The organism is Mycobacterium sp. TY814 (assembly GCF_030755175.1).
Lineage (GTDB): Bacteria > Actinomycetota > Actinomycetes > Mycobacteriales > Mycobacteriaceae > Mycobacterium.
Map to the genome: position 1 here is coordinate 634,387 of NZ_JAUFRY010000002.1, position 230,686 is coordinate 865,072.

At 66.6% G+C, this 230,686-nt stretch carries 187 protein-coding genes, 3 tRNA genes, 6 pseudogenes and 1 other annotated feature (2 of these 197 running past the window's edge); of the genes and pseudogenes, 120 read left to right on the plus strand and 76 right to left on the minus strand.

Annotated elements, in window-relative coordinates; translation table 11 throughout:
* A protein-coding gene (locus tag QXH22_RS16515) for an esterase family protein (RefSeq protein WP_306276318.1) crosses the window boundary here: on the minus strand, positions 1-468 show its 5' end (the start). It extends 486 nt beyond the left edge of the window; 468 of the gene's 954 nt are visible here — the first part of the coding sequence; the start codon lies at positions 466-468; its stop codon lies off the left edge, out of view.
* 157 nt (positions 469-625) lie between these two features.
* Between QXH22_RS16515 and QXH22_RS16520 the strand changes: the two genes are divergently transcribed.
* Together QXH22_RS16520 and dnaG are read left to right on the plus strand one after the other, a co-directional pair.
* Complete coding sequence (locus tag QXH22_RS16520) at positions 626-1,900, plus strand: deoxyguanosinetriphosphate triphosphohydrolase (protein WP_306248537.1); 1,275 nt, start codon at positions 626-628, stop codon at positions 1,898-1,900.
* A 9-nt stretch (positions 1,901-1,909) separates the two neighbouring features.
* Entirely contained in the window at positions 1,910-3,886 is a 1,977-nt protein-coding gene (dnaG, locus tag QXH22_RS16525) for a DNA primase (RefSeq protein WP_306248539.1), read from the plus strand.
* A gap of 3 nt (positions 3,887-3,889) precedes the next feature.
* On the opposite strand, the gene QXH22_RS16530 is transcribed toward dnaG, so the two are convergent.
* Positions 3,890-4,171, minus strand: coding sequence for a hypothetical protein (locus QXH22_RS16530; protein ID WP_306248541.1), 282 nt, complete (start codon positions 4,169-4,171; stop codon positions 3,890-3,892).
* Positions 4,172-4,347: 176 nt separating this feature from the next.
* Between QXH22_RS16530 and QXH22_RS16535 the strand changes: the two genes are divergently transcribed.
* A tRNA-Asn gene (locus QXH22_RS16535) sits at positions 4,348-4,420 on the plus strand.
* An 11-nt stretch (positions 4,421-4,431) separates the two neighbouring features.
* Here QXH22_RS16535 and QXH22_RS16540 read toward each other — a convergent pair.
* The 6 genes from QXH22_RS16540 to QXH22_RS16565 all read right to left on the minus strand — a co-directional run bounded on the left by QXH22_RS16540 (position 4,432) and on the right by QXH22_RS16565 (position 8,827).
* Entirely contained in the window at positions 4,432-4,737 is a 306-nt protein-coding gene (locus QXH22_RS16540) for an ANTAR domain-containing protein (protein WP_306276319.1), read from the minus strand.
* A gap of 235 nt (positions 4,738-4,972) precedes the next feature.
* On the minus strand, positions 4,973-5,425 hold the full coding sequence (locus tag QXH22_RS16545) for a DUF4395 domain-containing protein (RefSeq protein ID WP_306276320.1): 453 nt from the start codon (positions 5,423-5,425) through the stop codon (positions 4,973-4,975).
* Positions 5,426-5,447: 22 nt separating this feature from the next.
* Positions 5,448-5,867 (minus strand): thioredoxin family protein, encoded by a 420-nt coding sequence (locus QXH22_RS16550; RefSeq protein ID WP_306276321.1) that lies wholly within the window; start codon positions 5,865-5,867, stop codon positions 5,448-5,450.
* A gap of 43 nt (positions 5,868-5,910) precedes the next feature.
* Positions 5,911-6,618, minus strand: coding sequence for a serine O-acetyltransferase (cysE, locus tag QXH22_RS16555; protein ID WP_306276322.1), 708 nt, complete (start codon positions 6,616-6,618; stop codon positions 5,911-5,913).
* Between the two features lie 2 nt (positions 6,619-6,620).
* Positions 6,621-7,553, minus strand: coding sequence for a cysteine synthase A (cysK, locus tag QXH22_RS16560; protein WP_306276323.1), 933 nt, complete (start codon positions 7,551-7,553; stop codon positions 6,621-6,623).
* On the minus strand, positions 7,550-8,827 hold the full coding sequence (locus QXH22_RS16565) for a thioester domain-containing protein (RefSeq protein ID WP_306276324.1): 1,278 nt from the start codon (positions 8,825-8,827) through the stop codon (positions 7,550-7,552). Before QXH22_RS16565 ends, cysK begins: the two co-directional genes overlap by 4 nt.
* A 344-nt stretch (positions 8,828-9,171) precedes the next feature.
* Here QXH22_RS16565 and QXH22_RS16570 point away from each other — a divergent pair, with 344 nt between their 5' ends.
* The 13 genes from QXH22_RS16570 to QXH22_RS16630 all read left to right on the plus strand — a co-directional run bounded on the left by QXH22_RS16570 (position 9,172) and on the right by QXH22_RS16630 (position 23,136).
* Positions 9,172-10,107 carry a family 2A encapsulin nanocompartment shell protein gene (locus tag QXH22_RS16570; protein ID WP_306276325.1) on the plus strand — a complete coding sequence of 312 codons (936 nt, stop codon included), beginning with the start codon at positions 9,172-9,174 and terminating at the stop codon, positions 10,105-10,107.
* Complete coding sequence (locus tag QXH22_RS16575) at positions 10,094-11,965, plus strand: family 2A encapsulin nanocompartment cargo protein cysteine desulfurase (protein ID WP_306276326.1); 1,872 nt, start codon at positions 10,094-10,096, stop codon at positions 11,963-11,965. Before QXH22_RS16570 ends, QXH22_RS16575 begins: the two co-directional genes overlap by 14 nt.
* A gap of 279 nt (positions 11,966-12,244) precedes the next feature.
* Positions 12,245-12,985, plus strand: coding sequence for an ABC transporter permease (locus tag QXH22_RS16580; RefSeq protein ID WP_306248706.1), 741 nt, complete (start codon positions 12,245-12,247; stop codon positions 12,983-12,985).
* Complete coding sequence (locus tag QXH22_RS16585; protein WP_306276327.1) at positions 12,982-13,932, plus strand: ABC transporter permease; 951 nt, start codon at positions 12,982-12,984, stop codon at positions 13,930-13,932. The genes QXH22_RS16580 and QXH22_RS16585 overlap by 4 nt, the downstream gene beginning before the upstream one ends.
* Positions 13,933-13,936: 4 nt before the next feature.
* Positions 13,937-15,205 (plus strand): MCE family protein, encoded by a 1,269-nt coding sequence (locus QXH22_RS16590; protein ID WP_306276328.1) that lies wholly within the window; start codon positions 13,937-13,939, stop codon positions 15,203-15,205.
* Positions 15,202-16,242, plus strand: a complete 1,041-nt coding sequence (locus QXH22_RS16595; protein WP_306248560.1) for an MCE family protein — start codon at positions 15,202-15,204, stop codon at positions 16,240-16,242. Before QXH22_RS16590 ends, QXH22_RS16595 begins: the two co-directional genes overlap by 4 nt.
* Complete coding sequence (locus tag QXH22_RS16600; protein WP_306276329.1) at positions 16,239-17,402, plus strand: virulence factor Mce family protein; 1,164 nt, start codon at positions 16,239-16,241, stop codon at positions 17,400-17,402. Before QXH22_RS16595 ends, QXH22_RS16600 begins: the two co-directional genes overlap by 4 nt.
* Positions 17,399-18,691: an MCE family protein gene (locus QXH22_RS16605; protein ID WP_306276331.1), complete on the plus strand. Its 1,293-nt coding sequence runs from the start codon at positions 17,399-17,401 to the stop codon at positions 18,689-18,691. Before QXH22_RS16600 ends, QXH22_RS16605 begins: the two co-directional genes overlap by 4 nt.
* On the plus strand, positions 18,688-19,809 hold the full coding sequence (locus QXH22_RS16610; RefSeq protein ID WP_306248566.1) for an MCE family protein: 1,122 nt from the start codon (positions 18,688-18,690) through the stop codon (positions 19,807-19,809). Before QXH22_RS16605 ends, QXH22_RS16610 begins: the two co-directional genes overlap by 4 nt.
* Positions 19,809-21,287 (plus strand): MCE family protein, encoded by a 1,479-nt coding sequence (locus QXH22_RS16615; RefSeq protein WP_306276332.1) that lies wholly within the window; start codon positions 19,809-19,811, stop codon positions 21,285-21,287. Before QXH22_RS16610 ends, QXH22_RS16615 begins: the two co-directional genes overlap by 1 nt.
* A 12-nt stretch (positions 21,288-21,299) precedes the next feature.
* Complete coding sequence (locus QXH22_RS16620) at positions 21,300-21,983, plus strand: Mce protein (RefSeq protein ID WP_306276333.1); 684 nt, start codon at positions 21,300-21,302, stop codon at positions 21,981-21,983.
* Entirely contained in the window at positions 21,980-22,651 is a 672-nt protein-coding gene (locus QXH22_RS16625) for a hypothetical protein (protein WP_306276334.1), read from the plus strand. The genes QXH22_RS16620 and QXH22_RS16625 overlap by 4 nt, the downstream gene beginning before the upstream one ends.
* A gap of 14 nt (positions 22,652-22,665) precedes the next feature.
* A complete protein-coding gene (locus tag QXH22_RS16630) occupies positions 22,666-23,136 on the plus strand; it encodes a CAP domain-containing protein (RefSeq protein ID WP_371934245.1) in 471 nt (156 codons plus the stop codon).
* Here the strand turns inward: QXH22_RS16630 and QXH22_RS16635 are convergent.
* The 3 genes from QXH22_RS16635 to QXH22_RS16645 all read right to left on the minus strand — a co-directional run bounded on the left by QXH22_RS16635 (position 23,133) and on the right by QXH22_RS16645 (position 29,390).
* A complete protein-coding gene (locus QXH22_RS16635; protein WP_306276336.1) occupies positions 23,133-24,779 on the minus strand; it encodes an NAD-dependent malic enzyme in 1,647 nt (548 codons plus the stop codon). The two genes, QXH22_RS16630 and QXH22_RS16635, sit on opposite strands and share 4 nt — an antisense overlap.
* Positions 24,780-24,842: 63 nt before the next feature.
* On the minus strand, positions 24,843-25,100 hold the full coding sequence (locus tag QXH22_RS16640) for a hypothetical protein (RefSeq protein WP_306248579.1): 258 nt from the start codon (positions 25,098-25,100) through the stop codon (positions 24,843-24,845).
* Between the two features lie 150 nt (positions 25,101-25,250).
* Positions 25,251-29,390, minus strand: coding sequence for a bifunctional nitrate reductase/sulfite reductase flavoprotein subunit alpha (locus tag QXH22_RS16645; protein ID WP_306276337.1), 4,140 nt, complete (start codon positions 29,388-29,390; stop codon positions 25,251-25,253).
* A 363-nt stretch (positions 29,391-29,753) separates the two neighbouring features.
* Between QXH22_RS16645 and QXH22_RS16650 the strand changes: the two genes are divergently transcribed.
* Together QXH22_RS16650 and QXH22_RS16655 are read left to right on the plus strand one after the other, a co-directional pair.
* Positions 29,754-30,224, plus strand: coding sequence for an LppP/LprE family lipoprotein (locus tag QXH22_RS16650; protein ID WP_306248708.1), 471 nt, complete (start codon positions 29,754-29,756; stop codon positions 30,222-30,224).
* Positions 30,225-30,364: 140 nt separating this feature from the next.
* Positions 30,365-31,819: a NarK/NasA family nitrate transporter gene (locus tag QXH22_RS16655; protein WP_306276338.1), complete on the plus strand. Its 1,455-nt coding sequence runs from the start codon at positions 30,365-30,367 to the stop codon at positions 31,817-31,819.
* Here QXH22_RS16655 and QXH22_RS16660 read toward each other — a convergent pair.
* From QXH22_RS16660 to QXH22_RS16675, 4 genes are all read right to left on the minus strand, one after another.
* A complete protein-coding gene (locus QXH22_RS16660; protein ID WP_306248585.1) occupies positions 31,816-33,756 on the minus strand; it encodes an acyl-CoA dehydrogenase in 1,941 nt (646 codons plus the stop codon). The two genes, QXH22_RS16655 and QXH22_RS16660, sit on opposite strands and share 4 nt — an antisense overlap.
* A 259-nt stretch (positions 33,757-34,015) precedes the next feature.
* Positions 34,016-34,345 carry a hypothetical protein gene (locus QXH22_RS16665; protein WP_306276339.1) on the minus strand — a complete coding sequence of 110 codons (330 nt, stop codon included), beginning with the start codon at positions 34,343-34,345 and terminating at the stop codon, positions 34,016-34,018.
* 232 nt (positions 34,346-34,577) lie between these two features.
* A complete protein-coding gene (locus QXH22_RS16670) occupies positions 34,578-37,073 on the minus strand; it encodes an ABC transporter permease (RefSeq protein ID WP_306276902.1) in 2,496 nt (831 codons plus the stop codon).
* Positions 37,074-37,189: 116 nt separating this feature from the next.
* Entirely contained in the window at positions 37,190-37,666 is a 477-nt protein-coding gene (locus tag QXH22_RS16675; RefSeq protein WP_306276340.1) for a MarR family winged helix-turn-helix transcriptional regulator, read from the minus strand.
* A 118-nt stretch (positions 37,667-37,784) separates the two neighbouring features.
* Here QXH22_RS16675 and QXH22_RS16680 point away from each other — a divergent pair, with 118 nt between their 5' ends.
* Together QXH22_RS16680 and QXH22_RS16685 are read left to right on the plus strand one after the other, a co-directional pair.
* Positions 37,785-39,842, plus strand: a complete 2,058-nt coding sequence (locus QXH22_RS16680) for an ATP-binding cassette domain-containing protein (protein WP_371934246.1) — start codon at positions 37,785-37,787, stop codon at positions 39,840-39,842.
* Complete coding sequence (locus QXH22_RS16685) at positions 39,839-40,687, plus strand: energy-coupling factor transporter transmembrane protein EcfT (RefSeq protein ID WP_306276342.1); 849 nt, start codon at positions 39,839-39,841, stop codon at positions 40,685-40,687. Before QXH22_RS16680 ends, QXH22_RS16685 begins: the two co-directional genes overlap by 4 nt.
* A gap of 4 nt (positions 40,688-40,691) precedes the next feature.
* Here the strand turns inward: QXH22_RS16685 and QXH22_RS16690 are convergent, their stop codons facing one another.
* Complete coding sequence (locus tag QXH22_RS16690) at positions 40,692-41,138, minus strand: Lrp/AsnC family transcriptional regulator (protein ID WP_306276344.1); 447 nt, start codon at positions 41,136-41,138, stop codon at positions 40,692-40,694.
* A gap of 127 nt (positions 41,139-41,265) precedes the next feature.
* On the opposite strand from QXH22_RS16690, the gene ddaH reads away from it, so the two are divergent.
* The 4 genes from ddaH to QXH22_RS16710 are packed head-to-tail and all read left to right on the plus strand — an operon-like array spanning position 41,266 to position 45,694.
* Positions 41,266-42,129: a dimethylargininase gene (gene ddaH / locus QXH22_RS16695; RefSeq protein WP_306248599.1), complete on the plus strand. Its 864-nt coding sequence runs from the start codon at positions 41,266-41,268 to the stop codon at positions 42,127-42,129.
* Positions 42,126-43,349, plus strand: coding sequence for an ornithine--oxo-acid transaminase (gene rocD / locus QXH22_RS16700; RefSeq protein ID WP_306276346.1), 1,224 nt, complete (start codon positions 42,126-42,128; stop codon positions 43,347-43,349). Before ddaH ends, rocD begins: the two co-directional genes overlap by 4 nt.
* A gap of 24 nt (positions 43,350-43,373) precedes the next feature.
* The gene (locus tag QXH22_RS16705; protein WP_306276348.1) at positions 43,374-44,819 is read left to right on the plus strand and encodes an amino acid permease; all 1,446 of its coding nucleotides are present in this window, start codon (positions 43,374-43,376) and stop codon (positions 44,817-44,819) included.
* Complete coding sequence (locus QXH22_RS16710) at positions 44,816-45,694, plus strand: universal stress protein (RefSeq protein ID WP_306276350.1); 879 nt, start codon at positions 44,816-44,818, stop codon at positions 45,692-45,694. The genes QXH22_RS16705 and QXH22_RS16710 overlap by 4 nt, the downstream gene beginning before the upstream one ends.
* A gap of 5 nt (positions 45,695-45,699) precedes the next feature.
* Here QXH22_RS16710 and QXH22_RS16715 read toward each other — a convergent pair whose 3' ends face one another.
* Positions 45,700-47,037 carry an adenylate/guanylate cyclase domain-containing protein gene (locus QXH22_RS16715; protein ID WP_306276352.1) on the minus strand — a complete coding sequence of 446 codons (1,338 nt, stop codon included), beginning with the start codon at positions 47,035-47,037 and terminating at the stop codon, positions 45,700-45,702.
* A 155-nt stretch (positions 47,038-47,192) separates the two neighbouring features.
* Here QXH22_RS16715 and QXH22_RS16720 point away from each other — a divergent pair, with 155 nt between their 5' ends.
* The 3 genes from QXH22_RS16720 to QXH22_RS16730 are packed head-to-tail and all read left to right on the plus strand — an operon-like array spanning position 47,193 to position 49,241.
* A complete protein-coding gene (locus QXH22_RS16720) occupies positions 47,193-48,413 on the plus strand; it encodes an alkane 1-monooxygenase (protein WP_306248608.1) in 1,221 nt (406 codons plus the stop codon).
* Complete coding sequence (locus QXH22_RS16725) at positions 48,413-48,613, plus strand: rubredoxin (RefSeq protein ID WP_306248610.1); 201 nt, start codon at positions 48,413-48,415, stop codon at positions 48,611-48,613. The genes QXH22_RS16720 and QXH22_RS16725 overlap by 1 nt, the downstream gene beginning before the upstream one ends.
* Before the next feature lie 10 nt (positions 48,614-48,623).
* Positions 48,624-49,241, plus strand: a complete 618-nt coding sequence (locus QXH22_RS16730; protein ID WP_306248612.1) for a TetR family transcriptional regulator — start codon at positions 48,624-48,626, stop codon at positions 49,239-49,241.
* A gap of 42 nt (positions 49,242-49,283) precedes the next feature.
* On the opposite strand, the gene QXH22_RS16735 is transcribed toward QXH22_RS16730, so the two are convergent.
* From QXH22_RS16735 to QXH22_RS16760, 6 genes are all read right to left on the minus strand, one after another.
* Complete coding sequence (locus tag QXH22_RS16735) at positions 49,284-50,354, minus strand: 2Fe-2S iron-sulfur cluster binding domain-containing protein (protein WP_306276355.1); 1,071 nt, start codon at positions 50,352-50,354, stop codon at positions 49,284-49,286.
* Positions 50,354-52,036: a hydroxylamine reductase gene (hcp, locus tag QXH22_RS16740; protein WP_306276356.1), complete on the minus strand. Its 1,683-nt coding sequence runs from the start codon at positions 52,034-52,036 to the stop codon at positions 50,354-50,356. Before hcp ends, QXH22_RS16735 begins: the two co-directional genes overlap by 1 nt.
* A gap of 97 nt (positions 52,037-52,133) precedes the next feature.
* On the minus strand, positions 52,134-52,868 hold the full coding sequence (locus QXH22_RS16745; protein ID WP_306276357.1) for a Crp/Fnr family transcriptional regulator: 735 nt from the start codon (positions 52,866-52,868) through the stop codon (positions 52,134-52,136).
* Between the two features lie 89 nt (positions 52,869-52,957).
* On the minus strand, positions 52,958-54,274 hold the full coding sequence (locus QXH22_RS16750; RefSeq protein WP_306276358.1) for a sugar ABC transporter substrate-binding protein: 1,317 nt from the start codon (positions 54,272-54,274) through the stop codon (positions 52,958-52,960).
* Between the two features lie 204 nt (positions 54,275-54,478).
* Positions 54,479-55,300, minus strand: coding sequence for a carbohydrate ABC transporter permease (locus QXH22_RS16755; protein WP_306248621.1), 822 nt, complete (start codon positions 55,298-55,300; stop codon positions 54,479-54,481).
* The gene (locus tag QXH22_RS16760; protein ID WP_306276359.1) at positions 55,287-56,159 is read right to left on the minus strand and encodes a carbohydrate ABC transporter permease; all 873 of its coding nucleotides are present in this window, start codon (positions 56,157-56,159) and stop codon (positions 55,287-55,289) included. Before QXH22_RS16760 ends, QXH22_RS16755 begins: the two co-directional genes overlap by 14 nt.
* 33 nt (positions 56,160-56,192) lie before the next feature.
* Here QXH22_RS16760 and QXH22_RS16765 point away from each other — a divergent pair, with 33 nt between their 5' ends.
* The 3 genes from QXH22_RS16765 to QXH22_RS16775 are packed head-to-tail and all read left to right on the plus strand — an operon-like array spanning position 56,193 to position 59,930.
* On the plus strand, positions 56,193-57,710 hold the full coding sequence (locus QXH22_RS16765; protein WP_306276360.1) for a TldD/PmbA family protein: 1,518 nt from the start codon (positions 56,193-56,195) through the stop codon (positions 57,708-57,710).
* Positions 57,707-59,080: a TldD/PmbA family protein gene (locus QXH22_RS16770; protein ID WP_306276361.1), complete on the plus strand. Its 1,374-nt coding sequence runs from the start codon at positions 57,707-57,709 to the stop codon at positions 59,078-59,080. Before QXH22_RS16765 ends, QXH22_RS16770 begins: the two co-directional genes overlap by 4 nt.
* A 10-nt stretch (positions 59,081-59,090) precedes the next feature.
* Positions 59,091-59,930, plus strand: a complete 840-nt coding sequence (locus tag QXH22_RS16775) for a carboxymuconolactone decarboxylase family protein (RefSeq protein ID WP_306276363.1) — start codon at positions 59,091-59,093, stop codon at positions 59,928-59,930.
* Here the strand turns inward: QXH22_RS16775 and QXH22_RS16780 are convergent.
* Complete coding sequence (locus QXH22_RS16780; protein WP_306276364.1) at positions 59,912-62,485, minus strand: cation-transporting P-type ATPase; 2,574 nt, start codon at positions 62,483-62,485, stop codon at positions 59,912-59,914. The two genes, QXH22_RS16775 and QXH22_RS16780, sit on opposite strands and share 19 nt — an antisense overlap.
* Positions 62,486-62,662: 177 nt before the next feature.
* On the opposite strand from QXH22_RS16780, the gene QXH22_RS16785 reads away from it, so the two are divergent.
* Together QXH22_RS16785 and QXH22_RS16790 are read left to right on the plus strand one after the other, a co-directional pair.
* Entirely contained in the window at positions 62,663-63,409 is a 747-nt protein-coding gene (locus tag QXH22_RS16785; RefSeq protein ID WP_306276365.1) for a hypothetical protein, read from the plus strand.
* A gap of 28 nt (positions 63,410-63,437) precedes the next feature.
* Positions 63,438-63,944 carry a nitroreductase family deazaflavin-dependent oxidoreductase gene (locus QXH22_RS16790; protein ID WP_306276367.1) on the plus strand — a complete coding sequence of 169 codons (507 nt, stop codon included), beginning with the start codon at positions 63,438-63,440 and terminating at the stop codon, positions 63,942-63,944.
* Positions 63,945-63,951: 7 nt separating this feature from the next.
* Here the strand turns inward: QXH22_RS16790 and QXH22_RS16795 are convergent, their stop codons facing one another.
* Positions 63,952-65,193, minus strand: a complete 1,242-nt coding sequence (locus tag QXH22_RS16795) for a fatty acid desaturase (RefSeq protein ID WP_306276368.1) — start codon at positions 65,191-65,193, stop codon at positions 63,952-63,954.
* A gap of 438 nt (positions 65,194-65,631) precedes the next feature.
* On the opposite strand from QXH22_RS16795, the gene QXH22_RS16800 reads away from it, so the two are divergent.
* The 4 genes from QXH22_RS16800 (at position 65,632) to QXH22_RS16815 (ending at position 68,901) form a co-directional block, all read left to right on the plus strand.
* Entirely contained in the window at positions 65,632-66,993 is a 1,362-nt protein-coding gene (locus QXH22_RS16800; RefSeq protein WP_306276369.1) for an IS21 family transposase, read from the plus strand.
* Positions 66,990-67,844, plus strand: coding sequence for an IS21-like element helper ATPase IstB (gene istB, locus QXH22_RS16805; RefSeq protein ID WP_306276370.1), 855 nt, complete (start codon positions 66,990-66,992; stop codon positions 67,842-67,844). The genes QXH22_RS16800 and istB overlap by 4 nt, the downstream gene beginning before the upstream one ends.
* Before the next feature lie 178 nt (positions 67,845-68,022).
* A tRNA-Ile gene (locus QXH22_RS16810) sits at positions 68,023-68,099 on the plus strand.
* A gap of 130 nt (positions 68,100-68,229) precedes the next feature.
* Positions 68,230-68,901, plus strand: coding sequence for a DUF2510 domain-containing protein (locus tag QXH22_RS16815; RefSeq protein WP_306276371.1), 672 nt, complete (start codon positions 68,230-68,232; stop codon positions 68,899-68,901).
* Between the two features lie 33 nt (positions 68,902-68,934).
* Here QXH22_RS16815 and QXH22_RS16820 read toward each other — a convergent pair whose 3' ends face one another.
* Complete coding sequence (locus QXH22_RS16820; protein ID WP_306276372.1) at positions 68,935-69,294, minus strand: hypothetical protein; 360 nt, start codon at positions 69,292-69,294, stop codon at positions 68,935-68,937.
* A gap of 402 nt (positions 69,295-69,696) precedes the next feature.
* On the opposite strand from QXH22_RS16820, the gene QXH22_RS16825 reads away from it, so the two are divergent.
* From QXH22_RS16825 to QXH22_RS16845, 4 genes and pseudogenes are all read left to right on the plus strand, one after another.
* A protein-coding gene (locus tag QXH22_RS16825; protein WP_306276373.1) for an IS3 family transposase occupies positions 69,697-70,856 on the plus strand; the annotation gives its coding sequence in 2 pieces (ribosomal slippage) (positions 69,697-69,988 and positions 69,988-70,856; 1,161 coding nt in all).
* A gap of 246 nt (positions 70,857-71,102) precedes the next feature.
* The gene (locus tag QXH22_RS16835; protein ID WP_306276374.1) at positions 71,103-73,292 is read left to right on the plus strand and encodes a P-loop NTPase fold protein; all 2,190 of its coding nucleotides are present in this window, start codon (positions 71,103-71,105) and stop codon (positions 73,290-73,292) included.
* A 311-nt stretch (positions 73,293-73,603) separates the two neighbouring features.
* Positions 73,604-73,768: pseudogene (locus tag QXH22_RS16840) on the plus strand (IS481 family transposase); the annotation flags it as partial.
* Between the two features lie 181 nt (positions 73,769-73,949).
* The gene (locus tag QXH22_RS16845; protein ID WP_306276375.1) at positions 73,950-75,089 is read left to right on the plus strand and encodes an acyl-CoA dehydrogenase family protein; all 1,140 of its coding nucleotides are present in this window, start codon (positions 73,950-73,952) and stop codon (positions 75,087-75,089) included.
* A 12-nt stretch (positions 75,090-75,101) separates the two neighbouring features.
* Here the strand turns inward: QXH22_RS16845 and QXH22_RS16850 are convergent, their stop codons facing one another.
* Entirely contained in the window at positions 75,102-75,908 is an 807-nt protein-coding gene (locus QXH22_RS16850; RefSeq protein WP_306276376.1) for an enoyl-CoA hydratase/isomerase family protein, read from the minus strand.
* 377 nt (positions 75,909-76,285) lie between these two features.
* Entirely contained in the window at positions 76,286-78,256 is a 1,971-nt protein-coding gene (locus QXH22_RS16855; protein ID WP_306239644.1) for a PE family protein, read from the minus strand.
* A 427-nt stretch (positions 78,257-78,683) separates the two neighbouring features.
* Here QXH22_RS16855 and QXH22_RS16860 point away from each other — a divergent pair, with 427 nt between their 5' ends.
* Entirely contained in the window at positions 78,684-78,863 is a 180-nt protein-coding gene (locus QXH22_RS16860; RefSeq protein WP_306276377.1) for a hypothetical protein, read from the plus strand.
* A 116-nt stretch (positions 78,864-78,979) separates the two neighbouring features.
* Here QXH22_RS16860 and QXH22_RS16865 read toward each other — a convergent pair whose 3' ends face one another.
* Positions 78,980-80,260: an AarF/ABC1/UbiB kinase family protein gene (locus QXH22_RS16865; protein WP_306276378.1), complete on the minus strand. Its 1,281-nt coding sequence runs from the start codon at positions 80,258-80,260 to the stop codon at positions 78,980-78,982.
* A 174-nt stretch (positions 80,261-80,434) separates the two neighbouring features.
* Here QXH22_RS16865 and QXH22_RS16870 point away from each other — a divergent pair, with 174 nt between their 5' ends.
* From QXH22_RS16870 to QXH22_RS16885, 4 genes are all read left to right on the plus strand, one after another.
* The gene (locus QXH22_RS16870) at positions 80,435-81,730 is read left to right on the plus strand and encodes a cytochrome P450 (RefSeq protein WP_306239647.1); all 1,296 of its coding nucleotides are present in this window, start codon (positions 80,435-80,437) and stop codon (positions 81,728-81,730) included.
* Between the two features lie 93 nt (positions 81,731-81,823).
* On the plus strand, positions 81,824-82,828 hold the full coding sequence (locus QXH22_RS16875) for an LLM class flavin-dependent oxidoreductase (RefSeq protein WP_306276380.1): 1,005 nt from the start codon (positions 81,824-81,826) through the stop codon (positions 82,826-82,828).
* A 146-nt stretch (positions 82,829-82,974) separates the two neighbouring features.
* Entirely contained in the window at positions 82,975-84,045 is a 1,071-nt protein-coding gene (locus tag QXH22_RS16880; RefSeq protein ID WP_306276381.1) for a phosphotransferase, read from the plus strand.
* Between the two features lie 439 nt (positions 84,046-84,484).
* Positions 84,485-86,719, plus strand: coding sequence for a molybdopterin oxidoreductase family protein (locus tag QXH22_RS16885; RefSeq protein ID WP_306276382.1), 2,235 nt, complete (start codon positions 84,485-84,487; stop codon positions 86,717-86,719).
* A gap of 16 nt (positions 86,720-86,735) precedes the next feature.
* Here QXH22_RS16885 and QXH22_RS16890 read toward each other — a convergent pair.
* Positions 86,736-87,143, minus strand: a pseudogene (locus QXH22_RS16890) (SUMF1/EgtB/PvdO family nonheme iron enzyme); the annotation flags it as partial.
* Between QXH22_RS16890 and QXH22_RS16895 the strand changes: the two are divergent.
* Positions 87,138-87,995, plus strand: a pseudogene (locus QXH22_RS16895) (hypothetical protein); the annotation flags it as partial. The pseudogenes QXH22_RS16890 and QXH22_RS16895 overlap by 6 nt on opposite strands.
* An 82-nt stretch (positions 87,996-88,077) precedes the next feature.
* Here the strand turns inward: QXH22_RS16895 and QXH22_RS16900 are convergent.
* Positions 88,078-88,602, minus strand: coding sequence for a hypothetical protein (locus tag QXH22_RS16900; protein WP_306276383.1), 525 nt, complete (start codon positions 88,600-88,602; stop codon positions 88,078-88,080).
* Positions 88,603-89,254: 652 nt separating this feature from the next.
* On the opposite strand from QXH22_RS16900, the gene QXH22_RS16905 reads away from it, so the two are divergent.
* The 3 genes from QXH22_RS16905 to QXH22_RS16915 all read left to right on the plus strand — a co-directional run bounded on the left by QXH22_RS16905 (position 89,255) and on the right by QXH22_RS16915 (position 93,314).
* Positions 89,255-90,316, plus strand: coding sequence for an IS110 family transposase (locus QXH22_RS16905; protein ID WP_306276384.1), 1,062 nt, complete (start codon positions 89,255-89,257; stop codon positions 90,314-90,316).
* A 62-nt stretch (positions 90,317-90,378) separates the two neighbouring features.
* Positions 90,379-91,643, plus strand: a protein-coding gene (locus QXH22_RS16910; RefSeq protein ID WP_306276385.1) for an IS3 family transposase whose coding sequence is annotated in 2 segments (ribosomal slippage) — positions 90,379-90,685 and positions 90,685-91,643 — 1,266 coding nt in all. Because the reading frame shifts where the segments join, the coding sequence is not laid out codon by codon here.
* Positions 90,681-90,812: a sequence feature (AL1L pseudoknot), on the plus strand. Its footprint overlaps the gene before it by 132 nt.
* A 201-nt stretch (positions 91,644-91,844) precedes the next feature.
* Positions 91,845-93,314 carry a PE family protein gene (locus QXH22_RS16915; RefSeq protein WP_306276386.1) on the plus strand — a complete coding sequence of 490 codons (1,470 nt, stop codon included), beginning with the start codon at positions 91,845-91,847 and terminating at the stop codon, positions 93,312-93,314.
* 64 nt (positions 93,315-93,378) lie between these two features.
* On the opposite strand, the gene asnB is transcribed toward QXH22_RS16915, so the two are convergent.
* Complete coding sequence (gene asnB, locus QXH22_RS16920; RefSeq protein WP_306276387.1) at positions 93,379-95,295, minus strand: asparagine synthase (glutamine-hydrolyzing); 1,917 nt, start codon at positions 95,293-95,295, stop codon at positions 93,379-93,381.
* Positions 95,296-95,571: 276 nt separating this feature from the next.
* Positions 95,572-96,231, minus strand: a complete 660-nt coding sequence (locus QXH22_RS16925; RefSeq protein ID WP_306239656.1) for a TNT domain-containing protein — start codon at positions 96,229-96,231, stop codon at positions 95,572-95,574.
* Positions 96,232-96,569: 338 nt separating this feature from the next.
* Between QXH22_RS16925 and QXH22_RS16930 the strand changes: the two genes are divergently transcribed.
* Both QXH22_RS16930 and QXH22_RS16935 read left to right on the plus strand, forming a co-directional pair.
* Positions 96,570-97,823, plus strand: a complete 1,254-nt coding sequence (locus tag QXH22_RS16930) for a cytochrome P450 (RefSeq protein ID WP_306276388.1) — start codon at positions 96,570-96,572, stop codon at positions 97,821-97,823.
* Positions 97,816-98,499, plus strand: a complete 684-nt coding sequence (locus QXH22_RS16935; protein WP_306276389.1) for a TetR/AcrR family transcriptional regulator — start codon at positions 97,816-97,818, stop codon at positions 98,497-98,499. The genes QXH22_RS16930 and QXH22_RS16935 overlap by 8 nt, the downstream gene beginning before the upstream one ends.
* Before the next feature lie 229 nt (positions 98,500-98,728).
* On the opposite strand, the gene QXH22_RS16940 is transcribed toward QXH22_RS16935, so the two are convergent.
* Positions 98,729-103,246, minus strand: coding sequence for a PE family protein (locus tag QXH22_RS16940; RefSeq protein ID WP_306276391.1), 4,518 nt, complete (start codon positions 103,244-103,246; stop codon positions 98,729-98,731).
* A 138-nt stretch (positions 103,247-103,384) separates the two neighbouring features.
* Positions 103,385-106,966, minus strand: a complete 3,582-nt coding sequence (locus QXH22_RS16945; RefSeq protein ID WP_306276392.1) for a PE family protein — start codon at positions 106,964-106,966, stop codon at positions 103,385-103,387.
* A gap of 307 nt (positions 106,967-107,273) precedes the next feature.
* On the opposite strand from QXH22_RS16945, the gene QXH22_RS16950 reads away from it, so the two are divergent.
* Both QXH22_RS16950 and QXH22_RS16955 read left to right on the plus strand, forming a co-directional pair.
* Entirely contained in the window at positions 107,274-117,320 is a 10,047-nt protein-coding gene (locus QXH22_RS16950; RefSeq protein ID WP_306276393.1) for a PPE domain-containing protein, read from the plus strand.
* A 408-nt stretch (positions 117,321-117,728) separates the two neighbouring features.
* Entirely contained in the window at positions 117,729-119,663 is a 1,935-nt protein-coding gene (locus QXH22_RS16955; RefSeq protein ID WP_306276395.1) for a beta-1,3-glucanase family protein, read from the plus strand.
* 209 nt (positions 119,664-119,872) lie between these two features.
* Here QXH22_RS16955 and QXH22_RS16960 read toward each other — a convergent pair whose 3' ends face one another.
* On the minus strand, positions 119,873-121,114 hold the full coding sequence (locus tag QXH22_RS16960; protein WP_306276396.1) for an HNH endonuclease signature motif containing protein: 1,242 nt from the start codon (positions 121,112-121,114) through the stop codon (positions 119,873-119,875).
* Positions 121,115-121,285: 171 nt separating this feature from the next.
* Here QXH22_RS16960 and QXH22_RS16965 point away from each other — a divergent pair, with 171 nt between their 5' ends.
* The 3 genes and pseudogenes from QXH22_RS16965 to QXH22_RS30495 all read left to right on the plus strand — a co-directional run.
* Positions 121,286-121,585 carry a hypothetical protein gene (locus QXH22_RS16965; RefSeq protein WP_306276397.1) on the plus strand — a complete coding sequence of 100 codons (300 nt, stop codon included), beginning with the start codon at positions 121,286-121,288 and terminating at the stop codon, positions 121,583-121,585.
* A 548-nt stretch (positions 121,586-122,133) separates the two neighbouring features.
* Positions 122,134-122,352, plus strand: a pseudogene (locus tag QXH22_RS30490) (PE family protein); the annotation flags it as partial.
* A 1,356-nt stretch (positions 122,353-123,708) separates the two neighbouring features.
* Positions 123,709-123,801, plus strand: a pseudogene (locus QXH22_RS30495) (PE family protein); the annotation flags it as partial.
* 1,150 nt (positions 123,802-124,951) lie between these two features.
* On the opposite strand, the gene QXH22_RS16975 reads toward QXH22_RS30495, so the two are convergent.
* Complete coding sequence (locus tag QXH22_RS16975) at positions 124,952-125,797, minus strand: CDP-diacylglycerol diphosphatase (protein ID WP_306239665.1); 846 nt, start codon at positions 125,795-125,797, stop codon at positions 124,952-124,954.
* 144 nt (positions 125,798-125,941) lie between these two features.
* Between QXH22_RS16975 and QXH22_RS16980 the strand changes: the two genes are divergently transcribed.
* A complete protein-coding gene (locus tag QXH22_RS16980; protein ID WP_306276398.1) occupies positions 125,942-128,689 on the plus strand; it encodes a glycoside hydrolase in 2,748 nt (915 codons plus the stop codon).
* 9 nt (positions 128,690-128,698) lie between these two features.
* Here QXH22_RS16980 and QXH22_RS16985 read toward each other — a convergent pair whose 3' ends face one another.
* On the minus strand, positions 128,699-129,844 hold the full coding sequence (locus tag QXH22_RS16985; protein WP_371934247.1) for an N-acetylmuramoyl-L-alanine amidase: 1,146 nt from the start codon (positions 129,842-129,844) through the stop codon (positions 128,699-128,701).
* A gap of 353 nt (positions 129,845-130,197) precedes the next feature.
* Between QXH22_RS16985 and QXH22_RS16990 the strand changes: the two genes are divergently transcribed.
* Positions 130,198-130,635 carry a hypothetical protein gene (locus QXH22_RS16990; RefSeq protein ID WP_306276399.1) on the plus strand — a complete coding sequence of 146 codons (438 nt, stop codon included), beginning with the start codon at positions 130,198-130,200 and terminating at the stop codon, positions 130,633-130,635.
* A gap of 155 nt (positions 130,636-130,790) precedes the next feature.
* A complete protein-coding gene (locus QXH22_RS16995) occupies positions 130,791-131,114 on the plus strand; it encodes a hypothetical protein (RefSeq protein WP_306276401.1) in 324 nt (107 codons plus the stop codon).
* A 113-nt stretch (positions 131,115-131,227) separates the two neighbouring features.
* Here QXH22_RS16995 and QXH22_RS17000 read toward each other — a convergent pair whose 3' ends face one another.
* Together QXH22_RS17000 and QXH22_RS17005 are read right to left on the minus strand one after the other, a co-directional pair.
* Positions 131,228-132,403, minus strand: coding sequence for a hypothetical protein (locus tag QXH22_RS17000; RefSeq protein ID WP_306276402.1), 1,176 nt, complete (start codon positions 132,401-132,403; stop codon positions 131,228-131,230).
* Positions 132,400-133,053 (minus strand): hypothetical protein, encoded by a 654-nt coding sequence (locus QXH22_RS17005; RefSeq protein WP_306276403.1) that lies wholly within the window; start codon positions 133,051-133,053, stop codon positions 132,400-132,402. Before QXH22_RS17005 ends, QXH22_RS17000 begins: the two co-directional genes overlap by 4 nt.
* A gap of 136 nt (positions 133,054-133,189) precedes the next feature.
* On the opposite strand from QXH22_RS17005, the gene QXH22_RS17010 reads away from it, so the two are divergent.
* Positions 133,190-133,504, plus strand: a complete 315-nt coding sequence (locus QXH22_RS17010) for a hypothetical protein (protein ID WP_306276404.1) — start codon at positions 133,190-133,192, stop codon at positions 133,502-133,504.
* A 9-nt stretch (positions 133,505-133,513) separates the two neighbouring features.
* Here QXH22_RS17010 and QXH22_RS17015 read toward each other — a convergent pair whose 3' ends face one another.
* Together QXH22_RS17015 and QXH22_RS17020 are read right to left on the minus strand one after the other, a co-directional pair.
* Positions 133,514-134,446 (minus strand): DUF389 domain-containing protein, encoded by a 933-nt coding sequence (locus QXH22_RS17015; RefSeq protein WP_306276405.1) that lies wholly within the window; start codon positions 134,444-134,446, stop codon positions 133,514-133,516.
* A 29-nt stretch (positions 134,447-134,475) separates the two neighbouring features.
* Positions 134,476-134,964 carry a glutathione peroxidase gene (locus QXH22_RS17020; RefSeq protein ID WP_306239674.1) on the minus strand — a complete coding sequence of 163 codons (489 nt, stop codon included), beginning with the start codon at positions 134,962-134,964 and terminating at the stop codon, positions 134,476-134,478.
* Positions 134,965-135,041: 77 nt separating this feature from the next.
* On the opposite strand from QXH22_RS17020, the gene QXH22_RS17025 reads away from it, so the two are divergent.
* Complete coding sequence (locus QXH22_RS17025) at positions 135,042-135,437, plus strand: VOC family protein (RefSeq protein ID WP_306276406.1); 396 nt, start codon at positions 135,042-135,044, stop codon at positions 135,435-135,437.
* Here QXH22_RS17025 and QXH22_RS17030 read toward each other — a convergent pair.
* The 3 genes from QXH22_RS17030 to QXH22_RS17040 form a co-directional block, all read right to left on the minus strand.
* Complete coding sequence (locus tag QXH22_RS17030; RefSeq protein WP_306276407.1) at positions 135,404-135,709, minus strand: helix-turn-helix domain-containing protein; 306 nt, start codon at positions 135,707-135,709, stop codon at positions 135,404-135,406. The genes QXH22_RS17025 and QXH22_RS17030 overlap by 34 nt on opposite strands.
* A gap of 239 nt (positions 135,710-135,948) precedes the next feature.
* On the minus strand, positions 135,949-136,677 hold the full coding sequence (gene mddA / locus QXH22_RS17035) for a methanethiol S-methyltransferase (protein WP_306239678.1): 729 nt from the start codon (positions 136,675-136,677) through the stop codon (positions 135,949-135,951).
* Between the two features lie 106 nt (positions 136,678-136,783).
* Positions 136,784-138,157 (minus strand): FAD-binding oxidoreductase, encoded by a 1,374-nt coding sequence (locus QXH22_RS17040; protein ID WP_306276408.1) that lies wholly within the window; start codon positions 138,155-138,157, stop codon positions 136,784-136,786.
* Between the two features lie 152 nt (positions 138,158-138,309).
* On the opposite strand from QXH22_RS17040, the gene QXH22_RS17045 reads away from it, so the two are divergent.
* Complete coding sequence (locus tag QXH22_RS17045; protein ID WP_306276409.1) at positions 138,310-141,213, plus strand: AAA family ATPase; 2,904 nt, start codon at positions 138,310-138,312, stop codon at positions 141,211-141,213.
* Positions 141,214-141,216: 3 nt separating this feature from the next.
* Here QXH22_RS17045 and QXH22_RS17050 read toward each other — a convergent pair whose 3' ends face one another.
* Positions 141,217-141,486 (minus strand): DUF4242 domain-containing protein, encoded by a 270-nt coding sequence (locus tag QXH22_RS17050; RefSeq protein WP_306239682.1) that lies wholly within the window; start codon positions 141,484-141,486, stop codon positions 141,217-141,219.
* Between the two features lie 103 nt (positions 141,487-141,589).
* Here QXH22_RS17050 and QXH22_RS17055 point away from each other — a divergent pair, with 103 nt between their 5' ends.
* Positions 141,590-142,489 (plus strand): YgcG family protein, encoded by a 900-nt coding sequence (locus QXH22_RS17055; protein WP_306239683.1) that lies wholly within the window; start codon positions 141,590-141,592, stop codon positions 142,487-142,489.
* 15 nt (positions 142,490-142,504) lie between these two features.
* Here the strand turns inward: QXH22_RS17055 and QXH22_RS17060 are convergent, their stop codons facing one another.
* Together QXH22_RS17060 and QXH22_RS17065 are read right to left on the minus strand one after the other, a co-directional pair.
* Complete coding sequence (locus QXH22_RS17060; protein WP_306276410.1) at positions 142,505-143,632, minus strand: hypothetical protein; 1,128 nt, start codon at positions 143,630-143,632, stop codon at positions 142,505-142,507.
* 39 nt (positions 143,633-143,671) lie between these two features.
* Positions 143,672-144,637, minus strand: coding sequence for an NAD(P)-dependent oxidoreductase (locus tag QXH22_RS17065; protein ID WP_306276411.1), 966 nt, complete (start codon positions 144,635-144,637; stop codon positions 143,672-143,674).
* A gap of 176 nt (positions 144,638-144,813) precedes the next feature.
* Between QXH22_RS17065 and QXH22_RS17070 the strand changes: the two genes are divergently transcribed.
* From QXH22_RS17070 to QXH22_RS17105, 8 genes are all read left to right on the plus strand, one after another.
* Positions 144,814-145,785, plus strand: coding sequence for an AraC family transcriptional regulator (locus QXH22_RS17070; protein WP_306276412.1), 972 nt, complete (start codon positions 144,814-144,816; stop codon positions 145,783-145,785).
* A gap of 210 nt (positions 145,786-145,995) precedes the next feature.
* A complete protein-coding gene (locus QXH22_RS17075; RefSeq protein ID WP_306276413.1) occupies positions 145,996-147,294 on the plus strand; it encodes a cation:proton antiporter in 1,299 nt (432 codons plus the stop codon).
* 147 nt (positions 147,295-147,441) lie between these two features.
* Positions 147,442-149,205, plus strand: a complete 1,764-nt coding sequence (locus tag QXH22_RS17080; protein WP_371934275.1) for an NAD(P)/FAD-dependent oxidoreductase — start codon at positions 147,442-147,444, stop codon at positions 149,203-149,205.
* Between the two features lie 180 nt (positions 149,206-149,385).
* Positions 149,386-154,932, plus strand: a complete 5,547-nt coding sequence (locus tag QXH22_RS17085) for a type I polyketide synthase (protein WP_306276414.1) — start codon at positions 149,386-149,388, stop codon at positions 154,930-154,932.
* Positions 154,929-155,780, plus strand: a complete 852-nt coding sequence (locus QXH22_RS17090) for an ABC transporter ATP-binding protein (RefSeq protein ID WP_371934248.1) — start codon at positions 154,929-154,931, stop codon at positions 155,778-155,780. Before QXH22_RS17085 ends, QXH22_RS17090 begins: the two co-directional genes overlap by 4 nt.
* A complete protein-coding gene (locus QXH22_RS17095; protein WP_306276415.1) occupies positions 155,780-156,637 on the plus strand; it encodes an ABC transporter permease in 858 nt (285 codons plus the stop codon). The genes QXH22_RS17090 and QXH22_RS17095 overlap by 1 nt, the downstream gene beginning before the upstream one ends.
* 159 nt (positions 156,638-156,796) lie before the next feature.
* Positions 156,797-157,135, plus strand: coding sequence for a hypothetical protein (locus QXH22_RS17100; RefSeq protein ID WP_306239689.1), 339 nt, complete (start codon positions 156,797-156,799; stop codon positions 157,133-157,135).
* 121 nt (positions 157,136-157,256) lie between these two features.
* On the plus strand, positions 157,257-158,396 hold the full coding sequence (locus QXH22_RS17105) for a zinc-binding dehydrogenase (RefSeq protein WP_306276416.1): 1,140 nt from the start codon (positions 157,257-157,259) through the stop codon (positions 158,394-158,396).
* A gap of 6 nt (positions 158,397-158,402) precedes the next feature.
* Here the strand turns inward: QXH22_RS17105 and QXH22_RS17110 are convergent, their stop codons facing one another.
* Positions 158,403-158,825, minus strand: coding sequence for a nitroreductase family deazaflavin-dependent oxidoreductase (locus tag QXH22_RS17110; RefSeq protein WP_306276417.1), 423 nt, complete (start codon positions 158,823-158,825; stop codon positions 158,403-158,405).
* A 105-nt stretch (positions 158,826-158,930) separates the two neighbouring features.
* Between QXH22_RS17110 and QXH22_RS17115 the strand changes: the two genes are divergently transcribed.
* Positions 158,931-159,482, plus strand: a complete 552-nt coding sequence (locus QXH22_RS17115) for a TetR/AcrR family transcriptional regulator (protein ID WP_306276418.1) — start codon at positions 158,931-158,933, stop codon at positions 159,480-159,482.
* On the opposite strand, the gene QXH22_RS17120 is transcribed toward QXH22_RS17115, so the two are convergent.
* Complete coding sequence (locus QXH22_RS17120; RefSeq protein WP_306276419.1) at positions 159,479-159,955, minus strand: nitroreductase/quinone reductase family protein; 477 nt, start codon at positions 159,953-159,955, stop codon at positions 159,479-159,481. The genes QXH22_RS17115 and QXH22_RS17120 overlap by 4 nt on opposite strands.
* A gap of 81 nt (positions 159,956-160,036) precedes the next feature.
* Between QXH22_RS17120 and QXH22_RS17125 the strand changes: the two genes are divergently transcribed.
* Positions 160,037-160,867, plus strand: a complete 831-nt coding sequence (locus QXH22_RS17125; RefSeq protein WP_306239694.1) for an LLM class F420-dependent oxidoreductase — start codon at positions 160,037-160,039, stop codon at positions 160,865-160,867.
* An 84-nt stretch (positions 160,868-160,951) separates the two neighbouring features.
* Here the strand turns inward: QXH22_RS17125 and QXH22_RS17130 are convergent.
* Positions 160,952-161,022, minus strand: a tRNA-Cys gene (locus QXH22_RS17130).
* Positions 161,023-161,301: 279 nt separating this feature from the next.
* On the opposite strand from QXH22_RS17130, the gene QXH22_RS17135 reads away from it, so the two are divergent.
* Genes QXH22_RS17135 through QXH22_RS17145 form a run of 3 tightly spaced genes read left to right on the plus strand, consistent with a single transcriptional unit; the run spans position 161,302 to position 164,869 of the window.
* A complete protein-coding gene (locus QXH22_RS17135) occupies positions 161,302-163,821 on the plus strand; it encodes a SpoIIE family protein phosphatase (protein WP_306239695.1) in 2,520 nt (839 codons plus the stop codon).
* Positions 163,821-164,141, plus strand: coding sequence for an STAS domain-containing protein (locus QXH22_RS17140; protein WP_306239696.1), 321 nt, complete (start codon positions 163,821-163,823; stop codon positions 164,139-164,141). Before QXH22_RS17135 ends, QXH22_RS17140 begins: the two co-directional genes overlap by 1 nt.
* A 35-nt stretch (positions 164,142-164,176) precedes the next feature.
* Entirely contained in the window at positions 164,177-164,869 is a 693-nt protein-coding gene (locus QXH22_RS17145; RefSeq protein WP_306276420.1) for a GAP family protein, read from the plus strand.
* 20 nt (positions 164,870-164,889) lie between these two features.
* Here QXH22_RS17145 and QXH22_RS17150 read toward each other — a convergent pair whose 3' ends face one another.
* Both QXH22_RS17150 and QXH22_RS17155 read right to left on the minus strand, forming a co-directional pair.
* The gene (locus tag QXH22_RS17150; RefSeq protein WP_306239698.1) at positions 164,890-165,699 is read right to left on the minus strand and encodes an alpha/beta fold hydrolase; all 810 of its coding nucleotides are present in this window, start codon (positions 165,697-165,699) and stop codon (positions 164,890-164,892) included.
* 63 nt (positions 165,700-165,762) lie between these two features.
* Positions 165,763-166,173 (minus strand): DUF732 domain-containing protein, encoded by a 411-nt coding sequence (locus tag QXH22_RS17155; RefSeq protein ID WP_306239699.1) that lies wholly within the window; start codon positions 166,171-166,173, stop codon positions 165,763-165,765.
* A 347-nt stretch (positions 166,174-166,520) separates the two neighbouring features.
* On the opposite strand from QXH22_RS17155, the gene QXH22_RS17160 reads away from it, so the two are divergent.
* A complete protein-coding gene (locus QXH22_RS17160) occupies positions 166,521-167,825 on the plus strand; it encodes a DEAD/DEAH box helicase (RefSeq protein ID WP_306276422.1) in 1,305 nt (434 codons plus the stop codon).
* Positions 167,826-167,841: 16 nt separating this feature from the next.
* Here QXH22_RS17160 and QXH22_RS17165 read toward each other — a convergent pair whose 3' ends face one another.
* From QXH22_RS17165 to QXH22_RS17180, 4 genes are all read right to left on the minus strand, one after another.
* The gene (locus QXH22_RS17165) at positions 167,842-168,141 is read right to left on the minus strand and encodes a hypothetical protein (protein ID WP_306276423.1); all 300 of its coding nucleotides are present in this window, start codon (positions 168,139-168,141) and stop codon (positions 167,842-167,844) included.
* A gap of 186 nt (positions 168,142-168,327) precedes the next feature.
* Positions 168,328-169,434 carry an NDMA-dependent alcohol dehydrogenase gene (locus QXH22_RS17170; RefSeq protein WP_306276424.1) on the minus strand — a complete coding sequence of 369 codons (1,107 nt, stop codon included), beginning with the start codon at positions 169,432-169,434 and terminating at the stop codon, positions 168,328-168,330.
* Positions 169,431-170,702: a cytochrome P450 gene (locus tag QXH22_RS17175; protein ID WP_306276425.1), complete on the minus strand. Its 1,272-nt coding sequence runs from the start codon at positions 170,700-170,702 to the stop codon at positions 169,431-169,433. The genes QXH22_RS17170 and QXH22_RS17175 overlap by 4 nt, the downstream gene beginning before the upstream one ends.
* 102 nt (positions 170,703-170,804) lie before the next feature.
* A complete protein-coding gene (locus tag QXH22_RS17180) occupies positions 170,805-172,091 on the minus strand; it encodes a sensor histidine kinase KdpD (protein WP_306239704.1) in 1,287 nt (428 codons plus the stop codon).
* A gap of 36 nt (positions 172,092-172,127) precedes the next feature.
* Between QXH22_RS17180 and QXH22_RS17185 the strand changes: the two genes are divergently transcribed.
* Positions 172,128-172,802, plus strand: a complete 675-nt coding sequence (locus QXH22_RS17185; protein WP_306239705.1) for a response regulator transcription factor — start codon at positions 172,128-172,130, stop codon at positions 172,800-172,802.
* Here QXH22_RS17185 and QXH22_RS17190 read toward each other — a convergent pair.
* The 3 genes and pseudogenes from QXH22_RS17190 to QXH22_RS17200 all read right to left on the minus strand — a co-directional run.
* Entirely contained in the window at positions 172,795-173,091 is a 297-nt protein-coding gene (locus QXH22_RS17190) for a ferredoxin (RefSeq protein WP_306276426.1), read from the minus strand. The genes QXH22_RS17185 and QXH22_RS17190 overlap by 8 nt on opposite strands.
* Positions 173,088-173,822 (minus strand): sensor domain-containing protein, encoded by a 735-nt coding sequence (locus QXH22_RS17195; RefSeq protein WP_306276427.1) that lies wholly within the window; start codon positions 173,820-173,822, stop codon positions 173,088-173,090. Before QXH22_RS17195 ends, QXH22_RS17190 begins: the two co-directional genes overlap by 4 nt.
* A 39-nt stretch (positions 173,823-173,861) precedes the next feature.
* Positions 173,862-174,038 (minus strand): annotated as a pseudogene (locus QXH22_RS17200) (ANTAR domain-containing protein); the annotation flags it as partial.
* Positions 174,039-174,218: 180 nt separating this feature from the next.
* On the opposite strand from QXH22_RS17200, the gene QXH22_RS17205 reads away from it, so the two are divergent.
* The 11 genes from QXH22_RS17205 to QXH22_RS17255 all read left to right on the plus strand — a co-directional run bounded on the left by QXH22_RS17205 (position 174,219) and on the right by QXH22_RS17255 (position 183,956).
* On the plus strand, positions 174,219-175,169 hold the full coding sequence (locus QXH22_RS17205) for a helix-turn-helix transcriptional regulator (RefSeq protein ID WP_306276428.1): 951 nt from the start codon (positions 174,219-174,221) through the stop codon (positions 175,167-175,169).
* A gap of 49 nt (positions 175,170-175,218) precedes the next feature.
* Entirely contained in the window at positions 175,219-175,815 is a 597-nt protein-coding gene (locus QXH22_RS17210; protein ID WP_306276429.1) for a MerR family transcriptional regulator, read from the plus strand.
* Positions 175,812-178,664: a DUF4349 domain-containing protein gene (locus QXH22_RS17215; RefSeq protein ID WP_306276430.1), complete on the plus strand. Its 2,853-nt coding sequence runs from the start codon at positions 175,812-175,814 to the stop codon at positions 178,662-178,664. Before QXH22_RS17210 ends, QXH22_RS17215 begins: the two co-directional genes overlap by 4 nt.
* Positions 178,665-178,711: 47 nt before the next feature.
* On the plus strand, positions 178,712-179,224 hold the full coding sequence (locus QXH22_RS17220; protein WP_306239711.1) for a hypothetical protein: 513 nt from the start codon (positions 178,712-178,714) through the stop codon (positions 179,222-179,224).
* Entirely contained in the window at positions 179,217-179,828 is a 612-nt protein-coding gene (locus QXH22_RS17225; protein WP_306276431.1) for an RES family NAD+ phosphorylase, read from the plus strand. Before QXH22_RS17220 ends, QXH22_RS17225 begins: the two co-directional genes overlap by 8 nt.
* A gap of 90 nt (positions 179,829-179,918) precedes the next feature.
* The gene (locus QXH22_RS17230; protein ID WP_306276903.1) at positions 179,919-180,782 is read left to right on the plus strand and encodes a hypothetical protein; all 864 of its coding nucleotides are present in this window, start codon (positions 179,919-179,921) and stop codon (positions 180,780-180,782) included.
* Between the two features lie 91 nt (positions 180,783-180,873).
* Complete coding sequence (locus tag QXH22_RS17235; RefSeq protein WP_306276432.1) at positions 180,874-181,143, plus strand: hypothetical protein; 270 nt, start codon at positions 180,874-180,876, stop codon at positions 181,141-181,143.
* A gap of 104 nt (positions 181,144-181,247) precedes the next feature.
* A complete protein-coding gene (locus tag QXH22_RS17240) occupies positions 181,248-182,180 on the plus strand; it encodes a class I SAM-dependent methyltransferase (protein ID WP_306276433.1) in 933 nt (310 codons plus the stop codon).
* Positions 182,177-182,803, plus strand: a complete 627-nt coding sequence (locus QXH22_RS17245) for a class I SAM-dependent methyltransferase (RefSeq protein ID WP_306276434.1) — start codon at positions 182,177-182,179, stop codon at positions 182,801-182,803. Before QXH22_RS17240 ends, QXH22_RS17245 begins: the two co-directional genes overlap by 4 nt.
* 118 nt (positions 182,804-182,921) lie before the next feature.
* On the plus strand, positions 182,922-183,398 hold the full coding sequence (locus QXH22_RS17250; RefSeq protein ID WP_306239716.1) for an ATP-binding protein: 477 nt from the start codon (positions 182,922-182,924) through the stop codon (positions 183,396-183,398).
* Between the two features lie 108 nt (positions 183,399-183,506).
* Positions 183,507-183,956 carry an anti-sigma factor antagonist gene (locus QXH22_RS17255; protein WP_306239717.1) on the plus strand — a complete coding sequence of 150 codons (450 nt, stop codon included), beginning with the start codon at positions 183,507-183,509 and terminating at the stop codon, positions 183,954-183,956.
* 45 nt (positions 183,957-184,001) lie between these two features.
* On the opposite strand, the gene QXH22_RS17260 is transcribed toward QXH22_RS17255, so the two are convergent.
* The 3 genes from QXH22_RS17260 to QXH22_RS17270 form a co-directional block, all read right to left on the minus strand.
* Entirely contained in the window at positions 184,002-186,281 is a 2,280-nt protein-coding gene (locus tag QXH22_RS17260) for a SpoIIE family protein phosphatase (protein WP_306276435.1), read from the minus strand.
* Positions 186,282-186,685: 404 nt separating this feature from the next.
* Complete coding sequence (gene hypB, locus QXH22_RS17265; protein ID WP_306276436.1) at positions 186,686-187,498, minus strand: hydrogenase nickel incorporation protein HypB; 813 nt, start codon at positions 187,496-187,498, stop codon at positions 186,686-186,688.
* Between the two features lie 12 nt (positions 187,499-187,510).
* The gene (locus tag QXH22_RS17270) at positions 187,511-187,852 is read right to left on the minus strand and encodes a hydrogenase maturation nickel metallochaperone HypA (RefSeq protein WP_306276437.1); all 342 of its coding nucleotides are present in this window, start codon (positions 187,850-187,852) and stop codon (positions 187,511-187,513) included.
* A 176-nt stretch (positions 187,853-188,028) separates the two neighbouring features.
* Between QXH22_RS17270 and hypF the strand changes: the two genes are divergently transcribed.
* From hypF to hypE, 4 genes are read left to right on the plus strand one after another with little or no spacing between them, the layout of a single operon-like run.
* Complete coding sequence (hypF, locus tag QXH22_RS17275) at positions 188,029-190,329, plus strand: carbamoyltransferase HypF (protein WP_306276438.1); 2,301 nt, start codon at positions 188,029-188,031, stop codon at positions 190,327-190,329.
* Positions 190,302-190,589, plus strand: coding sequence for a HypC/HybG/HupF family hydrogenase formation chaperone (locus QXH22_RS17280; RefSeq protein WP_306239725.1), 288 nt, complete (start codon positions 190,302-190,304; stop codon positions 190,587-190,589). The genes hypF and QXH22_RS17280 overlap by 28 nt, the downstream gene beginning before the upstream one ends.
* Positions 190,586-191,689, plus strand: coding sequence for a hydrogenase formation protein HypD (hypD, locus tag QXH22_RS17285; protein ID WP_306276439.1), 1,104 nt, complete (start codon positions 190,586-190,588; stop codon positions 191,687-191,689). Before QXH22_RS17280 ends, hypD begins: the two co-directional genes overlap by 4 nt.
* Positions 191,682-192,749: a hydrogenase expression/formation protein HypE gene (hypE, locus tag QXH22_RS17290; RefSeq protein WP_306276440.1), complete on the plus strand. Its 1,068-nt coding sequence runs from the start codon at positions 191,682-191,684 to the stop codon at positions 192,747-192,749. Before hypD ends, hypE begins: the two co-directional genes overlap by 8 nt.
* A gap of 64 nt (positions 192,750-192,813) precedes the next feature.
* Here the strand turns inward: hypE and QXH22_RS17295 are convergent, their stop codons facing one another.
* From QXH22_RS17295 to rpe, 3 genes are read right to left on the minus strand one after another with little or no spacing between them, the layout of a single operon-like run.
* Positions 192,814-193,542: an HAD-IA family hydrolase gene (locus tag QXH22_RS17295; protein ID WP_306239728.1), complete on the minus strand. Its 729-nt coding sequence runs from the start codon at positions 193,540-193,542 to the stop codon at positions 192,814-192,816.
* Positions 193,543-193,545: 3 nt separating this feature from the next.
* Entirely contained in the window at positions 193,546-195,552 is a 2,007-nt protein-coding gene (gene tkt, locus QXH22_RS17300; RefSeq protein ID WP_306239729.1) for a transketolase, read from the minus strand.
* Positions 195,549-196,259, minus strand: a complete 711-nt coding sequence (gene rpe / locus QXH22_RS17305; protein ID WP_306276441.1) for a ribulose-phosphate 3-epimerase — start codon at positions 196,257-196,259, stop codon at positions 195,549-195,551. The genes tkt and rpe overlap by 4 nt, the downstream gene beginning before the upstream one ends.
* Positions 196,260-196,424: 165 nt before the next feature.
* Here rpe and QXH22_RS17310 point away from each other — a divergent pair, with 165 nt between their 5' ends.
* Positions 196,425-197,093, plus strand: coding sequence for a response regulator transcription factor (locus tag QXH22_RS17310; protein ID WP_306239731.1), 669 nt, complete (start codon positions 196,425-196,427; stop codon positions 197,091-197,093).
* Positions 197,090-198,277: a GAF domain-containing sensor histidine kinase gene (locus tag QXH22_RS17315; protein WP_306276442.1), complete on the plus strand. Its 1,188-nt coding sequence runs from the start codon at positions 197,090-197,092 to the stop codon at positions 198,275-198,277. Before QXH22_RS17310 ends, QXH22_RS17315 begins: the two co-directional genes overlap by 4 nt.
* Here QXH22_RS17315 and QXH22_RS17320 read toward each other — a convergent pair.
* Positions 198,265-199,263, minus strand: a complete 999-nt coding sequence (locus tag QXH22_RS17320; RefSeq protein WP_306239734.1) for a class I fructose-bisphosphate aldolase — start codon at positions 199,261-199,263, stop codon at positions 198,265-198,267. The genes QXH22_RS17315 and QXH22_RS17320 overlap by 13 nt on opposite strands.
* Before the next feature lie 150 nt (positions 199,264-199,413).
* Here QXH22_RS17320 and QXH22_RS17325 point away from each other — a divergent pair, with 150 nt between their 5' ends.
* From QXH22_RS17325 to QXH22_RS17340, 4 genes are read left to right on the plus strand one after another with little or no spacing between them, the layout of a single operon-like run.
* Positions 199,414-200,844 (plus strand): form I ribulose bisphosphate carboxylase large subunit, encoded by a 1,431-nt coding sequence (locus tag QXH22_RS17325; protein WP_306239735.1) that lies wholly within the window; start codon positions 199,414-199,416, stop codon positions 200,842-200,844.
* A gap of 23 nt (positions 200,845-200,867) precedes the next feature.
* Positions 200,868-201,293, plus strand: coding sequence for a ribulose bisphosphate carboxylase small subunit (locus tag QXH22_RS17330; protein WP_065134978.1), 426 nt, complete (start codon positions 200,868-200,870; stop codon positions 201,291-201,293).
* On the plus strand, positions 201,290-202,234 hold the full coding sequence (cbbX, locus tag QXH22_RS17335; RefSeq protein WP_306239736.1) for a CbbX protein: 945 nt from the start codon (positions 201,290-201,292) through the stop codon (positions 202,232-202,234). The genes QXH22_RS17330 and cbbX overlap by 4 nt, the downstream gene beginning before the upstream one ends.
* On the plus strand, positions 202,231-203,133 hold the full coding sequence (locus QXH22_RS17340) for a LysR family transcriptional regulator (protein ID WP_306239737.1): 903 nt from the start codon (positions 202,231-202,233) through the stop codon (positions 203,131-203,133). The genes cbbX and QXH22_RS17340 overlap by 4 nt, the downstream gene beginning before the upstream one ends.
* 127 nt (positions 203,134-203,260) lie before the next feature.
* Here QXH22_RS17340 and QXH22_RS17345 read toward each other — a convergent pair whose 3' ends face one another.
* Positions 203,261-204,322 carry an AraC family transcriptional regulator gene (locus QXH22_RS17345; RefSeq protein ID WP_306239738.1) on the minus strand — a complete coding sequence of 354 codons (1,062 nt, stop codon included), beginning with the start codon at positions 204,320-204,322 and terminating at the stop codon, positions 203,261-203,263.
* Between the two features lie 252 nt (positions 204,323-204,574).
* On the opposite strand from QXH22_RS17345, the gene QXH22_RS17350 reads away from it, so the two are divergent.
* The 12 genes from QXH22_RS17350 (at position 204,575) to QXH22_RS17405 (ending at position 216,638) form a co-directional block, all read left to right on the plus strand.
* Positions 204,575-205,126: a DUF1641 domain-containing protein gene (locus QXH22_RS17350; protein WP_306239739.1), complete on the plus strand. Its 552-nt coding sequence runs from the start codon at positions 204,575-204,577 to the stop codon at positions 205,124-205,126.
* A gap of 64 nt (positions 205,127-205,190) precedes the next feature.
* A complete protein-coding gene (locus QXH22_RS17355) occupies positions 205,191-206,162 on the plus strand; it encodes a hydrogenase (protein ID WP_055580998.1) in 972 nt (323 codons plus the stop codon).
* 52 nt (positions 206,163-206,214) lie between these two features.
* Positions 206,215-207,822 (plus strand): nickel-dependent hydrogenase large subunit, encoded by a 1,608-nt coding sequence (locus QXH22_RS17360; protein ID WP_306276443.1) that lies wholly within the window; start codon positions 206,215-206,217, stop codon positions 207,820-207,822.
* 77 nt (positions 207,823-207,899) lie between these two features.
* Entirely contained in the window at positions 207,900-208,679 is a 780-nt protein-coding gene (locus tag QXH22_RS17365) for a hydrogenase maturation protease (RefSeq protein ID WP_371934276.1), read from the plus strand.
* A gap of 5 nt (positions 208,680-208,684) precedes the next feature.
* Positions 208,685-208,960, plus strand: coding sequence for a hypothetical protein (locus QXH22_RS17370; RefSeq protein ID WP_306239742.1), 276 nt, complete (start codon positions 208,685-208,687; stop codon positions 208,958-208,960).
* 5 nt (positions 208,961-208,965) lie between these two features.
* Positions 208,966-210,207 (plus strand): hypothetical protein, encoded by a 1,242-nt coding sequence (locus QXH22_RS17375; RefSeq protein WP_306276445.1) that lies wholly within the window; start codon positions 208,966-208,968, stop codon positions 210,205-210,207.
* Positions 210,204-211,073 carry a NifU family protein gene (locus QXH22_RS17380; protein ID WP_306276447.1) on the plus strand — a complete coding sequence of 290 codons (870 nt, stop codon included), beginning with the start codon at positions 210,204-210,206 and terminating at the stop codon, positions 211,071-211,073. The genes QXH22_RS17375 and QXH22_RS17380 overlap by 4 nt, the downstream gene beginning before the upstream one ends.
* Positions 211,070-212,248, plus strand: coding sequence for an NHL repeat-containing protein (locus QXH22_RS17385; protein ID WP_306239745.1), 1,179 nt, complete (start codon positions 211,070-211,072; stop codon positions 212,246-212,248). The genes QXH22_RS17380 and QXH22_RS17385 overlap by 4 nt, the downstream gene beginning before the upstream one ends.
* Positions 212,245-213,087 carry a hypothetical protein gene (locus tag QXH22_RS17390; RefSeq protein ID WP_306276448.1) on the plus strand — a complete coding sequence of 281 codons (843 nt, stop codon included), beginning with the start codon at positions 212,245-212,247 and terminating at the stop codon, positions 213,085-213,087. Before QXH22_RS17385 ends, QXH22_RS17390 begins: the two co-directional genes overlap by 4 nt.
* 88 nt (positions 213,088-213,175) lie before the next feature.
* Complete coding sequence (locus QXH22_RS17395; RefSeq protein ID WP_306239747.1) at positions 213,176-213,316, plus strand: hypothetical protein; 141 nt, start codon at positions 213,176-213,178, stop codon at positions 213,314-213,316.
* Positions 213,313-215,190, plus strand: a complete 1,878-nt coding sequence (gene nuoL, locus QXH22_RS17400) for an NADH-quinone oxidoreductase subunit L (RefSeq protein WP_371934249.1) — start codon at positions 213,313-213,315, stop codon at positions 215,188-215,190. The genes QXH22_RS17395 and nuoL overlap by 4 nt, the downstream gene beginning before the upstream one ends.
* Positions 215,187-216,638, plus strand: a complete 1,452-nt coding sequence (locus tag QXH22_RS17405; protein ID WP_306276449.1) for an NADH-quinone oxidoreductase subunit M — start codon at positions 215,187-215,189, stop codon at positions 216,636-216,638. Before nuoL ends, QXH22_RS17405 begins: the two co-directional genes overlap by 4 nt.
* A gap of 115 nt (positions 216,639-216,753) precedes the next feature.
* Here the strand turns inward: QXH22_RS17405 and QXH22_RS17410 are convergent, their stop codons facing one another.
* Both QXH22_RS17410 and QXH22_RS17415 read right to left on the minus strand, forming a co-directional pair.
* Entirely contained in the window at positions 216,754-217,641 is an 888-nt protein-coding gene (locus tag QXH22_RS17410) for a phosphoribulokinase (RefSeq protein WP_306239750.1), read from the minus strand.
* 19 nt (positions 217,642-217,660) lie between these two features.
* Complete coding sequence (locus tag QXH22_RS17415) at positions 217,661-218,734, minus strand: class 1 fructose-bisphosphatase (protein WP_306239751.1); 1,074 nt, start codon at positions 218,732-218,734, stop codon at positions 217,661-217,663.
* 146 nt (positions 218,735-218,880) lie between these two features.
* On the opposite strand from QXH22_RS17415, the gene QXH22_RS17420 reads away from it, so the two are divergent.
* Positions 218,881-219,276, plus strand: coding sequence for a response regulator (locus tag QXH22_RS17420; protein ID WP_306239752.1), 396 nt, complete (start codon positions 218,881-218,883; stop codon positions 219,274-219,276).
* Here the strand turns inward: QXH22_RS17420 and QXH22_RS17425 are convergent.
* Together QXH22_RS17425 and QXH22_RS17430 are read right to left on the minus strand one after the other, a co-directional pair.
* Positions 219,215-220,036: an HAD-IIA family hydrolase gene (locus QXH22_RS17425; RefSeq protein ID WP_306276450.1), complete on the minus strand. Its 822-nt coding sequence runs from the start codon at positions 220,034-220,036 to the stop codon at positions 219,215-219,217. The two genes, QXH22_RS17420 and QXH22_RS17425, sit on opposite strands and share 62 nt — an antisense overlap.
* A gap of 238 nt (positions 220,037-220,274) precedes the next feature.
* A complete protein-coding gene (locus tag QXH22_RS17430; RefSeq protein WP_306276905.1) occupies positions 220,275-220,928 on the minus strand; it encodes a TetR/AcrR family transcriptional regulator in 654 nt (217 codons plus the stop codon).
* Between the two features lie 74 nt (positions 220,929-221,002).
* On the opposite strand from QXH22_RS17430, the gene QXH22_RS17435 reads away from it, so the two are divergent.
* Entirely contained in the window at positions 221,003-222,094 is a 1,092-nt protein-coding gene (locus tag QXH22_RS17435) for a methyltransferase (RefSeq protein ID WP_306276451.1), read from the plus strand.
* Positions 222,095-222,370: 276 nt separating this feature from the next.
* Here QXH22_RS17435 and QXH22_RS17440 read toward each other — a convergent pair whose 3' ends face one another.
* A complete protein-coding gene (locus QXH22_RS17440) occupies positions 222,371-222,724 on the minus strand; it encodes a hypothetical protein (protein ID WP_306276452.1) in 354 nt (117 codons plus the stop codon).
* Positions 222,725-222,860: 136 nt separating this feature from the next.
* On the opposite strand from QXH22_RS17440, the gene htpG reads away from it, so the two are divergent.
* On the plus strand, positions 222,861-224,795 hold the full coding sequence (gene htpG / locus QXH22_RS17445) for a molecular chaperone HtpG (RefSeq protein ID WP_306276453.1): 1,935 nt from the start codon (positions 222,861-222,863) through the stop codon (positions 224,793-224,795).
* Positions 224,796-224,951: 156 nt separating this feature from the next.
* Entirely contained in the window at positions 224,952-225,167 is a 216-nt protein-coding gene (locus QXH22_RS17450; RefSeq protein WP_306239756.1) for a hypothetical protein, read from the plus strand.
* Position 225,168: 1 nt separating this feature from the next.
* On the opposite strand, the gene QXH22_RS17455 is transcribed toward QXH22_RS17450, so the two are convergent.
* Entirely contained in the window at positions 225,169-226,137 is a 969-nt protein-coding gene (locus QXH22_RS17455; protein ID WP_306276454.1) for an aldo/keto reductase, read from the minus strand.
* A gap of 88 nt (positions 226,138-226,225) precedes the next feature.
* On the opposite strand from QXH22_RS17455, the gene QXH22_RS17460 reads away from it, so the two are divergent.
* The 3 genes from QXH22_RS17460 to QXH22_RS17470 all read left to right on the plus strand — a co-directional run bounded on the left by QXH22_RS17460 (position 226,226) and on the right by QXH22_RS17470 (position 228,451).
* Complete coding sequence (locus QXH22_RS17460; RefSeq protein ID WP_306276455.1) at positions 226,226-226,741, plus strand: VOC family protein; 516 nt, start codon at positions 226,226-226,228, stop codon at positions 226,739-226,741.
* A gap of 28 nt (positions 226,742-226,769) precedes the next feature.
* Positions 226,770-227,555, plus strand: coding sequence for an MBL fold metallo-hydrolase (locus QXH22_RS17465; RefSeq protein WP_306276456.1), 786 nt, complete (start codon positions 226,770-226,772; stop codon positions 227,553-227,555).
* A 125-nt stretch (positions 227,556-227,680) separates the two neighbouring features.
* Entirely contained in the window at positions 227,681-228,451 is a 771-nt protein-coding gene (locus QXH22_RS17470) for an SDR family oxidoreductase (RefSeq protein WP_306244065.1), read from the plus strand.
* Here QXH22_RS17470 and QXH22_RS17475 read toward each other — a convergent pair.
* Positions 228,448-228,966: a hypothetical protein gene (locus QXH22_RS17475; RefSeq protein ID WP_306239759.1), complete on the minus strand. Its 519-nt coding sequence runs from the start codon at positions 228,964-228,966 to the stop codon at positions 228,448-228,450. The two genes, QXH22_RS17470 and QXH22_RS17475, sit on opposite strands and share 4 nt — an antisense overlap.
* Before the next feature lie 140 nt (positions 228,967-229,106).
* The gene (locus QXH22_RS17480) at positions 229,107-229,643 is read right to left on the minus strand and encodes a PaaI family thioesterase (RefSeq protein ID WP_306276457.1); all 537 of its coding nucleotides are present in this window, start codon (positions 229,641-229,643) and stop codon (positions 229,107-229,109) included.
* A gap of 223 nt (positions 229,644-229,866) precedes the next feature.
* Between QXH22_RS17480 and QXH22_RS17485 the strand changes: the two genes are divergently transcribed.
* Together QXH22_RS17485 and QXH22_RS17490 are read left to right on the plus strand one after the other, a co-directional pair.
* On the plus strand, positions 229,867-230,478 hold the full coding sequence (locus QXH22_RS17485) for a PadR family transcriptional regulator (protein ID WP_306276906.1): 612 nt from the start codon (positions 229,867-229,869) through the stop codon (positions 230,476-230,478).
* Positions 230,479-230,662: 184 nt separating this feature from the next.
* Positions 230,663-230,686: the beginning of a Rieske 2Fe-2S domain-containing protein gene (locus QXH22_RS17490; RefSeq protein ID WP_306276458.1), read on the plus strand. The gene runs 1,110 nt beyond the window's last position; only the first 24 of its 1,134 coding nucleotides appear in the window; it begins with the start codon at positions 230,663-230,665; the stop codon falls past the right edge of the window.

Below are 230,686 nucleotides of genomic sequence, written 5' to 3' on the forward strand. Positions count from 1 at the left end.
CGAGGACCCCGACATCGACACACCGACCACCGCGTTGCGGGTCGAGCGGACGCCCTTGCCCGCCAGGTAGCCGGGCAGCTCACTGGTCAGGAATGTCTCCCACTTGTAGGTCGCGCCATTGGCCGACCCGTACCAGTCGGCGTAGAAGCTGGATCGACCGCCGACCGGCATGACCACCGACATGCCCGATCCCAGGTACTCGTCGAACGCGTTCGTTTCGATGTCCCAGCCGTTGCGGTCGTCGCGCGCACGTAAGCCGTCCAGAAGGTAGACCGCCGGCGCCCCGCCCTGCTGGAACTCGACGGTGATGTCCCGACCCATCGCCGCCGACGGGACCTGCAGGAATTCGGGCGCGGCGGCCCGGGCGGCCGGTTCGTTGCCGGTGATGCCCAGTAGCCCTGGTAGTGCTGCGGCTGCGATGCCGGCCGTGGCCAGCCGTCGCATCCAGCGTCTTTTGCTCGTGTACATATGTAACTCCTGTCGCCACCTGCGTCGGCTTTCGCCCAGCCTGGATCCGACCCAGTGATCGAGTTGATACCCACAACCAGGTGCTCTAACCGCCGCCGACACGGGCGGGCGGCGCGGGACACACCCGGCCGGGTTCGCCCTGGCAGACTGTGGGTCGGTGAGCACCGATCAGCACGACCCCTACGACGAATTCGACCGCGCGCGGCGGGTACTCGAAGCGCCGAAAACCGCGGGTCTGCCGGGTACCGAAGGTCAACACCGCACCGACTTCGCGCGTGACCGGGCGCGGGTGCTGCACAGCGCGGCGCTGCGCCGGCTGGCCGACAAAACTCAGGTCGTCGGGCCCCGCGAGGGCGACACTCCGCGCACCCGGCTCACCCACTCCCTGGAGGTAGCCCAGATCGGGCGCGGCATGGCGATCCCGCTGGGTTGCGATCTGGACCTGGTCGAACTGGCGGGCCTGGCCCACGACATCGGTCACCCGCCGTACGGGCACAACGGCGAGCGGGCGCTCAACGAAGTCGCCGCCGCCTACGGTGGTTTCGAGGGCAATGCGCAGAACTTCCGCATCCTCACCAGCCTTGAGCCCAAAGTGCTTGACGCACAAGGACGCAGCGCCGGCTTGAACCTGACGCGCGCGGCCCTGGATGCGGTGACCAAGTATCCGTGGCCGCGGACCGAAGGCGAGCGCAAGTTCGGTTTCTACGACGACGACCGCGCGGCCGCCGACTGGGTGCGTCACGGTGCCCCCGCGCGTCGGACCTGCCTGGAGGCGCAGGTGATGGATTGGGCCGACGATGTCGCCTACTCGGTGCACGACGTCGAAGACGGGGTCGTGTCCGAGCGGATCGACCTGCGCGTGCTGGCCGACGAGAACGAGGCGGCCGCGCTGGCCAAGCTGGGGGAGAGCGAGTTCCCGCGGCTCAAGGCCGACGATCTCGTTCAGGCGGCGCAACGGCTGTCGGGACTGCCGGTGGTTGCCTCGGTCGGTAAGTACGACGCGACGCTGACGGCCGCCGTCGCGCTCAAACGGTTGACCAGCGAGCTGGTCGGCCGGTTCGCCACCGCCGCAATCGCCACCACTCGCGCGGCATCCGGCCCGGGGCCGTTGGTCCGCTACCAGGCCGATCTGCAAGTGCCGGACATGGTGCGCGCCGAGGTGGCGCTGCTGAAGATCCTGGCACTGCAGTTCATCATGTCGGACCCGCGGCACCTCGAAACACAAGCTGAACAGCGCGAACGCATCCACCGCGTGGCGCACTGGCTGCACGCCGGCGCCCCGCACACCCTCGATCCGGTGTTCGCGGCGGCGTTCAACGCCGCCACCGACGACGGTGCGCGGCTGCGGGTCGTCGTCGACCAGATCGCGTCCTACACCGAGGGGCGGCTGGAACGGATCGACGCCGGCCAACTCGGCGGGTTCACGGCCTAGACTGAGCCCGTGTCGAGTCCGGCGGGTGCAAGGGATGCGGGCCGTGGCGGGGGCCGGTCGAGGATCTCCGATCGCGACATCGCCGCCATCCGGGAGGGCGCCCGGATCGAAGACGTCGTCGGTGACTACGTCCAGTTGCGCCGTGCCGGTGCCGACTCGATGAAGGGCCTGTGCCCTTTTCACAACGAGAAGTCACCCTCGTTCCACGTCCGGCCCAATCACGGCCACTTCCACTGCTTCGGCTGCGGCGAAGGCGGCGACGTGTACGCCTTCATCCAGAAGATCGAACATGTGAGCTTCGTGGAGGCGGTCGAACTGCTGGCCGACCGGATCGGGCACACCATCAGCTACACCGGATCGGCCACCAGCGTGCAGCGCGACCGGGGCAGCCGCAGCCGGCTGATCGCAGCCAACGCGGCCGCCGCCGAGTTCTACGCGCAGGCGCTGCAGTCCGACGAGGCCGCACCGGCCCGCAAGTATCTGACCGATCGCAGCTTCGACGCCGAGGCCGCCCGCCGGTTCGGCTGCGGCTTCGCGCCGTCGGGTTGGGAGACCCTGACAAAACACCTGCAGCGCAAGGGTTTTGAGTTCAAAGAACTGGAAGCCGCCGGCCTTTCCCGGCAGGGCCGCCGGGGCCCGATGGACCGCTTCCACCGGCGGCTGCTGTGGCCCATCCGCACCTCGTCGGGTGAGGTGATCGGGTTCGGGGCGCGGCGGCTGTTCGACGACGACCCGATGGAAGCCAAGTACGTCAACACCCCCGAGACGCTGCTCTACAAGAAGTCGCAAGTGATGTTCGGGATCGACCTGGCCAAACGCGACATCGCCAAGGGCCACCAGGCGGTGGTCGTCGAGGGTTACACCGACGTGATGGCGATGCACATGGCCGGGGTGACCACCGCGGTGGCATCGTGCGGTACCGCGTTCGGCGAAGACCACCTGGCGATGCTGCGCCGGTTGATGATGGACGACAGTTTCTTCCGCGGCGAGCTGATCTACGTTTTCGACGGCGACGAAGCGGGCAAGGCTGCCGCGCTCAAGGCATTCGACGGTGAGCAGAACCTGGCCGGCCAGTCGTTCGTGGCCGTGGCGCCCGACGGGATGGATCCGTGCGACCTGCGCCTGAAGTCCGGCGACGGCGCGCTGCGCGACCTGGTGGCCCGGCGAACGCCGTTGTTCGAGTTCGCGATTCGCACCGCGCTCGGGGAACTCGACCTGGACAGCGCCGAGGGCCGGGTGGCCGCCTTGCGCCGGTGCGTGCCGATGGTGAGTCAGATCAAGGACTCGACCCTGCGCGACGAGTACGCCCGTCAGCTGGCCGGCTGGGTCGGCTGGGATGACGTCGCGCAGGTTGTCGACCGGGTGCGCAGCCAGGCGAAGAAGACGGCGGGCGCCGGGCAGCAGGTTTCCGGCGGCAGGACACCGCGGCGCGGCGCGCAGCAGCCCGCTCAGGCCGCGCCTGAGGCCGTCGCCGCAGCGGCCGCCGCCGCCCGCCCCGACCCGCGTGACCCGACGCTGTGGCCGCAGCGTGAGGCCCTCAAATCGGCTCTGCAGTTCCCGGCCCTGGCCGGGCCCGTGTTCGACACCCTGACGGTCGAGAGCTTCACCCACCCCGGCTATGCGGCCGTGCGGGCGGCCATCGAGGCCGCCGGCGGCACGTCGGCCGGGGTCAGCGGTGCGCAATGGCTGGACATCGTCCGCCAGCACACGAACTCGGCGCTCACCGCGGGTCTGGTGAGCGAGCTGGGTGTCGAGGTGATCCGGGCCGAGGACGAGCAGCTGCCGCGGTATATCTCCGGGGTGCTGGCGCGGCTGCAGGAGGTGTGGATGGGCCGCCAGATCGCCGAGGTCAAGTCCAAGCTGCAGCGCATGTCGCCGATCGAGCAGGGCGACGAGTACCACGCGTTGTTCGGCGACCTGGTCGCGATGGAGGCCTACCGGCGCAGCCTGCTGGAACAGGCCAGCGGCAACGACCTCACTGCCTGAGGCTCAGCGCGAGGCCCGCACCGGCGGCTGGACCGCATCGACGTCCAGGTCGCCCACTTGGCGTTCGACGACTGCGGTCTGGCTGTCGATCTCGGTCAGCGTCACAAAGCCCGTGTCGGGGGAGATCCGGTTCGCGATCTTGCGACGGCCTCCTTCGATCATCGATCTGGCGACGGGGCTGCCGGTGAGCGCGCGGTAGGTGCCGACGATCTGTTCATAGCGGCGGCGCCCGGCCTTGGTGCCCAGCACGTAGCCCACGCCCAACACGGCGACATACCCGATCAAAGCGATCCCTCCGAGAAGAAGTGCGTTCGTTCCATCCTGCCCTATCCATCCGGAAAGTGGCGTGCCCGATCCGGGCTCCGGGCCCGAAACGGCTCAGCTGGTGCCGGTTGACTGCGGGCGCAACCAGTACGCTAGAGTCGTCCCGCGGTCAGCACCAGCGTTCGCTGGACTGATAGTCCCCTGTAGCTCAACTGGCAGAGCATTCGGCTGTTAACCGAAGGGTTGAAGGTTCGAGTCCTTCCGGGGGAGCCGGCGTGGCTTCACAGCCACCTGTTGACCGGTCGCTGCTTGGCAGCGGCGCCGGCTTCCGTCAGAAATTCCTCGCCCCACTCGCGCTGGGCGCCCCGCTCTGCAGCCACCCCGGCGGTCTGGGCGTTGGCGTGCCGGCCGGCCAGATTGACCAGTGCCCCGGCCATCGCGAACAGCGGCACCTGCTGGCGCTCGCTGGCGCTCAGGAGCTCGCGGAACGCCGATTGGGTGCTGCAGCGGCGCCAGCCCACTAGGATGCCCACGGCCGTGTCGATCACCCGCGTGGTCTGAAGCTGGTCTGGGGGAGCTTCGCTCATGTCTCGATGTCCTGTCGTTGATGGAGTCAGCGAATACGTTGCGGTGCAACGTGTTAGACGTTTCGCTGAATTGCGTCAGGTGATCGGCAGACAACAGAGCGGTAGGTGGGCCCCCGGCATCATTCCACCATAAGGCATCGGGCCCACGCGGCGGCTACGTTCAATGTGTTTGGCTCGCAAGAGGTTTTACCCTTGCGAAACCCGTTGCGGTGCTCGCGCTGCGAGATTCGCGCCGTCAGGCTGCGGGAGCCCGCCGGAATCGGGCGACCAGCGGGTACATCTGGCAGCCCAGGCAGATGCCGAAGGCGGCGTTGAGGAAGGCGGCGAACAGGGCGAAAGCGGTCGCGACCGCGCCGACGAGTTGCAGCCCGGCGGCGAAACCGAACACCCCGACGAAGGCGAAGATCAGCCCGACCAGCTGGGCGAACTTCAGCGGCGCCACCGGCTCGCGCTCGCTGACCGGGCTCAGCCGCGGAGCCACCAGCTTGGCGAACAGCAACCCGTACGGACTGTTGCGGGGTCCTCGTACGGCGCTGATCGCGAAGACCACGGCCTGAGCGGCCAGGATCACGGCCGCGGCGCGGTAGCTGACTACCGACACTACTAGCGTCACCACCAGCACGGTGGTGGTGACCCACGCCGCGAAGCGTGGTCCCCGGACGTCTACCTGGTTGATATCCGATGACATCAACTGCTCCTCTCGCTGAAGTTCAGACCCTAAGTGGTTGCAGCGCCGCCTGCAGGTCGGCGGCTTTGGGGACGCCGGCGCTGCGATAACGCTGCCGGCCCTGCGCGTCGAAAATGAAGGTGGTGGGCAGCGACAGCACCGACAGGCGCTTGGCGGCCGCCGGGTTCGCGTCGATGTCCACTTCGATGTGGGCAACGTCGGGTAGATCGGCGCACACCTGGTCGACCACACGGCGCACCGCGGCACACGGTCCACACCAGTCGGCGCTGAAATGCAGCACGGTCGGACCGGTCTCGGACAAGCCCAGATCGGAGTTGTCCTGCTCGGCACCGGCCTTCGCGTCACGCAGCACGCCGGAGCGCTGGTTGATCACGCAGCCGATCAGGCAGGCGGCAACCAATGCCGCGGCAATGGCCAGTCCGGCGATGACGACAGAACTCACGAGCGCACCAACACTTTTCTCGAACCGATATTTGCTAGACGGACTAGATGGAGAAGTCCTCGCCGTACCAGACGCCCGCCTCGGGCGGCCGGATGACGCGGTCGGCCGACGCGCCCGGCTGCTGGCCGTTCGGCGTATCGGACCGGCCGCCCTCCAGCCGGGCCACCCGGGTGAGCAGCGATTTCAGGCTGACGCCCACCAGGTCAGGCAGCTTTAACTCGTCCTCGCTGGCCGGTCCGGGACGGCTGACGATCTGCCCGGGAACACCGACGACGACGGCGCTGGCCGGCACCTCCTTGACGACGACGGAGTTGGCGCCGATCCGGCTGTCGTCGCCGATCTTGATCGCGCCCAGCACCTTGGCGCCCGCGCCGATGGTGACCCGGTCCCCGATGGTGGGGTGCCGTTTGCCTCGGTCTCGGCCGGTGCCCCCGAGGGTGACGCCGTGGAAGATAGTGACGTCTTCGCCGACTTCGGCGGTTTCCCCGATCACCACGCCGGTGGCGTGGTCGATGAACAACCCAGGCCCGATCTTGGCTCCCGGGTGGATGTCGACGCCGGTCAGGATCCGGGTGAGCTCGCCCAGCGCCCGGGCGGCCAGCCGGGCACCGCGCCGCCACAACCAGTGGCTGATCCGGTGTCCCCAGACCGCGTGCACGCCTGGGTAGGTGAGGATCACCTCCCACGCCGTGGGTTCGGCCGGATCCCGCTCCCGGGCCACTCGGATGTCGCGCCGTATGGCATCCAGCATGGCTAGTCGCTCAGATCGGAGAACAGCACGGTGCTCAGATAGCGCTCACCGGACGAGGGCAGGATGACCACGACGAGCTTTCCGGCGTTCTCGGGCCGCCGGGCCACTTCCAGAGCGGCCGCCACGGCAGCTCCTGACGAGATGCCGACCAGCAATCCCTCCTCGGCGGCCAGCCTCCGGGCCAGGGCCAGCGCCTCTTCGTTCTCGACGGTGACGACCTCGTCGACCAGACCCATGTCCAGCACCGGCGGAATGAACCCGGCACCGATGCCCTGGATGGGGTGTGGTCCCTTCTGGCCGCCGGACAGTACCGGCGAGGCCGAAGGTTCCACGGCGACGAACTGCACCGAGGGCTTGCGTTCCTTGATGGTTTGCGCGACCCCGGTGATGGTGCCGCCCGTTCCGACCCCCGACACGAAGATGTCGATCTTGCCGTCGGTGTCCTTCCAGATCTCTTCGGCGGTGGTCACCGCGTGGACGGCCGGGTTGGCCGGGTTCTCGAACTGCTGCGGCATGAAGTAGCGCTCGTCGCTCTTGGCCAGTTCCTCGGCCTTTGCGATGGCACCGGCCATGCCTTCGGGTCCGGGGGTCAGCACCAGTTCGGCGCCGTAGGCGCGCAGTAGAATCCGCCGTTCGTTGCTCATCGTTTCCGGCATGGTCAGCACGCACTTGTAGCCGCGTGCGGCAGCCACCATGGCCAGCGCGATGCCGGTGTTCCCGCTGGTGGGTTCGACGATGATGGTGTCCGGCTTGATCAGGCCGGCCTTCTCGGCGGCGTCGATCATGGCTACCCCGATGCGGTCCTTCACACTGCCGCCGGGATTGAACGATTCGAGCTTGGCGACCACGTCGGCCACCGCGCCATCGGTGACCCGGCGCAGCCGGACCAGCGGCGTGTTGCCGATCAGTTGGGTGATGTTCTCCGCGATGGTCATCCACATTCTCCAACGACGTCGGGGCAGGGCTGGTCGGCATCCCAGGTGATGTCGAACTCAATTGTCACGTGCGTAGGGGTGGTGAGAGCAACCGGTGTCAGGCGGTGGGATGGCCCCGCTAATGCCACCCCGGTTACGACTCGTCCACTCAGAAGGTGGGACGTGGTTGCCGTCAGGGTTATTCCCGGGCTGCCCGGAGTGAAACGTAGGTAGAAGTCGGTGCCCGGCTTGATCGCGCCCGTAATCGTGCCTCCGTCGGCGTCGACCACCTGAGGGTCGGCGACCGGTCCGAGCGTCAGCGGAACGCGGGCCTGGAAAGGCCCGACGAGCTCGGAGTCGGCCACCGCCGCGCCGTGCAGTAGGGCATCTCTGGAGGTGCGCTGGGAGGTGTACGCGCCGGCCAGCAGGTAGTTGTAAAGGTGCACGATCCGGTCGGCGTTGCGGTAATGCCCGGTGCCGGTCAGCCAGAAGTCGACGTGATCGATGGCGGGTGCGTTCTCGGCGCTGATGAGTCGGTAGTACCGGTAGCCGCGGGCTCCCCGGCCGTGGCTGCTGCTGGACACGGTGCTCCCCACGCCCAGCGTGCGCTGGTAGCGGCCCTTGCCGGCGTCGATGGCGAGGTGCGAGCCCGACACGTCGTGCCAGGTGACGCCGTCGGAGGACTTCTGCAGCCGGACGCTGACGTGCGCGTCCGAGGACGACCACAGCGAGTAGCCCCCGAGTTGTGGTTGCCCGTCGAATTCGAAGGTGAGTACGCCGGGTCCGCGGTGCACCGCGACAGGAGCATGCAGGGGGCGGGTGTCCAGGTCCAGGCCGTTGGTGAAGTGCCAGATCGCGGCCTGGGTGCCTGCGATGGCTTCGTGCTCGGCGATGTTCGATGACCCCAGCGGATAGCCGGCCTGCCGAAGTCGCCGGCTGAGCTCCACCGTCGACCGCATCGGGAAGGAGTGCCGCAGGATCCATTCCACCTCGGCTTCGCACCCGCGGGTGCTCAGATGCGGCAGTGCCGCCCAGGTGCCCACCCGGTAGGGCGACGGGTGGTGCGGCGCGATGCCGGCGAAATCCAGCGAGTACGCCTGCAGGTTGGGATTGAGCCTGATGAGGTCGGTACGGGCGGAGGTGCCGTCGGTGAACACCACCCTGTCGACCGTGTGGGAATAGGTACCGCCGCGGTACCGGGTCATGCGGGGCGGTTCGGTGGCCGGCCGCACCCGCACGCGCTGGCGGGTCGCCACCGGCGCCGAAGTACGGCTGGGTATGGATAAAACGGTCATGGACGGTTGCTCTTCCTGGAGGCAGATAGCGCGCAACGACACCCGAAAATGGGGGGCGCGGTGATTACTGGACGGTCAGAATTCGTCAGGAATCAACAGGAACAACAACAACAACAGTTCACGGCGGAACAGCGCGTGGAGTCAAAGCGCAGCTGGACGGCCTGTTGCATGCCGTCCACTATAAGGCATCGGTGAAATGTGACGGTTCTGCTCAGCCCCGTTTTTAATTCTTGGCGGGTGCGCAATCGCCTGCGTAGGCTCGGCGGGCACTTTCGCAACCGGTGGGGCATGATGGCTTCGCCCGGTACCCGTCGCAGGTTCGCCCATGCAGGGAAAGGACGATGATGACCTCATCAGCTCAAGGGTCGCAGAACGAGTCGCAGGCGCTCGGTGACCTGGCGGCCCGCCAGCTCGCCAACGCCACCAAGACCGTCCCGCAGCTTTCCACGATTACGCCGCGCTGGCTGTTGCACCTGCTGAGTTGGGTGCCGGTGGAGGCCGGTATCTACCGCGTGAACCGCGTGATCAATCCCGAGCAGGTCGCGGTCAAAGCCGAAGCCGGGGCCAGCATCGACGAGCCGCTGCCCGAGACCTACGTCGACTACGAGACCAGCCCGCGTGAGTACACCCTGCGCACCATCTCCACCTTGCTGGACGTCCATACCCGGGTGTCCGACCTGTACTCCAGCCCGCACGACCAGATCGCCCAGCAGTTGCGGCTGACCATCGAGACCATCAAAGAGCGTCAAGAGTCCGAACTGGTGAACAATCCCGAATACGGGCTGTTGGCGCAGGCGGCGCCCGAGCAGACCTTCCAGACGCTGGGCGGCGCGCCCACGCCCGATGACCTCGACGCGCTGATCACCAAGGTCTGGAAGACGCCGAGCTTCTTCCTGACCCACCCCCTCGGTGTGGCGGCGTTCGGCCGCGAGGCCACCTACCGCGGCGTTCCCCCGGTGGTCGTCAGCCTGTTCGGCGCGCAGTTCATCACCTGGCGGGGCATCCCGATCATCCCGTCCGACAAGGTGCCGGTAGAAGACGGCAAGACGAAGATCATCCTGGTGCGCACCGGGGAGGAGCGCCAGGGCGTGGTGGGCCTGTTCCAGCCGGGCCTGGTCGGAGAGCAGGCGCCCGGCCTGTCGGTGCGCTTCACCGGTATCAACAAGTCGGCGATCGCGACCTACCTGGTCACGCTCTACACATCTCTGGCCGTGCTCACCGACGATGCTCTCGCTGTGCTCGACGACGTCGCGGTGGACCAGTTCCATGAGTACAAGTGAGCACCGTTCGCTAGACGCCGAGAGCGACCTGCCAGTCAGCGCGGCAGAACTCGCGGCGCTGGCCAGTCAGCTCTACGCGGCGAGCATCCGGCCGGGCCCGGACAGCCCGCCGCAGGCGGTGCCGGTGGCGCCCCGCGGGAACGTACCGGACACCACGGCCGCGACGTCCGCGGGCGCGGCGGCCTTCGGGACGTCCGATCCGCTGCCGAACCCGGTTCCCTTCATCGGCGTCTCCGATATTTATCTCCCCGCACCGTCGTCCCCCGGTCCGGAGGCCGTGCCGCCGGAGACGGTGCCGGTGGCACCGCGCGGGAACGTCCCGGACACCACCGCCGCGCCCGCGGCGGCGCAAGCTGGCGCGTCGGTGGCAGATCCGTTCCTGCCCGCCGATCTCAGCGTCTTCGCGGTGCCGGCATCGGGGATCGTGCCGACGATTCCCGGGGTGCTGGCCGGCGCGCCGCCCACCACGCCGGTGGCGCCGCGGGGGTCGGCGCCGGGGTGGCCGGGGGAGGCTCCGTCGGTCGCCGATCTGGGCTGGTCTGATGCGCCCACCGTGGAACGGACCGGCGATGAGGCCAACTACCACTTCCTGTTATCGGAGCCGGTGCCGCGGGTGCCCGACGACCATGAGGTGTTCGATGTCAACGCGATTCGGGCCGACTTCCCGATCCTGAAGGAGACGGTCAACGGAAAGCCGCTGATCTGGTTCGACAACGCCGCCACCACCCAGAAGCCGCAAGCGGTGATCGATCGGCTGGCGTACTTCTATACCCACGAGAACTCCAACATTCACCGCGCCGCACACGAGCTGGCGGCGCGGGCCACGGACGCCTACGAGGAAGCCCGCGACACAGTCCGGCGGTATATCGGGGCGGCGAAGTCCGAACAGAACATCTTCGTGCGGGGCACCACTGAGGCGATCAACCTGGTGGCCTACGCCTGGGGCGGCAAGCACCTGAAACCTGGTGACGAGATTGTCATCACCCACTTGGAGCACCACGCGAACATCGTTCCCTGGCAGTTGATTTCGCAGCAGACCGGTGCGGTCCTGAAGGTCGCCCCGGTGGACGAGGCCGGCAACCTGTTGCTGTCGGAGTTCGAGGACCTGCTCGGTCCGAGGACCAAACTCGTTGCCGCCACTCAGGTTTCGAACGCTTTGGGCACCGTGACCCCGGTCGAGAAGATCGTGCAGCTGGGTCACCGCTACGGCGCGCGGGTCCTCATCGATGGCGCACAGTCGATTCCGCACCTGCCGATCGACGTCGCCGGGCTCGGTGTCGACTTCTTCGTGTTCTCCGGACACAAGATCTACGGCCCCACCGGCATCGGTGTGCTGTACGGCAGTGAAGAGGCGCTGGCCGAGACGCCGCCATGGCAGGGCGGGGGCAACATGATCGCCGACGTCACGCTGGAACGTTCGCTGTATCAGGGACTGCCCAACAAGTTCGAGGCCGGCACCGGCAACATCGCCGATGCTGTGGGGCTGGGCGAGGCGCTGCGCTACGTCGAAAAGGTGGGTATCGAGCGCATCGCGGCCTATGAGCACGCCTTGCTGGAGTACGCGACGCCGCGGCTGGCGGACATCCCCGGGGTGCGACTGGTGGGTACGGCGGATGAGAAGGCCAGCGTGCTGTCTTTCGTGCTGGCCGGGCACGAGCCGCTCGAGGTCGGCAAGGCGCTCAATGCCGAGGGCATTGCGGTGCGGGCCGGGCATCACTGTGCGCAACCGATCTTGCGACGCTATGGTCTGGAAGCGACCGTTCGCCCTTCATTCGCGTTCTACAACACCTTTGCGGAGATCGACGTGTTTCTGCGCGCGGTGCGCCGCATTGCCGAAGGCGGCGCGAACGTAGGCTAATTCGCACGCGCCCCCACAGTTGTTTTCCGGCTGATTCCAAAGCTGGGAACCGATTCGCGGTGTTCGTAAGCTGGCGTCGTGTTTCTATCTGCATTCAGGCGGCGCGGCGTGGCCCCGGCTTCGAATGCGGTAAAGCTGTTGTGGGGCAGGGGATTACGAGGCATTGCGATTTTATTCGTAATGCCGGTGTAACGGGATCGTTATGAGCCTGATGCAGCTGTGGATTTACCCGGGGGGGTGCAGAACGTGACGACATCGACATCGGTCATCGCAAAGCCGATGACCGCGCTGGGTGATTTCTTCAAGCTCTGCGCCGAAACGTTCGTGGTCATGGTGCGACGGCCGTGGGCTTGGCGCGAGATTCTCGAGCAGATTTGGTTCGTCGCGCGCGTTTCCATTTTCCCGACCATCATGCTGTCGATTCCCTACACGGTGCTCATCGTGTTCGTGCTGAACATCCTGCTCGTCGAAATCGGTGCCGGCGATCTTTCGGGTGCCGGGGCGGGGCTTGCGTCGGTGACGCAGGTGGGGCCGGTGGTCACGGCGATGGTCGTCTCAGGGGCTGGGTCCACGGCGATGTGTGCCGACCTGGGTGCGCGCACCATCCGCGAGGAAATCGACGCGATGAAGGTGATCGGCGTCAACCCGATTCAGGCACTGGTGGTTCCACGCGTCATCGCCGCCACCTTCGTTGCGGTGCTGCTGTATTCGGTGGTCGCGGTCACCGGTCTGGCCGGCAGCTATGTCTTCGTCGTCTTCGTCCAGCACGTCACGCCGGGGGCATTCGTCGCCGGTATGACGCTGCTCACCGGGCTGCCTCAGGTGGTGATCTCGTTGATCAAGGCGACGTTGTTCGGAATTTCCGCGGGCCTGATCGCCTGCTACAAAGGCCTCTCGGTCGGCGGCGGGCCCGCGGGCGTGGGGAGCGCCGTCAACGAGACGGTGGTGTTCTCGTTCATGGCTTTGTTCTTCATCAACATTCTGACCACGGCGCTCGGTGTGAAGGTGACCGCCAGATGAGCGCCACGATCGACGGTGCCGAGCGCAGCGGTGCCATGGGGGCACGGCCCCAGAAGTGGGAGTCACGCCCGCCGGTCAACGGCGGCCAGCGCCGGCAGACGACCGCACTCGTCGACGAACCGTCATGGTGGTCAACGCTGGGACCCCGGCTGACCGATTCGACCCGCAAGTTGGGCGAGCAGACCGCCTTCTACGGACGTGCCCTGCTCAACATCGGTGAGGCGGTACGCCGCTATCCGGGCGAACTCCTGCGCCTGATCGCTGAAATGGGTATGGGCACCGGCGCATTGGCGGTGATAGGCGGAACCGTCGGCATCATCGGCTTTTTGACGTTGACCACCGGCGCCCTGGTCGCGGTGCAGGGTTACGACACGCTCTCCAACATCGGCGTCGAAGCGCTGACCGGTTTCCTTTCGGCATTCCTGAACGTGCGGATGATCGCACCCTGCACGGCCGGCCTCGCGCTGGCGGCCACCATCGGTGCCGGCGCCACCGCGCAACTGGGCGCTATGCGAATCAACGAAGAGATCGACGCGCTGGAAGTGATGGGCATTCGCGCCATCACCTACCTGGCGTCGACGCGCATCATCGCCGGTGTCCTGGTGGTGATTCCGCTCTATGCGGTCGCCGTGCTCATGTCGTTCATCGCGGCGAAATTCCTGACGATCTCCGTGTACGGCCAGTCCCGCGGCGTCTACGAGCACTACTTCGCCACGTTCCTGCACCCGAACGATCTGTTGTGGTCGTTCCTGTCGGCGCTGACGATGGCCACCGGGGTGATGGTCGTACACACCTACTACGGGTTCACCGCGTCGGGTGGCCCGGCCGGCGTGGGTGAGGCGGTCGGTCGCTCGGTGCGGTCATCGATGATCGTCACCGCCTTTGTCTGCCTGATGATTTCGCTGTCCGTCTACGGGCAGCACGGCAACTTCAACCTGTCGGGCTGACGCTATGAGTAACGACAACCTTCGCGGCGCGCTGCGCCCGAACAGGGTCAGGAGCAGCAGGATCGATCCGATCTGGTTCGCGCCGATTCTGTTCATCGTCGTCCTGGGCCTCATCGCCTTCACCACCGGCGCATTCTCCGGCAAATTCCAGCAGAGCATCCCACTCACTCTGGTCTCGGACCGGGCTGGGCTGGTGATGGAACAGGGCGCCAAGGTCAAGTTGCGCGGAGTGCAGATCGGCCAGGTCGCCACGATCGGCACCGACGTGAAATCCGCTCAGCTGCAACTGAAGATGCAGCCCGATGCCTTCAAATTCCTGCCGAGCAATGTCGAGGCCGAGATCAGATCGACCACCGCGTTCGGGTCGAAGTACGTCGACCTGATCGTGCCGGAGCATCCGAGCCCGGTTGCGCTGAAGCCCGGTGCGGTCTTGCACTCCCGCAACGTGACCGTCGAGGTGAACACGGTTTTCGAGAACCTGCAGTCGCTGGTGACCGCCATCGACCCCGCCAAGCTGAACGCGATTCTGTCGGCGTTCGCGCAGTCGGTGCGCGGTAAGGGTGATCGGATCGGGCAGGCGATCACCGACGCCAACAACCTGCTGCTGGCCGTCAAACCGCGGCTGGACACCATCCACACCGACTGGAAACTGTTCGGCAAGACCGCCGCAGTGTATTCCGCTGCGGCACAAGATATTCTGTCGATCCTCGATTCCGCGGCGACCACCAGCACCACGATCACCGAGAACCAGCAGTCACTGGACGCGCTGCTGATGTCGGCCATCGGCTTCAGCCAGACCGGCATCGGCGTCATCGGTCGCAACGAAGGCAACATCGTGCAGGCGATCAACCTGCTCGACCCGACCACGCGGCTGCTGGACATGTACTCGCCGACCTACACCTGCCTGTTCCAGGGCGCGCAGTGGTACGTCGAGCACGGCGGCCGGCACACGTTGGGCGGCAACGGTTACTCGTTCATCATGGACGCCGGCCTGCTGTTCGGTGACGACCCGTACCGCTACCCCAAACACCTGCCGAAGGTGAACGCCACCGGAGGTCCCGGCGGAAAGCCCAGCTGCGGCTCGCTGCCCGACCCGAGCGCCAACTACCCGGTGCGCGCGCTGGTCACCGATACCGGGTGGGGCGCCGCCCCGAATGAGATCCGTACCAACCTCGCCGTCGGTAACCCCTGGTGGTCCAACTACTTCCCGACTACCAAGAATCCTCCCGAGCCGCCGCGCTACTTCTACCGCGGAGGGCAGCCGCCGCCATGAGTGCAGAAGGAAGGCCGGGCACCTTCAAGATCTGGGCCCGGGTCGCGCTGTTCACGGTCGTGTGCCTGGTGTTCACGTTTGCCTTGATCGCTGTATTCGGACAGCTACGGTTCGAGGACCGCACCGGCTATCACGCGGTCTTCACCAACATCTCCGGATTGAAGTCCGGCAATTTCGTGCGCATCGCCGGCGCAGAGGTGGGCAAGGTCGGCGACATCGACCTGCATCGCGACGGCACCGTGACTGTCGACTTCGCGATCGACAAGGGCGTGCGACTCACCGAGGGCACCCGGGCCGTGGTCCGCTACGAAAACCTGATCGGCGACCGGTATCTCGCGCTCGAACAGGGCGCGGGACCGCCGCGTCGCCTGGCTGCGGGTGGGACGATTCCGCTGGCGCGCACCGCGCCGGCCCTGGACGTCGACGCGCTGATCGGCGGTTTCCGGCCGTTGTTCCGTGCGTTGGATCCCGATCAGGTCAACGCGCTGTCCGGGCAGTTGCTGCGTATCTTCCAGGGACAGGGCGGCACCTTGTCCTCGGTTTTGGCGCAGACAGCGACACTCACCTCCACGCTGGCCGGACGCAGCGAGTTGATCACCGAGTTGATCACCAACCTGAACACCGTCCTGCACACCTTCGCCACGCGGGACCGCGAATTCTCCACCGGGCTGGACAAACTCGCCGAATTCGTCGACGGTCTGGCACAACGGAAGACTGACATCTCCACCGGCCTGGCCTATGTCAACGCCGCCGCCGGGTCGATCGCCGACCTGATGGTGCAGGCACGCGAGCCGATCACGAACGTCGTGCACGAGACCGACCGCACCTCCGGCCAGATCCTCGCCGACGGCCCCTACGTGGACGGCCTGCTCAAGAGCCTTCCCGATGTCTACCAGGTGCTGTCCCGGCAGGGGCTCAACGGCGACTACTTCGGCTTCTACTTCTGCGAAGTCCTGCTCAAGCTCAATGGCAAGGGAGGCAACCCGATCTACGTCAAGTTGCTGAACCAGCCCTCCGGGCGGTGCACGCCGAAATGAGCCGCTCGAAAAGCGCATCGGGAAAGGGCCGCAGCTCGCTGTGGCTGGGCGTGATGGGCACCGTGCTGTTGACCTGCGTGGTGATCGTCGCCTTCCAGTACGACAAACTGCCGTTCGTCAACGGCTACAACAACTACGCCGCCTACTTCTCCGAGGCCGGCGGCATCAAACCCGGCAACCAGGTGCGGGTTTCGGGGGTGGGCGTCGGGAGGGTCTCCGACGTCCGCCTGGACGGCACCAGAGTCCGAGTCGGTTTCACCGTCCGCAAAGGCGTCGAGCTGGGTGACCGCACCGAGGCGGCGATCAAGACCGAGACGATTCTGGGATCCAAGATGCTGGAGCTGACGCCACGCGGCGACAAGCGGCTTGCAGAGACCATCCCGCTGGAACGCACCACCTCGCCGTACGACCTGCCTGATGCGCTGGGCGACCTCACTACCCAGATCAGCGGCTTGAACACCACCCAATTGTCTTCGGCGCTGACCACTTTGGCCGACACCTTCAAGGAGACGCCGGCGAATCTGCGTCCGGCGCTGGAGGGGGTGGCCCGGTTCTCCGACACCCTGAACAATCGGGACGCGCAGTTGCGCAGCCTGCTGGCCAATGCCAACAGCGTCTCGGGCGTCCTCGGCCGCCGCAGCCAGCAGATCGCCGCCCTGGTGTCGAATTCGAATGCGCTGCTGGTCGCCCTGCTGCAGGAACGCGATTCGATAGACGCGCTGATGAACAACCTCACCGCGGTGTCGCATCAGATCTCGGGTCTGGTCGCCGACAATCGGACTCAACTCAAACCGGCATTCGACAAGCTCAACGGCGTGCTCGAGATACTCGACAACCGCAAGGAAGACCTGCAGCGGACCCTGCCGAAATTCAAGCGGTACGCGATGTCCTTCGGTGAAGTACTGGGTTCCGGACCGTTCTTCAAAGCCTATGTCGCCAACCTGATTCCGGGTCAGCTCAGTGGGCCCATCCTCGACTCCCGGATGTATGACCGCTACCTGGACCCCAACCAGGGCCTGCCGTCCGAGTCGGTGGACCCGCCCACCGGGAGCCCACCGGTGCCGCCGGAGGCCGCGCCGGTGCCGCTGTGGTCGCAACCACCGTCGCCCGGTCCCGCCCCGGGCCCGCCCCCTGAGCCGGCGGAAACGGGTGGCCGGTGAACATCAACCGCAGCATTCTGCGCAAGGCGACCGCCGCAAGCCTGGCCGTCACCCTCATCGTCTCCTCCCTCCTGGTGGGCCGAAATATGTGGAAGGAGGTCGAGAAGAACACGTACTCGGCCTATTTCGCCAACGCCAACGGCCTGTTCGTCGGTGACGAGATCCGCATCCTCGGTGTCGGTGTCGGCACGGTGGACCGGATCGAACCGCAGCCGGCCAGTTCGAAGGTCATCTTCTCCGTCGACAAGCAGTATCCGATCCCGGCCGACGCCCGGGCCGCGATCCTGTCGCCGTCGCTGGTGACCTCGCGGGCGATTCAACTCGTTCCGGCGTACTCCGGCGGACCCAAACTGGCTGCGGGAGCGTCTATTCCGTTGAACCGAACCGCGGTGCCGGTCGAATGGGACGACTTCCGCAGGCAGTTGGAGAAACTGACCGAATCGCTGCAGCCCAGCACCCCGGGCGGAGTCAATTCGATTGGTGAGCTGGTCAACTCGACAGCCGACAACCTGCGCGGCGAGGGCGATACCGCCCGCGACACCATCATCAAGCTGTCGGCCGCGATCTCGGCGCTCGGCGATCACGCCGACGACATCTTCAGCACGGTGCGCAACCTGCAACTGCTGGTCTCCGCACTGTATTCGAGCAGTGACCTGTTGGCGTCGTTCAACCGGAACCTGGCCAGTGTGACGACCGTGCTGTCCAATTCGCCCAACGAGGTCGCCAACGCGGTGGCAGGTCTCGATGGCGCGCTGGCCGACCTGCGTGGTTTTCTGGCGGAGAACCGGGAGTCGATCGGCGTCACCTTTGACCGGTTCAGTTCGATCACGACCGCGCTCAACGACAGTCGCGCCGACATCAAGCAGATCCTGCACGTGGTGCCGACGGTGTTCCAGAACTTCACCAATATCTACCAGCCGGCGCAGGGCGCGATGACCGGCATCATCGCGCTCAACAATTTCGCCGACATCCCGCAATGGATCTGCAGTTCCATCGAGGCCGCGTCACGCCAGGGTCTGGACCGGGTGTCCAAGCTGTGCCTGCAGTACGTCGAGCCGATCATCAAGAACCGGATCTACAACTACGTACCCGCCGGGCTGAACCCGTTCGTCGGCCCGCAGGCCCGCCCGAGCGAGATCACCTACAGTGACGACCGGCTCCGGCCCGACTATCAGGCCCCGCCGCCGCCGGAGCCGCTGCCGGCTGAGCAGCCGACACAGGCTCCGACCGTTCCCGATCCGAGCCTGGGCCTGCAGGGCCTGATGGTTCCGCAAGGCGCCGCTTCATGAGGCGCGGCGTGCTGGCGTCGATCACCGTGGCGTGCCTTGCGGTGCTTCCGGGATGCGATTGGCACGGCCTGAATTCCCTGAAGCTGCCGGGTACCTCGGGCGGAGGCCCAGGCGCCTACACGATCCAGGCGGAACTGCCCGATGTGGTGAACATCCAGGAGAACACCCGGGTCCGGGTCGATGACGTGAACGTCGGCAACGTCACGAAGATCGAAGTGCAGGATTGGCACGCGCTGGTCACCATGCGGATCAACGGCGACATCCGGCTGCCGGCCAACGCCACGGCCAAGATCGGGCAGACCAGCCTGCTCGGTTCGATGCACATCGAACTGGCGCCGCCGAAAGACGAACCGCCGGTGGGGCAACTGAAGAACGGTTCGGTCATCCCGCTGTCGCATGCCAGCATGTACCCCACCACCGAGCAGACGCTGGCCTCGGTCTCGGTGCTGCTGAACGGCGGGGGCCTGGCCCAGCTGCAGGAGATCACCCAGTCGATCGCCAAGGCTTTCGCCGGTCGCGAGAACGACATGCGAAGCCTGCTGCACCAGATTGACGAGTTTATCGCCGGCACGAACAAGCAGACCGACGACATCATCGCGGCGTCGGAGAATCTCAACTCGCTCGTTGGTCAGTTCGCTGCCAAGGACCCGGCCGTCGACCGGGCGCTGACCACGGTGCCGAAAGCCTTGGCGGTGTTGGCCAGAGAACGCGGCCAGATCGCGGACGCGATCGACCAACTCGGCAAGTTCAGCGCCCTCGCGGCGGATACCGTGCGCCAGAGCAAGGAATCGCTGGTGAACAACCTGCGCCAGATCGCTCCGGTGCTGCGCCGGCTGGCCGATGCCGGGCCCGCGCTGACCAAGGGGCTGGACGGCCTGGCGACCTACCCGTGGCCCACCTCGACGGTCACCAACTGGTTTCGCGGCGACTATGCGAACCTCACGATGATCGTCGATCTGACGTTGAGCCGCATCGACACCGGGATCTTCACCGGTTCGCGGTGGGAAGGTAACCTCACCCAACTCGAGATGCAGTGGGGACGCACCATCGGCATGCAGCCCAGCCCCGCGACCGGGGGCAATCCACTCACCTTCCCCTACCACGACGGGGGATACTGATGCTGCGCCTGAACCGCAAGACCTGGATCCAGCTGGCCGTGCTGTCCCTCGTCACGATCGTCTCTTGTGGCGCAATGGCTTTCAACTACATGAAGCTGCCCGAGACGCTGTTCGGCATCGGCGAGTACACCGTCACCGTCGACCTCCCGCAGTCCGGCGGGCTCTACGAGAACTCGGTCGTGACCTACCGTGGCACCGACGTGGGACAGGTCAGGTCGGTCGATGTCACCGCCACCGGAGTGCGTGCGGTGCTCGCCATGCGGTCCGGGGTCGAGGTGCCCGCGGACGTGCAGGCGTCGGTGCACAGCCGCTCGGCGGTCGGGGAGCAGTTCATCGAACTCACGCCGAAGCCGGGAAGCCGTCCCCGCCTGCTGCGTTCCGGAGATGTCATTCCGGCCGGCCAGGTCGATGTCCCCGTCGACATCGGACGCCTGCTGGATATGACCAACCGGGCGCTGCAGGCCATTCCGCGTGACAACCTGCGCACGGTGACGGATGAGGCCGACCGGGCGGTCGGTGGCCTCGGGCCGGAACTGTCTCGAATCGTCGACGGCTCAACGGCATTGGCCATTGCCGGCGGACGCACCGTGGAACCGCTGGCCACGCTGATCGATCAGGCCCCGCCCGTGCTGAACTCACAGGTGCAGACCTCGGATGCGATCGCGACCTGGGCGCAGCGGGCCGCGGCCATCACCGCGCAGTTCCAGGCGCAGGATGCCGCGCTGCGAGATCTGTTGACGCAGGGCAGTTCCGGTCTGGAAGAAGGCCGCGCCACGCTGGACCGGATAGCTCCGGCGGTACCGGTGTTGTTCGCCAACCTGGTCAGCCTCGGCGACATCGCCTACGTGTACCGCCACGACATCGAGCAGATCCTGGTGCTGCTGCCACAGGGTATCGCCGTCATGGCGGGGTCTCTGGTGCCCAACGTCGGGACCAAACAGGACTACACCGGCTTCTATCTCGACTTCAATCTGAACATGAACCTCCCGCCGCCCTGCACCACGGGCTTCCTGCCGCCGACTCAGCGCCGCTCGCCGGCCAGCGTTGATGCTCCCGATCGGCCGGCGGCCGAACTGTATTGCCGGTTGCCGCAGGACTCCGAACTCAATGTCCGTGGCGCACGCAATATTCCGTGCGAGACCAAACCCTGGAAACGTGCCCCCACCGTCGAGATGTGCGAAAGCGACGAGGAGTACGTGCCGCTCAATGACGGCTACAACTGGAAGGGCGATCCCAACGCCACCACCACCGGCCAGGGTGTGCCGCAATACCCACCGGGACAGGACCCGCGGCTACCACCACCGCGCGGTACCGCGCCGGCGCCACCACCACCGCCACCACCGCAGCCCGTGGCGGTGGCAACCTACGACCCGTCCTCCGGTGAGTACATCGGGCCGGACGGGCACCGCTACACCGAGGCCGATCTGGCGCACCCCCGTGCCAAGAACTGGCAGTCACTGCTGGTGCCGCCGTCGTGAGTAAGGAGCAACATGGCCGACGAGCCTGACGCCGACGCCGTCGACGAGGTGGATACCGACCCGTCACAAACCGACCCGGAATCACAAACCGACCCGGAATCGCAAGGCGGCGAGCACATTCAGACCCGCGATGAGTCCGGGGCCGACGAGGAATCCCCGCCCGACGAAGAGAACCGGGCCGACGAGGCCCGTCGGCGGTTCCGGCTGCGCAGTCACCTCGCTCAGCCCACCCGCGCGCTGATCGCCAGCGCGGTCGTCGTGGCCGCACTGGCCGGACTGACGGGCTGGCTGGGCTACCGCGCCTACCAGGAACGTGAGGCCCAGGCGCAGCGCGATCTGTTCGTACAGACCGCGCGCCAGGGCGCGGTGAACCTCACGTCGATCAGCTACACCGAGATCGACTCGGACGTGCAACGGATCCTCGATATGGCCACCGGAGCGTTCCGCGACGATTTCGAGCACCGGTCAAAGCCCTTCGTGGAGCTTGTCAAAGCGGCGCAGTCGATCTCCGAGGGAACGGTGACCGACGCCGGTCTGGAATCCCAGCACGGCGACTCGGCGCAAGTGCTGGTCGCGGTGGCGGTGAAGTCGCGCACCGCCGGGGGAGAGGAGGCGCCCCGGGAGTGGCGGATGAAGATCGAGGTGAAGGCCGTCGGCGACGAGGCCAAGATGTCCAACGTGGTGTTCGTGCCATGACCACACTGAGCGAAAGGACTGACGACACCGTCACCGAAACCCCCGGCCCGACAGACGAAGACGAGACCACGCAGCAGCAACCCCAGGACCTCGAGGAGCTCGAAGACGTCAAGGACCGCGACGAACCCGCCGACGAGCCGACCACTGACGACGAGCCCGACGACGCGGCCGGGGGCAGGAAGATCGCGTGGTCGCGCGTTGTCGCTTACGGCCTGCTACCCGCACTGGCGCTACTGCTGGCACTGACGGCCGGCTACTTCAAGTGGCTAGCCGTATCGGGCACCGACGTCGCGCGTGCCCGCACCGAGTCGATGCGGGTGGCCAGCGAAGACGCGGTCGCCATGCTGTCCTACAACCCGGATACCGCCGAGAAGCATCTCACCGCCGCCCGCGATCGGCTGACCGGAGATTTCAAGGACGCCTACACCGCGCTGACGCGTCAGGTCGTCATTCCGGGCGCGAAGGAGAAGCGCATCTCGGCCCTGGCGAAAGTCAATGCCGCTGCGTCGGTTTCGGCTACCGCTGAGCATGCCGTCGTGCTGTTGTTCGTCGATCAAACGGTCACCATCGGTGACGGCGGCGCACCCACCGATACCCAACCGGTCATCCGGGTGACATTGGAGAAGGTCGACGGCCGATGGCTGGTCTCGCATTTCGACCCGGTATGAGCAGAAGCGGGTTTGTGGTCGCCGTATCCGTCACTGCGGCAGCAGTATTGGCGATCCCATCGGCGAACGCCGATAACAAGCGACTCAACGACGCCGTCGTCTCCGGTGTCTACACCATTCAGCATCAGGCCGGCTGCACCAACGACGTCGTGATGAACAACTCGCTCTCTCTGGCCGCACAGTGGCACGCCGACGACATGATGGCCAACCGGAACATCAACGATGACATCGGATCCGACGGCTCCACGCCACAGGACCGGGCCAATGCCGCCGGCTTCCGGGGACGCGTGACGGAAACGGTCGCCATCAACCCGGCGCTCTCGATCAGCAGCTTCGAGCTGATGAACCAGTGGTACAACAACCCCGATTACCTGGCCATCATGCGGGATTGCGCGAATACCGCGATGGGTGTCTGGTCCGCCAACAGCCTGGACCGCACCGTAGTGGTGGCCCTGTACGGGCAGCCGGCCGCGTCGAGACGCTAGTCGTAGACCGGCGACCACATCCGGTCGAGCACGGCCTGTCGCACGTCGTCGTAGGTTCTGGTGGCGACACCGTCGTCGACCGCGGCGTGGTACACGGCCTCGGCCACCAGCGCCGAGATGTCGCGCAGATTCTGCACGTCAGGTAGCAGCGAGTCACCGGCCGCAGCCGGGCTGGCTTGTTGCGCCACGGCTTTGGCTGAGGCATGGAGCATCGATTGGGTGACCCGCCGCGCGCCGGCGACGATGATGCCCAGGCCGATGCCGGGGAACACCAGCACGTTGTTGGCCTGGCCGATGGTGTAGGTCGTTCCCTCGTGGACGACCGGCCCAATCGGGCTGCCGGTGGCCACCAGCGCCCGCCCGTCCGTCCACTGCACCAGGTCGGCCGGCATCGCCTCCATCCGCGACGTCGGGTTGGACAGCGGGAAGATCATCGGCCGCTCGCAGTGAGCCGCCATCTCCTGCACGGCTTCACGGGTGAATGCACCATGTACCGCGGAGCAGCCGAGCAGCACGGTCGGCGCGGCGAGCTTGATCGCGTCGAGGAGTCCGACGTGCTGGTCTGCGGCCACGCCGAGCTGCTCGCGGTTCTTGGCATAGGGGACCTGGAAGTCGCGCAGATCGTCCATGTCGTCGAACAGCAGACCCTGGCGGTCGATCGGCCAGATCTGTGCGGTGGCCTGCTCGGGGGCGGCGCCGTCGGCGATCATCGCGTCGCGGATCTGGTCGGCGACGCCGAGCCCCGCGGTGCCGGCGCCGAAGACGACGATGCGCTGATCACGCAGCGGCACGCCGGTTTCCCGGCATCCGCCGTAGACCGCGGCCAACACCACCGCGCCGGTTCCCTGCATGTCGTCGTTGAACACCAGGTAGTCGTCGCCGTAGGTCTGCAGGATCTTGCGTGCGTTGGCGGGACCGAAGTCCTCGAAGTGCAGGATCGCATGCGGGTACAGCCGGTGCGCCGTCTCGATGTAGCGCCTGATGAAGTCGTCGTACTGGTCTCCGCGCCGACGGGCGTGCCGGTTGCCCAGGTAGAACGGGTCCTGCAGCAGTTGCTCGTTATCGGTGCCGACGTCCAGCGACACCGCCAGGCAGCGCCGCGGATCGATGCCACCACCGGCGGTGTAGAGCGCCAGCTTGCCGACGGTGATCTGGATGCCGCCTACTCCCCAGTCGCCGATGCCCAGGATCGCCTCGGCATCGGTGCACACGATCAGGTCGATGTCGTCGGGGCCCTGCCCGAGCGTCGCGAAGGCCTCGGCGATCTCGTCGGGAGCGTCGATGCTCAGGAACAGTCCGCGCTGACCGCGATACTCGTCGGAGAAGCGCTGAATCGCCTCGCCGACCGTGGGCGTGTACACCACCGGCATCAGTTCGGGCAGGTGATCGGTGAGGACTTTGTAGTACAGCAGCTCATGCCGGTAGTGCAGCTGTTCGAGCAGTAGATTACGACCCAAATCTGTTGCCATGCTTTGCAATTGGTGCCACACCCGATCCGCCTGCTGGTCTAGGGTGAGCACCGCGGAGGGGAGTCTGCCGGTCAGCCCGAGTCGGCGCCGCTGTTCGTGGGTGAAGCCGACACCGCGGTTGAGGCTCGGTGTCGAGAGTGCCTCCGGGAACCGGGGCACGCAGGCATCGCTCATCTCCAGCTCCATCCGTGACTAGGGTGCGTCACGTCACGTTAGCGCTGAAGGAGAAACCGGGGGTTACCAGCCGGAGGCGGATTTGCGCGTGTCTTGGTTGAGGTCGGGGTGATCCGTCATGTCGCAGATGCATACGTCCTGGGCCCGGCGGCGGAATCGCCCGGCGCGTTCGAACTTCAGGTGCTGGGCGTAGACCTTGTCGCGCTGCTTCTGGGAGAACGCAAAGTCCAGGTTGACCGGCAACCCGGCCCAGTCGACCTGTTCAGCGGGTGTGTTGGAACCCTGGCGGGCCCGGCAGTGCCGCGGACAGACAGTGTGCATGCCGGTCCCTGATGGACCATCAGACTCCCGAGCCACGCGTACGACCCTCCCTCGAGTGCACGTTCTCTTGGGTGAATGGTGCGACGCCCATGTTTCAGCTGAAGGCGTGTGACGTTTCCGTCAAATTACGGGGTTACCCAGCTTCCGGGCTCAGTACACATCGCGGTGGTAGCGCTTGTCGGTACGCAGTGTCTGCACGAAGGCCTTGGCGGCGTCCGCATCGAGTTTGCCGTGCTGGGCCGCGATATCGCAGAGTGCCTGCTCAACGTCCTTCGCCATCGGGTCGGCACTGCCGCAGACGTATAGCTGAGCGCCGTCCTGCAGCCACGCCCACAGTTCGGCGCCGCGCTTGCGCATCAGGTGCTGCACGTACACCTTGTCCTGCTGGTCGCGGGAAAATGCCAGGTCGAGTTCGGTGAGCAACCCGGCGGCGTGCATCGCCTGGATCTCGTCGCGGTAGTAGAAGTCGGTGGCGGCGTGCTGCTCGCCGAAGAACAGCCAGTTGGGTCCGGTGTGGCCCAGCGCACGCCGCTCCTGAAGGAATCCGCGGAACGGGGCGATCCCGGTGCCGGGTCCGATCATGATCATGGGTGTCTGCGGGTCACCGGGGGGCCGGAAGTTCTTCGACGTACGCACGTAGACCGCGATCCGGTCACTGGGCGAGCGGTCGGCCAGATAGGTGGAGCACACCCCGCGCCGCGGCACGCCCTGAAAGTTGTACCGCACCGGCGAGACGGTGAGGTGGACCTCACCGGGGTGCACCTTGGGGCTCGACGAAATCGAATAGAGCCGCGGCTGAAGCGGTTTGAGCACAGCGAGCCACTCGTCGACGGACGCGTGCACCGGCGCCTGCCCGAGCAGGTCCACCGACTGGCGCCCCCAGGACCAATCCGCCAGCGCAGTCCTGTTCTCCGGACGCATCAACTCGCTCAGCCGCGCCGCCGCGTCGGCGTTGCCGGTCCGCTGCTGCACGAAACGCAGCAGGTCGGGGCTGATGTGCGCGATCTCGAACCGGTCGGTCAGGGCGGTGCGCAGCGACATCGCGCCGTGGTCGGCGACCTCCACCTCGGTGCGGCCATCCAGGCCGGTGACGGTCAGCCACTCGTCGACGAACTGCTCGTTGTTGTGCGGCCACACGCCGAGCGCGTCGCCGGCCTCGTAGTGCACCGTTGCCTCCGGCACCTCGAAGACCAGCTGGCGCACGTCTTTGGCCGAGCGGGGCCGGCTCAGGGTGACGTTGCGGATTACACCGGTGACCAGGGGACGCTTCTTGGTGTACGCGTTCGTGCTGGCCACGGGGAAGGCCGGCTTCGTGACGGGGCTCCCGGATTCCGGCGGTTGCGACAACCCGGCCACGACGCTGTCGAGCCAGCGCGCCGCGGCCTCCTCGTAGTCGGGCTCGCAGTCGACACGGTCGGTGATGCGGGTCGCGCCCAGCGCGGCGAGCCGTTCGTCGAGCCGGCGCCCATGACCGCAGAAGTCGTCGTAGTTGGAGTCGCCGAGGGCCAGCACGCCATAGCGGGTTTCGCCCAGCGCAGGTGCGCCCTGGTCCGACAGCGCCTGCCACAAACCGGCCCCGTTGTCAGGGGGATCGCCGTCACCGGTGGTGCTGGTGACCAGCAGCAACTCGCTGACGCGTGGCAGGTCGCCGACCGGGAAATCGTCCATCGCATGTACGGCGACCGGCAGCGAGGCGTGGGTCAGACGCGCGGCCAGCTCGCTTGCGAGTTCCTCGGCATTGCCGGTCTGTGAGGCCCACAGCAGCACCACGGGTGCCCGGCTCTGGGCGGTTTCGGGTTCCCGGACGGCGTCCGGTGCCGGCACCGGGGTGCGCGAGCATATCCCCGCGATCACGCCGTCCAGCCACAGTCGGGTTCGGGTATCGAACGGTGCGCTGGCCGGCAAGGTGGGCAGTCCGGTCATCGGCCGCCCAGCCTCCACCCGCAACCCGGCCAGCAGCCCCGCCAGGTAGGCGCGTCCGTGCGGGTCGAACTCCGGTGCGGGTTCGGTTGCCACGCCGAGGAATTCGGCGATCGCGTCGATCTGCGCCAGGCTGACGTGCGCAGGTTCGGGTTCCGGGCGGCCACTGCGCTGCGGTTCGACCGGAACACGGCCGGCGACCTTCGTCAGAGTGACCGCGCAGGCCTTGTATTCCGGCTGCCGCGAGATGGGGTCGACGGCGTCATTGGTGACCGCGTTGATCGAAAGGTATTCGCCGAACGTGTCGTTCCAGTGAAACGGCGCGAAGCAGTTACCCGGCCGTACCCGGTCGGTGACGACGGCGGGCAGGACCGCACGCCCGCGCCGGGACGCGATCTCCACCCGATCCCCGTCGCTGATCTGTTGGCGGGCCGCATCTTCGGGGTGAATCTCCACGAACGGGCCGGGATTGAGCTTGTTGAGCTTGGCTACCTTGCCCGTCTTTGTCATGGTGTGCCACTGGTGCGGCAGGCGGCCGGTGTTGAGTAGGAACGGGTAATCCTGGTCCGGCATCTCTTCGGGCGACAGATGTGGGCGGGCGAAGAAGACGGCCCGACCGTGCGGGGTCGGGAATGCGAGGCGGGGTACGTGCCCGTCCTCCCGGACGACCAGGGCCTGGCTGACACCGTCGTTGAGGTATCGGATCGGGTTGCGGTCGTTTGGGCTGTCGGGTGGGCAGGGCCACTGCACAGGTGTCTGGCGTAAGCGTGCGTAGCTGATGCCGCGGATGTCGTAACCGGTTCTGGGGTTGCTGAACCGCTTGATCTCCTCGAACACCTCTTCGCTGGAGCTGTAGCTGAACCAGTCGGAAAACCCAATCGCACAGGCGATCCGGGCGATGATCTGCCAGTCGGGCAACGCCTGAGCCGGTGGATCGACCGCCTTCTGGAACAGAGTCAGGTTGCGCTCGGAGTTGACCATCACTCCGTCGGACTCCGTCCACATTGCGGCCGGCAGCACCACATCCGCGTATTCGTTGGTCTCGGTCTCCAGATAGGCGTCCTGGGTGATCACCAGTTCGGCCTGCTCCAGACCGGCCAGCACCGTCTTCCGGTTGGCCACGGTGGCAACGGGATTGGTGCACATGATCCAACACGCCTTGATCTGTCCGTCGGCCATGCGGGTGAACATGTCGATCACACCGTCGCTGACGTCGGTGCGCAACGACCCGCGGGCAATGCCCCACTGGTCCTCGGTGAACTCCCGGTCTTCGGTGCTGGTCACCGCCCGCTGGCCCGGCAAACCCGGCCCCATGTAACCCATTTCGCGTCCGCCCATCGCATTGGGCTGGCCGGTGAGCGAGAACGGGCCGCTGCCGGGCCGGCAGATTGCTCCGGTCGCCAGATGCAGGTTGCAGATCGCGTTGGTGTTCCAGGTGCCGTGCGTGCTCTGGTTTAGGCCCATCGTCCAGCAGCTCATCCAATTCGCGGCTTCACCGATCCAGCGAGCTGCGGTGCGGATGTCGTCGGCGGGAATGCCGGTGATGTCGCTGACGTGGTCCGGGGTGAACTGTTCCAGGAAGCTGGGCATCACCTCCCAGCCGGTGGTGAATTCGGCGATGAAGTCCGGATCGGTATGCCCGTTGCGCACGATCAGGTGCAGTAAGCCGTTGAGCAGCGCGAGATCCGAGCCGGGGGCGATCTGCAGGAACAGATCGGCCTTGGCGGCGGTCGCGGTGCGGCGTGGGTCGACGACGATCAGTTTCGCACCGGCTTTGACCCGTTCCATCATGCGCAGGAACAGGATCGGATGACAGTCGGCCATGTTGGCGCCGATGACCAAGAACACGTCGGCGTGGTCGAAGTCTTGGTAGGACCCGGGCGGTCCGTCGGCGCCCAGCGACAGCTTGTAGCCCGAACTGGCGCCGGCCATGCACAGGCGCGAGTTCGACTCGATCTGGTTGGTGCCGATAAAACCCTTGGCCAGCTTGTTCGCCAGGTACTGGGCTTCCAATGACATCTGTCCCGAGACGTACAGGGCAACGGCGTCGGGTCCGTGCTTGTCGATGATGCCCCGTAACCGCTTGGCGGAGCGCATGATCGCCGTGTCGGTGTCGACGGGTTCGAAGGGCTGACCACGGTCGGTTCGCGCGTATGCCGACTCGGCTCGTCCCGGTGCCGCAAGAAAATCAGCGGTGGTCGCGCCTTTGGTGCACAACCGCCCGAAGTTGGCCGGATGATCTTCTTGTCCAAGTGTTTTGGCGATGTGACGGCGGCCGCTTTCGGGATCCGTTGTGAGCTGCAACACCATGCCGCATCCGACGCCGCAGTAGGCGCACATGGTGCGCACCGCATCGTCGGGGGAGTGCATGGTGGTTGTCCGACCTCTCGTCTCGCGCACACGGATCTGCGGAAAATCGTCCCGTAGTGATGTTTCGGTGCGGATCACCTGAGGTTTCAGCGGCTTTACGGACTTCTCGCAGCGGGGTGTGGCGTGGTGTGCGGTGTCGGTAATTCGGCACGAAATTCGGGGTGGTGCCCGGCGCCGGCCTCACGGCGACCGCGGTCTTCGTTGACCGGTGATCTTCGCCGAGGTTACCCACGCCGAGCCCCGCGAAAGGCCCTGCACCTGCGGTTTTGACCAAACCCGACGGACATTCACAGTGCGCGTCCAGCTGCGGGCCCCGTTCGTTAAGCTCGCGAGGTGCGTTCTCGGTTCGGTGCTGCCCTGCTCATGCTGGGGATGGCGGTCACAGGGTGTGACGACCATGCATCGGCGCCGCCGCAGGCGAAGCCGGCCTCCTGCAAGGAGTCAGACAGTCCCACCGCCGACACGGTGCGCCGGGCCATCGCCGCCGTCCCGGTCGAGGTGCCGGGTTCTGCCTGGGTGGAGTTCGCCCGCGGTCACACCAGGAAATGCCGGCTGAACTGGGTGCAGATCATCCCGACCATCGCCTCGGAGTCGACGCCGCAACAGCTGCTGTTCTTCGACCGCAACACCCCGCTGGGTTCGCCCACCCCGAACCCCAAGCCCTACATCACGGTGCTGGCGCCGGCCGACGACACCGTGACCGTGCAGTACCAGTGGCGTAACGGCAGCGACGAGGAATGCTGTCCCACTGGCAAAGGCACGGTGAAATTCGAGATCGGGCCGGACGGCAGGCTCAAGGCGCTCGGTCCCATCCCGCACCAGCCGCCCAGCTAACCGCCGGTCGCCGCCCCCTTCAGCACTTCTACAGCACACCTACAGCAGTTTCAGGCTGCTTACGGCGTGCTTGACCCAGGTTCCGCTGGCACGCTTGGTCTTCCGTGCGAGAGATCGTGCACGAAAGACGAAGGAGGGTCATGGACCTGCAGACGCTGCCGCGGCGAGCGGAGTCATGTGACGTCGTTGCGGCCAATCGTCGTGGCCCACGTCACATCTCACACTGGGACGCCGAGGATGTGGTGGCCTGGGAGGCCGGGAACAAGCTCATCGCGCGACGGAACCTGTTGTGGTCGGTCGTCACCGTTCACCTGGGCTACTCGGTGTGGACGCTGTGGCCGGTGATGGAACTGTTCATGCCGCAGAACGTGTACGGATTCTCGACGGGCGACAAGCTGCTGCTGGTCATTACCGCGGCCCTGGTCGGTGCGTGCCTGCGCATGCCCTACTCGGTGGCCACTGCGGTCCTGGGCGGGCGAAAGTGGGCGATCATTTCGTCGGCAGCACTGATCGTCCCGGTGGTCGGCACGATGGTGTTGCTGATGCATCCCGGTCTGCCGTTGTGGCCGTACCTGATCTGCGCTGCGCTCACCGGATTGGGCGGCGGCAACTTCGCGGCCTCGATGAGCAACGCCAACGCCTTCTATCCGCAGCGTCTCAAGGGCTCCGCCCTCGGATTGGCTGGCGGCATCGGCAATCTCGGGGTACCGGCGATCCAGTTGGTCGGGCTACTGGTGATCGCCACCGCGGGTGACCGCAAGCCCTACCTGGTGTGCGGGCTGTATGCGGTGTCGCTGGTGATCGCATGCATCGGGGTGACCCGATCGATGAATACCGTTGCGCAGCATCACGTCAAGCCGGAAAAGCTGCGGCCGATCATCGCGGCGATGTTCGCCACCCGCGACACGTGGCTGCTCTCGCTGCTCTACCTCGGCACGTTCGGCTCGTTCATCGGATTCTCCTTCGCGTTCGGCCAGGTGCTGCAGAACAACTTCGTGGCCGGTGGGGAAACCGTCGCCCAAGCCAGTCTGCACGCCGCCGAACTCGCCTTCCTGGGCCCGTTGTTGGCAGCTGTGGCAAGGGTTTACGGCGGCCGGCTGGCCGACCGCATCGGTGGCAGCCGCCTGACGCTGATGGTGTTCACCGGCATGACGTTCACCGCGGGACTACTGATCGTCGCCAGCGCCCACCAGCACCGCCAGCACGGCGGCGCCGCCATGGCCGGCTACTTCGCCTGCTTCATAGCCCTTTTCGTGCTGTCCGGGCTGGGCAACGGATCGGTCTACAAAATGATCCCGACGATCTTCGAGGCCTGCAGTCGCTCGCTCGACATCACCGAAGCCGATCGCCGGGAATGGTCGCGGATCATCTCCGGCGTCGTCATCGGGTTCGTGGCATCGGTCGGCGCGCTCGGCGGGGTCGGAATCGACCTCGCGCTGCGGGCGTCGTACCAGAGCACCGGTGCGGGCACCGAGGCATTCTGGATCTTCATGTGCGGCTACGCCGCGGCCGCCGCGCTGACCTGGCAGGCCTACGTCCGCCGCGCCGTCACCCCGGTGGTGCAGTCGGCGGAACTCGTTGTGAGCAAGGCTTAGTCGGGGAGGTTCTCCGGGTGCAGCATCTCTGCGTAGCGCAGCTGCTCCGGGATGCCGAACCCGTCGACCAGCGTCCGGGCGTGCGGGCGCAGCACCCGGCACCGGTCGTTGATGCCCCGGGTGACCGCCTTGGCGCGCTCGGTCGACAGGTACCGGTGCTCGATGAACCACGCCTTGTCCTCTTCGATCACCGACAACGCGTAGAGGTCGCACACCACCCCCAGCAGCTCGCGCGCCTTCCGGTCCGGGCATGACTCGATGCCGGCGACGAAGGCCTCCAGCACCACCGTGTCGATGTGCGCCTTCGCGGCGTGCAACACGTGGTCCTGCACCGTGTTGAAAGCGTCGAAGGCCGACATCTCCTTGGATTTGCCTTGCAGGCGGCGCGCCACCGACGACAGCAGGTAGTCCTCGCGATCTTCGAACATCTGCACCTGGGTGCCGCGGTTGAACAGGCTGCCTTCTTCCTCGTTGTCCTGTCTGGCGTCGACGATGCGTTGCATGATCGCTTCGGCCGCAGTGCGTTTCTTCACCCGGTCGCCCACCGTATTCGCCGCGAAACGCACCCACTCGACCGGGCTCATGCTCTTGATGTCGTCGGCGTAGGCGGTGAGCAGTTCCTTGGCCACCAGCTGGGTCAGCACATGGTTGTCACCCTCGAAGGTGGTGAACACGTCGGTGTCGGCCCGCAGGGCGATCAGCCGGTTCTCGGCCATGTAGCCCGCGCCGCCGCATGCCTCCCGGGCCTCCTGGATGGCCCGGGACGCGTGCCAGGTGTTGGCCGCCTTCAGCCCGGCGGCACGCGCCTCCAGCTCACGCTGTTCTTCGGCGTCCACCACGTCGGAGGTCTGCAGGTCGTGGCATTTGGAGACCAGCTCGTTCTGGGCGAACTGCAGCGCGTAGGACCGGGCGATCAGCGGGAACAGCCGCCGCTGGTGCACCAGGTAGTCCATGATCAGCACTTCGTTGTCGTCATCGCCGGGCGCGCTGAATTGCCTGCGCTGCAACGCATAACGGGTGGCGATGTCCAGCGCGACGTGCGCCGCGTTACCGGCGCTGCCACCCACGGTCACCCGGCCCCGGATCAGCGTGCCGATCATCGTGAAGAACCGCCGGTTGGCGTTGTCGATCGGCGAGGTGTAGGTGCCGTCCGGTTCGACCTCGCCGTACTTGTTGAGCAGGTTGACTCGCGGCACCCGGACGTTGTCGAACATGATGCGGCCGTTGTCGACGCCGGGCAGGCCGCCCTTGTAGTGGCAGTCCGAGGTGGTGACCCCCGGCAGGTCGTTACCGTCGGCGTCACGCAGCGGGACCAGCACGCAGTGCACGCCGTGATTGACCGGCTTGCCGTCCTTATGGGTGATCAGTTGCGCGAAAACCGCTGCGATGGTTGCGGTCTCGGCCGCGCCGCCGATGTAGTCCTTGCGCGACGTCGGGGTGGGGGAGTTGATGACGAACTCTTCGGTTTCGGCGTCGTAGGTGGCCGTCGTCTCCAGCGACTGGACGTCGCTGCCGTGTCCGGTCTCGGTCATCGCGAAACAGCCGAGCAGGTCGAGGGTGATGATGTCCCGCACATAAGAGGAGTGGCGTTCGGTGCCCAGGTTCTCCACGGCGCCGCCGAACAGGCCCCACTGGACACCGGCCTTGACCATCAGGGACAGATCCGACATGGCCAGCATCTCGATCATCGTGACCGCCGCTCCGACGTCACCGGTGCCGCCGTGCTCCTTGCGGAACCCTTCGTCCGACACGCCGGCGGCCGCCATCATCTGCATCTGCTCGGCGACCTTCGCGCGGGCGATGACCGTGTTCGGGGTGTGGTGCGGACGGAAAGCCTCGTGCGAGAGCTTGGCCCGCGTCTCGTTCTTCACGTCCCGCCAACGCCCGTCGAGCGCGTCGCGGATGTAGTCGGCAGTGCTTTTGGTGTCGGATGCCATGACCCGACCGTAGCCCGTCGCCTGCTCTGCCGGAACAGCTCAGCCCTATGAACACAGTGTGTCGCAGAAATCTTTCAGTGATGTCGTGCTTCGTCGTGTTCGTTGCCGTCAGCCACGACCACGCCGAGCACCGTCGGGCAGGGTACCCGGGCATTTTGATCTGATTCCGGCACAAGGGAATTGGCCAGCGCACCGATAATTGGCGCACTATGGCGACGCTATCGTGCGGCAAAGCGGAATGCGGGGCTGGCGTGTGCGACTAGGGGCACATGAAGCTGATCGGCGGGCACTGCCTGATGGTGATCGCCTCGATGGGCGGATTGTCGCCGTCCCACATGGAGATCGGCATGCCCTGCGAGGTCAGGTTGCCCATCCCGTAGTTGGTCGCATACCAGGTGTGGCAGACGCTCCAGTCCCAGTCGACGAACTGGTTCGTCACATAGGGCATCTGCTTAGGGTTGCCCGGGCACCACCGGTGCGGCTGCGTCGTGTCCGCGTGGGCGACACCCAGACCCAGGCCGGTAAGTACCGCGGACCCGGCCAGCGCTGAGGCCGCGAGGACTTTCCTGGTTGTGTTGGTCAGTCGCATGACGGCTCTCCTTTGTTCCCACACGCAGGCGCGGGAAACACCCCACAGGTGGTTCGCGCGCCAGTGCATTCGAGCCATTGTCAGGTCATCAAATGGCTCTTGATCTCTGTTTGGATGGAGATTATTGGCGCTGGTTTGCGAAATTCTTGCGCCCGGACGTGCCAATTGCGGGCTTGCGGGTTACCAGTTGTGCTGTGCAGCGCGGGCACCGCGCGCCGTTTACGTCGGGCAGTCAGGCCTTGTCGCGGCGTGGCGACGTGGCCGCCGGACGCAACCGGTAGCGAACGAACCCGAGCCACACCAGGGCGAGCAGTCCCAGCATGAGCATGTCGAACACCCACCAGCCCGAATAGTGACTCCACATCGCGTTGTGATCGGCCAGCTTGTCGATCCGTCGCAAGTCCACGGTGGCTGCGGCGGCCGCAAAGCCCCATTGAGCCGGAATGAACCAGGAGACCTGGTCGTAACCCCAGGTACCCACCAGCGAGACGAGTCCGCCCGCGAACAACAGTGAGGCCAGCAACGCCGGGATCAATAGGGGCAGCACCTCGGCCATCGACTTGCCCAGCGAGGACAACGCGAGCCCCACGATCGCCGACACGACGGCCGTCGCCGCCACGGTGACGTACAGCTCGATGCCCGCTGCCAGTGGGGAAGTGCCGAACAGCGCCGCGCCATGCTTGGGCCCGCCTTTGCCTACGATCACGATGGCGGTCAGGACGGCGGCCTGCGCCGCGGCGATCAGGCCGAAGACGGCGAGTTTGGCCATCAGGTAGGCCGATGCCGACAGTCCGATCGTCTGCTCCCGCCGGAAGATCCGGCGTTCGGAGACCAGGCTCCCGATCGTCAGTACGGTGCCCATGAGGACCGCGGCGAAGTTGAGCGCGGCCAGGATCTCGATCGCTTCGTGCGCATTCGCCGACGACGGGCCGGACCGGCTCAACCCGGAATTCCCGGGGATCAGCAGCGTCAGCGCGCCGAGGGCGAACGGCAGCGCAAGCAGCAACAGCGAAAAGACGAGGCTGGCGGCCAGCAGCCGCAACTGCCGACGGGCCACCAGCCGGAACTGACGTTTGACGCCGGGCACGGGTGCGAGCCGCTGTGGTCTGGCGATCGACGGCGGCGTCGGCGAGACCGCAGCCTGTTGTCTGATCAGGAAGGCGTGGTGCGCGCCGTGCGGGTCCGCGCTGATTCGCCCGAAGATCTCCAGCCAGTCGGTGGTGCCCAGCGCCGAGTCGATGTGCGAGGGCGGCCCGGCGAACGCCAACTGGCCCGCCGGCGTGAGCAGCAGCACCTGGTCGCACATGTTGAGGTAGGCCGGCGACGTGCCGGACACCACCACCACGCAGCCGAGGTCGGCCTGGCGGCGTAGCAGCGCCATCACGTGGTTCTCCTGGACCGGGTCAAGCCCGGCCCCCGGCCCCTCGACCACCAGCAGCGACGGCCTGGTCAGCAGTTCGACCGCCAGCGACACGCACCGGCGCGCTTCGGGCGGCAACTTGGCGACCCGGGTCGTGCGATGCGGCGTGAGTTCGAGTTCGTCGAGGACCTGGTGCACGACCCGGTCACGGTTCTCCGGCGAGGTGTCCGGCGGCAGCCGCAGCTCGGCCGCATATGCGAGGGCGCGCTCCACGGTGAGCCGGGGGTGCACCCGGTTGTCGCGCGGAACCACCCCGATGCGCAGGCGCATCACGTCGGGCTCGGCGTGCGCGTCGTGACCGTCGACGGTCAGCAGACCCGAACTCACCGGCCGGCTGCCGGCGAGCAGACCGGTCAGGGCGAAATTGCGTGCCGCCGACGGCCCGACCACGGCGATCAGGGAGCCCGGGGGCGCCGTGAACGTCACGTTCGACAGCACCTCGCGGCCATCCACAGTGAGTCCCAGCTGATACCCGGCGACGCCGATGGTGCGCGCGCCCGGCAGCAGCGGCAACCGGCTGGTCTGGGGCGGGAGCTCGTCGGGTCTGTTGTCGCCGGGCAGCAGTTTCCGGCCCGCCTCGGTCATACGCTCGAGCAGGCCCGGGCCCGTGGCCGGGGCGTCGTCCGGTGCCGGCGGGGCGGCAGATTCGTCCGCCGGCACGTACCGGAATGGCCTGGTGGGTCGCTCCAGCGGGGAGTGCTCGACGGGGCCATATACGGCGGCGGGCTGGGCCGGGATGCTGGTCGTCGCGGGTTCTTCGACGGGCTGCGCCGGGATGCTGGTGGTGGGTGGGTCCGCCGGTGCGGCGGGGATGCTGGTGGTAGCGGGTTCCCCGATGGGTTGCGCCGGGATGCTGGTGGTGGGTGGGTCTGCCGGTGCGGCGACGGGCTGCGCGGGGATGCTGGTCGTCGCGGGTTCCCCGATAGGCTGCGCCGGGATGCTGGTGGTCGCGGGTTCGGCGTCGTGCGCCCGAACAGGTTGCGGCAGCGGAGTTTTCACTCCCAGCGGATCGGTGGTCGGGGGCGGGGCGTCGTCGGGTGCGGTGACCTCGAAGCGCAGCCGCGGCCCGCGCTGCGGGTCGCCGATCACAATCGTCTGACCGTCCCGGATATCGATGGTCGACATCCGCGCCCCATCCAGAAACAAGCCTTGATGGCTCTGATCGACGGCCAGCCAGTGGGTACCGGCGAAGCGCAGCACCACATCGGGGACGGGTTGTGTGTCGGGGCCGCCGGGGTCCAGTCGGACGTCGCAATGTCCGCCGTGCCCCACGATCACGTCGCGGCCCGGCGCGAAGACGTACCGCATCGATCCGACCCACACGGTCAACGGGGAGACGTCAGGGATGGCCGTCACCTTTCATCGTGGAGTGCTGACTCAAGTGTCTACCCGCTGAGGCGGTCCCTCCACTCGCAATGACCGGATCAGAGTGTGTGGCGGCCCGGTGTGGTAGCGGAGTTTTCCAGCAGACGCCGCAGCACCTCGACGGCTTCCGTCAGCACCTGACGGTCGCCGGCGTCGAGACGGGCCAGCTGCGGTGCGATGGCGGCGGCCCGGTCCCTGCGCACCGCGTTGAGCGTGTGAACACCATTGGGGGTGATCTTGATACGGACCGCGCGGGCGTCACCGGGGTCGATGGTCCGGGACACCAGCCCGGCATCCTCGAGCCGGCGCACCTGAGTCGTCATCGTCGGCTGGGAACAGTGGTCCACCGCGGCCAGGTCGCCGATGCGGGCTTCCCCCTGGGCCTCGATGGTTGCCAGCAGCCGGGCTTGCGCCGACGGCAAGGGCATCTGGATCCGCTGGGTGGCCAGCCGGTTCAACCGCGCGACCACTGCCAACAGGTCGGCTCCCAGACCGTGCGCGACGTCAGCGTCTTTTGCCGCGGCGGACGAAGTCATACATCCATCGTTGCATAGCTTTGCTATGCGAGACCAATCGTGAAAGGCGTCACCCCAAATGCCCGGCGGCCCGTGTGCTGGTCACCCTGCGACGAGCGGACCTGGCAGAATCGGTCGAGTGAGCGAGACCGGGCCACCCCCTTCGCGCGCTCGGGGTGGACCGCTGCGACCGAGTGAACTGGCGCAAGCATCGGTGATGGCTGCGCTGTGCGCGGTGACCGCCATCATCTCCGTCGTGGTGCCGTTCGCCGCGGGGCTCGCGCTGCTCGGCACCGTGCCCACCGGGTTGCTGGCCTACCGTTATCGCCTGCGCGTGCTGATCACCGCGACGGTCGCGGCCAGCGTCATCGCCTTCATCATCGCCGGCGGCGGGGGATTGATGGGCGTCATCCAGAGCGCCTATATCGGAGGGCTCACCGGAATCATCAAGCGGCGGGGACGCGGCACGCCCACCGTCGTGGTTACGTCGGTGATCGCCGGCCTGGTGTTCGGCGCCGCCAACGTCGGGATATTGATGGTGCTGACGCGCCTGCGGCACCTGATGCGCGACGCGATCAGCGCGAACGTGAACGGGCTGGCCTCGTTCTTCGGCCGGGTCGGCTTGCAGGATGCCGGGTTCTGGCTCAAGAAGCTCTACGCCGGCGCTCTGCACTACTGGCAGCTGGTCCTGCTCGGCGCGGTGGCTCTCGGGGTCGTCTTCATCTCCCTGATCGGGTGGTGGGCGCTGTCCCGCCTGCTGGAACGGATGCGGGGCATCCCGGACGTGCACAAGCTGGACGCTCCGCAGGGCGATGTCCCCGACGCCACCGTCGGCCCGGTCCCGGTGCGGCTGGACCACGTGCGATTCCGCTACCCCGGAGCCGGCCAGGACGCGCTGCGCGAGATCAGCCTGGACATCGGCGAGGCCGAACACGTCGCGATCACCGGCGCCAATGGCTCCGGCAAGACCACGCTGATGCTGATTCTGGCCGGCCGGGAGCCCACGTCGGGCACGGTGCAGCGGCCAGGGGCGGTGGGGCTGGGCAAGCTCGGCGGCACCGCCGTCGTCCTGCAACATCCCGAGAGTCAGGTGCTCGGCACCCGCGTCGCCGACGACGTGGTCTGGGGGCTGCCGCCGGGGACCACGACCGACGTCGAGAAGTTGCTGCGCGAGGTGGGACTGGAAGATCTGGCCGAGCGCGACACGGGCAGCCTTTCCGGCGGTGAACTGCAGCGCCTGGCGCTCGCGGCCGCGCTGGCCCGCGAGCCCGCCATGCTGATTGCCGACGAGGTCACCACCATGGTGGACCAGCAGGGCCGCGAGGGCCTGCTGAATGTGTTGTCCGGCCTGACGAAACGGCACAAGACGGCGTTGGTGCACATCACGCACTACAACAACGAGGCCGAATCTGCCGACCGGACAATCAAACTCAGTGATTCCCCGGACAACTCCGGGATGGTGCAGCCCGCCGGAGACGCGCAGCTGCCGACCGTGGGAGTGGGCGGAACACGCAGCGGGTCGACGCTCGAACTCGTGGGTGTCGGGCACGAATACGGCATCGGAACCCCGTGGGCCAAGACGGCGTTGCGCGACATCAACTTCGTCGTGGAACAGGGCGACGGCGTGCTCATCCACGGAGGCAACGGCTCGGGCAAGTCGACGCTGGCGTGGGTGATGGCGGGTTTGACGACCCCGACGAGTGGTGTCTGCCTGCTCGACGGCCGCCCCACCGACGAGCAGGTGGGCGCGGTGGCACTGTCGTTCCAGGCGGCACGGCTGCAGTTGATGCGCAGTCGCGTCGACTTGGAAGTGGCGTCAGCGGCCGGTTTTTCGCACAAGGACCGCGACCGGGTCATCTCGGCACTCGGCGTGGTCGGACTCGACCCTGCGCTGGCCGGCCGCAGCATTGACAAGCTCAGTGGCGGCCAGATGCGCCGGGTGGTCCTGGCCGGGCTGCTCGCCTGCAAGCCGAAAGCCCTGATTCTGGACGAGCCGCTGGCCGGCCTGGACGCCGAAAGTCAGCGCGGCCTCCTGCGCCTGCTGGAGGATCTGCGGCGGGAGCGGGGTCTGACGGTGGTGGTCATCTCGCACGACCTCGTCGGGATGGAAAGCCTCTGTCCGCGCACCCTGCACCTGCGTGACGGTGCTTTGCAGCCGGCCTCAACGTCCGGCGTACGACCGGGGGGCGTGGCGTGACGACGACGTCTCATCCGCGGCAGCGAGAGAACCGCCGACCCGGTCGCCCGGTGGTGTTGCTGGTTCCCATTCCCGGCTCCTCGCCCATCCACGAACTGTGGGCCGGGACGAAACTGTTGGTGGTATTCGGCATTTCGGTGCTGCTGGCGTTCTACCCGGGTTGGGTGACCATCGGGTGCGCCGCGGCCCTGGTGCTGGCGGCGATCTGGATCGCCCGTATCCCGCGCGGTGCGCTGCCGTCGATACCCCGCTGGCTGTGGATCGTGATCTTCATCGGTGGTTTCACCGCGGCGCTGGCCGGCGGTGATCCGCTGGTCTCGGTATCCGGGCTTGAGCTAGGACTCGGCGGTTTCCTGAATTTTCTGCGGATCACCGCGCTGACACTGGTGCTGCTGGCGCTGGGCGGCCTGGTGTCCTACACCACCAACGTCGCCGAAATCGGGCCTGCGGTGGCCACTTTGGGCCGGCCGCTGCGGCTGCTGCGGCTGCCGATCGACGAGTGGGCGGTGGCACTGGCGTTGGCGTTGCGCGCCTTCCCCATGTTGATCGACGAGTTCCAGGTGTTGTACGCGGCGCGGCGGCTGCGGCCGAAACCGGTGCCGCGCAGTCGCAGAGAGAAGCGCCAGCAACGCCGGATGGAGGTCATCGACCTCCTCGCGGCCACCATCACCGTGACGCTGCGCCGCGCTGACGAGATGGGCGATGCCATCACCGCGCGCGGCGGCACCGGTCAGTTGTCGGCCCACCCGCGGCGGCCCAGGCTGGCGGACTGGCTGACGATCACGACCGCCGCGCTGGTCTGCGGCGCGGGTGTGGCGATTCAGACGATCCTTTCCGCGCACTAGTCGATCACGGCCGCATCCGGTCGATCAGGTTCGAGAGCACCACGATGCTTTCACTGCGCTCGATGTCGGCGCTGGATCTGATGCGTTCCAGCGCGGTCTCCAGGTGCCGCATGTCCCGGGCTAGTACGTGCAGGATCGCGTCGGATGTGCCGGTGACGGTGGCTGCGCTGACCACCTCGGGGATGTCCACCCACGCCTCGCGCAACTTCTCCGGCGCAATCCGGCCGTGGCAGAACACCTGGACATAGGCCTCGGTGTTCCAGCCGAGCGCGTTGTGGTCGACGACGGTGGTGAAGCCCCGGATCACCCCGCTGTCGAGCATCCGGTCGACGCGGCGCTTGACCGCCGGTGCGGAGAGGTTCACTTTCTGACCGATCTCGGCGAAGGTGGCCCGGGCATGCTCGGCCAGTTCGACCAGGATGCGCTCGTCCGTGTCGTCCAGTCGGTCCATACCACACCTCCGTCAGTCGTATGCGCAACAGATCGTCACTGTGCGAAGCCTAGCGCAATAAATCAACGGTAAGTGCGCAATGTAGTTCGTTTGCTTGCGCCATAGCGGCCCCATAGCGTTGATATTTATGACGGACAACTATGTGGACGCCCGATTCGCGCCGGGGGCCCGGCACGTCACGGGGCGCGACCGCACTCCGACCGCCCGGCATTATGCGATGACACCGCCGACCTTCTTCGCCGTCGAATACGCGATCAACCCGTGGATGGACACCAGTACGCCGGTCGACGTCGGGCGCGCCACGGCCCAGTGGGAACGGCTGCGCCAAACCTATGTTCGGCTGGGCCACCGGGTCGATGTGGTCGAGCCCGTGGCAGGCCTGCCGGACATGGTGTACGCCGCCAACGGCGGTTTCGTCGCCCAGGAGGTCGCCGTCGTGGCCAGGTTCCGGTTCGCCGAGCGTGCCGACGAGTCCCGGGCCTACGCGAACTGGATGGCCTCGATCGGCTACCGGCCCGTGTCCACCCGTCACGTCAACGAAGGCCAGGGTGATCTGCTGCTGGTCGGCGATATGGTGCTGGCAGGCTACGGGTTTCGCACCGACCCTCGCGCGCACGCCGAGATCGCCGCTGCGCTGCGAATGCCGGTGGTGTCGCTCGAACTGGTGGATCCGCGCTTCTACCATCTCGATACCGCGCTGGCCGTGCTCGACGAGCACACCATCGCGTACTACCCGCCGGCGTTCAGCGAATCGGCTCAGACCCAGTTGCGGGCGTTGTTCCCCGAGGCCATCACCGTCGGCACCCCCGACGCATACCTCTTCGGGCTCAACGCCGTCTCCGACGGCTACCACGTTGTACTGCCCTCCGCGGCAACGGGATTCGCGCAACAGCTACGGGCGTACGGCTTCGAGCCGATCGGCGTCGACCTGTCCGAACTGCTCAAGGGCGGCGGCTCGGTGAAGTGCTGCACATTGGAGGTGCACTCGTGACCATTCTGGCGGACCTGACCGACACGGCCATCGCGCTGGTGGAAAGGCATGCAGCGCACAACTATTCACCGTTGCCGGTGGTGGCTGCCAGCGCCGAAGGGGCCTGGATCATTGATGTGGACGGCCGTCGCTACCTGGACTGTCTGGCCGCCTACTCGGCGGTCAACTTCGGCCATCGCCACCCCGAGATCATCGCGACGGCTCACGCCCAGCTCGATACGGTCACGCTGGTCAGCCGCGCCTTCCACTCCGACCGCCTCGGTCCCTTCTGCGCGGCCCTGGCCGAGTTGTGCGAAAAGGACATGGTGTTGCCGATGAATTCGGGCGCCGAGGCGGTCGAGAGCGGCCTGAAGGTCGCCCGCAAATGGGGCACCGATGTCAAGGGCGTCCCGGCCGGCAAAGCCAACATTATCGTGGCGGACAACAACTTCCACGGCCGCACGATCAGCATCGTCAGCTTCTCCTCGGATCCCGTGGCACGTGGCGGATTCGGCCCGTTCACCCCCGGATTCCGCTCCGTGCCGTTCGGCGACGCAACCGCCCTGGCCCGGGCGATCGACGAGCACACGGTCGCGGTGCTACTCGAGCCGATCCAGGGCGAGGCGGGCATCATCGTGCCACCGGACGACTACCTGCCCGCGGTGCGTGCGCTGTGCAGCGAGCACAACGTGCTGATGATCGCCGACGAGATCCAATCGGGATTGGCGCGTACCGGTTACACCTTCGCCTGTGACCGGTGGGGCGTGGTGCCCGACGTCTACCTCCTCGGCAAGGCGCTGGGCGGGGGCGTCGTCCCGCTGTCGGCGGTGGTCGCCGACCGGGACGTCCTCGGCGTGCTCAATCCCGGTGAACACGGCTCGACGTTCGGGGGCAACCCGCTGGCGGCTGCGATCGGCACCACCGTGGTGGACATGCTGGCACGCGGCGATTTCCAGTACCGCTCGGCCAGACTGGGTGCGCACCTGCACGAGGGGTTGAGTGCGCTGGTCGGTCATGGCGTGACGGCGGTGCGCGGCTTCGGGTTGTGGGCTGGTGTCGATATCGACCCGGAGCTGGGTTCCGGTAAGCAGATCAGCCTGCGGCTGGCCGATCGCGGAGTGCTGGTCAAGGACACCCACGACTGGACGCTGCGGTTCGCTCCGCCGCTGGTGATCACCGCCTCGGAGATCGACTGGCTGGTGGGGCAGTTCGCCGCCGTGCTGCGGGAGGCCCATACTTAGCTGACACAGCGATGGGAGGCGCAGTTGCCGACTACTTCGATCCCCCTGCGGGAACAGATGCTGCGCCGCCGCCCGGTAGGTGGTGCGCCCGTCGCACAGGGGGCCGCTTCTGAGCTCAAACGCAGCTTCGGCACCTTCCAGCTCACCCTCTTCGGCGTGGGGTCGACCGTCGGAACCGGAATCTTCTTCGTGCTGTCCCAAGCGGTGCCCGAGGCCGGGCCCGGCGTGCTCGTCTCCTTTCTGGTGGCCGGCATCGCGGCCGGGCTGGCCGCGATCTGCTACGCCGAATTGGCCTCCGCCGTGCCGGTTTCCGGCTCGTCATACTCGTACGCCTACACCACCCTGGGCGAGGCGGTGGCCATGGTCGTGGCGGCGTGCCTGCTGCTGGAATACGGAGTGGCCACCGCGGCGGTGGCCGTCGGCTGGAGTGGTTACCTCAACAAGCTGCTGCACAACCTGCTGGGAGTCGAACTGCCACACGCCTTGTCGGCGGCACCATGGGACAAGACGCCACCGGGTGTCTCGCACGGTTGGGTCAACCTGCCGGCGGTCATCCTGATCGTCTTGTGCGCGCTGTTGTTGATCCGTGGCGCCAGCGAATCGGCCAAGGTGAACACGATCATGGTGCTGATCAAGCTCGGCGTGCTAGGTCTGTTCGCGGTGATCGCCTTCACCGCCTTCAACGACGACCACCTCAAGAACTTCGCGCCGTTCGGTGTCGCCGGCATCGGCACGGCGGCGGGCACCATCTTCTTCTCCTACATCGGCCTGGACGCCGTCTCGACCGCGGGTGACGAGGTGAAGGACCCGCAGAAGACCATGCCGCGCGCATTGATCTCGGCGCTGGTCGTGGTAACCGGCGTCTACCTGCTGGTCGCGCTGTCCGCGCTCGGCACTCAGCCGTGGCAGGACTTCGGTGCCCAGGAGAATGCCGGGCTGGCCACCATTCTCGACAACGTCACGCACAGTCGATGGGCCGGCACGGTGCTGGCCGCGGGCGCGGTCATCTCGATCTTCACCGTCACGCTGGTCACCATGTACGGCATGACCCGCATCCTGTTCGCGATGGGCCGCGACGGCTTGTTACCCGCCCGGTTCGCGACGGTGAATCCGACGACCATGACCCCGGTGAACAACACCGTCATCGTCGCGGTCGCCGCGGGACTGCTCGCGGCGTTCGTGCCGCTGGACAAGCTGGCGGACATGGTGTCCATCGGTACCTTGACGGCGTTCATCGTGGTGTCCCTGGGCGTGATCATCCTGCGCGTGCGCGAACCCGATCTGCCGCGTGCCTTCCGGGTGCCGGGATATCCTGTGACACCGCTGCTTTCGGTGCTGGCCTGCGGGTACATCCTGGCAAGCCTGCACTGGTATACCTGGCTGGCGTTCAGCGGCTGGATCGCGGTAACGCTGATCTACTACTTCGTGTGGGGCCGGCATCACAGCGCCTTGAATGAGAACCCGCCGTGAGCGTCGTCGTCGGATACCGGGCCGACAAGGTAGGCCTTTCGGGGCTGTACCTGGCGGTCGGCATCGCCCGGACACTGCAGACGTCGCTGACGGTGGCGACCATCGTGCCCAAGGGCTGGCCCACGCCGTCGCTGGCCCGCGTCGACGCCGAATACGAGCACTGGGCCGAGCATCTCGCCGAGAACTCCGCCAATGAGGCCCGGGCCTTTCTGTCCCCGTTGACCGAGGGGCTCAAGGTCAACTACCGGCAGTGTGCACACCGCTCGGTATCGACGGGATTGCTCGAAGTGGCCGAGGAGGTGGGCGCGGAGATGCTGGTGCTCGGCTCGCTGCCGAGCGTGCGGCGCGTGCAGATGGTGGTCGGTACCACCGCCGACTGGCTGCTGCACTCCTCGCCGGTGCCGGTGGCGATCAGCTCGCCCGGATACCACTCGACGACAGGCAGATTGACCCGCCTGACATGCGCCTACTCCGCGATCCCGCAGGCGGTGAGCGTGGTGCGCCAGTGCGCGGCGTACGCCGAGCGGATGGGAGTACCGCTGCGGGTGATGACCTTCGCCGTCCGGGGCCGGACGATGTATCCACCCGATATGGGACTGGACGCCGAGGACAGCATCCTCGAGGCGTGGGCGGTGCAGGCGCGCGACGTGCTGGAGTCGCTGAAGGCCGACGGCGTCGTGGGCAAAGACGTTGCACTGCAGGTGGTTACCGCGCGCAGCTGGGTCGAGGCGCTGCACAGCGCGGACTGGGTCGACGGCGAGATCCTGACGCTGGGCACGTCGCCGGGCGGCGATATCCGGCGAGTGTTCCTCGGCGTCCGCAGCGGCAAGATCATTCGCCACAGCCCGGTGCCGGTGCTGGTGCTGCCCGGCTGACGTCGCTAACGCGTCTCCACCCGGTAGACGTCGACAGGCTCCGGCAGTCCCTTGAGCTGGTGTGCGCCAAGGCTTTCGAACAGCAGCCCCGAGCCCGCCGACAGATCGCGGACGGTGCGGCTGGCGAGCACCTCACCGGACCCGGCCATCGCTCCGATGCGGGCGCCGATGTGAACCGCCAGGCCGCTCCACTCCTCGCCTCGCCGCTCGCACTCACCGGTATGGATGCCGGCGCGGATCGGGATATTGCGGGCGGCGAGGGCGGGCACCAACTGCAGCGCGCAGCGAGCCGCCTTCGTCGGCGCATCGAACAGCGCGAAAATTCCGTCGCCGGTGTGGCTGACGCGTGTTCCGCCATAGCGCGCGAGCAGGCTGTCCACCACGCTGTCGTGGCTGTTGAGCTGGTGGCGCCATGCCGCGTCGCCCACCGCGCTGAGTTTCTCCGTCGAACTGACGATGTCGGTGAACAGCACCGTCTTGAGGACCCGCTCGTCGGCCGGAGCGCCTGAGGTCTCCGTGAAGAACTCGTTGGCCGCTGCACCCAGCTCATCGAGGACGTCGAAGGGGGTGTGCGGGCCCGGCGACAACAGGTCGAAACGGGCGTTGGGTATGCCGGCGGCGAGTGCCGCCGCGGATTCCACCGGCACCAAGCGATCACCGTGACGAGCCAGAACCAGGGTCGGCACCTGCACGGCGCCGAGAACTGCACGTACGTCGGTCTCCATGAACGCCTGCCACCAAAGCTTGGCCATCGAAGGACTGGACACCGAACGTTGTAGCTTGCCGAACAGTTGCCGGACACCGGAGACCTCGGCAGCCGTCCCGTAGAAAATCTCGGCCAATGCGCCTCGGCCCCAGTCTCTTTCGACTTCGTCGAGCTGGGATTGCACCTCGGCGGGGGAGAACCCCCACGGATAGTCGGGCGCATCCTGGGAAAAACGGGCGGCGCTGCCGAACAACCCGAGCCGGCTGACCCGATCGGGGTGGGTGGCGGTGTACAGGATGCTCACGGCGCCGCCTTCGCTGGTACCGAACAGGCTGACCCGCTCGATGCCCACCGCTTCGACTATCGCGGCGAGATCCTCGACGCGTTCGTTCAGCGACAGCAAGTGTGTCGCAGGATCGGAGATGCCGCTGCCGCGCCGGTCCCACACGACCAGGCGCATCTGCTGCGACGTCAGTTCGATGGCGCGCAGGTAGGGACTGTCGGGTTCGTCGATGGTGTCGACGTTGCCGACCACCCACCCCGGCACCCAGATGAGCGTCGGACCGGATTCGCCGAAGATCCGGTACGCCAGGCGCACGTCGCCGTTGCGGGCGTAGCGCACGCCGTCGTCACTCATACGGAGATGGTGGCACCTCGCGGGTCCGGGAGAGTAACACGGGTTCGCGACTGAACAGATCACCAAATTCATGCATCAGTTGAACAAATCAGCTGATATGTTCATTGCAGCAGACGACGACGTCCGCGGCCAGACGATGACGGAGGAGGTTCGCGATGGCGAACATGGTGAAGCTGAATACCGGCGGTGACGTCGCGGTATGGCGGGACCGGAAGCGATACCTATGGCCCCTTGGCCTGATCCTTCCGACGTCCCTGCTGGCGGCCGTCGGGATGGCCTGGCTATTCGGCCGGTTCGGATGGACCGCTGCCACGCCGGTGCTGTGGTGGGTCGGACCGATTCTGCTCTACGTGCTGTTGCCGATTCTCGACACCTTCTTCGGCGCCGACGACCAGAATCCGCCCGACGACGTGATCGAGTACCTGGAGAACGACAAGTACTACCGGTACTGCACTTATGCGTTCATACCCCTGCAGATGGCCAGCCTCGTCGTGGCGTGCTACCTCTGGTCGGCGCACGACCTGAGCTGGCTGGGAATCAGCGGCGGCCTGGGCCTGATCTCCAAGATCGGGGTCATGGTGACGATGGGTGTGATCGGCGGGGTCGGCATCAACACCGCGCACGAAATGGGCCACAAGCGCGAGGAACTGGAGCGCTGGCTGTCCAAGGTGACGCTCGCCCAGACCCTCTACGGGCACTTCTACATCGAACACAACCGCGGCCACCACGTCCGCGTCTCCACCCCGGAGGACCCGGCCAGCGCACGCTTCGGTGAGAGTTTCTGGATGTTCCTGCCGCGCAGCGTCTTCGGCTCGCTGAAGTCGGCATGGGAACTGGAGAAGACGCGGATGCAGCGACTTGGCAAGTCCGCGTGGAGTATTCACAACGACGTGCTCAACGCGTGGGTGATGTCTTTCGTGCTGTTCGGCGCGCTGACGGCCGCTTTCGGATGGCAGGTGTTGCCGTTCCTGATCATTCAGGCGGCCTACGGTGCGTCGCTGCTGGAATCGGTGAACTTCCTCGAGCACTACGGACTGTTGCGGCAGAAGACGCCGTCGGGACGTTACGAGCGCTGCGCCCCGGTGCATAGCTGGAATTCCGACCACATCGTCACCAACGTCTTCCTGTACCACCTGCAGCGCCACAGCGACCACCACGCCAACCCGGTGCGGCGTTACCAGACCCTGCGCAGCATGGACGGGGCGCCGAATCTGCCGAGTGGATATGCCACGTTGATCGGGTTGACCTACTTCCCTCCGCTGTGGCGCCGGCTGATGGACCATCGCGTCATGGCGCACTACGGCGGCGACATCAGCCGGGTGAACGTCGATCCGCGCAAGCGTGACAAGGTCCTCGCCAGGTACGGAGCCTCTTGATGGCCGCCTATAAATGCCCTGATTGCGACTATGTCTACGACGAAGCTACGGGTGCGCCTCATCTGGGCTATCCGGCGGGAACCAGCTGGGACGACGTGGAGGATGGCTGGCGCTGCCCGGACTGCGGCGTCCGAGAGAAGTTCGACTTCAACCCGCGGCGCGCCCATTCGACGGCAGGAGCTGAGCCCGATGCGCAATAGTCTCGGGTGGATGGTTGAGCCGACGTCCCCGCGAAACCGCAGCCCGTACCAGAACAACGCCGTTGCCTTGATGCGCAACGGGGTGCTGGACGCGATGCAGCGGTTGCTTGTCGAACGCAGGTGGTCGACGATCACCATGGCCGATGTCGCCAAGGCGGCGGGCATCAGCCGGGGCACCCTCTACAACGAGTTCGGTACGCGGCGGGGTCTGGCGCGCAACTACGCGCTGCGGCTGACCGACAGCATCATCATCGGGATGGAGGCGGCGGTCCATGATCATCCCGACGATGGCTACGGCACCCTGCACTCGGCATTCAGCCAATTCTTCACCCACGCCGACACCGATCCGCTGGTGCGGGCGTTGCGGACTGAAGACGCGCCCAATGACCTACTCCGGATGATCACCGTCGAAAGCCAATTCATCGTTGATTACGCCGCGGAACACCTGGCCGAGATCTTCCAGCGAAGCTGGGTGGGGGCCGAAGCCTTTGATGCCCATGTACTCGGCCGGACCATCGCCCGGTCCGCGCTGAGCTTTCTCGCCCTGCCGCCGGTCGGTGCCGAGGACGCGGCGACGACCATCGCCCATGTTCTAGCGCCGTTCCTCAACTCGATCCGGCGGGACTAGTCACCGGTCCGCCAGCCCCCGCGAGCAGACACCCGGGCGGGGCTACTGCACGGCGGAGAACCGCTCGGCGTGGATCTGGTCGCGCGGTATGCCGGCCGCCGTCAAGGCCGCATACGCCGCGTCGACCATGGGCGGCGGCCCGCACACGTAGACGTCGGGCCACTCGTCGAGCAGCGCCGCTTCCGCCGCCGCCAGCTCGACCGGATTGCCTGTGGCGCCTGCCCATTCGGGGTCTGGCTGCCACACCACCGTGTCGAACCGGAAGTCCGGAAGCGACGAGGCGAGCGCCCGCAACTGGTCCTGGCCGAACACTTCGGTGTGCCGCGTGACCCCGAAGAACAGCCGCGCGGGCTGGGCATCTCCCCACTCGGCCATCCGGCCCAGCATCGACAACAACGGCGACAACCCGGTGCCCCCCGCGATGAACCATCGTGGCCGAAGACCGTTTTCGGCCAGTGCGAAATCGCCGCGTGCGCTCGATACCGTCAAATCGTCACCGACCGCGGCGGTTCCGGCCAGATACTCCGACATCAGTCCGCCCGGAAGCAGTCGGATGTAAAACTCAAGCGTGCCGTCCCAATTGGCGACGTTCGCGGGCGAGTAGGCACGCCGGGCCTCCGTGCCGGGCACCGTGATACGGACGAACTGGCCGGATTCGAAGTCCGCGGAGCACGACCCGTCGCTGTCGGGCAGTAGGGTGAGTCGCAGTCGCACCACGGTGTCGGCTACCGGGTCCAGGCCGCTGATGCGGGCCCGGTGCAGCGTCGGCTGGGCGGTGACGACCTGGCCGCGATCGTAGGGCAAGTCGATTCGGCAGTCGGCGCGGGGATAGCTGCGGCACAGCAGGATTCCGCCTTCCTCCTCGGGGGTCTCGATGACGTCCGGATCGTGGTCGCCCATCTCCACGTGCCCTTCGGACAGCACCGCAGAGCAGGCCCCGCAGCCACCGGCCTGGCACGCTGACTTCAGCACCAGGCCGGAACCCTCGGCTGCTTCGAGAACCGTTGTCCGCGAATCGCATCGGATGGTGGACTGCTTTCCTTCGGTGGTGGTCAGGACCACGTCGTAGCACCGGAGTTCAGTGTCGGTCGGGGTGTCGGCTATCTCGGTCATCAGGCACCCGCCATCGCGTCGGCCAGGTCCCGCGCCGGGTCGCCGATCGGCTTGAGCGCGAACTTGTCGACGAGGATGTCCACTACGGCCGGGGTCAGGAAGGCCGGCAGGGTCGGACCGAGCCGAATGTTGCGGATTCCCAGCGACAGCAGTGTCAGCAGCACCGCCGCGGCCTTCTGCTCGAACCACGATACGAACAGGCTCAGCGGCAAATCATTGACGCCACAGCCGAAGGCGTCGGCGAGCGCGAGGGCGATCTGCACCGCGGAGTAGCTGTCGTTGCACTGCCCGATGTCGAGCAGCCGCGGGATGCCGCCGATGTCGCCGAACTCGTGGCTGTTGAAGCGGTACTTGTTGCAGCCCAACGTCATCAGCACGGTGTCGTCGGGCGCGTGGTCAGCGACCTCGGTGTAGTAGTTGCGTCCCGGCGCGGCCCCGTCGCAGCCGCCGATGAGCAGAAAGCGTTTGATGGCACCGTCTTTCACGGCCTGGATGACGGCGTCGGCGACGGAGAGCACCGCGTCGCGTCCGAACCCGGTGGTGACGGTTTCGGCAGGCACCTCGGTGGTGAAGCCGGGCAGTGACTGCGCCGCCCTCACCACCAGCGACAGGTCGGCGGTGTCGAGGTGGCGGATGCCCGGCCAGCCGACCGGACCGGTGGTGAAGATGCGGTTGCGGTAGGCCGGGCGTGGCTCGATGAGGCAGTTGGAGGTCATCACGATCGGACCAGGGAAGGCGGTGAAGTCGCGCTGCTGGTCCTGCCACGCGCCGCCGTAGTTTCCGACGAGATGGGTGTGCTTGTGCAGCTCGGGATAGCCGTGGGCGGGCAGCAGTTCGCCATGGGTGTAGACGTTGATGCCCGTGCCCGCGGTGGCTTCCAGGATTCGGGCCAGATCGTGCAGGTCGTGGCCGGACACCAGGATGGCCTTGCCGACGACGGGGGTGACCCGCACGGGGGTGGGCGCTGGGTTGCCGAAGCTGCCGGTATTGGCGTCGTCGAGCATCGCCATCACCGCGTAGTTCAGCGAACCGAGCTCCATGGCGTGCGCCAGCAGTGCGTCGGGGTCGGACGGTCCGCCGGCCAGAAACGCCAGGCTGGCTTCGATTCCGGCGTCCGTCTCGTCGGTGCGATAGCCCAGAGCGTGCGCGTGATGGGCATAGGCGCAGACACCTTTGAGTCCGTAGAGGTTGAGGTTGCGCAGGCCTACGACGTCGGCGCCCAGGACGTCCAGTCCGGCGTCCACCCCGACCCCGAGGGCTTGGGTGACGACTTCGGAAATGGTTGCTGCGGGCAGGAATTGAGCTGCTCCAGATACAGCCTCGGGTTCGATGCCGGCGGCGCGGGCGGCGTTTTCGTAGGCCAGCTTGGCCTGCTCTCGCACGCGGACCGCTTCGGCGATCAGTGACATGAATCGCGTCGCGTTGAAGTTGACGTTGGTCAGGGTGGTGAAAAGGTCGAAGCTGGCGTGCGCGGCGAACTGCGGGTCGGGGCAGCCGAGTTCGCGTGCCTTCTGCGCGTACTGGCCGATGCCGAGGTTCACGTGGACCAGCACGTCCTGCAGCGCCGCGGTGGTGGCATCTTTTCCGCAGTTGCCCTTCGTCGCGGAGCATCCGAAGGTCAGCAGATTGGGGCGGTCAGAGGATGCGGTGCGGTCGGTCTGTTCGCACTGGTAGCAGAACATGCGGATCTCCTGTGGCTGTGAGCGGCTGATGTGCTCACGCTAGGGAGGAGCGGTGAGGCGGGCTTTGATCTAAATCAAGCGGCTGCTGTGTCGGCGGTCACAGAATCGACTGGCTGCGCGCGTGTGCGTCGAGCGCGCTGAGGTCGGGGATTTCGACCACGGAGCCGTTCACCTGAATCAACCCGTCGGCCGAAAGAGTGCGGATCGCCCGGGAGAAGGTCTCCGGTGTCATCCCGAGGCGGGAGGCGAGCACCTGCTTGAGGGCCGGCAACTCGACGCTGGCCGAGCCGTCTCCCGGGGAAGTCGATGAAGCGGCTCCACCGGCCAAATCGTAGGAACCGGCGCCCGCGGCACCGAGCATGTAGGCGATGATCCGCTGAGTGGCCGACTGCAACGACAACATGGCGATGTCCTGGACTTTCGACTGCAGTCGGCGCGCCATCGAAGCCAGCATGATGCGGGCCATCGCCGGATCGCTGTCCAGCACCCGGTCGACCGCCGTGGCGGGGACGAAGACCAGTTGGGTGTCGGCCAGCGCAGTGGCGTCCACCGGGTACGGCTCGTGCAGGAACATCACTGCGTGGCCGAAAGCACTTCCAGGACTGAGGATTTCCACTACCTTGACCACGCCCTCGGAGTTCGACACCGAAAGCTGCATGCGGCCCTCGCGCACCATGTAGAACCCGGTCGACGGTGTTCCGCGGCGGAACAGCACCTGCCCGGCGGGCAGGAAGATGGGCCGGCTCTGCGCGGCCAGAAACTCCACGTGCTCTGGGTCGAGTCCGCCGAACATGGGAGCGGATGCGATGGCCTGGTGTAGGTCGGTATTCATCGGGATCGACGCTAGCCAGCCCCGCGAGCAGACACAAAATCACTACGGAGCGCATGCTCCAGGGTGAGTATGTGTCTGCTCGCGGGGGCTTATCGCGAGGCGGCGGCGTTGGCCGCGGCCTGGGCCTGCTGCAGCGTCGTCGCGATATCGCCTCGGCCCAGGAACATGTCGTCGAAAAAGGGCTGCAGGGCCTCGTTTCCGGCGGCGAATCCCACCCCGCCGGGCGCCGGGATCCGTGGCCCGCCCAGGACCGCGAAGAACGGGCCGACGTCCACACCCCTGGCCTTCCAGTACGCGAAGTAGCCCGGCTGGGCCGACAGCACCGCCGGGATGGCCGCGCCTTCGCGGCCCAGATAGGCGTTGCCTTCGCTGCTGCCCATCCAGGCCAGCACCTGGCGCACGGCCTCGGGGTGCTTTGATGCGGAATTGCCCGCTGCGGCAATCCCGTTGGTGACGGTGACGCGGCCCTTGGGGCCGATCGGCATCATCGCCACCCCCCAGTGGAAGGTGGCGTCGCGCGCCACCGCGGCCAGGCTGTAGGTCCCGGACTGGAACAGCGCCATCTTGCCGGCCAGGAACTGGTTGCGGGAGAAGTCGCCGTTGTCGTTGGTGTCGGAGGCCGGCGGTGCGACGTGGTCGGTGTTGATCAGTCCGACGAGGTAGCGGAAAGCCAGCAGCGACTCGGGATTGTCGAACGCGAACTCGTTGCCGCGCTGGAACACTCCGCCGGCCGAGCCGATGTAGTTGAGGTAGATCGCCTGCGGGTCGTTGGCGGCGTTGTATCCCCACTGACGCACCCGCCGGGGCTCGAAACCCGGTGTGCCGGCGAGGTGCCCGTCGGCGTCGACGGTCAGGCGGGCCAGCAGCGGCCGCAGGGTGTCGTCGTTGCCGGGGCTCCAGCGCAGGGTGTCCAGCACAGCGGGATCGACGCCGGCCGCGGCCAGGAGGTCGGCGTTGTAGAACACCGCGATGCCGGCGTCGGTGAGTTGCGGCACCCCCCACAGGACGCCGTTGCGGGTGAACTGCTCGGTGACCGCCGGGTCCCAGCCCTGGTCCGGCCCCTCGATCTTGATCAGGCGGCCGCTGTCGGCGTACGCGTCGAGGTAGGCGTTGGACACCCAGAAGATGTCGTCGGCGCTGCCGCCGGCCACGTCGGTGCGCAGGGTGTCGAAGTAGTTCGAGAACGCCACCATGTTGGTGCGCACCTCGATGTCGGGGTGCGTGCGCGTGAAAGCCCGGAAGGACTCCTGGTAGACGCGAGCGATGGGTTCCGCCCACAGTCGCACCGTCACCACGATCTTGCCGTTGTCCCCGGCGCGGCCCATCAGAATCGCCGTCGTCATCAGCAACGCGGCGGTCAGCGTGAGCGCCAGCGCGAACACGGTCGAGAATCTTGGCTTAGTCACGTGAGCCCTCGCTCGCGGGTTGCCGTCGAGATTGCCGTGAGGGTCGTGATCCCGCGTGATTTGCAGCCGTGGGGGCAATCTCGGCGACGCAAGGGCCGCTCAACTGGGCCCCCTCGCTCGCGGGTTGCCGTCGAGATTGCCGTGAGGGTCGTGATCCCGCGGGATTCGCAGCCGTGGGGGCAATCTCGGCGACGGAAGGGGTGCTCACTTGAGTCCCGAGACCAGAATCGAGGACACGATGTGCCGCTGGAACGCCAGGAACAGCACGATCAGCGGCACGATCGCGACCGTCGTCGCCGCCATCACCAGCGTCCACTGCGAGTTGTACCGGGACTGCAGGTCGGCGGTGGCCACCGTCAGCACCCGCCACTTGCGGCCGCTGGTGATCACCAGCGGCCACATGAAGTTGTTCCACTGCGAGACCACGGTGATCATCGTCAGCGCGGCCAGCACCGGCTTGCTCGACGGCAGGATCACATGCACCAGCACGTCCAGCGTGTTGGCGCCATCCAGGTGCGCGGCGTTAATCAGGTCATCGGGGATGATCCGGAAATGCTCGCGCAGCAGAAAGATCGCATACGGCGAGCCGAACATGAACGGAATCACCAACGCCCAGAAGGTGTTTCGCAGTCCCATCTGGGCCATCATCAGATACAGCGGCACCACCGTCACCGTGCCCGGCACCATCAGGGTCGCGACGTAGACCCAGAACAGGGCGTCACGGCCGGGGAAGTGCAGCCGCGCGAACGCGTAACCGGCCAGCACCGAGAAGGTCATCTGCCCCAGCAGGATCACCGCGGTCATCAGCGCGGTGACCGCCGCCGCGCGGCCGAACCCGGTGCCCACCAGGTCGGTGTAGTTGGTCAGGGTCGGCGGATGCGGCCACTGCAGCGGCGAACCGGTGGCGAACTGGTGCTCGGAGGTGAACGACGTGAGCAACCCGAGCGCGAACGGCGCCACCGTGATCAGCGCACCGGCGAGCAGTCCGGCGTAGATCAGCCCCAACGACGCCCTAGACGAGGTCATAGCTGATCCGTCTGCGGAAGTAGAGGTGCTGAACGAAAGTGACGCCGACCAGGATGACGAACAGCACGACGGCCATCACCGCGGCGCGGCCGATCGACGCCGCACCGAATGCCTCGGAGTAGATCTGGTGGGCCACCAGGTCGGTGCTGCCCTCTGGGCCCCCGCCGGTCAACGCGTAGACGGTGTCGAAAACCTGTGCGGTGCTGACGATCCCGGTGACCAGGACGAAGAACGTGGTGGGCCGCAGCATGGGCAGGGTGATGCGCCAGAACCGCTGCCACACGCCGGCGCCGTCGGTGCGCGCGGCGTTGTGCACGTCCTCCGGGATCGCCAGCAGGCCGGCCAGGAAGGACAGCGAGACGTAACCGACATTGGTCCAGATGACGACGGCCGACACCATCGGCAGGGCGAGGTCGGGGTTGGTCAGCCACTCGATGCGCCGTCCGAGCAGGGTGCTGACCGCGCCGTCGGTGGGCGCCAGAATCCAGCGCCACAACACCGCGATCGCCAGGGGCGCGCAGATCCACGGCAGCACGTACAGCGTCCGGAACAACCCGCTACCCGGAAGCCGCGGGGCCAGCAGCAGGGCGGCCAGCAGGCCCAACGCCGTCTGCGCCGGCACGACGAGCGCGACGAAGATCGCGGTGACCACCAGCGAGTCGGCGAAGTCGCCGTCGTGCAGTACCGAGCGCCAGTTCGCGAAGCCAACATAGTGCAGCGGCCCCAGCAGGTCCCAGCGATAGAGGCTGAGCCACACCACCACCAGGATCGGCAGCAGCAGGAAGGCGACGACGCCGAACAGGCTGGGCGCCAGCAATGCGTAGGCCAGCGCGGTGGAGCGGCGTGGCGCGTCGGGCATGAATGTATTAAAGCCGGTCGTTACGGTGTACCCGTGACACCGAACCGGGGAATCGACGCCGACTTCCTTGACCTGCCGCGGCAGCAGTTGGCGGACGCCGCGTTGTCTGCGGCGAGAGCGGCCGGGGCCAGTTATGCAGACCTGCGGATTCACCGCATCAGCACCGAGATAGTCCAGCTGCGCGACGGCGAACTCGAGACCGCCGTCCTGTCCCGCGACATCGGGCTGGCAGTGCGGGTGATCGTCGCGGGCACGTGGGGTTTCGCCTCCCACGCCGAGTTGTCGCCGGAGGTGGCGGCCCGCACCGCGCGGCACGCCGTGCAGGTGGCCACGATCCTGGCGGCGCTGAACACCGAACAGGTCAGGCTCGCCGCCGAGCCGGTCTACACCGACGCGATGTGGGCGTCGGACTACCAGATCGACCCGTTCGGCGTTCCGGCGTCCGAGAAGATCAGCGTGCTCGAGGAGTACTCCCGGCGGCTGCTGGACGCCGACGGCGTCGATCACGTGTCGGCCACCTTCAACGCCGCCAAGGAACAGACCTTCTACGCCGACACCTTCGGATCCTCGATCACCCAGCAACGGGTGCGGCTGCAGCCGCAACTCGAGGCGACGACCGTCAACGCCAAGGCGGGCAACTTCGAGTCGATGCGCACGCTGGCGCCCCCGATGGCGCGGGGCTGGGAGCTGGTGGCCGGCGACGACATCTGGAACTGGTCCGCCGAGCTCGCGGAGTTGCCCGACCTGCTCTACGAGAAGGTGCATGCGCCCTCGGTCGTGCCGGGCCCCACCGACCTGGTGATCGACCCCAGCAATCTGTGGCTCACCATCCACGAATCCATCGGCCACGCAACGGAATACGACCGGGCCATCGGCTACGAGGCCGCGTATGCGGGTACGTCGTTCGCGACTCCGGACAAACTCGGCACCATGCAGTACGGCTCACCGGTGATGAACGTGACCGCCGACCGCACCGTCGATTTCGGTTTGGCCACAGTCGGTTACGACGACGAAGGGGTCGCCGCCCAGAGCTGGGACCTGGTGCGCGACGGCGTGTTCGTCGGCTATCAACTCGACCGGGTGTTCGCTCCGAGACTGGGGGAGCCACGCTCGAACGGGTGCTCCTACGCCGACTCCGCCCACCATGTGCCGATCCAGCGAATGGCCAACGTCTCGCTGCAGCCGGGACCGGAGGACCTGAGCACCGAGGATCTGATCAGCCGGGTCGACGACGGCATCTACATCGTCGGCGACAAGTCGTGGTCGATTGACATGCAGCGCTACAACTTTCAGTTCACCGGGCAGCGGTTCTACCGCATCCGCGACGGTCGTCTGTACGGGCAGTTGCGTGACGTGGCCTACCAGGCGACCACCACCGACTTCTGGAATGCGATGGAAGCGGTGGGCGGCCGGTCGACGTGGCGACTGGGCGGCGCGCTCAATTGCGGCAAGGCCCAACCCGGTCAGATCGCACCGGTCAGCCACGGCTGCCCGTCGGCGTTGTTCCGCGGCATCAACGTGCTCAACACCCGGACCGAGGGCGGCCGATGATCACACCCCAGCACGTCATCAACATCGTCCTGGACGAGGCCGCCAAGATCGGGCGTGCCGACGAGACCATGGTGCTGGTCACCGACAAGGTCGAGGCGACGCTGCGTTGGGCGAACAGCACGATGACCACCAACGGCGTCGCGGTCACCCGCAGTGTGACCGTGATTTCCATTGTGCGCGAAGGTGATAGGGCCTTCGTCGGGACGGTGGTGACGGGCGAGGCGGACCCGACGGTGCTGCCCGGGCTGGTGGCGTCATCGCAGGATGCGGCCCGCACCGCCCCGGAGGCCGGGGACGCGGCGCCGCTGCTCGGCGGCTCCGGGGAGCCCGCCGACTGGGACGCTCCGGTACCGGGCACCGGGACGGGGGTGTTCAGCGGTATCACCGGTCCGCTGTGCACGGGTTTCCGAGGCAGCGACCGGTTGTTCGGCTATGCGCACCACAGTGTTTCGACGACATTCCTCGCGTCGTCGACCGGCCTGCGGCGGCGCTACACCCAACCGTCGGGGTCTATCGAGCTCAACGCCAAGCGCGGTGACGCCAGCGCCTGGGCGGGCATCGGCACCGCGGACTTCCTTGACGTTCCTATCGATTCGCTGCTTGCGGAACTCTCCACGCGACTGGGCTGGGCGTCACGCACGGTGGAACTGCCCGCCGGCCGATACGAGACGATCATGCCGCCCTCCACGGTCGCCGACATGATGATCTATCTGGCCTGGAAGATGGCCGGGCGCGGCGCCCAGGAGGGCCGCACCGCGCTCTCGGCGCCCGGCGGCGGAACCCGGGTGGGGGAGCGGCTGACGGATCTGCCGCTCACCATGTTCTCCGACCCGATGGCTCCGGGCCTGGCGTGCACCCCTTTTGTTGCGGTGAGCAACTCCTCAGAGACCATGTCGGTCTTCGACAACGGCATGGAGATCAACCAGGTCGACTGGGTCCGCAACGGCGTGATCAACGCACTGGCCTATCCGCGCGCTACGGCGGCGCGCTTCGACGCGCCGGTCGCGGTTGCCTGCGACAACATCATCATGACCGGCGGATCGGCCGAACTGGCCGACATGATCGCCTCCACCGAGCGAGGACTGCTGCTGACCACGCTCTGGTATATCCGCGAGGTCGAGCCCACCACCCTGCTTCTGACGGGTCTGACGCGCGACGGGGTGTACCTCATCGAGGACGGCGAGGTGACCGGCGCGGTCAACAACTTCCGGTTCAACGAAAGCCCGCTGGATCTGTTGCGGCGGGCGACCGAGGCGGGCGTCAGCGAGAAGACGCTGCCCCGCGAGTGGGGCGATTGGGCCACCCGGGCGGCGATGCCGTCACTGCGGATACCCGACTTCCATATGTCTTCGGTCAGTCAGGCGCAGTAGCGTACGAAAGATGTCCCTTCCTGCTGACCAGCTGACCAGGCTGGTCGCGTTCTCCGATGGGCGTCTGTCGGGTTTGGTGCGCCAGGTGTGCGCCCAGACCATGTCGCTGCCGCCCCTGCCCAACCCGGTTGCCGTCGACGCGCCCGAGTCCGACGCCGAAACGGTCGTCGCCGAATTCGCCGAGCAGTTCAGCGCCGACGTCTCGGCGATCACCGTCGAGCAACGGGCGCTGCTGTTCAAACACTTGGGCGACAACACTTTTCGGGTTGTCGTCGCGATGTTCATCGCCGACTTCGTGCCGCGGGTGCGGGCCGGGTTCGAGGCCCTGGGTGTCGGCTCGGAATACCTGGAATGGGTGAACGGGCCGATCGCCTGGGACACCGCGCGGGATCCCTCGGATGAGGTGTTCAGCCGATTTCTGCCCAGGGTGGCCCGCGAGCGTGCCCTGGACCCGGTGACCTCGGAGCTGGTGCGACTACGTGGCGCGACCGCGCACAACTGCCGCCTGTGCAAGTCGCTGCGCGAGGGACACGCCCTGGATGCGGGCGGTACGGAGTCGCTGTACGACGAGATTGCGCAGTTCCAGACGTCGGCCCTATTGGATGAACGCGCAAAGTCAGCGCTGCGGTATGCAGATGCGTTAATTTGGACCCCTGCGCACCTCGCCGTCGACGATGCCGCCGAGGTGCGCTCCCGGTTCTCGCCGGACGAGGCCGTGGAATTGACGTTCGACATCATGCGCAATGCGAGCAATAAGATCGCCGTGTCGTTGGGCGCCGATGCGCCGCGTGTGGAGTCCGGGACCGAGCGGTACCTGATCGACGTCGACGGTCAGACGGTTTTCAGCTGACCCCTACGCAGCCGTTTGTCCAGCGCGTCGACGGCGAGCAGCACCGGCATCGACGCGAGTGCCACGACCCACCCCCACAGCGGCGGATTCCACTGGCCCAATAACCGCGCGATCGGCGGCACCCACAGTTCGACCAGGGAGATCGCCAGGCCGGTCAGCGCCGCGGGTACCAGCAGCCGGTTGGTGAACCAGCCCAGCGCCCCCGGCCACCGGGACGACGATCGGCAGGCGAAGACATTGGCCGTCTGGGCCAGGACGACCGTGATGAACGCCGCGCCGGATGCCGCCGCCAGCTCGTGCCCGGCGGGGAACGCGTTGCCGGGGCGCCAGCCGAGGGCCAACAGGGACACAACGAAGGCGGCCAGCGACAGGACCGCTTCGAGCGGACCCAGCAGGCCGAAGGCCCGGCGCAACACGGTGCGGTTCATCAGGCGGCCGTGCACCGGGGGCCCTTCGAGCAGGTGCCTGGCAGGTGGCTCGGCGCCGAGTGCGACCGCGGACAGGGTGTCGGTGCCGAGGTCGAGCGCGATGATCTGCAGGACGCCGAGCGCCAGGGGGAAGAACCCGCCGGAGAGCGCCCAGACCAGGAACGGCGCCAGCTCGGCGACGTTGTCGGTGAGGTGGTAGGTCAGGAAGCGGCGGATGTTGACGAAGGTCGCGCGGCCCTGTTCGATGCCGGCGACGATGCCGGCGAAGGAGTCGTCGAGCAGGACCAGGTCGGCCGCCGCGCGGGCGACGTCGGTGCCGGACCGGCCCATCGCCACCCCGATATCGGATTCATGCAGTGCCGGAGCGTCGTTGACGCCGTCTCCCGTCATCGCCACCACGTGGCCCCGGGAACGCAGCGCACGGGCGATCCGCAGCTTGTCCTCCGGTGACACCCGGGCGATGACGACGCCGTCGTGGTCCAGCAGAGTCGCCAGTTGCTGCTGATCCTCGGGCAGCTCGGACCCCGAGAGCACCGGCGACTCGGGAAACCGCAGGCCCACCTCGTCGCCGATGGCGGTCGCGGTCGCCGGATGGTCACCGGTCACCATCGCCACCTTGACGCCGGCCGTGCGACAGGCGCGCAGGGACGCCGACACGTCGTCACGAGGCGGGTCCTGCAGCGCCACCAGGCCCAGCAGGCGCAACCCGTGCTCGCAGTCGGTCTGATCGCGCGGTGTGCGGCCGTTGCGCAGGGCGGCGGCGACGGCGAGCACCCGCAGCCCGCGCGCGGTGAGGGCCTCCATCGCCTGGTGGGGCGCCGGATCGTCGTCACAGAGCGGGAGCACGGCGTCCGGCGCGCCCTTGACCACGATCTCGTCGGCCAGCACCACGGCCATCCGGCGCAGCCGGGGGTCGAAAGGAAACCGTAGCTCGGCCGGCCCGGTGCGGCGGTCCTCGACGGTGTCCACCCCTAGTCGGCGGGCGAGGGTGTCCAGGGCCGCTTCCATCGGATCGCCGTGCGCCCGCCACTGACCGTCGACCTCTTCGGCGTATCCGGTGGAGCAGCGTTCGGCGGCCAGCGCCAGCGTCCGGGCGGCGCCCTGGGCGTCGGGGGAGGATGGCGTCAGGGTGGCCGTCGGTCCGTAACCTGCTCCGTCGACGCTGACTGTGCCGGCGGGCGTCCATGTTTCGACGACGGTCATCTGGTTGCGGGTGAGGGTGCCGGTTTTGTCGGTGCAGATGAACGTGGTCGAGCCGAGTGTTTCGACCGCCTCGAGGTTGCGCACCAGGATCTGCCGCTTGGCCATCTGCTCCGAACCCCAGGCCAGCGACAGCGTCACCGTCGGCAACAGGGCCTCCGGGACCAGAGCCACCGTGACACCGATCGCGAACACGAAGGCCTGCTGCACCGGGTTGCCGATCAGCAGGCAGACGAGCAGGAACAGCACGCCCACGCTGACCGAGATCGCTGCGGTGAGCCGGACGACGCCGTTCAGGCCGCGCGTCAGCGGGGTGTCGGGTTTCGTGGTCGACGTCGACAGGCGGGCGATCCCGGCCAGCCGCGTCCGTTCGCCGATCGCGGTGACCCGGGCGCGCGAGTCGCCCTCGACGACGAAGGTGCCGGCGAAGAGCGCTTCGCCCTCGGCGACGGAGTTGGCCTGGCTCTCGCCGGTGAGCATCGAGGAGTCGACGAGCAACCGATTCTCGGCCAGCACCACCGCGTCGGCGGGCACCCGGTCGCCGCTTTCCAGCAGCAGCACGTCGTCGACCACCACGTCCTCGGCCTCGATCAGACGCCGCCGGCCGTCGCGGAAGACTGTTACGCGGGTTGGCAGCATCTCCTGCAGCCGGTCGGCCGCGCGATCCGCCCGGGCTTGCTGAATCAGGGCGAAGACGCCGTTGAGGACGATCACGGCGATGATCGCGATGCTGAGTTGGGGGAGCTTCGCGAAGAAGGCCAGCGCCGCGGCTGCCCACAGCAGCAGGGCGAAGAAGTGCGTCAGTTCGCCGAGCATGCGACGGAATACGGATTGCCGCTTCGCCGCGGGCAAGGTGTTGGCCCCGTCGCGCGCCCGGCGCTCGGTCGCCTCCGACGTGGTCAGCCCTGCTGTGGTCACAGCGGCCATGTTCTCCCCTCGTTCGCCGGGTGGGCAGGCGCCGTACCGAATGACCCTATCTTTGGTATCGAGGCACCGCGGCCCGGAAACTGGTGGCCCTCAGCGCGGTTCACGGTATCGTGAGCAAACAAATCAAGATCGCAACAGCAGCGAGGAGTCATGGCGGTTAGAGCGGCTTTCGCCATCATGCTAGTCGCAACGTTCGCGCTGACCGGCTGCTCCGGATCCGGTGGCAAACCGGCGCGGCAAACGCCGACCGGTCATGACAACCCATCGCGCCTACCGCCGATCTACCCGGGGACCACGGTGTCGTTCCCACCGTCCACCTCGCCTGAGGCGTCACCTCCGAGCCCTACCTCGTCGTCGGCTCCGGTTTCGCGCACCATCCCGGGTGACGGGACGTTCCGGACCGGAGTGGATCTGGTGCCGGGCACCTACCGTTCGCAAGGTGGCGACTCCTGCTACTGGGAGCGGCTGCGGGGCTTCGGTGGGCAGACCGCCGACATCATCGCCAACGGGGCGGGCATCCTGCCCCAGACGGTGACGATCGCCCCGACCGACGCCGGGTTCCGGTCCCAGGGCTGTGCTCCGTGGACGCTGGTGACGGACGGCGCAACAACGACAACGACCACAACAACCACCACAACGACGACCACATCGGTCGCCCTGCCGGCGGGTGCTCAGGCCTGCCCGCCGACGTCCGGGCCGGCCGGCGGCTTCGCGCACTCCGCGGTCGGATCCGCCGACACGTCATGCCCGTTCGCCGAGCAGGTGCGGCTCGCCTACGGCGCCGGCGGTCCGGCCAGCGTGACACCTCGCCAGGTCGAAGCCGACAGTCCGGTAACCGGCCAGCACTACTCCATGACCTGCGCCTCGAACGGCTCGATGGTGGTGTGCAACGGCGGCAACGGCGCCGTTGTGTACGTGTATTGAGTTGTCTGTCGACGGGTACCGTCTGTGCATGCCTTTTCTGCGTGAGAGTGCCATTCGCGGTCGGCGGCTGTGGCCGCACGAAGCCCTGGGGGAGCGGATCGCGATGAGCCGTCTCGGCTCGCAGCTGGGGATGCATCTGGCTCCCCGGATCGACAGGGTGCTCATTCCGCGGACCAACGGGCGGCTGAGCACCGCCGGCGTGAACCGGACGGGGCTGGTGACCTCGACCGGCGCGAAGTCCGGCAGGCCGCGCACGAATCCGCTGACGTTGATTGAGGATTCGGACGGGCTGCTGGCGATCGGCTCCAACTACGGGCGGCCCTCGCACCCGGGGTGGAGTGCCAACCTGTTGGCGCAACCCGAATGCACCGTCGAGTACCAGGGGCCGCCGCGGCAGTATCGCGCCGAGTTACTGACCGGGCAGGCGCGCGCCGATGCGTGGGCCAAGGCGGTCGACTTCTTCATCGGGTACGAGAACTATCGCGCCCGGTGCGCGCCGCGGGAGATCAGAGTGTTCCGGCTGCGGCCGGTGTAGGGCTGATTCAGAGCGTTCTGGCTGTGGCCCTGCGGCGCACCCTGGTGAGCGCGGTCTTCAGACCCCGCCGGCGTCCGGCTATCAGGTCAGCCTCAACGGGCGTGAGGTGTGCGAACATTCGCTCGCTCCGGGTTTCCGGCGCGTTGTCAGCGGTGGCCCGCAGAAATCTGTTCGGCAGCGACAACTTCGCGACGGTGCGCCACGTCCTGCCGTATTGAACCGCGAAAGACGCTGTGGTGTAGGGCAAGTCGTATTTCTCGCACAGCGCCCGCACCCGCACCGAGGCTTCGCGCAGCCGGTTGCTCGGCAGATCGGGGAACAGATGGTGTTCGATCTGATGGCACAGGTTGCCGCTCAAGAACCGCAACACGGGCCCTGCGTCGAAGTTGGCACTGCCCAACATCTGGCGCAGATACCATTCGCCCCTGGTTTCACCGGCCATGTCGGTCTTGGTGAATTTCTCTGCGCCGTCGGGGAAATGGCCGCACACGATGACCGCGTGTGCCCAGATGCTGCGGATCACATTGGCGACCGCGTTGGCTTTCAGCGTCGAGGTGTAGGTGGCGGCCGGTGACAGCGCGGTGAGGGCGGGGAACGCGACGTAATCCTTGACGATCTGCCGGCTGACCTTGGTGACGAACTCGCGCGTCCGCTGCCGGGCGATGTCGCCGTCGGGGCCGTCCTCGAAGTACTTTTCCAGGTCGACGGTCTGCAGGCCGATCGCCCACTCGAACGCGAGCGCGAGTATGAGGTTGTACGGCAGGTTTCCGATGTTGTAGGGCTGCCACGGCTGGTCGCGGGTGACTCGCAGAATGAAATAGCCCACGTCGTCATCCATGTCGAGGATGTTGGTGTACTTGTGGTGCTGGAAGTTGTGGGCGTTGCGCCAGTGCTTGGACGCCGCGTTCATGTCCCACTCCCATGTGGTGGAGTGGATCTCCGGATCGTTCATCCAGTTCCACTGGCCGTGCATGACGTTGTGGCCGATCTCCATGTTCTCGATGATCTTGGCCACCGCGAGGGCCGCGGTTCCTGCCCATTTGGCCGGGCGTTTTGCGCTGCCGGCGAGCAAGACCCGCGCGGTGAGTTCCAAGGCGCGCTGGGCGGCGATGGTGCGGCGGATGTAGCGGGCATCGCGCGCGCCCAGGGACTCCTCGATGTCGCGCCGGATGGCGTCGAGTTCGGTGCCCAGATTCTCGATGTCGGCATCGGTCAGGTGGGCGAAGGCCGCAACCTCCGTGATCGCCATGTATTTCCCCTGTTGGTGTCGGTTCAGTGCCCGCGGCTGATCGGCAGAGTCGGCGGAGCCCCCCTTGCTGGGCCGACCAATGAGGCTAATCGTTGTGCGGGTTCTTCGCGCGTCGAGGACGTACCGCTGCGCTGCGTCCAATGCCTCTGCGCGCCAATGTTGTTCGTCTGTCCAGCCTAACTGTCGCGAGATGAGGCGGGTGTTTGTGCAACTTAAGTGGCGGCTTTGTATGTGCGGGTGCCGCCGTCACCAGGCCCTTGGGACTGAGGTTTCAGCTTAGGCGGTGGCGTCGGGATGTGGCTGACCGCGCTCGCTGAAATTCCCCACTGACGCTCATCGAAATTCCCCACCCGTGTGGCTCCGCCGAGAAGGGCGGGCCTCCTTCGAAGCTGCTGGTGTCTGACGCCAGTTGCTTCACCGAAGGAGGCCCGCTTTCTCATGCTCACATGGGAGGACGATGTGGAAGTACATGCCCTGCGCAAGCGTGGTTGGACGATTTCGGCGATCGCCCGCCACACCGGCTTCGACCGTAAGACGGTCCGCAAGTATTTGGCCGGCGACGGCGAACCCGGGGTCCGGGCGCGGCCCGGCCCGGATCCGTTCGACCCGTTCGTCGACTACGTCACCGCCAGGCTGATCGAGGACCCGCATCTGTGGGCCCGCACCCTTCACGACGAGCTCGAGGACCTGGGGTTCGGCCTGTCGTATCAGAGCCTGACTCGCAACATTCGCACCCGGAACCTGCGTCCGGTCTGTGAAGCCTGCCGGACGGCAACCCAGCGGCCGAACGCGGTGATCCCGCACGCACCCGGGGATGAAACCCAATGGGACTGGCTGGAATTGCCCGATCCACCAGCTGCGTGGGGCTGGGGCAAGACCGCGCATTTGCTGGTCGGCTCGCTGGCCCATTCCGGGAAATGGCGCGGGTATTTGGCGTCGAGCGAGGATCAACCGCACCTGGTCGCTGGCTTGGACCGCGTGACCCGCGGCCTGGGCGGCGTCTCGCGGGTGTGGCGATTCGATCGGATGGCCACGGTCTGCGACCCGGGCTCGGGACGGGTGACCGCGTCGTTCGCCGGGGTGGCCAAGCACTACGGGGTTGCGGTGGCGATCTGCCCGGCCCGGCGCGGCAACCGCAAGGGCGTGGTGGAGAAGGTTAATCACACCGCCGCCCAGCGCTGGTGGCGCACCCTGGCCGACGAGGCTACCGCCGAACAGGCCCAGGCCGACCTGGATCGCTTCGCCCGGGTGCGTGGTGACACCCGGCTGCGGGCCACCGCCGATGGCCGGTCCTCGGTCGCGGTAGTGGCCAAAACCGAACCGCTATCCGCGGTGCCGGCGCAGGCGTATCCGGTGATCGTCGCCGAGGCCCGCACGGCGTCGCGGCAGGCGATGGTGTCCTACCGCGGCAACCGCTACTCGGTACCCCCGGAACTCGCCGCTGCCCAGGTGGTGGTCAGCCATCCGGTCGGCGGCGAGTTCTGCGATATCGCCACCATGAGCGGGATCGTCATCGCCCGCCACCGCATGGCCGCTGACGGACTTGGGGTGATGGTGCGTGACAGCGGACATGTCATCGCCCTGGACACCGCAGCCATGGCCACCGCCGCGACCGGACGCCCGCACCGCCGCAAGGAACGCATCCCACCCGGCCCGGTCGCCAAAGCTGCTGCCGCACAACTGCGTGCACTCAAGCAGCCATCCACCACCGCCGTTGAAACATCAACTCCATCAACAGATTCCACTGTCATCGATCTATCCGCCTACGAGCGGGCCGCCCAGAACAGGACCATTCAATGACCTCCACGCCACGCACTCCGAAGACCACCACGGCCACCACTGAGGAGTCGCCGTCGGCCGCCGCCTCCCGGTATCAACAGCTGCGCTCACATCTGGCCGAACTCAAACTCGCCGCGGCCGCCGAAGCCCTACCCGCGGTGCTTGATCAGGCCACCGCCGAGGGGCTCTCGCTGACCGTCGCGTTGGAGCGGCTACTGGCCGTCGAGGTCGAGGCCAGCACCGCCCGCCGCCTGGCCGGCCGATTGCGGTTCGCCTGCCTGCCGACCCCGGCCACCCTGGCCGACTTCAACGTGGATGCCGCCGCTGGCATCGACCGCAAACTCATCGACGAGCTGGGCACCTGCCGCTACCTGGAATCGGCGACCAACATCTTGCTCATCGGGCCACCAGGCACCGGCAAGACCCACCTGTCCGTCGGATTGGCAAGGGCTGCAGCCCATACCGGCTACCGGACCTACTTCACCACCGCCGCCGATCTGGCCGCCCGCTGCCACCGCGCGGCCATCGAAGGACGCTGGGCCACCACCATGCGGTTCTACGCAGGCCCGACGCTGCTGGTGATCGATGAGCTGGGGTACTTACCGCTGCCCGCTGAAGCCGCGTCGGCGTTGTTTCAGGTTGTCTCCCAACGGTATTTGAAGACCAGCATCGTCATCACCACCAACCGCGGCGTGGGCGCCTGGGGAGAGATCCTCGGCGACACCACCGTCGCGGCCGCCATGCTCGACCGTCTGCTACACCGCTCGGTCGTCATCAACCTCGACGGCGAGTCCTACCGCCTACGCGACCACCACGCCGCCGCGGAAACCCTGCGCCGAACCACCACCGGTACCCGTCAACAACTACACTGACCGCTGCTCACAGGTGAGGAATTTCGGCGAGCACACCTGAGGACTTTCGATGAGCGCGATCATGGCGCCAGGACACGCGTGCCGGGTCGCGATTAGGGGGTCCGACCAGCGTGTTGTCACTGGCGGCCGGCGGGCGAGCTAAGGTCTAGGTCGTGCTCGGCGACGCTGCGGCGTCTCGGGGGCGGTAGCTCAGTTGGTTAGAGCCGCGGACTCATAATCCGTTGGTCGCGGGTTCGAGCCCCGCCCGCCCCACCAGGTGTTTGTGCAGCTAGGCGGCCCTGCATACGTTAGTCCAGCGCTGGACGGTCGGACCGCAGACAGGTCCCACGTCCACGCCGCGTCCACATCGCATCGGACTGCCGTCAGCGGCTGCAGGCGTCGTCGTATGCTGACGCCGCAGACGACAGGAGGACCGTTGACACAAGCACCGACGCCACCGCCACCGCCAGGCTGGTATCCGGATCCTCACGGCGGCACCGGTCAGCGCTACTGGGACGGCAGTACGTGGCTGGCTACGCCGCTCGTCCCAAAGCCGCGGAAAACATCCGCCGCCAAGATCTTGCTAATTGTCGGAGCGGCAGTATTCCTGTTGCTGGGAGGCTGTGTCGCGATTGTCGCCGTCGTGGGCAGCAGCAAGACACACCAATCCAGTACGCAGCTAAGAGACCAAAAACCGTCAGCACAGGACCTAGATCCATCTCAATATCAGTCAATCTCCCAGCGTGATTACGCACTGCTGGTGAAGGATCCAGACGCAGCCATAGGTCGGAAGTTAATCGTCTACGGCGTTGTAACTCAGTTCGACGCGGCGACGGGCACATCAGAATTTCGAGCCAATACAGGCGCGGAAAAAGCAGAGCACCGATACGACTACGACGTCAACACAATGATTCACGCGGCGGACCCCGCAATCCTCAAGAATGTCGTAGAGAAGGACTTTGTGACCATGCACGTTCAGGTTGCAGGGTCGTACTCCTACGACACTCAGATCGGCGGGCACACGGTAGCACCAAAATTGAACGTCTACATCATCGATGTCACTGGGTCCGACGGATAGGCGGCTTTCCAGCTGCAGAGGGTTCTCGAGTCCCTAACAGACAGGAAAAGCCTGAGATTGACTGGCGGCCTGCTCGGCCGAGACGATGCCCTGGGCCTCTGGCGCGGTGTAGCCACGTGTCTCGAGCAGCGACGCGATCTGGGACGCGGTGACACCTGCCTTCCGGTTCGTGCAGGTGATCTGGCCGTCGTTGTTGACCCTCTGCGCGTCAAGGTAGCCGAAGCCGTGCTTGTAGAGGTAGCTCCAGAATGGGCTCTCTAAAGCACCTGAGTTATGGACCATCTCGTCGATCGTCTCCGCACTCGCGAGCGGGGCCATTGCCAGCCCGACGGTCAGGGTAGTAGCCCAAATAGCGGCTAACTGCCTCGCGGGTGAGCGCTGAAAGATGTTCATGGGGTCTCCCCGAATGTTGCTCTAGCAAACTGACCCATGGCGCGTACCCACTCCGCGTAGGGCGATAACCGCACGCAGAACCATTGTCGCGCGGTAACGGAACTGAGTACCACAGACAGCAAACAACCAATGCCGTATCGTTGCACGTCGAAGGCAGGCAACCCCTAGCGTAGTTACACCAGATGTCGTATTCTGGCCGGTGCCGCGACACCCACTGGCGTTTTGACTACAGGCCAGCTAGACCCACCGTGGTGGCCGGACGTGCTAGTCACCCCGCACGTTCCTTGGAGATTCAGAGTGGGCGCACTACCCCGTAGCGCTGGTGAAGAACGGGAGGGACTGCCCCGGGTTCAGTTGACTCCTGACCTGTGAGGATTCGTCTTCACTGGAAGGATCAATCTCGTGCCCAAACCGTTTCCAGCCGAGTTCCGTGCTGACGTCATTGCGGTGGCCCGCAAGGGCGAGGCGCCGTTGCGTCAGATCGCGAAGGATTTCGGGATCTCGGAGGCTTGCCTGCATCGCTGGCTCAAGATCGCCGATCGCGATGACGGTGTCGACCGGCCCGGGTCGCCGGCCGCTGCTGAAGACGTGGCCGCGCAGCTACGCGAAGCACACAAGCGCATCAAGCTCCTCGAGCAGGAGGCCGAAGTGATGCGCCGCGCGGTCGGCTACCTGTCCCGGGACGCCAACCCAAAATGATGTACCCGCTGGTCCTCGACCTTGCCGATGACGGCGTACCCGTCACGGTGACCTGCCGGGTCCTGGGGTTCTCCACCCAGGCTTTCTACAAATGGCGCAAAGCGCCGCTGTCACAGCGCGATTGGGACGATGCGCACCTGATCAACGCCGCCCGCGACCTCCACGCCGATGACCCCGCCTTCGGCTACCGGTTCATCGCTGACGAGTTGCCCCGGCGCGGGATCACCGCCGGCGAAAACCGTGTCGCACGGTTGTGCTCCCAGGAGCGCATCTGGTCAACCTTCGCCAAAAAGCGAGGACTGAACCGTCGACCGGGCCCACCGGTCCATGACGACCTCGTGGAACGTCAGTTCAGTGCTCGGGCCGCCAACCAGGTGTGGCTGGCCGACATCACCGAGCACCGCACTGAGGAGGGCAAGCTCTACCTGTGCGCCATTAAGGACGTGTACTCCTACCGGATTGTGGGCTACTCGATCGACTCGCGGATGAAGTCCTCACTCGCGGTTGCTGCCCTGCATCACGCCGTGGCATTGCGCTCACCCGTTGCGACAATCGTTCACTCCGACAGGGGCAGCCAATTTCGGTCTAGAAAGTTCGTCCACGCACTGTCGCACAACGGGTTACACGGCTCGATGGGCCGCGTGGGAGCGTGTGGGGACAACGCGGCGATGGAATCGTTCTTTGCCCTTCTGCAACGCAACGTGCTCGACCGGCGACGCTGGTCCACCCGAGCCGAACTGCGCCTGGCAATCGTGACTTGGATCGAGCGGACCTACCACCGACGCCGCCGACAGCGCGCACTCGGCAAGCTCACCCCGATAGAGTTCGAACTGCTCCACACACCAGTCGCAACCGCGGCCTGAAATTCACACCCCGCGAGTCAACTGAACTCGGGGCAGTCCCCTACATGGCCGGGTCGAAGTGGTTGGGACACTCCAGCTTCGTGCTCACGCTAACCACGTACGCGGACTACATCAGGGAGGACGAAACCGCAGCACCCAACTTCGCGCGGCCTGCGGTAGTCAAGTCGGAGGGGAGCGTTGTGTCACTGCAACGTCGTAGCAACGCTTAGGGTAAGCCCGAACATTCGTCACAACGGGAGAGCATGAATGGCTGGGTTGCGATTTTGGCGCCGTCGGTCTGAAGAACGAGTCGATTCATCGACTGATACTTCGCCGACTGAAACGGAGGGGACTGAAACACTGTCAGATCCGCTCTGGACGGACGATGCCATTGATTCGGATGCAGATGACTACCTTGATCGCAAACGATTTGCGGACATGGTTGCGGCGCGCATAAATACCTGTGCCCCCGGTCAGAAGAGCACAGTATTCGGCCTTGTCGGCGCATGGGGTAGTGGAAAAACTTCGCTCATTAATTTAGTTCGGCGTCGGATAGAGTGCGACTGGAAGATAGCGATCTTCTCACCATGGGCTTCTGATACAGCCGCTGGGTTGCAAATTGAATTTCTTGCCGCGGTGGAATCGCTGTTGGAAGGTGACGACGAAAAATCCAGGCGCAATAAGGCAGCCTGGAGGAAATACGGTTCCGTTTGCGCACCACTTGTCAAGGGAATTCCGTACGTGGGAGCAGGAATATCGGGTGTTGCCGAAAAGGCCTTGGAAGTAACAAATCCGCCGTGGCATAAGCAGTTCGAGGAAGTCTCGAATATGCTTGAATCCCTTGGGTCGAGAGTCCTGCTGATTGCTGACGACATAGATCGACTCGACGCGGACCAGTTGCTTTCGTTCTTGAAGGTCGTGCGGTTGCTTGGACGATTTCCAAATGTCCACTACCTCATTGCATATGACCAAAATACTGTGGAGAGCCTATTAGAGTCCAAAAGACTCGGTACACAGTCCACTGCATTCATGGAGAAGATTGTCCAATATCCCTTTGAGGTGCCGCCCATCGCAGGCGTAATCCAGCGGCGCTTGTTCGCGAATACAGTTATTGAACTGATCGAAGCTCAGGATATTCGGATCAAGACGGCACACACGGACCGGTTGTCGGAATACATCTCGATTTTGGGCCAGGCACTTGGAACGCCACGAGCTCAAGCGCGTTTCAAAGAGCAACTGTTGTCATTCGGAGCGATGTTAAAGGATTTCAAAGAGGTAGACTTCGTTGACTTTGTGGCCATAAGTTTCATTCGCGTCTTCTACCACAGGGTATACGACAAAATCCCTTCGTGGAGAGGCGCGCTCCAATCGGGCACAGAGGGCAAAAATCCGACCCTTGACGACCAAGAGTGGATAAAGCGGATCCGGCAGCTGGTCGATGACGATAGCGACGCAGCACTTGTGAAACTAATCCTTAGCGGTCTGTTTCCGGGAATACGCTCAGGCGTTCTATATTGGAACGACCATAAGCTGGCCTTATCGAACGATCGCTATTTCGATCGGTATTTTCTCTTTGGGCTCGCAGAGGATGATATTGAAGATGCGCTGATCGAGTCTGCAATCACCAACATTGTCCTCGACCAGCTTGATCACGCTGACGTCGTGCGATACGAAGAAATCATCGATGGAGCAGACGATCAGCGTGCGGCGTTGGCGTTCGAAAAGAGTCAGTTATACCGATCTGGTGACGTTCTTGGGGCGAGTAAAAGTTTAGTGCTGTTTCTCTTCGATCGAATCAAGTCACTCACTGATGAGCCATTTTCCTTCAATTCGCCGCAGAGACCGCTGTGGCGCTGGGCTGAATTTGAAGCGCTCAGCGCTCTTATCGAAAGCAAGTTTCAAGTTAGTGAACTTTTGCGCAGCCTTGCGCCCAAGGACGTTGTAGCACTTACAGTTCGCATGCTGCGCAACAAGCGATATCGCGAAACGCAGATCCATGCTTCGCTGCAGGAGCTGGGCGATTATTATTTGGATCGGCTGACAACCGACATTGTAGGTATTCTGGATTCCGAACTTGATTTAAACCTAGTTGTTTCCCTCGTTGTGTTCTTGAAGAATGATCCAGGCGATATTAAGAGAGCCCCTCGGGAGGATCTGCGCGCGATTGGGCAACATCTGCTTGACGCTGGCGCGACGGAAATCTTGAATCGTGTCGTAGGGGCAATGGTTACAGAAAATCGTTGGCAAGGAAGAGGCGGGGTGTCGCCAGAACTTGTGTTTAATCCGGACACACTGTTTCAGCTCTTTAGCGACGATGCAACCATTCGACTGGCTGCGACTCTCCCTCCCGTGCTGCCGCTCTCAGTTATCGATAAGGAAGATGTTTCCCCGGAGAACCGGGAGCATTTCGCACGCGCCAGTCTCAAGGCATGTGCGGACTTCATACCGCGTGGCTAATAGGCGGTAGCTGTCGAGCCTCGTCCAGCGTCCACGGTCTGTCAACATTTGCCGGACAACCTGCTGGTTTGCCGCGATGGTTCTGCAGCCGTTGCAACGGCCCGATTTGAAACGAAAGCACTGGAAAATCAAGGCATAGCAACCCCTACATTGCCGCGCACGCGACTCGCAGGGTTTGCTAAGAGGCCGGACCGAGCGACTCATAATCCGTTGGTCGCGGGTTCGAGCCTCGCCCGCCCTACTGCTTGTTTTTTCTTCGGTTGATCCTTGACACTCCCTTGATGAGGGCGCCGAGGTCGAGGCCGAGCGGTTTGGAGTTGCGACGGTCACGGCCCTATTGGGGGCCACGGCGGTTGGCATTCGAGCCGGGCATGCGCGGGGTGGTCCCCGTTCCGTCGGAATCGGCCGTGTATCGGGCGCTGGTGCGTGGCGGGGATGATCAACCCGTCGGGCGGGACCGGCGCTCGCGTACGTGGACCTGCTGCGGCTGCGCCGGGATGCCGCGGGGTGGCGGATCAGAAGTTGCACGGCCCGGCACCTGGACGGAACCGGTTCCGGCCCCGTACTGAGCACCTACGGCCTCGGCGAGATCGGAAGAGGCCCCGTGGCCGCGGCGTAGGCTGCGGATTGCCGCCGAACCGATTGAGGAGCGCCCGTGTGAGCCTGCAATTGACCGACGAACAGAACGGCATGGTCGACACGCTCCGGCAGTTCGCCGCCCGGGAGTGCGGCACCCGGGACAAGCGACTCGAACTCACCAACGGCGGTACGACGCACCACAATCCGGATGTCGCCCGCAAGCTGGCCGATCTGGGATTCCTCGGGCTGTCGATCCCGGAGGAGTACGGTGGCGCCGGCGGCGGTCTGTTCGACGCGTGCCTGCTCGTCGAGGAACTGGCCTACAACCAGATCCCGGTCGGAAGTTACGCCGTCACGCTGATCGTCTCGCACATCTACCTGAACTTCGCCTCGGAGGATCTCAAGAAGGAGATCCTCGGTGGGGTGGTCGCCGGCGGGGCGACGTCGATCGCGATGTCGGAGCCCGGCTCGGGGTCCGACGTGGCCTCGCTGCGCTGCAAAGCCGAAAAGGTCGACGGCGGCTACCGCCTGAACGGCCAGAAGACGTGGATCTCCAACGCGCACTACTCCGACCACGTCCTGCTGGTCGCCCGCACCGCCGACACCGGAGACAAGCACCAGGGCATCTCGATGTTCTCGGTGCCCACGTCGACCCCCGGTGTCGAGATCCGGCCGATTCCCACCATGGGCGCCGAAGTCAACGACGTGTTCTTCACCGACGCCGAGATCGGGCGGGATCGGCTCATCGGGACCGAGGGCCAGGGTTGGCTGCAACTGATCGCGGGCCTGAACACCGAACGGGTCATCGTCGGGGCGCTGGCCCTGGGGCAGGCCCGGCGCGCTTTCGACGACACCCTCGACTACGTCAAGACCCGCCACCAGTTCGGCCGGCCGGTGGGCACCTTCCAGGCGCTCTCGCACCGGTTGGCCGAGCTGGCCACCGAGATCGAGTGCACCCGTCTGCTGGTGCACGACATCGCGCAGCGCGTCGACGAGAATCCCGGCAAGCTCATGCCGCAGGAGGCCTCGATGGTCAAGCTGAAAGCCACGGAGATCGCCAAACGTGCTGCGTTGGAAGGCATTCAGATGATGGGCGGCATGGGTTACGCCACCGAGGGCGGCATGGAGGAGCAGTTCCGCGCCGCCGTCGTCGGCACAATCGCCGGCGGCAGCAGTGAGATCCAGCGCGACATCATCGCCAAGACACTGGGATTGTGACCCGCTCCGGGCCTACGCAGTGCCGCCGCGCCGGGATGCGAACGCGCGCAGCGCCGCCCGGTGATCCTCGGTCATCAGGCTGATCACCTGGGAGCGCATCTCGGTCTCCAGATGCTCGCGCAGGCCGCCCGCGCCGATGCTGGCATTGAGGAGTTCCTTCGACATCTGCACCCCGAGGCGGGGCCGGGCCGCGATCTTCGCGGCCATCGTGATCGACGACTGCACCGGATCGTCGACGACGTGCTGGACCAGTCCGAGCCGAAGACCGTCCTGCGCGCCAATGGTCCCCCCGGTGTAGAAGACCTCGGCCGCGGCCCCCGCCCCGATCAACCTTGGCAGCAACCACGAGAGCCCCATGTCCCCGATGGTGACGCCGAGTTTGACGAAGGGCGCCATAAAGGCGGCGTCGGGCGCGCAGATCCGGATGTCGGCCGCAGCGGCCAAGGCGAAGCCGCCGCCCACCGCGGGGCCGCGCACCGCCGCGATCACCGGTTGCGGTATCTCCCGCATGGCCAGCGCGCACGAGACGGCGTCGCGCATGGCCGAGAACGCCACGTGGACCGGATCCCGATCTGGCGCGGCCGGATTCGCATCGGTGAGATCCATGCCGGCGCAGAAAGCCGGGCCTACGCCGGAGAAGACGATCGCGCCGCAGTCCTCGCGTTCGCCCAGCGCCCGGAACGCCCGGGTGAGCACACCGAGAGTCGTCGTGGTCAGCGCGTTGAACTTCTCCGGCCGGTTGAACAGAACGACGCCGACGCCGTCGTCGCGAAGTTCCACGGACAACCCTTCGAAGGCGTCCGGTTCGAATGCGGTCATGGTGCCCCACCTCCTTGTCTCGGCGCACACACCCTACGCACGGCGGCATCGTCACCGATCAGAACGTGGCACTGTCAAACTGCCCGCAGGGCGGAACCAGGCTGGAGAGCTGCGGGCCCGCCCGGATCTCCGGGGTATCGCCAAACGGGGCTCAATACTCCCGACAATCAGCCGGCCACACTGAAGTCCTTGCGCGGCAACGTCGTTCTGATCCGGCGTCTGCCGCCGGCGCTTGCTTGACAGTTGTTTAGGTTGATTCTTGACACTCCCTGGATTAGGGAGTGAGCATGGCCGAGCGGCGGGATTAGCCCGCGACGCCCCCGATTGCCGACGGGTTGTCGACTAGTCAGGTGTCCGAAAAGTCACGTCGCTTGATGTCAGGACTGACCGCTCAGACCGGTGCCCCCACCAAACCATTTGGCTCCGGCACCGCCTTGGCCACCAGCGCCACCGACACCGACGATGGCGCCTTTGCCGCCGCGGCCTCCCATGTTGGCATCCCAGGTGTTACCGGTAGCCCCGCCCGCCCCGCCGGCGGAACCGTCTGTGCCGGCCCCGCCGTTGGCAACCCCGGCGCCAAAGAACCCCCCATTGATCGCGAAGGCGCCACCACCACCGCCGCCGCCGGTGCCTGCTCCGCCAATTCCGGGGTTGCCGCCTTGGCCGGTGCCGGGCGCGACACAGGAGGCCCAACCGCCCAAGCCGCCTGTGCCACCGACACCTGCGGCGGAGGCGGCCCCACCGCCGCCGCCACCACCGCCGCCGGTAGCGATACCGCTGTCCGTGACACCACCTCCACCGCCGCCGCCACCGGCGCCCCCGACTCCGCCTGCGCTCCCGGAAGCAGTGGCACCGGCACCGCCGCCCCCGCCGTGGCCGCCTCCCGCCCCCAAGCTGAGGCTAAAGCCGTCGTATTCGAAGGCGCCACCGCCGGTGCCGCCGACGCCGCCCGTGCCGCCGGTACCGCCGCCGCCCCCGCCACCGGTGCCGCCGGTACCGCCACCTCCGGCGCGGCCGCCAACCCCGCCGCCGCCACCACCACCGCCAACACGGACGTCGTCGCCCGTCCCCGAGATACCCAAGTTGAAGCCGCCGGTGCCCCCCGCGCCGCCGGTACCGCCGCCGCCACCGGTGCCGTTGATACCGGCACCGCTGGAGTTGCCACCGAAGCCACCGGCGCCGCCGACACCGCCGTTGCCGCCGAAACCGCCGAAGCTCAACGCGTTCTGACCGTTGCCCGCGCCGCCCGTTCCGCCGGTACCGCCGCCGCCGCCGGTGCCGCCCAGGCCGCCGGTGCCCGGGTGGCCTAACAGGATTCCGCCGGTGCCACCAGCACCTCCCGCACCGGCAGCTCCGCCGGCCCCGCCCGTGCCGCCATTGCCGGCGACGATGTGGGCTGCATCTGCTGCCGCGCCCGCGCCGCCCGTCCCGCCCATCCCGCCGGTGCCGCCTGTGCCGCCGGCCCCGCCGAATCCGCCCAGCAGCGCCTGGTTGGCGCCGCCGGCACCACCTTGACCGCCCGCCCCGCCGACAAAACCAGTGCCGCCCTTCCCTGCGGCGACGGTGCTGTCGACGCCGGCATGACCGGCCCCGCCGGTGCCACCAGCCCCGCCGGTTCCACCGGCGCCGTTGAGCGACAACAGCTGAATGTTGGGCCCGCCGACGCCACCGTTGCCGCCGGGAGCGCCAGTCCCGCCGGTGCCGCCGGGCCCGCCGGCCCCACCGTTACCGCCTCCGATCCACCCATTGGCGCCCCCGGCCCCGCCGTTACCGCCGATCCCTCCCGACGAGCCGCCGATCCCGCCAGCCCCGCCGTTACCGCCGTGGCCCCACAGGCCGGCCGCGCCGCCGGCCCCGCCGCTACCGCCGGCCCCGTTGCCCGTGCCTGGCTTGCCCGACCCACCGTTGCCGCCGTTGCCGATCAGCCACCCGCCGGCCCCGCCGGCTTGTCCGGTACCCGGCAGTCCGTTGGCACCGTCACCGATCAGTGGGCGCCCGGTCAGCGTCAGGAAGGGTGCATTGATCGCGCCCATTACCGCGTCCTGCGCGGCCTGCAGCGGTGAAGCGGCGGCGGCCTCCGCGCTGGCATACGAGCCGGCACTTGTGGCCAGAGCCCGCACAAATTCGTCACTGAACGCGGTCGCCTGCGCCTTGAGCGCCTGGTACTCCTGGCCGTGGGCGGAAAACAGCGCTGCGACGGCCGCCGACACCTCGTCGCCGGCAGCGGCCAGCACCTGCGTTGTCGAGGTTGCCGCCACCGTATGTGCGGCCCGAAGCGCCGACTCGATACGGGCCAAATCCGCTGCGGCCGTGGTCATCAACTCCGGCGCCACAATCACAAACGACATGTCGGTTCCTTCGGCTCGGTGACATCTGTGCCCGAACGTCGCCAGCCATCGGCTCGCATCAGAGGTTGTCCGCGGTTCGCGGTCATGGTGTCTTCCTCCGTGTGGCTCGGCGGCAACAGCACGACCCAAGCGTTGCCCTATCCGACGGAGGTGTCTTAGGTAGTCCACTACTTCAATCGCCGCACTGAACCTCACGGATCCACGCGTAAGTTGACAGCCCCGCGAACGTTGGGCGCGGTGGCAGCCCGGCGGCAGCAAGATGAAGTTCAACGTGATCAATGACACCGTCAAGGTCGCTCGGTGGTCGGCGGCTCCGAAAGCGACCTGTATTCCGTGAGAAGCGGCTTTGAGCCCCGCCCGCCCCACCTCAGACGTGGGCGCTTACCCGCCTGGTCCCAGAGGTCGCGGGCCGCGTGGCGGCCAGACAGTGAACATTGCGGCGCGCGTCCAGGCGATCGCGGACTCGCGCCAGATCGTCTGCACCGACCAGGTGCGCGAGGCGCCGGGTGCGGCCGAGGTGATAACGGAACTGAACCCGGTAGGTGCGCGCGAGATGGCGGCTCTCAAAGGGGTCGACGGTCACGTTGGTGTCTGGCGCTATCGGTAGGTCGGCACCGTCCAGCGCGGCGCGGATCTCGAACTATCTTGCGCCACTGGGCATTTCATTGCCCGACCAGCACCCCTGAACGTCGTGGCCCCGGCTATCCCCGCCAAACCTCAGGACTACGCGGGCTTGCGGGCCGAGTTATCCGCGCTGGCCGTTGGGACCGGCTCGTCGCCGTCTGTCCGGGCAACCCCCGCGGCGAGGTGCTTCAGCAACTCGGCCTGGATCAGCCGACGTCCGGGCGCGAGCCGGTGCGAGAGCCCGTTCAGCAGGATCAGCGTGCGCCCGACGAGCGCGAAGTCCTCCGGGATCTTGCGCAGGCTCGTCTCGCCCAGTATCTCGAAGAAGCCGGCCTCGGTGTCGCTGTCGCCGATCATCATCAGCATCAGCGTGCGCAGGTTCTCGGGTTTCATCGACGCGACGTCGAAGCCAAGCTGCTCGGCCGCAGCCAACGCGGATCGCGAGTCGCCGATCATCGCAGAGACCATCATCGTCGCGACAAGCCGCGCGAATCCCGGCGGCAGCTCCTTCGCCAAGCCGAAATCGAGAAGGCCGATCCGGGCGTCGGGCAGGATCAGTAGGTTCCCGGGGTGCGGATCGCCGTGGAAGAAGCCTTGTTCGAAGATCATGCTGCCGTAGAGCGCGCCGATCTTGCGCGCGATCTCCGCGAGCTTGTGGCCCGCTGCGACAAGCTCTTTCGTACGCGCGACCTGAATGCCTTGGAGATACTCGAGCACGATCACGTTGTCGCCGCACAGCTCTGGATGGACGCGGGGGACGACCACGAAGGGGACGTCAGTGAGGTTTATCGCGAGCCGCTCGGTCGAGCGCACCTCGCGCCGGAAGTCGAGCTCAAACTCGATGAAGCGCGTCGTCTCGGTGACGAGCGCTCGCAGGTCGATGCGCCGCTGCACGAGCATGACGATCCTGACGACGCGGCGCAGCATGCCGAGGTCGAGCGGAATGATCTTCGGGATCTCGGGATAGCGGATCTTCAGGACGACCTGGCTGCCGTCGCGCAGCGTCGCGCGGTGCACCTGCGCCAACGAAGCGGCGGCGAGGGCCCGGCGGTCGATCGTCGCGAAGACCTCATCAAGAGGGCGGCCGAGGTCGCGCTCGACGAGCGGCCGCAGCGACTCGAAGGGGCGCGGCGGCACTGCGTCGTGAAACTGGCTCAGTTCCTCGATGAAGGGCGCCGGGAAGAAGTCGGCCCGTGCGCCCTGGATCTGGGCGGCCTTGGTGAAGGCTCCGGCCAGCGAGAGCGCGACGCGCTTGATCTCGCGGGCCGCTGCGCCGTGCGCGCGCTGCCAGTCGGCGTCGTTGGTCGGCCACAGCCCGGTGCGATCGCGCGCCAGCAGCAGCAGGTAGCGGGGCAGGATGTGCACGACCGCAAGCGCCAAGCGCAGGACTCGGACGATTCGGAAGTGCCGGATCACGAAGCCGCAGCGCGCCTTTGCTATCGATGTACCGATAGGAGAGGCGCTACGCGCGCGCTTGAGGCGATCGTGAACACGGTGTTATTGTTGCCGGTCAGTCGGTCATTCTCAACACGTGCTCGCCCAGAGGACCCCGCCATGACGTCTCGTGTCTGGCAGCGCTCGGCGCCTTCTCGGGAACGGTCGTCACCCCCTCCTTCTCCTGACGGCTCCGCTGACTTCGACCTGTTCCTGCCGCTGCGTAGCGCCGGCTCGCTCGAGAACCCCTACCCGGTTTACTCCCTGATCCGCACCGTACGGCCCGTGCTCGAGGTGCCGGTCCCGAACTACGCCGGCCCCGGCGTGTGGATGCTGACGCGCTACCGCGACGTCCACTCGGTGTTGCGCGACCCGCGTTTCTCGGTCGAGCGCCTGCGCGCGCCGCTCGTGCGCGACAACCTCGACCGGATGCCGGAGTTTCTGCGCCGGAGCGCCACGGGCATGCGCTCGATGCTGGTCATGGACCCGCCAGACCACACGCGCGTCCGCAAGCTCGTCAACAAGGCCTTCACGCCCAAGCGCGTCGCCGCGCTGCGCGGCCACATTGAGGCGATCGTCGGCGAACTCGCCGACGAGGCGCAGGCGAAAGGCACCTTCGACCTGATTCACGACGTCGCCGAGCCGCTCCCGGCCATCGTGATCGCTGAGCTGCTCGGCGTCCCGGCGGAGGACCACCGTCAGTTCCGTCAGTGGTCGAGCGCGATGATCAACGGCTTCGGATCACCCAGCGCCGAGGCACGCGCGACCAGCGCGGCGGCGGCGCGCCAGGTATTCGACTACCTCGCCGATGTCATCGCTGCCCGCCGCCGCGCCCCGCGCGAGGACCTGATCAGCGCGATGATCGCGGCCCAGGAGGAGCGCGACGCGCTCACCGATGCAGAGCTGCTCGCGACCGGCAACCTGCTGCTGCTCGCCGGCCATGAGACAACAACGAACTTGATCGGCAACGGCACGCTCGCCCTGTTGCGCGAGCCCGATCAGTGGAAGCGGCTGTGCGAGGAGCCCGCGCTGCTCCCGACCGCAATCGAAGAGCTGCTCCGCTACGACGGGCCCGTGCAGGCGACGGTGCGCGTCGCGCTTGAAGACGTCGAGATCGACGACCAGGTCATCCCGGAGGGCTCGCTCGTGCTGGTGAACATCGGCTCGGCAAACCACGACCCCGACATGTTCAAGGACCCAGATCAGCTCGACCTCGCGCGCGCCCCAAACCCACACCTCGCGTTCGGGTTCGGCACGCACTTCTGCCTCGGTGCCCCGCTCGCGCGGCTCGAGGCGCGGCTCGCCTTCGACGCACTGACGAAGCGGTTCCCGGGGCTCTCGCTCGTGGATGACCTGCCGGTGTACCGGACGAATCCGGTACTGCGCGGGCTCACGCGCCTCGAGGTGGCGGCGTAGGCGCAACGCATTACAGCCCCCACTCAAATCAGGTATGGCGCTGGCTGACGGTGACATCCGGGATCAGTGGCGTGGCGAGTACCGTCAGCTCTCGTGGAGATCTCCTGCGCGTTTGCGACGTCGTCGACCACTCCCCAACACGTCCAGCTTGCTGAAGAGCTGGGCTACAAACGTGCATGGCTCTACGACTCGCCGGCGCTCTACCCTGACGTGTGGATGGTGCTGAGCCGGTGCGCCGAGCGCACGACTCGCATCGGCCTCGGTCCCGGGGTGCTTGTCCCCAGCCTGCGACATCCGATGGTCAATGCCGCCGCGATCGCCGAGCTCGCGGATCAGGCACCCAATCGTGTGGCCGTCGCGATCGGCTCGGGGTTCACGGGGCGCTTCACGCTGGGGCAGCGACCGATGCCGTGGCGGCGCGTAGCCGAGTACGTCCGCTGTCTCAAGGCGCTACTGGCAGGCGAGCCGGCCGAGTGGGACGGTGCCACGATCCGGATGCTGCAGCTTCCCGGCTTCGGCGCGCCGCGGCCGCTGGCTGTGCCCATTCTGATCGGTGCGGACGGTCCCAAGGGGTTGGCGGTGGCGGCCGAGCTGGGCGACGGCGTTTTTTCCGCGGCCGTCCCTCAGCCGGAGGCCGTGAAGGCGGCCGACTGGCGCGCGTTGCTGGCGTTCGGCACCGTCCTAGACGACGGTGAGGAGTTGACGTCGCCGCGGGTGGTCGCTGCCGCCGGCCCGGCCGCTGTGGTGCTCTACCACGCGATGTACGAACGGGGCGGCGCAGCGGCCGTCGACTCGTTGCCTGGTGGACGTGGCTGGCGCGCAGCGATTGAGGCTGTGCCCCAACACGAACGGCATCTCGCGATCCACGCCGGTCATCTCGTCGAGGCGAACCCTCGGGACGCACCTCACGTCGCGGAGCTGGTCCCGATGGCGAGCTCGATGGCTTTGACGGCGACCCGTGACGAGATGCCGGGCAAGATCGCCGCGTTGGGTGCTTCGGGCGTCACCGAAGTGGCGTATCAGCCGGCGGGTCCGGATATCGAGCGTGAACTACGTGCGTTTGCCTCCGCTGCCGGCCTGACCGGCGTCGGCAACTAGCGGCAGCACCAATCACGCACTGCCACAACGCAGTGCGGGCCGCCGTGTCGAATGCGGCCGGCCGCCGATGTAGTCGTGCGATCGAACCGGCGGCACATTGACACGACTCCCGTCGGGAGCCGCCTCACACACGTAATGTGGCACCGATGGACGGTGTTGCAGAACTGGTACCGGTGCTACCGGCGCACCGCTTTGATGAAGGCGCCCTCGCACGGCACCTGCGCGGCCAACTGCCGGGCTTCGACGGTCCATTGAGCGTTCGCCAGTTCCAAGGCGGACAGAGCAACCCGACCTTTCACCTGCACACCGCCGAGGGTGAGTACGTCCTTCGCAAGAAGCCCCCGGGCACGTTGCTGCCGCGGGCGCATGACGTGCAACGCGAACACCGCGTGATGTCGGCGTTGCGCGACACCGATGTGCCGGTACCCCGCATGCGCGTGCTGTGCAACAACGAATCCGTCATTGGCACAGCATTTTTCATCATGGACTACGTTCCCGGGCGCATCTTTCACGACCCGGCGTTACCCAACAGCAGTCCGGCACAGCGTGCGGCGATCTACGATGACCTCGCTCGGGTGCTTGCCGCGCTGCATGGTGTGGACTGGCGTGCAGCAGGACTGGAGGGGTTCGGCCGGCCGGAGGGGTACCTGCAGCGTCAGGTGGCGCTGTGGACGAGGCAGTGGCAGGGCGCGCGGGTGGAAGACATGCCGGAGATGGACATGCTGGCGCAATGGCTGCCAGAACACCTGCCATCCGACGATGAGCCGTCGTGCATCGCGCACGGCGACTACCGCTTGGGTAATGTCCTGATCCATCCGAGCGAGCCCCGGATTGTTGCGGTCTTGGACTGGGAACTGGCAACCATCGGCCATCCGTTGGCCGACCTCGGCTATACCTGTCTGACTTACCATCTTTCGCCGGAATTCAGCGGCACCAAAGGCGTGGCGGGACAGGACCTCACGGGCACCGGTATACCCGATGAGCAAGCCTTCGTGGCGAGCTACTGTCGGCACGCGGACCGGGAGCCACCCCGGTCGCTCGACGCCTTCATCGTGTTCTCCATGTTCCGCCTCGCCTCCATCACCGCTGGCGTGTGGCGGCGCGGACTCGATGGCAATGCGGCCGACTCCCGGGCCGGCGCATCAGAGGTTCGGGACCGCTACCGCGCCCTGGCGCGGATGGCGTGGGCTTTGGCGCAACGACTTTCGGATGGGTGAGGCGGCCCGACTTGCCATTTCTCCGTTCGGCAACCTTGTTCGGCCAATGCGCGGCAAGGAAGGCTGCGCGTGGGGTTCAAGGAGCAAGATTCAATTAGCTCAAATTTATTGCAGTACAAGTGATTTAACAGTGACGAACGTGCATTCACAGCTCGAGCACCGCAAAACGGACACTGTGAGCGATGGATGGCCGATCTGCGGTAGGTGCTGCGAAGTTGCGTACTTTTCTTGGATGGGTGGCGCGCACGAGTGTCCGACTGCCGAGCACAGGAGGTCGCCCAACCGACGAGCACATTGACAACAGCCAGGATGATGCTGGGCTACGCCGGACCCGAGGGCACGGCCATTAACGGCGACGAGGAGACTGTTCCCGAACGGAGCGTTCGTTGCTGCAAATGAAGGACCAGAGTGCCCAAAATGGACCTGGGAAGGAACTGGCATGACAGCAGAAACCGGGACAGCGTTGCGGATCTGCCCGCTGTGCGAGGCGACCTGCGGCCTTACATTGACCATCGTCGACGGCAGGGTGGTCGGTGCTCGCGGCGACCGTGATGACGTGTTCAGTGCGGGTTTCATCTGTCCGAAGGGCGCGAGCTTCGGCGAGCTCGATAACGATCCCGACCGGTTGACCGGGCCCCTCGTCCGGCGTGAGGGAGTGCTGACCGAAACCAGCTGGGAGGAGGCCTACGCGGTCGTCGCAGACCGCCTGGGTGAGGTTATTCGCGAGCACGGCGGCCCATCCGTCGGCGTCTACTTCGGTAATCCGAGCGCACACACCGTCGCGGGTAGCCTGTACGCGCCGTTGGTCATTCGCGGTCTTGGCACCCGGCAGGTGTACAGCGCGAGCACGCTCGATCAGATGCCCAAGCACGTCGCGCTCGGCCTGATGTTCGGCAGCCCGGTCGCGTTCACGGTGCCCGATCTCGATCGCACCGACTATCTGGTCATCATCGGCGCCAATCCATTGGTGTCCAACGGCAGTTTGGCCACCGCCCCCGACTTCCCCGGTAAGCTGCGTGCGCTGCGTAAACGCGGGGGCAAGCTCGTCGTCATCGATCCCGCCCGCACGCGGACGGCCGAACTGGCTGACCGCCACCTCGCACCGCGACCCGGCACCGACGCCGTATTGCTGTTCGCCATCGTGCACGCGCTTTTCGAAGAGGGCCTTGTCGCAGAAGACCTCGGCGGAATCGCGCAGCACGTCAACGGCGTCGACGAAATCCGCGCACTGTCCGATGAATTCGCGCCGGAGGCTGTCGCTTCGCACTGCGGAATATCCGCTGATGACATTCGCGTGCTGGCCCGCGAGATAGCGGCGGCGCCGACTGCGGCCGTGTATGGCCGAATGGGTACCTCCACAGTGGAATTCGGTGCGATTGCCAGCTGGTTGGTAGACGCAATCAACATCCTGACCGGAAACCTCGACCGACCGGGCGGAGCGATGTTCCCCCTCGGCGCGACGGCGCCCACACCCCGCCCGCCGAAGCCGGGCCGAGGGTTCCGAATCGGGCGCTGGCACAGCCGTGTCTCGGGCCACCCCGAGGTGATGTCGGAGCTTCCCGCCGCCGCGCTCGCCGAGGAGATCGACACCGCGGGGGAGGGTCAGATCAAGGCGGTGATCACGATCGCCGGAAACCCCGTGTTGTCGGCGCCCGACGGCGATCGGCTCGACCGCGCGCTCGACAGCGTTGATTTCATGCTCAGCATCGACCCCTACCTCAACGAGACCACCCGTCACGCCGACGTGATCCTGCCGCCGCCCCCGCCGGCGCAGAGCGCCCACTTCGACTTCGCGCTCAACAACCTTGCGGTGCACAATAACGTGCGCTACTCACCGCCCGCTCTGCCGCTGGACGCACGGCCCGACGAGCCGGAGATCCTGTCGCGCATCGCACTGATTCTCTATGGCCTGGCACCGGACGGCGACGTCGCGTTGGTTGACGATCAGGTGATTGCGACGACGTTGACCAAGGAGGTCGCCGACGCGGACTCACCCGTCGCCGGACGCGCGGTCGACGAATTGACCGCGATGCTTGCCCACGGCCCCGGCTACGAACGACGCCTGGACATGATGCTCCGGCTCGGGCCCTACGGCGATGCCTTCGGCGCCAACCCCGACGGGCTCACTCTGGAACGGCTCAAGGCCGCGCCGCACGGCATCGACTTAGGTCCGTTGCAACCACGGCTTCCCGAGGTACTCCGAACCCAAACGGCGCGAATCGAACTCGCGCCCGAGCCGCTGATCGCCGACGTGGCGCGGCTGCGCGACTCGGTCGGCCTCCGCCAAGGCCCGTTCACGCTGATCGGCCGGCGCCATCTGCGCTCCAACAACAGCTGGATGCATAACGTGCCGGCGCTGTCAGGCGGCACCAACCGCTGCACCCTGCAGATCCATCCGGACGACGCCGCCGACCTCGGGCTCAGCGATATTGCGGTGATCAAGGGCCCGGGCGGTGAACTCATTGCTCCGGTCGAGGTGACCGATGCCATGCGGCGGGGCGTCGTCTCGCTGCCGCATGGGTGGGGACACGATCGCGGCGGCACGGGGCAGAAGCTCGCGGCAAGCCAGCCCGGTGTCAACGTCAATCAACTCAACGACGGCACTCATCTCGACCCGCTATCAGGCACCGCCGTGCTCAACGGCATCCCGGTCGACATTGCCCCTGCGGGCTGATGAGTAGGCGCTTCGCTCACGCAGCCGATGGTGGGCGCACGATACAGCGAAAGCCGATGTGGCTCATGCCGGTATCGATAGGTTGCGGTCTGTGGGCGGCCGGTCGGTAACGCCGGCAGTAACTGTCAGCGCACAGGAACGAGCCGCCCTTGACCGCCTTGCGCGGTATCCGAAGCTGAGGTTGGGCCGGATCGACGCTGTCAGCCTCGAAAGGTTCGCCGGCGCGTGAATCGGCATACCAGTCAGTGGTCCATTCCCACACGTTGCCGGCCATGTCGAACAGGTCGTAGCCGGTCGGCGGGAAACTGGCCACCGGTGTGGTTCGCCCGTAGCCGGCATCCGGACGCGAAGGGAAGTCGGCGTGCCAGTAGTGAGCCAGACGATGCCCCGGCCGCTCGGGTTCGTCGCCCCAGCTGTACGCCGCGTGTTCCGCACTCAGTCCGGGCGATTGCGACTTCGCGGTATCTCCTTCCACAATTTGAGAGACCTCGACGTCGATCTGCCCTTGGGTCTGTACACCGCCGTCACCGGAGTCTCCGGTTCAGGTAAATCGACGCTGGTGGTCAAGGTCCCGGCGACGTCGTGAACAGCCATCTCGGAACGGCACGCGCGGCCGAGTCCGCCGAAACCGACGACGACGAAGCCGGCAGTGAGGTCATCGATCTTGATCGCGACGCGAGCGTGGGTGTCAGGGCAGACGGTGTCGAGGAGATCGACCGAGTGGTGGTGGTCGACCAGCGCCCGATCGGGCGGACGCCGCGCTCGACGTTGGCGACCGATACCAGATTGTTTGATGCCGTCCGCCGTGAGTTCGCCGCGACCGCCGCGGCGCGTCGCAGCGGTTGGACCGCGGGCAAGTTTTCCTTCAACGTGGCAGACGGCCGCTGTCCCACCTGTCAGGGGGAGGGGTTCGTAGCGGTCGAATTGTTGTTTATGCCAGGCACATACGGCACGTGTCCGTCGTGTCGTGGAGCACGGTACTCCGACGAGACACTCGAGGTGCGCTATCGCGACAGGACGATCGCCGATGTGCTCGCGATGACGGTCGATGAGGCCTTCGAGTTCCTTGCCGACGTCGCCAGCGCATCGCGGAGTGGCAGAACACGACATGCGCATGGTCGCGGGCGCCGACTGGGTGATCGACCTGGGGCCCGGCGCCGGCAGCCATGGCGGCAGGGTGATTGCGGCGGGCCCGCCACGAACGGTGGCACGCGCCGAAAACAGTCGTACCGCGCCTTATCTAGCGAAATGGCTGGCGCAGTCTGCTATCGCCTGAGAAGCGGATGCGTATGTGTCTTCGACGCCTCCGCGAGAACGGCCGTTCCGCTGCTGTGCGCCGTCCGCGCCGAAAGGCGAAGTCAGTGCCCCGCGACGGCCTGCACCAGCATGGTCGCCGATGGGCTCGACAACACCCAGTTACCGTTTTGATTGACGAACATGAGGGGCTTCGTGACCGGTGCCGGCAGCTTTGGCCCTGAGACGGCCACGTCGGACATCACCGTAGCCGGACCGTTCTGTTGGATGTTGGAGACGGCAAACGACAACGGGAGCTGCCCGTTGCGATATGCCACTCTCAGCTCGTGATCCATTTCATGGCCCTCACCCGACCCGATGCCGCCTTCGACGAGGCCATCTTTGGTCCGGTATGACACGCCAGGATTGGAAAGGTCATTGAGGATGCCGGTCAACTGGTCAGTGGTCGGCAGGTTCAGTGCCGACGCGGGCTGCGGATCCTGCGGTAGCGGCGCGCCGGTCGAGACCAGTTGCACCTGAGGCAGATTCGAAGGCGCGATGCCCGCTGCGTCGTATGCCAGCCCGGTGACACCACCACCAACGACGGCCAGTGCAGCTGCGCTGAGCGCAACGGATTTCATGGACTTCACGGTTCCCCCTGTTTTCGCACGGACGTGCGGGACCGTTTCCCGCATCTGTATGCCGACAACTTCTGCTGGGCACATCGTGCATCAATATGACGGTCCAAAACTGCTCTGCCTCAATCGGTATCAGCCTGTTAGGGAACTGTAGTGCGGCTGCTCATCCCCGACGCGTGGCGAAAACACCGATTCGAGTGTTCATTACGCCAACGAACGGAACCGCCTCAATCGGGTCGATCGCCAGCGATGTGGCGCAAGCCGATGGCAGCGCATGGTCGCTCGACAGACTGTTGAATGGGCGTCTTGGGGCGTAAGGGGTATTGCATTATCTCGGCGGTCTCAGCTCCATGGCTGGGTCGGACTGAATCGCCTGTAATTCTTTTTATTGGCTGGCCCGGTGCTGGCTGACAGGATCGGTGTCGCCGTCCTGGCTGGGTGTGACTCGTGAATCGTCTGGCCTCCGTGAGGGGTGCTTTTCCCAGGATCTGTCCGCCTGGCCGAGGGCGGCGGCGCCGGCCCGGTCTTGCTTCGGTGGCTTGATTAGAAGCCTGCCCGACTCGTTGTCGCGAGTCGTGGCCCGTTACAGGCCTGCCTCGAAGTGCTTCATTCCCCGGGCTGACGCCGCCAACGACGCCGTCTGCAGAAAGGAACTCACGTCGTCATGCCCATCGTCGCAGAGGAGTATGCGTTTGTCATCGGAGTCGATACCCACGCCGCCACCCACTCGTTAGCGCTGGTCAACGCCCCGGCCGGCGGAGTCGTCGACCAGGCGGTGTTCCCGAACTCCCCGGCAGGTCTCGACCGTGCCTTGAGCTGGATCGCCCGCGGGATCGATGGGCAATCGGCGCTGGTTGTGATCGAGGGTGTCGGCTCCTACGGGGCTGGGCTTGCTGAGCGGGTCACCGGCAGCGGATTGCTGGTCGCTGAGCCAGCTGCGATGCCAGCCGCGCAGCGACGCGGTGTCGGCAAGACCGATGTAATGGACGCGGTCCGCATCGCACGTTCGGTTCTGGCCATCGACACCTCGCGGCTACGGCGGCCCCGAGCTGACGGGCCACGTGTGGCGCTGCGCGTCCTGACGGTCGCCCGTGATCAGATGGTCGCCGAGCGCACTCGGGCGATCAACGCCCTCACTGCACTACTACGCACAGTTGACCTTGGTGTCGATGTCCGTAAAGCTCTGCTGCACAGTCACTTCAAGGTCATCGCTGCATGGCGCGAACGCAAGGAAGATCCGGTCATCGCCACCTGCCGTCAGGAAGCGGTCCGGTTAGCCAAGCGCATCGTGGCCCTCGACGGCGAGCTCGTCGACAACCGCAAGGCACTCACTGCCGTCGTCGACGACGTCGCTCCAGAGCTGTGCGAGCTGCCCGGTGTCGGCTCGGTAGTCGCCGCGTGTGTCCTTACGGCGTGGTCACACCCCGGTCGGGTGCGCTCAGAAGCGGCGTTCGCCGCGCTGGCAGGCACCTGCCCGATACCGGCATCTTCGGGAAACACTGTGCGACACAGACTCAATCGGGGCGGGGATCGGCGACTCAACCGCGCACTGACCACCGTAGCTATCGTCCGGATGCGCACCGACGCCCCCACCCGCGCCTACGTTGCCCGACGTCGCGCCCAGGGCCGCACCACCAAGGAGATCATGCGATCCCTCAAGCGCTACATCACCCGACAGCTCTACCGCACCCTGGCCGCAGCACATCCGGTCCCGGCGGCCCCTTGACACGATATAGAAGCATCCTGGAAATCCCGGAGGCTCCTGACCTTGGAAACGAGGATGCAGGTATGCCCATGGAATCGTCATCGGGGAAGAAGCCGACCAGCCGCCGCTACAGCTCGGAGGAGAAGGCCGCCGCGGTGCGGATGGTGCGTGCGTTACGTGCTGAGTTGGGCACCGATCACGGCACGGTGCACCGGGTAGCCCGCCAACTGGGCTACGGCGTGGAGTCGGTCCGGTCCTGGGTGCGTCAAGCCGATATCGACGACGGGTATGCACCCGGGGTCTCCACCGCCGAGGCGCAACGAGTCAAAGAACTCGAGCAGGAAGTCCGAGAACTCAAGCGCGCCAACGAAATCCTTAAGCGAGCGGCCAGTTTCTTCGGGGCGGAGCTCGACCGCCAACACAAGAAATAGTGGCCTTCATCGACGCCCAGCGCGGCGAGTTCGGGGTCGAGCCCATCTGCACCGTCCTGCGCAGCGCAGGGGTGTCGGTGGCCCCGAGCACCTACTACGACGCTAAAACTCGCCCACCGTCGGCGCGGGCCTGCCGAGACACCGTGCTCGGCCCTGCGCTGCGCCAACTCTGGGAGGACAACTACCGCGTCTATGGAGCCCGCAAGCTGTGGAAAGCCGCCCGCCGAGCCGGCCACGACGTGGGCCGTGACCAGGTCGCCCGGCACATGCGCGCCGCCGGCATAGTCGGGACGCGCCGCGGCAAACGCGTCAAGACCACCAAACCCGACCTGACCGCAGGCCGCCATCCAGACTTGGTCCAACGTAAGTTCGCTGCCGCGGCCCCGAACCAGTTGTGGGTCAGCGATCTGACCTTCGTGCCGACCTGGGCCGGGGTCGCCTACGCGTGCTTCATCGTCGATGCCTTCAGTCGGATGATCGTGGGGTGGCGGGTGGCCTCTCACATGCGCACTGTTGTGGTGCTCGATGCGATTGAGATGGCCCGCTGGTCGCGCGGAAAGCTATTGCCGGGGTTGATATCTCATTCCGACGCCGGGTCTCAATTCACATCCATCCGCTATGGCGAACGTCTTGCCGAGATCGGCGCGGTCCCGTCCATCGGCTCGATCGGGGACAGTTTCGACAACGCCCTGGCCGAGACGGTCAATGGCTACTACAAGTCCGAACTGATCTACGGGCCGGCTCGCACCGGACCTTGGAAGACCGTCGAAGACGTCGAATTGGCCACCCTCGGGTGGGTGCATTGGCACAACACCAGCCGCCTACACGGCTACCTCGGCGACATCCCACCCATAGAGTTCGAAGCCACGTTCTACGATGCCCAACGGAACGACCAAACCCTGGTCGAAATCCAATAGCCCGAGTCTCCGGCAGAACCAGGGCGTTTCAGACGCCCATACCAGCGCTATCGCCTGCGAGGGACCCGTCGTTGTCGCGCCAACACGTCGATCCCGCCCGCAAACTTACGTAGTCAACTACTCAAGCCCTCAGCGATATGCCTGAATACGGTCGGGTTCGAGCGACCAAATGGCCGGATGACGCGGAAGGCGGGACAGCAAATGTCGTATGTATTTGCGGTACCGGAGTCGGTGAGCTCGGCGGCCACGGACATGGCGCGGATCGGCTCCATGCTGCGCACCGCACATGCGGAGGCGGCGGCCTCGACGAGCACCGTCCTCAGCGCCGCCGCGGACGAGGTTTCGGCCGCGATCGCATCCCTGTTTTCCGGCTACGGGCAGGAGTATCAGGCGCTCAGCGCCCGAATGTGGGCGCTTCAGGACCAGTTCGCGGCGGCTATCACGGGCGCGGGGGCCGCCTATGCCGCGGCCGAAGCGGCCAACGCAAACCCACTGGAAGCCCTCACGCAAGGCGTGCTGAACGTGATCAATGCCCCCACCAACGCGTTGCTGGGCCGTCCGCTGATCGGCAACGGTGCCGACGGCGCCGCCGGGACCGGCCAGAACGGCGGACCGGGCGGGCTGTTGTTCGGCAACGGCGGCAACGGCGGTTCGGGGGTTGCCGGTGGCGGAACCGGCGGGCGGGGCGGTGATGCGGGGCTGTTCGGCGACGGCGGCCGCGGCGGAGCCGGCGGAACCGGGGTGACCGGGGTTCAAGGTGTCGACACCGTCACGCGCAACGGGGGCGTTGGCGGGATCGGCGGTCGGGGAGGGGCGGGCGGCACCGGCGGGCTGTTGGGAGGCAACGGCGGTGCGGGCGGAGCGGGCGGCGCCGGCGGCTGGGGCGGCTACGGCGCCACTGCTCCGAATGCGTTCGTTGCCGGCGGCACCGGGGGCAATGGTGGTGCCGGCGGCATGGGCGGGGCAGGCGGGGCGCACTTGTCCCCGTTCGGCCAGGATGGCGCCGCAGGCCAGATGGGCGACGGTGGCCGTGGCGGCAACGGCGGCAGCGGATCCATCTACGGTGGCACCGGGGGCCTCGGCGGTGACGGGGGAGTAGGAGCGACCGGCGGTCGCGGCGGCGACGGTGGCAGCGTCGGCGCCGAAGCAAGCGGTATCAACAACACCAGCGTCGCCGGCGGTAACGGCGGCCACGGCGGCACCGGCACGGCAGGCGCCGGTGGAGCCGGCGGCAACGGTGGCAGTGCATTCATCAGGGCGGGCGGAGGAACCGGAAACGCCATCGGCGGCCAGGGCGGGGTCGGCGGCAGCGGCAGTACCGTAGGCGGCGCCGGCGGTGACGGGGGACCCGGCTCACTCATGGGATATAACTACGGCCCCGGCGGCGGCAGCGGCTACGCCATCGGCGGAGCCGGCGGTACCGGCGGGACCGGGCCGATAGGTGGTCATGGCGGTGACGCCGCTTACGCATTGAACTGGGGGAGCGGAACCGCCACCGGCGGCAACGGCGGTTACGGCGGCACTGGCAACCCCGGGCGCGGCGGCAGCGGCGGTGACGGCGGCGACGCCCAGGCGACCACTCTGGCCAAAGCCTCCGCGGGTTTTGCCGGTCTCCCCGGTACCGGGGGAGGCGGCTCAGCCGGCAAAGCGGGAACGGCCAGCCAACTCTAGATCAGGTAGTGGCCGCTATCGGGACCGGCGCCTCGGTGGCAAAGCCCTTACGGCGCAGGCGACCTCAGCTCATCGAAAACAGCTGCTGCATCACAACCACGCTCGCAACACGCTGCAGACCGCCCTCCACCGCGATGCGCTGATCGTCTGGGGACTCGAGCAATTGATCGAGCGCTGCGGAAACCCTGTTCATGTCGTAGATGGGCTGGTCCTTCGCCGCTTGCGAAGCAAAGGTGTCCCGGTAGAAGACGAGCATCGGGTCGCTCGGGTCGCGGGTCGGCGGCGTGGTGAAGGGATGTTTCTGGCGGTCGTAAACCTCCGGTATCAGCACGTCTTTCGCCGCTTCGCGCAGGACGTGCTTCTCGCGAATCCCCTTGACTTTCATATGGACTGGCACGCGCGCCGCGGCCTCGGCGACGCGATGGTCCAGGAACGGTACCCGGCCTTCGATGGAGTGGGCCATCTCCATCCGATCGGCGAGGTAGTTCAGAATGAAGTTCGGCAGGACCGTTTTCGCGTTGATGTACAGCATCTGGTTCAGGTGGTCGCGACCGGCGACGCGTTGCGCAATCGGCAGGCGATCCAGCGCGGCGATCAGCGGCTGAAACGCCCGAACCGATGGTGGAAGGTCGTCGCGGAGCAGTGGTGCCACGCTATTGGTTTGCGCGGCACCAACATTGAGCGTCGCCGGCAGCCAGCCGAGCCTGCGCTCGACCGCCTGCATTTCGGGACTGCTGACTTGGTTCGGCATCATCAGCGCGCGAGTCGCGGCATTGGCGCCGAGCATCTCGTCCAGGAGTGTCAATCTCTCGTCGGCGCTCAGTGTCGCGTCGTGGTTCAGCGCGTCGACCCGGTAGTACGGATACCCTCCCAGCATCTCGTCGGCGCCCTCGCCGGTGAACACCACTTTGATGCCGGCGGCTCTGACGGCACGGCTGAGTAGGTATTTGGCTACGCCATGTCCGTTGAACATCTGAGTTTCGGCATGCCAGACCGCGTCTGCGAATGAGTCCGCGATCTCTCGTCCGGTAATCGGTATGGGGTGGTACGTCGCGCCGACCCGTTTGGCCTGTTCTTCGGCGACGCGGGCCTCGTCGTAGAGCGGGTTCTCGAAGGTGAGAGTGAAGGCGCGAATCGGCCGGTTCGTCTCCTGCTGAGCGAGCCCCAGGACCGCGCAGGAGTCGATGCCGCCGCTGAGATACGACGCGACCTCCACATCGGCAATCAGCCTCTGCCGCACCGCATCCCGGAGAGACTGGCGAAATTCTTCGACGATCTCGGATTCATTTCGCGGGTCCGCGCGCATCTGATCAGCAGTCGGTATCTCCCAATCCCAGTACGGGTAAATGCGGACAGCACCCTCTCGCGCAATCGCATAGCAACCCGGCGGCACGGTACTGATGCCGGCGAACTCGGTCTTCTCGTGGGATCGTCCGAACCCTCCAGTAGCGCCCTCGAGATCCCACTTGGCGGGCACGCCGAGCGCCAACAGCGCCTTGATCTCCGACGCGAAATAGACATCACCGTCCACCGCCGCGTAGTACAGCGGCTTGACACCGAAGCGATCGCGGATCGCGTACATCGCTCGTTGGCGTTCGTCGGCAATGATCACCGCGAACTCGCCGCGCAGTTGTGTCGCGGCCTGGACCCCGCGCTCGGCGTAGAGGTGCAGCGCGATCTCGCTGTCGCTGTCAGAGGAGAAGCGATAGCCGCGTGCCCGGAGTTGCTCGCGGATTTCGCGGTAGCCGTAGAACTCGCCGTTGACGACGAGGTGGACCAAGCCGTCAGGGCTCGTCATCGGCTGACTTCCGTTGTTCAGACCGATGATCGACAACCGCGTGTGTCCGAGCGTCCATTGCCCGTCCCGCGATGTCCAGGTGCCGGAGCCATCCGGCCCACGATGCTCCAAGAGCTTGAGCGCGGCATCACGCCGCTCAGTCGGAAGACCCCGGCGCGTCATCGCAGCGAATATCCCGCACATCGTTGTGCCCTCCGCAATCGTTCACGGTCGCCCCGCGCCGACCTTCAGCGTCGGCACGCTCGCACGCCACCGGCTTGGCGGCGCAGCCATTTGAGCCTAACGCGGGGAATTTTCCCGATCGTCGATGGCGGCGCCGGGGTGAGTTACGTGGCCCTGCCATACGGCTCGTGACAAGCGGCCACCGCGACTAATGTGCTGCTGCACAGACAATTTGGCGGCCTTGTGCCCATCCCGGAAGCGAGTCCCACTTCTGCGACGCTTCTCGGTTTAAGGTAGCTAGTTTCCCTCGAGCCCGTATTTTGGCGCCACCTCGATGAGCTGGCCGGCCGCCAGGAGGTCCTTCACCCTGGTGTTGCCGAGGAAGTATTGGATGCCGCCACCCGGCTGCCCGGCGAATCCCTTGATCTTCCCGGACTGCACCGTCAGGTCCTTCACGACGCAGTAGACGTGGTAGTTGGCTTCCGGAGAGCCCTTGTAGGTGTTGAGGGACGACGGGGGCAAAGCCCGAGCGGCGAACGGCGTGTGCTTTTCGTTCGCAAGGAAGTTTGCTTCATCGGGCTGCCCGAACCGGTCGAACAGATGCCCCTTCTTCATCGTGAACGGCGTGGCGGGTCCGTCGAAGCCGAAGTTCGTCGGCCACTTCCAACCCCTGTTGGCGTCGTAGTACGTGTCGAGGAATGCTTTCGGTTGCAGCGCGGGTGTTCCCAGTCGTTGGTAGTCGACCAGCAGCTTCTTCACCGCTCCGGTGGGCAACGTGGCCGGACCTAGCAGATTGCCCGAATACGGGTCGGGAACGGGGAAAGGCTGCGAGTTCTCCGCTGCAGGCTCGCCGGTGCCAGCTTCCGGGCACTGCTTGTCCGCACTGGCAGTGGCCGGAAACAAAAGAGACAACAACAGCGCGATCAGCGCGCTGACAACGAGGGAACGGCGCCGCATCCACGGACTCCTTCAGATTTGCTGTTAAGCCTGAAATGCACCCTAGCTGATGGCAACTCAGCCGTCTCGCGAACTGCGTCCAGCGCCAAGCAGCGGAGTTGAACCATCGATTCGGTCCGAACAGCGTCGCCAGGAGAGTCCTACCACCACCACCGCCGCGGTGTCCGCGCAACGATAGATCAGACGTCAAATAAAACTACGTATGACCAAGTTGAGGGGAGTGGCGCTTCTAGCTGGCATTATTCTGGCGCACCTTGACCACATCTCATAGTGGTCATACGCTTCAGGCATAAATGTCGGTAACTTGCCTGTCTGGGCGCGAGAAAGTGGAGACATCGATGACCGTGAACAGCACCGCTCCCAACGTCTTCGACGCCGACCTGCCCACGCTCGACTACAACCTCACCGCGACTCCGCAGGACATCGTTGAGGACGTCCGGATCGCGCAATCGCGTGCGCCCATCGCCATCGGGCCGATCGGCCCGGAAATACTGTCCTACGAACTGGCGCGGGAAATGCTGCGGGACAGTAGGTTTCGCATGCCGCCGGGCATCACGCTGGCGGCGCAGGGTGTCACGTCGGGGCCGCTGTACGACAAATTGATGAGCAGCCTCCTGGGACTCGACGGTCCACCGCACACCCGCTTACGCAAACTCGTTTCGCGAGCGTTCACGCCTCGTGCGACTGCGCGTCTGCAGGACACGATCCACGAGGTGGTGAATGGGCTGATCGACCACGTGATCGACGCCGGACGTTGTGACGTCGTGGCCGACATCGCGCGGCCGTATCCCACGCCCATCATGTGCGCGCTCCTCGGTGCGCCCCGCGCGGATTGGCAGCTTTTCTCGGAATGGACCGATGAAGTGTTCAAAGCCTTCAGTTTCCAGACCGACGCCAACTTCGACGAAGCCGCGATCATGCGGGCGTGGAGCGAACTCGACGCGTATGTCGACGACATGGTCGCCGCCCGCCGGAACACTTTGACCGATGACCTGCTCTCCGAGCTCATACGCGCCGAGAGCGACGGTGAACGGCTCAATCTCGACGAACTGCGGATGCTGGTCGCCGGCTTCTTGATGGCGGGCACGGATACCACGCGTAACCAGTTGGCCGCGTCGGTGCAGGTGCTGTGTGACCATCCGGACCAATGGGCAAAGTTGGGTGAACAACCAGAGCTTGCGATGCAGGCGGTCGAGGAAAGCATGCGGCATTCACCGGCGGTCTGTCTGGCGCCGCGCGCCGCCACCGAGGATGTCGAATTCGCCGGCTACACATTCCCGGCCGGGACCTTCGTACTCGTGAATACCTTTGCAGCCAACCGTGATCCAGCGATCTACGCCGATGCTGACCGCTTCGACATCGCGCGACAGGACTTGCCCGCGATTCTGACCTTCGGCGGCGGTGCGCACTACTGCCTGGGCGCCAACCTCGCGCGCCGGGAACTGGCAGATGCACTGACCATCCTCACCCGGCGCTTATCGGCACCGCATCGCGTCGGATCGGCCCCGTGGAAGTCCTTGCTGGGAATGTCCGGTCCGTTGACGCTGACGATCGAGTTCGACGCCGAACGGCTGGTGACCGCGGATGCGTAGCCGCGGCTGGGCGGGAGCGACGCCCGCCTCGGATGAGGAGGCGATCGCCCGCATCCTGGATGCGGTAGACGAGGTGGTCGCTGAGCACGGACCGTCGATACGGCTTGCCGACGTCGCCCGGAAACTCGGGGTCACCCGGCAGACGGTGTACCGCTACTTTCCCAACGCGGATGCGCTGCTGATGGCCAGCGGTATGCGTGCGGTCGACGGATTCCTCGATCAGGTCGTAGAACACCTCCGCGGGATCAACGATCCGGTCACCGCCGTCGTCGAATGCGTATCGTTCGGAGTCGAAAACCTCGGTGGGGATCCACAATTGGAGAGCCTGTTGACCGAACGGCACGAGGGCGAGGCCGTCACCTCGCTGACTTCCGACACCGCGATCACCTTCTGCCTCTCGGTCTTTCACCGCCTCGATGTCGATTGGACGCTGCACGGCTTCGACGTCGCCGCGCTGGGTGAGCTTGCCGAAATGACCTTGCGTACCGTTCAGTCTCTCCTGACCGATCCGGGACAACGGCAGCGCGACGGAGTCGCGTTGCGTCGCTTTGTCACGCGATGGCTCGGTCCGTCGATCCTGTATCAGCGGATGACATGGCTATCGGCCGATGAACGACCCAAATCCTCGGACCGGCAGATCGAAATGGAAATACGCACTCCGCTGCCTCAGGAATAGTGGGGCTGAGGCGTCGCCAATTGCGACCGCCCCACCGTGAAATTCCCGCTCGACCGCTAATGCGTTTGCGTGTATTCGAGGTCAAGCCTCGCGGGCCCGCGTCGGCCCAGCGACCGGCCGGTATGGGTTCAGTATGTGGGTGTGCCAGCAAACCCCACGGCCGGGTTTGGCGGCCGGGTAGTCCCGCCAGCCCTGCCCTCGGGTGTATGCGCCCTTAAGGCGCGCGGCCCTAGGTGCCGCCGTTGCCGCCGGCGCCGCCGCCGCCGCCGCTGCCGCCATCAGGGTTCCGGTTCCCGCCGGTCGGGCCGCCGCCGCCGCCGCCCGGGAAGCCACCAATGCCAGGTGTGCCGCTGCCGCTCGCGCCGCCTTTACCGCCGGTGCCTCCGCCGCCCCCGGTGCCGCCGGTGCCCCAGTAGTCGGGATCGCCGAATTTGTTGCCGTTGCCGCCGCCGCCGCCACTGCCGCCACTGCCGCCTTTGGCGCCGGAGGTGCCGAAGAATTGGTCTTCACCGCCTTTGCCGCCGGTTCCGCCGCTTCCACCGGCGCCTCCGTTTCCGCCGTCGCCGTTATAAGTATTGACAACGATGTTCGGTCCGCCGTTGCCGCCTTTGCCGCCGTTCCCGCCGGTCCCACCGACTGTCGCATTGCCGGCGGTGCCGCCATTGATAGCGTTACCGCCGTTGCCGCCGGCGCCGCCGCTGCCGCCGCTGCCGCCGGCGCCACCGTCATAACCCTCGATATTCGGGTTGCCGTTGTTGCCGTTGCCGCCGTTGCCGCCGTTGCCGGCGATGCCGCCGCTGCCACCCTTAGCGCCGTTGCCAGTGCCGCCGTTGCCGGCGTTGCCGCCGGCTCCGCCGCCGCCACCGTTGCCGCCGTTGCCGCCGGTCGCGCTGCTGTTGCCGCCGTTGCCGCCGCCGCCGCCGTCGGCGCCGTGGCCTCCTTGGCCGCCTGCACCGCCGTCAAAGCCGCCGTTGCCGCCGTTGCCTCCGTTGCCGCCCGCGCCGGCGGTGCCGCCGTTGCCGCCGGGGTGGAATAAGGTGCCGGCTGTGCCGCCGTTGCCGCCGCCGCCACCGACGCCGGCGTCGCCGCCGGCGCCGCCCGCCCCGCCGCCGTTGAGCACCCCTAAGGCGAAGCCACCATTGCCGCCGGTGCCGCCGTTGCCGCCGGCAGCGCCGTTGCCGCCGTGATATTCGTCCGGCAAGGAGGAGCTCCCGGCGTTGCCGCCTTTGCCGCCGCTGCCGCCATTGCCCGCGTTGCCGCCGATGCCGGCGATGGCGCCGTTGCCGTTGCCGCCGTTGCCGCCATTACCGGCGTTGCCACCGGTGCCGCCATCGCCGCCATCGTGGCTGCTGTTGCCGTTGCCGTTGCCGCCGCTGCCGCCGTCACCGCCGTCACCGGCGTTTCCGCCCTTGCCGCCGCCTTGGCCGCCGTTGCCACCATTGCCGCCGCCCCCGCCATTACCGGCGGCGCCGCCGTTGCCCCCGTTCGTGACATTGCTTTCGCCGCCTGCGCCGCCTGAGCCGCCTGCGCCGCCGTTGCCGCCGCCGCCGGCGTTGCCGCCGCCGGAGAGGGCGGTGGCCGTGCCCGTGGCATTTAACGCATTGCCTCCGCTGCCGCCGTTACCGCCGACGCCGCCTTTACCCCCCGTACCGCCGTTCCAGCCGTCCGTCAACAGGTCATCGGCGCCGGCGCCGCCGCTGCCCCCTGCGCCTCCGTTGCCGGCTTTGCCACCGGTGCCGGCTGTTGCGCCGTAACCGTCGCCCCCGGTGCCGCCGTTGCCGCCGGTGCCACCGTTGCCACCGGGACCGCCGTCTCGGCCGGCGGCGGCGCTGCCGGAGCCGCCGGTCCCTCCGTTGTTGCCATTGCCGCCACTGCCGGCGTTTCCGCCCTTGCCCCCGCCGACGCCGCCGGTGCCGCCGTTGCCCCCGTTTCCGCCGTTGCCGCCAAAGCCGCCGAAGCCGCCGGTGCCGCCAATTCCGGGGTCGCTGCCGGTGCCACCGAATCCAGCGTTGCCGCCGTCACCCCCGTTGCCGGCGTTGCCGCCACCGACGCCGTTGAAGCCGTTGCCGCCGTTTCCGCCGCTGCCGCCCTTGCCGCCGTTGCCGCCGTTACCGCCGGCAGTGCCGTTCGTGGAGAATCCCAAAGGGTTTTTACCGTCTGCGCCATTTCCGGCGTTGCCGGCGTCGCCGCCATTGCCGCCGTTGCCGGCGATGCCGGCCAGGCCCGTAGTGCCCGCAGTCCCACCGGCGGTGACGCTGCCGGCCTCTCCGCCTAGGCCCGCGTTGCCGCCGGGACCGCCGTTTCCGCCGTCGCCGCCGTTTCCGCCGTTAGCTCCGGCCCCGGTGCCCGTGCCGTACGTGGGTCCGTTGCCGCCGCTGCCGCCGTTGCCGCCATTGGCGCCGTTGCCGCCATTACCGCCGCTGCCGGCGGTCCCGTCGAAGCCGGCACCGCCCTGGCCGCCTTGGCCACCGTTGCCGCCGGCACCGCCAGCACCTCCAGGTCCGCTGTCGGCGAGCAGGTTGTCGGCGCCGTCGGCGGCGGATCCGGCGTTGCCGCCGTTGCCGCCGTTGCCGCCGGTGCCCGCCTTGCCGACGGTTCCTGCGGCGCCGGCACCCGTACCGGCCAGGCCGGCTTTCCCGGCGCTGCCACCGATGCCGCCCTTTCCGCCGTTGCCGCCGTTGCCGCCCTCAGTCCCTGCGTCTGACAGGCCGTTGCCGCCGCCGCCGCCGAGTCCGCCGATGCCGCCGTTGCCGCCGCTGCCGTTGGTGCCACCGGCGCCGGCCGAGCCGCCGGATCCGCCTTGACCGCCGTTCCCGCCGCCGCCACCGGTGCCGCCATTGATGTTGACCATGGCCACGCCGTCTTTTCCAGCCGCGCCGTCGCCGCCGTTGCCGCCGAGCCCGCCTTTGCCGCCGTCGCCGGATGTGCCGGCGGTGCCCCCAGCGCCTCCGGTCCCGGCGAGGCCGGCGGTGCCGGCGTTGCCGCCGGTCCCGCCGATGCCACCGTTGCCGCCCTTGGCGCTGGCAAGGACGGCCGTGCCGCCGGTCCCGCCGGTGCCACCCACACCGCCGTCGCCGCCGTTTCCGCCGCTGCCGTTGACGCCACCGGGCCCGCTGGTGCCGCCAGCCCCTCCGTTGCCACCGGCCCCGCCCGCGGGCCCGGGGTTGCCGTCGATCCCGGCCCCGCCGGCAGCCGCGGTGCCACCATTGCCGCCGAAACTGCCGTTGCCGCCGTTGCCGCCGCTGCCGTAGCCACCCGTGGTTCCGCCGATGCCGCCGAGGCCTCTGTTGCCACCGGCACCGGCATTGCCGCCGGCACCGCCGTTGCCGCCGGCGCCACCGGCCAGGGTGTTGGTGGAGTCGGCGCCATGACCACCATCGCCGCCGCCTGCGCCGCTGCCGCCAAACCCGCCATTGCCGTTGATCGCCAAATTACTGCCGCTGCCGCCCACCCCGGCGGCCCCACCGTCGCCGCCGCGGCCGCCGCTACCACCGTTGTGGGCGCTGTTCAGCGAGGCCCCGCCTTTGCCGGCGGCCCCGCCTCCGCCACCGGCACCCCCGTTGCCCGCGGCCGCAGTGAGCCCGGTGGCCGCCCCACCAAGGCCGCCCTGACCGCCGGCACCGCCGTCGCCGCCATTGGCCGCCGCCAAGACGGCGCTGTCGTTGCCGCCGGCCCCACCGACGCCGCCGAGCCCGCCGGCCCCGCCGTGACCACCATCGCCGCCCAGCCCGATCAGCGGCGCTTGACCCGACTGACCTCCGGCCCCGCCGGCGCCACCGGCCCCTCCGGCACCCCCGGCCTGTGCAATGCCCCCGGCACCGCCGTCGCCGCCGGCCCCGCCGGCACCACCGAGCCCGCCGACTCCGCCGATGCCCACCACACCGGGGTTGCCGCCGGCGCCGCCATGGCCACCGGCGCCACCGCTGACACCATTCACACCGGCCCCGCCGGCTGTCCCGGCACTGCCCGCGCCGCCGGCACCACCGGTGCCGCCGACGCCGATGAACTGTCCGCCGTTGCCGCCCACACCGCCATTGCCGCCCGCACCACCACTGGGCCCACCCATACCGCCGGCACCACCTTGACCGCCGTAACCGATCAGCGGAGAAACTCCGCCGGCACCGCCGGCGCCGCCGGCGCCTCCCGCCGTCGTGCTGTTGCCGCCGGCCCCGCCGGCCCCACCCGCACCCCACAACCATCCGCCGGTCCCGCCGGCCCCGCCGGACGCGCCAGCGCCCCCCGCACCACCAGCACCGCCCGCACCAAGCAGACCTGCGGCCCCGCCGGCACCGCCGGGTGCACCGGCCGCCCCCGACCCGCCGTTACCACCGTTTCCGTATAACAACCCACCCAGTCCGCCGGCCTGCCCAGTGCCCGGGGCTCCATTAGTGCCGTCACCGATCAGCGGACGCCCCAGGAGTTGCTGAGTAGGGGCGTTGATCACATCGAGCACCATCTGCCCGACATTGAGGGTTTCCGCGCGCGCATACCCGGCTCCGCCGGCAGACAACGTCTGGACGAACTGGTCATGCAGCACCGCGGCTTGCCCGGCCAGCTCCTGATAACCCAGCGCGTGCCTGGAGAACATGGCCGCAATCGCTTGCGACACCTCGTCGGCGGCCGCGGTGACCAGTCCCGTCGTCGACCGTGCCGCGGCCGCATTGGCCGCCGAGATGGTCGAACCGATACCCGCCACGTCCGAAGCCGCGGCCACCACCAGCTCCGGTGACACCACCATGAAAGTCATCAGCGACCTCGCCGTCCCTCAGAGCAACCCGAATAACCCCCCGAAACAACAGGAAAAGGCACACACCGCGCACGGCCGCGAGCACGAGTCGACGCTTCCACTCGAAGGCCCGTCCTTTCTCCTACAACGGCACCGGGACTACGTAGCACCGCTACCGCCAGTGCCGCCGCCGCCGCCGCTGCCGCCTATCCAATTTCTGGGATGTTGGGGGTCGCCGTCGTTGGTCGGGCCGCTGCCAGCGGCGCCGATGGTTCCGAAGTCGCCGAAGGCCCCGTCGAAGGAGTTGCCGCCGGTTCCGCCGGTGCCCCCGGTCCCGCCCGTACCACCGAGACCCCAGTAGTCGGGATCGAAGACCGTGCTGCCGTTCCCGCCCTTGCCGCCGCTGCCGCCGCCACCGCCGTCGGCAGCACTGCCGCCCTTGGCGGTAGCGCTACCGCCGCTGCCGCCTACCCCGCCATTGCCGCCCGCGCCCCCGTTGCCGTTGTAGCTATTGAGAAGTTGGCTGTCGCCGCCGAGACCTCCGGTACCGCCGGCACCACCGGTGCCGCCGGCACCGGCGTCGCCGCCGAGACCTTTACCGGACACGCCGCCGCCGAAGCCGCCGTTCCCGCCTGCACCGCCAGTGCCGCCTCTGCCGCCGTTATAGCCCGACGAGAAAAGGGCTACGTCGGTAGCGTGGCCGCCGGTGCCGCCCGTGCCACCGTTGCCGGCGACGCCGCCCTTGCCGCCATCTGCGCCGTTGCCCTGTCCGCCGTGCCCGGCGTCGCCGCCGGCGCCGCCGTTACCGCCGGCCCCTCCATCCCGGCCGAGGGCACCCCCTTCGCCGCCGGTTCCGCCGGTGTTGCCATTACCCCCGCTGCCGCCGGCGCCTCCCTTGCCGCCGCCGTAGCCGCCGTTACCGCCGATGCCGCCGATGCCGCCGACACCGCCGGTACCGCCGGGGCCGCCGTTACCGCCGAGGCTTGCTGTGCCGCCGGCGCCTCCCCTGCCGGCGAGGCCGCCGTCGCCGCCCTTACCGCCGTCGCCGCCCCCGACGCCGGCGACGCCATTGCCGCCAAGACCCCCGGCACCGCCCTGGCCGCCGCCGCCGCCAGCACCACCGTTATAGCCGTCACCAGTGATTCCGTCGGCCCCGTCGGCGCCCTTTCCGCCGATGCCGCCCTTGCCGCCGTCACCGCCGGCGCCGGCTACGCCCGCGTTGCCCGCGCTGCCGCCGGTGCCGCCGGCCGCCCCGCCCGCCCCGGCGTTGCCGCCGACACCGCCCGTGCCACCGATGCCGCCGTCGCCGCCAGGCGGACCGTCGGAGCCATTGGGCGGCGGCGGCCGCACGCCGTCAACGCCGGTGCCTCCTTGGCCGCCCTTGCCACCGTTGGCGCCGTTGCCGCCGGCCCCGCCGCTGCCGCCGGTTCCTCCGTTGCTGGCGCCACCATTGCCGCCCTGACCGCCGCTGCCGCCTTTCGTGCCGTTGCCGCCGGCCCCGCCACTGCTGTTGTCGCCGTTGTTTCCATTACCGCCGATGCCGCCGTTGGCTCCGTTGCCGCCATCCCCGCCGATGCCCGCCTTGCCGACGTTTCCGGCGGCGCCGGAACCCGTACCGGCGACGCCGGCCTTCCCGGCGGCACCGCCATTGCCGCCGTTGCCGCCGTCCCCGCCGTCCACACTGGCCGTCCCGGGGAGGCCCAGACCGCCGTTGCCGCCTTTGCCGCCGTTGCCGCCGTCGCCGCCGCCGCCGTTGGTGCCGCCGGCATTGGCCTTGCCGCCGGTTCCGCCTTGGCCGCCGTCCCCGCCGCCGCCACCAGTGCCGCCGTTGATGTTGCCGATGGTGCCGTCGGGTCCGTTGGCGCCGTTGCCGCCGTTGCCGCCGAGTCCGCCCTTGCCGCCGTCGCCGGATACGCCGGCGCTACCTCCGGTGCCTCCGGTCCCCGCGACGCCGGCGGTACCGGCGTTGCCACCGGTGCCGCCCATGCCGCCGTTGCCGCCCTTGGTCCCCGCAACGAGGGCCGGGCCGCCGTTGCCGCCGGTGCCGCCCACGCCGCCGTCACCGCCGTCGCCGCCGCTGCCGTTGATGCCACCCGGCCCACTGGCGCCGCCGGCGCCGCCCTTGCCGCCGGCTCCGCCGGCGGGTCCGGCCTTGCCGTCCAGCCCGGCCCCGCCGGGATCCCCGGCGCCGCCGTTGCCGCCATAGCTGCCGTTGCCGCCGTGACCACCGTTGCCGTACGCACCCGCCGTTCCGCTGACGCCGCCGGTGCCGGCCGCCCCACCGGCGCCGGCATTGCCGCCGGCACCACCATTGCCACCGGCGCCGCCGGCTTGGGGACCGGTGCCGTCGGCACCATGGCCACCATCGCCGCCGGCTCCGGCGCTGCCGCCCAGCCCGCCGTTGCCGTTGACCGCGCCACCGGCGGCGTTGCCGCCCACCCCGGCGGCCCCACCGTCGCCGCCGCGACCGCCGCTGCCACCGTTGTGGGCCTTGCTCAGCGCGACCCCGCCATTTCCGGCCGCCCCACCAGCTCCACCGGCACCGCCGTTGCCGGCCACTGCACCTATCCCGGCGGCCGCTCCACCCACGCCGCCGGCACCGCCGGCGCCGCCGTCACCTCCATTGGCCGCCTGCAGAGTGGCGCTGTCGTTGCCCCCCGCCCCGCCGATACCGCCCTGACCGCCGACCCCGCCTTGACCGCCGGCACCGGACAACCCGATCAACGGGCCTTGACCAGACTGACCACCGGCTCCGCCCTGGCCACCGGCACCGCCGTCACCGCCGAGCTGTGCGGTGTTGCCGGCGCCACCGGCGCCGCCGCCTCCACCAGCACCGCCGAGCCCACCGACACCGCCGGCCCCCAGCACTCCGGCGTTGCCACCTGCGCCGCCGCTGCCGCCCGCCCCACCACCCACACCGTCCACACCGGCCGCGCCGGCATTCCCGCTGTTACCCATCCCGCCGGCACCACCTGTGCCGCCCACGCCGATGAACTGCCCGCCGTTGCCGCCCACACCGCCGTTGCCGCCCGCACCACCATTGGGCCCGCCCGTACCGCCGGCTCCACCGCCGCCGCCGTAGCCGATCAGCGGGGCCGCCCCGCCGGCCCCGCCGGCCCCGCCGGCGCCTCCCGCGGTCGCGCTGTTGCCCCCGGCCCCGCCGGCACCGCCAGAACCAAAGGCCCAGCCCCCGGCCCCGCCGGCGCCACCCGCGGCGCTGGCACCGCCGGCACCGCCGGTGCCGCCGGTGCCAATGAGACCGGCGTCTCCGCCGGCGCCGCCGGCCATCCCGGCCGCCCCCGATCCGCCGTTGCCGCCGTTGCCGTATAACAACCCGCCCAGCCCGCCGGCCTGCCCGGTACCGGGCGCTCCGTCGGTTCCATTGCCGATCAGCGGACGACCCAAGAGCTGCTGGGTAGGTGCGTTGATCAGGTCTAGCAGCGGCTGCAACGGGCCGACATTGAGCGCCTCCGCGCGCGCATACCCGGCCCCACCGGCAGTCAACGTCTGCACGAACTGCTGATGCAGCACCGCGGCCTGCCCGGCCAATTCCTGATAGCCCAGCGCATGTCCGGAAAACAGGGTGGCAACCGCGTGCGACACCTCGTCGGCGGCCGCGCTGACCAGCCCCGTCGTCGACTGCGCCGCGAGCGCATTGGCCGCCGAGATCGTCGAGCCGATACCCGCCACGTCCGATGCCGCAGCCGCCACCAGCTCGGGTGAAACCACCATAAAAGTCATCAGCGACCTCGCCGTACCTCAGGACAACCCGGATAACCACCAGCAACGACCAGCGCAGTCAAACACGGTAGCCCACGGCGGGCACACCGTTGAGGTTTTCACCCCGAATGCCGCAAATGTCTGCGCACGCCGTCGGGCAAAGTAGCGAAGCCTGACAATGAATTCAATCGGCTCCCGAAAATTTTGCGCCGAATGTGTGTGAAATCCTCCTGAAACCGAAGTCGGGCCGTACGGTAAGTGCCGTTATACGCCGGTTGATGAGAAACTGACCGCCACCCCGGTGGGGGTTACCCGCGAAGGACAGCGTATGGATTTTGCGGTATTGGCACCCGAGGTCAACTCGGCGCGGATGTTCCTTGGCGCGGGGTCTGGATCGATATTGGCCTCCGCGGCGGCCTGGGATGGACTGGCTGCCGAATTGGCTTCGGCGGCAACCTCTTTCGGCTCAGTGACCTCTGAGCTGCTGGATTCCGCCTGGCAGAGCGCGGCAGCGGTGGCGATGGCGGGCGCCGCCGTCCCTTACCTGGGGTGGTTGAGATCGGCCGCGGCGCAGGCCGGCGAAGCGGCGGGCAACGCCCGGATAGTCGCGGCCGCGTTCGAGGCGGCGCAGGCGGCGACGGTGCACCCGATGGTCGTGGCTGCCAACCGCGCTCAACTGGTGTCGGTGGTGAGGTCGAATCTGCTGGGGCTGAACGCACCGGCGATAGCGGCCATCGAGGCTCAGTACGAGGGAATGTGGGCGCAGGATGTGGCCGCGATGTTCGGCTACTATTCCGGCGCTTCCGCCGTGGCCGCGGGCTTGACGCCGTTCAGCCTGAGGCTGTCGAATCTGGCGGGCGTGGTGGGCGGCGTGGCGAACGCCTCGAGCGCCATTGTCGCGGCGGCGAGCGCCGCCGGCGCTCAGCTTGCGGGCGCGGTGTCGGCCGGAATGGGTACAGCTGCGGCCGGTGCGGGCGCAACTGCCGCCGCCGACGGCGCCTCCTTGCTGCTCACCATCAACGTCGGCCTGTCCAACCTCGGCGTCGGCAATCTCGGCAATGCCAACATCGGCAACTACAACCTGGGCAGCGGGAACATCGGCTCCGGAAACATCGGGCCGGGCAACATCGGTTTCGGCAACATCGGTTTCGGAAACAGCGGACCGTCGCTCACGGCGGCCATCCACAACATCGGCTTCGGCAACACCGGCAGCAACAACATCGGCCTGGGCAACACCGGGAACGGCAACATCGGATTCGCCAACACCGGCAACGGCAACGTCGGTATCGGGCTGACCGGCAACGGCATGAGCGGGTTCGGCGGACTGAACTCCGGCACGGGCAACAGCGGCTTGTTCAACTCGGGCACCAACAACACCGGCTTCTTCAACTCGGGGAACGGAAACTTCGGTCTCGGCAACTCCGGCATCTTCAACACCGGTTTCGGAAACTCCGGAACGGCCAACACGGGCCTTTTCAATCCCGGCATAGCCAACACCGGCTTCGCCAACTCGGGCAGTTACAACACAGGCAATTTCAACTCGGGCAACAGCAACACGGGCGGCCTGAACACCGGCAGTTACAACACCGGCTGGCTCAACAGCGGCAACTACAACACCGGCGTGGCGAACTCCGGCAACTTCGACACCGGCGCGCTGATCACGGGCGACTACAGCAACGGCCTGTTCTGGCGGGGCGACTACCAGGGCCTGTTCAACGGGTCCCCAGGCATCGGCAATTCCACCACCGTGCCTTCGTCGGGATTCTTCAACAGTGGCGACGGCGGCGCTTCGGGCATTTTGAACTCCGGAGGCAACGTTTCGGGCCTTTTCAACTCGTCGTCAGGCAGCCTTGGCCTCTCGGGACTGCTGAACACCGGCATGGGGCTCTCCGGGATCTTCAACACCGGCAACACCATCTCGGGCATTCTCAACAGCGCCTATCCGGAAAACCTCACGACGCCCAATTTTGTGTCGGGTCTGTACAACACCGGCCCGAACGTCGCGGGCCTGTTCGGCGGCGAGTCGGACCCGACCAGCAACACCGGCCTGGCCAACGTCGGCGTCAAGAACATCGGCTTCGCCAACGTCGGCGACGACAACATCGGCATCGGCAACGTCTCCAACGGAAACGTGGGAGGCGGAAACTTCGGCCTGGACAACATCGGGTTCGGCAACACTGGTGCGTCGAATACCGGCATCGGCAACGTCGGCAACCAGAACCTGGGCAACGGAAACCTGGGCGACTTCAACAGAGGTCTGGGAAACCTCGGCGACTACAACACCGGCCTGGCAAACCTGGGCAGTAACAACACTGGGTTCGGCAACAACGGTATCGGCAACTTCGGTTTCGGCAACACCGGCAGCGGAAACATCGGAATCGGGTTGAGCGGCACGGGCCTTGTCGGCTTCGGGGCCCTGAATACCGGCAGTGGAAACCTCGGCCTGTTCAACTCCGGCGCCAACAACATCGGTTTCTTCAACTCGGGCACCGGAAACGTCGGGATCGGAAACGCGGGCACCGGCAACTGGGGCATCGGCAATCCCGGTACCGGCAATACCGGTTGGGGCAATGCCGGCAGCTCCAACACGGGCTGGTTCAACTCCGGTATCGCCAATACCGGCATCGCCAATGTGGGCAACTACAACACGGGTTTCGTCAACGTCGGCAACATCAATACCGGCGCCTTCAATCCCGGCGATTACAACACCGGCGGCCTCAACCCCGGCGACACCAACACGGGCTTCCTCAACATAGGCAATTACAACAACAGCATTCTCGCCTCGGGGGATGGTTCGGGCCAGATCGCTATCGACCTCGCGGTCACCATTCCCAGCGTCGCGTTCGATCAGCAGATAGTCATCCCCGTCAACCAAGTGCTGCAATTCGGCGGAGACGTGTTCACGCTGCCGGGTGGCATGCAAATGTTCCAAACTTTCCTTTCGCCGCCGCCCGATCCGCTCACGTTAACCCTGGGGCCCGTCAACATATCGAGTTCCACGATCGCACTTCCCCTATTGACACTGTCTATCGGCGGGCCGAATACCAGCGTAGCCATCAATATCAGTGGCGCCTTCCAGGGCGGCACCATTCAGCTGCTCAAGGTCAACCCGATGCCGGGATTCGGGAATGCGACCACGCTGCCGTCGTCAGGTTTCTTCAACGGCGGCCCCGGCCGTGCGTCCGGTTTCTTCAACCTCGGTACCAATCTGTCCGGCATCCAGAACGTCGGTGCGCTGTCGTCCGGCCTGGCGAACTTCGGCAACACCGTCTCCGGCATCTACAACACGAGCTCGGTCAATGTGGCGACGGCGGCCAACCTCTCCGGGTTGGCGAACGTCGGCACTGACTTGGCCGGCACCGTCCGCGACAGCGCCTACGGACTGGTCGTCAACCTGGGCCTGGGCGATAACGGTCAGTTGAACCTGGGGAATGGAAACTTCGGCAGCGGAAATCTCGGCAGCGGAAACATCGGCGGCGCGAATATCGGCTTCGGCAACATCGGCAGCACGAATCTCGGCGCCGGCAACATCGGTTTCGGCAACATCGGCTTCGGCAACAGTGGGCCCTCGTTAACGGCGGCCATCCACAACATCGGGTTCGGCAACACCGGCAGCGACAATATCGGCTTCGGCAACACCGGTAACGGCAACATCGGCTTCGGCAACACCGGTAACGGCAACATCGGCTTCGGCCTCAACGGCGATCGGCTGCTCGCATTCGGGGACTGGAACACCGGCAGCGGCAACATCGGCCTCTTCAATTCGGGCACCAACAATGTCGGCTTTTTCAACTCGGGCACCGGCAACTTCGGCATCGGCAACTCCGGGAGCTACAACACCGGCTTCGGCAACACCGGTGAGACCAACACGGGGCTTTTCAACAGCGGCTTCGTCAACACCGGGCTCGCCAACGCGGGTTCCTACAACACCGGTAACTCCAACATCGGCAGCTTCAACACCGGGATCGGCAACCCGGGCAATCACAACACCGGATTCTTCAACGCCGGCAGCTTCAACACCGGCCTGGTCAACTCGGGCAACTTCAACACCGGTGCCTTCATCTCGGGCAGCATGAATAACGGCATGCTCTGGCGTGGCGATGAGCAAGGCCTGATGGGCGGGAACTACACAATCCACATTCCGGAGATGCCCGGGCACCTCAACGTGAATGTCCCGATCAACATCCCCATCAACGCGACCATCACACAAGGCGTCTACAACGGCATTTTCATTGACAGCATCCCGTTCGATATCACGTACGGTTTATTCTCCGGAATCACCCTGGTCTCGGGGACTATCAATTCCCTGACGATCCCGCCGATCACCTTCAACCTGTCGCTGCTGAGTGTCAGCATAGGCAATCCGAACGGTACGACAGCACTAAATGTGCCTGCCACGTTCAGCATCGGCCCCGCCGACTGGACGATCTACAACCAACCATTTGCCCCGGGCTTTTTCAATTCCAGCATCGGCCCCTCTTCGGGATTCTTCAACGGCGGCATCGGCGGCAATTCTGGCTTTGGAAACTTCGGCGCCAACAACTCTGGTTTCCAGAACGTCTCTTCCGGGATTCTTGGAAATTCGGGCTTCTTGAATTACGGCGCCCTGCAGTCGGGCATCGAGAACCTGGGCAACACCGTGTCGGGTGTGTTCAACACGAGCACGCTGGACTTCGCGACCGCGGCCCGCATCTCCGGCCTGTCGAACACCGGCAGCAACCTGGCGGGCCTGTTCCGCAACGTGTACGACGGCACCATCGCCGGCAGCACGAACTTCAACCTGGGCCTCGGAAACGCCGGCGGGCTCAACCTCGGCTTGGCAAACGTCGGCGACTTCAACTTCGGACTCGGCAACCTCGGCGACTACAACGTCGGCAGCGGCAACGTCGGCAGCCAGAACTTCGGCAGCGGGAACATCGGCAGCTTCAACTTCGGGTTCGGCAACAGTGGCCCGGGGTTGACGGCGGCCTTGAACAACATCGGGTTCGGCAACACCGGCAGCAATAACTTCGGCTTCGGCAACTTCGGCGACGGCAACATCGGCTTCGGCAACACCGGCAGCGGCAACATCGGCATCGGGCTCAGCGGCAACAACCAATCCGGGTTCGGGAGCTTGAACTCCGGCAGCGGCAACGTCGGCCTGTTCAACTCGGGCACCGACAACGTCGGCTTCTTCAACTCGGGCACCGGAAACTATGGCATCGGCAACTCCGGCAGCTTCAACACCGGCATCGGCAACTCCGGCAGCACCAACACCGGACTTTTCAACACCGGGCTGGTGAACACCGGTATCGGCAACGCGGGCAACTACAACACCGGCAGTTACAACATCGGGAACACCAACACCGGCAACTTCAACCCGGGTCACTACAACACCGGCAGCTACAACACCGGCGACTACAACACCGGACTGGGCAACGCGGGCAACGTCAACACCGGCGCCTTCAACACCGGCAGCTACAACAACGGCATCGGCTGGCGGGCCGACTATCAGGGTCTGATCGACTTCAACGCCACCACGATCATCCCTGACAAGGCTATTCCGGTGAAGTTCGACGTACCGGTTTTCCTGTCCGTACCGATCGGCGCCGTCCTTCCCACCATCACGATCTCGAGCTTCACCATTCCGTCATTGACGGTCGATGCCAGCACGATCCTGGGCGACGCGAACCTGGGCCTGGACTCAATAACGTTCCCGAACCTGACGATCGGCCTGCCCTTTATCGGTATCAACATCGGCACACCCGTGGGGTCGACTGGGCCGTTGATCCATATCACCGGCAATGGTGGCCTGCTGCCGATCGCGTTCACTGGCGTCAACATCAAGCCGGTTCCGGGCTTCGGAAACTCCACCACCAACCCGTCGTCGGGCTTCTTCAACTCCGGAAACGGCACCTCTTCGGGCTTCATGAATATCGGCGCCAACGCATCCGGCCTTTTCAACCTTGCGTCCGGCACGTCGGGAATCTCGGGTTACAAGGGCTTCGGCGACCTGATATCGGGCGTCTCGAACCTGGGCAACACGGTCTCGGGTCTGTTCAACACCAGCTCCGCCGCCAACCCGTTCACGACACCCGCCAACCTCTCCGGGGTGGGCAACCTCGGCACCAACCTCGCCGGCTTCCTGCGCAGCACCGCGGACGGGTCGCTGTTCAACCTGGGCCTGGCCGATATCGGCCAGTCGAACGTGGGCAGCGGAAACATCGGCGACTTCAACCTGGGCAACGGCAACCTCGGCGACAACAACGTCGGCAGCGGCAACATCGGCAGCCAGAACTTCGGCAGTGGGAACATCGGCAGCTTCAACTTCGGGTTCGGCAACAGCGGCCCGGGGTTGACGGCAGCCCTGAACAACATCGGGTTCGGCAACACCGGCAGCAACAACTTCGGCTTCGGCAACTTCGGCGACGGCAATATCGGCTTCGGCAACACCGGCAGCGGCAACATCGGTATCGGGCTCAGCGGCACTAACCAGGTCGGCTTCGGGAGTTTGAACTCGGGCAGCGGCAACATCGGCCTGTTCAACTCGGGCACCGACAACGTCGGCTTCTTCAACTCCGGCAGCGGCAACTTCGGCATCGGCAACTCCGGCAGCCACAACACCGGCTTCGGCAACACGGGCGATTCAAACACCGGCTTCTTCAACACCGGCAGCGTCAACACCGGCATCGCCAACGCCGGCAGCTACAACACCGGCAACTACAACGTCGGGCACACCAACACCGGCAGCTTCAACCCGGGCAACTACAATACCGGGAGTTTCAACACCGGCAGCTTCAACACCGGCGTGGGGAATTCGGGCAACGTCAACACCGGCGGCTTCAACGCCGGCAGCTTCAACAACGGCTTCATCTGGCGGGACGACTACCAGGGCTTGGTCGGCTTCGACTACACCATCACCGTTCCGGAATTCCCCGCCCTCAACCTCGACGTCAGCATTCCGCTCAATATCCCTCTCGACATCAACCTCGGCACCCTGCGGGTTTACGGATTCAGTCTGGAACCGATCAACCTCACTTTCTCGGGCCCCTTGTGGTCGAACGTCAACGCCAACGTGAGCGCTATCCAGATCCCGTCAATCACGGGCACCCTGCCCACGATTACCGGAAACATCGGGAGTCCGGACGGTTCAACGGCGATCAACCTCTCGGTGCGCAGCACCGCAGGACCCATCCGTATCCCGCTCATCCACGTCCCGGCGACCCCGGGCTTCGGAAACACAAGCGCCACACCGTCGTCGGGCTTCTTCAACAGCGGCGCCGGCGGTGTATCGGGCTTCGCAAACCTCGGTGCCAATACATCCGGCCTGTTCAACTTCCAAGCCCTGGGAAGCTCGGGCGTCAACAATGTCGGCACGCTGGTCACGGGCTTCTCCAACCTGGGCAACACCGTCTCGGGTTTCTTCAACACCAGCTCCGCCACCAACGTGTTCACGACGCCGGCCAACTTGTCGGGGTTGTACAACGCCGGCACGGACCTTGCGGGCTTGTTCCGCAACGGCCCGAGCGGGTCAACCTGGAACCTGGGCCTGGCCGACATCGGGCAATTCAGCCTCGGCGCCGGAAACATCGGCGATTTCAACCTGGGCAACGGAAATATCGGCGGTCTCAACGTCGGCAGCGGCAACGTCGGCAGCCAGAACTTCGGCAGTGGGAACATCGGCAGCTTCAACTTCGGGTTCGGCAACAGCGGCCCGGGGTTGACGGCGGCCCTGAATAACATCGGGTTCGGCAACACCGGCAGCAACAACTTCGGCTTCGGCAACTTCGGTGACGGCAATATCGGCTTCGGCAACACCGGCAGCGGCAACATCGGTATCGGGCTCAGCGGCAATAACCAGGTCGGCTTCGGGAGCTTGAACTCCGGCAGCGGCAACATCGGCCTGTTCAACTCGGGCACCAACAACGTCGGATTCTTCAACTCCGGCAACGGAAACTTCGGAATCGGCAACTCGGGCAGTTTCAACACCGGCATCGGCAACACCGGCAGCGCCAACACCGGTCTCTTCAACACGGGGCTGGTCAACACCGGCATCGCCAACGCGGGCAGCTACAACACCGGCAGCTACAACATTGGGGACACCAACACCGGAGGCTTCAACCCGGGCAGCTACAACACCGGTTGGTTCAACACCGGCGACTACAGCACCGGGGTGGGGAACTCGGGCGACGTCGACACCGGCTTCTTCAACTTCGGCAACTACAACAACGGCCTGTTGTGGCGGGGCGACTACCGGGGCGTCCTGACCGGCGGCTACTCCATCACGGTCGACGAAATCCCGGTCAACTTCGACATTCGCGCACCGATCAATATCCCGATCACCGCCACCATCACCAGCGTGTCGATGTCGGCCATCAACATCCCGCAGATCTACATCAGCGGCACCGGCGAGGTCTTAGGCTTCCTCGACGTCGCCGACTTCAACATCACCATCGGCACCATCAGTGTCCACGGCGGCGGCGCCAATGCCCCTGCGACAACGCCCATCACGATCGACTTCGGCAGCCAACCCCCGGTCAACACGATCTCGCTCAACGTCGGCGCCGTCGATGGTTCGACTGTCCTCGCCATCGTGGGCAACGCGGGAGTGGGTCCCGTCAGAATTCCGATCATCGACATCCCGGCATCACCGGGCTTCTTCAACTTCACCTCGGCTCCGTCATCGGGATTCTTCAACTCCGGCATCGGCAGCATCTCGGGCTTCGGCAACTTCGGCGGCGCCAGCTCGGGCTTGCTGAACTACGCGACCGGAATCCTCGGAAACTCCGGCATCCAGAACTACGGGTCGCTGCAATCCGGCATAGCCAACCTGGGCAACAGCATCTCGGGTGCGTTCAACACCGGATTGGGCCCAATGAACGTGCCGGCCTTCATCTCCGGCTTCAGCAACGTCGGTGCCGATCTGGCCGGGTTGTTCCAGAACGGCGCTACCGGGACGACCACCTTCAGCCTCGGCCTGGGCAATCTCGGTTCGCTGAACATCGGCAACGCGAACCTCGGCGACTTCAACCTCGGTAGCGGCAACGTCGGCAGCTACAACCTGGGCAACGGCAACATCGGCGGAAACAACTTCGGCGGCGGCAACGTCGGCAGCGGCAACTTCGGCAGTGGCAACATCGGCAGCGGGAACATCGGATTCGGAAACTCCGGTCCGGGGTTGACGGCGGCCCTGCAGAACTTCGGCTTCGGCAACACCGGCAGCAACAACTTCGGCTTCGGCAACTTCGGTGACGGCAACATCGGCTTCGGCAACACCGGTAGCGGCAACATCGGCTTCGGCCTCACCGGCAACAACGGGTTCGGCTTCGGCGGCCTGAACTCGGGCAGCGGCAACATCGGTCTGTTCAACTCGGGCACCAACAACGTCGGCTTCTTCAACTCGGGCAACGGAAACTTCGGAATCGGCAACTCCGGGAGCTTCAATACCGGCATCGGCAACACCGGCAGCACCAACACCGGCTTCTTCAACACCGGGCTGGTCAATACCGGCATCGGCAACGCGGGCGACTACAACACCGGCCTGTACAACGCCGGCAACACCAACACGGGCAGCTTCAACCCGGGCAGCTACAACACCGGCGGCTTCAATGCCGGCGACTACAACACCGGCTGGCTCAACACCGGCAATTCCAACACGGGCATCGCCAACTCCGGCAATGTCGACACGGGCGCATTCATCTCCGGCAGCTACAGCAACGGCTTCCTCTGGCGGGGCGACTACCAGGGCCTCTTCGGCTTCAACTTCTCCTACACGATCCCGGAAATCGCCTACCACTACGACGTGCCGCTCAACATCCAGATACCCATCACGGGTGTCGTCGATGCCATTACCGCCGGCGCGTTCACGTACTCAATTCCGATACACATCCAAGCCAGTACGGTATTGGGCATCCGAATTACGGACAGCGACAGCAACATTGGGCCCGTCACCTTCAACCTGAACACCGTGCAGCCCCAAACCCCGATCGACTACCTGTTCACGAACATCACCAATCTCGCCGGCAGCGGTGTGCTGGGCCCCTTCACCCTCGGAGGGGGCTATCAGGCAGGCCCGGGCTTCTTCAACACCGGTCCCACCCCGTCGTCGGGCTTCTTCAATTCCGGCAGTGGCGCATCCGGCTTCTTCAACACCGCCACCGGGGCCGTGTCAGGTTTCGCGAACCGCTTCGCCCAAACGTCGGGCTTGTTCAACGCCGGTGGCATCGACATCTCGGGCCTGCAGAACTTCGGCTCTCTGGAATCGGGCTGGGCAAACCTCGGCAATTTCGTGTCGGGGGCGTTCAACACCAGTTCCCTCAACCTGGCCACGCAGGCATTCGTCTCCGGCTTCGGTAACTTCGGCGCCCAACTGTCCGGCTTCCTCAACAACGGGTGAAAGCTTTGCCCCGCCGATAATCGGCCGCAATGGCGCGGGGCGGATGATCACGGTGGTGAGACCTGTTCTGCGCGAATGACTTTCGCTGCAGACGCCGCGCGGAGAACGAGTAATGCGTTTGCCGGTCCGCGGCGGTGTGTCGTCCTGGCTGGTCGCTTATTCGCGACAGCAAAAGCCCGTGCAACCCCCGGCGCACCTGAGAAGAATCAGTATTTCTATCTCACTATTAGACAAAAATTCTGATTCGTCGGCGGAAAGCCGCAGATCCCACCCGCGACCGGTGAGACTTTCCCGGGCGGGCGCCGTCACGCATTCGTCGCAATGTGCTTGACACTGTTGACCTTGGGGCAATTGCCCGGTAAATCTCGGTCGAGGATTTCGCGTCGAATGGGTTGCTGGAGGTGTGGAATGTCGTTTGTCACTGCGGTTCCGGAGATAGTGGTCACTGCTGCTTCGGATTTGGTGCTGATCGGCTCGTCGGTCACAAATGCCAACGCGGTGGCGGCGGGTCCGACGACGAGGCTGCTGGCTGCGGGTGCAGATGAAGTGTCGGCGGGGATCGCGGCACTGCTGGGCGAGCAGGCGCAGGCCTACCAGGCGATCAGCGCGGAGGTCGCCGCGTTCCAACTGCGGTTCGTGCAAGCCCTCAATTCGGGGGCCGGCGCGTATGCCGCCGCCGAGGCCGCCAGTGCGATGTCGTTGCAGTCCATCGAGCAAACCATCCTGGATGTGATCAATGCGCCCTTCAACGCGTTGCTGGGGCGGCCGCTGATCGGCAACGGCAGAAACGGGGCCGCGGGCACCGGCGAGGCGGGCGGGGCCGGCGGCCTGCTGTGGGGTAACGGAGGCGACGGCGGTTCGGGGGCAGCCGGGAAAACCGGTGGCGCCGGGGGTGCGGCGGGGTTGTTCGGTCGGGGCGGCACTGGTGGCGCCGGCGGAGTCGGGGCCACCGGCACCACGACCACCGTTGCGGGTCAGCAGGGCGGTGCCGGCGGCACTGGCGGGGCGGGCGGCGTCGGTGGTCAAGGCGGGCTGTTCTTCGGCACTGGCGGCACGGGTGGTGCCGGCGGCGTCGGCGGCACCGGTGGGATCGGAGGCCCCGCAGACGCCGCAGGAAACTTCGGCGCCGGCGGTCCCGGGGGCACCGGCGGCCTCGGCGGCGCCGGAGGCGCGGGCGGACTGTTCGGAACTCCCGGTCAAGCGGGCCTGAACGGGGCTAACGGCCTTCCTGGCGGATTTCGGGTCGGCCCGTTTGTCAACAACACGGGGTTGAGCAACAGCGAGATCTACCTGACCCTGCTCGGTCAGACGACGCCCGGCCAGTGGTCGTGGGTCGACCAGAACGGCATAGCCCACCACATCGACTCCAGCGCCGCCAACGCTCCTGGTCACCTCACCTACAACGGGGTGAATTACGCCAACATGTCGTTCACCCTCGACCAGACAGGCAACCTGGCCATTCCGTCGGAATTCCAGGGCGGCCGGATCTTCGTGTCGATGAAGAACCCGCTCTACATCGGCATCGCCGCGGACAACTCGGGATGGGCGGGTCTGGACCCCGCGAACCCTGCCGATCCGAACTACAACACGGTCTACGACTGGTACGAGATGACCTACAAGTACGGCGCGGTCGCCTTCGGGGGTAACACCACGCAGGTGGACCAGTTCGGGTTGCCGTTCTCCTACACGCTGGGGCAGGAGTCAACCGGGTTCAGCGGCACCCGCGGCATCACACTGACGCGAGACCAGGTGTTCGCCCAATACACGGCCTCGGTTCCGGCGGAATTCCAGGCGTTGGTCCTCAACGACGGCTCCGGGGACCCGCTACGGATTTTGGCCCCGCGGACCGCCACACCCGGCGGACTGGCCACCTGGCTCGACCAACCGATCAACACCTTCTGGTCGAATTATCAAACCAATCAGTTCTTTTACGACGGCCCTGGCTACACGGTGACGGGAAACATCGACGGCAGCGGTCTTTTCCACTACAGCGTTACCCCGGACGGCGGAACAGCGTCGAATTACACGATGGTCAAGCCCACCACGGCGCAAGTTTTCGCCTCCAACGGCCCGTTCGTCGGCACCGATGCACAGGGGGCGTTCCTCGCCGAACTCAACGCCGCGTTCAACCGCGGGGTGGCGATTTCGCCGGATCAGTGGGCCAACGTCGCCGCCTACTATCCGACAGGGGGGCAGTGGAACAACTGGGCACAGTTCTTCCACGCCAACAGCATCAACAACCTCGCCTACGGCTTCCCCTTCGACGACGTGAACAATCAGAGTTCGGTGCTGATCCTCGGTAACCCGCTGCCGCCGACTCAGCTTTCGTTCGTCCTCAACTAGGGCGCTGTTGCCGGTGACGGTGGTGCTGTCGTCGTGTGAATACGTGTGGGCCCTTGGCGCCATCGAGGCGCCAGTGCTGCGGACGCCGAAACCGTTGCAGCGCTGGTCGAGTAAGACCCGCAGTCTCGTGATCCGCCATCGCAGGGATGCTCAGCCCGAACCGGACTCCTAATCAGTTTCGAGCTCGGTACGCGGCGGGCTTGAAGACCTCAGTTGGGTGTGGGTGGTGGTTGGGGTTGGAAGGGGGTGTACCACTTCCATTGGGCGCGTTCGCCGCTGGGCCCGCGGTAGGGCGGGACATCGGGTGGGGTGGTAGTGGGTGGGCGGGCCAGGGACCCGGGGCGCAGGATGTCGCCGTCGCGGTCGGTCACGGTCAGGTGCTCGGCGTCACCGGAGAGGGTGATCTCCCCGCGGTGATGCAACCGGTGGTGATACGGGCAGACCAGGATCAGATTGATCAGCTCGGTGGGGCCGCCGTTCTCCCAGTGCCGGATGTGATGGGCGTGCAGGCCGCGGGTCGCCCCGCAACCGGGCACCGCGCAACAGCGGTCGCGGTGCTCCAACGCGCGGCGCAACCGCCGGTTGACCGTGCGAGTCGTCCGCCCGGCCCCGATCGGCCGCCCCTCGCGCTCGAACCACACCTCACAGGTGGCATCACAGCTCAGGTACTGGCGCTGGCCCTCACTCAACAACGGGCCCAGGTGCAGCGCGCCCGCGGGCTTGTCGACATCGACGTGCACCACCACCGTCGTGTGCGCGGCGTGCGGACGCGCGGCAGCCTCGGCATCCCAACCCGCCTCCACCAGCCGCAAGAACGCATCCAGCGTGTCCGGCATCGGCGGTGCGGACTCCGACTCACCGCGTGCGGCGCGATCACTCTTCCATTCGGCGACCAGGGCCTCCCGATGCGCGCCCAGCGCCGCCTCAAACGTCGCCGCCTCGGTGTGCGGCAACGTGATCCGCCAGCACGTGGACTCCTCGGTGGCGGTCTTGACGATCGCCGGCTGCCGGCGCGGATCAGGCTTAGGCCGCGGTTCACACTTGATCGCGGTGCGCAGCTGATTGACCGAGGCATGCCTAGCCAACTGCTCATAATGGGCATCCGAGCCGTCCCCAGCCCGCGCCGCGATCACCCCCACCTGATCCAGCGACAACCGCCCCTCCCGCAGACCCGCCACACACCGCGGAAACTCCGCCACCCGATGCGCCACCGCCGTAACCGTCTGCGCGTTCGCCGGCGAACACCCCAACTTCCACGCCACCACCGCCGCCACCGACCGCGCCCCCGTCATCCCACACAACCCGTCACGATCCAACTCCGCGACGATCTCCACAATCCGCCCATCAATCGCGTTGCGCTGCCCCGCCAACTCCGCCAACTCCTCAAACAACACATCCACACGCTTCACCGCAGGCCTCTGAAAAGAGCCCGCCAAGGCAGTCACCGACATAACCCCATCCTCCCAACGGGGTACGACATCGGCCTCGGTGCGACGAGGCGGAGCCGCGCCGCCGGCGTGGGAGATGCAGTGGAGTGAACCAAAGATGGCTCGGCCGTGACGTTTCGGGGTGCCGCACGCATTTGTCGTACGGGCCCGGCCCGCGCGGGCTATGACATTACGGTGAGCAACCACCATGTGAACCTGACTCTGCAGGAGACCTCGCTGATCGGCGAAAGCCACGCGGACAGCGTGGAGCGCATGAATGAGAAGCAGTTGAAAGATCTGCAGAGCCGGCTCAGGACGGCGCGGGAGAAGAACTTCAGCCTGTTGCGGCGTCAAGGTGCGGCCCGGGTGGAGTCCGAAGGTGCGCGAGGGGCCGCTCAGCCGGCCAACGAGAGACGTGGTGAGAAGGTCGCGGTTTTCGACGAGGCGCTCGCGCGGGTGAACCAGCGCCTCGACGCCCTGCGCGAAATGAGCTGACCCGCCCGGGCAAGGCTTGCGGAACAACGGTGCCGGACTGGACCGGCGCTCGCGCATAGCGCCGCCCGAGTTTGAGGCATCTGCCCCATGAACCAACGCGCGTCCCGGGCGAACAATCAGCCCATGAAACAGGACAATTGGCATCTGGAGCCATCTCATGTTCCTGGGCGCACCGTGGTGCTTCGTGCTTTGTACCGCAGGTGCGACGGCAGCTCACCGCACGTGCGGCCATTCGCTGGCCGATTGGTCAGATCTGACTATTGCCGGTGGCCGAAAGATGCCTAGTTGTGGTCATGACGCGCCCCTACCTCGACCAATAACGTCCAGGTATGAATCCCAGCATGGGCGCGGCCGGTTGGGTGGAGACGTCAAAACCGCAGAGGCGCAAAGGATGACAACGACGCGCGACAGAGTCGCCTGAACCGCCCGCTCGAGGCGATCGAGCGGGCCCGTAGCGCCGCATTTTCACAAAGCTCACCAGATCCGTGATCTGGCGATCAAACCACCCGTCGTGACGCTTCGGTCATGACTCGCAGAAAGGTGTCGACATGTCCTTTGTCATCGCGCTGCCGGATGTAATAGGAACGGCGGCAACAGATCTGGCTGGCATCGGCTCGGCAATCCAGTCGGCCAACGCGGCCGCGGCGGCTCATACGACGGGTCTGCTGGCTGCCGCCGGGGATGAGGTCTCGGTCGCCGTTGCCGAACTGTTCGGGACGTTCGGTCAGGGATATCAGAGCGCGAGCGCGCAGGCGGCGGCGTTTCAACAGCAGTTCGTGCAGGCACTGACCGGAAGCGCCAACTCGTACGCGATGGCCGAATCCGCTGCGGCGCAACCATTACAGGGCCTGCTCGACGTGGTGAACGCTCAATTCGTGGCACAGACCGGGCGCCCGTTGATCGGCAATGGCGCCAACGGGGCCGCGGGGACGGGACAAGACGGTGGCGCGGGGGGATGGTTGATCGGCAACGGCGGGGCCGGCGGGTCGGGAACGTCGACCGCGGGCGCAGACGGTGGTAAAGGCGGTGCCGGGGGTGCCGCGGGTCTGTTCGGCAGTGGCGGAGCCGGTGGCGCAGGTGGTATCGCCACAACGGCCGGCAAGGCCGGTGGGGCCGCCGGAGCCGGCGGCAACGCGATGCTGATCGGGTCTGGTGGTTCCGGCGGTGTCGGAGGCGCCTCCACAGACGGCGGCGGCGCTGCGGGCGGGGCCGGCGGCCGCGGCGGCAATGCCGGACTGCTCTTCGGCGCTGCGGGTAACGGTGGCGCGGGCGGATTCACCTTCGGCAACGCCACCGGCGGGGCCGGTGGCGCCGGTGGAACCGGTGGGCTGTTCACCGACGGCGGCGTCGGAGGGTCCGGCGGGGCCGGCGCCTCGGGCGGTGCGGGCGGGTCCGGCGGCGACGGGGGGACGTTCGGCACCGGCGGCACGGGTGGAGCCGGCGGAACCGGCACGTCCACCACGGCCGGTACCACCGGCGGGGCAGGTGGCGCCGGCGGTGCCGGCGGGACGTTCGGCGCCGGCGGAACCGGCGGTAGCGGCGGTTCGAGCCTGGGCAGCACTGGCGGGGCCGGAGGATCGGGCGGCAACGCCGGCATGTTCAGCTTCGGCGATGGCGGCGCCGGTGGGGCCGGCGGGGAAGGCCTCAACAACGGCCAGACCGCGGGCGGCGCGGGCGGTGCCGGCGGAAACGCCGGCCTGCTCACCGGCAACGGGGGGGCCGGTGGGGCCGGCGGCCTGGGCCGCACCACCGGTGGCACCGGCGGCGCCGGCGGCAACGCCGGACAGCTCCTCGGCTCGGGCGGAACCGGCGGTAGCGGCGGGGCTGCCGTCACCACCGGCGGTACCGGCGGCGCCGGCGGCAAGTCCGCAGTGTTCGGCAACGGCGGCAACGGCGGTAACGGCGGTGCCGGTGTGACCACCGGCGGCAACGGTGGGGCCGGCGGCAACGGTGTGTTGATCGGCAACGGTGGCAACGCCGGTAGCGGCGGGACCGGTGGGGTGACCGGGGGCAAGGCCGGCCTCGGTGGCATCAGCGGCGTGTTGCTCGGCGCAGACGGCTTCAACGCGCCCCTGAGCGCCAACCCGATTCACGTCCTGCAGCAGGACGTGCTCAACATCGTCAATCAGCCCGTCCAGGCGCTGACCGGGCGACCGCTGATCGGCAACGGCGCCAACGGAACTCCCGGCACCGGTGCAGCCGGCGGGGACGGCGGCTGGTTGTTCGGCAACGGCGGCAACGGCGCGCACGGCACGACCAACACGGCCGCCGGCGGGGCCGGTGGCGCGGGTGGGGCCGGTGGCGCCGGCGGCGTGTTGTTCGGCAACGGCGGTACTGGTGGCGCAGGCGGCATCGCCAACGGGGCCGGCGGAATTGGTGGTGCCGGCGGGGCGGGCGGCTCAGCCCTGCTCAACGGGGTGGGCGGCACCGGCGGTGACGGCGGGCAGGCCATCAATGCCGGCAAGGGCGGGGCAGGTGGGCGCGGCGGCAACGCCGGCTTCCTGTCCGGCGCCGCCGGCACCGGCGGGCACGGTGCGGGAGCCGGGCCTACCGGGGTGGGCGGGGCCGGCGGTACCGGCGGCCTGTTCGCCAACGGTGGAGTCGGTGGAGCCGGCGGGCCCGGCGCCGCGGGTGGGGCCGGTGGGACGGGCCTGGTATTCGGCGACGGCGGAACCGGCGGCTCCGGCGGTCTCAGCGGCAACGGCGGGGCCGGTGGAACGGGAGGGCTGTTCGGCGCCGGCGGCACCGGGGGTGCCGGTGGTTCCGGGGGCAACAACGGCGGGGCCGGGGGAGCCGGGGGCAACGCCGGCGCACTGTCCTTCGGTACCGGCGGCGCGGGCGGCTCCGGTGGGGCCGGCACCCTGACCGGCGGGGCCGGCGGAGCCGGCGGCAACGCCAGCCTCCTGTTCGGTTCCGGCGGCGCGGGCGGCTCCGGCGGACACGGCGGTGCCGGCGGTAGCGGCACGCAACAGGGCGGCGCCGGCGGTGCCGGCGGCAGCGCCGGCCTGCTCGCCGGCTCGGGAGGCGCGGGCGGGGCCGGCGGCTCCGGCGCCAACGCCAACGGCAACGGCACGGGCGGTGCCGGCGGCACCGGCGGCAAGGCCGGGATCACCGGAAACGGCGGTGACGGCGGGGCCGGCGGATTCGGTGCCACCACCGCCGGCAAAGGCGGAAACGGCGGCAACGCTCAGCTCGTCGGCGACGGCGGCAACGGCGGCAACGCCGGCAAGGCCGGCGGTACAGCCGGCACCGGCGGCACCGGCGGACTGTTACTCGGCAACAACGGAAACAACGGCAAGGCGTAATTGCGTCCGGCGGCCGAGATCCGAAACCCCTCGGACACCGGCCCCCAGCTGTTCGACGTTGTCAGCCCCGCCAGATGAGGCCGTCGATTGCCTGGGTGCCGAAGTCCTTGCCGATCCGCAGTTCAGGGTTGTGCTCGGCTTCCCCGGGATCGGGTTTGCCCTGCGTGCTGAGGATGTAGAAGCCCTTGTTGGGTGCGGCGGAGACGACAGCTATGGACTGCTGGAACATGTCGTTTTGAGAGATGTTGTCCTTGACCAATTTGAAGACGTTCGTGTCGAGGTCGTTGACTCGCACGATGCGGTAAACATTGCCCATCACGACATACAGACTGGTGTTCCACTTCGACAGATCCGTCGGGATCCCCTTGAGGCCGTTCAAGTCGTTCCTGGCCTGGTGCTGAAAGCCCGTGAGATGGATGTGCAACTGATCCTGCTTGCGGCCGTGGAAAGAATTGATTCCCAACATGATGTCGACACCCTGGAACCTCTTGACCGCCTCGTCCCAGGCGGGCTTCCAGAGGTTGAACGCCTTCGGGCCCCAGATCTCCGGGCATTCGACTCCGGTGACGCGGGCCCTCGGTATCGCCAGGAGGTCGTGTTTGCCCTGTCCGCCGTCCTTGAGTGCCCAGGAATCATTGACGAAAATGTTGGGCGCCGGGTTGGCCGGCGGGGGATAGTGGTCTTTGACGGACTTCCAGAGTTCGAGTCTGGGTCCGCTGTCGTTCGGGGATCCGCAGTTGTCGGGCGGGTGGAAACCCGGGTCGGCAAGAGCCGTCCATGATGAGGTCCCAGCGGCCGAGAGGCCAACGCCCAAGAGGCATGCGGCGATGACGACAACTACCCCAAGCAGGCCCGCAGCAGGACTCCTACGTCTTTTGCCGATGCCGTCGATCGTTGAATCCCCCATGGTTACTGCTCCTTGATCAGAATCAGAAGACGTGCTGAACCAGCAATATAACTTTCGTCGACGTCTGCCGGCGCCCCGCTCTGTTGGCGTCAGCTGACGGTCGACGGCATGATGAGCCGAACACACGTGTCGAGGAGCCGGGAAATGAAGGTCGCCGTCAAGATCTTCATCGTGCTGGCGATGTCTTCGCTGTCGTTATGTGCGGCAGCGTATTCGCCAGTCGCCACCCATGCTCTGTCCGCTGCACCGGACCGCCTTGAGCTGTCGAACAATTGGACGCTGTCTCCCGCGACCACGACCTCGCTCAACGGCGACGCCCTGTCGGTGACCGGCTATGACGCCACCGCATGGTACAAAGTCGCCCGCATGCCGGCCACGGTGCTGGAGATACTCCGGGAAAACGGTGTCTACCGGGACCTCTACGTAGGCAAGAATCTTCGAGATCACGTCCCGCAGGATCTCTATCGACAGGATTGGTGGTACCGCACCGAGTTCACCGCTCCAGCAGGCCGGACGACCTATGTATTGGCTTTTCCCGGCATCAATTACCGCGGCGAAATCTGGCTGAACGGACACCTGGTGGCCGACTGCACGCACATAGTCGGTATGTACGTGACCCACGAATTGGACGTGACGCGGTGGATCCGTCCCGGGCAGTCAAACGTTCTGGCAGTGAAGGTGACGCCCGAGCGCGCGCTTCAAGATGTGGACGGTGTGGAGCTGGCCGACAGCTGGAACGACTGGATCAACTGGGATTACCTTGGTCTGCCGTCGCCCAACAACGATCCGGACCGGCGCGGAACGTCGTTTGTGGCCGACCGTAATGCCGGTATCTGGAAGCCGGTGTACCTGAAATCGCTGGGAACCGTCGGAATCGGTACTGCGGCCGTCGGTTCGGAACTTCCGTTACCCCGCACCGACAGTGCGCGGTTGACGATCAGGGCCGGTGTGCACAACTACTCCGCCGGCCGGGCACGCGGAGTTCTGCGCGCCACGATCACCCGCCCGGACAAATCCACGATTCACGTGGAGCAGGCGGTCACCCTCGGGCCCGGCGAGGATCGCGAAATCACATTGACCCCAGACGAATTCGGGCAACTGAATGTTCAGCGTCCGGATCTCTGGTGGCCGTACACCATGGGTCGGCCGACTCTGCACGATCTGCGGCTGGAGTTCCGGGTCGACAACCGGCCCAGCGACAGCAAAGATCTTCGATTCGGTATCCGTACCGTCGCGCAGCATCGCGACGAAGGCTTCTCCGGCGACGGCGGAGACTTCTATCTTGACGTCAACGGTGAGCACTTTCCGATTCGCGGCGCGGCGTACACGCCCGATCTGCTCTACCGCTACGACCCCGACCGGGAGACCGCAATCCTGCAGTACGCAATGGATCTGGGTCTGAACATGTTACGGCTCGAGGGAAAACTCGCCAGCGAACACCTCGTCGAGAAGGCCGACGAGCTCGGCATTCCACTCATGGCAGGCTGGATGTGCTGCAACCAGTGGGAGAAATGGGAGCAGTGGGACCACGAAGACGACCGCGTGGCGATGGCGAGTCTGCGCTCCCAGATCGAGGTCCTTCGATCCCACGCGTCCGCGTTCATCTGGGCCAATGGCAGCGACGGCTTGCCGCCGCCGGACATCCGCTCCCGATACCGGGCGATTCTCGCTGAATTACATTGGCAGAACGCCACCGTCGACACCGCGTCGCTGCAGGCGCGCGACGGCGACGGCGTAGCGCAATGGGACGGAATCGACATGACGGGACCGTATACCTGGCGGCCGCCCAGCTACTGGTTCAGCCGTCGATACGGTGCCACCTGGGGCGCATCCGCCGAACAGGGCAGCAACGAACAGATTCCGCCGTTCGCCAGCCTGAGAAGATTCATCCCGCCGGACCAGTTGTGGCCGATCAATGACACCTGGTTTTTCCACGCCGGCGGCCAGCCGAAGAACGGTGCTCTGCTCAGCGCCCAGCGATCGATCGGCCTGCGCTACGGTCCGTCCGACAGTGCCGAGATGTTCTCCGCCAAAGCGCAATTGGCGCAGTACGAGTCCGCCCGTGCGCAGTTCGAGGCCTTCGCCGCCACGGGATGGGACCGTCACAAGATGACCATCTACTGGATGCTGAACAGTCACTGGCCATCCTTCTTCGGCCAGCTCTTCGATTACTACCTGCGCCCGGGCGGCGCCTACTTCGGAGCCAAGAAGGGCTTGCGGCCCCTGTCCGTCGTCTTCGATTCCTACGCCGGCGGCAACGGCAGCCCGGCGCGGATCAGCGTCGTGAACCAGACTCGACAGGACGAGCACGGCCTCCTCGTCCGGGTCCGCATCTATGACCTGCAGGGAACGCTGCAGGCCGATCGAATCTCGAAGCGCACCAACGTCTCCGCGGGCGGCGCCACGGAAGCCATGACCATGCCCCGCGGGCTCGCCACCTCACCGGTCTTCTTCGTCCGCGCACAACTGGCGCGTGAGACCGGCGAGGTCCTCGCAGAGAACGTCTACTGGCAGTCCCAACAGCCCGATGACGTCGGAGACCCGGACAATGACCGCGCGTTCGACTCGATGCAAGCCAGTTGGGCGGACCTGACCGCGCTGAACGACATGCCGCGCGTGCCGCTGGACGTCACTGCCCGGCCGGCCGGTGGGGGCGTCGTCGTGCGACTGCACAATCCCACGCGGAATGTCGCGTTCTTCGAACGTGCCGAGATCCTGTCGTCGCGCGACGGCGACGAGATGCTGCCGGTCGAATACGACGACAACTACGTGACCGTGTTCCCGGGCGAGACCGTGGAGATCCGGGGAACCGCCGCAGACCAGGGGTCACCGGCGCGCTGGGTCCGAGTCACCGGGCACAACACGCCGGCTGTCACCGTCCCGGTGGCGTGACGCCGCGCGTCAAACTCGGTTGCGCGCCGGTGAGAACCGCTCGAGCTGTGTCGGCGGCCCCTCCGCTGACGGCGGCGGCACCAGGGCGGCGATACCGTCGATCACGCTGGTGACCGTCCGGCTGTGACGGTCGAGATTGAGGGTGCCGTGCTGGAAGTTCTGCGCGATCCACTCGGGCTCCTGGATTTCGGCACTGGTCGGCAGCCCGAGCGCACTGTGTTCGTAGCCCAGGGCACCCCACGCGGCGTAGAGGGAGCCCGTGACGGGCTGTGCTCCGGTGGCCGGGGACCAGTACATCGCTCCCTTGTCGAAGATCACGTAGCGCGCGTTTCCGGTGCCCTGCGATTCCGGTGACTTGGGAGCGCCCAGTGCGCTGTTCATGCCGCCCATCGCCTGCCACCGGTCATAGATGGCGGTGCCCTGCAGCGATTGAGCCAGGTCCGCGGCGCTGGGGCGTTTGGTGAATTGCGCCGCGACGTCGCGGATCTGACCCATCAGGACGTACCCGATCTTGCCTGGGCAATCGGTATCGCTGACGTCGCGGTGGGCAAAGATCGACGGGAGATTCACGGCGGTGCCGCGCGGGACACGCGTGTAGGGGCCCCCGTCCGATGTCAGAGAGGTGCTGCCCCTGGGGTCGACGCCGTCCAAGGCCAGTCGCCAGCCGAGCAAGCGACCGACGGTGCGCACCTGAACGGGCGTGGGCGCCATCGCGTCGAACTCTCCGATCATGCACACCGCCCAGGTGTTGCGATTGAAGCCGCCGGTATGGGTGCCCTGCACCGGTCTGGTCATCCCGCCGAAGCGGCCCTCGAAGACTTGACCGTACTTGTCGACCAGGGCGTTGTAGGCGATGTCCGGCCACCCCAGGTTCCGGGTGTGGTAAGCGTAGATCGACCGCACGATCGCCGCCGAATCCTGCGGCGCATAGTCGTTCACCGTGGCGGTATGGTGCACGACGCCGGCCTGGATGCCGCTGTCATACACCGGTGCTCGGCTGCGGAGCGACTCGTCGGCTCCCCACTGCTCACGGCTGACAATATTGGGTGCCTGTCCGGGAGCTTCGACCGCCGCGACCAGGATCGGGTCTGCCGCAGCGCTCGGAGGCCGGGCCAGCCCCGATGCGACGGTTCCCAAACCCAGCGCAACCGGCACTGCCGCAACATATTTCAGGGCACTACGACGTGAAACAGCGGGTGTCACCGCGCACCCGCACCAATCTGGCACGGCAACACGGTAACTCGCGTCGACGGTATTGGCGGCGCGACCCGCCGCGGTGGAAGTCCTTTGAGCGCAGCGGATTCCCGGTAGTGCCGAAATTGTCGCGGACCGGAGATCGCCCCTGAGGCCCCGCCCCGCCGCCATTTTTCGCTTCCAGGCCTGTCGTTGCGCCCAATGGCCCGCCCGCCGAATCCGGAAGTCCGCGGCAATCGAGCGGCCCAAATCCTCCGTCTTTTGTGCTATAGCCAATTTATGGCGGTTGTCACCATGGGAGAGGACATCAGAACATGACCGTTCCGCGCCGCATTGTTTCTGTCGCCGCGATTGCCGGGTCGTTGGCTGTCGCGTCTGCCGCTACCGCGTCGGCTGATCCGACTATGAGCGGCCACTACGTCTCGACCGTGACCTCGGCATCCGGTGAGACCACCACGAGCAACTGGTACTTCACGCCATGCGGTGCGGGATGCGCATCGGTGGCCAATGCACCTGGGGGGCCAGGTTTCGGCGAAGCGCGGATATTCGACGGCCAATGGACATTGGCCTGGCACTCCGACGCATTCTGTCCGTCGGGTACTCGGGTGCCCGGCGCTTACGCCAGCTACGCCACGTGGGACCCCGGCACTCTTGCGGGCAAGAACGAATCCGGCATAACGAGGCCGGTGTGCGGGTCCGATAAAGGATTGCCGCGCGTGACCCAGAATTTGCTACTCACCCAGGTCGGCTAGCGCCTCGGCACGAGGCTGGGCGAAGCCGCACTCGTCGACCGCGCAGCCGAGGATCGTCCGCGCGACCGCGGACACCAGAAATTCGCAAGAATGCCGGGTTAGCTTTTGCCAAGACATCCGCTGACAGGCGGACCTGGCGAAACGGAGAACACGAAATGCGACGAATCATCGCAGGTGCAATGCTCTCTGGCACCCTTGCGCTGGCGACTCTCGGGCTTGGCGCAGGCAGCGCACAAGCCGACCCGGGAACAGGCATTTGCAATCAGCTGGCCATGTGCAGCCGGATCTGGTGCCCCGGCAGTCCGCTGCCAATGCCGGATGTGGTGTGGGACATGAATACCTGTCACCACTACTACGGCGGCAGCCTCGGACATCCGGGAACGGAGGGCGGCATCCAAGTTGGTGCGCACATTCTCGAGGGAGACCCTTCCCCGGCGAACACCTGCGGCGGATCGCCCATCTGCCTGCCCGGCCTGTGAGAGCGCGTTCAATCCTGGACAATGTCAATAGCGTGGCCGGCGAATAGCGGCGGCGAGGCACCCGGAGGGGACCGGATCCCATTGGCGACGGCCCGGTCTCACTCCACGAGTGCTCACCGGGGCGGCCATGCGAAGGTGTCCACACCCGCGTCAATCTGCTTGGGGGCGCGGTTATTCGCGTCCGTCACCACCAAGTGCTTGCCGGCGTCGACATAGGCGAGGAGGTCCCCCGGCCCCCACACGGGGCCGGGACTGTCGGCCGGCACGTTGCCGACCATCGTGCGGGCCGCCGACGCGTGGGCATCGAGAATCTGAATGCTCTTCGATGATCCATCCGCACTCGCTACCGTGAAGGCAACGGCGCCGGAACCAAGCGGCGCCACGTCGCCGTACAAGGACTTTCCCTTGACCAGCGATGTCGGGACAACGGACGGATTGGCCGGTGCACCGCCGGGGGTGGCGACGGAATAGATGCCGCCGTCGCGGAGCAGGAACGGGATCCCGTCGAACAGTTCGCCGGAGGCGTTGCCGTTGCTGAACCAAAGAGACTGGCCGGCAACGTCATACGCCACGGAGAAGGCGTTGGCACCTTTCACCACGGACGTCGAGGTCGCACCGACGGTGAGGACGCTGACGTCGACGGGCGACACGTCGCTGCGTCCGCCCGTCCAGGCGATGTGCTGGCCGTCGGGCGCCCACGAGTAGTTGTCGTCGGCGAACATCCGCTGCCGGTGCGGCACGGTCCGGCCGTCCGTGGCGTCAGCGACCAGCAGCATGCCGCCCCCTTCGCCGGCCTCGAGGAAGGCGATCTGGTTGCCGGTGGGGGACCAGCGCGGGTGCACGACCCGCGGGGGCCCATCCCCGGCCTCCGGGGTTCCGAACCCCGGAGGGAGCGCCCCCGGGTCGACGAGGCGCCGCGGGGCGCCGAGCGGGTCATGGGCGGGCGAGAGATCGAGAACCCACAGCTCGCCGCCATAGTCGGCGTTGTCGGCCTTGTGGATGAAGGCCACGTGCGCGAGGTCGGGGGAGGGCGCCGGCTCGGTATCGGCCGGTCCGTCGGTGAGTTTGCGGCCCGGTGCGCCGGCGGGGTCGCTGATGTACAGCGAGCCGGCCTTGGAATAGAACAGCGTGGCGTGGGTTCCCGGAGACAGGCTCGGCGCCAACGGCTTTGAGGATGTCGCAGGCGGAGCGGCAGGATGGGTGCAACCGGCGACCAAACTGACCGCCGCCCCGAGCGTGACGATCCAGCGCGCGACGACGTGACTGCGGCACCGGTGCGAATGGTTCATGGCTGGGAGCGTCCTTGATAGTCCCCGTCGACGTATTCATCGCAGTGGTCTTTGAAGCAACAGTTCGAATAGTAGATTTCGGCGTCGCCGTGCCACGCCGTGTACTTGCCGCCGGCCGCCGCGCAGTCGCTTTCGATCTGCGGTCCCCTGACCCAGTTGAACAGGCCGGCCGGATACAGCTGACCTTCATACCTGAGGTATGCCACGCCCAGGAAGTGCTCGGCGTTGCGCGTCCACGCCAACGCTCCGTCCCTGGCCTGCCAGTCGGGGCCTTCGCCGTGAGCGCAAGCGGCGAAACCCAACTGCCGGCCGTCCGATCCCAGCAGGACGGTGGGTTCCGGCGATTGCTTGCCGGGGCATGGCGCGGGCGTCCATGCCGGATCCTTCAGGCTCTTGGTGAAGGCGTCATACATCCCGGCGTAATCGCGGAACAGCGAATAGGTCGCAGACGTCGGACCGCCGGGCAAAGAATTGGTGCGGCACTCCACGGCGGCCAGCGCGCCTTTCGGATTGGTCGCTGTGCAGGAGTCGCTGCCGTAGCCGGCCGGCAGCATTCTCACCAGGTCGGCCGCGGGGTCCGCACCGGCACGGGGAGCTACACCGAGGGCGGCCACCACGATGAGTGCGGCAACGGAGACAGCGCGGCGCATGGAACTCATGCTCGACCCGCGACCGGTATTGCGACAGGGACTTTCTACCCTGGCGCCTGCGCCGAAATGCCCTACGCACGGGAAACACGCGGACTTACGTTCTGAGTCTCTGACCCAATGCCGTGAGGAGCCAACGATGTTTGCCAGAGTCGTCGCCCGGTTGGCGCTTGCAACAGTTCTTCTCTGCCCGGTCGCCGGCGCCGTAGCGGGACCCGCGGCAGCCGAACCGCAGACCACGCCGTGCGTGAATACCGGTGACGATGTCGACCCGACAGACGTGATTCCGGCGCCAGGGTCACCGACTACCAGCTGCGACAGCCAGAAGCAGGCCTGTATGTCGGCGAGCGTGCAGATCGGAATCTACGGGGAGCGGTATGTGCCGCCCGACGCTGTCGCGCAGTGTATGCAGGCCTACCGGTCCTGCATCGCCAATCAATCCGGGGGTGGATAGCGACCCGCACTACCCGGGCCGGTTGGCCCGGTGCCGTGAGCTGGTCCGAAGATGGACCCACAGCACGAGCACCCCGGCCAGGACGATCCCCGTCAGGTTCACCCCGAGTTGTATCGCCGACTGCTCGGCGACCTGCCAGTCGCCGACGGTGGCGGCGACCACCGCGAACCCGGCGGCCGGCACTGTCGTCACCGAGATGAAAACACCAACCAGCGCAGCGGATTTCGCAGATACCAGCGAAAGCATGCCGGCCGCGCCGGCGAACAGCGCGACGACGAACGACAGCGGTCCGACCTGGAAGATGAAGTCGACCTGATTGAGCTGCCGAATGGTACCCAGCTTGATCCAACCCACCGCTTCACCGCCCAGCACAGCGACCGCCGTGACGAACATCGCCACCGGGAAACCGGCCAGCAGCGCCAGCGTTGCCCGCCGTGCGAGGTAGCCGCGGCGTCGCACGATCGCGACCGCGAGCGCGGCGAGCGGACCGAACTCGGGGCCCACCACCATCGCGCCGACGACCGTGACCGGGGAGTCCGTCACAACGCCGACGGCTGCGATGAGGCAGGCCAGTGTCAGGAACGTCAGGAAGGTGGCGTTCAGCGTCGACTCTTCCCGCGATCTCTCGGCCAATTCGTCCCATACGACGGCATCGGCCGGGTCGCCGTCGGCCTCGTTCTCGGCGCGATATGCCGCGGTGGAGACCACGGTGTCGACCACGTCGAGGGTGATCGCTCCCCGCCGTTTGAGCCCGAGCGCCTTGAGTTGGTCGACGACGTCGTTGGCGCTCTCGCGCGCGATGTCCGCGGTGATCTCGTCGCCGGGTGGATCGAGTGCTGCTTCGCGGTGCACGACGATGTGAGTCACCCCCACCTCGCGGCGAAGGACTTCGAGCACCGAATCACGGGACTCGGTCGGCGCGATCACCCGCAGATGGAGCATTCACCGCACCTTAGCGGCAAGCGCGCCGCCTACCGGGGCAACACGGCCTCGATGGCGCTGATGACCTCGGGGGCGTCGGGTTCGGTCCGGGGCCGGAACCGATTGACCACCTGGCCGTCGGGTGCCAGCAGGAACTTCTCGAAGTTCCACTGAATGTCGCCCGCCTGGCCGTCGGCGTCGGCGGCCTTCGTCAACTCGGCATAGAGAGGGTGGCGGAGCTCGCCGTTGACGTCGGTCTTCTCCAGCAAGGGGAACGTCACGCCGTAGGTCGTCGAGCAGAACGTCTGAATCTCTGCTGCCGTGCCCGGTTCCTGGCCCATGAACTGATTGCAGGGGACACCGACGACCGTCAGGCCCCGGTCCTTGTAGTCCTTGGCCAGCTTCTCCAACGCCGCGTACTGCGGCGTCAGACCGCACTTGGAGGCGACGTTCACGACCAGCGTTGCGCCGCTGGACAATTCAGCCAGCGTCGCGGCCTTCCCGTCGAGGGTGGTCAGGGCGATGTCTTTGAGGGTCACGGCGTCGACGCTAGCACTACGGATGCTGTCCGATTTGTTCATGACGACCACGACGGCCGCGACCTACCGTTGCCACCATGGACAACCAACCTGTTTCCGCCGCAGTCGAGATCGTGGCGAATGACCTGCGGCGCTCGCTGGACTTCTATCGCCTGCTCGGGCTGACCATCCCCGCGGACGACGCCGGGCACGTCGAGGTCGACCTGCCCGGCGGCAGCCGCCTGCTATTCGACACCGAGGAGACGATCGCGGGTTTGCATCCCGGGTGGACGGCGCCGACGTCGCCGGGACGGGTGACGCTGGCGTTCGGGCTTGCCGCACCCGCCGACGTCGACGCCGTGTTTCGCCGGCTTACCGATGCCGGACACCCCACTGTCGTGAAACCCTTTGACGCACCCCGGGGACAGCGCTACGCCACGATCGCCGACCCGGACGGCACCTACGTCGACCTGTACGCTTCGCTGCCGAGCTGACTGACGGTCACTCCCGCCAGATCGTGAACCTCCCGCGACAGATGTGACTGATCGGAATATCCGGCGCCGGCGGCGGTATCGGCGGCCGACGCGCCGGAATCCAACAGTCGCAACGCTTTCCGGAATCGCAGGATTCGCCGCAGCGTCGCCGGCCCGTAGCCGTACACCGCGGCGGAGTGCCGCTGCAGATTCCTTGCCGAGTAACCGATTTCCCCAGCCACCGAGTGCACCGTGGCGCCGCTGCCCAGTCGTTGGGTGACGTGATGCAACACGGCGACTCGCCAGGGTGCGGTCTCAGCGGAGGTCTCGTGTTGCAGGAGGCGCGCGGTGAGCGGAATCAACGGACTCCACGTAGCCTGGGGTGCAACAGTTCCAGGTCAACCCGGGTGTTCCGCAGTGCATCGGCGGGAACCCCGAGAAGCCGCGGCAACACACCCGGTCGGAACCGGATCCCTTCGGCGACAGAACGGCGTTGTTCGTTGAGGAACGCGGTGGTGTCCGGTCCGGCGAGTCAGCGCCATGGGCGCGGCAGCAGCATGGGCACCCGCACGCGGTACCGCCGGTATTGCTCGCCCAGCACCGCCACCAGATCGCGCTCCTCCAACTGCAGCGCGACCAGGATGTAAACGGTGTTGGCCGCAGCGAACAGCAGATGCCCGGCCGTCATGGTCGGCGTGGCCCAGAATGCGATCAGGAACCCCAGCATCAACGGATGACGCACCAGCCGGTAGAGCATCACGACCCGGAAGCCTTTCTGCACGAGAGGCTTTGACAGCAGGTTGTGCAGCACCTGGCGAATGCCGAAGAGCTCCAGGTGATCGATCATGAAGGTGGACGCGAGGGCGATCAGCCAGCCGAGACCACCGAGCGCCGTGATCGCGATCCGGGCCGGTGCGGAGTTCACGTGCCAGACGGTGATGTCGATCGAACGCCACTGCCAGAACAACAGCGCGAAAGCTGCGCTGGACACCAGCACATAGGTGCTGCGTTCGATGGGCTCAGGCACGAATCGGGTCCACCATCGCTTGAAGGCGGGTCGGGCCATCACGCTGTGTTGCAGCGCGAACACCAGCAGCAGTCCAAGGTCGATCACCACTGCCCGGGCAAACGGCGCGTCGATGGCGTCATCGACGGTGCGGGGCACCGCGACGCCGACCACGAAACCCACCAGATACAGGAAGGCGCCGAGAAACAGCAGGTAACTGAGGGCGCCGTACGCCACGAACGCGACGCGCTGCAACCTCGATCCGTTCTGCCGCCCTGCCCCGGCACGGGGGAGCGCAGGGCATCCCGTGTGTCGATCTTCAACTTTGACAGAGTATTTCGGTGTATTGCTCATGTCTCGGTCACCTCGCAGGCACGATGTTCTGGTTGATACGAAAAGTGTTGTCGGGGTCGAATTCCGCTTTGATCTCGGTGAGCCGGCGGTAGTTCGGCCCGTAGGTGGCGCGGACCCGGTCCTGACCTTCGTCCATCATGAAGTTGATGTAGGCGCCGCCCGCCGAGTACGGGTGCGTGGCCTGCCAGTAGTCGGTCGTAAACCGCCGCAGCGCAGGACCGTTGGCCGGATCGGGATCGACACCGACGATGACCTGGGAGAAGTTCGCGTCGCGGTAAGCCCAGGCGGTGTCGGTCTGCCCGACCCGGTGCACCGCCCCGTCGATCGGGTACAGGTGCATCGAGGAATGCATGGTCGGCAACTCTGCTGCGAACCGGGCATGGGCCGACACCGCGCCGTCGTCGATCGTCCGGAAGAAGTCACCACGCCAATACCACTGCAGCCCTTTGGGATACAACCCGTCGAAGGTCGACTGCAGCGCCGGGTACGGTGCCGCGCCGATGCCGTCGAAGGCCGGCCGCATCTGCCGGACGGGCGCGAAGACCTCGTCGGCCCGCTCCGGATCGCCGGTGTAGCACCACACGACAGAGCAGACTTTCTGCAGGTGGAAGTCCGTCGGGAAGGGATCCGCGGGCGGCACGGTCATCGTCGCGAAGAAGCCGTAGAGGTCGTCGTCCTGGGCCGGTATAAAATCGCGGAACCAGGACAGGATGTCGGTGGTGGCGGCGGCCGGCCACGCTGTCGGCCCGCAGATCACCGATTGCACCGCATGCAACCGGAATGTGAACGCGGTGACCACGCCGAAGTTCCCGCCGCCGCCGCGCAGCGCCCAGAACAGGTCGGGATGATCCGAGGCCGAGGCGACGACCACCCGGCCGTCGGCGAGCACCACCTCGGCTTCGAGCAGGTTGTCGATGGTCAGGCCGTATTTGCGCGACAGATAGCCGTGGCCGCCGCCGAGGGTGAGCCCTCCGACACCGGTCGTGGCGATGATGCCCGACGGGGTGGCCAACCCGAATGCGTGGGTGGCGGCGTCCACCTGACCCCACGTGGCGCCGCCTTGCACCCGAACGGTGCGCGCGTCGGGGTTGACGTCGATGCGGTCCATCGGTGACAGGTCGATGACCATGCCGCCGTCGACGGCGCCGAAACCGGGGCCGCTGTGGCCGCCCCCGCGGACCGCGACGGGCAGGCCGGACTTCCGTGCGTAGCCCAGTGACGCGGTGACGTCCTCGGTGGTTCGGCACCGCGCGATCATCGCCGGCCGCTTGTCGATCATGGCGTTGTACACGGCGCGCGCGTCGTCGTACTCCGCGTCGTGCGGCAGAATCACTCTCCCGCCCAACAAATTCGGCCGGCTGACCGCACTCGCAGTGGACATGTCGCCACCTCCCCGTCTCCGGAATCGATGTGCTGACGCTACGACTGGCCGGTGCCGCCCGTCATGACCACAACAGAGCATTCGGCTTGCCGCCCACCAATGGTCAGATCTGACTATCGACTGGGCGCCCGCGCTGCCGTTACCTTGGGCAGATGGCGCAGTGGGTGCCACCACCACTTCCGGCCGAAGTCGTCGTACGTCGCCGCGGATCTTTCGTGGGCCGCACCGGTGAGCTCGCCGCCCTCGAGCAGGCCTGGGAGCGGGTCGAGAACGGGGACCGGCAGGCAATTTTCGTCGGCGGAGAACCGGGGGCAGGCAAGTCGCGGCTGGTCGCCGAGGTCGCCGGATCGCTGGCCCAGCACGGCGTCGCCGTCCTGGTAGGCAGCTGCACCGCCGACGCCGGTGTCCCGTACGAACCCTTCGCGCAGGCCCTGGACCGTCTGCTGTCGGCAAGTCCCGCCGGATCATTGGCAGAACCGTTGGCGGAGGCCGGCCAGCAACTGAGCCGGTTGTCCGCTCAGGTGCAACCGCACCTTGCGGAGGCGGCGATCGCCGACGACGCCGGAACCGGCCGGCGGCTACTGCTGGATGCGCTGACCGGTTTCTTCCGCCGGCTGGCCGAGGATCGCCCGATCGCGCTGATCCTCGAAGATCTGCACTGGGCCCAGCTCCCGACACTGGCGATGCTCGAACACGTGCTGGCCGGTTGCGCCGACGTACGCATGCTGGTGGTGGCGACATTTCGCACGACGGCGCCGGACCGCTCTGACGAACTGGTCACCCGGATGGCGGAGATGCACCGGTTCGACGGCGTACGCCGCTTGGATCTGGAGGGGCTCGATACCGAAGCGATCGCTGAATTCGTGCGCGGCACTGAGCAATTGACCCGCTCGGCGCTGCGCACCGCCGCCGCCTTGTTGCGAGACAAAACCGGTGGCAACCCGTTCTTCCTGACCGAGCTCTGCAAAGACCTGGAGAGGCGAGGCGGCGTCGCCGCGTTGAGCTCGCACCGGTCGGTTCCCAGCTCGATCGGTGATGCCATCGCCGGCCGGCTCGCCGGGCTGGGCACCGGCGTGCGGGAGATCGTCGAACAGGCCGCGGTGCTGGGTGAGACTTTCGACCTGCCCGCCCTCATCGCCAGCAGCGATGCCGATCTGGCGGTGACGCTGGCTGCTGTCGATTCCGCCGAGGGTGTGGGCCTGATCAGGGCGGTGCAGGGATCCGACGTCGAATTCTCCTTCGTGCATGCGCTGACCCGGGAGGCCGTGGTCGCCCGGATGGCGGCATCGCGGCTGCGGATACTGCACGCCCGGGCCGCGAAGGCACTGGAGGGCCGCGCGGATCCGTCGGTTATCCCTCGCCTGGCCAACCACTACCTGCTGGCCCACGTGCTCGGCTACCACGAGCAAGCCCTGCGGTACGCGCAGGAGGCAGCGCGAATCGCCGAGCACAGTCTGGCCTACGAAGACGCCGCGTCCTGGTACGAGCGGGCCGCCTCGCTACCCGAACTCAGCCGCGCGGAGCGGGCCGGGATGCAACTCAGGTCCGCCGCGAATCACGTCCGCGCCGGTGACTTCGCGCGCGCCCGCGGCATGTACGAGGACATCAGCTCTTCGGAGGACCCGATGGTGCGGCTGGAGGCGGCCATTGGCTACGAAGACGCCAATTGGCGTCCTGGGCTGGCCGACTCGAAGGCGGCCGACCTGCTGGCCTCAGCGCTGGAATCGTGCGGTCTGGACGCCGGCGATCCGCGCTATGTGCGGGCACTGGGCAGTTTCGGACGTGCGCTCGCGTTCGCCGGTGAGACCGCGCGTGCCCGGGACGTCAGCAGCCTTGCCATCGACTACGCGCGCACCGGGGACGATCCGGCGGTGCTGCTGCACGCCTTGGAGACCAGTCTCTGGCACGGCCTGACGCCGGAGATGTGTGAGCACCAGTTGGACCGATCGACCGAACTGTCGCGGATGGCGTTGTCGCGGCGGGATTACGAGGCGCTGGGCTCGGCCGCGCACTTCCGGGCCCTCGCCAGTTATCAGGCCGGGCGGCCCGAAGACCTGGCCGCGGCGGCGGCCGATATGCAACGCGCGGGGCAGACGTGCGGGCAACCGTTTTTCAGCTTTGTCGGCGCGTGTGCCCATGGCGGATTGGCCTACCTGCGCGGCGACTTCGAAGGCGCCGAGCGGTGGGCCGAGATGGCCGTACGCACCGGAGGACTGCTCGGCAGCGACACGACGGAGGGCTCCTACGGAGTCCAGATGTTCATGATCCGGCGGGAGACCGGCGCCCTCAAGAGATTCAGCGGATTCGTCGACGGGAGTGAGACTTTCGCCGGTCGCTGGCTGCCCGGGCTGCTGGCCCTGTATACCGAGCTCGACTGCGAGCGCGGCATGACCCGGGCACTCAACCAATTGCTCAGCCGCAATCTCGGGGAACGAACCGAGGCGGCGCGGTGGCCCATGGAATTGATGTTCATGGTGGAGGCGGCATTGGCGCTGGAGAACCGGGAAGCGGTTCATACGCTGCGTCCGTTCGTCGCCCGCTACCAGGGCAAGAATGTCATGGCCGGACAATTCGTCGCCATCTTCGGGAGCGCGGACCGATACCTCGGCCGGATCGCGGCCCTCTCCGGCGAAATCGACGCCGCCGAAGCGTATTTCAGCTCAGCACTGGAGATGGACCGGCGCATGGGGTCTGTTGTGCACGTAGCCGAGACGCTCGCCAGACGCGCGGAGTTCGCGCTCGCGCACGGCAGCACCGGGCCGGCCGCGCAGTGGGCCGCGCAGGCGCGCGCCATCGCCGAGCCGATCGGCCAGACTCGCGTCATCGACCTGCTGGACGTCTTGGTGGCCGCCGACGGTCCGGACGGCCTGACCGAGCGGGAGGTCGAGGTATTGCGGCTGCTGGCCGAGGGATTGAGCAACCGGGCGATAGGTGAACGCCTTTACATCAGCTCGAATACGGCCGCCAACCACGTGCGCAGCATTCTGCTCAAGACCGGTGCTGCCAACCGTACCCAGGCGGCCATGTATGCCGCCGATCACGAATTGCTGGGATAGCGATCAGATCTCAGCCAGTCCGCCGGTCGGTAAGACCCGGCCGGAGACTTCGACGATGACATCCGCGGGAAGGCCGGCGCGCACCGCCGCGGATCTGATCGCCTCGGGTGTCGGCGCCTCGTAGAGGCAGTACGTCTTGCGCTTGTCGGCTGACAGAAACGAGTACAGCCAGCGAACGCCCTCTTCGTCGTTGATCCGGGTGATGCCGTCGGCCGCTTCCAGGCTCGGTTCCAGCTCTTCGGCGTAGTTTCGTTCGACCATGAATATCGGCATTTGCGGTCTCCTTCGCATTGCGGTCGAAACGCCGCCACGGCCGCTGAATATCTACAACCGTGCTTTTAAAAGATAGCCGTTCGCGGCGGGCTAGATTACCCGCATGCGCATAGTTCGCCTGTTCGGTCTGGTCCTGTCGATCCTCGCCGCCGTTTTACTGCTGGCTACCCCGGCGGGGGCACAACCGCCGTCGAAACTCACCGATCACATCACCGACACCACGGGCGCACTGACGAATTCCGACCGGGCGGCGGTCAGCTCGGCGGTCGACCGGCTATACCGCGACAAGCACATTCAGCTGTGGGTGGTGTACGTCGACAACTTCTCCAGGTTCAAGCCGGAAAACTGGGCCGACCGAACCCGCGAGGCCACCAGCATGGGTGGCCATGACGTGTTGCTGGCCGTGGCCACGAACACCAAGCTGTACGCGTTCAGCGCCCCGGGGTTCCCCACGGACGAGGTGACCAACCTGCAGAACACCCAAATCGCCCCGGCGGTCGCCGCCAAGAACTGGAGCGGCGCCGCCGTCGCGGCGGCCGACGGGTTGAATAAGACGACGGCCACGTCGTCGAAGCGGACGTGGCTGTTGATCGCGATCGGCGTGGCCGCGGTGGTGCTGGTGGTGGTCCTGTTTCTGCTCTATCGCCGGCACCGGCGCCGCCGTGCGGCGCGGCAGATCGAAGCCGGCAGCGGCCAGGTGAACGTCGAGGGTCCCGTCAATTCAGCGGCGGGTGCGTTGTCCACCGCAGATGCCCGGATGCGCCAGATCTCCGATTACACGACGAAGTACCGCCAGATCGTCGGAGCCGACGCCAGGGCCCGCCTCGAGGAAGCGAAACGGCACCTGTCCGCGGCGCACGCGACGGCAGCCACCAACGAGCGCGACGCCGTTGCTCATGCCAACCAGGCCTCGGCGCTGGCCGCCCAGGCGCAAACGCTGGCCAACGCTGACGTGCAGGCGGCGCAACGCGCCCGTGGGTCACGGGGAGCGTCCTCCCGCTGATCGTCGGCCGCCGGGCTAATGCGTTGGGGTGGTGAGGGTTCCGTAGTCGATGCCGCCGTGGACGTAGCTGGGCAGTACCGGCCAGAAGCGTTTCCAGTCGGCCAGCTCGGTCGACGGAAGTATCTGCAGCCACCGGGGGTCGTAGCGGCAGGGGTCCGCCAGAATCTTCTCTTTCACCATCGAGTCGTACTGGTCCAGCGAGTCTTCCAGCGTGTTCGCATTCGGGCAGACCTCCCGCCCGTAGATCTCGTGATACTTGCGCACGCCGGGAATCCCTGACAGCTCCGGTTGCCAATTGTCCAGCGAGATACCGTTTTCCGAGGAGACCCAGACGCCGTCCGCGGTGTTCACCACCAGCGAGTGGTTGCCGTCGGTGTGTCCGGGTGTCCACAGCAGGGTGACGCCGACGCCGAGTTCGATGTCTCCGTCGAACGTGACGAAAGCGGACGGGTCGACACCGTCCAATCCGTCGGCGACATACCAGGCCCACTGCATGGGATGCAGCGATTCCAAAGTCGCCAGCTCGCGGCGGTGGACGAGCATCTTGGCGTCGCCGAACAACGGTTGCCGCGGGGAGGTTTCACCGTCGATGATGCGACTGCTGCCCAGGATCATCCGGGGGTCCTGTACGTGCAGATGGTCGAATGTGCAGAAATCGATGTCCTGCGGGGTGAGGCCGAGCTGGTTGAGCACATCGCCCGGTTCGTTGTAGTACTTCACCAGCAAAGCCCGGGAGATCGTGTCGCCACCGGGAATTCTGGACACGAGCCGGTTGAGCCGGGCGTAGAACGGTGCCTCGGCGGACCCGGCGGGGACGGTGGGTTCGAACACCAGCGTGCGGTGCCGCCCGTCGAAATCGTCATATTGCACGACGGTCATCCGGTTGATCATGGCGATCAGGGGGAGGTGAGGCACGTTGACGGCGCCGTGGAAGGCGAAGTCTACGGGGTAGGGGGCGGCGGCGATGTCGACCGACTTGACCGCTTTCACCTGCCCCTGAGTGACGAACCGCTTCTTGTAGGCCACCGCGGCTTCGCGGACAGCGCTCAGCCGCCGTCCTCGTGGCCACACCTCGTGCACGCCCTCGAATTCGGGGATCGGACGGGCGCCGATCGATGTCAGTGTGTCGTGAACGGTTGTCATGGTCGGACTCCTGGGTTGTCGGGATGGGTCAGCGGCACGTCAGATCAGTCCTTCGGTGGCCAGCCAGGTCCTCGTGCGCCGCATGCCCTCCGGCAGCGCGACCTTCGGCTGGAATCCGATCAGCTTGCGGGCTTTGGCGATTGAGTACGTACCGGTGCGGGCGAGGTAGCGGACGGAGGTCGCGCTGGCCTCGCTGTCCTCGCCGGTGATCCGGGACACCGCGCGCATGCCGTGGGCCAGCGACAGAGCGACCGGGGTCGGGACGACCACGGGACCCCGCTTGCCGAGCATGCGGTAGTAGTGGCCGAAGAAGTCGCGGCACCGTACGCCGACACCCCCGCTGAGCACCAACACCTGTCCTGCCGCCGCCGGCGATTCCGTGGCCGCCACTATGCCCTCGACCAGATCCTCGATGTAGATGGGACTGAAAACGCCATTCCCCATCGCCGGCAACACGAATCGATTGGCCTTGATCATCTGGATGGGGATCACCGTCCACGGACGCGACCCGGGACCGTACACGTCACCCGGACGTACCACGGTGACACATAACTCGCCAGCGCAATGAGCCTGCAGCGCAACGTGTTCGGAAGTGACGCGGGTATCGACGTAGGGATTGCCGTCGGTGCGGACCGGATGGTGCTCACCCACGCCGTCGGGAAAGGACAGATCGGAGAACACGCGCACCGAGGACAGGTGCAGGAAACGACTGCAGCGGCCGCGGGCTGCGGCGTCGAGCACGTTGCGGGTGCCGATGACATTGACGCGCCATGCTTCGTCGAGCGTCGGATTGTTGGACACCAGCGCCGCGGTGTGGATGACCCAGTCCGCGTCGGCGGCCGCGTCCTGCCAGTCCCCGGGGCGCGACACGTCCCCGGCCAGCACACCGCGCGCGGGGTCGGCGGCGATGTCCACGCCGGTAACCCGGTGTCCCGCCGCATTCCACCGCTGCCAGATAGCCCGCCCGATGAAACCATTTGCGCCAGTAATGAAGATCCGCGTCACGTGCCCACCCCCGTTGTCAACTGCGCCGGACCCATTCTCGGCCGCCGGTGCTCGCCTGCACTACTCCCGCACGGGACAACAAGTTACGATCTTCGGACACGCGAGTTCTGGAGTAATGTCACTTGGTTCGATGGGACCACCCGCGGGCATCCGCCGGTGCCGCAGTACTTTTGCGGGTGGGTGCTGACCACGGTTTGTCCGCGCCGGCCTGTCTGACGGGCACCGGGTCGAGTGCCGAGGAGATCGCCGAGCCGGACAGCTCGATCTCGGCAGCCGACGAGCTGCGCATCATTCGCAATCTGCAGCGGCTGTTGCCCGGCGTCGAGTGGCTGGGCCTGGACGCCGGGCGCCGGTACCACCTCACCACCCACGGCGCGTGGGGCGCGACGCTCGCCAGTAGCCGCACCGGCTGGGATGCGCTCGAGGCGGGTCTACGGTTCGTGCAGCTCACCTGGGCTTTTTGTGATGTCGTGGCGGACTCCGGTCAAGACGAGGTTCGCATCGTCTTCGACGATCGGGCGGTGCCCGCGGATGTGCGTCAGTTTCTCGCGCTACGGGAACTGACTTCGACGGTCACCGTGGCCCGCGAGGCCACCGGCCTGCTCACCGAACCCGCAGTCACGTATCTGCGTCAACCGGCGCCGGCGGCTACCGAACCTTTCGTCGAATTCTTCGGTGTGACACCGGTGTTCGGGTCCGATATGAATGCCTTCGCGATCCCCGTGGCGCTGCTCGCCCATGGTCTGCCGCAGGCCGATCCGCACGCCGCGGCCGCTACCGCCGACGAGTGCCGCCGGCTGCTCGAGGGCCGTGCGGCGCGGGCCGGTGTGGCCGGACGGGTTCGTGACGCACTCGATGGTGAGGACGTGCTGACGATCGAGGACGTCGCCGCCCAGTTGCATGTCACCTCGCGGACTCTGCGGCGACACCTGGCTCACGAGCAGACGTCGTTTCGTCAGGTGCTCGACGAGGTGCGTGCACAGCGGGCTGAGGACCTGCTCGCCGATGGGGTCACCGTCGAACAAGCCGCGCGGCGTGTCGGCTACAGCAATACGCCCGCTTTCACCGCTGCGTTCCGCCGCTGGAAAGGAATGTCGCCGCGGGAGTATCTGCGCGACACGGCAATCAAGCGCCCGAACCCTGATTGACGGCAGTCACCCCGCCGGGCGGCGCTCTCCGTTCGCGTAACGTAGCCTCAACCGAGACCGCCGACCCTCAAGACCCAGTGCAGTATCGGGCGCTCCGAGGGTCGCGCATGCTCCCTGACACCGCGGAGTTGAAACCATATGCCTGATACCTGTTTCGGGACACGCAAGAACCGACAGGCCGTCCGCGCCCTGCACCCGAGGTCCTGATTCATGCCCGCAGCCACCGCCATTCATTTCTTCCTGGAACTGGCCGTCATTCTCGGAACGTGCCGGTTGGTGGGGTTCTTGGCCCGGCGCATCGGTCAACCCCAGGTCGTGGGCGAAATGATCGCCGGCGTGCTGCTGGGACCGTCATTGCTGGGTCGCATCGCTCCTGGAATACAACACCACATATTTCCGGCTGGGCAGGCGAATACGGTGCTGTACACCATGGCGCAGATCGGCCTGGTGCTTTACATGTTTCTCATCGGGCTCAATTTCGACGTCAACCTCATCAAACACCGGGCGGGCACCGCGGTTGCGGTCTCCGCGGCGGGCATTTTCACGCCGCTCGCTCTGGGAGCGTTGCTCGCCATGCCGCTCTTGTCGGCCGGAATCTATTTCGACAAAAGCGTCACCCTGGTCATGGCGATGATGTTTCTCGGCGCGTCGATTGCGACCACCGCCTTCCCGATGCTTGCCCGAATCATTTTCGAACAACGTCTTTCCGGAACGCCGCTGGGCACACTCGCCTTGGCATGCGGTGCAGCCGACGATGCGCTGTCCTGGTGCATCCTGGCAATAGTGCTCGCCATTCACCGGGGCAATCCGGTATTGGCCGCGGTCGCGATAATCGGCGGCATCCTGTACAGCGTGTTATTGCTGACATTCGGACGACGAATGTTCAGTGTGCTCGGCACCATGTCCGAACGGCAGAATACGATCAGCCCGCCGGTGCTCACCACCGTCCTCATCTTGCTCATGGCGTGTGCGTGGTTCACCGACACGATCGGCATCTATGCCATATTCGGCGCATTCATCCTCGGCGTGGCCATGCCGTCCGGTTTTTTCGCCGACCGGCTCACCGCGATGCTCGAGCCACTGGTCACCACTTTTCTGCTGCCGCTGTTCTTCGTCTATTCGGGTCTGAATACTCAGATCGGCCTGCTGAACAGCCCGACACTGTGGGCGGTGACGCTGGGCATTCTGCTGGTGTCCATCGCCGGGAAAGGCGTCGCATGCTCCGTCGCGGCGCGGCTGAAGAAGGTTCCGTGGCGAGAATCGGTCGCACTCGGATCGTTGATGAACGCCCGCGGACTGATCGAGCTGATTCTGCTCAATATCGGCCTGCAGGCGGGCATCATCACGCCCGCGCTTTTCACCATTCTGGTACTTGTGGCCATCGTCACCACCCTCATGGCCACCCCGATATTCGAGTGGGTATACGGGAGGTACCGCGTCGACGACCTGCCCGCCCCGGCCGCGGCGTCGACCAGCCCCTCGGACTACACCGCAGAGCTCACCGGCTGATGTCGCGCACGTTGCTGCGGTTGCTGTACTACCCGTCCAGTTCCGTGCGCTACCTCGGCTTCTCGGTTTGCCGGAGCTTGATTTCGTGTAACCTCCTTAACTATTAAGCAAATTCGCCATACGCACTGCGAAGGGGGATCTGTGGACGTGCGAGCGCAGCTGTCTCAACTGAGCTCGGAGGCACGGGAGGCCCTCGCTCAGAAGATCAAGTCCCAGCTGTCACAGGCCGACGATGCGACCTCCGACCACGACGTGGCCATCATCGGCGGCGGCACGGCTGCCATGACGCTCGCGCTGGAGCTCCGCAGCGCCCGCCCGCAGACCCGGGTGATCATCATCGAGCCCAACGTTCGCCCCGTCCCGGAGATCACCCACACCGTGGGCGAGTCCACGGTCGAGATTTCCGCGCACTACCTGCGGCAACGCATCGGCCTTGCCGATCACTTACACACCGCGCAGCTCCGGAAAATGGGTCTGCGCATGTTTTTCTCGCATGACACCAACACCGATATCGCTCGGCGGATGGAGCTGGGCAGCTCGTCTTTCGTGCCGCAGGTCACCTATCAAATTGACCGCGGCCGGCTGGAAAACGAATTGAATCGGCGCTGCCAGTCCGCCGGTGTGGATATCGAGAATGGGCGCGTGCGATCCGTCGAATTCGGCCAGGGAAGTCAGCCGCACACCATTTCTTTCCAGACCGGTGAGGCGATCACTCAGAAGACTGCTCGTTGGGTTGTCGACGCGTCGGGGCGAAATCGGGCATTGCCCCGGCAACTGGAGCTGCGGCGGCCCAACGAGCACAACTGTAATGCCGTGTGGCTTCGCGTAGCCGCCGACATCGATATCGGCCAGTGGAGCGATGACCCCAGTTGGCAAGCGCGCCTAGTTGAAGGCGACAGGTCACTGTCCACCAATCATTTGATGGGCGAGGGATATTGGGTATGGCTCATCAGACTTGCCTCCGGAGCCACCAGCGTCGGCATTGTCGCCGACCCCGCATTTCATGCATTCGACGACTTCAATACGCTCGCGAAAGCGAAAGCCTGGCTGCGCCGGCACGAACCGCAGTGCGCGGATGTCCTGGCCGAGTTGGATCACCTGATCAAAGACTTCCGGGTGATGAAGAATTACAGCCACGGCGCTACCAAGGTATATGACGGTCGCGAGCGGTGGTGTGTCACCGGCGATGCCGGAGTATTCCTCGACCCGCTGTATTCCTCGGGTCTGGACCTCATCGCCATCGGTAATGGTCTGATCACCGACATGATTTCCCGCGAACTGGATGGCGAAGATGTCGCCGCACGAGCCGGGATAAGCGACTCCCTCTTCAGGTCGCTGACCGACATGTGGCTCAACATCTACTGCGATCAATATCCACTCATGGGATCTCCGGCCGTCATGTCGGCCAAAGTGATCTGGGATATCGCTTTCTACTGGGGCTTCATCGGTCTGCTTTACAGCAATGGCCGGTTCGTCAGTGTGGCCGACGATCCCGGGGTGGTCCCGCATTTGGAAGGCATGATCGCCCTCAGCAACCGCATGCAGAGCTTCTTCCGGGAATGGGCGGCGGTCGAGGATTGGCACCCTTCTTCGGCGTTTGTCGATTTGTATGCGCCGCACAATTTCATGGTCTCGCTGCACACCGCGATGATGGGACGAGCCGCCGATTTCACCGCTCAATTCGACGCGAACACCCGACTGCTCCGCCAGGTGGCCGGGCAGCTGGTGGAGACGGTCGTCGCGGAGAAGTCGGAGAGGTTCTCCGACGACGACGTCATGCAACAAGTGCAGGCCTGGCAGCGGGATTCACTGCTGCGGGAGCTCCGATCGGTCTACCGCCACGAGCAGCCGACCAACCCGATCGGCCGGGATTGGATCGTCGGCGCCGCGCCCGCACTCGAATTCAGTTGAACCGATTGAGGATCCGCGCAGCATGGGGTGTGGCTTACGGCGTGGAAGGCACGGTTGTCAGTGCACTCGATCGCCTGCTGCTCCGGTAAGCGGCAGACGTCCCCAAGCGAACCACAGATCACAGAACCAACCTCCCGCGGCGGCCTGCTCGCGACGGATTGTTGGCGGGAAAGGATGAACATGCGCGCCGAACAAGGCACTCGAAAACCTCTGGCGATCGTCGGAATCGGGTGCCGCTTTCCGGGCGGTGCCAATACTCCGCAAGACTACTGGAACTTACTGTGCAGCGGCACCGACGCCACCCGTATCGTTCCCGAAACACGCTGGAATGCCGCGAAATACTACGATCCCAATCCGGCGAAGGTCGGGAAGATGGTCACCCGCCGAGGTGGGTTCCTCAGCGAGATCGACCAATTCGACCCCCAATTCTTCGGCATCTCGCCACGCGAGGCGAACCTGCTCGATCCGCAGCAGCGGCTGATGTTGCAGACCACGTGGGAGGCCCTCGAGGACGGCGGGATTCCGGCGGAAGAGCTGGCCGGCACCGACGTCGCCGTATTCATCGGCGGCTTCACGCTGGACTACCAACTCCTGCAGAATCAGGGGCGCACCAGCCGTTACCGGTTCAAGACGCATTCCGCCACCGGAATGATGATGACGATGCTCGCCAACCGGATCTCGTTCACCTACGACTTCCGCGGTCCGAGCATGACGGTGGACACGGCGTGTTCGAGCTCACTCGTGGCGGTACACCTTGCCGCGCAGAGCATTTGGAACGGTGAAAGCAATCTGGCGCTGGCCGGCGGCGTCAATATCATGATCGGACCGAACACGGCGATCGCCGAGTCCAAGAGCGGGTTCCTCAGTCCCGACGGACGCTGTAAGGCTTTCGACGCGTCCGCGGACGGCTACGCGCGCGGCGAAGGCGGTGCCGTCGTCGTCATCAAACCCCTCGAGCAGGCACTGCGCGACGGGGACGAGATCTATGCCCAGATCCTCGGTACGGCAGTCTCGCAGGACGGCCACACCGACAGCATCACCGTCCCCAGCGAAGAGGCGCAGCAGGCGGCGATCGTCACCGCCCTGCAACGGGCCGGCGTTCATCCGAACGAGATCGGTTACGTCGAGGCGCACGGCACGGGCACACCGGTCGGCGACCCGGTCGAAATGCGGGCGCTGGCCGGCGCGCTCGCCGCTGAGCGGCCGTCGACCGACCCGCTGCTGATCGGCTCGGTCAAAACGAACATCGGCCACCTCGAGGCGGGAGCCGGTGTGGCCGGGCTGATCAAAGCGGCGCTGGTGCTCAAGCACGGGTTCATTCCGGCCAACCTGCATCTGAAGAATCCCAGCGGGCCGACCCCGCTGGCCGAACTCAAGATCGACATCCCACGGACCGGTCGCGAGTTCCCCGCGAGCCAACGGCGCCTGGCCGGGGTCAACTCGTTCGGCTTCGGCGGTACCAACGCCCATGCCGTGCTGGCTGAGCCCCCGGCGCCGGCCACAGCGCCCGCCGAACCCGCGCGCCTGCCGCTGGCGGTCCTACCCATCTCGGCGCGCAACGAAGAGGCCCTGCTGGCGACCGCACGCAATCTGGCGCAGCACCTCAGCGTCCATCCCGACGTGACGCTGCCCGATCTCGGCTACACCCTCGGCCGGCGCCGGTCGCATCTGAACTATCGCCGCGCCCTTGTCGCGAGCAGCGTCGGCGACGCCCGAGAGCAGCTGCAGGCGCTCGCCGACGGAGGGCAGATCGCGGCCAACCGCATCCAGCCGAGCACACCGAAGCTGGCCTTCGTCTGCACCGGCATGGGCCCGCAGTGGTGGAAGATGTGCCGGGGCTTGCTGGACGTCTTCCCCGTTTTCACCGACAGCATCCGGCGAAGCGATCGCGAGCTGTCCCGGCACGCCGGCTGGTCTTTGTTGGACGAGCTGCGAGCCGACGAAGCCGGCTCCCGGATGGCGGAGACGGAGTTCGCCCAGCCCGCGAACTTCGCCATCCAGGTCGCGCTTGCCGAACAACTCAGAGAATTCGGGATCACTCCCGACGCGATTATCGGGCACAGCGCGGGCGAAGTGGCGGCCCACCACCTCGCGGGTCTGCTCACCTTCGAGCAGGCCGTTGAGGTGATCTACCACCGGAGTCGTCTGCAGCAACGCACCAGCGGATTGGGCCGCATGCTCGCCGTCGGACTGGGCGCCGACGTGCTGATGCAGACGATCGACGACAAGGCCCGCGACGAGATCGGCCGGCGGGTCTCCATCGCCGCGATCAACAGCCCCTCGGCGGTGACCATCGCCGGCGACAGCGAGGTGCTGGAGGACATCGCCGCACAGTTGGAGGAAGCCACGGTCTTCAACCGGTTCCTGAACGTGCGGGTGCCGTACCACACCCACTACATGGACGCGGTCAAAGACGACCTCTACCACTCCCTCGACGGGCTGTCATCCGGCGCGGGAACCGTGCCGCTGTACTCCACGGTCACCGGGGAGCGCCTGGACGGCTACGCGGCCGGTGCCGCCTACTGGTGGCAGAACACCAGAGCCACCGTTCTTTTCGAACCCGCGGCGCGGCGCATGCTCGAAGACGGCTACACCCACTTCGTCGAACTGGGTCCGCATCCTGTGCTGGCCTCCTCGATCATCGAGATCGCCGGAACCCAGTCTGCCGAGAACCGGACCGACGTGGTCGTCATGGCGTCCCAGCGACGCGACGACGACGACGCGCACACGCTGATGAATTGTATTGGCGCACTGCACAGTCACGGCCACTCCATCGCATGGGACAACCTCTACCCGCGAGGGGGAGCGCGCCTGCTGAAACTGCCCACCTATCCGTGGCAGTCCAAACGCTTCTGGAACGAAACCCAGGAAGCGGTGGAGGACCTGCATTACAACCCGGTGCATCCCCTGCTGGGACAACCGGTCAGCGCCGTGCACCCCACCTGGGAAGCCGAGTTGAGCACCACCGCAGTCCCGTTCCTGGCCGACCACCAGGTGCAGGGCAGCACCATTGTGCCCGGCGCGGTGTTCATCGAAATGGCGTTGGCGGCGGCCGAGGAGGCCTACGGATCGACCGACCACTGCGTCGAGAACCTGGTGCTCAAGCGCGCTGTGATCCTCGACGAAACCTGTGATCCGATTCTGCGGACCACCCTCAACCAGGACACCGGCGCACTCGAGTTCGCCGCGTTCACCGCAACAGCCGACGGGGACGTGAAGTGGACGGTGACGGCGACCGCGGAGCTGAACACGCTGCCGAAGTCCGCTGCGCGCAGCGATATTCCGCAGGATGCGGAACTCATCACCACGCTCAGTGGCGAGGACTTCTATGCCCGCACCCAGGCGATCGGGTTCTCGTACGGCGATGCGTTCCAGTCCGTCAGCAAGGTCAGGTGCGGTGATGGCTGGGCCGAGGCCCAGATCACCGTCCGGCCCCCGATCGCCGAGGAAATCGGCCGGTTCCGATTCCATCCGGCACTCATCGACGGTGCCTTCCAGACCTTGTTCGGCGCCAACTCCGTCGGGCAGGAGGCGGCTGACAGCCCGTTCCTGCCGACCCGGATCCGGCAGAGCGTCATCTACGGTCCGCCGCAAGAGAATATGACCGCTCACGTCCACGTCGTGTCGGCCACCAGGGAACAGATCGAAAGCGACATCACCGTCACCGACGATTTCGGTGAGACGCTGGCGGTCTTCAAGGGCTTCACCGTCGAGTCGCTTACTGCTTCATCGCGTATGACGGCGGAACGCATCGACAAGGGGCTCTACGAAATCCAATGGGTGACAAGCGAAGACATCCTGGCAGAGGGCGAGCATGCGCCTGATGCGCTGTCCTGGCTCGTTCTCGTCGACAACGGTGGCGTCGGGAACGCGCTTGTCGAACAGCTTCGCGCTCGTGGCCAGCGTGTTCAGGCGGTGGTGCGCCGCGATGTCGGCGCACTCGCCGCGATCGACGGGGGATACGCGGTCGATCATCGACGGCCCGAGCAGCTCCGCGAGCTCTTCACGACGCACCTGCAAAGCGACGGTGACCTCGCCGGCGTCATCAACTGCTGGCCGTTGGACCTTGACGACGCGGCGGAGACGAATAACGAGATAGGCGTTTTCGCAGTCCTGCACCTGGTCAAGGCGATCGCTGAACTCGACACGGCGCGACCGCGCCTGTATCTGGTCACCGCGAACGCGCAACCGGCACCCGGCACCCAGAGCCTGGCCATCGAACAGGCCGCCATCTGGGGCCTCGGCCGCGTCATCGGCCATCAGGAATTCGCCGGTCAATGGGGCGGCCTCATCGACATCGACGATGCTGACGATCTGGTCCCGACGGCCGGCCGTATCTGCGATCACCTCCTGACGACCGACCGCGAGGACCAGGTGGCGTTGCGCGGCGACACTACCTTCGTTCCGCGGCTTCGGTTGTGCGCCAACCTGACCAAACCCTTCCCCACCAAACTGAGGCAGGACGCGACCTACGTCGTCACAGGTGGCGCCGGGGCGCTCGGGCGCACCGTGGCCGCCTATCTCGCCGAGCGCGGGGCGCGCCATATCGCACTGCTGAGCCGCAGCGAGTTCCCCCCGAGAGACCATTGGCCCACGCTGACCGAGGACAGCCCGCACTATGCGGCCGTCGACACCATCCGGAAGGTCGAACGCCTTGGCGCGCAGGTGATCACGGCCAGTGTCGATATCACCGATGCCGACCAGGTGCAGTCGTGGCTGAGCAGCCACACCCGGGCCGGAGGCCGACCGGTCCGCGGCATCGTCCACGCCGCCGGATCTGTCGACGACCAGCTCCTGGTGAACATGAGCGAAGCCGACTTCGCCAAGGTGATGGCTCCCAAGATCGACGGCACCCGGGTGCTGCACAACGCTTTTGCCGGTCGCGACCTTGATTTCTTCGTCATGTTCGGGTCGGCCGGATCGGTCATCGCCTCGCCCGGGCAGGGCAACTATGCCGCTGCGAACGCCTTCCTCGACGCGTTCGCACACTACCGGCAGGCCCAAGGGTTGCCCGCGATCACCATCGGTTGGGGTCCCTGGTCGGTGGGTATGGTCGAAGAACTCAAGCTGGAAAAGCTTTACGCGCAGCGGGGGATTGAGCTCATCACGCCGGGCGCGGGCACCCGGATCCTCGATCGGCTGATCAACCAGAAGGTGGCCAACGTCGTCGCCATCAGTGCGGACTGGAAGCGCGCGCGCAGCGTCGGCCTCAGCGGCCAGTTGCCGTCGATGTTCTCGGATCTGGGCACCGCCGACACGGCACCGGATCCCTCCGATGCGGATGCGTCGATACTCGAGTTCCTCGGCGGAATTGCCGAAGCGGACAGGCTGGACGTCGTCGTAGACCACGTTCGTCAGATTGCCGCCACGGTCTTCGACATCGCGGCCGCCGACATCGGAGTCGATGACACCCTCAACGACATCGGGCTCGACTCGATGATGGCCATGGACTTCCGGGTTCGGATCAATACCATGTTCGCGATCGACCTGCCGGTGCTGGAACTACTACGGGGCGTGAGCATCAACTCGCTGGCTGTTCGAGTGCTTGCCGAGCTGGCGCTGCCCGGCTCCGAGACTCTCACCGATCAGTCCGCAGAGCCTGATGCGCCCGCCGACGGCGACGTGGAACGGATGCTCGAACAGCTCTCCGAGGCCGAACTGCGGGCACTGCTGGCCGAACTGGAAGGCGAACCCGCCGGGCAGGAAGCCGACGGGACGCAGCCGTGATCACCGCAGAGCGCCCGCCCGCGGTCTACGTCCGCGGATTGTCCAAGACATACGGGCAGATCCACGCCGTGCGAGAATTGGACCTCGATGTCGCGTACGGCGAAGTATTCGCAATCCTCGGACCCAACGGTGCCGGCAAGTCGACCACCATCGAAATCCTCGAAGGCCACCGCAAACGGGATTCCGGTGACGTGCGCGTGCTAGGCGAGGACCCCGGCACGGCGGGCCGGACGTGGCGGGCCAAGATCGGCATCGTGCTGCAGGAGGCCAGTGACTTCGGCATGCTCACGGTGTCCGAAACCATGCATATGTTCGCGAAATGTTATGGGAAGGCCCGCGTTCCGGGCGAGGTGCTCGATCTGGTGGGGCTCGGCACGGTCTCGGGTTCGAAAGTGCGGACCCTCTCCGGCGGGCAGCGCCGGCGGCTCGACGTCGCGCTCGGCATCATCGCCGAACCTCAGGTGCTCTTTCTCGACGAGCCGACGACCGGCTTCGACCCGGAGGCGCGGCGCCAGTTCTGGGATCTCATCAGGCTGCTGGCAGCCGACGGCACGACCATTCTGCTCACCACCCACTACCTGGAGGAGGCTGCGGCACTGGCCAACCGGGTGGCAGTGATCGCCGACGGGCGGCTGGTCGCGGTCGACTCACCGGCCCAGCTGACCGGATATGTGAGCTCGGCGGCCACCGTCAGCTGGATCGAGGGGGACCGGGTCCACGTGGAGGAGACGGATCACCCGACTGAGCTGATCCGGCAGCGATCCGTGGACGGCGTGGAGTTGAGTCAGCTGACCGTGACCCGGCCAACGCTCGAAGACGCCTACCTGCAGCTGATCGGTCGTGCCTGATGGCCATCGACCACGCCAGAAGCACCCGGCCGACCAGACACCGCGCGGCCCCGCCGGGTTCGGCGCTGCCGTCGCCGCTGCGCATCGGGCTCTCGCGCGTCGTCCCGGAGTTGAAGATGTTCTACCGCCGGCCCGAGCAGGTGGCGCTGACCTTTTCGATGCCGGCCGTCATCTGCATCTTGCTGGGTTCGATCTTCTCCGCGAAACTCCCCGACAGCGATACCAGCACCGGCGCGGTGATCGCAGCAAGCATGCTCGCCTACGGCATCCTCTCGACATCCTTCATCAACCTGGGAATCAGCATTGCCGCCGACCGTGACACCGGCGCCCTGCGGCGACTTCGCGGAACGCCCACGACGGCGACCTCCTACTTCATCGGAAAGATTCTGCTGGTTGCCATCGCGAGTCTCGCCGAGGCTGTGGTGTTGCTGTCGGTGGGCGTCCTGATCTTCAAACTACGTTTGCCGACAACCGTATTCGGATGGTTCACGCTCACGTGGGTGTTCGTCCTGGGCATCATCAGTTGCTCGTTGCTGGGCATCTTCATCAGCAACTTCGCCAGCAATGCGGTGTCGGCCGCCGTCCTCACCAATGGTCCGGCGGTGGGCTTGCAGTTTCTCTCGGGAACCTATGTCCCGCTGATGGTGTTGCCGGCGTGGATGTTGACGATCGGCTCCATCTTTCCGGTGAAATGGATGGCTCAGGGCTTCCGTTCGGTGCTGTTGCCGTCGAACATGGTCATCTTCGAACCGGCGGGCAGCTGGGAGCACTGGAACATATTCTTCGTCCTGACGGCATGGAGCGTCGGCGGGCTGGTCGCCTGTCTTGGAGTATTCCGGTGGTCCGACAAGCACTGACCGGAAGCGATGCTATGGCCGTTGAGAATTTTGAGCCTTCCCGCCGACGTCGTGGGCTGCAAGACTCTCTTGATCGGGGTCAGGCCACGTAGGAAGGTCCGTTCAGCTATGCGTCATCGCAGGGGTTCATCGACCAGTTCTGATTCACCGGAAGCCGAGATGAAATTCCGGCTGACGCGCCGCGGCGCCGCGGTGCTGGGTTGTGCTGCGGCGCTTATGTTTCCCCCTGCCGTTGCCAGCGCTGACCCACCTGACCCGCACCAGCCGGACATGACGAAAGGATTCTGCCCGGGCGGCCGGTGGGGCTTTGGCAATCTGGCGGTGTGTGACGGGGAGAAGTACCCCGACGGGTCCTACTGGCATCAATGGATGAAGACCTGGATGGTCGGTCCGCAGTTCTACTACGACTGCGTCAGCGGCGACGAACCCATGCCCGGACCGCCGCCGCCCGGTGGCTGCGGTGGGGCGATTCCGCCCGACCAGGCACCCGCGACCTGACCTCGGCGGTCACGCAATTGTGCGGGCCGATGCGAGTTCAATGGTCTGGCAATCAGTTCGCCATCGGAATCAAGTTCGCCATAGGAATTAAGCAGTTCCCCACAGGAATGAGGCATCCGTCATGACCGCAGATCTGCCCGGCACCGCACTGGAACTGCGTTCTTTGGTGACGTCCGACGGTACCCTCACGCTGTCGCTGGAGGACGTGCCCGTCCCGGCCCCCGCCGACAACGAGGTGCTGGTGCGCGTCGAGGCCTCGCCGATCAACCCCTCAGACCTGGGTCTGCTCGTCGCAAGCGCGGACATGAGCGAGGCGACGGTTTCAGGCACGCCCGAGCGGCCCGTCGTCACCGCCCCACTCGGAACGTCCGCAGTCAAGGCGCTCGCCGCGCGACTCGACGAATCCCTGCCGGTGGGCAATGAGGGCGCCGGCACCGTGGTGGCGGCCGGGTCGTCGGAGGCGGCTCAGGCCCTCCTGGGCAGAACGGTGGCGATCGCCGGCGGCGCGATGTATTCGCAGTACCGTGCGGTCGACGCATCGGCCTGCCTGGTACTCCCCGACGGCACCCCGGCCAAGGACGGGGCGTCGTCGTTCGTGAATCCGATGACTGCCCTCGGAATGACCGAAACCATGCGCCGCGAAGGTCATTCGGCTCTGGTCCACACCGCCGCCGCGTCCAACCTGGGCCAGATGCTGGTCAAGCTGTGCCAGAAAGACGACATACCTCTGGTCAACATCGTCCGTAAGCCCGAGCAAGAGGAAATACTGAGATCGCTTGGGGCGCAATACGTGTGCAATTCCACATCGTCCTCTTTCGAAGGCGATCTCGTCGAGGCGCTCAAAGCGACATCGGCGACAATGGCTTTCGACGCCATCGGCGGCGGGACACTGGTGAGCCAGATCCTCAACGGCATGGAGGAGGCGGTCAACGCAACCGCGGCGCAATACTCCCGCTACGGCTCGAGCGTCCACAAGCAGGTGTACATCTACGGCGCCCTCGACACCAGCCCGACAGTGCTCACCCGGAACTTCGGAATGGCCTGGGGCGTAGGCGGATGGCTGCTCACCCCGTTCCTGCAGAGCGCCGGCCGCGAGACGTTCGCCCGGCTGCGGGCGCGGGTGGCCGGCGAACTCACCACGACGTTCGCGAGCAAATACACCCGCGAGGTGTCGCTGGCCGGAATGCTTCAGCCCGACGCGTTCACCGAATATGTCAGGCGGGCGACCGGCGAGAAGTTTCTGGTCACTCCGCACGCCTAGCTTCGGTCAGTCGGTGAAATCGATCCGCACCGACACCGGCGTCGTCTCCAGCGCCTTCACCACGGTGGCGCCCAGCCGCCCGAACTTGCGGCCCCGCGCCACCACGTCATCGTCCGGGCGTAACGTCGCGACTCCGGTGCGCCACTTATTACCCTGTCGCACACGGATATTCGGGTTGTTGACGATGTTGCGGCCCCAGCCGGAGCGGGTGCCGTGCTGACTGATGAGCCACCCGCCCCGATCGTCGAATTGCACCGACACGGGTACCCGGCGCGGCTGACCGGTCTTGCGGCCGATGGTTTCGAGTTCAGTGGCCAGTGCGGTTCGCAGTCCGAGCCTGCTCAACCCTTTCACCACCGGGTTGAGCACATAGCGTCCGACGGCGCGTTCCCTGCGGAACTTCTGCAGAGTCTTCTGGTCATCAGTCATGGCAATCTCCGCCTCGATGCTCGGTGGCCGGTTTATACCGATCGGTCTACCCTAAGGTAGTAGACCAATCGGTATACTGCAACCGGTCGAGAGAGGGGAGAGCCGATGACCGCCCGCGAGCGCCTGATCGACAGCGCCATCGACCTGATGCGCCGGCACGGGGTGGCCGGGACTGGACTGGCCGAACTGCTGCAACACAGCGGCACGGCACGCCGGTCGATCTACGTGAATTTTCCGGGCGGCAAGTCTGAACTCATGGCCGAGGCCACCCGGGCGGCAGGCGGGCTGCTGGACTCGACGTTGGAAGCCTCGCCCGACGGCGACGTGCGCGAGTCGCTGGCGGCGTTCGTCGGCTCGTGGAAACACACGTTGCGCTCCACCGACTACACCGCGGGGTGCCCGGTGGTCGCGGCCGCGCTCGGGCGCACCGAGTCAGCCGAGGCCGCGGATGCGGCGGGCGAGGTATTCACCATGTGGCAGAAGGTGATTGGAGAACGGTTACGGAGCCAGGGCCGCGAGGCTGGCGAGTCGGAAGCGTTGGCCACCACCATCGTCGCCGCCATCGAGGGCGCGGTCATACTCTGTCTGGCCGCGCGGTCCACCGATCCGCTGGACCGCACCGCCCGGGTGCTGGAAGACCTGGTCGGCCGCGGTTAGGCGCGCCGGAGTAGCACCCCGGGTATCTGCCGGTTCGTGCGCTGCTGGTATTCGGTGAAGTACGGATACATCTCGACCAGCCGCCGCCACAACTCCTCCCGTCGCTCCGTGGGCGCGAGTTCGGCTGCAACGTCGAACTTTTCGTCGTGCACCTGCGCCACAGCGCGGGGGTTATTTTTCAGGTTCAGCCACCAGGCCGGGTCGGCGTCGCTGCCGGCATAGGCGGCCGCGATCACATACCGGTCGCCGTCTCGGACATAGATCAGCGGAACCGTGTGCTGCTTGCCGCTGCGGCGGCCGGTGACGGTGAGCAACATGGTGGGGTACTTGGAGTTCTGTGCCTTGCCGCCTGTCCACCGGTACAGCGCCGCATGCAGGTCGCTGAACGCGCGGGTCACCGGGCGCATCGCCGGTCGGCTGAGTAGGCGTCCGGCAGCAGAGAAGGCTGCGGAAGTTCCTGGCTGCCTGGTCATCGACGTTTCTCCTCTCGGGCCCAACACAGCCTAAGGTCGTTGGTGTCAGGGATGCGACGCCGAACCGACAGGGGTAGCGCGATGAAGTTCGGAATCTCCACGTTCGTCAACGACGACAGCATCGACACCGTCTCGCTGGCGCGGGCGATCGAGGAGCGCGGATTCGAATCGTTGGTGATCGCCGAACACACCCACATCCCGGCCAGTCGCGAGTCGCCGTATCCGCTCGGCGGTGACCTGCCGAAGATCTACTACCGCACTCTGGATCCGTTCGTCACCCTGGCGGCGGCCGCCGCGGTGACGTCCACGATCGAGCTTTTCACCGGTATCGCATTGCTCATCCAGCGCGACCCGATCGTCACGGCCAAGGAGGCCGCCAGCATCGACCTGATCTCGGGAGGGCGGTTCGTATTCGGTGTCGGCGCTGGATGGAATCTCGAGGAGATGCGCGACCACGGGACCGATCCGAAGACGCGGGGCGCACTCCTGGACGAACGCATCGAGGCGATCAAGGCGCTGTGGACCGACGAACCCGCCGAGTACCACGGCAAATACGTGGACTTCCCGCCGTCCTACAGCCGGCCCAAGCCGGTGCAGAAGCCGCATCCGCCCATCTACATCGGCGGCAATTCCGACGCCACGGTGAAGCGGGTGGTCCGCCACGGCGCCGGGTGGATATCCAACCCGTTTCCGATCGAGAACATCAGCCGGCGCGTCGACCAGCTGCGCAACGCCGCGGGTCACGACGTCCCGCTGGCGATGTTCGGAACCCCCAATAATCTCGAATACTGGCGCGCCGCCGAGGATCTGGGCTTCGGTCAGCTGGCGTTGCTGCTGCCCACCAAACCGCATGACGAGTCGCTGCGCTTGCTCGACGACTATGCGGCGCGGGTCGCGCAGTACCGCGGGTGACGTCTGCACGGCGAGCAGACACAGAATCCCGTCGGAGCGCGCGTTCCAAGGTGCTTTTGTGTCTGCTCGCCAGCAGGGGCGCGGAGCGAGTGACGGGATTCGAACCCGTGTGTACGGCTTTGCAGGCCGCTGCCTAGCCACTCAGCCACACCCGCGCGAACCCCTACCGTGCCAGCCCGGGCCGGCCGCGGCCCAGTGTTTACCTCGCTCTGATCGTTACGAAAGGGGCCGAGCGGGTTACCGAGCCGGCCGTCGCAGTGCCGTTCAGCGCGACCGTCGGCGAGTTTGCAGACCGGTGTTGGCGGGTAGGGGAGCGGGTGCTGTGATTGAACGGGCAGAACACGGGCACGGCGCACAAATGACGAAACCCGACGACTAGGCACGAAAACTATGAACAACGACCGGCAGTCAGCAGGCAGCGCGGGCGTCAGCTGGTGAGTGGAATCCACGAACGGCTCGACGAGTTGGTGGCGGCTCGCGACCAACTGCAGCAATTGGTGCGGGTCATCGTCGAAATCGGGTCTGACCTGGACCTGGATATGACACTGCACCGAATCGTCAACGGGGCGATGGAGCTGACCGGTGCCCGATATGGATCGTTAGGCCTACGCGCGAACGACGGTTCCCTGTCCTCGTTCATCTACGAGGGCATCGGCCACACCACATCGCAGCGACTCGGTGGCATCCAGGTCGGCGAGGGCATTCGAGTCGACGACCTGAGTGCCTCCCCTCGGTCCACGGAACTGCTGCCGGACGACCCACCGATCCGGGCGCTGCTGGCGATACCGATCACCGTGCGGGCCGCCGATTTCGGCAACCTCTATCTCGCCGATGACCGGCCCGGTCGGGTGTTCACGGATTCTCATGAGGGCGCGGTGCGGGCATTGGCCACGGCCGCTGCCGCCGCCATCGACAATGCGCGCCTGTTCGAGCGAGAACGCGAATCGGCGAGATGGACCAACGCCAGCCGCGAGATCACCACGGCGCTGCTGTCCGGCGACCCGCAGACCGGTCCGCTGCAGCTCATCGTGAACCGGGCGCTCGAGTTGGCCGATGCCGAGCAGGCGATCCTGCTGGTGCCGGGCGAACCCGACCTGCCCGCTCAACAGGTCAACACCCTTGTGGTGGCGGCGACCGCGGGCCGGTACACCTCCCAGGTGGTCGGTCAGCAGGTGCCGATGGATGCCTCCACCACGGGCGGCGTGGCGCGCCGCGGTCTGCCGCTGATCACCGATTCCTTCCAGTATCCGATCGAGGGGTTCACCGATGTCGGTGAGCGCTCGGCGATCGTCATACCGCTGATCGCCGACGAGGCGGTGCTCGGCGTCATCGCGGTCGCGCGCGGCCCACAGCAGTCGGCGTTCGGCACCGACTACCTCGAACTCGTCAGCGACTTCGCCCGGCACGCCGCGATCGCCCTGGCGCTGGCGGCCGGACGCGAGCACGCGCTCAATCAGGAACTGGCGCAAGCGGATACGGTCGACGAGGCGGTGCATACCGCGGCCGAGGAGCTGCGCCGACTGTGGCGGGCGCGCCGCGTGCTGGCTGTCACCTTTCCGGCTCGCAGTGACGCGACCAAGTCGGTTGCCTACGGTGCGCCACTGGTGGTTTCCGTCGGTGAGCCGGCGCACTGGGCGGACCTGCCGCCGGAGGAGCGCGCGTTGCTCATCGCGTTGCGCGACGGCGACCTCCTCACGCCCAACACCGCGAAGCCCGGTACCGCCGGCATCGCGCTGCAGCATCCCGAGGGGGTGCTGGTCGTGTGGATCGATCTGGCTGCGCAACGACCGTTCACACTCGAAGACCAGACCCTGCTCACGGTGCTGGCGGGCCGTCTCGGCCAGGGTCTGCAGCGGGTCCACCAGGTCGACCAGCAGCGCGAAACCGCGCTGGCGCTGCAGCACGCCATCCTGGGACCCGCTGAGCTGCCCCACGGATTCGCGGTCCGCTATCAAGCCGCCAGCCCACCCCTGCAGGTGGGCGGGGACTGGTACGACATCGTCGAACTGGACGACGGCCGGATTGCGCTGATCGTCGGCGACTGTGTCGGTCACGGCCTGGCCGCCGCCACCGTGATGGGCCAGGTACGCAGCGCCTGCCGGGCATTGCTGTTCGACAACTCCAGCCCCAGCGCGGTCCTCGCCGGGATGGACCGGTTCGCCGCGCGGCTGCCCGGCGCGCCGTGCACGACCGCCGTCTGCGTCGTACTCAATCCCGACACGGGTGAATTGGTGTATTCCAGCGCCGGCCACCCCCCACCCATCGTCGTCGAAGCAGATGGAACCATCCGGAAGCTCGATGACGGCCGCACCATCGCCCTGGGAATGCGGCCCGGCTGGCCGCGCTCGGAAGCGCACGCGACGATGCCGGCGCGCGCCACGCTCGCGCTGTACACCGACGGCCTGGTGGAACGGCGTCGCGTGCCGATCGAGCACGGTATCTCCCGCACCGCCGCCTTCATCCAGGACGGCCGCGCCAGCGAACTCGACGGCCTCGCGAACCAGATCATGGCCGGGCTCGCCCCGAACGACGGGTATCAGGACGACGTGGTCCTCATGCTCTACCGCCATCCGGCGCCGCTCGAGATGACGTTCCGCGCCGACCCGGAGAACCTGGCGGCGTCGCGCTCCGCGTTACGCAACTGGTTGTCCCGCGCCCGGATGGACCAGGATCAGGCGGCGAAGGTACTCCTCGCCGCCGGAGAAGCGGTCGCCAACGCCATCGAGCACGGCCACCGTCACAGCCCGGGGGGCACCGTGACCCTGGGCGCGACGGCAGTGGACGACCAGGTGCAACTGACGATCACCGATACCGGGTCCTGGAAGACGCCGGACCCCGATTCCTATCCGCGGCGTGGCCGGGGCATCTCGCTGATGCGCGCGCTCATGCACGACGTCACGATCGACTCCGACACTGCCGGAACCACGGTTCACCTATCCGCGAGGATCTCCTGATGCCCACGTCGCTCACCCTGGAAACCTCGCACGGGTACGACGGTGAACTCGTGCTGAAGGCCACGGGTGAGATCGATTTGAGCAACATCGACGCGTTCGACCGAGCTCTGACCAAGGCCGCCACCGAGGCGGCCGGCGGCGACCGCAAACTCACCGTCGACCTCAGCGCCGTCGAATATCTCGACAGTGCCGCGGTCAACGCTCTGTTCTCCCACGCGGACCACATCCACCTCATTGCGCATCCGCTGCTGATGTCCATTCTTTCCATGTGCGGGCTGACCGAACTGATCACCACCGAACCCGCGCCGACGGGACACTGAAGCAGCCGGCACCCGCGCGGTTTCACCGGAACGCTATGTGGATTCCCATCTTGGTGATGGCTCTCGCAGTGAGCCTCGAGCCCTTCCGCATCGGCATGACGGTGTTGATGCTGAACAGGCCCCGTCCCGCCCTGCAGCTGTGCGCGTTCTTGTGTGGCGGGTTCGCCATGGGTGTGGTGGTGGGCCTGGTCGTCATCTTCGTCTTCCGGCGGCGGCTGGTCTCCTCCACTCACCTCACGCTGCCCACGGTTCAGGTCCTGATCGGCGGACTGGCGATCCTGGTCGCTGCGGTCCTGGCCGTCCGGGCGGCCGTACACCACGTCCGTCGCGACCGTCCCGCCGCCGCCGACGACGGGGAACGCCAAGGTCGCGTGCAGAAGCTGCAGATGTGGCTTCGGCAGCTGCTGACCGGACGCCAGCTGTGGGTCGCTGCGCTGGCCGGTCTCGGGATCGCGCTGCCGTCGGTGGACTACCTGGCTGCGCTGGCCGTCATCCTGGCATCCGGTGCCGCGGCCACCAATCAGGTTGGGGCGCTGTTGCTCTACAACATCGTCGCCTTTGCGTTGGTGGAGGTGTCGCTGCTGGCGTATCTGCTGGCTCCTCACACGACGCGGCGGTCGTTGACGGCGCTGAACGCCTGGGTCGGCTCGCGGCGACGGATGGAAGTCGCCGCCTTGCTCCTGGTCGTCGGTCTGGTCCTGATAACCGCCGGCATCGCCGGCAGCTGATCCGACCCTTCGCAGGCTGGTTATTCGAAGATGCCTTCGAGCAGTTCGACATAGCGGTCAGGGGCAGTGAGGACCGCGGCGTGCCCGAGCTGTCCCAAGCTGACCAGCTGCGGACGGCGCCCGAACAACCACTCGTACTTCGGCATGTCCCGGTCGCGCTGCGTCGGGTCGTTCTCGGCGCTCAGCACCACCACGTCGCCGTGCCAGCCGCGGAATGCGGCGGGTTCGACCATGCCTGACCGGATCACGTCCGCGGCGACGGCGAAGTGGGACACCACATCGGCGCGAGATAGCTTCTCGTGCAGCAGGATCCGAATGACCTCGCTCATCTGCGCCCGCTCCTGTTGCGGTAGTGGGCGCGCCAGCCTCGCCAGCCCCGCGGCCAACAGCTTCTTCAGCAGCCGCTCCGGCAGCACCCGGGCGAGCAGAGAGCCCAGCTTTGCCGCCGGAACCCACCGGCGGGCGTAGGCAACCGGACCCGAACTCGAGAGCACCAGACGCGTGACGGCCTGCGGGCGGTGTGCCAGGTAGGCCTGCGCCAACATTCCCCCGTACGACTGACCCACCAGGGTGACGGCGTCCACCGATTCGCGGCGCAGTATCTCGTCGAAAGCGGCCATGAACTCCGCGATGGACGGCACAGGCGCGTAGTCCGGCGCGATGACGGTGTGATGTCTGGCAAGACTTTCGAGAAAAGCCGAGGCCGCCGCCGCCCGACGCAGACCGCCCGTCAACCAGAGCACCGGTGTGCCCGCGCCGAGGCGGTAGTAGGACCATTGAATTCCCTGGACCTCTACCTGGTTGCCGTACCGGCGTGTGAAGCGCTCCATCTCGTCTGAAACCGCGATGGCCTCAATTATGGGCAAAGTCACATCGCAGCGACAGGCGCGGACTCACTCCACAGGGATGGGATTGGGCGTCAACGGTTCACCGATGGTCGCGTTGTACTGCGGGCAGTACGCCAGGGTCGCCGCATTGACGATGTTCAACGCGGTGCCCTCGTCTCCCGATACCGATCCCGTGCCCAGACCTATGGTTTCGACGCCGTTGCCGGCCACCACGATGTTGGCCGCTTGCTGGTCGGTCTGGCCCTGAGCCCTGGCATCGCAGACCTGTTGTGCCAGCGGGATTATCGCGCGTGCCGCCGCTTCTGAGGTCGGGGGAGCGAACACACGCGTCATGTAGTCGACGAAAAAGGTCTCGCCGCTGCCCGGCCCCGGCTCAGCAGCTGCCACCGGGGCCACCGCGACCGGCACCGCCAACATCGCCAGACCCGCTACGAACCTGCTGACCGTGCCCGACATTGCGCCTCCTGCCCGACTCTGTACCGATTGCCAGGCGAAAGTAGCACCGCGGGGCCGTGAGCGGGCCCATTCGCGTCGTATTAGGGCCGCAGGCGTCGGTGAGATAGACTGGGCACAACGTTGGCCACCAATCACTACCGCCAACACGTCGTGGAACGTTCCTCATCCCACCGGCGCCAGCCCAAGATCAGCGGCTCAGCGCGTCGCGTTCAGATGATCCGTGCACCAAGCACTACGGTCTCGCGGCGATCGATTTTGCCCACCGGCAATCTCGCCAGCTTGTACCAGCTCTGCGCGAACTCCTCGCGACGATCCGGTGCACCCGATGCCCCGAAAGGCACCGAAAAGTGACTCCAAAACCAAGTACTGACAAGACTTTTGCCGAACTCGGCGTGAGCGCGCCGCTGATCGGCGTGCTCACCGCCGCCGGCATCACCGCCCCGTTCCCGATCCAGGTTCAGACCCTGCCTGACACGCTGGCGGGCCGAGATGTCCTGGGACGCGGCAAAACCGGCAGCGGAAAGACGCTCGCCTTCTCGATCCCGTTGGTCAGCCGGCTGTCATCGGCCAAACGGCGCCCGTCACGACCGTCGGGTCTGGTCCTGGCACCTACCCGTGAACTGGCCACCCAGATCACCGCGACGCTGGAACCGTTGGCTGCTGCCCGGAACCTGCGCGTCGCCACCATCTTCGGTGGTGTGTCGCAGAATCGGCAGGTAGCGGCGCTGCAGTCCGGCATCGACATCGTGGTGGCCTGCCCGGGCCGGCTCGAAGACCTGATGAAGCAGCGCCTGATCAGCCTCGACGCGGTGGAGATCACCGTCATCGACGAAGCCGACCATATGGCCGACCTGGGGTTCCTGCCGGGTGTCACGCGCATCCTGGCCGCTACCCCGGCCGGCGGTCAGCGCCTGCTGTTCTCCGCCACTCTCGACAACGGCGTCGACAAACTCGTGAGCCGGTTCCTGCGTGATCAGGTTCTGCACTCGGTGGACGAGTTGAACGCGCCGGTGTCGGCGATGACCCATCACGTATTCCACGTCGCCGGAGCGGAAGCCAAGAAGGAACTCGTGCACCGCTTGGCCTCGGGCAGTGGGCGCCGAATTCTGTTCATGCGCACCAAACATCACGCCCGCCGGCTCGCCAAGCAGCTCACCGATGCGGGCATCCCGTCAGTTGACCTGCACGGCAACCTTTCTCAGCCGGCACGTGACCGCAATCTCGCCGCCTTCAGCAACGGCGAGGCCAGGGTCCTGGTGGCAACCGACATCGCCGCGCGTGGTGTGCACGTCGACGAGGTCGAGTTGGTGGTGCACATCGATCCGCCCGCCGAGCACAAGGCCTATCTGCATCGTTCGGGGCGCACGGCACGGGCCGGGAATGCGGGCGACGTGGTCACTCTGGTACTGCCCGAGCAACGCACGGACACCCGGGCGCTGCTGCGCAAGGCCGGTATCCGGGTCGAGCCGCAGCACGTGACCGCCGACTCCGCGGAGGTGCAGGCGTTGGTCGGCGAGGTCGCGCCATATCGCGCCCCGGCTCCCAAAGCCGCTGCGCCGCAACCGGCTAAGCCGGCCAGGCGTCGCGGGTCCGCTGCGTCCGGACAACGGCGTCGCGGCCGGCCCAGCGGGATGCAACGGACCGCCCGCTAGGCGGCAGTGCGGCCGATCAGGCCGGCTCGCACTCCGGGATCGTGATGTTCTTCAGCTTCAGCTCGTCGCAGTAGGCCTGAAAGTCCCTGCCTTGCTGCTCATCTTCGGCGATCTGGCTCTCCAGGCCGCAGGTATTGGTCAGCAGGCAGGGGTCCTCGGGCGTGGCTGTGATGGAAGTCGGTGCATTGCCAAGCGTCTGGGCCTCCGCCGCACCGAAACTGACCGCCACGCCACCGATGACGGCGGCAATCCAGATCAATCGGATCGGCCGGCGCGCTCGCCGAAGCTGCGCGGGTGCTGATTTTTCCTCGGACATCTACCACTCCTTGATAGTTGACGGGTCAATCTGGGCGTTCCAGACGAGCTGACGTCGCCGCCGCGGCGCCAACGTTCGGGATCGTAGCTGCTCAGGCGGTACTCCGCTTGTCATATTAGACCCAAGTGCAACTATTGCATATGAAATGAATTATGGTCAAGGGGCAACAGTGGCGAACCCGCGCGTTCAGAACCGGATCAGCCCCCGCAGGTTCACCCCGGCATGCATGTCGGCGTAGCCGTCGTTGATCTCGTCCAGGGTGTACTCGCGGGTGACCAGCTCGTCCAGCTTGAGCCGTCCGGCCCGGTACAGGTCGAGCATGCGGGGAATGTCGCGACGTGGGTTGGACGAGCCGAAAAGTGAGCCGCGGACCTGCTTTTCGTAGAGCGTCAGATCGAACAGCGACATGGCGACACTGGTGTCGGTGGGGTGGGGGATGGCGGTCATCACCACCCGGCCGCGCTTGCCGACCAGGCTCAGGGCCTGCGCCACATACTCGCCCTCGGCCGAGTCGGTGCTGACGACGCAGACGTCGGCCAACTGGCCGCGGGTCAGTTCGGTGACGAGCGAGAGCGCCTCGTCGACGGTCGCCGCGGTGTGCGTGGCGCCGAACTCGAGCGAACGGGTGCGCTTGTATTCGACCGGATCGAGCGCGACGATGACGCGCGCACCCGCGATGCGTGCGCCCTGGACCGCATTCATGCCGATGCCGCCGACGCCCATGACCACCACGGTGTCGCCGTCACCGGCCTCGCCGGTGCGCACCATGCTGCCGTAACCGGTGGTGACGCCACACCCGACGAGCGCCGCGGTGTCCAGTACGGTGCCCTGGTCGACCTTGATGACCGAGGCCATCGGGACCACCGTGTATTCGGAAAACGTTCCCAGCACACACATCTGGCCCAGCCCCTGACCTCTGGCGTGGAACCGGAAGGTGCCGTCGAGTTGCGGCCCGGCGATGATCGCCGCACCCAGTACGCACAGGTTGCTCATGCCGCGTGCGCACGGTTCGCAGCGGCCGCAGGCCGGGATGAAACTCAGCACCACCGAATCGCCTTCGGCGACCTCCGTGACGCCCGGTCCGGTCTCGACCACCACCCCGGCGCCCTCGTGGCCGCCGACCACCGGCAACTGCATGGGCATGTCACCGGTGATCAGATGATCGTCGGAATGGCACAGGCCGCTGGCGGTCAGCTTGACCAGAACCTCGTTTTCCTTGGGGCCGTCGAGGTCGACCTCTTCGACCTCCCACTTCTGGTGCAGTCCCCACAGCACCGCGGCTTTTGTCTTCATCGTTCCGGCGTCCAGGTCGCGGGCAGGCTGTTGATGCCGTTGATGAAATTGGCCAGCGCATACTGAGGTTCGGGTGCCGAGATGTCGGGGATTCGGGTGTAGACCTCGGTCAGCAGCGCCTTGAGCATGGTGCGCGCCAGCGCGGCACCGAGACAGAAGTGTGGACCACCGCCGCCGAACGCGATGTGCGGGTTGGGGTTTCGCAGAATATTGAAGCTGTGCGGATCGTCGAAGACGTCCTCGTCACGGTTGCCGGAGTAGTACCACAGCACCACCTTGTCGCCCGCCTTGATCTCCGCATCGCGCACGGTGACATCCCTGGTGGCGGTGCGGCGCATGTGGAGCAACGGTGATCCCCAGCGCAGCACCTCCTCCACCGCAGTGCCGACCCGGCCCTCGACGTCTTCGACCAGCAGCGCGCGCTGGTCGGGAAACTTCGAGAGAGCGGCGATCGCGTGCGCCGAGGCATGCCGGGTGGTGTCGTTGGACGCCACGCCCATCAAAACGAAGAAGGCCCGCAGTTCGTCGTCGGTCATCTTCTTGCCGTCGAACTCGGCCTGCACCATCCAGGTCATCAGGTCGTCACCGGGATTGGCCCGCCGCTGCGGGATCAACTCCGATGCCACCGCGTGCAGATCCAGCACGGCGCCCATGAACAGCTCCAGCTCGCTCTGCTCGCCGCGGATGTTCGGGTCGGTCCAGCCCACCAGGCGCTGGGCGGCGCTGACGGCCTTGTCGCGCAGATCGCCTTCGGGCAGCCCGAAGAAGCTCCCGAAGATCCGGCCGGGCAGCTTCACCGAAACCAGCTGGACGAAGTCGCCCTCGCCCAGATGTGCCATCTCGCTGACCAGGTCGTGCGCGTGGCCGCGGATCCAACTCTCCAGCCGCCGCACGTTTTTGGGCTTGAACGCCTCGGTGGTGATGCCGCGCAACTGGGTGTGCCGGGGAGCGTCCATCGCGATGAACGACTGCGCGATCTCGACCGCCTCGGGGGCGAAGTCCTCCATCGTGATGCCCTGGGCCGACGAGAAGATCTCCGGGTGCCGGCTGGCCGTCCGGATGTCGTCCTGCTTGGTCAGCGACCAGAAGCCCCGGTTGTTGAGTTCGGGTGGCAGCAGGTCCGATTCCGCCGGCCGGCTCCACGGCACCGGGTTCTCCGCACGCAGCACCGCGAAGGCCGCGTCGCGGTCCTCGGGGGGTTTGGCCCAGAACGCACGCGCGCTCAGATCAATGTCCTTATAGGTGGGGTTGGTGGTGGGTGCGGTCATCCGAGGGTCCCTTTCTCGCCCGATGGCACCCATGCTGGTCGGAGGGGGACGTGATCGACACCGGCGCGCGTGCCAACCACTGGCCTGCGTGGGCCAACGCCGTCAGCCCACCGGGGCGCGGAAGGTGGCGACCAGCCCGCCGCCCTCGCGAGCGGCGAAATCGACGCGGCCGCCCATCGCCTCGACGATCTGCTGCACGATCCAGAGGCCGAGACCTGCGGTGCCGCGCTGGCCGCCGCGACTGACATATTTGGTGGTCAGCTCGCCGAGGCTGTCGGCCGGAATGCCCGGGCCGCGGTCGGCGACCGCGACGATCAGCTCCTCGCCGTCGCGTGCGCACGTGACATCGACGGGCTCGTCCCGGCCGTGCCGCGCGGCATTCTCCAGCAGATTGGTCAGCACGCGCCGCAACCCCTGCGCGTCCGCCGACACGGCACCGGCTTCGATGCTCAGCCGCAACCGTGGTGGTGCCAGCCCCACGGCGTCGGCGGCAGCAAGGATCAACTCAGCCATGTCGATGTGGCGCACCCGGCCGGTCGAGAACGTCGGGCGCCGGCTCAGGGCGACGTCGGACAGGGCGTCGAGCATGTCGCCGATGTGGTGCACGTGCCGCGCCACCAGCTGCAGACTGGTCTCCCGGTCATCATCGGACATCGGTTGCGCGGAGGTGAGCGCTTCGGTCAGTGCCTCCAAAGATGTCACCGGCGTGCGGAATTCGTGTACCAGCACCTGCAGTCCGTCTTGCTGAGATTGGTAGGAGCGCAGCAGACGCGCCCTCAGGTCGCGTTCCTCTTCGGCGGCGGCATGTTCGGCTTCGGCTTCGACCAGCGCCGTCAGCCGGGAGCGGTGTTCCCGCTCGGCAAGTGCGGACAACCCGGCGGTGATGATCGCGACGAACAGCAGATACAGCGCCGACCAGCCGGCCAGCAGTGCCGGCGCCGCCGTGACGGGCTGCGGTGGCGATGACGTGAGTGCCACGGGAACGTAGGCCGCGCCCAAAAGCACTGCCGCGAGGAGGGTTTCAGCCAAGGACAATCGGGCCGCGGAAGCGATGACGACGAGCGCCAGTACCGACACGACCGGGCTGTAGACGCCGCCGCTCAATGCGATGAGTGCGAGGGTGAACGCGGAGTCGAAGGAGGTGACCAGCCACGCGTACGGAGTGCGGCGAACCTCCGGCTGCGGATAGGCCATCAGTGCCGCCGCGTAGGCCATCGCCCCGCCGAGCACCATCACCGTGGCCGCGGTGTGTTCACGGACCCAGTAGGGTCCGATCGCCAACAGCGCACCGATCGAGATCACCACGGCGACCCGTACCGCCACGACGGTGCGGGCCAGTCCGTAGTCCCCGTCGCCGAGGTCCGTATTGAGCTGATCGAGCGGTCTCACCCGGCTGACCATAGGGTTGGGTCTAGCATCACGGCAATGACCCGCTCGCCGTACGTGGTGGTCATCGTCGACGACCACGAGCTGTTCGCGCAGGGCCTGGCCCTGTTGCTCACCCGCGAATGGGGCGAAATGTTCACGGTGGGGGGCCAGACCACATACGTGGAGGAGGCCGCCGATCTGGTCGCCCGGTGCAAGGCAGACGTGGCGATCATCGACCTCTCCATGCCACCGTTGGGCGGGGTGGCTGCGATCCGGCACATCAAGGCACGCCACCCTGCCACCCGGATTCTGGCCCTGTCCGGCACCGACGACCTCGCCCTGGCCGAGGAGGCGTTGCGCGCCGGCGCCGATGGGTTCCTGCCCAAGACGGCGCGCCCCGAGGCGCTGGCCGGCCCGTTGTGGACGATCGCCGAGGGACTGCGGGTGATCGACGGAGCCCTGCTCGACGCACTACTGAGCAATACGCGTAAGCCTCCGTCAGCGCTGCTGGAAACGTTGAGCGCCCAGGATGTTCGGCTCTGGACGCTGCTGGCGACCGGCATGGAAACCGGCGACATCGCCCACCGCATGCTGGTATCCGAACGCACCGCCAAACGTATGGTCGCCGCACTGCTGCACAAACTCGGGGTGGGCAACCGCATTGCCGCCGCGGCGCTCGCCGGGCGCTTCGGGATGCTTGACGAGGTTGCCGAAACCGACCGGCTCAGTTGAGGATTCGGATCGCCTGCGCAGGACACATCGCCGCTGCCTGAATCACCAACTGGCGCTGGGCTTCCGGGGGATCCGGGTCGAGCACCACCACCTGGTCGGCCCCGTCCGGAAGGTCGAACACCTCCGGTGCGGCCAGTAGGCACTGACCGTGGCCCTCGCACACTTCGTAATCCACCGTGACGTGCATCGACAACCTCCGGATCCCGCTGTTGTCGCCCAGTATCTGCGCCAGGTTCAGGAAGCGGGCGGTCCGAGCGCGCCAGAAGTGGCCTGCGCGGGCCAGCGTCACGACCGTGAATTCAGCAGCTCGTTGATCTTCTTGAGCCGCTTGGTCACCAGCGCCCCGATATCGATCGAGCGGTCCGGTGAACAGGTCACGATCTCGGCAACCACATTGGCCTTCGCCAGCATCGCGAATTCACAGATCCATCGCTGCCCAGCCAGATTCGTCGTCCACTGCGCGGCCTCGGGCGGGCTCTGTGCCAACGGCGCCGGGTTCACCGTCATCCTGCGCCCGTCGTCACCCCAGGCGGAGACGGAGCGCTGGCAGCCGGACACCGCCTTTCGAACTGAGTCGAGAAATGCCGCAGCGTCGAAGTTGGCGGGGTAGGTGGCCGAGACCTCCAACAGCTGGTGCTGGTCGGTCCGGTGGTCCTGCTGGGTCCGGGCTTCGCGGCCGGTGTAGTTGGTGGGGAACAGGGGATAGCGCCCGAAGGCTACGACGCCATGGCATTCGGCCGGATCGGCGCCGATGAACAGGGCGGACTGCATGTCGTCCTCGGTGAGCGGGCTGTTCGGTACCGCCGAGAACGAGCCGGACGGCGTCAGCAGATCTTCGAGCTGTGACGGTTGAATGGGTCCGCTGGAACCAGCACCGCGCGCCGCCGCCTTCGCGCTTCCGTCGACAACGCTGGTGCATCCGGAGAGCGCCAGGCAGCAGGCAACCAGAAGCGTCACCGCACCGTGGCGGCGTACCGGAGTGGAGTCAGAGCCGGCGTCACCCACCCTCTCAGCATCCACGAACCGTCCGCCGAGCGCGCGCGAAGTGCGAACCCGACGTCATGAGCCGCCGAGGGTCCGCAGGCTCGTGACCTGGTGCGCCAGGTCGATCAGCTTGGTGTTGCGTTCCTGCGAGAGACGTTTGAGCAGTTCGAACGCCTGCACGGCATCGATGTCGAACCGCGCCATGAGAATCCCTTTGGCCTGCCGGATGATGTCGCGGCTGGCCAGCGCGCTGAGTCAGCTCTCATCCCCCTGAGAGATGTCGACAACCCGAAGATATCGGCGCAGACCCCGCTGGTGGGGCCGCGAAGCGAACGCCGGCGTGACTTTTGCCTTCGCGTAGTGGACACTGGGATGGAAGATCGGCTCAACCACGATGCCGTGTGGTTTTTTGCCGACTGAATGGAACGTCCCATGTCGACCGTTCTCCTCGATACCACCGATTGCGCGGAAGCTGTGAACGGCATTTGTGCCGCCTATGAGCGCGTGCAGCTTTCCTGTCGCCCCACGAGCGAGGTCGGGCGCACGCGGATCCGCCGAACCAGCCTGGGTTCGCTCTATGTCGACGAAATCGAGCTGGGCTGCGAAGTGGGCTTCCGCTCGAATCCACCCGACCGCATCTATCTGGCCCGGATGCATTCCGGAACGTTCGTCTACGAGTGGATGAAGCACGGGCAGTTGATCTTTGGCCCCGATGATGTCGCGGCTTACGACGGTATGGAAAACGGTGCGTTCACCGGCTGGGCCGCGCGTACGCACTGCGACGTGCTCTCCATCGACCGCAAAGCGCTGAGCGAGGTGGCGAGCGGCCCGAAAGATACGCCGGTGCGGCTGACCGGGATCGCGCCGGTCTCACCCGAGGCCAAGCGGCATCTGGTACGTGCCGTGGACTATGTCTGCCAGAGTGTGTCCGACGACCTGCGTGTTGTCCGAGATCCGTTGATCAGCAGCACGATTCAGCGTTACCTGGCGGCCAGCGTGCTGGCCGCCTTCCCCAGCACCGCGGTGCTGGACACGACGGCTGCGGATCGGCGGGACAGCACCCCTCAATTGCTCCGTCGCGCAATCGATTTCATCGAGGAGAACGCGCACGACGACATCTCGCTCACCGACATCGCCAACGCGATCTTCGTGACACCACGGGCATTGCAATACATGTTCCGCAAGCATCGGGACTGCACGCCCACCGAGTACCTGCGACAGGTGCGTCTGCACCACGCTCACCTCGAGCTGGTCGCGGGCAACCGCGATAGCACGTCGGTCGGCGACATCGCCCGTAAGTGGGGGTTCGGCCACATGGGGCGCTTCGCGGCGTACTACCGGCAGCACTATGGCCGCAGTCCGCACGTGACCCTGCTCGGCTGACCTGAGGTCGACGTTGACAGTGTAACGGTAACAGTGTCACTATCGACGCATGCCCGCGGCGGCCTGGACACTGGACGAGTTGGTGGGGCGGGTCTCCGCCGCACTGGCCGGCGCGGCGTATCCGGGATCGCCCAACGGACGGGTCCGCGATCTGCCCGATCGGCGTGCCGTGCGGTGGTACACGACCACCGGACTGGTCGATCGGCCGGTGATGCAAGGGCGCAACGCGGTCTACGGCGCCCGGCATTTGTTGCAGATCGTCGCCGTCAAACGCCTTCAGGCCCAGGGGTTTCCGCTGGCCCAGGTGCAGGCCGAACTGGCCGGGGCGACTGACGAGACGCTGCGCCGGCTGGCCGGAGTGCCCGACGAATTGCTCACAGCCGAGCAGACAGCGGCCTCACCGGCTGCGGCGACCCCTGACCGGCGGAGTCGCTTCTGGACCGCGCCCCCCGCCGACGCCAAGGCGAACGGCGCTGACAGTGTCACGGCGCTCGCCGCGGTGAGCCTGCCGGGTGGGGCGATGCTGCTGCTGCCGGCACGCCCGGATGACGCCGACATTGACTCCATCCGTTCGGCCGCCGCGCCGTTGCTCGAATTACTGGCCGACCGTGGCCTGCTATCCCTCGATGATCGGAGCCCGCAATGACCGTCCGCACCACGACGACGACTGACGCCGGGACGCAGCGCGCTGCCGATCAGGCCGCGGTGGGAGCCCTGCGCACCGAGCGCGGCAACCTGCCGCTCGATCGCATCGATATACGGGTCGACATCACCGGGCTCGTCGGCCAGGTCGACGTGACACAGGACTTCGTCAATGCCTTCGACCTACCGCTGGAAGCCAGCTATGTGTTCCCGTTGCCGGACCGGGCCGCGGTCATCGGCATGCGGATGACCGTCAACGGCCGCGTGGCCGAGGCGGCACTCGCCGAGCGCGAAGCTGCCCGGCGAGATTACGACCGCGCCATCACCCCGGGCCGGCGGGCGTCGATCACCGAGGAGGAGCGGCCCGACGTGTTCACCATGCGGGTCGGCAACATCCTGCCCGGCGAAAAAGTCACCGTCGCAATCACACTCGTCAACCCTTTGACCTACGCGGACGGCGAGGCGACGTTCCGCTTCCCGCTCGTCGTCGCGCCACGGCATATCCCCGGTAAGCCATTGGACGACCTCGCCGTCGGAGACGGCTGTGCCGACGACACCGACGCAGTCCCGGACGCCTCGCGAATCACCCCTCCGGTGCTGCTGCCCGGCTTCCCGCATCCGACTCCGCTGACCGTCGACATCGGCATCGACACCGCGGGTGCGACACTGTCCGAGTTCCGGTCCAGCCTGCCCACCGAAACCACCGACGACGGACGCATCCGGGTCGTGCCGGGTCAGCATGCCGACCGGGATCTCGTGCTGCGGCTGCGGTACGCGGAAGATGCCTTTTCCGACTCGCTCCTGTTGGTCCCCGACGCCGACGGTGACGAGGGGACCTACCAGCTCACCGTGCTTCCACCCGCGCCTACGGCGCCGCCGCGTCCGCGCGATCTCGTGCTGCTGCTGGACCACTCGGCGAGCATGGGGGGTTGGAAGATGTCGGCGGCGCGGCGGGCTGCGGCGCGCATCATCGACACCCTCACCGATGCCGACCGGTTCGCGGTGCTTACTTTCAGCGACCGGGTGCTGCGGCCCGCGCAGCTACCCGAAGACCTGGTCGAGGCATCCGACCGCAACCGCTTTCATGCAGTGGAGCACCTGGCCGGTGTCGAGTCTTTCGGCAGCAGTGAGCTTTTCGGCCCGTTGCGGCAGGCGTTGGCATTGGTGCGGGATAGTGGCGGACGTGACGCGATCGTCGTCCTGGTCACTGACGGTCAGGTGGGCAACGAGGATCAGGTGATGCGCGGGCTCGCCGCGGATCTGCGCCGCGTCCGGTTGATCGCGGTCGGCGTCGACCAAGCCGTGAACGCCGGTTTCCTGGGGCGGCTGGCCAGTGCCGGTGGCGGGCGTTGTGAATTGGTGGAAAGCGAGGATCGCCTCGACGAGGCGATGGAAGCCATCCACCGTCGCGTCGCCGCCCCGCGCGCCTACTCGCTGACGTTGCGTACCGAAGGACTGGCCACCCTCGACGACACCATGGCTCCGGCCCGACTGCCGGACGCGCTGCCCGGGGTCCCGGTGGTGGTAAGCGGGCGATACCGGGGGGCTCCGGAGGGTTCGATCGCGCTGCGCGGAACCGACTCTGCCGGCTCGCACTGGTCGGTCGCCGTTGCCGGACAGCGCCGCGACGCCTCGGGGGTGAGGGCCACGTGGGCGCGGGCCCATTTGCGCGACCTCGAGGATCGCTACGCCGAGGAAGCCGGGAGCAGTTCCGCTCCGGAGTTAGCGCAGCGGATCGTCGACACGTCGTTACGCTTCGGGGTGCTGTGCCGGTTCACCGCATTCGTCTGCGCCGACGGTCCCGTCGTTGCGACGGGCGGATTGACCCATCGCGTCCTGCAGCCCGTCGCGGCGCCGGCCGGCTGGGAGCCGGGCCCGGCCGCGCCCCCCGCAGCCCAGGCAAACCTCAAGGCAGCGCGAATGGTCAAGCTGCGCAACGTAATCGTGGTGGCGGTGGTTAGTGCCCTGGTGCTCGGTGGTGGCTGGGTGTGGTCGCTGGGACGGGGTGGCCAGCCGATGTCGACTCGCGACGGCGTGGTCGGCGGCGTGACGGAGTCGCCGGAGCAGAGCCGTTCCCGGCCGAACGGCCAGCTTCCGGCGACCAAGGATGGCGGTATCGCCGATCAGACCACCGTCAATCCTGCTCCGCTGGCACCGCCCGCCGACAACAACTTCAAACGTGACGTCGTCACCAACGGGTCGCTACAGCTGGTCGTCCATGACCCCGGCGCCGTGGCTGACCAGCTCATCAACGCCGTGAATGACGCAGGTGGACGGGCAGATTCGCGGTCGGAGCGGTCCGGGCGATCGTCGCCGGTGGTGAATCTGGTGGTACGTATTCCCGCGGACAAGCTGGACGGCGTGCTCGCCGAGGCGAAGAAACTGGGCAAGGTCGAGTCGATGTCCATCAGCCACAGCGACGTCACTACCCAACGAGTCGACCTCGATGCCCGCATCGATGCGCTGCAGACATCGGTTAAACGGCTGCAGGAGCTGATGAGCAAAGCCGGCGACCTAGCCGACCTGCTCGCCGCGGAATCATCGCTGACCCAGCGGCAGGCCGAGCTGGACTCGCTCAAGGCTCAGCGCACTACGCTGCATGACGAAATCGACTACGCCACAATCACTGTGAATATCTCCACGGAGTCTACGGCGACGCAACCGGGCTTCTTCGGGGAGCTGGGACGTGGGTGGCACTCGGTGTTGGCGGCGGCTCATGGCGGCCTGCTGATGGCCGGATTCCTGCTGCCCTGGCTGGTGCTGTTGACTCTGCCTGTGCTGGGTCTGGTGCTGGTGATCCGGCGGATGTCCGCGCCGCGGGCACCGTCGGCCACGCCGACTGGGCAGGCCTGACCGAACGCTGTTTCAATTGTTTCAATTGCCCGGGCTACAATGTCGCTATGTCTCCGGTCCATTCGCTCGTCAGTCAGGTTGAGGAACGCGTCCGGCGCGATCCGGATTTCGCCAGGCTCCTCGACGCGCTGCTGGACGTGCCGACGGTGCCGATGGAGGAACTGGAGCGCATCGCCGCCCGCAAGCTCAACAGTGAGCGGCGCGACGGCGTGCTGACCGATTTCCGGGCCGGCGCTCTGCCGACGCGCGAGGTCCAGTCGCGGCTGGGCTACGAGACTCCGCAGGCGGTTCACGAACTGCGCCGGCGCGGCAAGGTGCTCGGTGTCACCGTCGGCAACAACACCTGGTTCCCGGCCTGGCAGTTCGACGGCGGCCGGTTGCGTCCGGACCTCCCACAGATACTGCTCCTGCTGGCGCGATTCACCTCCGACCCGGTCGTCGCCGATCGCATCATGCGGATCAAGCGCGACGAGCTGGCGGGGGCGTCCATCTCGGAGGCACTGCGCCGCAAGAAGACCGCGAACACCGCCTGGCAGCTGCTCAACGCCGTCGGTGCCTAGTCTTCCCGGCGGATACCGGCGTGCGCTGCCGCTCAAGCGGCCGGCGGGCCTGGCGAGCAGGACGGTGCCCGCCGGCATCGAGTTGTGGCGAGCGGAAGCCGCCGAGCCCGCGGAATGGACCTGGAGCGGATTCCCGCAGCCGCGCTTCCGGTTCGATCCGGTATCGGGTGCATTCCGTACCCGTTACGCCGCCACCGCGGCCGAGGGAGCCTTCCGGGAGCGCTACCGGGACACCGGCCGGACCATCCCCGCCGACCACGCCTCGCAGTATCTGATCCGACTCGTCTCGAGCCGGCCGCTGCGGATCTTCGACCTGCGGACCCAGCGCAATCTGGATGCCCTCGACGTGGACGACCAGATCAGCACCGGCCAACGCGCGCGGGTGTGGCGGCAGTGCCATCACCTGGCCGATGCGGCCCGTCGCTGGTGGCCGGATCTCGACGCCATCGTGTACCGGTCGCGCACCACACCCGAAACGTCGGTCAACTACGCCTTCTTCGCCCACGACGCGTTCGCCGCGCAGTCGTGGGCGCTCGGAAGCCGCACCGACGTCCTCGTCGACCTGGTGCTGCGGCATGACTTCACGGTCAATTGGGTGATCTGAGCCGGCACCACCGCCGAAGCCGGGTACCGTGCACCCACAGTCGTTTTCGGTAGGGAGTACATGTCGGAGACAGAGACGCCCGAGGCGCCGATGCACCACCAGGTCCGCGCTGCTTTGCGCGCCCTGGCCCGCGCGTCGGCCCCTCGTCCGGCCGCGGCTCGACGGGCGGCCAAGGACTTCGAGAAGCCCTTACCGGCGGCGGTGGGCGCCGAGATCCGCTGGGCGTTTCATCCGCCACGCACTTGGTTGTCGGGCGTCATGGCGAATCTGGTGCTGGCGGCCGCATGGCTGGTGGTCCAGCCGTTGTCCGTGGTGCACAGCAATCACATGCCCCACCACTTCCACCACAATCAGCTCGACTGGGTGGTCCTGGTCAGCACCTACTTCTCCTCGTTCGTCCTTGCCGATGTGACCACCACCAATCTGCTCGGTGGCGACCACTATCGGGTCGCCCAGGGCTTGTCGGACGGCGTGCCGCTGTGGCGGGTGCTGGTGATTAAGAATCTGGCGTTGATCGTGATCGTGGGACTTCCCACCTTGTCGGTGGCAGCCGCGCTGACGATGTGGAAGGAGGGGGTGCCACAGATGGCGATGACGATCCCCAATGTCGCCGTGCCGATCGTGTCGTGGCTTGGCGTCGGCAATGTCATCTCGGTGATGCACCCGGTGGGGGTCGAGCCACTGCTCCGCCGGTGGCGGCAGCGACGCAACCTGCGCCGCACGGCCGGCTGGCTGCTGGCGATCACCCTGCCCTATGCGCTGTACTACGTGGCCGATCCGATGGGCGGGGTGGAGCACAGGGTGATGTGGACCCAGATCCCCGCGGCGATCGGACCGGTGTTCGGCCGCGACACCAAGAGTTTCGTGCATCTGGCGATGGCTATGGCTGTCTGGCTGACCGGAACGGTCGTGGCCGTGCTGTGGGCGCGCAAGCGGGGAGTGCGCTTCGGTTAGTCCGGCGAACCCCTACGCATGTGGTGGCCGCGGGTAGACAATCGTGGTGACGCCCGGCGGTCGCCGGACGATGACACAGGGGAGGCGTGCGATGGTCAGATTCCTCCGGCAGTGCGCAATCGGCGCGATGATTCTGGCTTTCAGCGTGTTACCGGCGTTCGTGATGCCGGCGACGAGCCGTGCCGACGAGTGCGGACCCGGCTGGGCCTGGAGCGTCGAGCTGAACGAGTGTGTGTTCGTGGCTCCGGCCGCAAACGGACCCGGGGGGCCGGGCGGGCCCGGCGGGCCCGGCGGACCGGGCGGGCCCGGCGGACCGGGCGGTCCCGGAGGCCCCGGCGGACCCGGGGGGCCCGGCCGCTAGGCCCTGCCAGGCGAGTTGCTTCACACCGGCCTTCCGGCCGGGTCTTTAACCTGGCTAAGTGTTAAACTAGCTAAGTAATTTCCGGCTGGACATGGGAGACAGGCGTGCCACGCACAGAAAACGACACCTGGGACTTGGCTACCAGCGTGGGGGCGACGGCGACGATGGTTGCCGCGGCCCGCGCGATTGCCACCAAGACGGACAATCCGGTCATCAACGACCAGTTCGCCGAACCGCTGGTTCGGGCCGTCGGCGTCGACTTCTTGACTCGGTGGGTCAGCGGCGACCTCGCCGACGCTGATATCGACGACGAGGAGTCGAGCTGGAAGCTGGGGCACATGCCCGCCGCGATGGCCGCCCGGACCCGCTTCTTCGATTCGTTCTTCCAGGACGCGACACACGCCGGCATCCGGCAGGCCGTGATCCTCGCGTCCGGCCTGGACGCCCGCGCGTACCGGCTGAGCTGGCCGGACGATATGACCGTCTTCGAAATCGACCAGCCCGAGGTCATCGCGTTCAAAACGGCGACCCTCGCCGAACTGGGAGCGGCCCCGACCGTCGACCTGCGCACCGTCGCTATCGACCTGCGCCAAGATTGGCCCACGGCGCTGCGGAACGCCGGCCTGGACACCGAGCGGCCGACCGCGTGGATCGCCGAGGGTCTGCTCGGGTACCTCCCGCCCGAGGCGCAGGACCTGCTGATGGACAACATCACCGCCCTCAGCGCCGACGGCAGCCGCCTCGCGGTGGAGGCGCTTCCGCCCCAACCGGAGCGGGATATGGAACAAGCGCGCGAGATGATGCGCCGCTCCACCGCAAAGTGGCGCGACCACGGGTTCGAGCTGGACTTTGAAGACCTCGGCTTCGAAGGTGAACGCAAGGATGTCGCCACCTATCTCGACGGCCTGGGATGGCGCTCGACAGGGACCCCGATGAACCAGCTCCTGGCCGACAACGGGCTCGAGGCCGTGCCGCAGTCTCACGATTCGGTGACGATGGCCGACACCACCTACTACGCGTCGGTTCTGCACAAGTGAGCGCGCCGCGCCGCACCCTCAACAGCGCGGTGACGGGAATGTGGAGCTTCCTCTCCCCGGCCTACGACCTGCCGTTTCTTCAGCACTGGGTCTACCGGCCGCCGCATGACGAGGTGATCGCTCAATTGCGCGCCCACCAGTCCCGCAAAATTGCCGATATCGCTTGTGGAACAGGGGTTCTCAGCGCTCGGATCGAGCGGGAACTGCACCCGGGCGAGATCTACGGCGTCGACATGTCCGACGGCATGCTGGCCCAGGCTCGTGCGAAATCCGATCGAGTGCACTGGTTGCGCGGCCCGGCGGAGCAGCTTCCTTTCGACCACGGCGCACTCGATGCGGTCGTCACCACCTCGGCGTTCCACTTTTTCGATCAACCGGCCGCGCTGCGCGAGTTCCATCGCGTGCTGGCACCGGGTGGTCTGGTGGCCGTTGCGACGCTGAGCGCTCGACAGCATTTCGTCCAGGTTCCCAGTCGGTGGAAACCGCAGCACAATCCGCCCCCGCAAGAGATGCGAGCCCTGTTCGAGGACGTCGGTTTCACGATCACTGACCAGCACCGCGTCCGCCGGCCGTTCTGGACTCAGATCATTTCGGACCTCATCACGGTGGGCGCCAAGGCCTAGGGCGGCAGCGCCGCGGTCCGTAACGCGGCGGTCTCAATAGGACGACGAGACCCCAAAATCTATGGGGGACCGATCACATGAGGTGTATCCGCTGAGGCATTCGGGTAGCCGACTAGCCGTGAGCGGTTCCACGTCAAGCGATCCCGTCGGCTTCGGTGCGGCCGACGAGTTGTGCCACACGCACACCGGCATCGCTGACGCCGGCACTGTCGCGACCTTCCGCCGCTCCTTCAGCGAATGGCTGGACCGTCACCTGGAGCTGGGCGAGGAGCGCGTGGCCGACATCGTGCTGGCCACCGACGAGGCAATGTCGAACTGTGCCGACCATGCGTATCGGGTGGTCGGACGGGTGGGCGCCATGACGTTGCAGATCTCCTACTACCCGGCCACCACCGAACTGAAGGTATGCGTCGTCGACCACGGCCGCTGGCTGGAGCCCGACTTCGACGCATCGAGCATGCGCGGTCGCGGCATCGTGCTGATGCGCGCTCTGGCCGATGACTGCGCCATCGACGGCGGAAGTGACGGCACCAGCGTGTGTCTGCGGTTTTACGGGTGTCCGCCCAAGAGCTTCGTCCTCAGCCAGGCCAGTTGAAGCGGGGGTTTCAAGCACCCCGAATACGGCTAATCCTCGACAGGTTCCAGACAAGGGGCTGCCCAGCATCTGTCCACAGCCGTGGGTCCCGATACCGAGGAGCGCGTCATGAGTCTTGCCGCCACCGAAGTGTTTGCCGCTCCTTTACGATTGAGCGCCCGTCTGGTTTCTGAGCTGGGTGCGCAGAACAGCACGCTGCGGGCTGCGGTCCAGGGCTTCGATGCTGCGGTCATCGTCTACGTGGGCGGCGAGATCGACGCCCTCAACGACGACACATGGCGTTTGCTGCTGGCGGAGGCGTCGGCGTTCGCCAGCGCGCCACAACTGTTCATGGTGGATGTGAACAGCGTGGACTTCCTCTCGTGCTCGTCGCTTCTTGCGCTGGCCGAAGAGGCGAACCGGTGTCGGGAGCGAGGAATCGGGATGTGCCTGGTGAGCCTGCATCCCTCCGTTGCGCGGACCATCGCAGTCTGCGGACTGAGCGACATACTCCCGGTGCACGAGACCGCCCCCCAGTGCCTGCAACTGGTCGAACACGGCCGCGAGCAGGCCAGCTAACTAGCCCTCCCGCGTCACCGTCACGCTCGATGACGGTGACCCGCATCAGGGCCGGCGCAGGGCGACCACCGTGACGTCGTCGTCGATGTTGTCCGAGGCCATCTCTGTCCAGATCCACGACGCCGGCGCGGTGTTGGCCCGGCCGAGGGTCTCTGCCAACCGATCCAGCCCGTCGTCGATCGACTCACCGCGTCGCTCCACCAGGCCGTCGGAATACAGCACCAGCCCGTGGCCGGGCTCGACGGTGAACGTACTTGCCTCGTACGTCACGCCCTTGATGCCGATGGGCGGCGAAAGCTGGATCGGTGCCAGGGACGCGGTCGGCGAGGAGTTGGTCAGGTACGGCTTCAAGTGGCCCGCGCAGGCGGCCTCCACCTGCCCGGAGGAAAGGTCGACCCGGGCCGCGACGACCGTGGCGAACGCGCTCGGCATCAGATGCAGGCAGAAAGCGTTCAGCTGATCCAGCGCATCAGCGGGCGTGGCGCCGGCGAACAACTGGGCCCGCAGCGCGTTGCGCAGCTGTGCCATGGTGCCGGCGGCGGTGATGCCGTGTCCGGCCACGTCGCCGATCAACACGATCAGCCGGCCGTCGCGCAACTCGAAGGCGTCGTACCAGTCACCGCCGACGTTGTCGCCGGCTGCCGGCTCGTAGTGCGCCGACAGGTGCCACTCCGGCAGCGCCGGGATGGACTCCGGCAACAGGCTGCGCTGCACCCGTTCGGCCACCCGCAAAGCGCCCCGGGTGCGTCGGTACAGCGATTCCACGAGGTGGCGGCGCAGGGACTCAGCCGACTCCATCTCGCTCAGGCTCCACGGATCGCTGCGCTGGCGGACGACCTCGCGCCACCGGTCGAACGACTTGCGGGGGCTGAGCCGGACCTCGTCTCCCTCTCCCAGGACGATCGTCTTGTTGTGCGGGTCACCGCCCCAATCCACCGAGCGCAGCACCTCCCGGCGGAACCAGATGGCGCATTGCCCGTCGGGCAGATTCAGCGCGAGCGCCCCGGCGGCCAGTTCAGGATCGAGGTTGAGCTCGGGCAACTCGTGGGACAGGCAGTCGGTGCCGGCGATCTCATCGCCGGCACCCCGTGCCCAGTTCGCGACGGCAGACACGACGTGTGGCGGGGGAACCGAGCCCAGTGCCTGGTAGTCGCCCTGCATGTCGACGACGACGCCGTCGGCGGCCACCAGGTCAAGCAGATCGGGTGCGCCGAGCAGCGCGGCGGACAGCGGTTCCCGATCATCCAGCGTCGCGGCGGTGATTTTGGCCAACACCGCCTGAGCGGACAGCCGCTTGTGTAGTTGATCGCCTTCGAAACGGTCGACGAGCCGGAGCGACAGGGTCGATCCGAGGAACTCGGCCGCCGCCCGGGTGCCGAAGGGTGGCAGGTGCGGACCGGCGTAGTGGTGGCAGGCAATGAGTCCCCACAATCGCCCGTGCCGCAGCAGCGAGATCGACATCGACGCATGCACGCCCATGTTCTGCAGATACTCGATGTGGATCGGTGACACGCTGCGCAAAGTGGCATGGGTGAGGTCCAGCTCCGACCCGGAATCCGGGTCGATGGCCGGCACCAGCGGCGCGGGTGTGTAGTCGACATCGTCGATCAGCCGCAGCCAGTTCTTCTCGTACAGCGCCCGCGCCTGCGCCGGGATGTCGGTCGACGGGTAGTGCAGACCGAGGAACGAATTCAGGTCCTCGCGTTTGCACTCGGCGACCACCTCGCCGTTGTAATCCTCGTCGTAGCGATACACCATCACGCGATCGAAGCCGGTGAGGTCGCGCACCGCCCGCGCGGTGATGGCGTACAGCTCAGCCAGCGAGTCGGCCCGGTTGAGCTCCTCGACCGAGTTCCGCACCGCCTGATAGGTGTTCGGGAACGAGAACGGCCGCTCGCCGTAGGCGACTTCGATCTCGACCAACAGGACGCCGCCGGGTCCACGATGCAAGATGGCGTCGAATGCCCGGGACTGTCCGGCGACGTCGATGTCGCAGGCCAGCGGGTTGCGCTGGCTCAGATCGCCGAAGGTCGACGCCGCCTGCTCGACCATGCCGGCCTGCTCGGCGCCCATCAGCTCTGACAGCGGTCGGCCCAGGACGTCGTCCACCGAACGACCGAGCAATTCGGCGACGTTGGCGCTGACCTGCCGGATCTCGAAATCGGGCTCGCGGACCACCGCGAGCACGCCGCGCGGCTGAACGCTGCCGGGGATGTGAATGGGTTCCCGGGCGCAGTTGTCCAGGTCGATGGGCGTACCGGCCGGGAGCAGGTCGGGGACCGGCAGATCGTCCGTTGCCGACAACCACCGCTGGCTGCTCGTCATGGCGCTGCCGAATCGGCTCTGGGTACCGCCTGCTCGGCAGGGGGCCGACGCACAAGCACAAATTCTCCCGCGGCCCCTGAAGGGGCATCGCTAGCTGGCGGAAAATAATTCGGGCGGATGCCCGCATCCGAGAATTCAATCCGCACGATGGAAGGCTGGCGTCTCAACCTATAGACAATCTACGCATATGCACGGTTCGTTGCCACGTGGCCCGTCGGCGTTGCGCCCATTTCCTGTGGCGTTTCGGCATGTCGCCTGCAACGCGCCTCGCAAGAATGCTTCCGCAAAAATTGCCCGGACCAGCCGGGCGATTAGTTTTCGGCGGGTGCGAGCGAATTTGCCGCGGAACGGACGGGAATTTCGAATCTGTGATGACCGTCGGCAATCTCACACGCGGCGGCTCGTCACCGCGCCCGCGCACCCAACCCGGCGAACTGCCGCAACCAGTCGAACCATGCCGTCATGCCCTCACCGGTGCGTGCGCTTATCGGCAGAATCGTGGCCGTCGGATTCACCTGCCGAACATGGTCGATGTAGGTGTCGACGTCTGCGTCCAGGTGAGGAACAAGGTCGATCTTGTTGAGTAGCACGATGTCGACCGACCGGAACATCACCGGGTACTTCAGCGGCTTGTCCTCGCCCTCGGTGACCGAGTAGACCATCGCCTTGGCGTGCTCGCCGACATCGAATTCGGCCGGGCAGACCAGGTTGCCGACGTTCTCGATGATCACCAGATCAAGTTGGGGCAGGTCGAGTCCCTGCAGGGCGCGGTTAACCATGGGGGCGTCGAGGTGGCACTCACCGCCGAAGCCGTTGTTGGTGTTGAGCAGCGAGATCTGGGCGCCGCGGCCGCCGAGTTTCGCGGCGTCGAGGTCGGTGGCGATGTCGCCTTCGATCACACCGACCGCCAGATCGCCGGCCAGTTCGTCGAGCGTGGCGGCCAGCACCGTGGTCTTGCCGGAGCCTGGTGAGCTCATCAGGTTCAGAGCGCGGATGCCGTTGCCTTCGAACGCCGCGCGATTGATGTCGGCGCGGGTGTCGTTCTCGGCGAAGATCGACTCCAGCACCTCGATGCGCTGCGAACCGGTCGAATAACCACTGTGGTCACCATGGTCATGGTCATGGTCATGGTCATGGTCATGGCCGTGGTGGTGATCGTGGTCGTCGTGTTCGTGGCTGTGCACGGTGCCGTCGTCGTGCCGGTGAAATCTACCCATTTGCTTGACCTTTCATGACACCTGGACCGACGTCACCAGGAACTCGTTACCGCGGACCACCTCGACGTCGGCACTCTCACACTCCGGGCAGCACACCGACCATCGTGACTCGATCTGTGAGCGCGATCCGCAGCCCCGGCACTGCACCTCGGCGGCCACCAGTTCGAGCTCCAATGCGGTGTCGGCCATGGTGTCGTCGAGATGTTGACAGACCAGCGACCAGCAGAATTCCAACGACTCGGGAACCACTTGACGCAGCGCGCCGACCTGCACCCGGACCACATCGACATGACGGCCTGCCGCGTGCGGTTTGACCACCCCCGCGATCGCATGGCAGAGCGACAATTCGTGCACTACACCATGCTGCCCTCTCCGAGTTATCGGTGTCGCGAAGATTGAGTGCGGAAAAACGCAGACTTTGTGTGCGAAATTGTGATTGTCGGCACTTTCGGGCCGGTCTAGCCTGAGCGAGACCGCCCGCGCCGCCAGCCCTGTGGGCGCGGGGGTCCATTGCTGCTCAGGAGGTTCGGGTGGGCAGTCGGAGTGGCACGGTGACGAGCGTGCGGTTGCGACTCGACATTGCGGGCGTGGTCCAAGGCGTCGGATTCCGTCCCGCGGTCGCGCGCATCGCCGCGCGCCACGGCCTGTCCGGCTGCGTCTACAACGACTCCGGTTCGGTGCACTGCGAGCTGGAGGGGCCACCGGACGCGGTTGATGCCGCGGCGCGCGCGATCAGCACCGACCAGCCGCCGATGGCCCGCATCGACTCGATCCGCACCACCCCGGTGGCGCCCACCGGAGAGTCCGGCTTCCGGATCGTCGGTAGCCGCAGCGGCGACCGCCGCACCCTGGTCCCACCCGACATCGCGGTCTGTGAGGACTGCCTGCGCGAACTGCGCGACCCGGGCGACCGTCGTCACGGGCACCCGTTCATCACGTGCACCAACTGCGGTCCCCGCTACACGGTGATCACCGATCTGCCCTACGACCGTCCCGCCACCACGATGGCGGCCTTCCCGATGTGCGAGCGGTGCGCGGCGGAATACCGCGACCCGCTCGACCGCCGCTTCCATGCCCAGACCATCGCCTGCCCCGAGTGTGGGCCCACGTTGTCGTGGCACGGCCCGGGCGCCGGTGACGATCCGGTGGCTGCGGCCGCCGCGGCGATCGATGACGGCCTGATCGTCGCGGTGAAGGGCATCGGCGGGTTCCACCTCGCCTGTCGCGCCGACAGTCCCGCCGCAATTTCAGAGTTGCGGCGACGGAAATCCAGGCCGGCCAAGCCATTTGCGGTCATGGTGGCCGATATTGCGGTGGCTGAGCGCATCTGCGAGGTCGACGGAGAGGCGGCGAATCTGCTGCGGTCGCCCGCCGCACCGATCGTGCTGTTGTCCGGACGTGACGGTTCGCTGCAAGACGCGGTGGCGCCGGGTCTGTCCGAAATCGGTGTGATGCTGGCGTATTCGCCGCTACACCATCTGCTGTTCGACAGGCTGGGTCCGGTGCCGCTGGTGATGACGTCCGCCAACAGCGGTGGATCGCCGATCGTCTTCCGCGACGCCGACCTCAGCTGGATCGACGGGCTCGCCGACGCGGTGCTCACCCACGACCGTCCCATTCACGTTCCGTGCGAGGACTCGGTGCTCGCAGTCGACGCAGACGGGAGTGTGGTGCCGATCCGGCGGTCCCGCGGCTATGCGCCGCTGCCGGTGTCGGTACCGGTCACGACGACGCGCACGCCGATCCTGGCCACCGGCGGCGACCTCAAGACGACCTTCTGCCTGATGTCCACCGACGGCCACGCGCACCTGTCGTCGCATCTGGGCGACATGGCCGACCCGCGCACGCAGGACTGTTTCGAATCGGCCTTTGGCCATTTGGCGTTCATGACCGACTGCCGTCCGGGTGCCATTGTCTGTGATCTGCATCCGGCCTATGCGACCACCAACTGGGCACGCCGGCAGGGTCGGCCGCTGGTGCAGGTGCAACACCACCACGCCCACGCGGTGTCGTTGCTCGCCGAGCACGGCCGCCTCGGTACGCCGATGCTCGCGGTCGCGTTCGACGGCACCGGCTACGGGACTGACGGATCCATCTGGGGTGGCGAATTCCTGATCGTCACCGACCCTGCGTCGTTCACGCGGGTGGGACATGTCAAACCGTTCGCGCTGCCGGGCGGCGACGGGGCGGTACGCCGCCCCGGCCGGATCGCGCTTGATCTGTTGCACCGGACGGGAACTGACTGGGCGCCCGGCATTCCGGCGGTGGACGGTCTGACCGACCGGGAGCGCCATGTGCTGGCTCAACAGATACCCCGGGGCAGCGGGTGTGTCCCGACCAGCAGCATGGGCCGCCTCTTCGATGCGGTGGCCAGCCTGCTCGGAGTCTGCCAGGACGTCACCTACGAGGGGCAGGCGGCCGTCGAACTCGAGCACCTGGCCCGTCGCGGCCGGGCGGTACCGCTGGAATTCGGCGTGGACGCAGGCGTTCTGGACCCGTCACCGCTGATCGTCGCACTGGTGCGGGCGTTACGCCGGGGCACACCGGCAGCCGACCTGGCGGCGGGATTCCATGCCGCCGTGATCACGGCGACCGTGCAGGCGGTATGCCAGGCCGGGATCAGCACCGTCGGCCTGACCGGTGGTGTGTTCGTCAACCGGATACTGCGCGAAGGACTGCGCAGTCAATTGGCCGACAAGGGATTTGAGGTACTGACGCACGCGGTGTTGCCTTGCAACGACGGCGGTCTCGCGTTGGGTCAGGCCGTCATCGCGGCGCAGCAACAAGAAAGGGGGACCAGCGTATGTGTCTCGGAATTCCCGGCAAGGTAGTCGAGACCTGGGAGGAGGCGGGCACGCGAATGTGCACCGTCGACTTCGGCGGCACCACCAAGACAGTGTGCCTGGCGTACCTGCCCGACATGCAGATCGGCGAATACACGATCGTGCACGCGGGATTCGCGATCACCCGGCTCGATGAGGCCTCGGCTCAGGAAACGCTGCGCATGTTCGAGGAACTCGGGGTACTCGATGAAGAGCTGTCCGGCTCAGAAGGGCAAGTGGCAGGGCAGAGCAGGAGGGAACCGGCATGAAGTACCTGGACGAATTCCGCGACCCGGTGGCCGCTCGCACGCTGGTAGACCACATCAAGAAGCGCGCCACCAAGACCTGGACCATCATGGAAGTCTGTGGCGGACAGACGCATTCGATCATCCGCAACGGGATCGACCAGTTACTGGACGGAGCGGTGGAATTCATTCACGGGCCCGGCTGCCCGGTCTGCGTGACGCCGCTGGAGATGATCGACCGGGCGCTCGAGATCGCCGCACGTGACGACGTCATCTTCTGCTCCTTCGGCGACATGCTGCGGGTGCCCGGCAGTCGTCAGGACCTGTTCGGGGTCCGGGCCAGAGGTGGCGACGTCCGCATCGTCTACTCGCCGCTGGACGCCACGCGGGTGGCTGCGGACAACCCCGACAAAGAGGTGGTGTTCTTCGGGGTTGGCTTCGAAACCACGGCTCCGGCGAATGCGATGGCGGTGGTGCATGCGCAGCGCCTGGGGCTCACCAACTTCTCGATGCTGGTGTCTCACGTGCTGGTGCCGCCGGCCATGACGGCGATCCTGAGTGCCCCGACCAACCGCGTCGAGGGTTTCCTGGCGGCGGGCCACGTCTGCACCGTGATGGGCACCGGTGAGTACGGGCCGCTCGTCGAGCAGTTCCGCGTTCCCATCGTGGTCACCGGTTTTGAACCGCTGGACCTGCTGGAGGGTGTCCGACAGGTGGTCGATCTGCTGGAGGCGGGAACACCGGAGCTACGCAATGCGTATCCGCGAGCCGTGACTGACGTGGGCAACACCGTTGCGCAGCAGACTCTTTCGGACGTCTTCGTGGTGACCGACCGGCAGTGGCGGGGCATCGGCATGATCCCCAAGTCCGGATGGACGCTGTCGCCGCGCTATGCGCAGTTCGACGCCGAGCTGAAGTTCGGGGTGGGACACCTGCGGGTGTCGGAGTCCGCCGAATGCCACAGCGGGGAAGTGCTGCAGGGGCTGCTGAAACCCAACGAATGCCCGGCGTTCGGCAAATCCTGCACACCGCGGACGCCGCTGGGCGCCACCATGGTGTCCAGCGAAGGCGCCTGCGCGGCCTACTACCAGTTCCGGCGGCTGGAAGCCTCCGCACATGCCTGAGCCACCCGTGGCGATCGATCCCGCGGACTGGGTGTGCCCGCTGCCGTTGCGCGAGACCAAACGCATCGTGCTCGGTCACGGAGGCGGCGGCGTGCTGTCCGAGGAATTGATCGAGAATCTGTTCCTCCCGGCGTTCGGCGGCACGGCCGGTGCGGCACGCGACTCGGCCCTGCTCGACGTCGCCGGCGGGCGTATTGCCGTCACCACGGATTCCTATGTGGTGCAACCGCTTTTCTTCCCCGGCGGCAACATCGGCGACTTGGCCGTCAACGGCACCATCAACGACTTGGCCTGCAGCGGAGCCCAACCGCTGGGGCTGACGGCCGGGTTCATTCTCGAGGAGGGGTTGGAACTCGACGTGCTCGGCGCCGTCGCGGAGACCATGGGTAAGGCCGCTGCCGGTGCGGGAGTGGGCATCGTCACCGGAGACACCAAAGTGGTGGCCAAGGGAAGCGCCGACGGACTCTTCGTCAATACCGCCGGGGTCGGCGTCGTCCCGGCCGGCGTGCACATCGGACCCGAGCGGGCCCGTCCCGGCGATCACATCCTCGTCTCGGGAAACCTCGGCGAACACGGTGTGGCGATCATGAGCGTGCGGGAAGGGATCGACTTCGGCACCGTGGTGACCACGGACAGCGCACCGCTGCACCTGTTGGTCGCGGCCATGCTGGCGGCCGGGGGAACTGCCGTGCACACCCTGCGCGACCCCACCCGGGGCGGGCTCGTGGCGTCGGTCATCGAGATCGCCCGTGCCGCATCGGTGGGAGTCGAGCTGGACCTGGCCGCCATTCCCGTACCGGAGACGGTGTCGTCGGCCTGTTCCTTCCTGGGACTGGACCCGCTGCAAGTGGCCAACGAGGGCAAGATGGTGGCGTTCGTCGACCCGTCACACAGCGAGGCGGTGCTGGAGGCGATGCGGGCGCGGCCGGAGGGCGCTGCAGCGGCGATCATCGGCCGTGTAGTGCCAGAGCATCCGGGCATGGTAGTGGGCAAGACACCGTTCGGCACCACCCAGGTGATCGAACGTCAACTGGGCGAACAGCTTCCGCGGATCTGCTGAGCGCGGGGTGGTCGCGGCGAGTGTGAATCCCACGCCGCGACGCGCCGCTGGGGCGTCGTGCGATTCACTGTCGGCGGCCCCCGACGCGCGCCGCCCACCACTGACCGTGCACCTCGCGGCAGCCCTGCGCCAGCAACTGTCCGGGTTGGTCGAACCCGGTCCGCACCGCCGCCGCGCCGGTGAAGTCCTGATCGACGGTGTAGCCGTTGGTCACCACCAGGGTGGCCAGTCCGGCGCCTCGGGCCGCCCGCAGGCCGATCGACGAGTCTTCAACCGCCAGAACATCTTCGGCGGGCAGACCCAACCGATCCAGCGCCGTCAGGTAGGCCTCGGGGTCGGGTTTGAGCCGGTCGACGTCGTCTCCGGTGACGATCACCTCCGCGACACCATCACCCACCACGTGCCGGACCAATGGTTCGACCCAGCGCTTGCGGCCGGTTGTGGCTATTCCCACGCGGACACCGGAGGTGTGTAGATCGGTGATCAGCTTCGACAGCCCGGGCCGCCCGCAGATCGCACCGTTGAGGACGCGCATGGTGAACAGCGCCGTCTTGGTGCGGTGGACGTCCTCGGCCAACCGCCCGGCGCGGGTACCGAATCCTCGCTGTCGCAGGTCATGTGTGATTCGACGGCGCCCACCCGCGATCGCCAGCAGCCGGCCGTACACCTCTGGCGTCCAGACGATGTCCAGGCCGTGTTTGGCGAATGCGTCGTTGAACGCCAGCCGATGACCGTTGCGCTCGGTATCGGCCAGCGTCCCGTCGACGTCGAAGATGACAGCTTGCAGCGCCATGCGTCACCCGGACGCTCGGGCGATGCTGTGCAGCGCCGCCTCGGCGACCGCGGCCGCCGTCAGGCCCAGGTGTGCGGCGACCTCCGGCCCCGGTCCACTGGCGCCGAATCGCTCGATGCCGATCACCGTGTCAAACGGTCTCGCCAGGGCCCGCCACCCGGTGGTCACTCCGGCCTCGATCCACACCACCGGCAGGTCGGGCAACGCCGCGATTCGTTCCCGCCACATCACCGACACTACGATCGCGGCGATCCCGCGCTCGGCCAACAGTTCTGCGGCCTGCATCGCCAGCGCGACCTCAGAGCCGCTGGCCGCCAGCATCACATGCGGGGTGTCGGCGACGGGCCGCACCACCCGCATGCCGTACTGGCGAACATCGTCCAGGCCCGAGCCACCCAGCTCAGGCAGGTCCTGCCGGCTGAGCACCAACACCGTTGGGCCGTCGGTGTTGTCCGCCGCGATCTGCCACGCCAGTGCGGTCTCGGCGGAGTCGGCCGGCCGCAGCACGGTCAGTCCGGGGATGAGCCGCAGCGACTCCAGCTGCTCGACGGGCTGATGTGTGGGGCCGTCCTCACCGACATGCACCGAGTCATGGGTGAACACATACACCACCGGCAGATTCATCAGCGCCGAAAGCCGCAGGGCCGGGCGCAGATAGTCGGCGAACACCAGGAAGGTGCTGCCGAACGGGCGCAGCCCGCCGTGCAGGGCGATGCCGTTCATCACCGCCGCCATCGCGTGCTCGCGGATCCCGAAATGAATTGTGCGGCCGCTGAAGTCGTCCGGTGTGACATCGCCGCCCGGAATCGCGGTGTTGGTCGAGGCGGCCAGGTCCGCCGACCCCCCGATAAGGCCCGGATAGACCGCGGCCAGAGCATTGAGCGCCTTGCCGGAGGCCTTGCGGGTCGCCGACTTTCCGCCCGCGGCAGCACCATCGGCCAGCGGCGTCAGCACCGACAGATCGTCGGCCACCGGAATGCAGTCCAACGGGAAATCCGCGGACAGTTGCGGATGGTCGACCTGCCACGCGGCGTGCGTCTGGGCCCACTGCGCATGCGCCCGGGCACCGCGCGCGGCCGCCACGGCCGCCGCCGCGCCCACCGCGAGCGGCACATGGAACTGCTCGTCTGGCCAGTCCAGACGGGTGCGCATCGCCTGGATCACGCTCGAACCCAACGGGCTGCCATGGGCTTTCGAGGTTCCCTCGACCCCGGGAGCACCGTAGCCGATGGTGGTACGCACCCGGATGAAGGTGGGCCGGCCATCCCCGTCGGTCGCCTCGGTGAACGCCCGGTCCAGGGCCGGCACGTCGTTGCCGTCGGCAACATTGAGCACCCGCCACCCGTAGGCGGCGAACCGGCCCTCGACGTCGTCGGCGCAACTCTGCGAGGCCGGACCGTCGATGGTGATGTCGTTGTCGTCGAAGATCACGATCAGCTTGTTTAACCGCAGCCGTCCGGCCAGTGAGGCGGCCTCGTGGCTGATGCCCTCCATCAGGTCGCCGTCGCCGGCCAGCACCCAGGTGCGGTGGTCGACGACGGTGTGCTGGTCGGTGTTGCAGCGGGCGGCCAGCATCCGTTCGGCCAGCGCCATGCCGACCGCGTTCGCAATGCCCTGTCCCAGTGGGCCTGTCGTGGTTTCGACGCCGGGCGTGTGGCCGTATTCGGGATGGCCGGGCGTTGCCGAGCCGAGTTGACGGAACTTGCGCAGTTGGCTGACCGGCAGGTCGTATCCGAAGACGTGCAGCAGGGCGTACAGCAGCATCGAGCCGTGGCCGGCGGAGAGCACGAACCGGTCCCGGTCCGGCCAGCGCGGGTCGGCGGGGTCGTGGCGCAGATGCCGCGACCACAGCGTCCACGCGATGGCGCTGGTGCCCAACGGCAGCCCGGGGTGGCCGCTGTTGGCGGCTTGCACCCCGTCGACGGCCAGGAACCGCAGCGTGTTGATCGCGAGTTGATCCAATTCGTCGGTGCGGGTGGATGTTTCGTGGGTGAGCGGTGCGATGGTCATCGGGTCACCAGGCTTTCGTCGATGTGGCGGGCGGCGGCACGGAGCGCCTCGGCGCGCTCGGGCATGGAACCGGCGAACAGAGCGGAACCGGCGCAGAACACGTCGGCCCCGGCCGCCGCGGCCCGGCCGATCGTGGACGGGCCGATACCGCCGTCCACCTCGAGCTCGATTTCCAGTCCGCGGCTGTCGATTTCGGCTCTGGCAGCGGCGATCTTGGGCTCCATGCCGGTCAGATAGCGTTGCCCGCCGAATCCCGGGTTGACGGTCATGATCAACAGCAGGTCGGTGATGTCGAGGACGTCGACGACCGAGGCCAGGGGAGTGGCGGGGTTGAGCGCCACGCCCGCGCGGGCGCCGAGGTCGCGGATGCTGGACAGGGTGCGATGCAGGTGCCGGCACGCTTCGGCATGCACGATGACGATTCCGCAACCCGCCTCCACCCAGCGCGGCAACATCGGGTCGGGATCCTCGACCATCAGGTGCGCCTCGAATCCCATCGTCACGATGTCGCGGCAGGCGGCGATCACGTCGGGCCCGAACGTCAGGTTCGGCACGAACCGGCCGTCCATCACGTCCCACTGGATGCGGTCGACGCCGGCGTTCTCGATCTCTGCCACGTCGCGACCGAGTTCGGCGAAGTCCGCCGGTAGCACCGACGCGACCAAGACTGGGTCCACCACTTTCACCACCACCTCCGTTACCTCCATGGCCAAACTATGGTGGCTCGGCGCTCGCCGAATCCCCCATCGCGGGGGTAATTCGGGGGTGTTGCGGCCGGCGAGTGTGGAAGGCACGACGTTTCACCGGCGTGTCGCGTCGGGCAATTCACACTCGACGGAATAAAAGGTTGCTATTGCCTTTATCGTTACTGCATGACGGTGGTAACTGCGACACCTGTTCGCGTCGTATTGGTGGACGACCATGAAATGGTCATCGAGGGTCTCAAGGCCATGCTCGCGTCGTTCAAGAACCGGGTGCGAGTAGTCGGGGAGGCGGTCGGCGCCGAGAACGCGATCGGCGTCATCGAGAGCCTGCAGCCCGATATCGTGCTGTGCGACGTGCGCATGCAGGGTGCCAGCGGGCTGGATCTGTGTCGCACGATTCGCGAACGTAACCCGGCCTCCAAGGTGATCCTGCTGTCGGTCTACGAGGACGAGCAGTACCTGTTCCAGGCGTTGCGGGTGGGGGCGTCCGGGTATCTGCTCAAGGGGATCAGCAGCGACGAACTGGTGCGCCAACTCGAGTACGTCCAGGGTGGTTCGACCGCCATCGACGCCGGCCTGGCGGCGCGCGCCGCCGACACGGCCGCCCGTCTGCAGCGCGACGAATTCTGGCCGGGAGCACGCCAGGGACTGAGCCAGCGGGAGAGCGAGATTCTGTCGTTCGTGGTCGCCGGCCTGTCCAATCGCGGCATTGCCAGCAAACTCGTCATCGGCGACGAGACGGTGAAGAGCCACCTGCGCTCGATCTACCGGAAGCTGGGCGTCAGCGACCGCACCGCCGCCGTCGCCGTCGCGCTGCGCGAGGGGATCTACCAGTGAACGTGCGCGGCCTGGTGGACGCCGACCGCGAGGTGGCGCTGCTGCTCGACATCGTCGCCGCGACCGGCAGCGGGCCGGCGGTCGAGCCCGTGGCGGCGGCCGTCGCGCGGCTCATCACCACGGCCACCGCGTCCGACGTGTGCTTCGTGCACGTGCTGGACGACTCCGGCGGCTCGCTCACGCTGGCCGGTGCCACGCCGCCGTTCGACGAACACATCGGACAGGTCCAGCTGCGACTGGGTGAGGGCGTCTCGGGCTGGGTGGCGCAGCACCGCGAACCGGTCGTCATCACCAGCGGCAAGGACGAGGACCCGCGCTACGTTCCGATCCCGGCGTTGCGCGGCTCGGACTTCACCTCGATGGCGTCGGTCCCGATGGAGACCGGGCTGGGCCGGCTCGTCGGCGTCCTGAACGTGCACACGGTGGCCCGCCGGGACTTCACCGAACGCGACATCCAGCTGCTGTCGGCTATCGGCCGCCTGACCGCCGGCGCGCTCGACCAGGCCCGGGTGCACCGGCAGCTGGCGGCCAAAGAGCGAGTGCACGGCAACTTCGCCGAGCAGGTGATCGCGGCGCAGGAATCCGAACGGCGGCGACTGGCCGGCGACATCCACGACGGGATCAGTCAGCGGCTGGTCAGCCTGAGCTACCGGCTCGACGCCGCCGCTCGCGCCGTCGAGATCGACGACTCCGCCGAGGCCACCGAGCAGCTGGAGAAGGCCCGCGACCTGGTCGATCTCACGCTGGCCGAGGCGCGTTCGGCGATCGGCGGCCTGCGGCCACCCGTCCTGGACGACCTCGGCCTGGCCGGCGGCCTGGCCAGCCTGGCCTCGACGATCCCGGAGGTCGACCTGGATCTCGAACTGGCCGACGAGCGGCTGTCCGAACACGTCGAGGTGGCGTTGTACCGCATCGCGCAGGAGTGCCTGCAGAACGTCGTCAAGCACTCCCGGGCGATGACGGCCACGGTGCGATTCGCGGTGTCCGACGGCGAGGCCCGCCTGCAGGTTGCCGACGACGGTGTGGGTTTCACGCCGTCTCCCGGCCGGGCGCCCACCAGCTACGGGATGCTGTCGATGACAGAGCGCGCGGAGCTGGTGGGCGGCCGGTTGGCGGTGCGGTCCACGCCGGGATCGGGCACCACGGTGACGGTGACCGTGCCGCTGGCGGGTCAGGCGGGCTGAAGCTCGCCGCGCAGCCGCAGGGCCGCCGCGTTCGCGCTGACATGGCTGGACAGCGCGTCCTGCGCTGCGGCGATCTTCAGTTCGTCCCCGCGCCACGCCGTGAGCGCCGGCGACACCAGTGCCCGGCCGAAGGAGAACGTCAGCGGCCACGGTGTGCGATGGGCCTGCAGCGCGGTGAGGTTTGCCGTGGCGCGCTGCGGCGACTGCCCGCCGGACAGGAACGCAACGCCGGCCAGCTCGCCTGGCCAGGCACGCAGCACCGAGACCGTCGCCTCGGCCACCTGCTCGGCGGTGGCCTGCACCGGGTGGTCCTCACCTTCGATCACCATGTTGGGTTTCAGCACGATGCCGCCCAGGTCCACCCGCAGCAGGCCGAGCTGCTGACGCACGGCGGCATGCACACTGGCGGTCACCTCGGCGCACCGCTCGATGCCGTGGTCACCGGTCATCAGCACCTCCGGCTCGACGATCGGCACGATGCCGGCTTCCTGGCAGGCCGCGGCGTAGCGGGCCAGCGCATTGGCATTGCAGGCGATCGCGCCCCAGCTCGGGGTGTCGTCGCTGATGGTGAACACCGCGCGCCATTTGGCGAACGCGGCGCCCATCTTCGCGTACCGCGCGAGCCGGCCCGGTAGGCCGTCCAAACCCTCGGTGACTGTCTCGCCGGGCAGACCGGGGCACGGCTTGGCGCCGGTGTCGACCTTGATCCCGGGCAGCATGCCCAGGTCGCGGACCGCCTGAGCGAACGGTCGCCCGTCGCTGAACACCTGGGCGAGGGTCTCCTCGCAGAAGATGATTCCGGAAACCCCGGCGGCCAGGCCCGGTGTGCTGGCCAGGATCTCGCGGTAGGTGCGCCGGCTGTCGGCGGTGGCGGTGACACCCGCCTGCTCCAGCCGGCTGGACATGGTCGCGACGCTCTCGTCGGCGGCCAGAATTCCTTTGCCAGGTGCGGTCATGGCCCGGGCGATCGTTCTGCATGCGTTCATGCGGCACACCGTAGGAACCACGCGGGCAACCGGTCCTCACCCGAACGGTGGAACCGGCGGGGGTAGCAACAACACTTAACTATTTACTTGATGATTGATGGCCTATTCTCGATAGACAGCTTCAGTATCGCGCTGACACGATTTCGAGCCATGACACAGAGATGGAACGCGGGAGTCATCCCGTACGCAGAAATGGGCTACTGGCAGCCGGACTACGTGCCGAAGGACACCGACGTGTTGTGTGCCTTCCGGATCACTCCGCAGGAGGGTGTTCCCCCCGAGGAGGCCGGAGCGGCCGTCGCCGGCGAATCGAGCACCGCGACCTGGACGGTGGTGTGGACCGACCGGCTCACCACCTTCGAGCACTACCAGGCCAAGTGCTACCGCGTCGACGCGGTGCCGAACACGCCCGGGCAGTGGATCGCCTGGATCGCCTACGACCTTGACCTGTTCGAGGAGGGCTCGATCGCCAACCTGACCAGCTCGATCATCGGCAACGTGTTCGGGTTCAAGCCGCTCAAGGCGCTGCGCCTGGAGGACATGCGAATTCCGACCCACTACGTCAAGACCTTCCAGGGACCCGCGCACGGCATCGTGATGGAGCGTGAACACCTGGGCAAGTTCGGCCGGCCGCTGCTGGGCGCCACCACCAAACCCAAGTTGGGCCTCTCCGCCCGCAACTACGGCCGGGTGGTCTACGAAGCCTTGCGCGGTGGGCTGGACTTCACCAAGGACGACGAGAACATCAACTCCCAGCCGTTCATGCGCTGGCGCGACCGCTTCCTGTTCTGCATGGAAGCCGTCAACCGGGCACAGGCCGCCACCGGCGAGATCAAGGGGCACTACCTCAACATCACCGCCGGAACCATGGAGGAGATGTACGAGCGGGCGAACTTCGCCGCCGAACTGGGCTCGGTGATCGTGATGATCGACCTGACGATCGGCTACACCGCGATTCAGTCGATGGCCAAGTGGGCCCGCGACAACGGCGTCATCCTGCACCTGCACCGCGCCGGGCACGGCACTTACACCCGGCAGAAGACGCACGGCGTCAGCTTCCGGGTCATCTCGAAGTGGATGCGGCTGGCCGGCGTCGACCACATCCACGCCGGCACCGTCGTCGGCAAGCTCGAAGGCGACCCCAACACCACCGCCGGCTTCTACGACACGCTGCGCCTGGACAGCGTCAAAGCCGACCCGGTCAAGGGCCTGTACTTCGACCAGGAGTGGGCGTCGATGCCCGGCGTCATGCCGGTCGCCTCGGGCGGCATCCACGCCGGCCAGATGCACCAACTCATCCACTACCTGGGCGAGGACGTGGTGCTGCAGTTCGGCGGCGGCACGATCGGGCACCCGATGGGCATCGCCGCCGGCGCCGAAGCCAACCGGGTCGCGCTGGAAGCCATGATCAAAGCCCGCAACGAGGGCCGCGACTACTACCACGAGGGTCCCGACATCCTGAAGAAGGCCGCCTCCCGCAACCGCGCGCTGGACACCGCGCTGGCCACTTGGGGCGACATCACCTTCAACTACGAATCCACCGACACCCCCGACGTCGTCGCGACGCCGACCCGGGTCTGACCCGTTCAAGCAAGGAGCTCGCTATGCGAATCACCCAGGGCACCTTCTCGTACTTGCCCGACTTCACCGACGAAGAGATCACCGCGCAGATCAACTACGCGCTCGACCACGACTGGCCGCTGTCGGTGGAGTTCACCGACGATCCCCACCCGCGCAACATCTACTGGGAGATGTGGGGCCTGCCGATGTTCGACCTCAAGGACGCCGCAGGCGTGCTGCTCGAGGTCAACGCGTGCCGGGCGGCCAACCCGAACAGCTACATCCGTCTCAACGCATATGACGCGAGCTTGGGCAGGCAGACGACGGCGCTGTCGTTCATCGTCAACCGCCCGGCCGAGGAGCCCGGCTTCCGGCTGGACCGTGCCGAGCGGGCCAACCGGCAGATCGGCTACAGCACCTTCGCCTACGCCACCGAGCGCCCGAGCGGGCAGCGGTACGAGTCGTCATGACCGCGTTCGGTTACCGGCCCGGGGCCACGGTCGCGGAGCCGGAACCCGAAATCCTGGACCCGGATGCCGTCGTCGATCTGGCGGCGGCCCGGGCCACCTCGGGTGTGGACGAGGTGCTGTCCGGGCTGGACCGCGAGCTGGTCGGCCTGGAGCCGGTGAAGACCCGCATCGCCGAGATCGCGGCGCTGCTGCTGGTCGACCGCATGCGGGAACGCTTCGGCGTGCAGACCGCACAGCCGACGCTGCACATGTGCTTCACCGGCAATCCGGGCACCGGCAAGACCACCGTGGCGATGCGGATGGCCGACCTGCTGCACCGGCTCGGTTACCTGCGCCGTGGGCATCTCGTCAGCGTCACCCGCGACGACCTGGTCGGCGAATACGTGGGGCACACCGCCCCGAAGACCAAGGACGTCATCAAGCGGGCGATGGGCGGAGTGTTATTCATCGACGAGGCCTACTACCTCTACAAGGTCGAGAACGAGCGCGATTACGGCGGCGAGGCCATCGAGATCCTGCTGCAGGTGATGGAGAACAACCGCGACGACCTGGTGGTGATCCTGGCCGGCTACGCCGACAAGATGGACCAGTTCTTCTCCGCCAACCCGGGAATGCAGAGCCGCATCGCCCACCACATCACCTTCCCGGATTACACGGTCGGCGAGCTCGAGGACATCGCCGGGCTGATGATCGACGGGCTGGGCTACCGGTTCTCCGACGAGGCCCGCGCGGTGCTGCACCAGTATCTGCACCGGCGCCGCGACCAGCCGTGGTTCGCCAATGCCCGCAGCGTGCGCAACGCCCTCGAGCGAGCCCGGCTGCGCCACGCGCGCCGATTACTGGCCGACGCGGACACGCCGGTCGGCCTGGCCGAGCTGACCACGATCGAGGCGGTAGACCTGTTGGCCAGTCGGGTGTTCGAGACACGGGAGAGCGCATGACCACCAACGCGCGTTTGCGGGCCCTCGTCGAGGTGGCCGACACCGGCTCGGTGCGGGGGGCCGCGGAGCGCCTGGTGGTCACCGAGTCGTCCATCTCCTCGGCGCTGCGAGCGCTGAGCCAGGACATCGGGATCACGCTGGTCGACCGGCATGGCCGGGGTGTGCGACTCACACCGGCGGGTCTCCGCTACGTCGAGTACGCGCGGCGCATCCTCGGCCTGCACGACGAGGCGATCCTGGCCGCACGCGGCGAGGCGGACCCGGAGAACGGGTCGATCCGGCTGGCCGCGGTGACATCGGCCGGGGAGTTGTTGATCCCGGCGGCTCTGGCCTCTTTCCGGGCCGAGCATCCCGGCGTGGTGTTACACGTCGAGGTGGCCGCGCGCAGCGCGCTGTGGCCGATGTTGTCCCGGCACGAGGTCGACCTGGTTTTCGCCGGACGCCCGCCGGAGGAGTTGCGCAGCAAGGTCCGGGTCAGGGCGGTCAGCCCGAACACGCTGATCGTGGTGGGCTGCCCGTCGGTTGCCGACGGGTTCGTCCCGGCGGCGGCCACCTGGCTGCTGCGTGAGCAGGGTTCGGGCACCCGCTCGACGCTGATGACATTGCTCGAGGACCTCGACGTCGCACCGCCGCAGCTGGTGCTCGGATCGCACGGCGCGGTGGTGTCGGCGGCCGTCGCCGGCCTCGGGGTGACCCTGGTGTCGCGGCAGGCGGTCCAGCGGGAACTGGACTCCGGCGCGCTGGTCGAGTTGCCGGTGCCGGGCACGCCGATCAAGCGGCCCTGGCATGTGGTCAGCCAGCCGACCCCGCCGATGGCCACCGAGCTGCTGATCAGACACCTGGTGTCGCATCAGGAGTTGGGCTGGCGGCAGGTCAGCGCGGTGCGGCGCGCGTCCTAGCCCGGCCCGCGCCGAGTCGCGCGACACTCGCGCCTCCGGTTCTCCCCGCGACACTGACACCACGCACACGACACGCCGCGGCGGGTGTGCGTGGTGTCAGTCTCGGCGGCGTTCGAGGGCCGAACTTTTAACGCCGCAGCGTCTCCGACGGCGCCTCACCCCACCGTTTGCGGTATTCCACGGCGAAACTGCCCAGGTGGTTGAACCCCCAGCGTTCCGCCACCGCGGTGACGGTCACGCCGTCGGAGGGCATGGCGTCCATCAGCTCCTCATGCACCCGCTCCAGCCGGCGCTCCCGGACGTAGGTCATCGGCGTCATATTGAGCTCCTCGCGGAAGCCTTGCTGGATCGACCGGACGCTCATGTGCACCGCCTTGGCCAGGTCGTCCATCGTGATGCGCTCGGCCAGGTGGTCGTCGATGTAGTTCATCGCGTCGTGGACCACCACGCGGCGCGGATCCGGCTGTACGGGCTGCAGGAACTCCTCGTAGTAGTTGGACGGCTGCAATTGCAGCAGCGTGCTCATCACCAGCTCCTCGATCGCGCCGATGCCCTGTCCGCGCTGGATCAGCGAACCGGGGTGGAAGACCTCGCTGTGGATCAGCTGCACCGCGGTGTGCCAGCGCATCGCGGCTTCGGTCGCGAGGTCGAATTCGGGATCGAACTCCAGCGGCTTGGTCAGACTGCGGCCGAGCAGCCGGGTGAGATGTGCGGCCATCGCGCGCTGTTCGATCCTGATCAGCAGCTGCGGAGAGTCGACGTCGAACTGGACGCGCAGCGCTTCGCCGGGACTGGTGACCAGCGCCCGGATCGTGTTCGCCTCGAAGCTGTGACCGCGGTGGTCCACCAGGGCGCGGCCGTTCATCGGCATGTGCACCCCGAAGTACTGACCCAGTGCCGGGATGTCGACGGTCGCCGCCACATGGACGTCGAGATAGAGCATGCTCACGTTGCGCAGGCGCACCCCGTGCATGGTCGCAGCAAACCCGTCGGTGTCCTCTGGGCCGACGTGGAGAGACAGCGGAGCCAATGCCTTGGCCATCAGTCGCATGGCCTCCGTCGGATTCTCCGTATAGAAGATCTCGTTGTCCGCCAGCGCCGGCGGGACACCACGCGAGCGCACCTTGCGGCGCACCGGATTGGAGGTCCGGCGGACGTCGATATACCCGAGTCGGGTCAGCCGCGACATCGGCGATCACCCCGGTAAAGGGCAGGTAAACCCCCTGGCAGCGGCCACCGCGACCGTGAACCGTTCATTAAAGAATCGGTGGCGATCATGCAAGCCTCTCGGTGGCCGAGCGCGCGCCAACGCGCTTAACTGTTCGCAATCCTGACAGCTGCTGCGCGAAAGCGATAGGCAGAGTTCGAACCGGCGGCTAGTTTGTGATCGAGGCCACAGGTAATCGGGACCAAGCCCGCCCGATTCGCTTAGGAGGTTCCCATGTCGGCAAACGGTCAGGTTGTCGCGCTCTCGCCGGGCGACCAGCTTCGTGACCGGCTTGACGACCCCGCGATCGCCGCGTCGCTCAACAGCCTGCTCGACCACGCCGACCTGTTGGCGATCCTGGTGACCGGCCTCGACGGCCTGGTGCGACGCGGTGACCAGATCAGCGAGTCGGTGGCCTCGGCCGTCGGCGAGATCCGGGGTGCCTCGTTGACGGTTCCCGGCTTCGACGAGGTGAAGGCCGAGTTGGGGTCGGTGGACGTGCAGGCGCTGGCGGCGACGCTGGCATCGCTGGCGTCGGCGTTGGTGGCCGCGGCACCCACGTTGAACAAGATCCTCAACTCGCCCCTGGTAGACCCGCAGGCCGCCGACGTTCTCGCCGACCTGGGCGAGGCACTCGTCGAAGGCAAGGCGGCGGCGGCAGCCGACCCGGGTGGGCCGAAGGGCCTGTTCGGGCTGTGGAAGGTCAGCAAGGACAAAGACATCAACCGTGGCCTGGGATTCCTGATTCAGGTAGCCCGGGCATTCGGTCGGCAACTACCGAAATAACAAAAAACTTTTCATCTAATAAAAACGTGGTCGCGCCCTCGGCCGCTATTCGAGAGGAGTTCCTATGGCTTCCGTTTTATGGTTTCAGGGCGGGGCATGTAGCGGTAATACCATGTCATTTCTCAATGCCGAAGAGCCCAATGTCGTCGATTTGATCGTCGATTTCGGGCTCGATCTGTTGTGGCACCCGTCCCTGGGCCTCGAACTCGGCAAGAACGCGCAGAAGGTGTTCTGGGACTGCGCCAAAGGGGAGCGCCCGCTGGACATCTTCGTGTTCGAGGGCACCGTCATCGAGGCACCCAACGGCACCGGCCGGATGGACATGTTCGCCGACCGCGCGATGAAGGACTGGGTCACCGACCTGGCCGCCGCGGCCCAGATCGTGGTCGCCATCGGCGACTGCGCGTGCTTCGGTGGCATCCCGGCCATGGAGCCCAACCCGTCGGCGTCGACGGGCCTGCAGTTCCACAAGCGGGAGAAGGGCGGCTTCCTGGGGCCGGACTTCCGGTCCAAGATGGGCCTGCCGGTGATCAACATCCCGGGCTGCCCCGCACACCCGGACTGGATCACCCAGATCATCGTCGCGCTGGCCACCGGGCGGGCCGGTGACATCACCCTCGACGAGTTGCACCGGCCTGAGACGTTCTTCAAGACATTCACCCAAACCGGTTGCACCCGAGTGCAATTCTTCGAGTACAAGCAGTCGACGATGTCGTTCGGCGAGGGCACCCGCACCGGTTGCCTGTTCTACGAATTCGGCTGCCGCGGCCCGATGACCCACTCGCCGTGCAACCGCATCCTGTGGAACCGCCAATCCTCGAAGACCCGTGCCGGCATGCCGTGCCTGGGCTGCACCGAGCCGGAGTTCCCGCACTTCGACCTGGCGCCGGGAACCGTGTTCAAGACCCAGAAGGTCAGCGGCATGATCCCCAAGGAAGTGCCCGAGGGCTCGGACCACCTCACCTACATGGCACACGCCGCGGCCGCGCGGATCGCGGCACCGCAATGGTCCAAAGAAGACATGTTCGTGGTCTGACGACCAGCACGCCAACAGCCCTGGTAGTGCACGAAATCATTTGGGAGGATTCATGACCGCGCTCGACCTGTATGTCAGCCCGCTGGGCCGCGTCGAGGGAGACCTCGACGTGCGCGTCACCGTCGAGGACGGTGTCGTCACTTCGGCCTGGACCGAGGCGGCGATGTTCCGCGGCTTCGAGATCATCCTGCGGGGCAAGGACCCGCAGGCCGGCCTCATCGTTTGTCCGCGCATCTGCGGCATCTGCGGTGGCAGCCACCTGTACAAGTCCGCGTACGCGCTGGACACCGCCTGGCGGACGCACATGCCGCCCAACGCGACCCTGGTCCGCAACATCTGTCAGGCGTGCGAGACGCTGCAGTCGATTCCGCGCTACTTCTATGCGCTGTTCGCGATCGACCTGACCAACAAGAACTACGCCAAATCCAAGCTGTACGACGAGGCGGTCCGCCGTTTCGCACCCTACGTGGGCACGAGTTACCAACCGGGCGTAGTGCTTTCGAACAAGCCCGTCGAGGTGTACGCGATCTTCGGTGGTCAGTGGCCGCACTCCAGCTTCATGGTGCCCGGCGGAGTCATGTGTGCGCCAACGCTTTCCGATGTCACTCGGTCCATCTCGATTCTGGAGCACTGGAAGGACAACTGGCTGGAGGGCCGCTGGCTGGGCTGCAGCATCGACCGCTGGCTGGAGAACAAGACCTGGGATGACGTGCTGGCCTGGGTGGACGAGAACGAGTCGCAATACAACAGCGACTGCGGCTTCTTCATCCGCTACTGCCTGGACGTCGGCCTGGACAAGTACGGCGCCGGCGTGGGCAACTACATCTCGACCGGTACGTACTTCGACCCGTCGCTGTACGAGAACCCGACCATCGCCGGGCGCAACGCCGCGCTGATCGGCCGCTCCGGTGTGTACGCCAAAGGTCAGTGGCACGAATTCGACCAGGCCAACGTTCGCGAGGACGTCACGCACTCGTTCTACGAGGGCAGCCGGCCGCTGCACCCGTTCGAGGGCGAGACCATCCCGATCGACCCCGAACAGGGCCGCAAGCAGGGCAAGTACAGCTGGGCCAAGTCGCCGCGCTACGCGGTCGGCGATCTGGGCAACATCCCGTTGGAGGCTGGGCCCCTGGCCCGCCGGATGGCCGCCGGTGGTCCCAATGCGGCCGCGCACCAGGACAACGACCCGCTGTTCGTCGACATGTACAACAAGATCGGGCCCAGCGTCATGGTCCGTCAGCTCGCTCGCATGCACGAGGGCCCCAAGTACTACAAGTGGACCCGCGAGTGGCTGGACCAGCTGAACCTCAAGGAGAGCTTCTACTCCAAGCCCGTCGAGCACGCCGAAGGCATGGGCTTCGGCTCCACCGAGGCCGCCCGGGGCGCGCTGTCGGACTGGATTGTGCTGGAAGACAACAAGATCAAGAACTACCAGGTGGTGACCCCGACCGCGTGGAACATCGGCCCGCGGGACAGCTCCGAGGTGCTCGGCCCGATCGAGAGCGCGCTGGTGGGATCGCCGATCGTCGACCCGGAGGACCCGGTGGAACTCGGACACGTGGCGCGGAGCTTCGACTCCTGCCTGGTGTGCACCGTGCACGCCTACGACGGCAAGACGGGACGCGAACTGTCCAAGTTCGTCATCAACGGGATGGTGTGATCCTGACTGCATACGACTGCGGACTGGGCGCCCCCGACGACACCCAGGACCTGGCCCCGCCGGGATGCGAGGTCCTGGTGATCGGGTGCGGAAACCTGTTGCGCGGCGACGACGGCGTCGGACCCGTTCTGGTCCGGCATCTGTGGGAGCGGGGCGTTCCCGACGGGGCGAAGCTGGTCGACGGCGGCACCGCGGGCATGGATGTGGCATTTCAGATGCGCGGCGCGCAGCGGGTGGTGATCATCGACGCCGCGGCCACCGGCTCGGCGCCCGGCACCATCTTCAAGGTGCCCGGCGAAGAGCTGGAGAACCTGCCGCCCCTGCAGGGCCTGCACACCCATTCCTTCCGGTGGGACCATGCGATCGCCTTCGCCCGCTGGGCACTCGGCGACGAATGCCCCACCGACATCGCTGTCTACCTGATCGAGGTGGCCGGCGTGGAGCTCGGCGCCGAGCTGTCCGAAACCGTCGAGGCAGCAATGGAACTCGTCATCGACCGGATCGAAGCCGAGTACTTGGCCGAGCTGCGGCCGGCGCCGGACACCGACGTCACCGTCGAGTTCACCCCTGACGGCTACCTGCGTCTGGACGCGTCGCTGGCCGCCAGCCGGTTCCCGTCCGACGCCGTGGTCGCCGTGGTACGCGACGGCGATCTCTGGTTGATTCCGCTGCGCGGGCCGCGCAGCGGCGGTCTGCTGTTGAAGCAACGCAACCCCGCCGGAGATCGCTCACTGCTCATTCGTGAGGTGATCGAAGGCAGGGTCGGCGTGACTGGTGCATTCTGGGACGATGCACAGAAGTCGCTGCGGATCCCCTTGCATGACGGACTGCGCGACGCGCCGGAGCCGCCGGGGTGATTCTGATGGCTGAGCGTCCGACCGTCGGGGGGCAACAGGAGGAGCCGGAGCGCCCGCCGACGGTTGTCCGCGCCGACAGTTCGGCCGACGAAGCGCTGGACGTTCAGACCGTAGTCGTGGAGGAAGACGGCCGCTGGGCCGTAGAGATCGTCGTGGTGTTTGCCGACGGAGTGGTCCGGCGGCGCATCGACACCCACCACACCAAGCGGCGCGCCGAGATCTCGGCAAGCCTGATCAAACGCGCCGCCGAGCGCAATATCCGAGGACCGATCAATGGGTGAATGCCATGACCACAGCGCCTGAATTGGCCCGGGGAGCGCTGGCTACCCGGCCGCAACCGCTCGGTGCCTTCCCGCTGCCGCTGGGCTATCTGCTGATCCCGGCCGGCGCCGACGATGTCCGCGCGGCGCTGCTGGACGGCAGCGAGCCGGACGGCTGGCCGGAAGAGCTTCGCGGACTTGAACTTGCGCACGGCGGCGACGTCGACGCGGCGCTGCTACACCTGACCGCCGAGGATCCCGTCACCCGCTACAACCGGTTCGTCCTGCAACCCGAGGGCGTCGACACCGACGCGCTGCGGACCGATCTGGGCGAGTTCGGGGTGCTGGTCGACTTGGTGCTGTTCACCATCGGCCACCGTGATACCCCACCCGACGCCGATGAGGCCACCGGTGAACTGGCCGCCGTTGCCTTGTCCGCCCAGGCGAGTCATGCTCTGGCCGAGGGTAATTCGCTCAAGGCCCGGGCTCTGCTCGAGCGCGCGGCCGAGGCCGCCGCGACGGTGTCGCGGTGCCTGGAGGGCACCATGGTCGCGGCGGCCGGATCGATCTGCCGTGACCTCAACGACCCGTCGGCCCAACAGCTGCTCGAACGCGCGCTACGGCTCCTCGACGGCGCCGAAGGTCTGCGTATCGCGCGCGCCGAGCTGCACCTCACCGTCGCCGGGATGATTCACGAACGTGCGCAGGACAATCCGGGGCTGCTGGCGCAGGCGATCCCGCACTATCACTCCACGCTGCAGCTGGTGTTGCGGGATGAGGCACCGCTGCTGTGGGCCTCCGCGCATGCCAACCTCGCGACCGCTTACCTGACGATGCCGATGGTGGAGGCTTCCGGACAGCTGCGCCTCGGTGTGGCGGCGCAATCGCTGCGGTCGGCGCTGAAGGTGTACACCCGCGAGGAGTATCCCGAGCAGTGGGCCAGCGTCCAACTGAATCTGGCCAACTCCCTGGTCTACACGCCGTCGAAGCATCAGGCCGACAACCTGATGGAGGCGGTGGAGCTCTACGAAGGCGTGCTTGCCGCGCGCGATCGCGAGACCGACCCGCTGGGCCGGGCCAGGGTGCTGGCTAACCAGGGCAACGCGCTGGCCCACCTCGGAATCTTCGACCAGGCCAAGGCCAAGTTGTACGAGGCGCGGTTCCTGTTCGAGGAACAGCAAGACCACGATTCGGTGCGGGCTGTGCGCGGCGTGCTGGACGAGATCGCGCGACAGTCAGCGCTGCTGCGCTCCGGGGACGAGCAATGACCGCCGTCGCGGAACCCGGTCTGGAGGAACTGGCCAAACGCGTCGACGACGCGGTCGCCGCGCTGGCCGACCTCGAGCCGAAAGCCCGCGCCGTCGCCGAGGAACTCAAGGCCGCACTGGAAGCGGTCCATCGTGCCGGACTGGTGACCATCGTGCGCCGCATGCGCGACGACGAGGCTGCTCGTGCGGTGTTGTTCGAGTTGGTCGACGACCCGGTGGTGCACCTGCTGCTGTCGCTGCACGAGATCATCCGGCCGGACCCGGTGACCCACGCCAACCGGGTGCTGGTCGCAGTGCGACCTCAATTGCAGAGCCACGGCGGCGATGTCACCCTGGTCCGCGTCGAGGACGGCACCGCCTACGTGCGGCTGGAAGGAGCCTGCAACGGCTGCTCGATGTCGTCGGTGACGCTGCGCAACCTGGTGCAGGAGGCATTGGTCGAGGGGGTGCCGTCGATCACCGCCGTCGAGGTGCTGCCGAACGAGCCGTCACCGACCTTGATCCCGCTGGAGGCGTTGCGGATCGGTCCTGCGCGGGACGGCTGGGCCAGGCTCGGTCCGGCCGCCGACGTTCCCGACGGCGACATCACCGTCCGTAACCTCACCACGGACTCCGGCGAGAGCGCCGACGTGCTGGTGGTCAGTGTGCAGCATCGGCTTTCGGCATACCGCAACGAATGTGCCCACGAGGCAATGCCATTGGACAATGCGATACTCGACCTGGGCAACGGAACCCTCACCTGCCCCTGGCACGGCTTCTGCTATGACGCGACCTCCGGGGAATGCCTCAGTGCGCCCGGGGCGCAGCTCGAACAACTACCGCTGCGGGTCGACGACGGAGACGTCTGGGTCCGAGTGCGCGGATGAGCCGCTATACCGTCCGGCACAACATCTCAGCCCTGCCGCCGCGCACCGACCCCGTCGCCACCATCGACCTCACCGACGGCTGGTCGCCCGAGGTCTGGCTGGGCGCGCCGGCCCCCGGCGGCTTGAGCCTGCCGGCGGCCAAACCCACCATGGCGTGGATGTATTCACCGCGCGGTGTTTTCCTGGGCGAGGAGCATCTGGTGGTCGCCGACTCCGGAAACCACCGCGTGCTGGTATGGCACGGCATCCCATGCGACGACGAGCAACCGGCCGACGTGGTGCTGGGACAGCCGGACGGCGAGACCGAAGGCCGCGCGGCCGGCGGCCGCGGACCCGAACGCGGCATGAACCTGCCCACCGGCGTGCTGGTGCACGACGGGCGGCTCATCGTCGCCGACGCTTGGCACCATCGAATCCTGGTGTGGAACAACGTTCCCGACACCAGTGACGTCGCGCCGGACGTCGTCCTCGGGCAATCCGACGCCTCGGCCGTCGAACCCAATGCCGGCGGAGAGTGTGGCGCATCCTCGTTCTACTGGCCGTTCGGCATCGCCATCATCGAGGGCACCTTCTGGGTGGCCGACACCGGTAACCGGCGGGTGCTGGGTTGGCGCCACGGGATTCCGGATCCGGGACAACCGGCCGACGTGGTGCTGGGACAGCCGACTCCTTCCCACCGCGAGGAGAACAGGGGAGAAGTGCCCGGCCCCGCCAGCTTCCGTTGGCCACACGACATCGCCGGGCGCGAGGACCTGCTGTTGATCGCGGATGCCGGAAACCACCGCATCCTGGGCTGGACGCCGGCTCCCGACACCGACCGCCCCGCCGACATCCTGCTGGGCCAGCCGGATTTCACCAGCGCGGACGAGTGGCCGTACGGCCCGCATACCGGCGACCGGTTCCGCTTTCCCTATGCCATCGGCCTGGACCACGAACGCCTGGCCGTCGCCGACACCGCGAACAACCGAATCCTGTTGTGGGACGGGATACCCACCGACGGGCGCGCCGCCGATCACGTTCTCGCCCAGCCGGGGTTCGGATCCAACGGGGAAAACCGCTGGACGTCGGTACAGCGCGACACGTTGTGTTGGCCCTACGGCCTGTCCCTGCGCGGTGACCGGCTTGCGGTCTCGGACTCCGGCAACAACCGCGTGGTGCTCTGGCGGCGGCGGTGAGACCGCGAATCGTCCAGTCCGACGGTCAGATCGGATTCTTCTGGGCCACTCCAGCCGGCAGGCGCACGTCCCTGCAGGCATTGGTGGCCCTGGAAGACGAAGCCGACGAGGCCGACCGGTTGGTGGCCACCCACCTGGAAGCACTCGACGACGCGTTGATCATCGCCGCGGAGCGCTTCGGCGACATCCTGGGCGGGGGAAGGGGTCCCGCGGACGCGACCGAGCGCGACGATCTGGTTGACCTGCACCGCACCCTGGACCGGCTGTGTTTCGAGTACGCCGCGGCCACCGAATTGGCCGGATTGCAGCCCGATCTGCGAGCCGGAAAGATCATCGGGACCGCCGCGCTGTTCTCCATCCGGGCCCGCCGGCCACTCGGCCTGCTGGGCCCGGCGCCGCTCGACCAGGAACTCGACGAGCCCACCCTGGGCGTGGTGGGCGGATTCGGGGAGATGCTGCAGGTGGACCCGGACCGACCGTGGCTGGGTGGTCGGTGGGTGGTACGAACCGAAGCGGGCCAACGCTTTCCGCTGACACTGTCCATGCTCATGTTCGACAGCTCAGGTGTGAACAAGGACGCCGCTCGCAAAGAGCACCTGGAAGCGTTACGGTCCGTCATCGCGGCGGCGCAGCGCGCCGAGGCCGATCCGCTGGCTGTGACCTGTGCCGTCGATTGGCTGCTGTACGACTGGCTGATGGCGCACCGCGACGGACCCGACAGCGCCGAGATCGTTTTCCCGAAAGGCCACGAAGCCGACGCCGGGGTGGTGGTCGCGGCGGCTGCCACCTCGGTGACGGCCAGGGCGACGTTCGACCCGGGCTTAGTGGGCCTGGGCTGACTCGGGCTGACACCGGGCCCTCAATCACCGTGCGCATCCCCCGATTCGGGGTTAAGCCGATAGGCGCCAGACGCGCACGCTGTCAGGCGTGAACTTCTCTATTCTGATCATGGTTGTGGCGGCGATCGCGGGGGCGGTCGGTTTCGAGGTGGTCGTGGGCCTGGCGATGAACGTTATGGTCAAACGCGACCACGCCGATCTGGACGACTCCGGCTTGCTGGGGCATTGAGCGCCGTGGCTGTGTGGGTGCTCATCGCGCTGCCGTTGACCGGCGCGGTGGTGTTGCTGCTGGGCGGTCGGCGCGCCAACGCATGCGGGCCGCTGCTGGGATGCGTGGCCGTCGCGGTCTCTTTCTGCTGGGGCGCAGTGCTTTTCGTCGAGCTGTTGCGGCGCGCCCCGGCGGACCGTGTGATCCAGGAAACGCTGTTCACGTGGGTGCCGTCGCTCGGTGTCGACTTCGGTCTGCGGGTGGATGCGCTCAGCATCTGCTTCGTGCTGCTCATCACTGGTGTGGGTGCGTTGATCCACGTCTACTCGATCGGCTACATGCGCGAGGACCCCGGCCGTCGCCGCTTCTTCGGCTACCTCAACCTCTTCGTGGCCGCCATGCTGCTGCTGGTGCTGGCCGACAACTATCTCGGACTGTACTTCGGCTGGGAGGGCGTGGGTTTGGCGTCCTATCTGCTGATCGGCTTCTGGTCTCACAAGCCGACGGCCGCCACCGCCGCCAAGAAGGCTTTCATCGTCAACCGGGTCGGCGACGTCGGACTCGCTCTGGCACTGATGATCATGTACGCGCAGTGCGGAACACTCTCCTATGCAGGAGTTTTCGCTCAGGCCCCGACGGCCTCCGAGTTCACTGTCACCGCGATCGGGTTGGCGTTGTTGCTGGCCGCGTGTGGCAAGAGTGCTCAAGTGCCCCTTCAGTCCTGGCTCGGCGATGCGATGGAGGGTCCCACCCCGGTCAGCGCGCTGATCCACGCGGCCACCATGGTCACCGCCGGGGTGTACCTGATCGTGCGTTCGGGCCCGGTGTTCGACCAGGCCCCGACCGCCCGGACCGCGGTGGTCACCGTGGGTGCGGTGACGCTGCTGGCCGGCGCGATCATCGGGTGCGCCAAGGATGACATCAAGAAGGCGTTGGCCGCCTCGACGATGTCCCAGATCGGCTACATGGTGCTGGCAGCCGGCCTGGGGACGGCGGGTTACGCGGTGGCGATCATGCATCTGCTCACGCACGGGTTCTTCAAGGCGGGCCTGTTCCTGGGCGCAGGATCGGTGATGCACGGCATGAACGACGAAACAGACATGCGCCGCTACGGTGGTCTGCGCGGGTCCATGCCGATCACGTTCGCCACCTTCGGACTCGGCTATCTGGCGATCATCGGTGTGCCGCCGCTGGCCGGGTTCTTCTCCAAGGACGCCATCATCGAAGCCGCGTTCGCGACACACTGGCTGCTCGGCACCGTGACGCTGCTGGGTGCCGGGATCACGGCCTTCTACATGACCCGGGTCATGGTCATGACCTTCTTCGGCGAAAAGCGTTGGGAGCCGGATGCTCATCCGCACGAATCCCCGTCCGTGATGACCGTGCCGATGCTGGTCCTGGCAGTCGGTTCGGTGGGCGGTGGGGCGGTGCTTGCGGTGAATGGGACCCTGCGGCACTGGCTGCAACCCGTGACCAATCCCGCCGATGCGGCAGAGGCGCACCAATTCATGCCCGGGTGGGCGCTCACAGCGCTCACCCTGGCCGCGGTCGGCGTCGGCATCGCCGTCGCGGTCCGCACGTACGTCGCCCGCCCGGTGCGGACGAGCGCTTCGGAGTGGGCGTCTGGTGCGGTGATCGCGGCACGTCATGACCTGTTCGGGGACAACATGAATGAGGCGGCCTTCATGCGGCCGGGTCTGCGTCTGTCGCGGGCAATGGTGGACGTGGACCGGGTGGGCATCGACGGTGTTGTCGAGGGCATCGCCCGGCTGATCGGCAACACCTCGACGGGTGTTCGGCGGATGCAGACCGGTTTCGCGCGCTCGTACGCGTTGACCGTCTTCTTCGGCGCCACCGCACTGTTGCTGGGTGTCGCGCTGGGGAGCGCGTCATGATCCTGACCGCACTGTGGTTGGCGCCGCTGGCCGGGGCCGGGCTGGTGGCGGCGGTACCCACCGGCAGGCCGAACGCCGCCAAGTACGCCGCTCTTGGTACCTCGGCGGCGGTACTGGTCATCGTGGGCATGCTGGCGGCGCGCTTCGATGCGGCGGATCCGGGATATCAGTTCGTCGAAAGTCATTCCTGGATCAAGTCGTTCGGTGCGAGCTATATCGTCGGGATCGACGGTGTCGCGATGGTGCTGGTGGCATTGACCACCGTGCTAATGCCGCTGCTGCTGCTCGCCGGCTGGAATGACACCGGCCGGCCCGGAACGTATCTGGCGCTGATGCTGGTTGTCGAGTCGATGATGCTGGTGGCCCTGGTGGCGTTGGATGTGTTGCTGTTCTTCGTGTTCTTCGAGGCCATGCTGGTCCCGATGTACTTCCTGATCGGCCGGTACGGGGGAGATGGGGCACCGCGAACCGCACTGAAGTTCCTGCTGTACAACCTGTCTGGCGGGTTGTTCATGCTAGCCGGGCTCATCGGCCTTAATCTGATTTGTGGGACGTATGATTCGCGCATCATCGTGGCCGGGATGTCGTCCGGCGCAATCGTGGCCAACCCCGACGTCATGCATCTGCTGTTTCTCGGCTTCCTGCTGGCCTTCGCGGTGAAGGCGCCGCTGTGGCCGCTGCACACCTGGCTTCCCGGGGTCGTCACCGAGGCGACACCGGTGACCGCGGTACTGATGATGGCCGTCGTCGACAAGATCGGCACGTTCGGAATGCTGCGCTATTGCCTGCGGCTCTTCCCCGATAGCGCGGTCCTGTTCCGGCCCTTCGTGATCGCGCTGGCCGTGATCGGGATCGTCTACGGTGCCCTGGTGGCGATCGGGCAGAGCGACATCATGCGCGTGATCGCCTACTCCTCGATCAGCCACTTCGGGTTCATTGTGCTGGGTATTTTCGCGATGACCAGCCGGGGACAGTCCGGCGCAACGCTGTACATGGTCAACCACGGGCTGGCCACCGCGGCCCTGTTCCTGATTGCCGGATTTCTGGTCTCGCGCAGCGGAAGTCGGCTCATCGCCGACTACGGCGGGGTGCAGCAGGTGGCGCCGGTGCTGGCCGGGACCTTCCTCGTCGCCGGCATGGCCTCACTCGCGCTGCCCGGCCTGGCGCCCTTCGTCAGCGAATTATTAGTGCTGATCGGCACTTTCGCCCGGTATCCGGCGTTCGCCGTGCTGGCGGCGACCGGGCTGGTCCTCTCCGCGATCTACATCCTGTGGCTCTACCAGCGGATCATGACCGGTCCGCGCAGAGAGGCGGTGGGTGACCTGGTGCCCCGGGAGCTGGCTGTCGTGGTGCCCCTGTTGGCCATGCTGATCGTGCTGGGCGTGTATCCCAAGCCGGCGCTGGACGTCATCGACCCGGCGATCGGACAGACTGTCGCCGGCCCTTAGCCACGGCGCGATCTGGGCGCGAGCAGACGCAAAATCGCACGTGGAACGCATGCTCCACGGCGATTTTGCGTCTGCTCGCGGGCCTCAGGACACTGCTCGCGGGCCTCAGGTACCGCTAGCGCGCCGCCGCCAACTGCGCCCTGCGGCGTTCGAGTAGCCGCAGCACCATCGGGGTGAAGATCAGCTGCATCGCCAGATCCATCTTGCCGCCCGGACACACGATGGTGTTCGGCCGCGACATGAACGAATCATGCAGCATGGCAAGCAGATAAGGAAAGTCGATGCCGTGCGGGTCGCGGAATCGGATGATCAGCATCGACTCGTCGGCGGTCGGTATGGATCGGGCGATGAACGGGTTCGAGGTGTCCACCACGGGCACCCGCTGGAAGTTGACATCGGTGTGGGAGAACTGGGTGCACATGTAGTTCACGTAGTCGGGCATCCGCCGCAGGATGGTATCGGTGACAGCCTCGGAGGTGTAGCCACGGGACACCTTGTCGCGGTGCAGCTTCTGGATCCACTCCAGGTTGATCACCGGAACCACGCCGATCCGCAGGTCGGCGTGCGCGGCGACGTTGACCTCATCGGTGACGATCGCACCGTGCAGCCCCTCGTAGAACAGCATGTCGGTGTCCGCCGGGATCTCCTCCCACGGCGTGAACGTGCCCGGTTGCTGCCCGAACGGCTCGGCCTCTTTTTCGTCGTGGAGATAGCGGCGCACCTTTCCGGTTCCGGTTTCGCCGTAGGTCTTGAAGAGGTCTTGCAGCTCCTCGAACAGATTGGACTCCGGACCGAAGTGGCTGAAGGTGTGATCGCCGCGCGCGTGTGCATCGGCTATCGCGGCCTTCATCGCGACCCGGTCATACCGGTGGAAGCTGTCGCCCTCGACGAACGCCACGTTGATGTCTTCGCGGCGGAAGATCTGATCGAAAGTCCGCATCACTGAGGTTGTTCCGGCCCCCGAGGAGCCGGTGACGGAAATGATCGGGTGCAGACGTGACATGGTGATTACCCCTTACGATTCAGCCGGCCACGACGCGGTACAGGCCCCGCACGCCATACAGCGGTGAGCTGGAAGGCCGGACGTAGTCCTTGCGGTGGTACTCCTCGATCAGCTCGACCTCGTCGGCCGCTCCGAAGATCAGCGGCACCCGTTGGTGCAGTTCGGTCGGGACCACGTCCATCAGCCGCTTGCGGCCGGTGCTGGCCAGTCCGCCGGCCTGCTCAACCAGAAACGCGATGGGGCTGGCCTCGTAGAGCAACCGCAGGCGTCCCGGTTTGGCCGGGTCCTTGGCGTCGCGCGGATAGAGGAACACACCGCCGCGGGTCAAAATCCGATGCGTCTCCGCGACCAGCGATGCCACCCAGCGCATGTTGAAGTCCTTGCCACGCGGACCCGTCCGGCCGGCCAGGCATTCGTCGATATAACGCTGCACGGCGGGCTCCCAGAACCGCCGGTTGGATGCGTTGATCGCGAATTCCACAGCCGAGCGCGGAATCCGGATGTTGGCGCGGGTCAACACGAATTCACCGAGCGCTGGGTCGAGAGTGAACGCATGCACGCCGGTGCCCACCGTCAGCACGAGCATGGTCGACGGGCCGTAGATCGCATAGCCCGCGCACACCTGCTGCGAGCCGGGTTGCAGGAAGTCCTCGACGGCCGGGTCGGTGCCCGGCTCGGGAGCGCGCAGGATCGAAAAGATGCTGCCGACCGAGACATTCACGTCGATGTTGGAAGACCCGTCGAGCGGGTCGAAGATCAGCAAGTATTTCCCGCGCGGGTAGTGCGTCGGCAGCTGATAGGGTTCGGCCAGCTCTTCGGAGGCCATCCCGGCCACCTGCCCGCCCCATTCGGTGGCCCGCAGGAAGTAGTCGTTGGCCAGCACATCGAGTTTCTGCTGCACTTCGCCCTGCACGTTCACCACGTCGGCGGCACCCAGCACGCCACCGAGCTCGCCCTGCGCCACCCGGGTCGAAATGGCCTTGCAGGCCAGAGCGACATCGAGAATCAACGAGTTGAGGTCGCCGCTGGCATCGGGGTGACGACGCCGTTCCTCGATGAGGAACTTCACCAGCGTCGTGTGGCGGGTGAGCATGCGCGGATACCTCCAATGGGCAGCAGGAAACCTAGAGACATGCTCTGACCTGGGCGCCCACGGTCCATCCCCCTGTTGGGTGGTCCGGTGGGGGTATCCGCGCGTTTGGCCTGCCCCGGACGTCAGCCTCCCCTTACTGTCACGCCATGACCGTGCGCGCCCTGGTATACAGCAACGACAGCAGCCTGCGCCGCCATCTCATCGAATCGCTGTCTGATACAGACTTTCTCGCGTTCGTGTCGTGCCAGTCGGCGTTGCTGGCGCAGGTGCTCACCGGCGGCGTCGATCTGGTGATCCTCGACGGTGACGCCACACCGGCCGGCGGTGTGGATGTCGCCCGGCAGCTCAAGGACCGGGTCGCAGACTGCCCACCGATCCTGCTGGTGGTCGCCCGTGCGGCTGACGCCTGGTTGGCGCTGATGTCCAAGGCCGACGCGACCGTGGGACCCGGCCGTCGGCCGCTGGCGCTGGCCGCAGCCGTCAACCGGCTGACGTCAGGAGATCGAGGCGCAACGAGTCGCTGTCGGCGTGGATTCCGCTGAGGTCCGGGGCGACGAACGTCGGCCGCAGCTGGGGCGGCGCGGCCAGCGCCTCAGCTGCGGTCGTCACTCCGCTCAGCACCAACAGGCTGGGCAGCCCGGCGGAGTTGGCGCCGGCGATATCGGTGTCCAGCCGGTCACCGACCACCAACGGTCGGTGAAAGTCACCGCGCGACAGGGCGTCCCGAAAGATCGGGGGGTAGGGCTTACCGACGATACGCGGTGTGCAGTCGGTGGCGGCCCCCAGCGCTGCGATCATCGAGCCGTTCCCCGGGACCAGCCCGCGCTCGGACGGCAGCGTGACATCCGGGTTGGTTGCCACCCACGGTGTGCCCGCGCGGATCGCCAGCGCCGCTTCGGCGAGGTCCCCCCAACCGATGTCGGGGGAGAAGCCCTGCACCACCGCGACCGGATCGTCAGCCCACTGTCGCACCGGACGCAGGCCTACATCCCGCACCTCGGCGGCCAGTGCCTCCGAGCCGATGACCAGAACTGCTGAATCGCATGCCAATTCGGTGCTCAACAGCTGCGCCGCACATTGGCCACTGGTGATGACGTCACCCGGGTCGGCATCAAATCCCAACTCTCGCAGATGCTCTGCGACCGCCGTGGCACTGCGAGAGGCGTTGTTGGTCAAATACAAGGTACGAGAGGCAATCAGGGACAGCGCCTCGGCGGCACCGGCAATCGGTCGCGAGCCTCGGAACAGCGTGCCGTCGAGGTCGAGGAGCAGACAGTCATGCAGCGTTGCCAGCTCAGCCATTGATGTTCTCGTGTTGCTTCCAGTCGTGGTGCGCCGAGATGGCAGGCGCGCCCGGATGATTCGAGACCATACGGCGGGTCCGCGTCGGGGCAGACCCCCGAATGGGGGAACGGCCGGGGGCTCGATGACCTGAGCAGGTGCGTGAACTCGCATCGGCCATCGGGGGTTGCCGTGTGACGAGCTGCCACTCCCGAAGGACGTCTGCGCCATAACCGGGGTTTACCGGGGAGTGCGCAATCTACTCCGACAAGAGTTCCGGCCTCAGCAGCATGCGGGCCAGGGCGTCGGCCAGCCACTTCTCGTATTCGTCCGGTGACCGTCCCAAATCGACGGTAAACAGGGAAAACAGGTAGGGCGCCTGGATGGTGACCAGAATGTCGGCAGCGTCGTCTTTGGTGAGGCTCGGGCGTAGTGCCGGCCCAAGTTGCTCCACCCATGACGCACAGTCAGCGCGAATCTTGTGGGTCACCAGCGTGCGCAGGTCGTCCAGGCCCGCTTGCAACATCACCTGTATCAGCGGTGCCACCCGTTCGTGCAACTCCCGGACGAAGTGCGCGGCGGTCGCGAAGAACATGCGCTGCGGCTCGCTCGACATATCGGCGAGCAGCGGCGCTCGGTCAACCAACGATTCGGGCCCGTAATCACCCAGGACTGCGACGTCGATTGCCTTCGAGAGCACACCGGCCTTCGATCCGAATGCCGCGTAAACCGTTTGCGGTGAGACGCCTGCAGTTTGCGCGATCTGGTCGATCGACGTCGCGGCGAAACCCTTCTCGACGAAGAGAGCCGTCGCTGCCGTGACGATCCGGCGTTGACGAGCCTCGGCCTCGGCCTGCCGACGGCTGTTGTCATACGTTCGCCGCGATTCGCGTTCAGACGTTGACACCCGCATCTCACCTTCCATATAGTCAACTCTATTCAATATAGTTGACTCTCTCTAAATCATACGACAAGAGGGTGAGCGCCATGCAATCCACGCGCGTACCACCGGTTCGGTTGGTGAAACTGGTCGACCGCCTGCGGCATGGCGTCTATTGCTTGCATCAGCGACTTGCTCCACCGCCTGTCGTGATGATGGAGCTGATACTTGCGGGCTGGACCTCGCAGGCGATAGAAGCCGCCGCCGAATTGGGTATCGCAGACGCGCTCGCGGCGGGGCCGCTGCGGCCCGACGATCTTGCCGCAAAGGTCGGTGCGGACCCTGATGCGGTAAGCCGGCTTCTGCGGGCGCTGGAAGGGCGTGGCATATTTCGTCGGCTCCCAAGTGGCGCCTATGGCCTCACGCCTCTCGCGGACACGCTGCGGACAGACGCTTCGGGTTCGATGGCTGCGGCAGCGAAGTTCTACGGATCGCCGCAGCATCGCGAGCACTGGAGCATGCTTGCGGAGTCCATCAGAACCGGCAGGGCAAGCATTCCACGCCTTCGCGGCAAGGATTTCTTCGACTACCTCGGCGACGATCCCTACCTGGCAGAGCTTTTCAACGGTGCCATGACCAGTGTTTCGGGGTTGGCGGAGGGCCCCATGGTTGCCGCCTATGACTTCACCCCCTACCAAACGATCATGGATGTCGGCGGCGGACACGGCCGCTTGCTGGCCGCAATCCTGGCGGCAGCGCCGGCCGCTCGCGGTGTGCTGCTGGAAATCCCGGACGTTGCCGCCGGGGCGCTACCACTGTTGCGAACACTGGGCGTGGCAGAGCGGGTTCGCATCGAGTCGGGTTCGTTCTTCGACGCCATCCCCGCAGGGGCCGACCTCTACGTCCTGAAGAACATCATTCATGACTGGCCCGATGAGAAGGCCGAGGCTATCTTGCGCAACCTGCGTACCGCGTGCGGTGCGGACTGCACCGTGGTCCTGGTCGAACTCGTCATACCCGAGCACAACCGCGACTTCGTCGGCAAGTGGGCCGATCTCGAGATGCTCTTGGGTTTGGACGGCAGCCGCGAACGCAATGCGGAGGAGTACAGGACGTTGCTCGCGCGCGCTGGGTTCAGGATGACGCGGGTGATTCCGACCGCTTCGCCGTTCAGTCTCGTGGAAGCAAAGGCGTGCTGACAAACCGGGAGGCTGGAGTAGCGGCCAGCCGAGCTGACCACGAGGTTGTCGCTTGGTCAGTCGTGGCCGCGCAGTTGACACGCTGCCTACCATCCCTCCCCGCAACGCAGTAGCAACTCGTAAGAAGGCGCGAGAAATGTTGCTGCGCAGTCATTTCCGGTGGAGGCGAGTCCAGGTTAGTCGAAGCGCCCTGGTGCGCGGTCACCGCGTCGAGCCTGCAAGTTTGCAGCGAAAAGGCGAGTAGGGGCCGCCCAATTTACAGGCTGGGCATCGGGCTCAGGCCAAAGTGACCTTGACCGACACCCGACCGCGGCCGTCGCGGTGTGCGATCGCATGACCGGTGCGGTTGGCGCCGTCGAAGTTGAGCAGGGTGAGCGGCGCGCCGTCGCCGAGAAAGTTGCGCCACCAGGATTTCGAGTCGGGGCCGGCCACTCCGATCAGCACGGTGCCGTCGGCGCGGCGGCGGTAACCCACCGGAAGCTCGACGGTCTTGCCGGAGCGGCGCCCGACATAGCGGATCACGACCAGACCACGGCGGACCAGGCCGCCCACCACGGGCGCGTCGATGAGCCTGACGGCCACCGCGTTCACCGTGCGGACGAAGGTCGAGTCGGACAGTCCGGGGGACATGGGGCCAGGCTAACCGGCGTTCCGCGGGTCGTCGACGACCCACGACCATGTCACCACCACCCCCCGCCCACGCGGCGATGGCATCTCGCTACATTCGGACGCAAAATCGATCGCAGTACGTCGCAGGAGGAATCTCATGAACGCGCAGGTCGAGCAGTTGGAATTCCAGGCAGAGGCCCGGCAACTGCTGGATTTGATGGTCCACTCGGTCTACTCCAACAAGGACTCGTTTCTGCGGGAGTTGATCTCCAACGCTTCTGACGCGCTGGACAAGCTGCGTATCGAAGCGCTTCGCAACAAAGAACTCGATGTGGACACCTCCGACCTGCACATCGAGCTCGAGACCGACAAAGGGGCCCGCACCCTCACCATCCGCGACAACGGCATCGGTATGACTCGTGCCGAGGTGGTGGATCTGATTGGGACGCTGGCCAAGTCGGGCACCGCAGAGCTGCGCAAGCAACTCCGCGAAGCCAAGACCGCCCAGGACGCTCAGGCGTCCGAGGAGCTGATCGGCCAGTTCGGCATCGGCTTCTACTCGTCGTTCATGGTGGCCGACAAGGTCGAACTGCTGACCCGCAAGGCCGGCGAGAGCGAAGCCACCAAGTGGGAATCCAGCGGCGAGGGCACCTACACCATCGAAGCCGTCGAGGGCGCCCCGCAGGGCACGTCGGTCACGCTGCATCTCAAGCCGGAGGACGCCGAGGACGAACTGCACGACTACACCTCGGAGTGGAAGCTCAAGAGCCTGGTCAAGCAGTATTCCGACTTCATCGCCTGGCCCATCCGCATGCAGGTGGAGCGGCGGACACCGGCTACCGAGGAAGGCGGCGAGGAGTCGGTCACCCTCGAGACCGAGACCCTCAACTCGATGAAGGCGCTGTGGGCCAGGCCCAAGGACGAGGTCTCTGACGAGGAGTACAAGGAGTTCTACAAGCACATCGCGCACGCCTGGGACGACCCGCTCGAAGTCATCTCGATGAAGGCGGAGGGCACCTTCGAATACCAGGCGTTGCTGTTCCTCCCGTCGCAGGCGCCGTTCGACCTGTTCAATCAGGACGCCAAGGTCAGGGTGCAGCTGTACGTCAAGCGCGTGTTCATCATGGCCGACTGCGAAGAGCTGATGCCGGTATACCTGCGCTTCGTCAAGGGTGTGGTGGACGCACAAGACCTGTCGCTCAACGTGTCTCGCGAGATCCTGCAGAAGGATCGGCAGATCAACGCGATTCGCCGCCGGCTGACCAAGAAGGTGCTGTCCACGATCAAGGAGATCCAGTCCGAACGGCCCGATGACTACCGCACCTTCTGGACCCAGTTCGGCAAGGTCCTCAAGGAGGGCCTCATGTCGGACTTCGACAACCAGGAGGCCCTGCTCTCCATTTCCTCGTTCGCTTCGACGCACAGCGAGGAGGAACCCACCACGCTCGCCCAGTACGTGGAGCGGATGAAGGAGGGGCAGACCCAGATCTTCTACGCCACCGGAGCCTCACGTCAGCTGCTGGAGAAGTCGCCGCATCTGGAGGCGTTCAAGGCCAAGGGGTACGAAGTGCTCCTGCTCACCGACCCGGTCGACGAAGTCTGGGTGGGCGTGGTCAACGAGTTCGACGGCAAGCAATTGCAATCGGTGGCCAAGGGTGAAGTGGACCTGGACGCCGGCGAAGAGACCTCCGAAGCCGAGCGCGAAGAGCAGCAGAAGGAGTTCGCCGACCTGCTGACCTGGCTCAAGGAGACCCTGAGCGATCACGTCAAGGAAGTCCGGCTGTCCAGCCGTCTGACCGACTCGCCGGCCTGCCTGATCACCGACGCCTTCGGGATGACGCCGGCCCTGGCCCGCCTCTACCAGGCGTCCGGGCAGGATGTTCCCATCGGCAAGCGGACCCTGGAGCTCAATCCGCACCATCCGCTGGTCACCGGGCTGCGCCAGGCGCACGCGGAACGTCCCGACGACACCTCGGTCGCCGAAACCGCGGAACTGCTCTACGGCACCGCGCTGCTGGCCGAGGGCGGGGCGCTGCAGGACCCAGCGCGCTTTGCCGAGCTGCTGGCCGACCGGCTGACGCGCACCGTGTAGGTCCCCGGCGCTACCGCCCAGCTCGCCCAGCCGCCCGGCGCGACCGCCGCCACGCACACCCGCCGCGGCGCGTCGCGTGCGCAGGTTCAGTGTCGCTGTTCGGGTCAGGTAAGGGATCGGCGATTGAAAGCCGGCCGGAACGGATATTCGCATTTCATGACTGTGTTTCGGGCCATCGATCCGCAGGGCGTGATCGTCGCCACCAGGGATTTCGACAGTGCGGAGGATGCGCACCGGTGGTTTGCCGACACCATCGCCGGCCGCTACCAGCTGGGTTGGCGCATGGAGGTGTGCGACGACGGTCAGTGGGCTGGCTTCGACGACACCGGCGGCTTCACGGCTCCGTTGAGCCGCCGGCGCGTCACCAGCTGACTCAGAACGGCAGTTTCTCGCGCACCAGGTTGGTGAGGAAGCGCCCCGCCGACACGGGTTTGAACGCACGCGCCGCCTCGGTGAGTGCGTCGCGCGATTCGGTGGGAAGTTCGACCTCGGCGGCCGCCACATTGAACTCCAACTGCTCCACACTGGACGCGCCCGGTATGGCAACCACTCCCGGCAAACTGATCAGCCAGGCCAGAGCCACCTGCGCCGGCTTGGCGCCCACCTCGGCCGCCACATCGCGGAGCGTCTGCAGCAGTGGCTCGATGCGGCGCAGGTTTTCGGTCCCGAACAGGGGATTGACCGCGCGTACGCCACCGGGGCGGTTGTCGACGCCGTACTTGCCTCCCAGCAGACCCTGGGCCAGGGGACTGTACGCGATGACGATCCGGTTCTCTCGTTCAGCAAAGGGCACCATGTGGTCAAGGGCGCGCGGGTGTGCCAGCGAGAAGTGCACCTGATTGCTGATCACGGGGCGGCCCAGCGCCGCGTCAGCCTGCTGCCAGCGGGCGAGTGAATAGTTCGAGACACCGGCCGCGCCGATCTTGCCCTCGTCGAGCAGGTCACGCATGCCCGGCATGATCACCGTGTCCGGGACGACGGGATTGGGCTGATGGATCTGGTACAGCGGGATGCGGTCCAGCTGCAGTCGCCGCGCGCTGGCACGTTCGCGCTGCTTGATCACTGCCGGGAACGGCGCGACCGGAAAGATCTTGCTGGCCACGGCCACCTCGGCGCGTTCGTCGCCCAGCGCCTCGCCCAGGATCCGTTCGCTCTTGCCCAGGCCGTACACCTCGGCGGTGTCGAACAGGGTGACGCCGAGGGCGCGGGCGCGTTGCACGATGTCGCGTGCCCCACCGGAGGCGTAGGTGTCCCCGTATCCCCACTCGCGCGAGCCGAACTGCCACGTGCCGAGCCCGATCCGGCTGACCTGGCCGACTCCGTCGACCTGAATGTATTTCATGAGCCCACCGTATATCGGCGGTCGGCGGTGGCCGGCGCTCAGCCGTGATAGAACATCGGGCGGGGCCGCCTGACGAAGGGGAACGGCTGTGAGCCGAATATTCGGCAGTATCAACCAGCTTGGTTATGTGGTGCGCGATATCCAGGCCGCGATGGACCGGTGGATTCGGCACGATGTCGGGCCGTGGTTCTACATCGAAACCGTAATGCCGGAAGACTTCCGTTACCGCGGGGCGGATTCCGACCTCAGAATGAGTGTGGCCCTGGCCAACTCAGGCGATGTGCAGTTGGAGCTGATCCAGCAACGGAACGACGCGCCGTCGATGTACAAAGACTTCCTCGACTCCGGCCGCGAGGGAGCCCAACACGTCGCGTACTGGACGACCGACTATCAGGCCCTCTACGACCGGGTTCTGACGGCCGGTTACACGGTGGGCCAGGAGGGCGACATCGGCGGGCGTTTCGCCTACCTGGACACCGAGCGCGAGCAGGGCACGGTCATCGAGATCAGTGACATCAGTGGGCCCAAAGGGCACCTGTTCGCCTACATCCGCGAGGTCGCCGCCGAATGGGATGGCGCAGAGCCGATCCGGGTGCTCGGATGAGTCCGGCCGGCGCGATGGGAAGGACGCAGTGAAAGTTCACCATCTCAACTGCGGAACCATGAAAACGCCCGGTGCGCCCATGGTGTGCCACGTCCTGCTGATCGAAGCCGGCAATGCACTGGTCCTGGTGGACACCGGCTTCGGCTCGCACGACTGCCGGGATCCCGGCCGCGTCGGGCCACTGCGCCATGTCATCAGACCGGTGTTACAGGAGAGCGAAACGGCACTGCACCAGATCGCACAACTCGGGTTCCAACAGTCCGATGTGCGGCATATCGTGTTAACCCACTTCGACTTTGACCACATCGGCGGGCTTGCCGACTTTCCCGACGCGCACGTTCACGTGACCACGGCCGAGGCCCGCGGCGCCATCCACGCTCCATCGCTGCGCGAACGCCTGCGGTACCGAAGCGTGCAGTGGGCACACGGGCCCAACCTGGTCGAGCATGATCCCGATGGCGAGTCCTGGCGCGGATTCGCCCGTGCCAAAGCGCTTTCCGAAATCAGCGACGGCGTCGTCCTGGTGCCGATGCCGGGTCATACCCGGGGCCACGCGGCGGTGGCCGTCCGCGCCGGCGAGGGAGCCGGGGATAGATGGGTGCTGCATTGCGGGGACGCGTTCTACCATCACGGAGCGCTGGACCGGTCCGGTGTGCCGTTGATGCTGCGCACATACGAAGGCGCGTCCGCCTTCAACCGCGGGCAACTGCGGGAGAACCAGGCGCGGCTCGCTGAACTGTACGAGCGCGGCGAACGCGATCTGGAGATCGTGTGCGCACACGACCGGGGCCTGTTCGAGCAAGCCCGCTGTTGATTCAGCTGGTCGGCGGGGCCGTGGGGCCCTGGTGGCAACGCCATGCTCCTAAAACGATAACCCCGTTCTCGTCGGAGGGTGGCGGTGTGTCATGCTCGGCGGCGGAGGTCGCTATGGCAAGAACAGTGGTAGTTGGAGCTTCGAGCGGGCTGGGGCGCTGCATCGGCATCGGCCTGGCGCGGCGCGGTGACCGGGTTGCGCTGCTCGCGCGGCGCCGCGAGCGCATTGACGCGGCCGCCCAGGACGCAGGACCGGACGCGTTCGCCGTCGAGTGCGACGTCACCGATCAGGAATCGGCCCGCTCCGCCATCGATGCCGCCGCCGAAGCGCTCGGGGGCATCGACAACCTTGTGTACTCGCCCGCGATCAGCCCGCTGGTACCGCTGGCCGAGACCGATGCCCAAACATGGCGGCGCGTCTTCGACACCAATGTGATCGGGGCGTCGCTGACGACGGCGGCGGCCATTCCGCACTTGACGACGTCCGCGGGCAAGGTGATCTATCTATCGTCCGACGCCGGTACGTTCGGGCCGCCCTGGCCGGGCCTGGGAGCCTACGGCGTCAGTAAGGCGGCGCTGGAACGGCTGGTCGAGGCGTGGCGGGCCGAGCACCCGAACATCGGTTTCACCAATCTCATCGTCGGCGAGTGCGCGGGCGGGGAGGGTGATGCGCAGACCGGCATGAATGCCGGGTGGGACCGCGATTTGGCGATGCAGGCTTACCCGCTGTGGGTGGCGCGGGGCTGCATGCCGGGCAGGCTGATGCCCGTCGAGGACCTTGTCGAGGTGGTCCACACCATCCTGCGCACCAACGCATCGACGTCGATGCCGGTCGTGGTCGCCAGAGGCGCTCCCGCTGCCGGGGGAGCGGTGCTCGAATACGGGCAGCTGCCCTAACTCCCAGGACCGGTCACGAAGCAGCGGCCTCTGCTGGTGTCGAACAACACTTCGGCGACGGCGGATTTGTCGATTGCCGGGAACTCGAACCGGTGCACCTGCTGGCCGGCTTCTATTGCGGCGTCTTGAGATTCGGTGCTGCCGTCCTTTTTGCGGACCACCGCGGTGACCTTGTCGGGCGTCGACATGTTCTGCGGCTCCTGGAAGTACCAGACCTCGATGCCGGCGCCGGTCGAGCTGGCCTGCCAGCCGTCGGAGTAGAAGCACGCCGGGTTGCCGTCGGCGTCAGGCGGCGGGGGTGGGCAGATCGAAAGCCCGACGCAGTCCGGCGCACCAGTCGTGGAGGTGGTCGTCGTCGTGGATGGCTTGGTGACCGGGGCCGCGGAGGCTGCCGGCGTGGCCGGTTTTGCCGGGGTGCTGGACGAGGCCGGCGGTGAGGCATGCGGTGATCCGCACGCCGCCAACGTGATCAAGCCCGCCGCCAGCGGGGTCATGAACCGCCTTGCCTTCGACATCGATGTCCTTTCGCCACGGGTGCCCGGAACCCTAGGGCAGCCTAGGGAAGGCTCACCGGATCTGTCCCGGAAACGGCGCGGGTTGTCGCTCCAAGGTGGGCGTGGAGCCAGCCGGATATTCCAGCGGCTGCCACCGGTTACTAGGTGCTCAGATTCCGCGGGTGAATGAAGATGCCCTCCGCCGATACCAGGACGCCGTCGGCGCCGCTGATCTGACCGACGGCGAAGGTCTTGACGCCCTCGACCCGGTCCACCCACGCGTCCGCCCGTAACGGCTGCAGCAGCGGGGTCCGCTGGTGATAGCGCAACGTCAACGTGCCGGTGTAGGCCGGCCGGCCGGGTCGGTGCGCGGTGGCTCCGAGTATGTGGTCGAGGATCATCGCCGAGACACCGCCGTGCACGTGCCCCATGGGACCTTCGAATGCGGCGCCGAGTGTGAATTCCGTCCACACCGATCCGTCGTCCTCATGGTGGACCACCAGCGGGGGAGCCGACGGATTGCGAACGCCGACAACGACATTGCCCGACGCAATGCCCTGGCCGTCGTCGATTGCGCGTTGGCCGAACGTTCCGGGCATCAGTTCGGCGCTGAGTTCGGCTGTGACGCTGTCAATCTTGGCCGCCGCGGCCGCGATGACCTCGTGGTCCACTTCGGTGCGGATCGTCGCGTCGATCAACCGTCGCACCGATGCGGCCAGCGACTCGTATACCGGCTAACGAATCAGTCATCGACTCAAACGAATCCACCATGTCCGTCACCCTAGAGCAGCGCTCGATGTCCCAGTCAGCGGTCCGTCGTCAGCCACCATCGACCTGCGGGTTGTTAATCTTGGCGGCGTGAACGCGCCCAGCGACAAGGTGAAGTCGGCACTCGCCGCCACCAGCTGGGCCCTGCTCGGCATGATGTCCTACGAAGAGGAAGTCTCCGGCTACGACCTGAAGAAGTGGATCGACTGGAGCGTCGACCTCTACTACTGGAGTCCCTCGTACAGCCAGATCTACACCGAGCTCAAGAAATTGGAAAGCCTGGAGCTGGTGACGTCCCGGGTCGAGCGTGACGAAGGCACCCGCAGTCGCCGGCTCTACAAGATCACCGAGGCCGGCATGGCCGCCATCACCGACTGGACCAACAACGCGCCCCTGGATCCGCCGGTGCTCAAGCACAGCATGCTGCTGCGGATCACGTTCGGCCACCTCAGCAACCCGACCCGTCTCAAGGAATTGCTGCAGGAATACGTGGCCTACGTCGAAGCCCGGCACCGCAAAGCCGTCGAAGACGCCGAGGGCGCCGAAGCCGAGCCCGGCTGGGCGTACTCGGTGATCGCACTGCGTTGGGCAGCAAAGTATTACGCTGCTGAGCGCGAGTTTGCCCTGGAGCTGATGAAAGAGATCGACGAGACCGACGCGATCCTCGGCAAGGCCGGCAAAGGCAGTTTCGGCAAGCCGCGCCCCGCCCCGGGGTACTGGCGTGAGGTCGAGAAGCAGATCGAGGCCAAGCGGGCGGCCGAATAAGCCGCCGCGTCAAGCGCCGCGATGTAGCCGAACACCAGGCCCTGCGCGATGGTCGCGCCGGCGCCAGGGTAGGTACGGGCTCACCCGGGTAACGCTAGGCCCTGCGACAGGTCTGCGAAATGCGTCTCCTGGTCAGTGGAACAGCTGACCGCGCCGCCCGGCGCAGAAGCGTTCAATGGCCGGTATGGGGCTGCAATCCGACACCGGG

Bases quoted from the DNA above. Each gene is read 5' to 3' on its own strand.
- QXH22_RS16540 (WP_306276319.1), bottom strand. From the start codon at position 4,737: ATGAGCGAAGCTCCCCCAGACCAGCTTCAGACCACGCGGGTGATCGAC.
- QXH22_RS16545 (WP_306276320.1), bottom strand. From the start codon at position 5,425: ATGTCATCGGATATCAACCAGGTAGACGTCCGGGGACCACGCTTCGCG.
- cysE (WP_306276322.1), bottom strand. From the start codon at position 6,618: ATGCTGGATGCCATACGGCGCGACATCCGAGTGGCCCGGGAGCGGGAT.
- cysK (WP_306276323.1), bottom strand. From the start codon at position 7,553: ATGACCATCGCGGAGAACATCACCCAACTGATCGGCAACACGCCGCTG.
- QXH22_RS16565 (WP_306276324.1), bottom strand. From the start codon at position 8,827: ATGACCGTTTTATCCATACCCAGCCGTACTTCGGCGCCGGTGGCGACC.
- QXH22_RS16570 (WP_306276325.1), top strand. From the start codon at position 9,172: ATGACCTCATCAGCTCAAGGGTCGCAGAACGAGTCGCAGGCGCTCGGT.
- QXH22_RS16575 (WP_306276326.1), top strand. From the start codon at position 10,094: ATGAGTACAAGTGAGCACCGTTCGCTAGACGCCGAGAGCGACCTGCCA.
- QXH22_RS16580 (WP_306248706.1), top strand. From the start codon at position 12,245: ATGACCGCGCTGGGTGATTTCTTCAAGCTCTGCGCCGAAACGTTCGTG.
- QXH22_RS16585 (WP_306276327.1), top strand. From the start codon at position 12,982: ATGAGCGCCACGATCGACGGTGCCGAGCGCAGCGGTGCCATGGGGGCA.
- QXH22_RS16590 (WP_306276328.1), top strand. From the start codon at position 13,937: ATGAGTAACGACAACCTTCGCGGCGCGCTGCGCCCGAACAGGGTCAGG.
- QXH22_RS16595 (WP_306248560.1), top strand. From the start codon at position 15,202: ATGAGTGCAGAAGGAAGGCCGGGCACCTTCAAGATCTGGGCCCGGGTC.
- QXH22_RS16600 (WP_306276329.1), top strand. From the start codon at position 16,239: ATGAGCCGCTCGAAAAGCGCATCGGGAAAGGGCCGCAGCTCGCTGTGG.
- QXH22_RS16610 (WP_306248566.1), top strand. From the start codon at position 18,688: ATGAGGCGCGGCGTGCTGGCGTCGATCACCGTGGCGTGCCTTGCGGTG.
- QXH22_RS16615 (WP_306276332.1), top strand. From the start codon at position 19,809: ATGCTGCGCCTGAACCGCAAGACCTGGATCCAGCTGGCCGTGCTGTCC.
- QXH22_RS16620 (WP_306276333.1), top strand. From the start codon at position 21,300: ATGGCCGACGAGCCTGACGCCGACGCCGTCGACGAGGTGGATACCGAC.
- QXH22_RS16625 (WP_306276334.1), top strand. From the start codon at position 21,980: ATGACCACACTGAGCGAAAGGACTGACGACACCGTCACCGAAACCCCC.
- QXH22_RS16635 (WP_306276336.1), bottom strand. From the start codon at position 24,779: ATGAGCGATGCCTGCGTGCCCCGGTTCCCGGAGGCACTCTCGACACCG.
- QXH22_RS16640 (WP_306248579.1), bottom strand. From the start codon at position 25,100: ATGCACACTGTCTGTCCGCGGCACTGCCGGGCCCGCCAGGGTTCCAAC.
- QXH22_RS16645 (WP_306276337.1), bottom strand. From the start codon at position 29,390: ATGCACTCCCCCGACGATGCGGTGCGCACCATGTGCGCCTACTGCGGC.
- QXH22_RS16650 (WP_306248708.1), top strand. From the start codon at position 29,754: ATGCTGGGGATGGCGGTCACAGGGTGTGACGACCATGCATCGGCGCCG.
- QXH22_RS16655 (WP_306276338.1), top strand. From the start codon at position 30,365: ATGGACCTGCAGACGCTGCCGCGGCGAGCGGAGTCATGTGACGTCGTT.
- QXH22_RS16660 (WP_306248585.1), bottom strand. From the start codon at position 33,756: ATGGCATCCGACACCAAAAGCACTGCCGACTACATCCGCGACGCGCTC.
- QXH22_RS16665 (WP_306276339.1), bottom strand. From the start codon at position 34,345: ATGCGACTGACCAACACAACCAGGAAAGTCCTCGCGGCCTCAGCGCTG.
- QXH22_RS16670 (WP_306276902.1), bottom strand. From the start codon at position 37,073: ATGCGGTACGTCTTCGCGCCGGGCCGCGACGTGATCGTGGGGCACGGC.
- QXH22_RS16675 (WP_306276340.1), bottom strand. From the start codon at position 37,666: ATGACTTCGTCCGCCGCGGCAAAAGACGCTGACGTCGCGCACGGTCTG.
- QXH22_RS16690 (WP_306276344.1), bottom strand. From the start codon at position 41,138: ATGGACCGACTGGACGACACGGACGAGCGCATCCTGGTCGAACTGGCC.
- ddaH (WP_306248599.1), top strand. From the start codon at position 41,266: ATGACGGACAACTATGTGGACGCCCGATTCGCGCCGGGGGCCCGGCAC.
- QXH22_RS16715 (WP_306276352.1), bottom strand. From the start codon at position 47,037: ATGAGTGACGACGGCGTGCGCTACGCCCGCAACGGCGACGTGCGCCTG.
- QXH22_RS16720 (WP_306248608.1), top strand. From the start codon at position 47,193: ATGGCGAACATGGTGAAGCTGAATACCGGCGGTGACGTCGCGGTATGG.
- QXH22_RS16725 (WP_306248610.1), top strand. From the start codon at position 48,413: ATGGCCGCCTATAAATGCCCTGATTGCGACTATGTCTACGACGAAGCT.
- QXH22_RS16730 (WP_306248612.1), top strand. From the start codon at position 48,624: ATGGTTGAGCCGACGTCCCCGCGAAACCGCAGCCCGTACCAGAACAAC.
- QXH22_RS16735 (WP_306276355.1), bottom strand. From the start codon at position 50,354: ATGACCGAGATAGCCGACACCCCGACCGACACTGAACTCCGGTGCTAC.
- hcp (WP_306276356.1), bottom strand. From the start codon at position 52,036: ATGTTCTGCTACCAGTGCGAACAGACCGACCGCACCGCATCCTCTGAC.
- QXH22_RS16745 (WP_306276357.1), bottom strand. From the start codon at position 52,868: ATGAATACCGACCTACACCAGGCCATCGCATCCGCTCCCATGTTCGGC.
- QXH22_RS16755 (WP_306248621.1), bottom strand. From the start codon at position 55,300: ATGACCTCGTCTAGGGCGTCGTTGGGGCTGATCTACGCCGGACTGCTC.
- QXH22_RS16760 (WP_306276359.1), bottom strand. From the start codon at position 56,159: ATGCCCGACGCGCCACGCCGCTCCACCGCGCTGGCCTACGCATTGCTG.
- QXH22_RS16770 (WP_306276361.1), top strand. From the start codon at position 57,707: ATGATCACACCCCAGCACGTCATCAACATCGTCCTGGACGAGGCCGCC.
- QXH22_RS16775 (WP_306276363.1), top strand. From the start codon at position 59,091: ATGTCCCTTCCTGCTGACCAGCTGACCAGGCTGGTCGCGTTCTCCGAT.
- QXH22_RS16780 (WP_306276364.1), bottom strand. From the start codon at position 62,485: ATGGCCGCTGTGACCACAGCAGGGCTGACCACGTCGGAGGCGACCGAG.
- QXH22_RS16785 (WP_306276365.1), top strand. From the start codon at position 62,663: ATGCTAGTCGCAACGTTCGCGCTGACCGGCTGCTCCGGATCCGGTGGC.
- QXH22_RS16790 (WP_306276367.1), top strand. From the start codon at position 63,438: ATGCCTTTTCTGCGTGAGAGTGCCATTCGCGGTCGGCGGCTGTGGCCG.
- QXH22_RS16795 (WP_306276368.1), bottom strand. From the start codon at position 65,193: ATGGCGATCACGGAGGTTGCGGCCTTCGCCCACCTGACCGATGCCGAC.
- QXH22_RS16800 (WP_306276369.1), top strand. From the start codon at position 65,632: ATGCTCACATGGGAGGACGATGTGGAAGTACATGCCCTGCGCAAGCGT.
- istB (WP_306276370.1), top strand. From the start codon at position 66,990: ATGACCTCCACGCCACGCACTCCGAAGACCACCACGGCCACCACTGAG.
- QXH22_RS16815 (WP_306276371.1), top strand. From the start codon at position 68,230: ATGCTGACGCCGCAGACGACAGGAGGACCGTTGACACAAGCACCGACG.
- QXH22_RS16820 (WP_306276372.1), bottom strand. From the start codon at position 69,294: ATGAACATCTTTCAGCGCTCACCCGCGAGGCAGTTAGCCGCTATTTGG.
- QXH22_RS16835 (WP_306276374.1), top strand. From the start codon at position 71,103: ATGGCTGGGTTGCGATTTTGGCGCCGTCGGTCTGAAGAACGAGTCGAT.
- QXH22_RS16850 (WP_306276376.1), bottom strand. From the start codon at position 75,908: ATGACCGCATTCGAACCGGACGCCTTCGAAGGGTTGTCCGTGGAACTT.
- QXH22_RS16855 (WP_306239644.1), bottom strand. From the start codon at position 78,256: ATGTCGTTTGTGATTGTGGCGCCGGAGTTGATGACCACGGCCGCAGCG.
- QXH22_RS16870 (WP_306239647.1), top strand. From the start codon at position 80,435: ATGACGTCTCGTGTCTGGCAGCGCTCGGCGCCTTCTCGGGAACGGTCG.
- QXH22_RS16880 (WP_306276381.1), top strand. From the start codon at position 82,975: ATGGACGGTGTTGCAGAACTGGTACCGGTGCTACCGGCGCACCGCTTT.
- QXH22_RS16885 (WP_306276382.1), top strand. From the start codon at position 84,485: ATGACAGCAGAAACCGGGACAGCGTTGCGGATCTGCCCGCTGTGCGAG.
- QXH22_RS16905 (WP_306276384.1), top strand. From the start codon at position 89,255: ATGCCCATCGTCGCAGAGGAGTATGCGTTTGTCATCGGAGTCGATACC.
- QXH22_RS16915 (WP_306276386.1), top strand. From the start codon at position 91,845: ATGTCGTATGTATTTGCGGTACCGGAGTCGGTGAGCTCGGCGGCCACG.
- asnB (WP_306276387.1), bottom strand. From the start codon at position 95,295: ATGTGCGGGATATTCGCTGCGATGACGCGCCGGGGTCTTCCGACTGAG.
- QXH22_RS16925 (WP_306239656.1), bottom strand. From the start codon at position 96,231: ATGCGGCGCCGTTCCCTCGTTGTCAGCGCGCTGATCGCGCTGTTGTTG.
- QXH22_RS16930 (WP_306276388.1), top strand. From the start codon at position 96,570: ATGACCGTGAACAGCACCGCTCCCAACGTCTTCGACGCCGACCTGCCC.
- QXH22_RS16935 (WP_306276389.1), top strand. From the start codon at position 97,816: ATGCGTAGCCGCGGCTGGGCGGGAGCGACGCCCGCCTCGGATGAGGAG.
- QXH22_RS16940 (WP_306276391.1), bottom strand. From the start codon at position 103,246: ATGACTTTCATGGTGGTGTCACCGGAGCTGGTGGTGGCCGCGGCTTCG.
- QXH22_RS16945 (WP_306276392.1), bottom strand. From the start codon at position 106,966: ATGACTTTTATGGTGGTTTCACCCGAGCTGGTGGCGGCTGCGGCATCG.
- QXH22_RS16950 (WP_306276393.1), top strand. From the start codon at position 107,274: ATGGATTTTGCGGTATTGGCACCCGAGGTCAACTCGGCGCGGATGTTC.
- QXH22_RS16955 (WP_306276395.1), top strand. From the start codon at position 117,729: ATGTCGTTTGTCACTGCGGTTCCGGAGATAGTGGTCACTGCTGCTTCG.
- QXH22_RS16960 (WP_306276396.1), bottom strand. From the start codon at position 121,114: ATGTCGGTGACTGCCTTGGCGGGCTCTTTTCAGAGGCCTGCGGTGAAG.
- QXH22_RS16975 (WP_306239665.1), bottom strand. From the start codon at position 125,797: ATGGGGGATTCAACGATCGACGGCATCGGCAAAAGACGTAGGAGTCCT.
- QXH22_RS16980 (WP_306276398.1), top strand. From the start codon at position 125,942: ATGAAGGTCGCCGTCAAGATCTTCATCGTGCTGGCGATGTCTTCGCTG.
- QXH22_RS16990 (WP_306276399.1), top strand. From the start codon at position 130,198: ATGACCGTTCCGCGCCGCATTGTTTCTGTCGCCGCGATTGCCGGGTCG.
- QXH22_RS16995 (WP_306276401.1), top strand. From the start codon at position 130,791: ATGCGACGAATCATCGCAGGTGCAATGCTCTCTGGCACCCTTGCGCTG.
- QXH22_RS17000 (WP_306276402.1), bottom strand. From the start codon at position 132,403: ATGAACCATTCGCACCGGTGCCGCAGTCACGTCGTCGCGCGCTGGATC.
- QXH22_RS17005 (WP_306276403.1), bottom strand. From the start codon at position 133,053: ATGCGCCGCGCTGTCTCCGTTGCCGCACTCATCGTGGTGGCCGCCCTC.
- QXH22_RS17010 (WP_306276404.1), top strand. From the start codon at position 133,190: ATGTTTGCCAGAGTCGTCGCCCGGTTGGCGCTTGCAACAGTTCTTCTC.
- QXH22_RS17015 (WP_306276405.1), bottom strand. From the start codon at position 134,446: ATGCTCCATCTGCGGGTGATCGCGCCGACCGAGTCCCGTGATTCGGTG.
- QXH22_RS17025 (WP_306276406.1), top strand. From the start codon at position 135,042: ATGGACAACCAACCTGTTTCCGCCGCAGTCGAGATCGTGGCGAATGAC.
- QXH22_RS17040 (WP_306276408.1), bottom strand. From the start codon at position 138,157: ATGTCCACTGCGAGTGCGGTCAGCCGGCCGAATTTGTTGGGCGGGAGA.
- QXH22_RS17045 (WP_306276409.1), top strand. From the start codon at position 138,310: ATGGCGCAGTGGGTGCCACCACCACTTCCGGCCGAAGTCGTCGTACGT.
- QXH22_RS17050 (WP_306239682.1), bottom strand. From the start codon at position 141,486: ATGCCGATATTCATGGTCGAACGAAACTACGCCGAAGAGCTGGAACCG.
- QXH22_RS17055 (WP_306239683.1), top strand. From the start codon at position 141,590: ATGCGCATAGTTCGCCTGTTCGGTCTGGTCCTGTCGATCCTCGCCGCC.
- QXH22_RS17060 (WP_306276410.1), bottom strand. From the start codon at position 143,632: ATGACAACCGTTCACGACACACTGACATCGATCGGCGCCCGTCCGATC.
- QXH22_RS17075 (WP_306276413.1), top strand. From the start codon at position 145,996: ATGCCCGCAGCCACCGCCATTCATTTCTTCCTGGAACTGGCCGTCATT.
- QXH22_RS17085 (WP_306276414.1), top strand. From the start codon at position 149,386: ATGCGCGCCGAACAAGGCACTCGAAAACCTCTGGCGATCGTCGGAATC.
- QXH22_RS17095 (WP_306276415.1), top strand. From the start codon at position 155,780: ATGGCCATCGACCACGCCAGAAGCACCCGGCCGACCAGACACCGCGCG.
- QXH22_RS17100 (WP_306239689.1), top strand. From the start codon at position 156,797: ATGAAATTCCGGCTGACGCGCCGCGGCGCCGCGGTGCTGGGTTGTGCT.
- QXH22_RS17105 (WP_306276416.1), top strand. From the start codon at position 157,257: ATGACCGCAGATCTGCCCGGCACCGCACTGGAACTGCGTTCTTTGGTG.
- QXH22_RS17110 (WP_306276417.1), bottom strand. From the start codon at position 158,825: ATGACTGATGACCAGAAGACTCTGCAGAAGTTCCGCAGGGAACGCGCC.
- QXH22_RS17115 (WP_306276418.1), top strand. From the start codon at position 158,931: ATGACCGCCCGCGAGCGCCTGATCGACAGCGCCATCGACCTGATGCGC.
- QXH22_RS17120 (WP_306276419.1), bottom strand. From the start codon at position 159,955: ATGACCAGGCAGCCAGGAACTTCCGCAGCCTTCTCTGCTGCCGGACGC.
- QXH22_RS17125 (WP_306239694.1), top strand. From the start codon at position 160,037: ATGAAGTTCGGAATCTCCACGTTCGTCAACGACGACAGCATCGACACC.
- QXH22_RS17140 (WP_306239696.1), top strand. From the start codon at position 163,821: ATGCCCACGTCGCTCACCCTGGAAACCTCGCACGGGTACGACGGTGAA.
- QXH22_RS17145 (WP_306276420.1), top strand. From the start codon at position 164,177: ATGTGGATTCCCATCTTGGTGATGGCTCTCGCAGTGAGCCTCGAGCCC.
- QXH22_RS17150 (WP_306239698.1), bottom strand. From the start codon at position 165,699: ATGGAGCGCTTCACACGCCGGTACGGCAACCAGGTAGAGGTCCAGGGA.
- QXH22_RS17155 (WP_306239699.1), bottom strand. From the start codon at position 166,173: ATGTCGGGCACGGTCAGCAGGTTCGTAGCGGGTCTGGCGATGTTGGCG.
- QXH22_RS17165 (WP_306276423.1), bottom strand. From the start codon at position 168,141: ATGTCCGAGGAAAAATCAGCACCCGCGCAGCTTCGGCGAGCGCGCCGG.
- QXH22_RS17170 (WP_306276424.1), bottom strand. From the start codon at position 169,434: ATGAAGACAAAAGCCGCGGTGCTGTGGGGACTGCACCAGAAGTGGGAG.
- QXH22_RS17175 (WP_306276425.1), bottom strand. From the start codon at position 170,702: ATGACCGCACCCACCACCAACCCCACCTATAAGGACATTGATCTGAGC.
- QXH22_RS17185 (WP_306239705.1), top strand. From the start codon at position 172,128: ATGACCCGCTCGCCGTACGTGGTGGTCATCGTCGACGACCACGAGCTG.
- QXH22_RS17205 (WP_306276428.1), top strand. From the start codon at position 174,219: ATGTCGACCGTTCTCCTCGATACCACCGATTGCGCGGAAGCTGTGAAC.
- QXH22_RS17210 (WP_306276429.1), top strand. From the start codon at position 175,219: ATGCCCGCGGCGGCCTGGACACTGGACGAGTTGGTGGGGCGGGTCTCC.
- QXH22_RS17215 (WP_306276430.1), top strand. From the start codon at position 175,812: ATGACCGTCCGCACCACGACGACGACTGACGCCGGGACGCAGCGCGCT.
- QXH22_RS17220 (WP_306239711.1), top strand. From the start codon at position 178,712: ATGTCTCCGGTCCATTCGCTCGTCAGTCAGGTTGAGGAACGCGTCCGG.
- QXH22_RS17230 (WP_306276903.1), top strand. From the start codon at position 179,919: ATGCACCACCAGGTCCGCGCTGCTTTGCGCGCCCTGGCCCGCGCGTCG.
- QXH22_RS17235 (WP_306276432.1), top strand. From the start codon at position 180,874: ATGGTCAGATTCCTCCGGCAGTGCGCAATCGGCGCGATGATTCTGGCT.
- QXH22_RS17255 (WP_306239717.1), top strand. From the start codon at position 183,507: ATGAGTCTTGCCGCCACCGAAGTGTTTGCCGCTCCTTTACGATTGAGC.
- QXH22_RS17260 (WP_306276435.1), bottom strand. From the start codon at position 186,281: ATGACGAGCAGCCAGCGGTGGTTGTCGGCAACGGACGATCTGCCGGTC.
- hypB (WP_306276436.1), bottom strand. From the start codon at position 187,498: ATGGGTAGATTTCACCGGCACGACGACGGCACCGTGCACAGCCACGAA.
- QXH22_RS17280 (WP_306239725.1), top strand. From the start codon at position 190,302: ATGTGTCTCGGAATTCCCGGCAAGGTAGTCGAGACCTGGGAGGAGGCG.
- hypD (WP_306276439.1), top strand. From the start codon at position 190,586: ATGAAGTACCTGGACGAATTCCGCGACCCGGTGGCCGCTCGCACGCTG.
- hypE (WP_306276440.1), top strand. From the start codon at position 191,682: ATGCCTGAGCCACCCGTGGCGATCGATCCCGCGGACTGGGTGTGCCCG.
- QXH22_RS17295 (WP_306239728.1), bottom strand. From the start codon at position 193,542: ATGGCGCTGCAAGCTGTCATCTTCGACGTCGACGGGACGCTGGCCGAT.
- tkt (WP_306239729.1), bottom strand. From the start codon at position 195,552: ATGACCATCGCACCGCTCACCCACGAAACATCCACCCGCACCGACGAA.
- rpe (WP_306276441.1), bottom strand. From the start codon at position 196,259: ATGGAGGTAACGGAGGTGGTGGTGAAAGTGGTGGACCCAGTCTTGGTC.
- QXH22_RS17310 (WP_306239731.1), top strand. From the start codon at position 196,425: ATGACGGTGGTAACTGCGACACCTGTTCGCGTCGTATTGGTGGACGAC.
- QXH22_RS17320 (WP_306239734.1), bottom strand. From the start codon at position 199,263: ATGAACGCATGCAGAACGATCGCCCGGGCCATGACCGCACCTGGCAAA.
- QXH22_RS17325 (WP_306239735.1), top strand. From the start codon at position 199,414: ATGACACAGAGATGGAACGCGGGAGTCATCCCGTACGCAGAAATGGGC.
- QXH22_RS17330 (WP_065134978.1), top strand. From the start codon at position 200,868: ATGCGAATCACCCAGGGCACCTTCTCGTACTTGCCCGACTTCACCGAC.
- cbbX (WP_306239736.1), top strand. From the start codon at position 201,290: ATGACCGCGTTCGGTTACCGGCCCGGGGCCACGGTCGCGGAGCCGGAA.
- QXH22_RS17340 (WP_306239737.1), top strand. From the start codon at position 202,231: ATGACCACCAACGCGCGTTTGCGGGCCCTCGTCGAGGTGGCCGACACC.
- QXH22_RS17345 (WP_306239738.1), bottom strand. From the start codon at position 204,322: ATGTCGCGGCTGACCCGACTCGGGTATATCGACGTCCGCCGGACCTCC.
- QXH22_RS17350 (WP_306239739.1), top strand. From the start codon at position 204,575: ATGTCGGCAAACGGTCAGGTTGTCGCGCTCTCGCCGGGCGACCAGCTT.
- QXH22_RS17355 (WP_055580998.1), top strand. From the start codon at position 205,191: ATGGCTTCCGTTTTATGGTTTCAGGGCGGGGCATGTAGCGGTAATACC.
- QXH22_RS17360 (WP_306276443.1), top strand. From the start codon at position 206,215: ATGACCGCGCTCGACCTGTATGTCAGCCCGCTGGGCCGCGTCGAGGGA.
- QXH22_RS17370 (WP_306239742.1), top strand. From the start codon at position 208,685: ATGGCTGAGCGTCCGACCGTCGGGGGGCAACAGGAGGAGCCGGAGCGC.
- QXH22_RS17375 (WP_306276445.1), top strand. From the start codon at position 208,966: ATGACCACAGCGCCTGAATTGGCCCGGGGAGCGCTGGCTACCCGGCCG.
- QXH22_RS17380 (WP_306276447.1), top strand. From the start codon at position 210,204: ATGACCGCCGTCGCGGAACCCGGTCTGGAGGAACTGGCCAAACGCGTC.
- QXH22_RS17385 (WP_306239745.1), top strand. From the start codon at position 211,070: ATGAGCCGCTATACCGTCCGGCACAACATCTCAGCCCTGCCGCCGCGC.
- QXH22_RS17405 (WP_306276449.1), top strand. From the start codon at position 215,187: ATGATCCTGACCGCACTGTGGTTGGCGCCGCTGGCCGGGGCCGGGCTG.
- QXH22_RS17410 (WP_306239750.1), bottom strand. From the start codon at position 217,641: ATGTCACGTCTGCACCCGATCATTTCCGTCACCGGCTCCTCGGGGGCC.
- QXH22_RS17415 (WP_306239751.1), bottom strand. From the start codon at position 218,734: ATGCTCACCCGCCACACGACGCTGGTGAAGTTCCTCATCGAGGAACGG.
- QXH22_RS17420 (WP_306239752.1), top strand. From the start codon at position 218,881: ATGACCGTGCGCGCCCTGGTATACAGCAACGACAGCAGCCTGCGCCGC.
- QXH22_RS17425 (WP_306276450.1), bottom strand. From the start codon at position 220,036: ATGGCTGAGCTGGCAACGCTGCATGACTGTCTGCTCCTCGACCTCGAC.
- QXH22_RS17430 (WP_306276905.1), bottom strand. From the start codon at position 220,928: ATGCGGGTGTCAACGTCTGAACGCGAATCGCGGCGAACGTATGACAAC.
- QXH22_RS17435 (WP_306276451.1), top strand. From the start codon at position 221,003: ATGCAATCCACGCGCGTACCACCGGTTCGGTTGGTGAAACTGGTCGAC.
- QXH22_RS17440 (WP_306276452.1), bottom strand. From the start codon at position 222,724: ATGTCCCCCGGACTGTCCGACTCGACCTTCGTCCGCACGGTGAACGCG.
- htpG (WP_306276453.1), top strand. From the start codon at position 222,861: ATGAACGCGCAGGTCGAGCAGTTGGAATTCCAGGCAGAGGCCCGGCAA.
- QXH22_RS17450 (WP_306239756.1), top strand. From the start codon at position 224,952: ATGACTGTGTTTCGGGCCATCGATCCGCAGGGCGTGATCGTCGCCACC.
- QXH22_RS17455 (WP_306276454.1), bottom strand. From the start codon at position 226,137: ATGAAATACATTCAGGTCGACGGAGTCGGCCAGGTCAGCCGGATCGGG.
- QXH22_RS17475 (WP_306239759.1), bottom strand. From the start codon at position 228,966: ATGTCGAAGGCAAGGCGGTTCATGACCCCGCTGGCGGCGGGCTTGATC.
- QXH22_RS17485 (WP_306276906.1), top strand. From the start codon at position 229,867: ATGATGTCCTACGAAGAGGAAGTCTCCGGCTACGACCTGAAGAAGTGG.